The sequence below is a fragment of the Aerolutibacter ruishenii genome (assembly GCF_007830115.1).
Lineage (GTDB): Bacteria > Pseudomonadota > Gammaproteobacteria > Xanthomonadales > Xanthomonadaceae > Aerolutibacter > Aerolutibacter ruishenii.
Map to the genome: position 1 here is coordinate 1 of NZ_VLKP01000004.1, position 228,409 is coordinate 228,409.

The 228,409-nt window shown below is 67.4% G+C and carries 202 protein-coding genes, 3 tRNA genes and 1 pseudogene (1 of these 206 cut by a window edge); 93 read left to right on the forward strand and 113 right to left on the reverse strand.

What is annotated here, in order from left to right:
• Window positions 1-107 precede the first annotated feature (107 nt).
• Window positions 108-1,196: an IS110 family RNA-guided transposase gene (locus tag IP93_RS05710; protein WP_144813134.1), complete on the forward strand. Its 1,089-nt coding sequence runs from the start codon at window positions 108-110 to the stop codon at window positions 1,194-1,196.
• Window positions 1,197-1,561: 365 nt separating this feature from the next.
• Here the strand turns inward: IP93_RS05710 and IP93_RS05715 are convergent, their stop codons facing one another.
• The 3 genes from IP93_RS05715 to IP93_RS05725 all read right to left on the reverse strand — a co-directional run bounded on the left by IP93_RS05715 (window position 1,562) and on the right by IP93_RS05725 (window position 2,658).
• Window positions 1,562-1,891: a hypothetical protein gene (locus tag IP93_RS05715; protein ID WP_144813137.1), complete on the reverse strand. Its 330-nt coding sequence runs from the start codon at window positions 1,889-1,891 to the stop codon at window positions 1,562-1,564.
• Window positions 1,892-1,909: 18 nt separating this feature from the next.
• Window positions 1,910-2,155 carry a DUF1010 domain-containing protein gene (locus IP93_RS16070; RefSeq protein ID WP_144813140.1) on the reverse strand — a complete coding sequence of 82 codons (246 nt, stop codon included), beginning with the start codon at window positions 2,153-2,155 and terminating at the stop codon, window positions 1,910-1,912.
• A gap of 140 nt (window positions 2,156-2,295) precedes the next feature.
• Window positions 2,296-2,658, reverse strand: coding sequence for a cupin domain-containing protein (locus IP93_RS05725; protein WP_013722854.1), 363 nt, complete (start codon window positions 2,656-2,658; stop codon window positions 2,296-2,298).
• Between the two features lie 928 nt (window positions 2,659-3,586).
• On the opposite strand from IP93_RS05725, the gene IP93_RS05730 reads away from it, so the two are divergent.
• Complete coding sequence (locus tag IP93_RS05730) at window positions 3,587-4,540, forward strand: integron integrase (RefSeq protein ID WP_144813142.1); 954 nt, start codon at window positions 3,587-3,589, stop codon at window positions 4,538-4,540.
• Window positions 4,541-4,553: 13 nt separating this feature from the next.
• Here the strand turns inward: IP93_RS05730 and IP93_RS05735 are convergent, their stop codons facing one another.
• Window positions 4,554-6,332, reverse strand: coding sequence for an ABC transporter transmembrane domain-containing protein (locus IP93_RS05735; RefSeq protein ID WP_144813145.1), 1,779 nt, complete (start codon window positions 6,330-6,332; stop codon window positions 4,554-4,556).
• The gene (locus tag IP93_RS05740; RefSeq protein WP_144813148.1) at window positions 6,329-6,925 is read right to left on the reverse strand and encodes an IMPACT family protein; all 597 of its coding nucleotides are present in this window, start codon (window positions 6,923-6,925) and stop codon (window positions 6,329-6,331) included. The genes IP93_RS05735 and IP93_RS05740 overlap by 4 nt, the downstream gene beginning before the upstream one ends.
• Window positions 6,926-7,197: 272 nt before the next feature.
• Between IP93_RS05740 and IP93_RS05745 the strand changes: the two genes are divergently transcribed.
• The gene (locus IP93_RS05745) at window positions 7,198-10,119 is read left to right on the forward strand and encodes a putative bifunctional diguanylate cyclase/phosphodiesterase (RefSeq protein WP_242006764.1); all 2,922 of its coding nucleotides are present in this window, start codon (window positions 7,198-7,200) and stop codon (window positions 10,117-10,119) included.
• 65 nt (window positions 10,120-10,184) lie between these two features.
• Here IP93_RS05745 and IP93_RS05750 read toward each other — a convergent pair whose 3' ends face one another.
• Both IP93_RS05750 and xseA read right to left on the reverse strand, forming a co-directional pair.
• On the reverse strand, window positions 10,185-11,615 hold the full coding sequence (locus IP93_RS05750; RefSeq protein WP_144813151.1) for an aldehyde dehydrogenase family protein: 1,431 nt from the start codon (window positions 11,613-11,615) through the stop codon (window positions 10,185-10,187).
• A gap of 101 nt (window positions 11,616-11,716) precedes the next feature.
• Complete coding sequence (xseA, locus tag IP93_RS05755) at window positions 11,717-13,060, reverse strand: exodeoxyribonuclease VII large subunit (protein ID WP_144813153.1); 1,344 nt, start codon at window positions 13,058-13,060, stop codon at window positions 11,717-11,719.
• Window positions 13,061-13,184: 124 nt separating this feature from the next.
• Here xseA and ispG point away from each other — a divergent pair, with 124 nt between their 5' ends.
• Both ispG and IP93_RS05765 read left to right on the forward strand, forming a co-directional pair.
• Complete coding sequence (gene ispG / locus IP93_RS05760; RefSeq protein ID WP_144813155.1) at window positions 13,185-14,453, forward strand: flavodoxin-dependent (E)-4-hydroxy-3-methylbut-2-enyl-diphosphate synthase; 1,269 nt, start codon at window positions 13,185-13,187, stop codon at window positions 14,451-14,453.
• On the forward strand, window positions 14,416-15,165 hold the full coding sequence (locus IP93_RS05765; RefSeq protein WP_144813158.1) for a phosphatase PAP2 family protein: 750 nt from the start codon (window positions 14,416-14,418) through the stop codon (window positions 15,163-15,165). Before ispG ends, IP93_RS05765 begins: the two co-directional genes overlap by 38 nt.
• 60 nt (window positions 15,166-15,225) lie before the next feature.
• On the opposite strand, the gene IP93_RS05770 is transcribed toward IP93_RS05765, so the two are convergent.
• Both IP93_RS05770 and IP93_RS05775 read right to left on the reverse strand, forming a co-directional pair.
• The gene (locus IP93_RS05770; protein ID WP_144813160.1) at window positions 15,226-16,332 is read right to left on the reverse strand and encodes a dipeptide epimerase; all 1,107 of its coding nucleotides are present in this window, start codon (window positions 16,330-16,332) and stop codon (window positions 15,226-15,228) included.
• Window positions 16,329-17,771 carry a C40 family peptidase gene (locus IP93_RS05775; RefSeq protein WP_144813162.1) on the reverse strand — a complete coding sequence of 481 codons (1,443 nt, stop codon included), beginning with the start codon at window positions 17,769-17,771 and terminating at the stop codon, window positions 16,329-16,331. The genes IP93_RS05770 and IP93_RS05775 overlap by 4 nt, the downstream gene beginning before the upstream one ends.
• Window positions 17,772-17,938: 167 nt before the next feature.
• Between IP93_RS05775 and IP93_RS05780 the strand changes: the two genes are divergently transcribed.
• From IP93_RS05780 to lysA, 3 genes are read left to right on the forward strand one after another with little or no spacing between them, the layout of a single operon-like run.
• Window positions 17,939-19,519: a transglutaminase-like domain-containing protein gene (locus IP93_RS05780; RefSeq protein WP_144813164.1), complete on the forward strand. Its 1,581-nt coding sequence runs from the start codon at window positions 17,939-17,941 to the stop codon at window positions 19,517-19,519.
• Window positions 19,516-22,557 carry a TonB-dependent receptor gene (locus IP93_RS05785; RefSeq protein WP_144813167.1) on the forward strand — a complete coding sequence of 1,014 codons (3,042 nt, stop codon included), beginning with the start codon at window positions 19,516-19,518 and terminating at the stop codon, window positions 22,555-22,557. Before IP93_RS05780 ends, IP93_RS05785 begins: the two co-directional genes overlap by 4 nt.
• A 56-nt stretch (window positions 22,558-22,613) precedes the next feature.
• Window positions 22,614-23,888: a diaminopimelate decarboxylase gene (gene lysA, locus IP93_RS05790; protein WP_144813170.1), complete on the forward strand. Its 1,275-nt coding sequence runs from the start codon at window positions 22,614-22,616 to the stop codon at window positions 23,886-23,888.
• Between the two features lie 37 nt (window positions 23,889-23,925).
• On the opposite strand, the gene IP93_RS05795 is transcribed toward lysA, so the two are convergent.
• From IP93_RS05795 to rnd, 15 genes are all read right to left on the reverse strand, one after another.
• A complete protein-coding gene (locus IP93_RS05795) occupies window positions 23,926-24,813 on the reverse strand; it encodes a DMT family transporter (protein WP_144813172.1) in 888 nt (295 codons plus the stop codon).
• Between the two features lie 20 nt (window positions 24,814-24,833).
• Entirely contained in the window at window positions 24,834-25,871 is a 1,038-nt protein-coding gene (murB, locus tag IP93_RS05800) for a UDP-N-acetylmuramate dehydrogenase (protein WP_144813175.1), read from the reverse strand.
• Window positions 25,872-25,880: 9 nt separating this feature from the next.
• Window positions 25,881-26,939 (reverse strand): quinone-dependent dihydroorotate dehydrogenase, encoded by a 1,059-nt coding sequence (locus tag IP93_RS05805; protein WP_144813178.1) that lies wholly within the window; start codon window positions 26,937-26,939, stop codon window positions 25,881-25,883.
• Window positions 26,940-26,942: 3 nt separating this feature from the next.
• Complete coding sequence (amaB, locus tag IP93_RS05810) at window positions 26,943-28,475, reverse strand: L-piperidine-6-carboxylate dehydrogenase (RefSeq protein WP_144813180.1); 1,533 nt, start codon at window positions 28,473-28,475, stop codon at window positions 26,943-26,945.
• A 52-nt stretch (window positions 28,476-28,527) separates the two neighbouring features.
• Window positions 28,528-28,604: transfer RNA gene (locus IP93_RS05815), tRNA-Arg, on the reverse strand.
• A gap of 105 nt (window positions 28,605-28,709) precedes the next feature.
• Window positions 28,710-29,444, reverse strand: coding sequence for an N-acetylmuramoyl-L-alanine amidase (locus tag IP93_RS05820; RefSeq protein WP_242006780.1), 735 nt, complete (start codon window positions 29,442-29,444; stop codon window positions 28,710-28,712).
• Between the two features lie 141 nt (window positions 29,445-29,585).
• Window positions 29,586-31,211 carry a serine hydrolase gene (locus IP93_RS05825; RefSeq protein WP_242006766.1) on the reverse strand — a complete coding sequence of 542 codons (1,626 nt, stop codon included), beginning with the start codon at window positions 31,209-31,211 and terminating at the stop codon, window positions 29,586-29,588.
• A gap of 117 nt (window positions 31,212-31,328) precedes the next feature.
• The gene (locus IP93_RS05830) at window positions 31,329-34,217 is read right to left on the reverse strand and encodes a TonB-dependent receptor domain-containing protein (RefSeq protein WP_199747111.1); all 2,889 of its coding nucleotides are present in this window, start codon (window positions 34,215-34,217) and stop codon (window positions 31,329-31,331) included.
• A gap of 459 nt (window positions 34,218-34,676) precedes the next feature.
• Window positions 34,677-35,942 carry a dicarboxylate/amino acid:cation symporter gene (locus IP93_RS05835; RefSeq protein ID WP_144813185.1) on the reverse strand — a complete coding sequence of 422 codons (1,266 nt, stop codon included), beginning with the start codon at window positions 35,940-35,942 and terminating at the stop codon, window positions 34,677-34,679.
• A gap of 78 nt (window positions 35,943-36,020) precedes the next feature.
• Window positions 36,021-36,800, reverse strand: coding sequence for a L,D-transpeptidase family protein (locus IP93_RS05840; protein WP_144813188.1), 780 nt, complete (start codon window positions 36,798-36,800; stop codon window positions 36,021-36,023).
• A 48-nt stretch (window positions 36,801-36,848) separates the two neighbouring features.
• The gene (locus IP93_RS05845) at window positions 36,849-37,697 is read right to left on the reverse strand and encodes a MurR/RpiR family transcriptional regulator (RefSeq protein WP_144813665.1); all 849 of its coding nucleotides are present in this window, start codon (window positions 37,695-37,697) and stop codon (window positions 36,849-36,851) included.
• Window positions 37,698-37,709: 12 nt separating this feature from the next.
• Entirely contained in the window at window positions 37,710-38,801 is a 1,092-nt protein-coding gene (locus IP93_RS05850; protein WP_144813190.1) for a dipeptide epimerase, read from the reverse strand.
• 101 nt (window positions 38,802-38,902) lie between these two features.
• A complete protein-coding gene (locus IP93_RS05855) occupies window positions 38,903-40,060 on the reverse strand; it encodes a DUF819 family protein (protein ID WP_144813193.1) in 1,158 nt (385 codons plus the stop codon).
• 305 nt (window positions 40,061-40,365) lie between these two features.
• Window positions 40,366-40,441 (reverse strand) — tRNA-Ala (locus IP93_RS05860).
• Between the two features lie 13 nt (window positions 40,442-40,454).
• Window positions 40,455-41,582, reverse strand: a complete 1,128-nt coding sequence (gene rnd / locus IP93_RS05865) for a ribonuclease D (RefSeq protein WP_144813667.1) — start codon at window positions 41,580-41,582, stop codon at window positions 40,455-40,457.
• 96 nt (window positions 41,583-41,678) lie between these two features.
• On the opposite strand from rnd, the gene IP93_RS05870 reads away from it, so the two are divergent.
• Together IP93_RS05870 and IP93_RS05875 are read left to right on the forward strand one after the other, a co-directional pair.
• Entirely contained in the window at window positions 41,679-43,523 is a 1,845-nt protein-coding gene (locus IP93_RS05870; protein WP_242006767.1) for a formylglycine-generating enzyme family protein, read from the forward strand.
• An 18-nt stretch (window positions 43,524-43,541) separates the two neighbouring features.
• Window positions 43,542-44,450: a M48 family metallopeptidase gene (locus IP93_RS05875; RefSeq protein ID WP_144813194.1), complete on the forward strand. Its 909-nt coding sequence runs from the start codon at window positions 43,542-43,544 to the stop codon at window positions 44,448-44,450.
• Between the two features lie 163 nt (window positions 44,451-44,613).
• On the opposite strand, the gene phaR is transcribed toward IP93_RS05875, so the two are convergent.
• From phaR to gluQRS, 3 genes are all read right to left on the reverse strand, one after another.
• Window positions 44,614-45,108, reverse strand: a complete 495-nt coding sequence (phaR, locus tag IP93_RS05880) for a polyhydroxyalkanoate synthesis repressor PhaR (RefSeq protein WP_144813197.1) — start codon at window positions 45,106-45,108, stop codon at window positions 44,614-44,616.
• Between the two features lie 170 nt (window positions 45,109-45,278).
• The gene (phbB, locus tag IP93_RS05885) at window positions 45,279-46,019 is read right to left on the reverse strand and encodes an acetoacetyl-CoA reductase (RefSeq protein ID WP_144813200.1); all 741 of its coding nucleotides are present in this window, start codon (window positions 46,017-46,019) and stop codon (window positions 45,279-45,281) included.
• Window positions 46,020-46,060: 41 nt separating this feature from the next.
• Window positions 46,061-46,981 (reverse strand): tRNA glutamyl-Q(34) synthetase GluQRS, encoded by a 921-nt coding sequence (gene gluQRS / locus IP93_RS05890; RefSeq protein ID WP_144813203.1) that lies wholly within the window; start codon window positions 46,979-46,981, stop codon window positions 46,061-46,063.
• Between the two features lie 111 nt (window positions 46,982-47,092).
• On the opposite strand from gluQRS, the gene htpX reads away from it, so the two are divergent.
• Window positions 47,093-48,001, forward strand: coding sequence for a protease HtpX (gene htpX / locus IP93_RS05895; protein ID WP_144813205.1), 909 nt, complete (start codon window positions 47,093-47,095; stop codon window positions 47,999-48,001).
• A 136-nt stretch (window positions 48,002-48,137) separates the two neighbouring features.
• On the opposite strand, the gene IP93_RS05900 is transcribed toward htpX, so the two are convergent.
• Window positions 48,138-50,213, reverse strand: a complete 2,076-nt coding sequence (locus tag IP93_RS05900; RefSeq protein WP_144813207.1) for an EAL domain-containing response regulator — start codon at window positions 50,211-50,213, stop codon at window positions 48,138-48,140.
• A 106-nt stretch (window positions 50,214-50,319) separates the two neighbouring features.
• Entirely contained in the window at window positions 50,320-51,339 is a 1,020-nt protein-coding gene (epmB, locus tag IP93_RS05905; RefSeq protein ID WP_144813209.1) for an EF-P beta-lysylation protein EpmB, read from the reverse strand.
• Window positions 51,340-51,469: 130 nt separating this feature from the next.
• Here epmB and efp point away from each other — a divergent pair, with 130 nt between their 5' ends.
• The 6 genes from efp (at window position 51,470) to folE2 (ending at window position 56,748) form a co-directional block, all read left to right on the forward strand.
• Window positions 51,470-52,036, forward strand: a complete 567-nt coding sequence (efp, locus tag IP93_RS05910) for an elongation factor P (RefSeq protein ID WP_144813212.1) — start codon at window positions 51,470-51,472, stop codon at window positions 52,034-52,036.
• 141 nt (window positions 52,037-52,177) lie between these two features.
• Window positions 52,178-53,521 (forward strand): TRZ/ATZ family hydrolase, encoded by a 1,344-nt coding sequence (locus IP93_RS05915; protein WP_144813214.1) that lies wholly within the window; start codon window positions 52,178-52,180, stop codon window positions 53,519-53,521.
• Window positions 53,521-54,243: a bifunctional 2-polyprenyl-6-hydroxyphenol methylase/3-demethylubiquinol 3-O-methyltransferase UbiG gene (gene ubiG, locus IP93_RS05920; RefSeq protein ID WP_144813217.1), complete on the forward strand. Its 723-nt coding sequence runs from the start codon at window positions 53,521-53,523 to the stop codon at window positions 54,241-54,243. Before IP93_RS05915 ends, ubiG begins: the two co-directional genes overlap by 1 nt.
• Window positions 54,240-54,914, forward strand: a complete 675-nt coding sequence (locus IP93_RS05925) for a phosphoglycolate phosphatase (protein ID WP_144813220.1) — start codon at window positions 54,240-54,242, stop codon at window positions 54,912-54,914. Before ubiG ends, IP93_RS05925 begins: the two co-directional genes overlap by 4 nt.
• Window positions 54,911-55,711: an isoprenoid biosynthesis enzyme family protein gene (locus tag IP93_RS05930; RefSeq protein ID WP_158636280.1), complete on the forward strand. Its 801-nt coding sequence runs from the start codon at window positions 54,911-54,913 to the stop codon at window positions 55,709-55,711. The genes IP93_RS05925 and IP93_RS05930 overlap by 4 nt, the downstream gene beginning before the upstream one ends.
• An 89-nt stretch (window positions 55,712-55,800) precedes the next feature.
• Window positions 55,801-56,748 carry a GTP cyclohydrolase FolE2 gene (folE2, locus tag IP93_RS05935; RefSeq protein WP_242006768.1) on the forward strand — a complete coding sequence of 316 codons (948 nt, stop codon included), beginning with the start codon at window positions 55,801-55,803 and terminating at the stop codon, window positions 56,746-56,748.
• Window positions 56,749-56,806: 58 nt separating this feature from the next.
• On the opposite strand, the gene IP93_RS05940 is transcribed toward folE2, so the two are convergent.
• The 3 genes from IP93_RS05940 to yidD form a co-directional block, all read right to left on the reverse strand.
• A complete protein-coding gene (locus IP93_RS05940; protein ID WP_425480030.1) occupies window positions 56,807-57,655 on the reverse strand; it encodes a M23 family metallopeptidase in 849 nt (282 codons plus the stop codon).
• Between the two features lie 98 nt (window positions 57,656-57,753).
• Window positions 57,754-59,100, reverse strand: a complete 1,347-nt coding sequence (locus IP93_RS05945; protein WP_144813226.1) for a dihydroorotase — start codon at window positions 59,098-59,100, stop codon at window positions 57,754-57,756.
• A 13-nt stretch (window positions 59,101-59,113) separates the two neighbouring features.
• Window positions 59,114-59,416, reverse strand: coding sequence for a membrane protein insertion efficiency factor YidD (yidD, locus tag IP93_RS05950; RefSeq protein ID WP_144813227.1), 303 nt, complete (start codon window positions 59,414-59,416; stop codon window positions 59,114-59,116).
• 166 nt (window positions 59,417-59,582) lie between these two features.
• Between yidD and dksA the strand changes: the two genes are divergently transcribed.
• From dksA to IP93_RS05970, 4 genes are all read left to right on the forward strand, one after another.
• Window positions 59,583-60,752, forward strand: a complete 1,170-nt coding sequence (gene dksA / locus IP93_RS05955) for an RNA polymerase-binding protein DksA (RefSeq protein WP_144813230.1) — start codon at window positions 59,583-59,585, stop codon at window positions 60,750-60,752.
• Between the two features lie 301 nt (window positions 60,753-61,053).
• A complete protein-coding gene (locus tag IP93_RS05960) occupies window positions 61,054-61,593 on the forward strand; it encodes a sigma-70 family RNA polymerase sigma factor (RefSeq protein ID WP_144813675.1) in 540 nt (179 codons plus the stop codon).
• Window positions 61,590-62,582, forward strand: coding sequence for a FecR family protein (locus IP93_RS05965; protein WP_158636281.1), 993 nt, complete (start codon window positions 61,590-61,592; stop codon window positions 62,580-62,582). The genes IP93_RS05960 and IP93_RS05965 overlap by 4 nt, the downstream gene beginning before the upstream one ends.
• Before the next feature lie 96 nt (window positions 62,583-62,678).
• Window positions 62,679-65,528 (forward strand): TonB-dependent receptor, encoded by a 2,850-nt coding sequence (locus IP93_RS05970; RefSeq protein WP_158636282.1) that lies wholly within the window; start codon window positions 62,679-62,681, stop codon window positions 65,526-65,528.
• Between the two features lie 64 nt (window positions 65,529-65,592).
• Here the strand turns inward: IP93_RS05970 and IP93_RS05975 are convergent, their stop codons facing one another.
• Genes IP93_RS05975 through cysS form a run of 3 tightly spaced genes read right to left on the reverse strand, consistent with a single transcriptional unit; the run spans window position 65,593 to window position 68,708 of the window.
• Complete coding sequence (locus IP93_RS05975) at window positions 65,593-66,831, reverse strand: MFS transporter (RefSeq protein ID WP_144813237.1); 1,239 nt, start codon at window positions 66,829-66,831, stop codon at window positions 65,593-65,595.
• On the reverse strand, window positions 66,828-67,265 hold the full coding sequence (locus tag IP93_RS05980) for a SufE family protein (RefSeq protein WP_144813239.1): 438 nt from the start codon (window positions 67,263-67,265) through the stop codon (window positions 66,828-66,830). The genes IP93_RS05975 and IP93_RS05980 overlap by 4 nt, the downstream gene beginning before the upstream one ends.
• A gap of 12 nt (window positions 67,266-67,277) precedes the next feature.
• Entirely contained in the window at window positions 67,278-68,708 is a 1,431-nt protein-coding gene (cysS, locus tag IP93_RS05985) for a cysteine--tRNA ligase (RefSeq protein ID WP_144813241.1), read from the reverse strand.
• Between the two features lie 248 nt (window positions 68,709-68,956).
• Between cysS and IP93_RS05990 the strand changes: the two genes are divergently transcribed.
• From IP93_RS05990 to IP93_RS06035, 10 genes are all read left to right on the forward strand, one after another.
• Window positions 68,957-69,355: a hypothetical protein gene (locus IP93_RS05990; RefSeq protein ID WP_425480031.1), complete on the forward strand. Its 399-nt coding sequence runs from the start codon at window positions 68,957-68,959 to the stop codon at window positions 69,353-69,355.
• A 316-nt stretch (window positions 69,356-69,671) separates the two neighbouring features.
• Entirely contained in the window at window positions 69,672-70,688 is a 1,017-nt protein-coding gene (locus tag IP93_RS05995; RefSeq protein WP_144813246.1) for an N-acetylornithine carbamoyltransferase, read from the forward strand.
• Between the two features lie 32 nt (window positions 70,689-70,720).
• Window positions 70,721-71,914, forward strand: a complete 1,194-nt coding sequence (locus IP93_RS06000; protein ID WP_144813248.1) for an argininosuccinate synthase — start codon at window positions 70,721-70,723, stop codon at window positions 71,912-71,914.
• 5 nt (window positions 71,915-71,919) lie between these two features.
• Entirely contained in the window at window positions 71,920-73,017 is a 1,098-nt protein-coding gene (locus tag IP93_RS06005) for an acetylornithine deacetylase (RefSeq protein WP_144813251.1), read from the forward strand.
• Complete coding sequence (locus IP93_RS06010; protein ID WP_144813253.1) at window positions 73,014-74,336, forward strand: acetylglutamate kinase; 1,323 nt, start codon at window positions 73,014-73,016, stop codon at window positions 74,334-74,336. Before IP93_RS06005 ends, IP93_RS06010 begins: the two co-directional genes overlap by 4 nt.
• Before the next feature lie 3 nt (window positions 74,337-74,339).
• Window positions 74,340-74,954 carry a GNAT family N-acetyltransferase gene (locus IP93_RS06015; protein WP_144813256.1) on the forward strand — a complete coding sequence of 205 codons (615 nt, stop codon included), beginning with the start codon at window positions 74,340-74,342 and terminating at the stop codon, window positions 74,952-74,954.
• A complete protein-coding gene (gene argC, locus IP93_RS06020; protein ID WP_144813257.1) occupies window positions 74,947-75,915 on the forward strand; it encodes an N-acetyl-gamma-glutamyl-phosphate reductase in 969 nt (322 codons plus the stop codon). The genes IP93_RS06015 and argC overlap by 8 nt, the downstream gene beginning before the upstream one ends.
• A gap of 19 nt (window positions 75,916-75,934) precedes the next feature.
• Complete coding sequence (gene argH, locus IP93_RS06025) at window positions 75,935-77,224, forward strand: argininosuccinate lyase (protein WP_144813260.1); 1,290 nt, start codon at window positions 75,935-75,937, stop codon at window positions 77,222-77,224.
• Entirely contained in the window at window positions 77,221-78,381 is a 1,161-nt protein-coding gene (gene proB, locus IP93_RS06030) for a glutamate 5-kinase (protein ID WP_144813262.1), read from the forward strand. The genes argH and proB overlap by 4 nt, the downstream gene beginning before the upstream one ends.
• The gene (locus IP93_RS06035; protein ID WP_144813264.1) at window positions 78,378-79,658 is read left to right on the forward strand and encodes a glutamate-5-semialdehyde dehydrogenase; all 1,281 of its coding nucleotides are present in this window, start codon (window positions 78,378-78,380) and stop codon (window positions 79,656-79,658) included. The genes proB and IP93_RS06035 overlap by 4 nt, the downstream gene beginning before the upstream one ends.
• Window positions 79,659-79,728: 70 nt before the next feature.
• Here the strand turns inward: IP93_RS06035 and IP93_RS06040 are convergent.
• Window positions 79,729-79,805 (reverse strand) — tRNA-Pro (locus tag IP93_RS06040).
• Window positions 79,806-79,964: 159 nt separating this feature from the next.
• Here IP93_RS06040 and hisS point away from each other — a divergent pair.
• On the forward strand, window positions 79,965-81,425 hold the full coding sequence (gene hisS, locus IP93_RS06045; RefSeq protein ID WP_144813267.1) for a histidine--tRNA ligase: 1,461 nt from the start codon (window positions 79,965-79,967) through the stop codon (window positions 81,423-81,425).
• A complete protein-coding gene (locus IP93_RS06050; RefSeq protein ID WP_144813268.1) occupies window positions 81,422-83,311 on the forward strand; it encodes an HAL/PAL/TAL family ammonia-lyase in 1,890 nt (629 codons plus the stop codon). Before hisS ends, IP93_RS06050 begins: the two co-directional genes overlap by 4 nt.
• A gap of 91 nt (window positions 83,312-83,402) precedes the next feature.
• Here the strand turns inward: IP93_RS06050 and IP93_RS06055 are convergent, their stop codons facing one another.
• On the reverse strand, window positions 83,403-85,199 hold the full coding sequence (locus IP93_RS06055; RefSeq protein ID WP_158636283.1) for a sensor domain-containing diguanylate cyclase: 1,797 nt from the start codon (window positions 85,197-85,199) through the stop codon (window positions 83,403-83,405).
• Window positions 85,200-85,379: 180 nt separating this feature from the next.
• Between IP93_RS06055 and IP93_RS06060 the strand changes: the two genes are divergently transcribed.
• From IP93_RS06060 to IP93_RS06105, 10 genes are all read left to right on the forward strand, one after another.
• Complete coding sequence (locus tag IP93_RS06060; RefSeq protein WP_144813273.1) at window positions 85,380-85,688, forward strand: YerC/YecD family TrpR-related protein; 309 nt, start codon at window positions 85,380-85,382, stop codon at window positions 85,686-85,688.
• Between the two features lie 29 nt (window positions 85,689-85,717).
• The gene (gene hisG / locus IP93_RS06065) at window positions 85,718-86,632 is read left to right on the forward strand and encodes an ATP phosphoribosyltransferase (RefSeq protein ID WP_144813276.1); all 915 of its coding nucleotides are present in this window, start codon (window positions 85,718-85,720) and stop codon (window positions 86,630-86,632) included.
• Window positions 86,629-87,930, forward strand: a complete 1,302-nt coding sequence (gene hisD / locus IP93_RS06070) for a histidinol dehydrogenase (protein ID WP_144813279.1) — start codon at window positions 86,629-86,631, stop codon at window positions 87,928-87,930. The genes hisG and hisD overlap by 4 nt, the downstream gene beginning before the upstream one ends.
• Window positions 87,927-89,078 (forward strand): histidinol-phosphate transaminase, encoded by a 1,152-nt coding sequence (gene hisC / locus IP93_RS06075; protein WP_144813281.1) that lies wholly within the window; start codon window positions 87,927-87,929, stop codon window positions 89,076-89,078. The genes hisD and hisC overlap by 4 nt, the downstream gene beginning before the upstream one ends.
• Window positions 89,075-90,175 (forward strand): bifunctional histidinol-phosphatase/imidazoleglycerol-phosphate dehydratase HisB, encoded by a 1,101-nt coding sequence (hisB, locus tag IP93_RS06080; protein WP_144813283.1) that lies wholly within the window; start codon window positions 89,075-89,077, stop codon window positions 90,173-90,175. The genes hisC and hisB overlap by 4 nt, the downstream gene beginning before the upstream one ends.
• Window positions 90,176-90,188: 13 nt before the next feature.
• Window positions 90,189-90,788: an imidazole glycerol phosphate synthase subunit HisH gene (gene hisH / locus IP93_RS06085; RefSeq protein WP_144813285.1), complete on the forward strand. Its 600-nt coding sequence runs from the start codon at window positions 90,189-90,191 to the stop codon at window positions 90,786-90,788.
• A complete protein-coding gene (gene hisA / locus IP93_RS06090) occupies window positions 90,785-91,528 on the forward strand; it encodes a 1-(5-phosphoribosyl)-5-[(5-phosphoribosylamino)methylideneamino]imidazole-4-carboxamide isomerase (protein ID WP_144813288.1) in 744 nt (247 codons plus the stop codon). The genes hisH and hisA overlap by 4 nt, the downstream gene beginning before the upstream one ends.
• Window positions 91,528-92,304 carry an imidazole glycerol phosphate synthase subunit HisF gene (gene hisF / locus IP93_RS06095; protein ID WP_144813290.1) on the forward strand — a complete coding sequence of 259 codons (777 nt, stop codon included), beginning with the start codon at window positions 91,528-91,530 and terminating at the stop codon, window positions 92,302-92,304. The genes hisA and hisF overlap by 1 nt, the downstream gene beginning before the upstream one ends.
• A gap of 29 nt (window positions 92,305-92,333) precedes the next feature.
• Window positions 92,334-92,975, forward strand: coding sequence for a bifunctional phosphoribosyl-AMP cyclohydrolase/phosphoribosyl-ATP diphosphatase HisIE (gene hisIE, locus IP93_RS06100; RefSeq protein ID WP_144813292.1), 642 nt, complete (start codon window positions 92,334-92,336; stop codon window positions 92,973-92,975).
• Window positions 92,976-93,077: 102 nt separating this feature from the next.
• A complete protein-coding gene (locus tag IP93_RS06105) occupies window positions 93,078-94,745 on the forward strand; it encodes a calcineurin-like phosphoesterase C-terminal domain-containing protein (protein ID WP_144813294.1) in 1,668 nt (555 codons plus the stop codon).
• Between the two features lie 93 nt (window positions 94,746-94,838).
• Here the strand turns inward: IP93_RS06105 and mtnC are convergent, their stop codons facing one another.
• From mtnC to IP93_RS06135, 6 genes are all read right to left on the reverse strand, one after another.
• Window positions 94,839-95,537, reverse strand: a complete 699-nt coding sequence (gene mtnC / locus IP93_RS06110) for an acireductone synthase (protein ID WP_144813297.1) — start codon at window positions 95,535-95,537, stop codon at window positions 94,839-94,841.
• On the reverse strand, window positions 95,534-96,091 hold the full coding sequence (locus tag IP93_RS06115) for a 1,2-dihydroxy-3-keto-5-methylthiopentene dioxygenase (protein WP_144813300.1): 558 nt from the start codon (window positions 96,089-96,091) through the stop codon (window positions 95,534-95,536). The genes mtnC and IP93_RS06115 overlap by 4 nt, the downstream gene beginning before the upstream one ends.
• Window positions 96,088-96,723 (reverse strand): methylthioribulose 1-phosphate dehydratase, encoded by a 636-nt coding sequence (locus IP93_RS06120; RefSeq protein WP_144813302.1) that lies wholly within the window; start codon window positions 96,721-96,723, stop codon window positions 96,088-96,090. Before IP93_RS06120 ends, IP93_RS06115 begins: the two co-directional genes overlap by 4 nt.
• 117 nt (window positions 96,724-96,840) lie before the next feature.
• On the reverse strand, window positions 96,841-97,500 hold the full coding sequence (locus tag IP93_RS06125) for a class II aldolase/adducin family protein (protein WP_144813304.1): 660 nt from the start codon (window positions 97,498-97,500) through the stop codon (window positions 96,841-96,843).
• Between the two features lie 83 nt (window positions 97,501-97,583).
• The gene (locus IP93_RS06130; protein WP_144813306.1) at window positions 97,584-99,011 is read right to left on the reverse strand and encodes an amino acid permease; all 1,428 of its coding nucleotides are present in this window, start codon (window positions 99,009-99,011) and stop codon (window positions 97,584-97,586) included.
• Between the two features lie 84 nt (window positions 99,012-99,095).
• Window positions 99,096-100,571 carry an amino acid permease gene (locus tag IP93_RS06135; protein WP_144813308.1) on the reverse strand — a complete coding sequence of 492 codons (1,476 nt, stop codon included), beginning with the start codon at window positions 100,569-100,571 and terminating at the stop codon, window positions 99,096-99,098.
• A gap of 169 nt (window positions 100,572-100,740) precedes the next feature.
• Between IP93_RS06135 and IP93_RS06140 the strand changes: the two genes are divergently transcribed.
• Window positions 100,741-101,316: an NUDIX hydrolase gene (locus IP93_RS06140; RefSeq protein WP_144813310.1), complete on the forward strand. Its 576-nt coding sequence runs from the start codon at window positions 100,741-100,743 to the stop codon at window positions 101,314-101,316.
• A 182-nt stretch (window positions 101,317-101,498) separates the two neighbouring features.
• On the opposite strand, the gene serA is transcribed toward IP93_RS06140, so the two are convergent.
• Complete coding sequence (serA, locus tag IP93_RS06145; protein WP_144813313.1) at window positions 101,499-102,872, reverse strand: phosphoglycerate dehydrogenase; 1,374 nt, start codon at window positions 102,870-102,872, stop codon at window positions 101,499-101,501.
• Here serA and IP93_RS06150 point away from each other — a divergent pair.
• Window positions 102,871-104,259, forward strand: coding sequence for an FAD-binding oxidoreductase (locus IP93_RS06150; RefSeq protein ID WP_144813315.1), 1,389 nt, complete (start codon window positions 102,871-102,873; stop codon window positions 104,257-104,259). The two genes, serA and IP93_RS06150, sit on opposite strands and share 2 nt — an antisense overlap.
• A gap of 49 nt (window positions 104,260-104,308) precedes the next feature.
• Here IP93_RS06150 and IP93_RS06155 read toward each other — a convergent pair whose 3' ends face one another.
• Window positions 104,309-107,128 carry a TonB-dependent receptor gene (locus IP93_RS06155; protein ID WP_158636284.1) on the reverse strand — a complete coding sequence of 940 codons (2,820 nt, stop codon included), beginning with the start codon at window positions 107,126-107,128 and terminating at the stop codon, window positions 104,309-104,311.
• A 277-nt stretch (window positions 107,129-107,405) separates the two neighbouring features.
• On the opposite strand from IP93_RS06155, the gene IP93_RS06160 reads away from it, so the two are divergent.
• Together IP93_RS06160 and IP93_RS06165 are read left to right on the forward strand one after the other, a co-directional pair.
• Window positions 107,406-108,794, forward strand: coding sequence for a purple acid phosphatase family protein (locus tag IP93_RS06160; protein WP_144813320.1), 1,389 nt, complete (start codon window positions 107,406-107,408; stop codon window positions 108,792-108,794).
• A 4-nt stretch (window positions 108,795-108,798) separates the two neighbouring features.
• Window positions 108,799-109,413, forward strand: coding sequence for an inorganic diphosphatase (locus tag IP93_RS06165; RefSeq protein ID WP_144813323.1), 615 nt, complete (start codon window positions 108,799-108,801; stop codon window positions 109,411-109,413).
• 117 nt (window positions 109,414-109,530) lie between these two features.
• Here IP93_RS06165 and yeiP read toward each other — a convergent pair whose 3' ends face one another.
• The gene (gene yeiP / locus IP93_RS06170) at window positions 109,531-110,097 is read right to left on the reverse strand and encodes an elongation factor P-like protein YeiP (protein WP_144813325.1); all 567 of its coding nucleotides are present in this window, start codon (window positions 110,095-110,097) and stop codon (window positions 109,531-109,533) included.
• Between the two features lie 77 nt (window positions 110,098-110,174).
• Entirely contained in the window at window positions 110,175-110,945 is a 771-nt protein-coding gene (locus IP93_RS06175; RefSeq protein ID WP_144813327.1) for an SDR family NAD(P)-dependent oxidoreductase, read from the reverse strand.
• A gap of 232 nt (window positions 110,946-111,177) precedes the next feature.
• On the opposite strand from IP93_RS06175, the gene IP93_RS06180 reads away from it, so the two are divergent.
• A complete protein-coding gene (locus IP93_RS06180) occupies window positions 111,178-112,230 on the forward strand; it encodes a c-type cytochrome (protein ID WP_158636285.1) in 1,053 nt (350 codons plus the stop codon).
• Between the two features lie 15 nt (window positions 112,231-112,245).
• Here the strand turns inward: IP93_RS06180 and IP93_RS15850 are convergent, their stop codons facing one another.
• Genes IP93_RS15850 through IP93_RS06200 form a run of 5 tightly spaced genes read right to left on the reverse strand, consistent with a single transcriptional unit; the run spans window position 112,246 to window position 118,503 of the window.
• Entirely contained in the window at window positions 112,246-113,655 is a 1,410-nt protein-coding gene (locus IP93_RS15850; RefSeq protein WP_338419409.1) for a putative bifunctional diguanylate cyclase/phosphodiesterase, read from the reverse strand.
• A 7-nt stretch (window positions 113,656-113,662) separates the two neighbouring features.
• Complete coding sequence (locus IP93_RS15855; RefSeq protein ID WP_242006771.1) at window positions 113,663-114,811, reverse strand: PAS domain-containing protein; 1,149 nt, start codon at window positions 114,809-114,811, stop codon at window positions 113,663-113,665.
• 8 nt (window positions 114,812-114,819) lie between these two features.
• Window positions 114,820-115,713 carry a hydroxymethylglutaryl-CoA lyase gene (locus IP93_RS06190; RefSeq protein ID WP_144813678.1) on the reverse strand — a complete coding sequence of 298 codons (894 nt, stop codon included), beginning with the start codon at window positions 115,711-115,713 and terminating at the stop codon, window positions 114,820-114,822.
• 7 nt (window positions 115,714-115,720) lie between these two features.
• Entirely contained in the window at window positions 115,721-117,718 is a 1,998-nt protein-coding gene (locus IP93_RS06195) for an acetyl/propionyl/methylcrotonyl-CoA carboxylase subunit alpha (RefSeq protein ID WP_144813332.1), read from the reverse strand.
• Window positions 117,718-118,503: an enoyl-CoA hydratase-related protein gene (locus tag IP93_RS06200; protein WP_144813335.1), complete on the reverse strand. Its 786-nt coding sequence runs from the start codon at window positions 118,501-118,503 to the stop codon at window positions 117,718-117,720. Before IP93_RS06200 ends, IP93_RS06195 begins: the two co-directional genes overlap by 1 nt.
• A gap of 119 nt (window positions 118,504-118,622) precedes the next feature.
• On the opposite strand from IP93_RS06200, the pseudogene IP93_RS15860 reads away from it, so the two are divergent.
• From IP93_RS15860 to IP93_RS06215, 3 genes and pseudogenes are all read left to right on the forward strand, one after another.
• A pseudogene (locus IP93_RS15860) lies at window positions 118,623-118,847 on the forward strand (FeoA family protein); the annotation flags it as partial.
• Window positions 118,848-119,038: 191 nt separating this feature from the next.
• Window positions 119,039-120,907 carry a ferrous iron transport protein B gene (gene feoB / locus IP93_RS06210; protein ID WP_144813340.1) on the forward strand — a complete coding sequence of 623 codons (1,869 nt, stop codon included), beginning with the start codon at window positions 119,039-119,041 and terminating at the stop codon, window positions 120,905-120,907.
• Window positions 120,908-120,912: 5 nt separating this feature from the next.
• Window positions 120,913-121,146 (forward strand): DUF6587 family protein, encoded by a 234-nt coding sequence (locus IP93_RS06215; protein ID WP_144813343.1) that lies wholly within the window; start codon window positions 120,913-120,915, stop codon window positions 121,144-121,146.
• Window positions 121,147-121,280: 134 nt separating this feature from the next.
• Here IP93_RS06215 and IP93_RS06220 read toward each other — a convergent pair whose 3' ends face one another.
• From IP93_RS06220 to IP93_RS06285, 14 genes are all read right to left on the reverse strand, one after another.
• Window positions 121,281-121,640, reverse strand: a complete 360-nt coding sequence (locus IP93_RS06220) for a hypothetical protein (RefSeq protein WP_144813346.1) — start codon at window positions 121,638-121,640, stop codon at window positions 121,281-121,283.
• Window positions 121,641-121,892: 252 nt separating this feature from the next.
• Window positions 121,893-123,503 carry a carboxyl transferase domain-containing protein gene (locus IP93_RS06225; RefSeq protein ID WP_144813349.1) on the reverse strand — a complete coding sequence of 537 codons (1,611 nt, stop codon included), beginning with the start codon at window positions 123,501-123,503 and terminating at the stop codon, window positions 121,893-121,895.
• A 182-nt stretch (window positions 123,504-123,685) separates the two neighbouring features.
• Entirely contained in the window at window positions 123,686-123,973 is a 288-nt protein-coding gene (locus IP93_RS06230; protein WP_144813352.1) for a hypothetical protein, read from the reverse strand.
• Between the two features lie 177 nt (window positions 123,974-124,150).
• Window positions 124,151-124,498, reverse strand: a complete 348-nt coding sequence (locus IP93_RS06235) for a hypothetical protein (protein ID WP_144813353.1) — start codon at window positions 124,496-124,498, stop codon at window positions 124,151-124,153.
• Window positions 124,499-124,647: 149 nt separating this feature from the next.
• A complete protein-coding gene (locus IP93_RS06240) occupies window positions 124,648-125,823 on the reverse strand; it encodes a thiolase family protein (RefSeq protein WP_144813356.1) in 1,176 nt (391 codons plus the stop codon).
• 110 nt (window positions 125,824-125,933) lie between these two features.
• Window positions 125,934-127,091: an isovaleryl-CoA dehydrogenase gene (locus IP93_RS06245; protein ID WP_144813359.1), complete on the reverse strand. Its 1,158-nt coding sequence runs from the start codon at window positions 127,089-127,091 to the stop codon at window positions 125,934-125,936.
• A gap of 146 nt (window positions 127,092-127,237) precedes the next feature.
• Window positions 127,238-128,341, reverse strand: coding sequence for a Glu/Leu/Phe/Val dehydrogenase dimerization domain-containing protein (locus tag IP93_RS06250; RefSeq protein WP_144813362.1), 1,104 nt, complete (start codon window positions 128,339-128,341; stop codon window positions 127,238-127,240).
• Window positions 128,342-128,534: 193 nt separating this feature from the next.
• The gene (locus IP93_RS06255) at window positions 128,535-129,812 is read right to left on the reverse strand and encodes a 2OG-Fe(II) oxygenase (RefSeq protein WP_144813364.1); all 1,278 of its coding nucleotides are present in this window, start codon (window positions 129,810-129,812) and stop codon (window positions 128,535-128,537) included.
• A gap of 114 nt (window positions 129,813-129,926) precedes the next feature.
• Window positions 129,927-131,462 (reverse strand): 2Fe-2S iron-sulfur cluster-binding protein, encoded by a 1,536-nt coding sequence (locus IP93_RS06260; protein ID WP_144813367.1) that lies wholly within the window; start codon window positions 131,460-131,462, stop codon window positions 129,927-129,929.
• A complete protein-coding gene (locus tag IP93_RS06265) occupies window positions 131,459-131,893 on the reverse strand; it encodes a roadblock/LC7 domain-containing protein (protein ID WP_144813369.1) in 435 nt (144 codons plus the stop codon). The genes IP93_RS06260 and IP93_RS06265 overlap by 4 nt, the downstream gene beginning before the upstream one ends.
• Window positions 131,893-132,456, reverse strand: a complete 564-nt coding sequence (locus IP93_RS06270; protein WP_144813371.1) for a GTP-binding protein — start codon at window positions 132,454-132,456, stop codon at window positions 131,893-131,895. Before IP93_RS06270 ends, IP93_RS06265 begins: the two co-directional genes overlap by 1 nt.
• Window positions 132,453-133,097 carry a MarR family transcriptional regulator gene (locus tag IP93_RS06275; protein ID WP_144813374.1) on the reverse strand — a complete coding sequence of 215 codons (645 nt, stop codon included), beginning with the start codon at window positions 133,095-133,097 and terminating at the stop codon, window positions 132,453-132,455. Before IP93_RS06275 ends, IP93_RS06270 begins: the two co-directional genes overlap by 4 nt.
• 37 nt (window positions 133,098-133,134) lie before the next feature.
• A complete protein-coding gene (locus IP93_RS06280; protein WP_144813377.1) occupies window positions 133,135-133,542 on the reverse strand; it encodes a hypothetical protein in 408 nt (135 codons plus the stop codon).
• Window positions 133,529-134,752 carry a phosphatase domain-containing putative toxin gene (locus tag IP93_RS06285; RefSeq protein ID WP_144813380.1) on the reverse strand — a complete coding sequence of 408 codons (1,224 nt, stop codon included), beginning with the start codon at window positions 134,750-134,752 and terminating at the stop codon, window positions 133,529-133,531. Before IP93_RS06285 ends, IP93_RS06280 begins: the two co-directional genes overlap by 14 nt.
• A gap of 208 nt (window positions 134,753-134,960) precedes the next feature.
• Here IP93_RS06285 and IP93_RS06290 point away from each other — a divergent pair, with 208 nt between their 5' ends.
• Together IP93_RS06290 and IP93_RS06295 are read left to right on the forward strand one after the other, a co-directional pair.
• A complete protein-coding gene (locus tag IP93_RS06290) occupies window positions 134,961-135,734 on the forward strand; it encodes a helix-turn-helix transcriptional regulator (RefSeq protein ID WP_144813383.1) in 774 nt (257 codons plus the stop codon).
• 102 nt (window positions 135,735-135,836) lie between these two features.
• Complete coding sequence (locus IP93_RS06295; protein WP_144813386.1) at window positions 135,837-139,307, forward strand: methylmalonyl-CoA mutase family protein; 3,471 nt, start codon at window positions 135,837-135,839, stop codon at window positions 139,305-139,307.
• A gap of 261 nt (window positions 139,308-139,568) precedes the next feature.
• On the opposite strand, the gene IP93_RS06300 is transcribed toward IP93_RS06295, so the two are convergent.
• The 6 genes from IP93_RS06300 to dcm are packed head-to-tail and all read right to left on the reverse strand — an operon-like array spanning window position 139,569 to window position 146,121.
• Window positions 139,569-140,297, reverse strand: coding sequence for a DUF6339 family protein (locus IP93_RS06300; protein WP_144813388.1), 729 nt, complete (start codon window positions 140,295-140,297; stop codon window positions 139,569-139,571).
• Window positions 140,294-141,124: a hypothetical protein gene (locus tag IP93_RS06305; protein ID WP_144813391.1), complete on the reverse strand. Its 831-nt coding sequence runs from the start codon at window positions 141,122-141,124 to the stop codon at window positions 140,294-140,296. Before IP93_RS06305 ends, IP93_RS06300 begins: the two co-directional genes overlap by 4 nt.
• Entirely contained in the window at window positions 141,114-143,021 is a 1,908-nt protein-coding gene (locus IP93_RS06310) for a hypothetical protein (RefSeq protein ID WP_144813392.1), read from the reverse strand. The genes IP93_RS06305 and IP93_RS06310 overlap by 11 nt, the downstream gene beginning before the upstream one ends.
• Window positions 143,022-143,074: 53 nt before the next feature.
• On the reverse strand, window positions 143,075-144,451 hold the full coding sequence (locus tag IP93_RS06315; protein WP_144813395.1) for a type II restriction endonuclease: 1,377 nt from the start codon (window positions 144,449-144,451) through the stop codon (window positions 143,075-143,077).
• On the reverse strand, window positions 144,429-144,878 hold the full coding sequence (locus IP93_RS06320) for a very short patch repair endonuclease (protein ID WP_144813397.1): 450 nt from the start codon (window positions 144,876-144,878) through the stop codon (window positions 144,429-144,431). Before IP93_RS06320 ends, IP93_RS06315 begins: the two co-directional genes overlap by 23 nt.
• A gap of 4 nt (window positions 144,879-144,882) precedes the next feature.
• Window positions 144,883-146,121: a DNA (cytosine-5-)-methyltransferase gene (gene dcm / locus IP93_RS06325; RefSeq protein WP_144813400.1), complete on the reverse strand. Its 1,239-nt coding sequence runs from the start codon at window positions 146,119-146,121 to the stop codon at window positions 144,883-144,885.
• A 312-nt stretch (window positions 146,122-146,433) separates the two neighbouring features.
• Between dcm and IP93_RS06330 the strand changes: the two genes are divergently transcribed.
• Entirely contained in the window at window positions 146,434-146,916 is a 483-nt protein-coding gene (locus IP93_RS06330) for a hypothetical protein (RefSeq protein ID WP_144813403.1), read from the forward strand.
• A 325-nt stretch (window positions 146,917-147,241) separates the two neighbouring features.
• Here the strand turns inward: IP93_RS06330 and IP93_RS06335 are convergent, their stop codons facing one another.
• The 5 genes from IP93_RS06335 to trmY form a co-directional block, all read right to left on the reverse strand.
• Window positions 147,242-148,132: a nuclease-related domain-containing protein gene (locus tag IP93_RS06335; RefSeq protein ID WP_144813406.1), complete on the reverse strand. Its 891-nt coding sequence runs from the start codon at window positions 148,130-148,132 to the stop codon at window positions 147,242-147,244.
• A 145-nt stretch (window positions 148,133-148,277) separates the two neighbouring features.
• Window positions 148,278-149,018: an ester cyclase gene (locus IP93_RS06340; protein WP_158636287.1), complete on the reverse strand. Its 741-nt coding sequence runs from the start codon at window positions 149,016-149,018 to the stop codon at window positions 148,278-148,280.
• Complete coding sequence (locus IP93_RS06345; protein ID WP_144813412.1) at window positions 149,011-149,772, reverse strand: LytR/AlgR family response regulator transcription factor; 762 nt, start codon at window positions 149,770-149,772, stop codon at window positions 149,011-149,013. Before IP93_RS06345 ends, IP93_RS06340 begins: the two co-directional genes overlap by 8 nt.
• A complete protein-coding gene (locus IP93_RS06350) occupies window positions 149,769-150,812 on the reverse strand; it encodes a sensor histidine kinase (protein WP_158636288.1) in 1,044 nt (347 codons plus the stop codon). Before IP93_RS06350 ends, IP93_RS06345 begins: the two co-directional genes overlap by 4 nt.
• Window positions 150,813-151,188: 376 nt before the next feature.
• Entirely contained in the window at window positions 151,189-151,782 is a 594-nt protein-coding gene (trmY, locus tag IP93_RS06355; RefSeq protein ID WP_144813417.1) for a tRNA (pseudouridine(54)-N(1))-methyltransferase TrmY, read from the reverse strand.
• 271 nt (window positions 151,783-152,053) lie between these two features.
• Here trmY and IP93_RS06360 point away from each other — a divergent pair, with 271 nt between their 5' ends.
• On the forward strand, window positions 152,054-152,344 hold the full coding sequence (locus IP93_RS06360; protein WP_144813420.1) for a hypothetical protein: 291 nt from the start codon (window positions 152,054-152,056) through the stop codon (window positions 152,342-152,344).
• Between the two features lie 49 nt (window positions 152,345-152,393).
• Here the strand turns inward: IP93_RS06360 and IP93_RS06365 are convergent, their stop codons facing one another.
• Window positions 152,394-152,972, reverse strand: a complete 579-nt coding sequence (locus IP93_RS06365) for a DUF4304 domain-containing protein (RefSeq protein ID WP_144813423.1) — start codon at window positions 152,970-152,972, stop codon at window positions 152,394-152,396.
• A gap of 316 nt (window positions 152,973-153,288) precedes the next feature.
• Between IP93_RS06365 and IP93_RS06370 the strand changes: the two genes are divergently transcribed.
• The 3 genes from IP93_RS06370 (at window position 153,289) to IP93_RS06380 (ending at window position 154,450) form a co-directional block, all read left to right on the forward strand.
• Complete coding sequence (locus IP93_RS06370) at window positions 153,289-153,570, forward strand: type II toxin-antitoxin system RelE/ParE family toxin (protein ID WP_144813425.1); 282 nt, start codon at window positions 153,289-153,291, stop codon at window positions 153,568-153,570.
• A 15-nt stretch (window positions 153,571-153,585) separates the two neighbouring features.
• Complete coding sequence (locus tag IP93_RS06375; protein ID WP_144813427.1) at window positions 153,586-153,876, forward strand: HigA family addiction module antitoxin; 291 nt, start codon at window positions 153,586-153,588, stop codon at window positions 153,874-153,876.
• A 118-nt stretch (window positions 153,877-153,994) separates the two neighbouring features.
• Entirely contained in the window at window positions 153,995-154,450 is a 456-nt protein-coding gene (locus IP93_RS06380; RefSeq protein ID WP_144813430.1) for a hypothetical protein, read from the forward strand.
• 34 nt (window positions 154,451-154,484) lie between these two features.
• On the opposite strand, the gene IP93_RS06385 is transcribed toward IP93_RS06380, so the two are convergent.
• The 5 genes from IP93_RS06385 to IP93_RS06405 form a co-directional block, all read right to left on the reverse strand.
• A complete protein-coding gene (locus IP93_RS06385) occupies window positions 154,485-156,134 on the reverse strand; it encodes a S41 family peptidase (protein WP_144813432.1) in 1,650 nt (549 codons plus the stop codon).
• A 225-nt stretch (window positions 156,135-156,359) separates the two neighbouring features.
• The gene (locus tag IP93_RS06390; protein WP_158636289.1) at window positions 156,360-158,285 is read right to left on the reverse strand and encodes an autotransporter outer membrane beta-barrel domain-containing protein; all 1,926 of its coding nucleotides are present in this window, start codon (window positions 158,283-158,285) and stop codon (window positions 156,360-156,362) included.
• A gap of 403 nt (window positions 158,286-158,688) precedes the next feature.
• Window positions 158,689-158,949: a hypothetical protein gene (locus IP93_RS06395; protein ID WP_144813439.1), complete on the reverse strand. Its 261-nt coding sequence runs from the start codon at window positions 158,947-158,949 to the stop codon at window positions 158,689-158,691.
• Window positions 158,949-160,244: a TFIIB-type zinc ribbon-containing protein gene (locus IP93_RS06400; protein WP_144813441.1), complete on the reverse strand. Its 1,296-nt coding sequence runs from the start codon at window positions 160,242-160,244 to the stop codon at window positions 158,949-158,951. The genes IP93_RS06395 and IP93_RS06400 overlap by 1 nt, the downstream gene beginning before the upstream one ends.
• 21 nt (window positions 160,245-160,265) lie before the next feature.
• Window positions 160,266-161,417 (reverse strand): SPFH domain-containing protein, encoded by a 1,152-nt coding sequence (locus IP93_RS06405; protein ID WP_144813444.1) that lies wholly within the window; start codon window positions 161,415-161,417, stop codon window positions 160,266-160,268.
• Window positions 161,418-161,623: 206 nt separating this feature from the next.
• Between IP93_RS06405 and IP93_RS06410 the strand changes: the two genes are divergently transcribed.
• Window positions 161,624-162,535 (forward strand): CPBP family intramembrane glutamic endopeptidase, encoded by a 912-nt coding sequence (locus IP93_RS06410; RefSeq protein ID WP_144813447.1) that lies wholly within the window; start codon window positions 161,624-161,626, stop codon window positions 162,533-162,535.
• Here IP93_RS06410 and IP93_RS06415 read toward each other — a convergent pair.
• Window positions 162,510-162,989 (reverse strand): VOC family protein, encoded by a 480-nt coding sequence (locus tag IP93_RS06415; protein WP_144813449.1) that lies wholly within the window; start codon window positions 162,987-162,989, stop codon window positions 162,510-162,512. The two genes, IP93_RS06410 and IP93_RS06415, sit on opposite strands and share 26 nt — an antisense overlap.
• A 164-nt stretch (window positions 162,990-163,153) precedes the next feature.
• Window positions 163,154-164,467, reverse strand: a complete 1,314-nt coding sequence (locus tag IP93_RS06420) for an aminotransferase class V-fold PLP-dependent enzyme (RefSeq protein WP_144813452.1) — start codon at window positions 164,465-164,467, stop codon at window positions 163,154-163,156.
• A 121-nt stretch (window positions 164,468-164,588) separates the two neighbouring features.
• Here IP93_RS06420 and IP93_RS06425 point away from each other — a divergent pair, with 121 nt between their 5' ends.
• Both IP93_RS06425 and IP93_RS06430 read left to right on the forward strand, forming a co-directional pair.
• Entirely contained in the window at window positions 164,589-165,170 is a 582-nt protein-coding gene (locus tag IP93_RS06425) for a DUF6151 family protein (RefSeq protein WP_144813455.1), read from the forward strand.
• Between the two features lie 28 nt (window positions 165,171-165,198).
• Entirely contained in the window at window positions 165,199-165,705 is a 507-nt protein-coding gene (locus tag IP93_RS06430; RefSeq protein ID WP_144813458.1) for a DUF4920 domain-containing protein, read from the forward strand.
• 49 nt (window positions 165,706-165,754) lie between these two features.
• Here IP93_RS06430 and IP93_RS06435 read toward each other — a convergent pair whose 3' ends face one another.
• Complete coding sequence (locus IP93_RS06435; protein WP_144813461.1) at window positions 165,755-167,698, reverse strand: acyl CoA:acetate/3-ketoacid CoA transferase; 1,944 nt, start codon at window positions 167,696-167,698, stop codon at window positions 165,755-165,757.
• Between the two features lie 196 nt (window positions 167,699-167,894).
• On the opposite strand from IP93_RS06435, the gene IP93_RS06440 reads away from it, so the two are divergent.
• Window positions 167,895-168,452: a DUF3228 family protein gene (locus tag IP93_RS06440; protein WP_144813463.1), complete on the forward strand. Its 558-nt coding sequence runs from the start codon at window positions 167,895-167,897 to the stop codon at window positions 168,450-168,452.
• 38 nt (window positions 168,453-168,490) lie between these two features.
• On the opposite strand, the gene IP93_RS06445 is transcribed toward IP93_RS06440, so the two are convergent.
• Entirely contained in the window at window positions 168,491-169,297 is an 807-nt protein-coding gene (locus IP93_RS06445; RefSeq protein ID WP_144813466.1) for a hypothetical protein, read from the reverse strand.
• A gap of 315 nt (window positions 169,298-169,612) precedes the next feature.
• Here IP93_RS06445 and IP93_RS06450 point away from each other — a divergent pair, with 315 nt between their 5' ends.
• From IP93_RS06450 to IP93_RS06475, 5 genes are all read left to right on the forward strand, one after another.
• Window positions 169,613-169,894, forward strand: a complete 282-nt coding sequence (locus IP93_RS06450) for a hypothetical protein (protein WP_144813469.1) — start codon at window positions 169,613-169,615, stop codon at window positions 169,892-169,894.
• Between the two features lie 196 nt (window positions 169,895-170,090).
• Window positions 170,091-171,308: an RCC1 domain-containing protein gene (locus IP93_RS06460; protein WP_144813472.1), complete on the forward strand. Its 1,218-nt coding sequence runs from the start codon at window positions 170,091-170,093 to the stop codon at window positions 171,306-171,308.
• Complete coding sequence (locus IP93_RS06465) at window positions 171,305-172,018, forward strand: hypothetical protein (protein ID WP_144813475.1); 714 nt, start codon at window positions 171,305-171,307, stop codon at window positions 172,016-172,018. The genes IP93_RS06460 and IP93_RS06465 overlap by 4 nt, the downstream gene beginning before the upstream one ends.
• A gap of 155 nt (window positions 172,019-172,173) precedes the next feature.
• A complete protein-coding gene (locus IP93_RS06470) occupies window positions 172,174-172,539 on the forward strand; it encodes a DUF6164 family protein (RefSeq protein WP_144813478.1) in 366 nt (121 codons plus the stop codon).
• A gap of 255 nt (window positions 172,540-172,794) precedes the next feature.
• Window positions 172,795-173,781 carry a histone deacetylase family protein gene (locus IP93_RS06475; protein WP_277874014.1) on the forward strand — a complete coding sequence of 329 codons (987 nt, stop codon included), beginning with the start codon at window positions 172,795-172,797 and terminating at the stop codon, window positions 173,779-173,781.
• Between the two features lie 18 nt (window positions 173,782-173,799).
• On the opposite strand, the gene IP93_RS06480 is transcribed toward IP93_RS06475, so the two are convergent.
• From IP93_RS06480 to IP93_RS06490, 3 genes are all read right to left on the reverse strand, one after another.
• Window positions 173,800-174,900: a hypothetical protein gene (locus tag IP93_RS06480; protein ID WP_144813483.1), complete on the reverse strand. Its 1,101-nt coding sequence runs from the start codon at window positions 174,898-174,900 to the stop codon at window positions 173,800-173,802.
• Between the two features lie 60 nt (window positions 174,901-174,960).
• On the reverse strand, window positions 174,961-175,380 hold the full coding sequence (locus IP93_RS06485) for a hypothetical protein (RefSeq protein ID WP_144813486.1): 420 nt from the start codon (window positions 175,378-175,380) through the stop codon (window positions 174,961-174,963).
• A gap of 143 nt (window positions 175,381-175,523) precedes the next feature.
• Complete coding sequence (locus tag IP93_RS06490; RefSeq protein WP_144813488.1) at window positions 175,524-175,892, reverse strand: DUF1428 domain-containing protein; 369 nt, start codon at window positions 175,890-175,892, stop codon at window positions 175,524-175,526.
• A 243-nt stretch (window positions 175,893-176,135) separates the two neighbouring features.
• On the opposite strand from IP93_RS06490, the gene IP93_RS06495 reads away from it, so the two are divergent.
• Window positions 176,136-177,023, forward strand: coding sequence for an acyltransferase (locus tag IP93_RS06495; RefSeq protein ID WP_144813490.1), 888 nt, complete (start codon window positions 176,136-176,138; stop codon window positions 177,021-177,023).
• A gap of 221 nt (window positions 177,024-177,244) precedes the next feature.
• Here IP93_RS06495 and IP93_RS06505 read toward each other — a convergent pair whose 3' ends face one another.
• The 4 genes from IP93_RS06505 to azu form a co-directional block, all read right to left on the reverse strand.
• Window positions 177,245-178,318 carry a glucose 1-dehydrogenase gene (locus IP93_RS06505; RefSeq protein WP_338419407.1) on the reverse strand — a complete coding sequence of 358 codons (1,074 nt, stop codon included), beginning with the start codon at window positions 178,316-178,318 and terminating at the stop codon, window positions 177,245-177,247.
• Window positions 178,293-179,063: a DUF2189 domain-containing protein gene (locus IP93_RS06510; RefSeq protein WP_144813495.1), complete on the reverse strand. Its 771-nt coding sequence runs from the start codon at window positions 179,061-179,063 to the stop codon at window positions 178,293-178,295. The genes IP93_RS06505 and IP93_RS06510 overlap by 26 nt, the downstream gene beginning before the upstream one ends.
• A gap of 179 nt (window positions 179,064-179,242) precedes the next feature.
• Entirely contained in the window at window positions 179,243-180,085 is an 843-nt protein-coding gene (locus IP93_RS06515; RefSeq protein ID WP_144813498.1) for a class I SAM-dependent methyltransferase, read from the reverse strand.
• Window positions 180,086-180,220: 135 nt separating this feature from the next.
• Window positions 180,221-180,820, reverse strand: a complete 600-nt coding sequence (gene azu / locus IP93_RS16035) for an azurin (protein WP_144813500.1) — start codon at window positions 180,818-180,820, stop codon at window positions 180,221-180,223.
• A gap of 222 nt (window positions 180,821-181,042) precedes the next feature.
• Between azu and IP93_RS06525 the strand changes: the two genes are divergently transcribed.
• Complete coding sequence (locus IP93_RS06525) at window positions 181,043-181,963, forward strand: M14 family metallopeptidase (RefSeq protein ID WP_144813502.1); 921 nt, start codon at window positions 181,043-181,045, stop codon at window positions 181,961-181,963.
• Between the two features lie 125 nt (window positions 181,964-182,088).
• Here IP93_RS06525 and ygiD read toward each other — a convergent pair whose 3' ends face one another.
• Both ygiD and IP93_RS06535 read right to left on the reverse strand, forming a co-directional pair.
• The gene (gene ygiD, locus IP93_RS06530) at window positions 182,089-182,949 is read right to left on the reverse strand and encodes a 4,5-DOPA-extradiol-dioxygenase (protein WP_242006772.1); all 861 of its coding nucleotides are present in this window, start codon (window positions 182,947-182,949) and stop codon (window positions 182,089-182,091) included.
• A 70-nt stretch (window positions 182,950-183,019) separates the two neighbouring features.
• Window positions 183,020-184,393, reverse strand: a complete 1,374-nt coding sequence (locus tag IP93_RS06535; RefSeq protein ID WP_144813504.1) for a sensor domain-containing protein — start codon at window positions 184,391-184,393, stop codon at window positions 183,020-183,022.
• Window positions 184,394-184,667: 274 nt separating this feature from the next.
• Here IP93_RS06535 and IP93_RS06540 point away from each other — a divergent pair, with 274 nt between their 5' ends.
• Window positions 184,668-186,791: a M13 family metallopeptidase gene (locus IP93_RS06540; RefSeq protein WP_242006773.1), complete on the forward strand. Its 2,124-nt coding sequence runs from the start codon at window positions 184,668-184,670 to the stop codon at window positions 186,789-186,791.
• Window positions 186,792-186,958: 167 nt separating this feature from the next.
• Here IP93_RS06540 and IP93_RS06545 read toward each other — a convergent pair whose 3' ends face one another.
• Window positions 186,959-188,059: a DUF1615 domain-containing protein gene (locus IP93_RS06545; RefSeq protein ID WP_144813508.1), complete on the reverse strand. Its 1,101-nt coding sequence runs from the start codon at window positions 188,057-188,059 to the stop codon at window positions 186,959-186,961.
• A 164-nt stretch (window positions 188,060-188,223) separates the two neighbouring features.
• Between IP93_RS06545 and IP93_RS06550 the strand changes: the two genes are divergently transcribed.
• On the forward strand, window positions 188,224-188,463 hold the full coding sequence (locus tag IP93_RS06550; protein WP_144813510.1) for a hypothetical protein: 240 nt from the start codon (window positions 188,224-188,226) through the stop codon (window positions 188,461-188,463).
• A 231-nt stretch (window positions 188,464-188,694) separates the two neighbouring features.
• Here IP93_RS06550 and IP93_RS06555 read toward each other — a convergent pair whose 3' ends face one another.
• Window positions 188,695-189,741, reverse strand: a complete 1,047-nt coding sequence (locus tag IP93_RS06555; RefSeq protein ID WP_144813512.1) for an ornithine cyclodeaminase — start codon at window positions 189,739-189,741, stop codon at window positions 188,695-188,697.
• Between the two features lie 125 nt (window positions 189,742-189,866).
• On the opposite strand from IP93_RS06555, the gene IP93_RS06560 reads away from it, so the two are divergent.
• The 7 genes from IP93_RS06560 (at window position 189,867) to IP93_RS06585 (ending at window position 193,927) form a co-directional block, all read left to right on the forward strand.
• The gene (locus IP93_RS06560; protein ID WP_144813514.1) at window positions 189,867-190,286 is read left to right on the forward strand and encodes an Lrp/AsnC family transcriptional regulator; all 420 of its coding nucleotides are present in this window, start codon (window positions 189,867-189,869) and stop codon (window positions 190,284-190,286) included.
• A 108-nt stretch (window positions 190,287-190,394) separates the two neighbouring features.
• Window positions 190,395-190,661 (forward strand): DksA/TraR family C4-type zinc finger protein, encoded by a 267-nt coding sequence (locus IP93_RS06565; RefSeq protein WP_144813516.1) that lies wholly within the window; start codon window positions 190,395-190,397, stop codon window positions 190,659-190,661.
• 29 nt (window positions 190,662-190,690) lie between these two features.
• Window positions 190,691-191,074 carry a haloacid dehalogenase-like hydrolase gene (locus tag IP93_RS15870; protein WP_242006774.1) on the forward strand — a complete coding sequence of 128 codons (384 nt, stop codon included), beginning with the start codon at window positions 190,691-190,693 and terminating at the stop codon, window positions 191,072-191,074.
• A gap of 32 nt (window positions 191,075-191,106) precedes the next feature.
• Window positions 191,107-191,289, forward strand: a complete 183-nt coding sequence (locus IP93_RS15875) for a hypothetical protein (protein WP_242006775.1) — start codon at window positions 191,107-191,109, stop codon at window positions 191,287-191,289.
• 69 nt (window positions 191,290-191,358) lie between these two features.
• The gene (locus tag IP93_RS06575; RefSeq protein ID WP_144813518.1) at window positions 191,359-191,547 is read left to right on the forward strand and encodes a YgaP family membrane protein; all 189 of its coding nucleotides are present in this window, start codon (window positions 191,359-191,361) and stop codon (window positions 191,545-191,547) included.
• Window positions 191,548-191,697: 150 nt separating this feature from the next.
• Complete coding sequence (locus tag IP93_RS06580) at window positions 191,698-192,201, forward strand: SixA phosphatase family protein (RefSeq protein WP_144813520.1); 504 nt, start codon at window positions 191,698-191,700, stop codon at window positions 192,199-192,201.
• Between the two features lie 46 nt (window positions 192,202-192,247).
• Complete coding sequence (locus IP93_RS06585) at window positions 192,248-193,927, forward strand: ABC1 kinase family protein (protein ID WP_144813522.1); 1,680 nt, start codon at window positions 192,248-192,250, stop codon at window positions 193,925-193,927.
• Window positions 193,928-194,071: 144 nt separating this feature from the next.
• Here IP93_RS06585 and IP93_RS06590 read toward each other — a convergent pair whose 3' ends face one another.
• From IP93_RS06590 to IP93_RS06615, 6 genes are all read right to left on the reverse strand, one after another.
• Window positions 194,072-195,322 carry a hypothetical protein gene (locus IP93_RS06590; protein ID WP_144813524.1) on the reverse strand — a complete coding sequence of 417 codons (1,251 nt, stop codon included), beginning with the start codon at window positions 195,320-195,322 and terminating at the stop codon, window positions 194,072-194,074.
• A gap of 164 nt (window positions 195,323-195,486) precedes the next feature.
• Entirely contained in the window at window positions 195,487-196,689 is a 1,203-nt protein-coding gene (locus IP93_RS06595; RefSeq protein WP_144813527.1) for an efflux RND transporter periplasmic adaptor subunit, read from the reverse strand.
• 7 nt (window positions 196,690-196,696) lie between these two features.
• Complete coding sequence (locus IP93_RS06600; RefSeq protein ID WP_144813529.1) at window positions 196,697-199,054, reverse strand: FtsX-like permease family protein; 2,358 nt, start codon at window positions 199,052-199,054, stop codon at window positions 196,697-196,699.
• On the reverse strand, window positions 199,051-199,785 hold the full coding sequence (locus IP93_RS06605; RefSeq protein ID WP_144813532.1) for an ABC transporter ATP-binding protein: 735 nt from the start codon (window positions 199,783-199,785) through the stop codon (window positions 199,051-199,053). The genes IP93_RS06600 and IP93_RS06605 overlap by 4 nt, the downstream gene beginning before the upstream one ends.
• 17 nt (window positions 199,786-199,802) lie before the next feature.
• Window positions 199,803-201,506, reverse strand: a complete 1,704-nt coding sequence (locus IP93_RS06610; RefSeq protein ID WP_144813535.1) for an AMP-binding protein — start codon at window positions 201,504-201,506, stop codon at window positions 199,803-199,805.
• 105 nt (window positions 201,507-201,611) lie between these two features.
• Window positions 201,612-202,580, reverse strand: a complete 969-nt coding sequence (locus tag IP93_RS06615) for a COG3904 family protein (RefSeq protein ID WP_144813537.1) — start codon at window positions 202,578-202,580, stop codon at window positions 201,612-201,614.
• Between the two features lie 271 nt (window positions 202,581-202,851).
• Here IP93_RS06615 and IP93_RS06620 point away from each other — a divergent pair, with 271 nt between their 5' ends.
• From IP93_RS06620 to IP93_RS06645, 6 genes are all read left to right on the forward strand, one after another.
• Window positions 202,852-204,018, forward strand: a complete 1,167-nt coding sequence (locus IP93_RS06620) for an MFS transporter (RefSeq protein WP_199747120.1) — start codon at window positions 202,852-202,854, stop codon at window positions 204,016-204,018.
• A 16-nt stretch (window positions 204,019-204,034) separates the two neighbouring features.
• The gene (locus IP93_RS06625) at window positions 204,035-205,219 is read left to right on the forward strand and encodes a glycosyltransferase (RefSeq protein WP_144813541.1); all 1,185 of its coding nucleotides are present in this window, start codon (window positions 204,035-204,037) and stop codon (window positions 205,217-205,219) included.
• A 255-nt stretch (window positions 205,220-205,474) separates the two neighbouring features.
• Window positions 205,475-206,746 carry an MFS transporter gene (locus tag IP93_RS06630; RefSeq protein WP_199747122.1) on the forward strand — a complete coding sequence of 424 codons (1,272 nt, stop codon included), beginning with the start codon at window positions 205,475-205,477 and terminating at the stop codon, window positions 206,744-206,746.
• A gap of 24 nt (window positions 206,747-206,770) precedes the next feature.
• Window positions 206,771-207,370, forward strand: coding sequence for a DUF998 domain-containing protein (locus IP93_RS06635; RefSeq protein ID WP_242006776.1), 600 nt, complete (start codon window positions 206,771-206,773; stop codon window positions 207,368-207,370).
• A gap of 9 nt (window positions 207,371-207,379) precedes the next feature.
• Window positions 207,380-208,120, forward strand: coding sequence for a sulfurtransferase (locus IP93_RS06640; protein ID WP_144813544.1), 741 nt, complete (start codon window positions 207,380-207,382; stop codon window positions 208,118-208,120).
• A gap of 10 nt (window positions 208,121-208,130) precedes the next feature.
• Entirely contained in the window at window positions 208,131-208,478 is a 348-nt protein-coding gene (locus IP93_RS06645) for a RidA family protein (protein WP_144813546.1), read from the forward strand.
• A gap of 82 nt (window positions 208,479-208,560) precedes the next feature.
• On the opposite strand, the gene IP93_RS06650 is transcribed toward IP93_RS06645, so the two are convergent.
• Window positions 208,561-209,820 carry a TIGR03862 family flavoprotein gene (locus tag IP93_RS06650; protein ID WP_144813549.1) on the reverse strand — a complete coding sequence of 420 codons (1,260 nt, stop codon included), beginning with the start codon at window positions 209,818-209,820 and terminating at the stop codon, window positions 208,561-208,563.
• A 146-nt stretch (window positions 209,821-209,966) separates the two neighbouring features.
• On the opposite strand from IP93_RS06650, the gene IP93_RS06655 reads away from it, so the two are divergent.
• Entirely contained in the window at window positions 209,967-211,667 is a 1,701-nt protein-coding gene (locus tag IP93_RS06655) for a serine hydrolase (RefSeq protein ID WP_144813550.1), read from the forward strand.
• Between the two features lie 116 nt (window positions 211,668-211,783).
• On the opposite strand, the gene IP93_RS06660 is transcribed toward IP93_RS06655, so the two are convergent.
• Window positions 211,784-212,224: an FKBP-type peptidyl-prolyl cis-trans isomerase gene (locus tag IP93_RS06660; RefSeq protein ID WP_144813553.1), complete on the reverse strand. Its 441-nt coding sequence runs from the start codon at window positions 212,222-212,224 to the stop codon at window positions 211,784-211,786.
• A 97-nt stretch (window positions 212,225-212,321) separates the two neighbouring features.
• Here IP93_RS06660 and IP93_RS15605 point away from each other — a divergent pair, with 97 nt between their 5' ends.
• Entirely contained in the window at window positions 212,322-212,474 is a 153-nt protein-coding gene (locus IP93_RS15605) for a hypothetical protein (RefSeq protein ID WP_158636290.1), read from the forward strand.
• 89 nt (window positions 212,475-212,563) lie between these two features.
• Here IP93_RS15605 and IP93_RS06665 read toward each other — a convergent pair whose 3' ends face one another.
• Window positions 212,564-213,754, reverse strand: coding sequence for a BaiN/RdsA family NAD(P)/FAD-dependent oxidoreductase (locus IP93_RS06665; protein WP_144813556.1), 1,191 nt, complete (start codon window positions 213,752-213,754; stop codon window positions 212,564-212,566).
• A gap of 19 nt (window positions 213,755-213,773) precedes the next feature.
• A complete protein-coding gene (locus IP93_RS06670) occupies window positions 213,774-214,358 on the reverse strand; it encodes a YaeQ family protein (protein WP_144813559.1) in 585 nt (194 codons plus the stop codon).
• A gap of 48 nt (window positions 214,359-214,406) precedes the next feature.
• Between IP93_RS06670 and IP93_RS06675 the strand changes: the two genes are divergently transcribed.
• A complete protein-coding gene (locus IP93_RS06675; RefSeq protein ID WP_144813561.1) occupies window positions 214,407-215,303 on the forward strand; it encodes a pseudouridine synthase in 897 nt (298 codons plus the stop codon).
• Here the strand turns inward: IP93_RS06675 and IP93_RS06680 are convergent.
• The 3 genes from IP93_RS06680 to IP93_RS06690 all read right to left on the reverse strand — a co-directional run bounded on the left by IP93_RS06680 (window position 215,286) and on the right by IP93_RS06690 (window position 219,160).
• Entirely contained in the window at window positions 215,286-216,041 is a 756-nt protein-coding gene (locus tag IP93_RS06680) for a type 1 glutamine amidotransferase (RefSeq protein WP_144813564.1), read from the reverse strand. The genes IP93_RS06675 and IP93_RS06680 overlap by 18 nt on opposite strands.
• A gap of 101 nt (window positions 216,042-216,142) precedes the next feature.
• Window positions 216,143-217,003, reverse strand: coding sequence for an EamA family transporter (locus IP93_RS06685; protein ID WP_144813566.1), 861 nt, complete (start codon window positions 217,001-217,003; stop codon window positions 216,143-216,145).
• A gap of 45 nt (window positions 217,004-217,048) precedes the next feature.
• On the reverse strand, window positions 217,049-219,160 hold the full coding sequence (locus IP93_RS06690; RefSeq protein WP_144813569.1) for a DEAD/DEAH box helicase: 2,112 nt from the start codon (window positions 219,158-219,160) through the stop codon (window positions 217,049-217,051).
• A gap of 218 nt (window positions 219,161-219,378) precedes the next feature.
• Between IP93_RS06690 and IP93_RS06695 the strand changes: the two genes are divergently transcribed.
• The 5 genes from IP93_RS06695 to thpR all read left to right on the forward strand — a co-directional run bounded on the left by IP93_RS06695 (window position 219,379) and on the right by thpR (window position 224,881).
• Window positions 219,379-220,941, forward strand: coding sequence for a protein adenylyltransferase SelO (locus IP93_RS06695; protein ID WP_144813572.1), 1,563 nt, complete (start codon window positions 219,379-219,381; stop codon window positions 220,939-220,941).
• A gap of 104 nt (window positions 220,942-221,045) precedes the next feature.
• Window positions 221,046-221,717 (forward strand): DUF5666 domain-containing protein, encoded by a 672-nt coding sequence (locus IP93_RS06700; protein WP_144813573.1) that lies wholly within the window; start codon window positions 221,046-221,048, stop codon window positions 221,715-221,717.
• A gap of 127 nt (window positions 221,718-221,844) precedes the next feature.
• Window positions 221,845-222,276 (forward strand): host attachment protein, encoded by a 432-nt coding sequence (locus tag IP93_RS06705; protein ID WP_144813576.1) that lies wholly within the window; start codon window positions 221,845-221,847, stop codon window positions 222,274-222,276.
• A 43-nt stretch (window positions 222,277-222,319) separates the two neighbouring features.
• Complete coding sequence (locus tag IP93_RS06710; RefSeq protein WP_144813577.1) at window positions 222,320-224,281, forward strand: ATP-binding cassette domain-containing protein; 1,962 nt, start codon at window positions 222,320-222,322, stop codon at window positions 224,279-224,281.
• 9 nt (window positions 224,282-224,290) lie between these two features.
• Window positions 224,291-224,881, forward strand: coding sequence for an RNA 2',3'-cyclic phosphodiesterase (gene thpR / locus IP93_RS06715; protein WP_144813580.1), 591 nt, complete (start codon window positions 224,291-224,293; stop codon window positions 224,879-224,881).
• A 27-nt stretch (window positions 224,882-224,908) separates the two neighbouring features.
• On the opposite strand, the gene IP93_RS06720 is transcribed toward thpR, so the two are convergent.
• Both IP93_RS06720 and IP93_RS06725 read right to left on the reverse strand, forming a co-directional pair.
• Window positions 224,909-225,166 (reverse strand): hypothetical protein, encoded by a 258-nt coding sequence (locus tag IP93_RS06720; protein ID WP_144813583.1) that lies wholly within the window; start codon window positions 225,164-225,166, stop codon window positions 224,909-224,911.
• A 139-nt stretch (window positions 225,167-225,305) separates the two neighbouring features.
• Window positions 225,306-227,096 (reverse strand): M14 family metallopeptidase, encoded by a 1,791-nt coding sequence (locus IP93_RS06725; RefSeq protein WP_144813585.1) that lies wholly within the window; start codon window positions 227,094-227,096, stop codon window positions 225,306-225,308.
• A gap of 276 nt (window positions 227,097-227,372) precedes the next feature.
• Between IP93_RS06725 and IP93_RS06730 the strand changes: the two genes are divergently transcribed.
• Window positions 227,373-228,409: the 5' portion of a POT-type proton-dependent oligopeptide transporter gene (locus IP93_RS06730; protein ID WP_144813588.1), read on the forward strand. It continues 577 nt past the right edge of the window; the window shows 1,037 of its 1,614 coding nt (coding positions 1-1,037); it begins with the start codon at window positions 227,373-227,375; the stop codon falls past the right edge of the window.

Consider the following 228,409-nt stretch of genomic DNA (forward strand, 5'->3'; position numbering starts at 1 on the left):
TCGACTTGAACGAGTAAAAAGGAGACTTCCCCTCCGACGGCATCGCCGTTCGGCCTCGAGGGCCATGATTGGGTTGCGACTCAATCAACGCAGAGGAGAAGTCTCCCATGGGCACTATAACCATTGGCATCGACCTGGCAAAACTGGTTTTCTCTGCCTGCGAACTGGATGGCTCCGGCCGCGTACTGCAGCGCCGCGACCTGCGGCGCGACGCCCTATCTGCGTGGCTGGCTCAGTTGCCGCCCGGCACGGTGGTGGCCATGGAAGCCTGCAGCGGCGCGCACCACTGGGGGCGCCATTGTCTGACTCATGGCCTGGTGCCCAAGCTGATCCCGGCGCAGTTCGTGACACCGTTTCGAAAGAGCCGCGCGGCCAAGAACGACCGCAACGACGCCGAAGCCATTGCCACGGCAGCGCGCCAGGGCAACATGCGCTTCGTGCCGCTCAAGTCGGTGAACCAACAGGCTCGGCTGACGCTGCATCGGCTCCGCGAGGGCTACAAGGCCGATGCCCTGTCCACGAGCAATCGCCTGCGTGGATTGTTGGCCGAGTTCGGCGTGGTGGTGGCGCAGCAGGACCGGGCGTTGCGCCACGCGATGGCCGATGCGGCCGTTCGTGACAGGTTGCCGTCGTCACTGCTTGGACCGCTCGACGCGTTGGTTCAGCACTGGAATGTGCTGGGTGATCGTATCGCCGACTGCGATGACGCCATTGCCACCAACGCATCCAATGATGCGCGCTGCGTGCGCATCAGGCGCATCGTCGGCATTGGGCCGTTGACGGCCGACGCGATGGTCGCCACGGTCGGTAATGCCCGCGAGTTCAAGAACGGCCGGCAGCTGTCCGCGTGGCTGGGGCTGGCGCCCAGCCAGCATTCGAGCGGCGGAAAAGCGCGGCTGGGCGCGATCAGCCGGCGCGGCGACGGCTATCTTCGAACGTTGTTGATCCAAGGCGCACGTAGCAGTTTGCAACGGGCAAAAGCGGTATCGCTGGAGAAGGCCACGCCCGAGCAACGCTGGATCCGCGAGCTCGCCGCACGCCTACCATTCGGCAAGGTGCTGGCAGCGATCGCCAATAAACACGCCCGCCAACTGTGGGCGATGCTGGCCCGCGATGAGGACTACGACGAACACGCGTGGCTGAAACACCCGATGGTGCAGCGGCCGCGTAGCACGAGGTCACTGCAAACGGCTTGATCGATACACCCAAATTCACCGCCAGAGCGAGCACGGTAGACAACGGGTCAGACCCACCTGGAGAGAGCCTGACTAACTGTTCGGCGCCACCACATGCCCAAGCTGATCCCTAGGGCATGGGCGAAACCGATGAATGAGCGAGGCCTCCGGGCGCGGTTTTTACCCTGGTCCGGGCGAGCAACCAACGCCCAACAAGACCGATTACGGAAATGCAGTCTGGCAACCGTTGGAACTGCATCGCACTGGCAGCTACACGCAGTACCGCACTACAACACAAGTAACAGCAACCGCCTTAAAGCTACAGGCAAGAACATCATGCTTCCGGGGTTGACGGGAAGCTCCTTACGGATCTGTTAGGCACCGGATCACAGTGCAGGATCATTTATCTCAATTACGGCGTAGCCCTCACGAGCGCCCCTTGCGATTCTGCAACGCACAGCGATGTCGTCGCCATGAACGCGAAGTCTACCCTCGACGAAGAGGACGTTACTCCTGTCGTGATAGGAGGCCGACCATTGATAAGGCGTGATGTTTTTTGCGATGTACCGAGACTCTGCCTCGGACTTGCACCACGGCACCAACTCAGAAGCTTGATTGATTATCCGCTCATGATGCGAATGGTTGCCTTGGCCGGGCGGATCGGCGGCTAGAACTGGCAAGGCTACAACTGCAAGCATTGCGACGATAGTTTTCATGCAACCTCCGTTGGACGCCTAACGACCAAGGTAAGCGGCCCGCCTTTGGCGGGTCCGCTTGACTGCAGGGTTAGACCCGAAAGCCAAGAGGGGACGCACTGACTTGAAGAAAGGCGCAGCCCACGAAAAAGCGCTGGGCCACGAAAGCGGCGCAGCGCTGCAAGAATGATAGCTGGTGGCGCTTGCTACACAAGCGCTGGAGCCCAAAAAGGCTTGAAAACCTTTTGAACAGGGCATAGCGCTGGAATAAGTGGCTGCGCGCATGAATCGGTTGATGGGACTAACGCCCGCGGTAAGCTGCGCCGGAGCGAAGCGGAGGGTACCAACAGGCGGAGCCTGTTGGCGTCAGCTTGACCAAACAGTTAGGCTGGGGAGCGGAGGCAGCTTGTTGCACTTGATATCCCCTATGTTTTTGCTGATAGCGGTTCATAACCAGCATCCAAAGGCGCAACCACTGAAATGAACCGAAGTGGGCCAACGCTGGTGCAAAGAACACCGTGCACCTGCCCTTTGTTTGCAACTACGATATCCCCCGGAACAATTGCAACGGTGTTGCCTTGCTCGTCAATTTGATATTGACCTTCCCCTGAAAGGATGGTCCATGTATCTTGTCCGTCGGGGTGAATATGTGGCGCAATAGTTTGGCCGGGCTCCACATGCCAAGCCACGATAACTGAATGCGAAGATTCAACAACAACAGACCGTATTGGTTCTTTCTCGGCTGGCTGCATGAATTCATGGGACTTATACACGCGGTGAGTGCTCATTTTTTGCTCCGTAAATGCAAGCCTTTGGGCAGCAAGATTCGCGCCGCCCAAAAGTCTAACTACTTAGTTAACCAGCGCCGGAGCGCGAAGCGCGGAGGGGACCCGACTCGCGAAGCGAGGCGGGCGACTGGTTGAACGCCTAGTTAGCCTGCAAGAGCGCCGCCCCTGCTGCAACTTGAAACTGCCTTACTGAAAGCGACCGAAGCGACAGTAGCTCGTTTCCGAGACCAACAATGCGCCTGGCGCAGCCGTATAACTACGTTATTCGTCTGCGCCAGGCGCATTGTTGATCCTAAGTGACAACGAGATGCTGTCAATCAGACAAGTGCGCTTTCCCGTGTAGGATTTTTCCGAAGCCGATGGGCGGTGCTCTGGAAGGCTAACTACTTAGTTAACCAGCGCCGGAGCGCGAAGCGCGGAGGGGACCCGACTCGCGAAGCGAGGCGGGCGACTGGTTGAACGCCTAGTTAGCCTGCAAGAGCGCCGCCCCTGCTGCAACTTGAAACTGCCTTACTGAAAGCGACCGAAGCGACAGTAGCTCGTTTCCGAGACCAACAATGCGCCTGGCGCAGCCGTATAACTACGTTATTCGTCTGCGCCAGGCGCATTGTTGATCCTAAGTGACAACGAGATGCTGTCAATCAGACAAGTGCGCTTTCCCGTGTAGGATTTTTCCGAAGCCGATGGGCGGTGCTCTGGAAGGCTAACACTAATTAGATCCCGTATCGGGACGATATCACCGAATCGTCAGAGCCTTCTTCTCGCCTGTCAATCGGAAAAATCCTACCGAGGATCAATCCCTTGCCCGACTGCGCGCGCCTCAGTTCGGCGCGATCCTTGCCGCGTTATCCGGCATAGGTGGGGTGATATGGATTATCAACCGCAAAAGGTGGTGATAAGCAAGGACGCGTCAGGGCCATCACGTCCCATGCTGTTGGACGAAGTTCGCCGCAGGATCAGGGTCAAACACTACAGCCTGCGCACCGAGCGGGTGTATATCGCATGGATTCGGCGCTTCATCCTGGCCAACGGCAGGCGCCATCCGCGCGGGTTGGGGCAGGTGGAGATCGAGGCCTTCCTCACCCATCTGGCGGTCGAGGGGCAGGTGGCCGCCAGCACGCAGAACCAGGCGCTGGCGGCGTTGCTGTTCCTGTACCGGGAGGTGCTGGCGATGGAGTTGCCATGGCTGGACGGGATCGTCCGCGCCAAGCGGCCGCAGCGGGTGCCCACGGTACTTTCGGTGCGGGAAGTAACCAGCCTGCTGGCCCAACTGGATGGCCGCATGTGGCTGGTCGCCAGCCTGCTCTACGGTACGGGCATGCGCGTGCTGGAGTGCATGCGGCTGCGGGTCAAGGACGTGGACTTTGCCCGCAACGAGATCATCATCCGCGAAGGGAAGGGGGCCAAGGACCGGCACACGGTGCTGCCGCAGTCGCTGGTCGGACCGCTGCAGCGCGAGGTGGCGCGGTCACGGGCCTTGCACGACGATGACCTGCGCGCGGGCTTCGGTGAGGCTTATCTGCCCCGGGCACTGCAACGCAAGTTTCCCAATGCGGCGCGGGACTTCGGGTGGCAGTACCTGTTCCCGGCGGCCAAGCGCTCGATCGACCCCAGGTGCGGAGCGGAACGCCGCCACCACGTTGATCCGGACGTGTTGTCGCGCTCGCTGCGCCGTGCGCGGTTGCGTGCCGGCATCGCCAAGCCGGTGACGGCGCACACCTTCCGCCATTCCTTCGCCACGCACCTGCTGGAGCGTGGCTACGACATCCGCACGGTGCAGGAGCTGCTGGGCCACAAGGACGTGGCCACCACGCAGATCTACACCCACGTGCTCAACCGCGGCACCACGGGCGTGGTCAGTCCGCTGGATACGGTGACCTAGCCGCGCGCCGCGGTCAGTCGATGAACTGCAGGCGGGCCAGTTCGGCGTACAGGCCGCCTTGCGCAAGCAGCTGTTCGTGGCGCCCTTCGGCGACGATGCGGCCGTGGTCCATCACCACGATGCGGTCGGCCTTGAGCACGGTGGCCAGGCGGTGGGCGACGACCAGCGTGGTCCGGCCCTGCATCAGGGTTTCCAGTGCTTCCTGCACGGCGCGTTCGCTCTGCGCGTCCAGCGCGCTGGTGGCTTCGTCCAGCAGCAGGATGGGGGCGTCCTTCAGCAGGGCGCGGGCGATGGCGATGCGTTGCTGCTGGCCACCCGACAGGCGCGCGCCGCGCTCGCCCAGCTGGGTGTCCAGGCCTTCGGGCAGGGCCGCCACGAAGTCGGCGGCGTGGGCCGCTTTCACCGCGGCATCCACCTCGGCGTCGGTGGCGTCCAGGCGACCGTAGCGGATGTTGTCGCGGGCGGTGGTGGCGAAGATGGTGGGGTGCTGCGGGACCAGGGCGATGGTGTCGCGCAGGGTGCGCGGGTCCAGTTGCCGCAGGTCCACGCCATCCACGCGCACCTGGCCGGCCTGCGGGTCGTGGAAGCGCAGCAGCACCGAGAACACGGTGCTCTTGCCCGCCCCCGACGGCCCGACCAGCGCGACGGTTTCGCCGGGGCGTACGTGCAGGCTGAAGTCCTCCAGCGCCGGGGCGTCGGGCCGCTGCGGGTAATGGAAGGTCACGCGGTCCAGCACGATGTCGCCGCGCACGGGGCTGGGCAGCGTGGCGGGACTGGCGGGCGCGGTGATCGCGGGGGTCTCTTCCAGCAACTCGCTGATGCGCCCCATGCCGCCGGCGGCACGCTGCAGTTCGTTCCACACTTCGGCCAGCGCGCCCACCGAGCCGCCGCCGATGAGGGCGTACAGCACGAACTGGCCCAGCGTGCCGGCGGTCATGCGGCCGGAGGCCACGTCGTGCGCGCCCGACCACAGCACCAGCGTGATGGCGCCGAACACCAGCACGATGGCGATGGCGGTGACCCAGGCCTGCGCCTGGATGCGGCGGCGCGCGGTGGCCACGGCCACCTGCAATGCGCTGGCGAAGCGGCCGCGCTCGTAAGGCTCGCGTGCGTGGGCCTGCACGGTGGCCACCGCGCCCAGGGTTTCGGCGGCCAGTGCGTTGGCATCGGCCACGCGGTCCTGGTTGGCGCGGGAAATCTTCTGCAGCCGGCGTGCGCCCAGCACGATGGGCAGCACGGCCAGGGGGATGCCCAGCAACGCAAACGTGGCCAGGCGCGGGCTGGTCACGAACAGCATGGCCAGGCTGCCCAGGAAGGTGACGACGCTGCGCAGCGCCACCGACATGGTCGAGCCGATCACGCTGCGCAGCAGTTCGGCGTCGGCGGTCAGGCGCGACACCAGCTCGCCGCTGCGGTTGCGGTCATGGAAGCCCAGGTCCAGGCCCACCAGGTGCGCATACAGCCGCTCGCGCAGGTCGGCCACGACCTTTTCGCCCAGCAGCGAAACGAAGAAGAAGCGCGCGGCCGTCGCCAGTGCCAGTGCCACCGCCACGGCGAACAGCAGCAGGAATGCGCGGTCGATGGCCGCGCCACCGCCCTGCGCGAACCCCTGGTCGATCATGGTGCCGAAGGCCTTGGGCAGCGTCAGCGTGGCCGCCGACGAGCAGGCCAGCGCCACCAGCCAGCCGGCGAACAGGCCGCGATGCCGGCTGACGAAAGGCCACAGCGTGCGCAGGCTGCCGATGGCGGGCTTGGCCTGGGCGGTGGGCGTGGCATTGGCAGGCTGGTTCATTCGCTGTCCTGGTCGAGCATGCGCACCCGGTCCCGGGTTGCGTCGCGCAGTTGCACTTTCAAGGGGGCAAGGCGTTCGGCGGGCAGCCGCAGGTGCAGGCGGGCGCCATCGGGGCCGAAGGCTTCGTCGAGTTTTTCCGCACCGAAGTGTGCCAGTGCGGCATGTACCGCGCCGGTGTCCTCGAAGGCATAGGCCACGGTGGCTTCGCGCAGCACCACCAGCGGTTGGCGGGGGGCGGTGCGCAGGCATTCCGCCGCGGCGCTGCCGTAGGCGCGCACCAGTCCGCCCGCGCCCAGCTTGATGCCGCCGAACCAGCGGGTCACCACCACCGCGACCTGGTCGTAGCCCTGGCCGTCGATGGCGGACAGGATGGGTCGGCCCGCGGTGCCCGCCGGCTCGCCGTCGTCGTTGAAGCGGTACAGGCCGCCGAGGCGGTAGGCCCAGCAGTTGTGCGTGGCGGTAGGGTCACCGACTTCGGCGAAGAAGGCCAGTGCCTGTTCCGCGGTGGTCACCGACGCAGCCTGGGCGAGGAAGCGGCTGTGCTTGACCTCCAGCAGGTGCGAGGCCGGTGCCGCCAGTGTGTCGATGCTCATTGCCGGGACCCCATGCGCGCATTTTACTCCGGGCGCCTCGAACGCTGCGCCATCGCCTGTGGCCCAGGCTGGCAGCGGCATTCATCCCGTTCAGGGTACGGACTCCCGTTGCCGTCGGGAAGCCGTTGCGGCATGGTGGGGGCATTGACAGGGGCGGGCGGGCCTTCATTGCTCCTTGCAACGGACGGCGGGGTACGACGGGGTTGCCATTGCCTGAATCGGCGCGTGCCGGGGAGGCACGCGTCCTGAAGGGATTGCGTTGTCACCAGATGATGAATGTCCACACAAGCGAGGAGATGGCGCCGCTGACGGACGCCCGTTCGCTGGCTGACCGCCTGCAGCGCGAGTTGCTGCCGGGTGCGCGGCTGGTGATGGCATGGCGCGCCGACGGAAACGGCGACAGCGGGCTCTCGGTGCTGGACGCGTCCGCGGAAGCCATTGCCTTCGCACGACGCCTGCTTGACGGCGCGCTGCCGAATGAGGCCCCCGGGTCAACGCTGGCCACTGCGTGGGCCATGGCCGACGGCACCCGCGTGGCCGTGGTGGCGGAACCGGCTACACCCGTGGCCGATTCGTTGCGCGCTGACTGGCCGCGGCTGGTGCGGGGCATGGCCACGGCGTGCCTGCAGTTGCGCCGTGCCCAGGAACGCATGGTGGCGCTGCGCAAGTCCGAACAGCTGCAACAGGCCTTGTACGAAATTGGCGACCTGGCCGGGTCGGACCTGGACATGCCGGACATGCTGCGTCGCATCCACGCCATCGTCGATGGCCTGATGTACGCGAAGAACTTCTACATCGTGCTGTACGACGATGTGCGCGACCGGATGAATTTCCTGTACTTCGCCGATGAGCGCGATCCGTTCGTCGCCGATCCGGACGTCGAGTTCGGCGCGGACGACATGCCCGACAGCATCACGCTGGCGCTGCTGCGCCACGGCGAACCGCTGCAGGGCACCACCGATGACATCCGGCAACAGCTGGGCATGAGTGCCCCCCAGGCCGCGGCGCTGGCGGATCCGCCCGGTACGGGACCGGAAAGCGAGGACTGGCTGGGCGTGCCGATGCGCCGGGATGACCGCGTCTGCGGCGCCGTGGTGGTGCAGAGTTACGACCGCCCCAACTGTTTTGGCGAGGAGGAGCGGGCGCTGCTGTTGTTCGTGGCCCAGCACATCCTCACCGCCCTGGACCGGCATCGCGCACGCGAAGAGCTGGAGCGGCGTGTGGAGGAGCGCACGCGCGCACTGCAGCAGAGCAATCGCGACCTGCAGGCGGAGATCGTGGAACGCCAGCGTGCCGAGCGGCTGCAGCGCGCCCTGTTCCGGATCGCCGAGCTGTCGATCACCGCCGAAAGCCTGGAGCGGTTCTATGCCCACGTGCATGACGTGGTGGGCGAACTGCTGTATGCGCGCAATTTCTACATCGCGCTGCTGTCCGAGGATGGCGGCTTCCTCGAGTTCCCGTACTCGATCGACGAGCGCGATATCGCGCGTCCCGCCCGCAAGCTGTCCAGCGGGTTGACCGAATACGTGATCGCGAACGGCCGGCCGCTGCTCGCGGATCGCGCGAGGATCGATGCGTTGGGGGTGCAGGGACTGGCCCGCAGCATGGGTGCGCTGGCGTTCTGCTGGCTGGGCGTGCCTTTGTACCGCGACGACAACGTGGTGGGCGTCATCGCGGTGCAGAGCTATTCGCCCGCGATCATGTTCACGGTGCGCGACCAGGAGCTGCTGACGTTTGTCGCGCACCACATCAGCATCGCGCTGGCGCGCAAGCAGGCCCAGGACCGCCTGGTGTCCGCGCACGCCGAGCTTGAACAGCGCGTGGAGGTGCGTACCCGCGAGCTGGCGGCCACCAATGCCGAGCTGTTGCAGCAGATTGGCGAGCGCCTGCGTGCCGAACAGCAGCTCACCCACCAGGCGCGGCATGACGCGCTGACCGGGCTGCCCAACCGCAACCAGCTGCTCGACCGGCTGGCGGCGGCGATCGCCACGGCCCGGCAGGATCCATCGCGACTGTTCGCGGTGCTGTTCCTCGACCTGGACCGGTTCAAGCTGGTCAACGACAGCGTGGGCCATTCCGCCGGCGATGAACTGCTGGTCGAGGCCGGGCAGCGCATCGTCTCGATGGTGCGCGCGGGCGATACGGTGGCCCGGCTGGGTGGCGACGAATTCGCCATCCTGATCGAAGGCCTGGAGGGCCAGTACATGGCCGAGGAGCTGGCGCGTCGCATCCTGGGCGCACTGGGACAGCCATGCTGGATTGCGGGACGCGAGGTGTTCCCGTCGGCCAGCCTGGGCATCGCACTCTGGCATGCGCGCTATCGCAATGGCATGGAACTGCTGCGCGATGCGGATGCGGCGATGTACCGCGCCAAGGCCGCGGGCCGTGATCGCCTGGCGGTGTTCGACGAGGACATGCGCGAGGAGGCGGTCAAGATCCTGGACCTGGAGGCAGACCTGCGCCGGTCGATCAATGGCGATGGCTTCGTGGCGTACTACCAGCCCATCGTGCAGTTGGATTCCGGGCGGGTGGTGGGCCACGAGGCGCTGTTGCGCTGGCGACACGAGCGGCGAGGCCTGCTGATTCCGCCCGACTTCATCGGACTGGGCGAGGACAGCGGCCTGATCGAAGCAGTCGACTGGGTGGTCTACGACCAGGTGGCCGCGCGGTTGGCGCAGGGCACGGATGGATACGTGTCCATCAATGTGTCACCGCGCCACTTCCGCTCGCCCGAGTTCGCCGACCGGCTGTTGCGCCTGCTGGCCACGCACCGCGCGGACCCCTCGCAGCTGCGCATCGAGATCACCGAGGTGGCGCTGCTGGACGACGTCCCGCGGGCGCTGCGCATGTTGCGCACCTTGCGCAGCCACGGCGTGGTGGCGCAACTGGACGATTTCGGCACCGGTTATTCGGCGCTGTCGTACCTGCACCGGTTCCCGATCGAGTGCCTGAAGATCGACCAGAGCTTCGTCGCGGGCCTGGCAGGCGAAACACGGCCCGAGAGCGAGGCGGTGATCCGCGCCATCCAGGCCCTTGCCGGTACGCTGGGCATCCATACCATCGGCGAGGGCATCGAGACGGCGCTGCAGCGCGATGTCCTGCGCGAGTTGGGGTGCAGCCACGGCCAGGGGTTCCTGTTCGGCTTCCCGGCCGAGGCCATGGTCCAGTCGCCCGAGCGCGTGGCCAGCCACTGACGCCGGGTGCGATGGCCGGGTGCTGGAGCTTCCAGCGCACGAGCCGTGCAAACGGGGTTGGCTGCTCAGCCGGTGCGGATGACCAGCAAGCGCGGCTCGGTCATGTCTTCGATGGCGCTGCGCACGCCCTCGCGCCCCTGGCCCGAGTCCTTGACCCCGCCATAGGGCATGTTGTCGACGCGGAAGCTGGGCACGTCACCCACCACCACGCCGCCCACCTCCAGCCGATCCCACGCCTGCATGGCGTGGTCGATGCGGCCGGTGAACATGCCGGCCTGCAGCCCGAAGCGGCTGTCGTTGACCCGCGCGATGGCATCCTCGAAATGCTCGAACGGTTCGATGAAGGCCACCGGGCCGAAGGCTTCTTCGCGATACAGCGTGCAGCTGCGTGGCACGCGCTCCAGCAGCGTGGCAGGCAGCAGGTTGCCGGTGCGCTTGCCGCCGGCAAGCCGCTTGGCGCCGCCATCGCGGGCCTCGTCGATCCAGGCTTCCACGCGTTTGGCGGCCGCTTCGTCGATCATCGGGCCGATGAAGGTGTTTTCGTCGCGCGGGTCGCCCATCGGCAGCTTCGCCACCGCCGCCTTCAGCTTGCGCCGCAGCCGGTCATGCAGGCTGGCATGCACGTAGATGCGCTGCACGCTGATGCAGCTCTGGCCGCTCTGGTAGTAGGCCCCGAACACCAGCCGTTGCACGACGTGGTCCAGGCTGGCGCCGGGGTCCTCGTCGACGATGCAGGCGGCGTTGCCACCCAGTTCCAGCGTCACCTTCTTCTTGCCGGCGCGCGACTTCAGCTCCCAACCCACCAGGCCGCCGGTGAAACTCAGCAGCGCGATGCGCTCGTCCTCCACCAGCAGCGCTGCGTCCTCGTTGGAGCAGGGCAGCACCGAGAACGCGCCCTTGGGCAGGTCGGTCTCGGCCAGCACTTCACCGATGATCAGCGCGCCCACCGGGGTCTTCGCCGCGGGCTTGAGCACGAACGGGCAGCCCGCGGCGATGGCGGGCGCCACCTTGTGCGCCACCAGGTTGAGCGGGAAGTTGAACGGGGTGATGAAGCTGCACACCCCCACCGGTACGCGACGGGTCATGCCACGGTAACCGCGGGTGCGCGGCGACAGTTGCAGCTCCAGCACGTCGCCGCCGATGCGCGTGGCCTCGCCCGCGGCGATGCGGAAGGTGTCGATCAGCCGGGTGACTTCGCCGCGCGCGTCCTTGATCGGCTTGCCGGCCTCGATGCACAGCGCCTGCGCAAGTTCCTCGGCACGCGCGGTGAAGCGTCGCACGCAATGTTCGAGCACGTCGCGGCGCGCATCGGGCGGGAACGCGGCCATCGCGTCGCGCGCCCTGTGTGCGGCCACGATGGCCTTGCGCACCGCGGCGGCGTCGGCGAACGCCACCCGGGTGGCGCGCTTGCCGCGGTATTTGTCCAGCACGTCCAGGTGGTCGTTGGCCTGGACCGGGCGATTGGCCAGATAGTAGGGGTAGCGCTTCTTCAACATGGCCGTGCGTACGCGGGGGAACCTGTCCCGAGGGTAGTACATCGCGCGGCAACCCGGCGCGATGGCGTCGGTACCGACGGCGGCGGCATCGGCTTGAGGCTTCAGCCGCGCGGATCCTCGACCCGCACCTTCAGCGTGCCGTCGGAAAGCCGGGCCTCCAGCCGATCGCCCGGCGCGACGTCGAGCACGCTGCGCACGACATGCCGGTCCGGTGTCTGCAGGATGGCGTATCCGCGTGCCACGGTGGCCAGCGGGCTGACCGCTTCCAGCGAGCGCGCCAGGCCACGCAGGCGCAGGGCGTCATTGGCCAGCCGGCGTGCGGTGGCGGCGTGCGGTCGCGGCGACAACCGTGCAAGGCGTTCGCGCAGGCGCTCGATGCGGCGTTGCGGATGCGTGGTGCGCAGCGCCGTGCCGGCATGGCGCAGCCGAGCCTGCTCACCGGCCATGCGCTGCCGCCAGGCCTGCAACAGCCGGCGCAGGGCCTCCTGCTGGCGGCGGCGCAGGGCGTCCAGCCGTGCCTGCGGCCGCTGCGCGTTGAGCCGCAGCGCCGCGCGGTCGGCGCGCTGCATGGCCTGGCGCAGGCGTTGCAGCGACTGGCGCTGCAGGTGTGCATGCAGGGCCGCCACGCGGCGGGCCAGCTCATCGCGATCGGGGACCAGCAATTCGGCGGCCACGGAGGGCGTGGGTGCGCGCAGGTCGGCGGCGAATTCCACCAGGCTGAAGTCGGTCTCGTGGCCGATGGCCGCCACCACGGGCACCGCGCAGGCCGCGACGGCGCGCGTCAGTCGCTCGTCGTTGAAGGCCCACAGGTCTTCCAGCGAGCCGCCGCCGCGGGTCACCAGCAGCACGTCGTAACGCCCGGACGCGGCGGCCTGCTGCAACATCGCCAGGATCTGCGGAGGGGCGCCATCACCCTGCACCGGCACGGGCAGCACCTCCACTTCGACCATGGGGAAACGGCGGCCGATCACGCTCAGCACGTCGCGCACCGCCGCGCCGCTGGGCGAGGTGATCACGCCGATGCGCCGCGGATAGGCGGGCAGGGCGCGCTTGCGCGCGGTATCGAACAGCCCTTCGGCCTGCAGCCGGGCGCGCAGCTCCTCGTAGGCGCGGCGCAGTGCGCCTTCGCCGGCCTCCTCCATGTGGTCCAGCACCAGCTGGTAGTCGCCGCGGGCCTCGTACAGCGTCAGGCGGCCGCGGGCGAGCACCTTCAGGCCCTCGCGTGGGGTGAACTTCAGCCAGCTGCTCTTGGGCTTGAACATCGCGCAGCGGACCTGCGCGCGGGCGTCCTTGAGGGTGAAGTACAGGTGCCCGGAGCCCGGGCGCGACAGGTTGCCCAGTTCGCCCTCCACCCAGACCAGCGGGAAGGCGCCTTCCAGCAGGTCGCGCGCCAGCGTGTTGAGCTGGCTGGGGGTCAGGACATCGGGAGTGTCGTCGCGGGACATCGGCGGTTCGGGCGGACGGCAGCACACCCTACCGCAGGAGGGGGGCGGGGTCACGCATGGGGCGCGTGTGGGCGGGCGGCGGCCGAGGTACGGAGCAGGGGAGCCGCGGCGGTACAATGCGCGGATGAATGTCGATGCCCCCAAGCCCTGCGCCACCCCCGCCTTCGGTCCGCTGCCGCGCCGCCTGACCCGGTCCGTCGAGATCGGTGGCGTGCAGGTGGGCGGTGGGGCGCCGGTGGTGGTGCAGTCGATGACCAATACCGACACCGCCGACGTGGCCTCCACCGTGAAGCAGGTGGCCGAACTGTGGCGCGCGGGCTCCGAGCTGGTGCGGGTCACGGTCAACACGGTGGAAGCCGCCGCCGCGGTGCCGCGCATCGTCGACAAGCTGGCGATGATGGGTATCTCGGTGCCGATCATCGGCGACTTCCACTACAACGGCCACCAGTTGCTGACCGCCGAGCCCGCCTGTGCCGAGGCGCTGGCCAAATACCGCATCAACCCCGGCAACGTCGGCTTCGGCAAGAAGAAGGACAGCCAGTTCGCCACCCTGATCGAGCTTGCGATCAGGCACGGCAAGCCGGTGCGCATCGGCGCCAACTGGGGGTCGCTGGACCAGGCGCTGGCCGTGCAGCTGATGGACGAGAACCACGCGCTGGCCGAGCCCCGCGACGCGGCGGAAGTGCTGCGCGAGGCCCTGATCCGCTCGGCGCTGGATTCGGCCGCGCGCGCGGTGGACATCGGCCTGTCGGCGGACCGCATCGTGCTGAGCACCAAGGTCTCGGGCGTGCAGGAGCTGATCGCGGTGTACCGCGAGCTGGCCCGACGCGGCGACTACGCGCTGCACCTGGGGCTCACTGAAGCCGGCATCGGCAGCAAGGGCATCGTCGCCTCGTCGGCGGCGCTGGGCGTGCTGCTGCAGGAAGGCATCGGCGACACCATCCGGATCTCGCTGACACCCGAGCCCGGCCAGGCGCGCAGCAACGAGGTCATCGTCGCGCAGGAACTGCTGCAGACCATGGGCCTGCGCGCGTTCACCCCGATGGTCACCGCGTGCCCGGGGTGTGGGCGCACCACCAGCACCTTCTTCCAGGAACTGGCGCAGAAGGTGCAGGAACACGTGCGCGCCAAGATGCCGGAGTGGAAGGTCACCCACCCGGGTGCGGAGAACCTGACGCTGGCGGTGATGGGCTGCGTGGTCAACGGGCCGGGCGAATCGCGCCACGCCAACATCGGCATCTCGCTGCCGGGCACGGGCGAAGCGCCGTCGGCGCCGGTGTTCGAGGATGGCGAGAAGACCGTGACCCTGCGCGGCGAAGGCATCGCCGACGCGTTCGTGGCGATCATCGACCAGTATGTCGAACGCAGGTTCGGCGCGGGCGCGGGTGGCTGATACCCCCGCCGCGCTGCGCGAGGGCGCGCGGCTGGCCGCTGGACTGTTGCGCCGCCACGGTTGGCGACTGCTGTTGTTGTTTGCCTGCATCCTCGCCCCGCTGTGGGTGTTGGGTGAGTTGGCGGCGGATGTGCACCAGCGCGAGCGGATCGCTTTCGACGAGCCGCTGCTGTTGTTCGCGCGTGCCAGCGCCGATTCGGGCCTGGACCGGTCGTTCCTGTGGCTGTCGCGGGCAGGCCATGCCTACGGCGTGGTGCCGGCCGACCTGTTGCTGGTTGCAGTGCTGGCGCTGCGACGGCATGCGCGTGAGGCGGTGTTCGCGGCCATCGCGCTGGGCGGTTCTGCGCTGCTCAACATTGGAGCCAAGCACGGGTTTGCGCGTGCACGCCCTTCGCTGTGGGAATCGATTGCGCCGGAAGCCAGCTACAGCTTCCCCAGTGCGCATGCGATGGGCTCGGCGACCCTGGCCTGCGTGCTGGTCGCGCTGGCGTGGAACACGCGCTGGCGGTGGCCGGTGCTGTTGGGGTCCGCGGCGTTCGTGCTGGGCGTGGGGTTGTCGCGCGTGTACCTGGGCGTGCACTACCCATCCGATGTCCTGGCTGGATGGGCGGCGGCCATGGCCTGGGCGATGGCCTGCTATTTCAGCGTGTTCAATGGCCACGCCCGGCCCTGGGCGGACAGGTCGTCCAGCGGCGGATCAACGGCCCGGTGATCCCGCGGCAGCAGGACGGCCGGCGACCGCGGCCGGTCCTGGTTGAATGCCGCCGCCCCTTCAGGCTGCGAGGTCGTGTGCCGCGGCCAAGTCCTCGATGCCGCGAATGCCCAGTCCGGGTGCGTCGGTCACGCGGATCTCGGCGTCGTTGAACCGCACGCCGCTGGCGACCGGATCATGCCGGCACAGCGAGGGGCCGTCTAGATCGACCCGGGTGATGACATCGGCCTTCGCGACCGCCACGTGCACGGCAGCAGCCACGCCGATGCTGGACTCGAGCATGCAGCCGATCATGCATTCGATGCCGTACAGCGAGCAGAGGTCGGCGATGCGTACCGCGTTGGAGATGCCACCACTCTTCATCAGCTTGATGTTGACGATGTCCGCCGCGCCCATGCGGATCAGTTCGATGACTTCGCGGGGGCCGAACACGCTTTCGTCGGCCATCACCGGCGTGTTCACGCGTTCGGTGACATAGCGCATGCCCTCCAGGTCGCGCGCCTTGACCGGCTGCTCCACCAGATCCAGCTTGACGCCCGCGTCCTCCAGTGCCTGCAGCGCGAACACCGCCTGCTTGGGCGTCCACCCCTGGTTGGCATCGAGGCGCAGCAGGGCGCGTCCGCCGACCGCCGCGTGGATGGCCTTGGTGCGCTCGATGTCCAGGCCGATGTCCTTGCCGACCTTGATCTTCAACGACTCGAAACCACGATCCACCGCGGCCAGCGCATCCGACACCATCTTGTCGATGTAATCGACGCTGATGGTGATGTCGGTGGTGATGGCCGGATCGCCACCGCCCAGGAGCCGGTAGAGCGGTGCGCCATGCAACTGGCCCCACAGGTCGTACAGTGCGATCTCCACCGCCGCCTTGGCGCTGGTGTTGCGCTCGATCGCGCCCTGCACCAGCTGGGTGAGGTGGTTGAGGTTTGCGATGTGCTGGCCGACCAGGCGCGGGACGATGTGGCCGCTGATGGCCGCCATGATCGAGCCGTGCGTGTCGCCGGTGATCACCGCCGTGGCCGGCGCGCTGCCATGGCCGACGTGTCCGGTGTCGGTGTGCACCATCACCACCACGTCCTCGACCTGCTCCACGCTGCGGAGCGCGGTCTTGAACGGGGTCTTGAGCGGAACGCGCAGCATTCCAAAACGGATGTCGGTGATCTTCATTGCGCGCGGGTCACGCGGACGATGGCGGTCATGCGGTCGACGTAGTCATGGTCCTTGCCAAACCGCAGCGGCAGCAGCGGGTTCAGCGACACGCCGTTGAGGTGCATCGGGTGCAGCTGGCCGTCGGCACCGAGGTAGCTGCCACCGCTGGTGTCGTGGATCACGTACGGCGCGCCGTCGATCCAGCCGGCGAACATCATCACGTGCCCCGGGATGAAGATGAGGTCGCCGATGTCGAGCGCGCGGATGGCGTCCAGGCGCTTTTCGCGCGAGTCCCCAAGCTGGAAGGTCGTCTTGGGGAAAACAGGGCTGACGGCCTGGGCCGAAGTATTGCGTGGCAGCTGCACGCCCATGCTGCGGTAGACATCGGACACGAATCCGCTGCAGTCCCGGCCGTTGTACGAATGCCCCCAACCGTAGCGCTCGCCCAGGAACTTGAACGCCTGGCGCAGCAGGTTTCCGCGGGTCAGCGGCAGGTAATCCGCGGTGCTGTCGGCACTGCGCTGCAACAGGGCCGGAGAGAAACCCAGGCGGCCGGCGGCATCGCGCACCGGCAGCTGCAGGATCCACGACGCGTACGGATGCTGGCCGTTCACCGGGCGGTCCCGCGGCACATCGGCCAGCGGCACGCGGGTGCCCATGTCCAGTTGCCGTTCGGACACGCGCGGTGCTTCGCGGGTGTGCACGGTATGCACCTTCGCACCGGTGACTATGCGATAGGGCGTGCGTGCCTGGTAACCGAGCACGTCGTCACGACCGCCTTCGGCGACATGGCGCGCAGCCACCCATGCCGCATAACGGGGGCTGACCACGAACAGCCATTCGTGGTCCGCGCTCTCGTGCACGATGGCGATGGGATCGCCGGGGAACAGCGCGCTTTCCTGGAACCGGTCGATGTCGCCGTCACCCGCGGTATTGAACACGCGCAGCGAGGTGGGAAAAGCGCGCAGCGCGGTGCGTTCGACCGCCAGGCCAAAGCGCGTGGGCTGGCGGGCGGGAATGGCGTCCATCGCGCGGTTGGCGACGATGGCGTCCAGCGTGGCCTTGGCGATCGGCTGGTCTTGCTCGTCCCAGAGGGGGCGGGTGGGTGCCGATGCCAGTCCGTCGATCCAGCCGCGGACCTGCGTGTCGCTGAGCGCCGTGGGCAGGGCGGCAAGGTCGTGCATGGAGGCGTCGGCCTTCAGCAGTCGGGCGTTGCGGGCGGCGATGGCAGCGGTGTCAAGCAGTACTTCGTCCGGCGAAGGCGCGCGCTGGATCCAGAATGCGGGCGACAGGTACTCGTCTTCGACGCCGATGACGCCACTGGGCGGCACGGTCAGGTTGTCGCGCAGCGTGGGCGCCGGCCCACGTGCCAACGCCGGCAGGGAGGCGAGCGCCAACGCGAGCGTGAGGGCGCGTATCGCGGGCTGGGCAATCCGGTGAGGGAGCAGGCGCGTCATCGACATGTCTCGTGGGGTCCCGGGCTGAGGAGTAAGGGATCAAAAATGCTGCATCGCAGAATAGATGATGCGTTCATCATACACGACAAGAATAAATTATTGACCAGTATCCGGGTGCGTGCTACACAAGCCTCGAATGTTACCGATCGTCGGGGGAGGCGCGTCGGATGGGGGCTGTCAATTCCAGTGTTGCCGTGAGCCGTTCGCGCCGGGCACGTCCGCTTCTGTGGGCGACCTTGAGCGTGTGTGTGCTTGCAGTGGCGGGCGGACGTGGTTCCAGCGGGCCGCAGGCCGCGGCGGAATCATCCATTGCCGAAGGTGCCCAGACCAGCGCCAGCCCCGTGGTGCGGGACGTGATCGAACGCGTTGACCGGGGTGACTTCTCCGGTGCGGATGCCATGATCGATGCGGCGGTCGGCTTGGCCTCGCCGTTGGACGCACGGGTGCTGGCATTCCAACGCGAGCGCATGCGGCGCATCCAACTGGACTTCAACCAGGACGCGGCCCAGGTGCGTGATGGCGTGCGCCGCCGGATCCCGGACCTGCGCGACGAGGAGTTCTCGCGCTGGGATGCGCAGGGCCTGCTGGAGCGCATGGACATCGACGGTGAGCGGCGCTACTTCAATCGCACCGCATCGAACCTGTTCCGGGTGAGCGCCGAGGCACGCGCCCGCCGCGCTGAACAGACGCCGTTTGTCGAGAGCCCCTTCGCGGAGCCGCACCGCCATCATGCCGAAGTGGTCGCGGCCACCCGCAGGGGCCAGGCGGACAGCGTCCTGCCGCGGCGCTGGAAGATCACGCAGTCGCTGACGGTGAATGCGGATGCCGTTCCCGATGGAGAAGTCATCCGCGCCTGGATTCCGTTCCCGCGGGAGATCCCCGGGCAGCAGGAGGGTGTGCGCCTGCTTGCCAGCGTGCCCGTCGGGCACCGCATCGCTCCCGTGGATGCGCTGCAGCGCACGGTATACATGGAGCAACCTGCGGAGCGGGGGCAGGCGACGCGCTTTTCGGTGAGCTACGAGATAACGCTCAGCGCCCGTCGTTTCGAAGTCGATCCGGTGAAGGTGGGCGATGCTGCCTTGTCGTCCGGGTTGTCCCCGTTCCTTGCCGAGCGCGCGCCGCACGTCGTTTTCACCAACGAACTGAAGGCATTCTCGCGCGGCGTGGTGGGAAGCGAGACCGACCCATGGACCATCGCGCGCAGGCTGTACGACGCGGTCGACCGCATCCCGTGGGCGGGCGCGCGTGAGTATTCGACGATTTCCAACATCAGCGATTACGCATTGCACGCCGGCCACGCCGATTGCGGGCAACAGACGCTGCTGTTGATCACCCTGTTGCGCCTCAATGGCATCCCGGCGCGCTGGCAGTCGGGGATGATGTTCGGCGAGGACGGCGGAGGCCGCGGCCGCGGCTACTGGAACCTCCACGATTGGGGCCAGCTTTACATCGCGCCCTACGGTTGGATCCCGTTCGACGTCACCTTCGGACGCCTTGACGACCCGGATGCGGCCGTCGCCGGCTTCTACCTCGGTGGGATCGACGGCCACAGGATTGCATTCAACGACGACTACGGTCGCGCGCTCGTGCCGTCCAAGCAGCATTTCCGTTCCGAGACCGTCGACCTGCAGCGCGGCGAAGCCGAATGGCGTGGCGGAAACCTCTATTTCGACCAGTGGGACTACGACTTCATCGTGGAGCCCATTCCTTTCAATGCAATGACAACCCTGTCTGGAGAGAACCCATGAGTACGACACGCCGCCTGCGAAAATCCGTCCTATGCATGGCCATGGGGCTGTGCATTGCATCGATCGCCGCTCCTTCCGCCTTTGCGCAGGCCGCGACGGGTGCGGTGGCAGGTCGCGCGGACGCGGGCGTCCAGATCATGGTGACCAACACGGCCACCGGACAGGTGCGCACGGTCACCGTTGGCCGCGACGGCAGTTACCGGTTGACCCAGCTGCCGGTGGGCGACTATCGCCTGCAGGCGAACCGCGATGGCCAGCCGGTCGGGGCACCGGTGGCGGTGAATGTCTCGTTGGGCGGCACGACCACAGTCAACCTTGGCGCGGAAGGCAACCTGACCAACCTCGATGCGGTGCAGGTCGTGGGCTCGCGGGTGATCAACCGGGTCGACGTGCAGTCCACCGAAACCTCCACCAACATCAACCGCGAGGAGATCGCGCGGATGCCGGTGGACCAGACCCTGACCTCTGTGGCGCTGCTGGCGCCCGGCGTGGTGAGCGGCAACTCCAGTTTCGGTGGCATGTCTTTCGGCGGATCCTCGGTGGCGGAGAACTCCGTCTTCATCAACGGCCTGAATGTCACCGATTTCTATCGCCGCCAGAGCTTCTCCGCCGCGCCGTTCGCGTTCTTCCAGGAGTTCCAGGTCAAGACCGGCGGCTACTCCGTGGAGTTCGGCCGCAGCACCGGCGGCGTCATCAACGCCGTCACCCGCTCGGGCAGCAACGAGTTCAAGTCGGGCGTGGAGGTGACCTTCGAGCCGTCCGCCTGGCGCGCGTCGGCCGACGACCACCAGTTCGACGGCATCGACGGTGACGGCAAGCCGGCGTCCGCAACCTACCGCGCCAACCACGACCGCAACAGTTTCATGAAGGCCAACGTCTGGGCCTCGGGACCGATCGTGAAGGACAAGCTGTTCATCTTCGCGATGTACGAGCAGCGTGAGGAAGAGCCGCGGTTCACCAACCAGGCCGGCACCACCTGGAGCGACAGCAGTTCCAACAACGGCTTCTGGGGTACCAAGCTGGACTGGTACCTCAACGACGACCATTCCCTGGAACTGCTGGCGTTCTCCGACGAGGGAGACACCGGCACCGACGCCTATGGCTACGACTACGCCACCTCCACCGTCGGCGCCTTCACCGGCAGTTCAACGTCGGAGAGCGGCGGCAAGAACGGTTCGCTGACCTACACCGGCCATTTTGGCCAGAACTTCACCGCGAAGGCGATGTACGGCCTCAACCGCAGCAGCAGCCTGGTGTATTCGGCGGCGGACACCCAGTGTGCACAGGTGCTGATCGACAGCAGTTACAACGCGGTCTACAACGCGATGGGCAAGCCCGCGGTCAGCTGCCATCCCAGCAGTTCGTCGTCGATGGTCCGGCATTATGACGAGCGCAAGGTGGGCCGCCTGGATTTCGAATGGGCACTGGGTGACCACCTGCTGCGTTTCGGCATGGACCGTGAGGAAATGGTCACCGACCGTACCACCCGCTACCCGGGCTCCGCCGGCATGCGCTACACCGTGTTCGGCGCCACGCCGGGCGCGGTGCTGGACAACGGTGCCACCGTCCCCGCTGGCGTCAACGCAATCGTGATGGGCCGCCGCCGCGTCGACGGCGGTGAATTCGAAACCACCGCCAACGCGTTCTACCTCGAGGACATCTGGAACATCACCCCCAACTTCGTGCTCAACGTGGGCGTGCGCGCGGACAGCTTCGACAACAAGACCGCGGCCGGCAAGAGCTTCATCAAGATGGACAACCTGGTTTCCCCGCGCCTGGGCTTCTCCTGGGACGTGAAGGGCGACGGCAGCAGCAAGCTGTTCGGCAACCTGGGCCGCTATTACCTGCCGGTCACCAACATCATCAACTACAACTTCGCAGGCGGCCTGATCGACGAGCGCACGTTCTACGCGCTGGACGGCTGGCGTGCCGCCACCAACCCGGTGACCGGTTCCAGCTACATGGGGCCGATCCTCGGCAACCAGATCGGCGCGATCGACGACTCCTACAACCTGGCGGTGGACGACCTGCGCCAGAGCGTTGACCGCGACCTGGATGCCGTCTACCAGGACGAGGCGATCCTCGGCTTCCAGCAGATGATCAACCAGGCCTGGTCGTGGGGCGTCAACGCCACGTACCGCCGCATGCCCAACGCGATGGACGACATCCGCGTCAATGCGCTGTGTGGCGTACGCCACGGCACCTTGTGGCCCATCGCCAATCCCGGCGAAAAGCTCACGCTCTGGGGGACCACGGAAATGGGGTGCGCCCAGGACGGATGGGTCACCATCGACACCTCGAAAGAGGGCTACATGATGGGCGGCAGCAACAAGATCATCGGCTATTCCAAGCCGCGCCGCACCTACAAGGCGCTGGAGTTCCAGATCGATCGCGCCTGGGATGACAAGTGGGCGTTCAATGCCTCGTACCTGTGGTCGAAGTCGGAGGGCAACCATGAAGGACCGGTCAACTCCGATACCAACTACGGCGACACCGGCATGGTCCAGCACTGGGACCACCCGGCCAACAACGAGCGTTACGGCGATCTGTTCAACGACCATCGCCACCAGGTCAAGCTGCGCGGCGCCTACAAGCTCAACGAAATGTGGTCGTTCGGTGCCACCTACACGGGCATGTCGGGCGGCCCGATCACGGCGTTCGGCGTGGCTTGGCCGGATGACAGCATCGGTGCCGGCAGCTTCGTGACCGAAGGCTCGGGTGGCGGCTCCGGCTGGCTGTGCGTGCAGAACTGCAACATGTCGTGGGACCAGCGTGTGTTCAAATACTCGCCGCGCGGCGACTTCGGCCGCATGCCGTGGATCCACAACGTCGGTGCCAACGTGACCTGGGCCCTGCCGGTACCCGGCATCGACCTGAAGGTACGGCTGTCGATCTTCAACCTGCTCAACGAGCAGGAAGTGGTCAACGTGCGCGCCCGTTACGAAAAGGGCCCGGGCGTGACGCGATCGCTGTTCGGCACCGGCACGCGCTGGCAGTCGCCTCGCTACGCGCAGTTGGTGGTGAGCTACAACTTCTGAGGCCAATGGTGGCGGGCGGCCCGGTCATCGGGTCGCCCCCCGCCACGAAACGACCCATGCTTGATTCCGAAATGCTTGCCCGCGATGGCGTGTTCGAAGGCGTTGACCTGACGGCTCTGGCCGCGGTCGAAGGCACGCCGTTGTACGTGTATTCGCCGGCGATGATCCGCACCCGTTACCGTGCACTGCGCCATGCCCTTGCCGGGCTGGATGCGGGGATCTGTTACGCGGTCAAGGCCAACGGCAACCGGGCCGTGCTGGAGCTGCTGGCAGCCGAAGGCTCGGGTGCCGACATTGTCTCCGGTGGTGAACTGCAACGCGCGTTGCGGGCCGGTATTGCCGCGGAACGGATCGTGTTCTCCGGCGTGGGCAAGTCCGTCGCCGAGGTCGAGGCCGCGCTTGCCGCTGGCGTGGGGCGCTTCAACCTGGAATCGCTGGCGGAGCTGGAAACGCTGCAATCCGTGGCCCGGCGACGCGGAACCGTCGCCCGCGCCTCGGCCCGGATCAACCCGGACGTGGATGCGCTGACCCATGCCAAGATTTCCACCGGCCGCGCCGAGAACAAGTTCGGCGTGTCCATAGGCGAGGCCCGGTCATGGTTCGCGTCGGCGCAGCGCTGGCCCGACGTCAGGCTCGATGGGCTGCACATGCACATCGGCTCGCAGTTGCTCTCGCTCGAGCCAATGCACGAGGCGCTTGCGCGCATGGCGGATTTTGCCCGGACACTGCTCGCGGCAGGCAGCGAGCTCGCGTGCATCGACGTGGGCGGCGGCCTGGGCGTGCGCTACCGTGAGGGCGAGAAGGCGCCCAGCGCGGAGGAATACGCAGCGGCGATCCGGCACGCGCTGGGGTGGTTCGAGGGCCGGATCCTGGTCGAGCCCGGTCGATGGCTGGTGGCCGAGGCGGGGCTGCTGTTGTCGCGCGTCCTGCTGGAAAAGCAGGGCGACACGCGCCGCTTCCTGGTGCTGGATGCCGCCATGAACGATCTGCTGCGGCCCAGCCTGTATGACGCGTGGCATGACATTGTGCCGTTGCCAGTGGACGGTTCCGGACCGCAGGAGCGCGTGGCCTACGATGTGGTCGGCCCCGTTTGCGAAACCGGCGATACCTTCGCCACGGCGCGCCAGCTGCCGCGTTGCCAGGCGGGCCAGCTGGTGGCGATCCTCGCGTCGGGCGCCTATGGCGCCTCGATGGCGTCGAACTACAATTCGCGGCCTTTGCCGGCGGAAGTGTTCGTGGACGCGGGCCGGTACGCGGTGGTGCGGCGACGCCAGACGTTGGACGAGATGCTGGCCGGTGAACAGTCCACCGCCGACTGGACATCGCCTTGACGTAATCCCGCGGTTTTCGGCGCGTGCCGGCGGTGGCTTATTCGCCGGGTTTGGCCGCCTGCGTCGCACCGGCGGAGGCCGAACGCCGGGCCAGCTGTGCCTCGCGGTGCGCGATGTAGGCATTGGCGGAGAAGATCACGCCGGCACCGATGACCGTCCAGCGATCCACCTGCTCATCGAACAACAGGTAGCCCAGCACGGCCACCAGCGGCAGCTGCATGAAGCTGATCGGGGTCAGCGCCGAAACGTCGCCAAGCTTGAGCGCGCGCGTCCACAGCATGTGCCCGGTAGTGCCCAGTCCGCCAGCGGCGGCCACCCACAGCCAGGTGATTCCTCGCGGCCACTCCCAGACGAACAGTGCGGGGATCAACGACATCGGCACCCACAGCAGGGTGGTCCACAACACGATCCGGTCGGCCGGCTCGGTGCGTGAGAGCTGCTTGATCTGGATCGACACCAGACCGCTGAGCACCGCGGCGCTCAGGGCGATCAACGTGCCTGCGCTGAAGCCGGCGCTGCCGGGGCGCACGATGACCAGCACGCCAATGAAGCCCAGCACCACGGCGGCCCAGCGTCGCGCGCGCACCTGCTCGCCCAGCATCAGCACCGCGGCGATGGTCACGAACAAAGGCGTGGAGTAGGACAGCGACACGGCCTGCGCCAGCGGCAGGTTGCCGATGGCCCAGAAGCCGCAGAGCATCGACATCACGCCGATCGCGCAGCGCACCACGTAGCGGGGCAACTGCGTCGTGCGCAACAGGTCGGGGCCGTGGCGCCATAGCAGCGGCAGCGCGGCGATCAGGCCGAAGAAGTTGCGGAAGAATGCGATCTCGAACGTGTGCAGGGTCTGCGAGGCCAGCTTGATCGCCACCGCCATCAACCCGAAGAACACCGTGCTGCCCAGCATCAGCAGCGCGGCGCGCATGTGGGGGTTGGCAGGCCCGTTCACCACGTCGCGCCGATCACCCGTGGCTCAGGTTCGATATCGATGCCGAAACGTTCGTGCACCGAGGCCGCGATCCGCCGGGCCAGGCCAAGCAGTTGCGCGCCGGTGGCGTTGCCATGGTTGACCAGCACCAGCGCGTGCGACGCGGCCACGCCGGCATCGCCCTCGCGGCATCCCTTCCAGCCGCACTGGTCGATCAGCCAGGCCGCGGACAGCTTGCGCGTATCGTCGCCACTGCCGTGGAACATCGGCACCGCCTCGTACCGCGCCTTGAGCGCCTCCGCCTGTGCGGCGGCCACGATGGGGTTCTTGAAGAAACTGCCGGCGTTGCCCAGCACGGCAGGATCCGGCAGCTTGCGGCGGCGGATGGCGATCACCGCCCGTGCGACTGCGGCAGGCGTGGGATGCGTGACGTCCATCGCCGCCAATTCCTCGGGGATGCCCGCGTAATCCAGTCGCAGCGCAGGTTGGCGGGGCAAGGCGAATTCCACCGCCGTGACCAGGTGCCGGTCCGGTGCGTGCTTGAACAGGCTGTCCCGGTAGGCGAAGCGGCACTCGGCCGCCGTGAAGCGATGCACCTTGCCCGAGGCCGGCTCGAACGCCTCCACCGCATGCACGTACTCGCGGACCTCCACGCCGTACGCGCCAATGTTCTGGATGGGCGCGGCGCCGACGGTGCCGGGGATCAGCGCCAGGTTCTCCAGGCCGCACAGCCCCATAGACAGGGTCTGCATGACGAAGTCGTGCCATTGCACGCCTGCATCGGCCCGCACGATGGCCGTATCGCCGCTCTCCAGCAGCGCCACCTTTTGACCTGTCAGTGCCAGCACGGCGCCGTCGGGGTTGCCGGCAAACAGCAGGTTGCTGCCGCCGCCCAGCACCAGCGACAGGCCGTGCGCCAGCTCGGCACGATGCAGGACTTCTGGCAGCAGTGCGGCATCGGCCACTTCCACCAGCCACGGTGCCACCGCCTCCACGCCGAAGGTGTTCCGTTCACGCAGGGAGGCATCGCGAACGATGCGCAGGGCGTCGGTCATGCGCGGACTTTACGCGCTCTTGGCAGGGGCGCCACTGGCAGGCGCCTCCTTGCGGCGACGGATTGCATCAACGCATTCGGCCACCAGCGCCGGCCCCCGGTACACCAGGCCCGAATAGCACTGCACCAGCGTCGCGCCGGCCGCCATCTTGGTCACCGCATCGGCACCCGACAGGATGCCGCCCACGCCCACCAGCGGGATCGACTCGGGCAGGCGCGTGCGCAGCTTGCGCAGCACCGCGGTCGACGGCCCCATCAGCGGTTCGCCGGACAGGCCGCCCTGTTGGGCGGCATGCGGCGAATCTTCCACGCCCACGCGCGATACGGTGGTGTTGGTGGCGATCACGCCATCGACTTCCAGGTCGGCCAGCACCCGCGCCACCGCGTCGATGTCGCCATCGCTCAGGTCCGGCGCCACCTTCACCAGCATCGGCACGCGCTTGTGGTGCTTGGCCGCCAGCCGCTCCTGCTCCTCGCGCAGGATGCTCACCAGCTCGCGCAGCGCCTGCTCTTCCTGCAGTTCGCGCAGACCCGCGGTGTTGGGCGAGGAGATGTTGACCGTCACGTAGTCCGCCAGCGGGTACACCCGCGACAGGCAGTACATGTAGTCACCCGCGGCCGCCTCGTTGGGCGTGTCCTTGTTCTTGCCGATGTTGATGCCCAGCAGCCCGTGGCGGCGCTTGGCCTTCTCCACGTTGCGCACCAGCGCATCCACGCCGCCATTGTTGAAACCCAGGCGGTTGATCACCGCGCGATGCTCCGGGATGCGGAACATGCGCGGCTTGGGGTTGCCCGGCTGCGCCCTTGGCGTGACCGTGCCGATCTCGACAAAGCCGAAGCCCAATGCCATCAGCGCGTCGATATGCTCGCCGTTCTTGTCCAGCCCGGCGGCCAGGCCGACCGGGTTGGGGAACGTCAGGCCGAACGCCCGCGTCGGCAACGGCTCGGGCCTGCGCGCCACCAGCGGGTTCAGCCCGGTGCGATAGGCGACATCCAGCGCCTTGAGGCCGAGCCTGTGCGCGGTCTCGGCGTCCTGGCGGAACAGCAGCGGGCGGACGAGTCCGTACATCGCTTACAGGTCGAACTTGATGCCCTGGGCCAGCGGCAGCGAATCGGAGTAGTTGATGGTGTTGGTCTGGCGGCGCATATAAGCCCTCCACGCATCCGAGCCCGACTCGCGGCCACCGCCGGTTTCCTTCTCGCCACCGAAGGCGCCACCGATCTCCGCGCCGCTGGTGCCGATGTTGACGTTGGCGATGCCGCAGTCGCTGCCGGCCGCGCCCAGGAACGCCTCGGCGGCTTTCAGGTTGGTGGTGAAGATCGACGACGACAGGCCCTGCGGCACGGCGTTCTGCAGCTCGATAGCCTCGTCCAGCGTGCTGTACTTCATCACGTACAGGATCGGCGCGAAGGTCTCGTGCTGCACGATCTCGGCGTCGTTGGTCAGGCCGGTGACAATGGTCGGCAGGACGAAGTTGCCCTTGCCCTCGATCGCGGCACCGCCGGTCTCGACCTTGCCGCCGGCGGCCTTGGCCTTCTCGACCGCGTCCAGGTAGGCATTCACGGCGTCACGGCTGTTGAGCGGACCCATCAGGTTCTTCGGGTCGATCGGGTCACCGATCTTGCCTTCCACCTGCTTGTAGGCGGTGACCAGCTTGCCCAGCACGTCAGCATAAATCGACTCGTGCACGAACAGGCGGCGGGTGGTGGTGCAGCGCTGGCCAGCGGTGCCCACCGCGCCGAACACTATGGCCGGGATCGCCAGCTTCAGGTCGGCGGTCGGGTCGACGATGATCGCGTTGTTGCCGCCCAGCTCCAGCAGCGAACGGCCCATGCGGCGCGCCACGCGCTCGCCGACCGTGCGGCCGACCTTGGTGCTGCCGGTGAAGCTGATCAGGCCGACGCGCTTGTCGTCGACGAAGTTCTGCGCCAGCTCGCTGCCGGCATCGTTGAACAGGAAGAAGATGTCCGGGAAGCCGCCGGCCTTCAGCGCCTCGTTGCAGATCTTCATCGAGGCGATTGCCGACAGCGGGGTCTTGGGCGAGGGCTTCCAGATGGTGATATCACCGCAGATCGCGGCGATGAACGCATTCCACGACCACACCGCCACCGGGAAGTTGAATGCCGAGATCACGCCCACGATGCCGATCGGGTGCCACTGCTCGTACATGCGGTGGCCGGGGCGCTCGGAGTGCATGGTCAGGCCGTACAGTTGGCGCGACAGGCCCACGGCGAACTCGCCGATGTCGATCATCTCCTGCACTTCGCCGTCGCCTTCCGGCTTGGACTTGCCCATTTCCAGCGCGACCAGCGAGCCCAGCGCGTCCTTGTGGGTACGCAGCGCGTCGGCGCACAGGCGGATGGCCTCGCCGCGGCGCGGCGCCGGGGTGGTGCGCCACACCTTGAAGGCGGCCTGGGCGCGCTCGATGATCGTGTCGTAATCGGCCTGCGAGGAGGCCATCACCTTGCCCAGCACGTCGCCGGTGGTCGGGTTGATCGGCTCGAGGACGCCGGCGTCGCTGGTCTTGGACCATTCGCCGTTGCCGAGGAAGGTGCCGGATTCGGTGGCGCCAAGGCCCAGGGCGGTGAGGACGGGGTGGGTCATTGCAGGCTCCATGCGTCGTGGCGCCGCCCGGATGGGCGGGCGCGGAGGGTGATGGCGGCCCCGACACGATTCGAACGTGCGACCTGTCCCTTAGGAGGGGACCGCTCTATCCAGCTGAGCTACGGGGCCAAACCGCAATTTTCGCACGAACCGGTGGTCAGCCGGAAATGGGCGTCTCATGGCGGTGGGTGTCCCGGGTGGGCGCCGCAGGCCGGGACGCCCCGCGCCCGTCGCTCAATCCACCTCTTCCGCCGGTGGCACCGTCGTGGCGGGCAGCACCGGCGGGCGCGTCAGCGCGTACAGGATGCGCAGGTCCTCCGCGTCCAGCGCGCTGCCTTCGCTGGCGCGGAAGCGATGGCGGAAGGCGCGCACGGTGGCTGCGGGATCGGCCAGCGAATACCCGACTGCCTGCAGCGCCAGCCATGGGTCGAAGCCCGGCGGTGGTGGCGGGCTGTCCTCCGCCGGCCAGACACCGAACCCCGCATCGGCCAGCCGCTTCCAGGGAAACAGCGGGCCGGGGTCGACCTTGCGCGACGGAGCGACGTCGGAGTGGCCGACCACCTGTGAGCGCGGGATGCGCAGCCGGTCGCTCAGGTCCTCCAGCAGCACCAGCAGGCTGTCGATCTGCGCCTCGGGGAAGGGGCTGTGGCCATCATTGTCCAGCTCGACGCCGATCGAGGCGGAGTTGATGTCGGTGATCGTGCCCCAGCGGCCGGCGCCGCCGTGCCAGGCGCGCCGCTGGTCGCTGACCAGTTGGAAGCGTTCGCCATCGCGACCGATCAGGTAGTGGGCGCTGACCGGGCCGCCACTGTTGCGCGAGCGCAGCGTATCCAGGCTTTGCCCCACCGAATCCTGGTCGGTGAAGTGGATGACCACCAGCACGGGACGGCGCTCGTCCTGGTTGGGCGAGGGCACCCATTCGGCCAGCGGGTTGCGCGGCGGCACATGGGTGCATGCGGCCAGCAGCATGATCGGCAGCAGCACCGCCCACGGGCTTCGCAATGGCCGGAGGTGGAAACGTGTCCGTGGAAAGGACATGGGACTCCTTGCTGAGGCGTATCGGTTCAACGTGGTTGGACGGTCGTTCCCGGGGCGGGGGCGTGCGGATGCCTACCGCGCATCGCGTGGCCCGCAGTCGCCCACGCGGGTGAAGTCGAGGTCCGCATAGTCATAGCTGAAATCCGCGGACGGATCGACGTGCGACAGGCGCATCCGCGGCCGGCCGGATGCATCCTCATCGAATGCCAGCCAGGGTTCGGCATCCACGCTCGCCTCATCCCAGTCCACCAGCCAACGTTGTCCCACCTGCATGACCCGGCCGTCCAGGTGCGGTGATCTGCGGGCGCGAAACCGCACGTCGGTGCCGTCGGCGCACAGCTCGACGTCGCCAAACCACGGGTCGCGCCAGAGGCCAACCCGTGCTTCCAGCGCATCGACCTTCGCGGGCCGGCGCGAGGACGTGTCAGGGACGCGCGCAGCGGCCCCGGATTTCGACTGGCGGTCCTGGTCCAGCAGGGCGGCGTAATGCGCCACGCCGGGCGCCTCTCCCGGCGGCCGGATGAAGTGTTTGAGCAATGCCTGCTCCAGCACCGTGCGCGCCTGCTCGGCTTCACCGTTGATCAGAAACACGAAGCCAAGGTCCTGGTCCGGCAGCAGCACCAGCGAGGCATACATGCCCATCAGCGTGCCGGTGTGCGCCACCTTCCAGTGGCCCTCCACGTCCGACACGCGCCAACCGTAGCCGTAGCCGTACATCCGGGTGCCATCCCAGTCGCGCATGCGCTGGGAAATGGGCATGGGCGTGTGCAGCGTCCACAGCGCCGTCCGCTGCGCCTGCGACAGCCACGGTTGCCCGATTCCGGGTTCCTGCAGCCACGCGCGGACCCACTTCAGCATGTCATCCAGGCTGCAGCGCACGCCCCCTGCGGCCATCGACGGGACGTCCGGCACCTGCGCGCCATCCGTGCGGATCGCCACGTTGCGCCCATCCTGCCGCATGTGCGGTTGCGCGATGTTGCCCACCGCATCACGCGACCAGCTGCCCACCTGGCAGCGGCCCATGTCCAGCGGCTGGAAGACGTGTTCGCGCACGAGCTGCGCATACGGCTTGCCGGCGGCCGCGGCGGCCACTTCGCCCGCCACCACGTACAGCAGGTTGTCGTAGGCGTAACGCTCCCGGAGGCCGTGCAAGGGCTTGAGATGCGCCAACCCGGCGACGATGTCATCGCGGGTGAACGCGTTGGGCTCGGGCCACAGCATCAGGTCGCCCGCACCGGCACCCAGTCCGCTGTTGTGGATCAGCAGGTCGCGCACCTGCATGTGGCGGGTCACCCACGGGTCGTGCATGCGGAAGTGCGGGAGGTGGCCGATGACCGGGTCGTGCCAGTCCAGCGTGCCGGCATCCACCAGGCGTGCCAGCACGGCGGTCGTCATTGCCTTGGTCAGCGAGGCGACCTTGAACAGCGTATCCGCATCGACCGGTTGGCCCCTGCCCGCGGCCAACTCGCCGCGCGTGCCGCGGTAGACCACGTCGCCACCCACGACCACCCCAACCGCGATACCGGGCAGCTGGTAGTGGCGAACGACGTCGTCGACCACGCGATCGATGGCTGCGGCCTCGACAGGCGTTGGCGTGCGCGGCACGCCACCCTGGGCCGCGCACGCGCATCCGATGGCCACCGACAATGCCAGCGCAAGGCTGGCCAGGGCACTTCGCGCCACGATCATCCGCGGCATCGCGGCCCTCCAGCCAATTCGTGTTTGACCATCAAAATGCTCCCGTTGCACCGCCGCGTGCGGGCCGCCGCTCCCGGCAGGGAGGACGGCCCGACGCGACGGCGCTTTCCCCATGGGTCAGAGGAACTTGTACTCCAGCATCAGCGTGTATGCGCGTCCACGCGGATCGGCGATGCGCGGCTCCCACGCGGCGCCGGCCGCATAGTCGTTCTGGTGCGCGGTGAACGGCGGGTCCTCGTCCAGCAGGTTCTTCACCCCGAACGTGGCCGTCATGTTGTCGATGCCGCTCCAGCTCACGCTGTAGTTGTAGGTGGTGTAGCTGTCCACTTCCGGATCCCACGCGGGCGGCACGTAGGTACCGTTGCGCACGCTGACCGGCAACTCGTCCCGGTAACCGTCGCGGTAGACCTGGGTCAGGCTGTGCGACCAGTCGCCGCGCTGCCACGCGAACGACAGCGTGTGCTTCCACTTGATCGGCAGGTTGTAGTAGCGCACGTAGTCGCCGACCAGGTTGTCGGTGTAGGGCAGCGTCTCCAGCCCCTTGGTCTTGAACGTATCGATGTAGCTGCCGTTGAAGTTGATGCGCCAGTTGCCCCCGGCCAGCTCGCCCATCAGGTTGCCGTCCAGCTCGATGCCCCGCATCAGGCTGCCGCCGGAGTTGATGTAGCGGCGATCGATCGCCACCACCTGGCCGCTCGCGTCGCGAATCCAGTTGGCCGCGAACACATCGTAGTTCTGGATCAGGATGTCGCGCGGCGCCGAGCGGATGGTGTTCTCGCGTTCGATCTCCCACCAGTCCAGGCTGAGGTTGAACCACTCGGTGGGTGCGAGCACCACGCCAAAGCTCTTCTGCGTGGATTCTTCCGGCTCCAGGTCGGCCTTGCCGCCAAACCACTCATCGGGGCGGATCGCGGCGCAACCGGGGATGCTGGCGTTGGCCACGCCGCCCGGGCACGACGCGGGGTCCGCGAGGTCCAGGCCGGTGTACTGGGTTTCGGTCACGCCGTTGAACAGCTGGTTGAACGAAGGCACCTTGAAGCCGGTGCTGTACGCGCCGCGGAACGCCAGCGCGTCGATCGGCTGGTACTTGAACGACACCTTCGGGTTGGTGGTGCTGCCGAAACCGTCGTAGCGGTCATAGCGGCCGGCGAGGGTGACGTCCAGGCTGTCGAACACCGGCAGGTAAACCTCGGCGAACACGGCCTTCACGTCGCGGCTCACGTCGTCCAGGATGTTGGAGTCATCGAACGGTGCATTGAAGATCGGCCGCTTGGTGACCCGCGAGTCGCCGTCGAACTTGAACTCTTCCCGGCGCAGGTCAACGCCCGCTGCGGCCAGCACGCTGCCGCCCGGCAGGGAGAAGCCCAGGCCGCCCGACAGGGTCGCGTCCACCTGGGTCATGATCGACTCGCCGCCGTACAGCATCACGCCGGTGGCGGAGGCTGCCTGCAACGCCGCCATCGCCTCCGGCGTCTGGCTCTGCCCCGGCAGCAGGAACGGGTTCAACAGGCCGCTGCCCAGCACCTGCCGCAGCGCGTCGGTGTAGTGGTAGCCGCCGCCCAGCACCGATTCGGACTTGCTGGACGCGCGCGACGCACCCACGTTGTAGTCCCACTTGCCGAAGGTGCCTTCGAACGCCGCCAGCAGGCGGTAGGAGCGCGTGTTGGTCTCGATCTGGCGGGGACCGCACGCGATGCAGCGCCAGCGGTAGGCGATAGGGGCGCCGTAGTTGAGGTTGGCCGTGCCGAAGTACGCCGCCAGCGCGTCGTAGATCATGTTGTAGGCCGCACCGGTGCTGGGGTACCAGGTAACCGGACCCAGCGACGTGGCCGCCGAGGACGTGCTGGAAGAAATCTGGTTCGGCTCGAAGGTCTTCTTGACGTCCACCTCCGACCCCATCAGTTCGATGTAGGCCTGGTGGTTGTCGCTGAGCTTGAACGTCGCGCGGCCGATGAAGTCCACGCTCTCCTGCGGCTGCTGGATGATCGCCGCCGCCGGATAGTCCCAGGCGCATGCATAGCGCGAGGCCGGCACGTTCCACATCCGGTAGGCGTACGGCCCCATCATGTCGTCGCCGCTCTCGCAGCCGGCCGCGCCGGGCAGGTTGAGGATGTTGATCGCGGTCTGGCGCGAGCCGTCCAGCGGATCGATCTGCCCGCCGCGGATGAGGGTGTTGAGCCCCGTGCCGCTCGTGCCCAGGCTGAAGACCGTCGCGAACGGCGTGCCGCGGGTGTCGGGCGACAGGCCGCGGTCGGCCTGGAAGCTGTTGGAGAAGTCGCGGTCGGTGCCGCGCAGCACTTCGTTCTTCTTGAAGCTGACCGTGCCGAACACGTTCCAGCGGTCCACGTCGATGTCGCCCCAGCCGGCGAGCACATTGCCGCGGTAGATGTTGCCGCCGCCAGCCTCGGTGACGTCGGCGAAGACCGAAGCCTCCACGCCCGTGTAGTCGGTGCGGGTGATGAAGTTGATCACGCCGCCGATGGCGTCGGTGCCGTACACCGCGGACGCGCCGTCGCGCAGCACCTCCACGCGCGCCAGGGCAGCGAACGGGATCGAGTTGAGGTCCACCGCACGGCCCTTGAGGCCATGGGTGGCCACGCGGCGACCATTGAGCAGCACCAGCGTGGCGTCGGCACCCTGGCCGCGCAGGTTGGCGCCGGAGACGCCGTTGTTGCCGCGCTGTTCCTCGTTGACGATGCCGCCGTTGCTGGCCAGGTTGTCGGACGAATTGCCCGCGATGTTGAGGTGCATCAGCAACTGCTCGGCCGACGTGATGCCCAGCGCGTCGATCTGTTCCCTCTGGATGGTGGTGATCGGCAGTTGTGCCTCCACCTCGGTGCGCTTGATGCGCGAACCCGTGATCGTGACCTTGTCCAGTTCCTTCGCCGCCCCGGCTACCGCCGTCTCCGATTGTGTCTGGGCCACCGCGACGACGGGCATGCACAGCGAAGCCAACAGTGCCGCGGCAAGTCGGTGGCGCGTTGGGGGCGGGGCTTGGATCGACATGCGGCTCTCTCCTGGATCGAGGGTTTGGACACGTGGATGCTGCGTGGGCTGCCGCATCCGTGCGGTCATTCGCCGGCCGGCGAACCGGGCATGGCCATGCGCATTCGGGTCAGTGGGTACCGAAGGGGACCGTGGCCAGGCGAGGCGTCCGCGTCGGCGGCCGTTGGCATCGCTGCCGTCCAGCAAGCCTGCGTGCGATGTCGACGATCCGATGGAGCAATCAACAGGAAACCGCGCCCGCCACGGGTGCGGCCACGACCTTCCTGCCTGAAGAATTCCCCCTGCGGACCAGCCCCAGCGCACGGAAGGCGCCCCTACGCGCAATCACTCCCCGATTGCGCGTCACACTTCCGTCATGCGTATGTGCTCGATGTAGCACACGCAGTTGGGCCGGTCAAATTTCTATTCTTGCGAACAGGGCGCCTTGGAATCAGATATTCGGGAGCACCCGACGGGACGTTACTCCTCGGGGACGCTAGCCGCGCCATCCGGCATCGTCCGCGGCAGCGGACGCGCCACCACGCTGGTGGCGGTCAGGTCGGCGGTGACGTTGCCGACGGTGGCGAACACGTCCGGGATGGTGTCCAGCGCCAGCAGCAGGCCCAGCGGCTCCACCGGCAGGCCCATCGCCTGGGTGACCGGCATGTTGGTTGCCATGAAGCTGACCTGGCCGGGCAAACCCACCGAGCCCATGCTGATCACCACCGCCAGTGCCGCACCGGCGGACAACTGCGCCACGCTCAGGTCCACGCCGTAGGCCCAGGCGATGAACGCGGCCACGCCCACGTACTGGATCGGGCTGGTGATGCGGAACAGCGATACCGCCATCGGCAACACCAGTGAGACCACACCCAGGGGGTGCCCCAGCCGGACGCGCGCGCTTTCGATCATCGCCGGCAACGAGGCCAGCGACGACTGGGTGCTGGCGGCAATGGTCTGCGCCGGCAGGATGGCCATCGCGAAACGCCGCGCCTGCTCGCCGCCAAACACCACCGCGACGGGGTAGAGCATCAGCGTGGCGATGATGTACAGCGCGCACTGCAACAGGATGTAGTAGCCGAACGCGCCCAGCATGCCGCTGCCCACCCGCGCGCAGACCGCCAGCACCAGCGCGAACACGCCAACCGGCGCGGCCCACAGCACCCAGCGCACGATCACGATCATCACGTCGGCCACCGCGTGCACCAGATCCAGCAGGCGCTCACGACGACCGCTTTCGATCCGGGTCAGGGCGAAGCCGAAGAACAGCGAGAACACCACCAATGGCAGCATCGCGCTTTGCGCCGCGGCGGCCAGCGCGTTGCTGGGGATCACCGCCGCGAACCACTCGCCCAGCGAGGACGGCACGCTCAGTTGCGCGGTGGATTCGGTCGCCGCGCGCAGCGACTCGGCCAGCCCCGGCTGGCGGGGCAGCAGTGACAGGATCAGCGGTGCGGCAATGGCGGCGAAGGCCGCGGCGGCGGACAGCAGCACCACGAACGTCACCATCGCCCGCCGCGCGGTGCGTCCCGACGCTGCGGCATCGCTGGCGGTGTTGACGCCCGCCACCACCAGGGCCGCGACCAGCGGCACGACCGTCATCTGCAATGCGTTGAGCCAGAGCCTGCCGATGGGTTGCACCACGTCGGCTGCGCGCGCGGCGAATGCAGGATCCCACCATGCCAACAGCAGTCCGATCGCGGCGCCGAGGAAAAGTCCGAGTAATACGCGGGCGGTGGTCGACACGGAAACTCCTGCGGGCAATTGCGAGGTGGCGGTCAGGGCCCAGGGTAGGGCCGGGTATTGCGGTGTGCGGGCGTGCGCTCAGCGAGCGGCATCGGGACGGGGCAGGCCCCAGGGCTGCCACAGCCGTTCGTACTGCGCCTGTGGCAGCAGGACGAACACGGGCCTGGCGTGCGGCTGCAGCCATCCCAGCAATTGCTGCATCGCCGGTTCGGCCATGGCCGTGCAGCCCGCGGTGGTCACCCCCGGTGCCTGCCACAGGTGGGCGAAGATGCAACTGCCCGCACCGGCCCGGTGTCCGGGGTTGTGCTCGATCACGAACCCCAGCCGGTAGCGCGCGTCGCCGTTGGCGTGCAGGTCGCGCCGCATCGGTTCGGTCGACCCGGCCACGGCGGCGGCGCCCACGGTGTTGGCATCGACGATGCGGTTGTAAAGCGGCGAACCCGCCACGTCGATGCAATAGTCGGAGGCCTGCATGGCCTGGTATGGCCACGTGGTGTCGGCATGTGCCGCATACCCGAACGCGGTGCCGATGCGGAACACGCCTGCGGGCGCGCGCCCGTCGCCTTCCTGCTTGGCTGGACCGTAACTGGCGTCGGCGACCGGGTGCAGGCCAATGCCCCACGCGCTGCCGGCGCGGCCCACGGTGATGTCGCCGGGCGCGCCCACCGGCTGCCACTGGCCGCCCTCCGCGGCGCGCTCAAAGCGGCGCAACTGGCCTGTCGTGGCATCCCACGTGCCCGTGGTGACCAGGACCAGCTGGCGCGCATCGCTCCAGCCCGATGTCGGGGCGCGGACGGTACTGGCGCACCCCGCCAGGAGAGCGGCGGCGAACAGCAGCGCGGTGTGGGCAAGCGTCATCGGGCGGGCTCCGGACGGGACGGCGGGCAGGTGTCGGTGGGGCAAGGCTCAGTCCTCCAGCGCATGCATGTGTTCGGCGTTGCTGTCGTACCAGCGCTGGCGCTCCGTGCTGGCTTCGCAGACCATCAGGAAGATCAGGTCCAGCAGGTGCTGCAGCGCGGACTGGTAAAGCAGCGGCTCGACGTGGCGGGCCTCGTCGTGCGCGGACACCAGCAGCGCGATGTCGGCCAGCGCGCGCAACGGGTTGGGTGTGTGCCGGGTGACCGACACCACGCGGCCGCCGTGCTCGTGGAAGCGCCGGCTGATCTGGCACAGCACGGGCTGTCGGCCGCGCTCGGAGAACACCAGCAGGACGTCGCCCGGCGCAGCGGACGCAATGCCGGCCTGCATGAGCACCGCGTCCACATAGTGCACGGTCAACACGCCCAGCATCGACAGCCGCGTAGCCAGCGCGCGCGCCGGGATCCCGTCTTCGCCCAGCCCGATGACGAAGACCTTGCCCGCGCCCTGCACCGCGGCGGCGACCTCGTCGATCCGTTCGGCGGGATTGATCAGCCGTGTCTCGGCCTCGGCCGTGGCCTTCAGCTGCCACAGCCGGCCCGCCAGTGCCGCTTGCGGGTCGTTGTCCGGTGGCGGCGTTGCAAGCGGGGTCGCAGGCTCGGCATCGCCGCGCGCCAATGCCTGTCCGATCGAGTACTTGAGGTCCGGATACCCCTTGAACCCCAGCTTCTGGCTGAACTTGACCACGCTGGACTGGCTGATCCCCAGCGCGTTGGCCAGGTGCTGCGAAGAGTAGTCGCGCAGCAGGTGCGCATTGTCGAGGATGAAGTCGGCGATGCGTCGTTCGATGGCCGACATCTGGTCGCGCTCAGCGCGGATCTTCAACAGTGGGGACAGGGCCTGGTTCATTCAGAGGGGCTCGAGGCCGCGGATCTCGCGGATGCCGAGCCCGGCGGCGTCGGTCACCGAAATCTCCGATTCGTTGAAGATCACCCCGCCATCGACGGGGTTGAACGCGCATAGTGACGGCCCGTCCAGGTCCACCTTGGTGATCGCATCGGCCTTGGCCACCGCCAGGTGCACCGCGGCGGCCACGCTGATGCTGGACTCCAGCATGCAGCCGATCATGCATTCCACGCCATGCAACGCAGCGATGTCGGCGATGCGGATCGCATTGGACAGCCCGCCGGTCTTCATCAGCTTGATGTTGATGATGTCGGCCGCGCGCATCTGGATCAGTTCGATCACCTCGGTGGGACCGAACACGCTCTCGTCGGCCATGATCGGCGTGTGCACCCGTTCGGTGACGTACTTCATGCCATCCAGGTCGCGCGCCTTGACCGGCTGCTCCACCAGTTCCAGCTGCACGCCGGCATCCTCCAGCAGGCCGATGGCGTGCACGGCCTGCTTGGCGGTCCAGCCCTGGTTGGCGTCCAGGCGCAGCAGCGCGCGGCCCTCGACCGCGGCATGGATCGCCTTGACCCGTTCGATGTCCACGCCGATGTCCTTGCCCACCTTGATCTTCAGCGACTCGAACCCGCGCTCCACGGCGTCGATCGAGTCAGCCACCATCTTCTCGATGTAGTCCACGCTGATGGTGATGTCGGTGGTGATCAGCGGGTCGCCACCACCGAGGGCCTTGTACAGCGGCACCCCGTAGAGTTGCCCGAACAGGTCATACACCGCGATTTCGACCGCGGCCTTGGCGCTGGTGTTTCGCTCGAGGGCGCCCTGGATCAACCCGGTGATGCGGTTGAGGTTGGCCACCTCCTGGCCGATCACCCGCGGCGCGATGAACTTGTCGATCGCGTCGATGATCGAGCCGTGGGTGTCGCCGGTGATCACGGCGGTGGCGGGCGCTTCGCCGTAACCCACGTGGCCGGTGTCGGTATGCACGCACACCACGATGTCCTCGACCGCCGTTACCGTGCGCAGCGCGGTCTTGAAAGGTGTCTTCAACGGGACACGCAGCATGCCGAAACGGATCTTGGTGATCTTCATCGTGCCTCGGCCGGAAGGGTTGGGTGGCAGTCAGTGGCGGGTGCGCTGGGTGGCAACGTTGCGTTGCCCATCAGTGCGGAAAACGGAATGTGCAGCATGCATCAACTTGCAGCTGGCGACAGGCCCGACAGCAGGCCGGCCATCGTCAGGCCCACGGCGGTGCCCAGCACCAGGCCCAGCGTTGCCAGCAGCACCGCCGCCGGCACCAGTGCCCGCGAATAGGTCGCCGCCAGCACCGGCGCGGTGGCGACCCCACCGATCTGCGCCAGCGAGGCGATGCCGCACAGGTGCAGGTCGAAGCGGAACAGCCGTGCCGCCAACGCGAGCAGCAGCACATGCAGGCCCAGCACGCAGAATCCCACGGCGACGAACAAGGGAGCGGTCGCCAGGCCCTCGAAGTTGCTCTGCGACGCCAGCACGGCCACCAGGCAGGCCAGCAGGGCCTGTGCCAGGGGCGCGGGCACGGGTGAGCGGGCCAGTGGCGTGTGCGCCAGCAGCAGGCCTGCGGCGGTGGCGATGATCACCGTCCATGCGGTTGCGGTCAGCAGGCCGTTGGCCGGCAGCATCGCCGCCGTCGCCGCGGCCGTGTTGCCCACGGCGAGCGCCGCGCCCAGCCACAGCAGCACGCTGCCCGGACCCGCCTCGCCTTTGGCAACGGGAACCACCTCGGGCAGCGGCGGGCGCTCGCTGGCGCGCGTCCAGCGATTGAATGCCGGCGCCAGGCGACCGGCCGAGAACAACGCCACCACCCACACGGAGTAGCACAGCGCATCGGCCAGCAGCACCGATGGCAACAGGTTGTCCGGCAGCTCGACCGATTGCTTGACCGCGACCAGGTTGGCCGAGCCGCCTGTCCAGGTGGCGCTCAGCGCCGCCAGCATCTTCCAGCCGTCATCCGGCAGGACATGGCGGAAGGCCAGGTACGCCAGCATGATCGCCACCAGGATGCTGGCCATCGCAGTGGCGAACACGGCCAGCATGCGCGGGCCCAGGGCGAGGATGGCGCGCAGGTCGCAGCCGGTCATCAGCAGGAACAGCAGCGCCGGCAGCAGTTGTGTGGTCAGCGTGCGTTGTGCCGTGGTGATGGCCGGCGTGGCCTGCCACACCCCGGTGACTGCCAGGGCGGTCACGAACAGGTAGGTCAGGACGATCGGCGGCAGGGTGGAGAACAGCCGCCAGCCGTAGCGTTGTTCCAGGGTCGGGAACAGGCCGGCCGACAGCAGCAGGATCGCCAGGTAAGGCCACACCGTTTCGATCATTCATGTCCCCTGGCGCGTCGGCCCAATGCCAGGCGAAGACTGCCCGGCGGCTCGACTGGAATCGTTACGGAATAGGAACTTCAATCGACAATTAAGTCAAGAATAAATTATTGTCAAACGGGCGTGGCAGGGCGCGTGCGTGCTGGAAGACGCGAATCACAGGAAGTGGAGACGACACCTGGGCGTGGCTGCGCAGCAGGATCCGCGCACGGCCGCGGCGATGCCGCCATACGCGTGTCCGTCTGGAGCGCCCTCGGGGACGGGAAACAAAAATGGCCAGGCAAATGCCTGGCCATTTGGAAAAGTGGTGGAGCCAGGGAGGATCGAACTCCCGACCTCGTCATTGCGAACGACGCGCTCTCCCAGCTGAGCTATGGCCCCACGGCAGGCGGCATTATACGGATGTCGTTGCGTTGTCGCCAGTCGTCAACAAGGGGCCCAGCGTCGGCTCCAGCACGGCACGTCGCCAGCCGCCGAGGGCGCTGGGCCACTCCCCGGTGTCCATCAGCGCTTCCAGCCACCGGCGCGACGCGAGCACCCCGTCAGGCAAGTCCAGTTCGCGGCTACGCGCGGCCACCGCGTCCTGCAGGCGACGCAGCAGATGCTTGTCGCGGGTTTCCGCCTGGCGCGCATCGGGCGCTTGCGCCTCGTCGGCCAGCGGCGTCTGCAACGCCTGCCAGACGGCATCGGCCAGTTTGCGCGGCGCCTTGGGCTGGCTGTCGAACACGCGCAGCAGTCCGCCAAGGTCGATGGGCGGATTGCGCGCCAGGTTGACTGCCAGTTCGTTGTCCAGGATCCAGGTGCGCGGGCGGTCGTGGGTGCGTGCGTACTGGTCGCGCCAACGCAGCAGTCGCAGCAGGCGTCGTTGCACATCGGGCTCAAGGAAGCCGGCACTGCGCAGCGACAGGTGCGGCCAGCGCTCCGGGCCTTCGGCCATGGCGTTGGCCAGGGTTCGGGCCGCGTCTTCTTCCAGCCATGCCAGGCGCCCCGTGCGCTGCAACTGGTCGGCCAGCACGTCATGCATCTCGAACAGGTGGCGCACGTCGTCGGCGGCATACTCCAACTGGGCCGCCGACAATGGGCGCCGCAACCAGTCCGACCGCGTCTCGCCCTTGGCCAGGGCGGTGCCCGTCAACTGTTCCACCAGCTTCTGGTAGCCCACTCCGCTGCCGATACCCGCCATCGCCGCGGCCGCCTGCGTGTCGAACAAGGGGGTCGGCACGACCCCGCAGGTGTGCCGGAAGGCCACGAGGTCCTCGCTGGGGCTGTGCATCACCTTGAGGATGCGGGTGTCGGCCAGGATGCCGGTCAGTGCCTCGGCCATCCCCGGGACCAGTGGGTCGACCAGCAGGATGTCGTCCGGGGCCAGGCTGCCACGGCCCGTGTCCAGCGCGATCTGCACCAGCGCCAGTTGCGGCCAGAAGGTGCGCTCGCGGATGAACTCGGTGTCCAGCCCGATGCGGCCCGGGCGTTGGGCAAAGTGCGCCTGCAGCGCGGCGGGGTCGTTGATCCAGATGGGCACGGGGCGGTCGTTCACGCAATCGGGTTGCCGGGGCGGGCGACAATAGCCTACTTTCAGCCGGGCCGGCATGTGGCGCGGCCGGGCAGGAGAGGGCAATTGCGGGGATTCGTGGTGGTGGGCATGGTGGCGACGCTGTTGCTGGCGGGGTGTTCCCGCGAGCAGGGTGACGGCCATGGACGTGCCGCTGATTCGCCCGCCAAGGGCCCCCATCCCCTGGTCACCGTCAGCGAGGACCAGGCCGTGTCGCCGGTGGGGCCGTGGCATCCGGCCGCCGTGGAGGTGACCGACGCCAATGCAGCGTCGCTGGCGAAGCAGGCTGAAGCGGCCCTTGGCGAGGGCAACCTGTATGCCGATTCGCATAGCGCACTGCCGATCCTGCTTGCCCTGGCCCGGCATGCCCCCAGCGACAACGCGGTCGCCGCAGCACTGTCGCGGGCGACCCGCGCGCTGCTGCAGCAGGGCGACACGGCCCTTGCCGCGATCGATTCCGACCCTGACGCACTGCGTGGCGCCCACGAGGTGGCCGCCGTGGCGCGCAGCATCGCGCCCGCCGACGAGGCGGTGCAGGCGTACCTCGGTCGGGTGGACCGTGCAGAAGCGGCCGCCAACGCCAACCGCAGCGGTGAACGCGCACTGGTTGCGGGCGAGGTGGGAGAGGATGGCAAGGCTGGAGCGCTGCAGCAGTTCCGGCAGGCGTTGCAGTGGCGCCCCGGCGACGCCCGCGCCCAGCAGGGACTCGCGGCCGCCGAAAGCCAGTTGATCCGGCGCGCTGAGCAGGCGGCGGAGAAACATGACTATGCCGCCGCGGAGCGCTGGCTCGGATCCGCCGGCAAGGTGCGCGGCGACCTGGGCACCGTTGACCATGCCCGCGCCCAGATCGCCCAGCGGCGCGCGGCACGCATTCGCGAGCTGCGCGACCTCGCCATCGCCGCATTGGCCAAGGAGGATGGCCTGGACGTGGCGCGGGGCCACCTGGCGTCGCTGCTGCGCATCGCGCCCAGTGGCGATCCCGCCGCCGTCGAGTTGCGCCAGCGGATCGAACTGGCTTCGCACTACGGCATGTTCCGTCCCGGGCAGGTGTTCACCGAGGCGCTGCGCAACGGCGGCCGCGGCCCGCAGATGGTCGTGGTGCCGCACGGCGCCTTCCGCATGGGCGCTGCCGAAGGTGAGCCCGATGCCACCGATGCCGAATACCCCGCCCGCAACATCCGCTTTGATCGTGGCGTCGCCTTGGCCCGCACCGAGGTCACCGTCGACGAGTTCGGTCGTTTCGTGGCGGCCACCGGCTACCGTTCGCGCGCCGAGCGCCGAGGCTATTCCACCGCCTACGACGAGCGCAGCGGCAACCTGGTGCGCCGGAGCAGGGTGGACTGGCGCTCGGACTACGCGGGCAAGCCCGCGGCCGGGCACATGCCGGTGCTGCACGTGAGCTGGCAGGACGCGCACGCCTACGCCGAGTGGCTGGCCGAGCAGACCGGCCAGCGCTATCGCCTGCCCAGCGAAGCCGAGTTCGAATACGCGTTGCGGGCGACCAGCGTGTCGCGTTTCCCGTGGCCGGGCGAGGTCCCTCCGCCGGGGGCAGGCAATTTCACCGGCGGCAAGGACGAATCGCCCAGCGGCAGGAAGTGGCGCAACGCCTTCAAGGGGTACGGCGACGATGCCTGGGGACCGGCGCTGGTTGGTGGTTATTCAGCGAATGCATTCGGCCTTCACGACCTTGCCGGCAATGTAAGCGAGTGGGTGGCGGACTGCTGGCACGACACCTACCGCCGCGCACCCGACGATGGCCAGGCCTGGGTGAACCCGGGGTGTCGCGCGGCGGTGGTACGGGGTGGCTCCTGGGCCAGCTCGCCCGCGCAGACCCGGTCCGCATGGCGGCTGGGCAGCGACCGTAACACCACCAATGCCCGTGTTGGCTTCAGGGTCGCGCGGGAGATCTGATCTCCGGGAGCGTGTGGCATGAGGATTGACCCCTTGGGCGGACAGCGCCAGTCAGGACGGCAGCGGCGCGGTGGCGGCATCCGCTGGTGGATCCTGGTTCTGTTCGCCGGTTACGCGGCGTGGCAATGGTTCGGCAATGCCGAGGTCGACCCCTACACCGGGGAGAGGGCGCACTACGGCGTGTCGGAGAAGGAAGAGGTCCAGCTGGGCGCACAGGCCTTCCAGGAGGTCCTGGGCGAAGCACAGGCGCAAGGTGCCTTGTTGCCGCCCGATGCCGAAGTCAGCCAGCAGATCCGCACCATCGCGCAGCGGCTGGTGAGCCGCGTGCCGCAGGTCACGGCCGACATGGCGGCGGCCAACCAGCAGGCCGTGCCGACCTCGCACCAGGGTTTCCAATGGGACGTGGCCGTGATCCAGTCCGACCAGGCCAATGCCTTCTGCCTGCCCGGCGGCAAGATGGCGGTGTACACCGGCCTGATCCCGGTGGCCCAGAGCCAGGACGCCATGGCGGTGGTGATGGGCCATGAAATCGCCCATGCCCTGCTGCGCCATGGCTCGCAACGCATGGCACAGCAGAAACTGGTGCAGATGGGGCAGATGGCGACCAGCGCGGCGATCGGGAACATGGACCCGCAGCAGCAGCAGTCGCTGATGGCGGTGTTTGGTGCCGGTGCGGAGTACGGCCTCATCCTGCCTTACGGGCGCAACCACGAAACCCAGGCGGACGAGGTGGGCCTGATGCTGGCCGCGGCGGCGTGTTACGACCCGCAGCAGGCCATCCCGCTGTGGGAGCGCATGTCCGCACTCGGCAGTGGCGAACGACCCTCCGAATTCGCCTCCACCCACCCCGATCCGGCCAACCGCATCCAGCACCTGCAATCGCTGATGCCGCAGGCGCTGGCCTTCCGCGCCAAGTACTGCCAGTAGGGCGCTCCCGCCATGCATTGGCCTGCAGGGCGGTGTGCCCGTCGCAGCCGATACCGGAAACGTCCAACGGATGGCGTTTCAGGATCGCATCGGAGCCGGAAGCAGGAAGCCGGCGCTGGGCCGGCTTCGGTGTACGTACTGGCGGTGTCGGGTTGCGCGGGACTCAGCGCCCGCGCTTGCTGTCCGCGGGCGGCTTGCGCGCGGGGCCGGCGGGAGTGCCCACGCTGCCCGTAAGGTTCTGCTGGAAATCCTTCCACATGGCCAGGTTGCGTTCGGTCAGCTGGTTCATCAACGACCACGGTGTCTGGCCCAGTACCCCGCCCACCTGGCTGCGGAATTGCTGCTGCTGGTCCAGGAATACCTGCATCGAGCGTTCCAGGTAACTGCCCATGAAGCCCTGCAGCGAATCGCCGTAGAAGCGGATGATCTGGCTCAGCAGTTGCGTGGAGAGCACAGGCTCACCGTCCTGCTCGTGCTCGGCGATGATCTGCAACAGCACCTGGCGGGTCAGGTCATCGCCGGATCGCGCATCGCGCACCTCGAAATCCTCGCCATCGACGATGAGCTGGCGCACGTCCTCGATGGTGATGTAGCTCGAGATCTCGGTGTCGTAGAGACGACGATTCGGGTACTTCTTGATGACGCGGGTCGAGGCCATCGAGCGGAAACTCTAAATCGTGATGCCCTGCAGCATGGCGCAGCACGCGTGGCCTTGCAACTGGCCGCCGGGACGGTGGCCGCCGCCACGGAAATGACGCGGCCGGCATCGGGTGCCGGCCGCGGTCCGCCCTGGTCCGGTGCCGGGCACCGGTCGTCCCCCGTGGCGGCTTACCAGCCCATGTGGTGGCCGCCATTGATGTCGAGGTTGCTGCCGGTGATCCAGCCGGCCTCCTCGGCGGCCAGGAAGCCCACGCCGTAGGCGATCTCCTCCGGGGTGCCCAGCCGTCCAGTCGGTATGTCGGCCACGATCTTCGCACGCACGTCCTCGGGCACGGCCATCACCATGTCCGTGGCGATGTAGCCGGGGGAAATGGTGTTGACCGTGATGCCCAGCTTGGCGCTCTCGCGCGCGAGTGAAATGGTGAAGCCGTGCATGCCGGCCTTCGCCGCGGCGTAGTTGGCCTGGCCATACTGGCCCTTCAGCCCGTTGATCGAACTGATCTGGATGATGCGGCCCCACTTGCGGTCGCGCATGCCCTCGATCACCGGGCGCGTCACGTTGAACACGGAGTTGAGGTTGGTGTTGATCACCTCGGTCCACTGTTCGGGCTTCATCCGGTGGAACGTACCATCGCGGGTGATGCCCGCGTTGTTGACCAGGATGTCCACCGGGCCGAGTTTCTGCTCGATCTCGTGCACCATCGCCGCGGCGTCCGCGGGTGATGTCACGTCACCTTTCACCAGCGTCACGTCATAGCCGTCGGCCTTCATCCGATCCTGCCAGGCCTTGGCTTTTTCCTCGTTGCGGTAGTTGGTGGCCACCTTGTGGCCCATGTCCGCCAACTTCTTCACGATGGCGGTGCCAATCCCGCCCGTGCCTCCGGTCACCAGTGCAACGCGCGCTTGCATGCCTTTCCTCCTGGCCGCGACCATGCGGCTGCGCCTCGATACTAGCCCCGAGTCGTGAAATTTTGATGTTGCATTGCGGCGACTTTGGTCGCGGCCCCGGCGGGGATGCGGCGCGGATCGAAATGCGTGCGCGCCGCAGCCAGCATCGTTGGCACGTCGGCCGCCGCGGAAAGCGCGTGCGGCGGTTGGCCGAGTGCGGCCCAGGCCCCGCGCAGTGCGGGCAGGGGATCGGCAGGATCCACCGGATGCGCCGCATCGGACTTGGACAGCTTCCGGCCGTGGGCATCCAACACCAGCGGCAGGTGGGCATAGCGGGGCCGCGGCAGGCCGAGCGCCTGCTGCAACAGGATCTGCCGCGGCGTGGAATCGAGCAGGTCGGCCCCGCGGACCACGTCGGTGATGCCCTGTTCGGCGTCGTCCACCACCACGGCCAACTGGTAGGCCCAGCAGTCGTCGGCGCGCCGCAACACGAAGTCGCCTACTTCGCGGGCCACATCCTGCCGTTGCGGCCCCTGGATCGCATCGTCGAAGGCGATGACGGCCGTGTCGGGCACGCGCAGCCGCACGGCAGGATCCGCACGGGGTGCGGTGGCCACGCAGGTCCGGTGGATGCCCCGCGTGGCGCCCAGCGCGGCGCGGCTGCAGTGGCAGACGAAGGCCTGTCCGCTGGCCAGCAACCGGTCCAGCGCGGCCTGGTACAACGCGCCGCGCTGGCTCTGGAACACCACGGTCCTGTCCGGATGCAGCCCGAACGCCGCCAGGGCCGCCAACTGCCGGCGGGCGGCCCCCGGCACCTCGCGCGGCGCGTCCACGTCCTCCATGCGCACCAGCCATTCGCCCCCCGCATGCCGCGCCAGCAGCCAGCTGCCAAAGGCAGCCAGCAGGGAGCCGGCGTGCAGGTCGCCGGTCGGCGACGGGGCGAAGCGCCCTCGATACGGGGTGGCGGGGGCGGGCGTGCTCACGCGGGCAGGTGCGGCGACGGAAGCGGCAAAGCGGGCGGGTTCACTTGAAATCCATGCGAGACTGCCACACTTTTGCCATAGCCGCGCATGGTGCGCGACAGGATTGCAAGCATGTTCAAGCGGATCGTACTTTTCCTCGCCACCAATCTCGCGGTGCTGGCGTTGCTGAGCATCGTCATGTCGGTGCTGCAGAACGTGTTCGGCGTGACGCTGGGCAACGATGGCGCGCTGCTGGTGATGGCCACGGTGTTCGGCTTTGGCGGTTCGCTGATCTCGCTGATGATGTCCAAGTGGGTGGCCAAGCGCGGCACGGGCGCGCACGTGATCGAGCAGCCGGGCAACGAGGCCGAACAATGGCTGGTCAGCACGGTGCGTCGCCAGGCCGAGGCCGCCGGCATCAAGATGCCGGAAGTGGCCATCTATGACGCGCCGGAGATCAATGCATTCGCCACCGGCCCCAGCCGCAACAACTCGCTGGTCGCGGTGTCCACCGGCCTGCTGCGCGCCATGAACCGTGACGAGGCAGAGGCGGTGCTGGCCCACGAGGTCAGCCACGTGGCCAACGGCGACATGGTGACCATGGCATTGGTGCAGGGCGTGCTCAACACCTTCGTCATCGTGCTGGCCCGCGTGGTCGGTCGCGTGGTGGACGGCTACCTCAACGGCAACCGCGGCGAGGGCCCTGGCATTGGCTACTACGTGACCGTGTTCGTGCTGGAGATGGTGTTTGGCCTGTTCGCCAGCATGATCGCGATGTGGTTCTCGCGTTACCGCGAGTTTCGCGCCGACGCCGGTGGCGCCAACCTGGCCGGTCGCCAGAAGATGATCGCCGCGCTGGAGCGCCTGTCGCAGACCTACGGGGAAAACACCCTGCCCAAGCAGGTGGCGGCGTTTGGCATCAGTGGGGCCGTCGGCCACGGCCTGCGCAAACTGCTGATGAGCCACCCCCCGCTGGCCGAGCGCATCGAAGCGCTGCGCAATGCGCCTGTCCAGCCCGTGCGCACCACCGTGGTCAGTTAAGCCCCGGTACCCGCGCGGCATGGAAGAAGCCCGCCAAAAGGCGGGCTTCTTCGTTTTCGCTGGTTTGGGCGCTCGTCGGGCCGCAGCGGTTTCAGGCCCGGAGGGTGGCGCGATCGGTGGAGATTGGCGCCCGGCCTCAGAACTCGTAGTCCATGCTCGTGCTGGCCGTGGCCAGGAAGTGGCCCTGAGCATAGTCCACCCCGGCGCCAAACAGGATGGACATGCTGCCGGCGTCCTGCACGAACTCGGCAATGGTCATCTTGCCCAGTTCGCGCGCCTTTGCGGCCATCTCGCGGACCCGGGCCTGGTGGTCGGCGTTGCCCGACAGGTCCTCCATGAACGCGCGGTCGAACTTGAGCACGGATGCATCGAAGTGGCTGAGCATCTGGAACGAGTTGAGGCCGCTGCCAAACTGCTCCAGGCAGACCCGCACGCCCAGCCGCGCCAGCCGCGCCTGGAAGGCCTGGGCGGCCCGCAGGTGGGTGAACACCTTCGACTCGGGGATCTCGACGATCAGCAGGCGACCGTCAGTGCCGTGCGCGGACAACTGCTCCTCGATGTGCCGGGCCAGCGCGTCGTCCTGCAGCGAGTGCTCGGTCACCTTCACCAGCAGGGTGGTCTCGTGGCCGGCTCGTGCGCGCTCACTGATCAGGCTGATGGCATTGCCGACGACCCAGTGGTCGATTTCCCGCATCAGGCCGTTGTCTTCGGCGATCTGCAGGAAGGTCAGCGGTTGCACGATCTCGCCGTGCTCGCCACGCAAGCGCAGGAAGGCCTGATACATCTCGCGCGGCTCGCCGTGCAGGCCGATCAATGGCTGGAAATGCATCAGCAGGCCGTTCTTGTCCAGCGCGTCGCGGATGCGCTGGACCCATGCAGCCATCCGTTCCTGTTCGGCGCGGTCAACCGCTCCCGGATCGAACAGGTCTACCCGGTTGCCGCCCACGCCGATGGCGGACTGCACGCTGGCGGCGGCCTTGCCGAGCACGGCGGTCATGCTGGCGATGCGCTGGCTGATTTGCACGCCGCCGACGCTGACGGTGATGTTGAGGGAGCCGTCGCCAACCTCCAGCACCGCATCGGCAAAGGCGGCGCGCAGCTGTTCGGCAAGCGCCACGGTCGCCGCGTGGTCGGCGCCGGGGCGCAGTACGGCAAACTGGTGCTCGCCAAAGCGGGCAGCGACGTCTTCCGGGCCAAGTGCCCGGTGCAGACGTTCCGCGCAGGCCGCGATCAGGTCGTCCGCGGCACCCAGGCCGATTTCCTGCACCAGCCGTGCGTAGTGATCGGGTTCCACCAGCAGCAGGCCATGCTGGGTGGCATTTTGCGCGGCGTCAGCGACCGTATCTTCCAGCTTGCGCAGGAAAGTCTGGCGATTGAGCAGGCCGGTGACCTGATCGCGCTGGCGCAGCTCTTCCAACAGTGTTTCGTCCACCATGCCGGTGTCCTGCCGGCGCAGGATCAGCTGCTGGCAGGGCTCGCCCTCATAGGTGGCGGCGGTGAACTCCATCACTGCGGGAAATCGGGCCCCGTCCAATGTCTGCGCTTGTATCTCGTGCCGCGGCGGCGGCGGCTCACCCTTGGACAGCGACTTGAGCAGCGTTTTGAAACCGTCCACGTACTGGGGCGCCACCAGGTCCAGCAGCGACATACCCTCGATGTCCTCGAAGGTGTCGAAGTCGAACATCTCCAGATAGGCCGAATTGGCCCGGATGTGCATGCCTTCGTGGATGTACGCGATGGGGTCGCGGGAGGACTCGATCAGCGCGTCGCAGCGACGCTCGGTTTCGCGTACGTGGTTTTCCAGTCGGCGCAGGGAGCGCCGCGCCTCGAGGTCGGTCCAGCGGGCGCGCACCACGTACTCGATCTGCGCTGGGCGGTCGCGCACGACCACGCCGCAGGCGCCCAGGTCGGTGGCCTCCTGCAGCCTGGCGTCGTCGATGGTGCCGAACAGCACGATCAGCGGAAGGTCCTTGCCGGTGGCGTCCACCAGCACGCCCACGCGCGCCAACGGGATGCCGCGGGCGGCATGGTCGGCGATGATCAGGTCCGGCGTCTGGCCATCGAGCAGCGCCTTCAACTCGTCTTCGTTTTCCGGGCGAGTGGGGCGCACGGCGATGCCGGCATTGCGCAACCCACTGACAATGGCTTCCGCGGCTTCGACGCTGTCGTCGACGATGAGCAGGCGCAGGGCTTTGTCTTTGCCTATTTGCATGGCGATGTCCATGGGGTTTTGTTATGCCACGAAGGGCGGCGGGCGTCCATCCGGCATTCCCGGGGCTCCGGGTGCGTCCGCGGATTCGCGCGGGCGGCTGGCCTGCTCAGAGGGGGCGCTTGCCGGGGTCGCCGGCCACTTCGCGCACCAGTCGCGGTACCAGGTAGCCGGACAGTCGCTTGGCCAGGCCCGCATGCAGTGCGCGCGCCCGGTCGTCGTCGACTTCGAAGTGGGCGGCGCCCTGGACCCGGTCCAACTGGTGCAGGTAGTAGGGCAACACGCCCGCGGCCATGCCCCGCTCGCTGAGGTCGGCCAGTGCGTCGACTGAATCGTTGACCCCGCGCAGCAGCACCGCCTGGTTCAGCAGGTGCGCGCCAGTGGCGCGCAGGTGGCCCAGTGCGGCATCAACCTGGCCGTCGAACTCGTTGGCGTGGTTGGCGTGCAGCACCACCGTCACCGGCCAGGGCAGGGCATCCAGCCAGGCCAGCAAGGCCTCGTCCACGCGTTGGGGCAGCACGACCGGCAACCGGGTGTGGATGCGCAGGCGCCGTACATGTGGCACCGTCGCCAGCGCGTCGGTCAGTTCGGCCAGCTTGTGGGTGGCCAGCGACCATGGGTCTCCGCCGGACAAGATGACCTCGTGGAGGGAGGCATCGGCGCGGATCAGGTCGATGGCACCCTGCCAACCGCCTGCGGCCGCGGTCTCTTCGGCATAGGGGAAGTGGCGGCGGAAGCAATAGCGGCAGTTGATCGCGCAACTGCCGGTGGTGACCAGCAGGGCGCGGCCGTTGTACTTGCGGATCACCCCGTCGCCGGCCTTGGCGGCGCCGTCGCCCACCGCATCCAGGCTGAAGCCGGGCATCGGTCGCATCTCGGCGTCCAAGGGCAGGACCTGGCGCAGCAGCGGGTCGCCGGGGTCGCCGTGGCGCATCCGTGCCACGAAGCCGCGCGGTACCCGCAGCGGGAACTGTGCGGCGGCATCGACCGACAGGTCGGGCACCTGATCCTCCAACCCCAGCAGCGTCAACAGCTCGCGCGGGTCGCGCACGGCGTCGCGCCACAGCTGTTGCCAACCGGGGGGCGTGAAAGGGACAGGCTGCATGGGGAGGGGGGCAGCGGGTATCATGGCCTACTGTTTTCGCGCCGAATGGGCCCTGGTGGGCGACGGCGCGGACCGACATTCTAGCCGGCTCCGGCGTTGCGCGCCGTGGCGGCAGCCCATTCCAGACAAAAAAATAGCACCCAGGAGTTGCACCATGGCCAGCCTTGGCATGAACGACGTGAAGAACGGTCAGAAGATCCTCGTCAACAATGACCCGTGCGTCATCACCGAGACCGAATACGTCAAGCCGGGCAAGGGCCAGGCCTTCACCCGCGTGAAGTACCGCAACATCAAGAACGGCCGCGTGCAGGAAATCACCATGAAGGCGACCGACTCGCTGGAAGTGGCGGACGTGGTCGATACCGACATGCAGTACCTCTACGCCGATGGCGAATACTGGCACTTCATGAACCAGGAGAGCTTCGAGCAGGTGCAGGCCGACAAGGCCGGCATGGGCGGCGCCGAGAAGTGGCTCAAGGGCGAGGAAGAGTGCGTGGTGACGCTGTGGAACGGCACCCCGATCGCCGTGCAGCCGCCGAACTTCGTGGAGCTCAAGATCACCGAGACCGATCCGGGCGTGAAGGGTGACACCGCCGGCACCGGCGGCAAGCCGGCCACCCTGGAAACCGGCGCCGTGGTCCGCGTGCCGCTGTTCGTGGGCACGGATGAAGTGATCAAGGTGGACACCCGCTCGGGCGAGTACGTCTCGCGCGTGAAGTAATGTCGCCGGGGGCGGCGTGCCGCCCCGGTGAATCCGCGCCGCCGCGACCGGGCGGCGCGATGCTGCCTGCCGCGTGGCCTGCACCCCGCTGTCATGCGCCCGGTGCAGCCTGCCGGAACACGGCCCTGACAGGAATGCCCGATGACGACCCATGCCGCCCCCGAAGCCTGTGACCTTCTGATCGAAGCCGGCTGGGTGGTGCCGGTCGTCCCGCACGGGGTGGTGCTGGAAGACCATGCGGTGGTGGTCACCGGTGGCGTGGTGCAGGCGGTACTGCCGCGCCCGCTGGCCCGCCAGCGCTTTTCCGCCCGCGAGGTCGTGTCCCGCCCGGACGGTGCGCTGATCCCCGGGTTGGTGAATGCCCACACCCACAACCCGATGACGCTGCTGCGCGGCGTGGCCGACGACCTGCCGCTGATGCAGTGGCTGCAGGGCCACATCTGGCCGATCGAGGCCGAGGTGATCGGGCCGGAGTTCGTGGCCGACGGCGTCAGCCTGGCCATCGCCGAGATGCTGCGCGGTGGCACTACCTGCGCCAATGAGAACTATTTCTTCCCCGACGTGCAGGCCGCGGTGTACAAGCGCCACGGTTTCCGCGCCGTGGTGGGTCTGCCGGTGATCGACTTCCCCACCGCATGGGCGCGCACCTCGGACGAGTACTTCGACAAGGCCGCCGAAGTGCATGACCAGTGGCGCGACGATGCGCTGGTCGCCACCGCCTTCGCCCCGCATGCGCCGTACACGGTGTCGGACGCCAACTTCGAGCGCATCCGCATGCTGGCGGACCAGTTGGACGTGCCGGTGCATTGCCATGTGCACGAGACCGCGCACGAGACCGAAGAGTCGCAGGAAAAGCACGGCCAGCGCCCCTTGGCACGGCTGGACCGCCTGGGCCTGGTCAACGACCGCCTGATCGCCGTGCACATGACCCAGCTGACCGATGCCGAGATCGCGCTGTGCGCCGAGCGCGGCGTCAGCGTGGTGCATTGCCCCGAATCCAACCTCAAGCTCGCCTCGGGTTTCTGTCCGGTGGGCAAGCTGCAGCAGGCCGGCGTCAACTTCGCCATCGGCACCGACGGCTGTGCCAGCAACAACGACCTCGACATGTTCGGCGAGACGCGCACCGCGGCGCTGCTGGCCAAGGCCGTGGCCAATGACGCCTCCGCGCTGGATGCGGCCAGCGCGCTGCACGCCGCCACCCTGGGCGGTGCGAAGGCGCTGGGCCTGGACCAGCGCGTGGGCAGCATCGAGGCCGGCAAGCACGCCGACCTGGCCATGGTCGACCTGGGCCAGCTGGAAACCCAGCCGCTGCACCACGTGATTTCGCAGCTGGTGTACGCCGCGGGCCGCCAGCAGGTCAGCGACGTGTGGATTGGCGGCAAGGCCAAGCTGCGCCAGCGCGAGCTGGTCGGCATCGACCTGGCCGAACTCATCGCCAACGCCCGCCAGTGGCGCGCGCGCATCGCCTCCATCCGGATCTCCTGATGACCACGCAGACCGAGTCGCACGACACCAATTTCAACCAGGCCGAGCTGGACAAGTTCGGTGCGCTGGCCAACCGCTGGTGGGACCCCAACGGCCCGCAGAAAGCGCTGCATGCGTTGAATCCGGCGCGTCTGGCGTACGTGGCCGGCCGCATCACGTTGCGTAACGCGGAGGTGCTGGACGTGGGCTGCGGCGGCGGCCTGCTGAGCGAAGCTCTGGCCCATGAAGGTGCGCACGTCACCGCCCTCGACCTGTCGCCCGAGCTGGTCAAGGTGGCGCGCCTGCACGGCCTGGAATCAGGGCTGAAGGTGGATTACCGCGTGCAGTCGGTGGAGTCGCTGGCGGTGGAGAAGGCCGGCCACTTCGATGCCATCACCTGCATGGAGATGCTGGAACACGTGCCCGATCCGGCCGCCATCATCCACGCCTGCGCCACGCTGCTGAAGCCGGGTGCCAAGCTGTTCCTGTCCACGCTCAACCGCACGCCGGCCGCATTCGCGCTGGCCATCGTCGGCGCCGAGTACGTCGCGCGGCTGTTGCCCAAGGGCACCCACCAGTACCGCGATTTCATCAAGCCGTCCGAACTGGCGGCATGGCTGCGCGCCGCCGGCCTGCAACTGGAGGATGTGAGCGGCCTGATGTACGAGCCTTGGCGCAACGCCGCGCGCATCATCAGCCGCACTGATATCAACTACCTGGCCTGCGCGGCGAAGCCGGCATGAACCACGCGTGTTTCCCCAAGGCGGTGCTGTTCGACCTGGACGGCACGCTGCTGGACAGTGCCCCGGACATGCTCGCCGCCACCAATGTGATGCTGGCCGCGCGCGGGCGGGCTCCAATGACGCTCGATGCCTTGCGTCCGCATGTATCGAAGGGTGCGCGCGCGATGATCGGCGCTGCGTTTCCTGATGTTGATGTGGCCGAACGCGAGGGCTGGGTGCCGGAGTTCCTGGAGCACTACGGCAGCGAACTGGGCCGCCATGGCGCGCCATTCGACGGAATCGAAGCGATGCTGACGACCCTGGAAGCCGCCGGCTGCATCTGGGGCATTGTCACCAACAAGCCCGAGTATCTGGCGGCGCAATTGGTGCCGCTGCTGGGTTGGGAAGACCGCTGCGCAGTACTCATCGGTGGCGATACGCTGCCGGTGCGCAAGCCCGACCCGTTGCCGTTGCTGGTCGCGGCCGAGCGAATCGGCATCGCAGCCACGGATTGCGTGTACGTGGGGGATGACGAGCGCGACATCGTCGCGGCCCGCGCGGCGGGCATGCCGTCGGTGGTGGCGTTGTGGGGCTACCGCTTGCCCGGCGACCAACCCGCCGACTGGCGCGGCGACACGATGGTCGAACAGCCCGACATGCTGTGCGACGCCCAACGATGGCCGTCGCCGTGACGAACCCGTCGGACAACCCCTCACTGCCGGACAACGCCGCGGCGCCCGACAGCTTCATCGACAAGTGGCTGGCGCGATGGCCCGAATGGTCCGTCGCGCAGGTATTCATTCCGCCCCTGCAGCGAGGGATGTGGCTGGCCTGGGCCGCCCTGCAGCAGGAACTGACCGACGCGGCGTGGGGGGGCGGGGATGCCCGTCCCGGCGAGGCCAAACTGGGCTGGTGGCAGGAGGAACTGGAGGGGTGGAGCAGAGGCGTGCGCCGCCACCCGCTGGGGCAGGTCCTGCAGGGGCTGCCCGGTGACTGGCTGAGTTTGGCGCGCATGCTGCCAGCCTTGCGCGACGGCCGGGAGCAGCCCACGGATGCCGCGCACGCATGGCGCCAGGTGGAGACGGTGGCGCAGGCATTCGCCCGGGTCGATGTCATGCTGCAGAACGGTTCGGCCGGGTTGTCGCAGGCCCCTGCCGCCGGTTTCGTGGCCCCCGTCAGCCTGCAGTTGCTGCACGCGCGGCTGCTGGCGGCAGGCGAGATGGCGGTGCCGTTGCAGGAACTGTCCCGGGCCGGGCAGGGCGATGCGACCCGGACGTGGGCGCAGCACCTGGCTCAACGTTCAGCGCAGAACGCGCCTGGGGTAGCAGGATCGCTCCGCGACGTCGCGCCAGACGCGCAGGCAGGCCTGCCGCGGTTCCGTCGGGTGATGGCGGCGCTGGCCCAGCACCGCCTCAGGCAGGGCGATGCCGCCCGGCCACTGCCCGCCTGGCGCGCATTGCTGGTGGCGTGGCGGGCCGCACGGAACTGATCGTTCCGACCGCGTTCGCGGTACCGTGCTGCCAGGTCGATAGAATGAGTCGCGTTGCGATTCCCCCATCCATCCCCATATCCCTCGCCGTGACCACTTCCATCAATCCGCCCCGCATCCTCCCCGACGTTGCGTTCGACGCCGCGGCCGCGGCGCGTCCGCTGGACTGGGTGGGAATGTCGAACATCGCATTGCCGCTGAATGTCGCCTCGGGCACCGGAGAGACCCTGCAGGTCGCCGCCTCGGCCGACGTGGCGGTGAACCTGGCCAAGGCGGATGCGCGTGGCATCCACATGTCGCGCCTGTACCTGGAGCTGCAACACGCCTTCACCGGCGAAGTGCTGACGCCCGCCGGGTTGCGCCGCGTGCTGCAGACGCTGGTGGATACCCAGGCAGGCTTGTCGAGCGCGGCGCGCCTGGTGCTGCGCTACGAGCACTTGCTGTTGCGCCCGGCACTGGCCAGCGAGCACGCAGGCTGGAAGCGCTACCCGGTCGAGATCGACGCGCGACTGGAAGACGGGCACCTGCATCTGGGCCTGCGTTTTGCGCTGGAGTATTCCAGCACCTGTCCGGCATCGGCGGCGCTGTCGCGCCAGATCAATGCCGAACGCTTTGCCGAGGACTTCGCCGACGCACGGCCGATGTCGACCGCCGTGGTCCGCGACTGGCTGGCGTCGCCGCGTGGCCTGGCGGCCACGCCGCATGCGCAGCGCAGCCGGGCGGATGTCCACGTCGCGCTGCGCCCCGCCTTCGACGAGTTGCCGCTGGGACACCTGATCGACGAGCTTGAGCGTGGCCTTGCGACCCCGGTGCAGACCGCGGTCAAGCGCGAGGACGAGCAGGCATTCGCCCGCCTCAATGCCGACAACCTGATGTTCTGCGAGGACGCCGCGCGCCGTGTCGCGGCGGTGCTGTCGGGTGATCCGCGCGTTGAGCGTTTCGACGCCACCGTCTCGCATTTCGAGAGCCTGCACGCGCATGACGCCGTGGCCACGGTCGCCGGCCACGGTCCCGCTTCGGCGTCACCCGAGGGCTGAATCACGCTGCAATCCGCCATGCCGGCCGGTCGCAGGGCGCCGACGCGGGTGCCGCCCGTCAGGGCTGTGCAGCACCCGACGCCTCCAGCACCAGCAGCGGATCGATCCGCACGTCGAACCAGTTCATGCCCCAATGCAGGTGCGGCCCGGTCGCGCGCCCGGTGGCACCCACCGCGCCGATGGCCTGACCCTGCTCCACGCGGTCGCCGGACTTCACGTCCAGCCGTGACAGGTGCAGGAAGTTGGAGCTGATGCCGTGACCGTGGTCCAGCACCACGGTGCCCCCGGTCAGGTACAGGCCGGGGTCGGCAAAGGTGACCACGCCGGCGGCGGGGGCCACGATTGGCGTGCCGTTGGCCGCGGCAATGTCCATGCCCGAGTGCGCCGCGCCCGGCGTGCCGTTGTAGATGCTCTGGTTGCCGAAACGGCCGCTGATCCGTCCCTTCACCGGCCAGGTGAAACGCTGTGCGAAGTCACTTCGCGCATCGTCGCGTAGCCGCGCCTCGGCCACGCGCGCCTGCTCCCGCCTGATCCGCTCGGCGATGGCTGGCGGCGGCAGCACCGTGGCGGGTGGCACGCCGTCTATGCGTTCGACCGGCCAATCGCGCGGGGTGATCGTGATGGTGTGGACCAGCGTTTTGCCATCGCCACGGGTGATGCGCACGCTCACCGGTGCGGTGGCGTCGCGGGACACGCCAAAAACGAAGCGCCCCTCGGGCGAGATGCGCAGGTTGCGGCCGGCGTACTCCACCGTGGCGCCGGCTTCGGCGATGCCCTGCACCAGTGCGCCCTGGGGCGCGGCGGCGGGCAGGAAGCTGGTCCGTGCCGGGAGAACCGCGGGGTGGTCGACATCCGGCCCGCCCGTGGGGGCAGTGCTGGCGCAACCGCCGCTCGCCGCGGCCAGCAGCATCGCCAGCGCCAGCGAGGCAAGCGATGAAGTTGCCGCGGCGATGGGACGTGCCGCGGCCAGCGCCAAATCGCGCCGCGCCACGACCGACCGTGCCATCAACGCGCGAACGCCAGCCGCTGGCCGTTCGCCGCGCCCACCAGGCGCTCGCCGTCCCATGCCAGCACGCCATTGACCCAGGTCGAGGCGATGCGCGAATGGAAGGTGCGCCCCTCGAACGGCGACCAGCCGCACTTGGACAGCACCTGCTCGCGCTGCACGGTGAACGGCGTGTCGTCCACCAGCACCAGGTCGGCGAAGTAGCCCTCGCGCAGGAAACCGCGCTCGGCCACGTCGAACAGCTGCGCCGGCGCATGCGCGAACTTCTGCACCACCTGCGCGGTGGTCAGCTTGCCTTCGTGCACCAGCTCCAGCGCCGCGTTGAGCGCGAACTGCACCAGCGGCAGGCCGCTGGGCGCGCCGGTGTACGGGCGGGCCTTCTCCTCCAGCGTGTGCGGCGCGTGGTCGGTGGCCAGCACGTCGATCACGTCGCCTGCCACCGCGGCGATCAGCGCTTCGCGGTCGCTGCTGTCCTTGATCGCGGGGTTGCACTTGATCAGGTGGCCCAGCGTTGCGTAATCGGTACGGTCAAAGCGCAGGAAGTGGATGCAGGTCTCGGCGGTGATCTGCTTGCGGCTGCCATCGGCGCGGATCAGCGGACCGGTTTCGAACAGCGCCAGCTCGTCGGCGGTGGAGATGTGCAGCACGTGCAGGCGGGTGCCGTGGCGGCGCGCCAGCGAGATCGCCAGCTCGGTCGACTTCCTGCACGCCTCGCGGGAGCGGATGTCGGGGTGGAACTCGGCCGGGATGTCGTCGCCGTACTGCGCCTTGTAGCGCGCCAGCTCGGCGTCGATCATCGGTGTGTCTTCGCAATGCGTGATGATCGGCGTGGGTGCGCCGGCGAAGATGCCGTCCAGCACCACGGGGTTGTCGACCAGCATGTTGCCGGTCGAGGCGCCCATGAACACCTTGATGCCCGGCGCGGTACGCGGGTCGAGGCTGCGCACGGCGTCCAGGTTGTCGTTGCTGGCGCCCAGGTAGAAGCCGTAGTTGCCCCAGGCCCGGCCGTTCGCGCGGCGGTACTTGTCCTCCAGCGCATCGGCATTGAGCGTGGGCGGGGTGGTGTTGGGCATGTCCATGAAGCTGGTCAGCCCGCCGGCCACGGCCGCCGCGGATTCGGTGGCCATGTCGGCCTTGTACTCCAGGCCCGGCTCGCGGAAGTGCACTTGGTCGTCGATCATGCCGGGCAGCAGTCGCCGGCCGCCGGCATCGACCACGGTCTCGTTGCCTCGTGCGGACAGGCCCGGGCCGATCTGCACGATGCGATCGCCTTCAATGCGCAGATCGCCGTCGAATTCGCGGCCTTCGTTGACCAGTCGTGCGTTGACGATGAGGGTATTGGGCATCGGTAGGGGCCGTTCAGTGGGAGTGGGGAGGTCGGTGTGGCTTGGCCGTGGCAGGCGGCACGGGATCCACGCCGCCCGGGTGGAAGGGGTGGCACCGCAGCACGCGACGCAGCGCCAGCCAGCTGCCCTTGACCGCACCGAAGCGGCCGATCGCCTCCATCGCGTACACCGAGCACGTGGGGTGGAAGCGGCACCTGGGCCCCAGCAGCGGGCTGATCCAGCGTTTGTAGAAGCGGAGGCAGGCGATGAGCAGTCGGTCGATCACGGGTTCTTTATGTGGCCTGGCGCCATGATGCGCCCCTGCGGTGGAGCGCATGGGAACTGCGAATGATTCGCCGGTGGCCAGGCCCTGTAGCCGTGGCCTGAAAAGCCGTGGCGATGTAAGGTTGGGGGCAGTGGGGAGTCGCGGTTGCCGCGGTCACCGGGGCAGGGTATAACAGCGCGCCTTCCCGTCACAAGGGAACCAGAAGGACACGTCGCTCGTGGCAGTGAAGAAAACCGCGAAGAAGGCCGCCAAGGCCGTCAAGAAGCCGGCCAAGCCGGCTGCCAAGAAGGCTGCGTCGGCCAAGCCGGCTGCGAAGAAGGCAATGGCCAAGGCGCCCGCCAGGAAGGTGACGGCCAAGCCGGTGGCTGCCAAGAAGCCTGCCGCGAAGAAGGCGATCGCTAAGGCCGCTCCTGCCAGGAGCGCCGCCAGGAAGGCGGTGCCCGCAAAGAAGGCGGTTGCGGCAAAGAAGGCGGTTGCGGCAAAGAAGGCGGTTCCCGTCAAGAAGGCGGCACCCGCAAAGAAATCCGCACCCGCAAAGAAATCCGCTGCGACCAGTACCAAGGTCGTAGCCAGGAAGACCGCCCCGGCCAGCAAGCCGGCGGCGAGCAAAGCTCCGGCCAAGGCGCCGGTAGTCAGGAAGGTCGTGGCGGCCAAGCCCGCCGTGGCCCCCAGGAAGTCCCCGGTGGTCAAACCGACCGCCGTGAAGCCCGTCGCCAAGTCGACCCCGGTCAGCAAGCCGGCGCCCGCGCCGGTGGCCAAGCCCAAGGCAGCCGCCCCCGCGGCCGCCAAGCCGGAAGCCCCGGCAAAGGCGATGGCCAGCAAGCCTACGGTCGAGAAGGTTCCCCCCCAGAACACTCCGCCTGCGGCGCCCCGCAAGGTTGGAAAGGTGGCCGTGGCCGTTGCGGCAAAGCCGCACGAGCCGGCCCCGAAAGGCAAGGTGAAAGTCGTGCAGTACAACGTTGAACCAGGTAGCGGCCGTCCCATCGTTCCCAAGGGCTACAAGCCCAGCGCGGACGAGGAGTACATGAGCCCGCTGCAGCTTGAATACTTCCGCCAGCGGCTGCTGCAGTGGCGTGCGGACCTGGTCGAGGAATCCAAGCAGACCATCGAGAACCTGAAGGACGAGGTGCGCGATGTCGGCGACGAAGCCGAACGCGCCACCCGCGAAACCGAGAACTCGCTGGAGCTGCGCACCCGCGACCGCTACCGCAAGCTGATCAGCAAGATCGACAGCACCCTCAAGCGTGTCGATTCGGGTGACTACGGTTTCTGCGTGGACACGGGCGAGGAAATCGGCCTGGAGCGCCTGGAAGCGCGCCTCACCGCCGAACGCACCATCGACGCGCAGGAACGCTGGGAGCACCTGCAGAAGCAGATGGGCGACTGACGCCCACCGGCCCGCGTACAGGCAGTGCCTGCCGGTTGCGGCATGACAACGCCCCCTGACGGGGCGTTGTCATTTGCGGCAAAGGTAGGGAGGCGGCACTGTCACGGCGTTGTTGGGGACATGAGCCGATGGGTTTCCGATTACCACCGCCAGAGCCGATCGAGACCCGGATGCCTGCAGTCATGGGGCGGGAGGGCTTGTGCTGGATGACGGCGCCCGTGCCCCGTGGTTCGATGACACCGCGGTGCACGCGGTGGAGACGTGCTTGAGCATGACGTCCGGATCCGCACGCTCAGCCGGAATGTTGGCGGCCACGGCCAAGGCCACAGACTTCGACCGGTTTGTGCTCGAACACCGTCCGATGCTGGTGGCCTTCCTGCGGCGTCGCGTGTCCGACGCCGATGCCCAGGATCTTGCCCAGGAAACCATGGTGCGGCTGATGCGCTACGCCGACCAGCCGGTGGAGGCATTGCGTCCGCTGATGTACCGGATTGGCCTCAACGTGTTGGCGGATCGTGGTCGGCGGGATGCGAGCCGGCTGGCCCACGCGCACGTCAGCCTGGAGGATGACGCCCTCGTCCTGCCGGCGACGGACCCGGCGCAGGACGAGCGCGTCGCGCACCAGCAGGCACTGGTTGCGGTGCGGGCGGCGGTGCTGCGCCTGCCGCCGCGCTGCCGTGAGGTCTACCTGCTCAACCGCATCGAGGACATGAGTTACACCGAGATCGCACGGCACTGTGGCATATCCGTCAAGGCCGTGGAGAAACACATCGGCAAGGCACTTTCACTGCTGCGCACGCATCTGCGCGGTACCCAAGGCGGTCACAGGGAATGGCCATGAACATGCACAAGAACACACCGGGCCCGGGTGTCGACCAGCGTGCGGCGTGGTGGGTGGCACGGCTGGACGCGCCCGACTGTGATGCCGCCGAGCGCGCGGCCTTCGAGGATTGGCTGGCGCAGGCGCCCCGCCACCTCGAAGCGTGGCTGCGGGCCGACGCCATCCATTCGGCCACGGCGGAACTGGCCGGTGACGAGCTGCTGCAGGCGGCGACGCGCAAGGCGCGGCGCGAAGGGCGCGCCGTGTTTGCCCACGGCGGGTGGCGGGCCTGGGGATGGGCGGTTGCGGCCAGCGTGACGGTGGCGGTCGGCATGCTGGCGTGGCGCCTGCAGCCGCAGGCCCCGGCACCGCAACAGCATTACGCCACGTCCGTGGGCGAACTGCGCACGATCGAACTGGCCGATGGCACCGAACTGCTGCTCGACACCGGCTCTGCGGTCACAGTACGCCTGGGTGGACGGCAGCGCGAAGTGGACGTGGACGCCGGGCGCGTGCAGCTGAGGGTGGGCGATGACCCCCGGCCGTTCCTGGTGCATGCGGGAGGTACCTCCATCCGTGACATTGGCACTACCTTCCAGGTCAGCCGCGATGCGCGTACGGTCCATGTGGGACTGGTCGAGGGCGCGGTGGTGATTTCGGCCGCGGCGGCGCAAGGCAGGGTCAATCGCGTACAGCTTGCGCCTGGGGAGCAGGTATCGGTCGTGGACGATGTGGCGTTTGCGCCGGTGCAGGCCTTCGACATCGCGGTGGCCGAAGGCTGGACGCAGGGGGAGCTGGTGTTCAAGGGGCATCGCCTGGACGCGCTGCTGCGCGAGGCCAATCGCTATTCCCGGACCAGATTGACCCTCGCGGACCCAGCCTTGGCCGAAATCACCGTCAGTGGGGTGTTCCGTGCAGGCAACCAGGAGGCATTGGTTTCGGCGCTGGAGCGTGGCTGGGGCCTGCATGCGCAGCGCGTGGGCCCGGACGAGATCCGCCTGTCCCGCTGACAGCGCTGACAAACCAGGACGCGGGTAACGTGGCATTGCGCACGCTGTCCCGCTTCCGTAATGTGGGGCGTTTACCCTGCCCGTGACGCTCTGCGCATGGCCCCGCCACGCCGCCGCAACACCCTAGCGCTTGCCCTTGCCATGTTGCTGCCCTGCGCCGTGCCGGCGGCCTTGGCGCAGGCGCAGGAATCATCGGCGCGGGCGACTGGTTCGTTGACCGTCCCCGCGGGTCCTCTGGATGATGCACTGAAGGCGCTCGCGCGCCAGGCTGGCATCCAGGTGCTGTATCCCGCCGGGCTGGTCGCACGCCATCGGTCGCGACCGGTGACCGCCGTGGGCACGCCGACGGCGGCGCTGGCGGTGATGCTTGAGGATACCGGCCTGCGTGCGGTGGCGGTTGCCGACGGAGCTTTCGTGCTGGAGCGGTTGCCGCCCACGCCACGCAGAAGAGCCACGCCGTCCCGCCCGGTTATCGCAGACGACAATCCCGTCGACGTTGGCCTGGTTACGGTGACTGGCACGCACATCCCGCGGACCCCGGTCGACGGTGTCGAAGCCTCGCCGATGACCCGGATCACGCGCGAGCAGATCGAAGCCAGTGGCCACCTCACGCTTTTCGAGTTGCTGCGTGAGCAGCCGGGCATGCTGGGCCACCATCCGGTGGAAGTTGCGGTGGAGGGTGGCAGCGCCGCGCAGCAACCGTTTGCATCCGCTGCCACGACCAGCCTGTACGCACTGGGGCCGCGCGCCACGCTGTTCCTCGTGGATGGCCAGCGCGTGGCCAACCACGGGCTGGTCTCGGCGGACCTGGGTGGCTTGACCGACCTGTCCGGTATTCCGCTGAGCATCGTGGATCGCGTGGAGATCATCCGCGGGGGGTCTTCCGCCATTTACGGCGCCGATGCGATGGCGGGCGTGGTCAACATCATCCTGCGCAAGGATGCGGCAACGCCGACGCTGGTGGTCCGGCATGGTGTCTCGGGCGCGGGCGACGCCTGGCAGTCGCAGGCATCACTCACGATGGGGCGCCGTTGGGGCGAAGGTGGCGACTTGTTCCTCGGGGTCGAACTTTTCGACCATGACGGCCTGATGGGGCATCAGCGTTCCTGGCGAACCCGCGACCTGCGCAACCTGCGCCTGGGGGATTGGCGCTACCAGTTGGGCTATCGCGACGCCGACGGGGAACTGATCCGTGCCTACTGCCCCGGAGCTGTCGGCAGGGCTGCGCGGGAATGCGACTTCGATCCTCCCCGTTTCGAAAGCCTGGAACCGGAGACCCAGCGTGCCTCGATGTACACGAGCATGCGTGCGCCGGTGGGCGAAAATGCGGAATGGAGCGCCCAGTTGCGCGCTACGCATACGCGGCAGGAACTCTGGCGTGCGCCGTTCCATGCCAGCGTGCTGCTTCCCGAGGCACATCCGGACTGGATCCCGGGTGCGGAACGGCTGGACTATGCGTTCTTCGACATCGGGCCGGTGCGCAACCGGACCAGGGGCACGTCGCTTGATGCCAGCACGGGGCTGAACGGTTGGCTGGGTGAATGGCAATGGCACGCCAACGTGGCCCACCACCGTAACGACGTCACCAGCCGCATCCAGGGACTGGTGCGCGAAACCGCGTTCACCGAAGCCGTCCGGAACAACCGTTACCGGTTTGGCGGTGGCAATCCAGCGGACCTGATGGCGGCGATATCACCTTCGATCACGGCGCGCGGCACCGCGACGCTGGAACAGTTCAGTGCGGGGGGGAATGGCCCCGCATGGCGCATGCCCGGCGGGTTGGCGATGTTCGCCACGGGCCTTGAGGTCCTGCGCGATGGCTTGGCGCATCGACCGGATGCGCTCATGGAACAGCACGACGTGGCGCTGGGGCCGCAGAAGACCCGGATCGACGAGCATCGCACCGGGGCCGCGGTCTATGGCGAGCTGAGCCTGCCGCTGCTGCGCCGGTTGCAGGCGGACGTGGCCCTGCGCCTGGATTACCGCGAGGGTTACGGAAGCCGCTGGTCGCCCAAGCTGGGGTTGAAGTGGAACGTGGTGGACGCGCTTACCCTGCGTGGCACGCTTGCCACCGGCTATCGCGCGCCAACGCTGTTCGAGTTGCGCCGGCCGGGCGTGGATGAAAACTACGATGCCTTCCCTTACCAGCCTGACTTCGGGGAATGCAGGTATTCGGCGGCGGTTCCCGGGTTGGGCACCTACTGCGTGTTGCTGCGGGGCGCGATGGAGAACCCGGGCCTGAGGCCGGAAACCTCCTCAAGCCAGACGGTCGGCGTGGTATGGGCGCCTGCCGATCGCTTCCAGGCCAGCCTGGATCATTTCCGCATCCATCGCCGCGACGAGATCCTGCCGATCAATGCGATCGACGATGCGGCTGCTTTCCCACTCTCGCTGGTGCACGATGGGGAAGGACGCCTGGTCGGCATCAATGATTACTACGACAACGTGGGCGAGAGCGATCTGCGCGGTTTCGAGGCGGAGATGCGCTATCGATGGGAAACGCTCGGCATGGGACGCTTTGGCCTGCGTGGCGGCGCCTACTTCCTGGAACGCCTGGAGCGTAGGCGATTCCCGGGGGCGCCGCTGCTGGACCATGCCGGCTACCGGGTGCCACGCCACAGCCTGTTGGGTGCGGTGGAATGGCACGTTGGCCACTGGGCGCACACGCTGCACTGGCGACGGGCCGGCTCGGTGCGCGTGCATGCACCGGACGCGCCGTGCCGGCCCATCAACACCAGGCAGGGGCGGTGCGTGACGCCGGGGTTCAGCCTGTTCGACCTCGACATTGCATACGTGCCGTCGCCGCGGTGGCGGATGTCGATGAATATCCGCAATCTTTTCGGCCATGATCCGGTGAGCTATGACGTCGAACAGGCTGGCTATGACTTCGCGACGGACGATCCGCGCGGACGCTATTACCTGTTGAGCGCGATGTACCGTTTCTGATCCCCGCGCAGTGGAGCGAGTGCTCGATGGGGATGGATCCGTGCCACTTGGGAGCCCCACGGCATCAGCGTAGGTCGCCCAGATGCAGCCTGCGCAATTTCGGCGCGAACCGTGCGGTCAGGCCCACCACCGCCAGGGTCATGCTGCCGCCGAAGACCACCGAGGGCACCAGTCCCATCAGGCGCGCCGCCACCCCCGATTCAAACGCGCCCAGCTCGTTGGACGAGCCGATGAAAATGCCGTTGATCGATGCCACGCGGCCGCGCATGTGGTCGGGCGTGGACAGTTGCAGGATGGTGGAGCGCACCACCACCGACACGCTGTCGCACATGCCCGACATCATCAGCAGTGCGGCCGACAGCCAGAAATGGCGCGACAGCGCGAAGCCGATGATGCACAGGCCGAACCCGGCCACCGCGGCCAGCAGCCACCGGCCGGCATTGCGATCCGGCGGGTGCCGGGCCAGCCACAGGCCGACCAGCACCGCACCCGCCGCGGGCGCGGCGCGCAGGATGCCCAGTGCTTCCGGCCCGTAATGGAAGACGTCGCTGATGAAGGCCGGCAGCAATGCCACCGCACCGCCGAACAACACCGAGAACATGTCCAGCGCCTGCGCGCCGAGGATCACCTGGTGGTTGAAGACAAAGCGCAGGCCTTCGCCGATGCTGCGGAAGATCGGCGCGCGTTCGCTGGGCAGTGGCGGCTCGGACACGCGCAGGCTGATGATCGCGATGGCCGCGGCCAGTGCCAGCCCTGCGGCAACCAGGTAGGCAGTGGTCTTGCCGCCCACCGCCACCAGCACGCCGCCCAGCGCGGGGCCGACCACCAGCCCGGTCTGCATCACCACGCTGCTGATGCCGGCCCCGCGCGCATACGCCTCGCGCGGCAGCACGCGCGCGAACAGCGACATGTACACCGGCGTCAGGAACGCGCGCACCACGCCATTGCAGGCGATGGCTGTGTAGATGGTGGCGGTGCCCAGTGACGGCACGCTGCCGTATGCCACGCCGGCCAGCACCAGCGTGGTCACGCACAGGCCAAGGCACGCGGCCATGCCCAGCCTGCGCCGCGGCAGGTGGTCAACCGCGTAGCCGGCGAACAGGGCGAAGGCCATGTAAGGCAGCACTTCCGCCAGGCCGATCAGTCCCAGCGCCAGCGTGTCGCGGGTGAGCTCGTAGATGTGCCAGCCGACCGTGACCGCCACGATCTGGTACGACAGCATGCCCAGCAGGCGATAGCCGAGCAGGCCCAGGAACGCCGGGTTGCGCAGCACCGTGGCCACGCCCGGCGTGGCGGCGCTCACGACGCGGCTTGGGCCTTGTCGCGGATGAAGCCGAGCAGCGCGGTCAGGCCGTTGCTGCGCGTGGGCGAGAGGTGCTTGGCCAGGCCGATGTCGGCGATGTAGTCAGCGTCGGTGGCCAGGATCTCCTGCGCGCTGCGGCCGGAATACACGCGCAGCGCGAGGTAGACCAGCCCCGAGACGATGGCCGAGTCGCTGATGGCATGGAAGTCCAGCCGATCGGCATCGCCTTCGGCCACGATCCACACCAGCGACTGGCAGCCGTGCAGGCGGTTGTCCTCCACCTTCCACTCGGCGGGCAGGTCGGGCAGCTTGCGGCCCAGGTCGATCAGGTACTGGTAGCGCTCGGCCCAGTCGCCGAAGAACGCGAACTCGTCGCGGATGGCGGCCTGGGCTTCGGCGGCAGTGGGATCAATGGGGAAGGGCGATTCAGTCATTCGATGCTTTCCTCAGGCCCGGCGCCAGCGCACGCCCTGCGGCGTGTCTTCCAGCACGATGCCTTCGGCGGCAAGCTGGTCGCGCAGCGCATCGGAGCGGGCGAAGTCGCGGGCCTTCTTGGCGGCGGTGCGTTCGTCCACCAGCGCCTGGATGCGCGCATCGTCGTCGCCACTGGCGCCGCGGGCAAACCAGGCGTCGGGCGCCTGCTGCAGCAGGCCGAGTGCCAGGCCGGCGCCGAGCAGGTCGGCCCTGGTCTGACGCAGGCGGGGTGCCAGCTCCGCCATCCCGGGATCCTGCGCGCTGCTGCTGCCCGGGGCAAGCATTTGCCGTGCGCTCGCGGCGATGCGTGCCACTTCCGCCAGCGCCTGCGGCGTATTGAGGTCATCGTCCAGCGCGATTTCGATGGACGCGGGAATCGCCGCCTCGCCCGTCGCGTCCGGGGTGTCCGCCAGCGCCGCGTCGATGTCACGCAGCGTGCCGTACAGCCGGTCCAGCGTGCGGACGCTCTGTTCGATCAGGTTGCCCGACCAGTCCAGCGGCTGGCGGTAGTGCGCCGAGAGCAGGGCGTAACGCAGCGCTTCGGGCGGGTGCGCGCGCACCAGGTCGTGGACCCTCTCGATGTTGCCCAGCGACTTGCTCATCTTGGCGCCGCCGAAGTTGAGCATGCCGTTGTGCAGCCACCAGCGCGCGAACGGCTTGCCGCCGTGGGCGCATTCGCTCTGCGCGATCTCGTTCTCGTGGTGCGGGAACTGCAGGTCCACGCCGCCGGCATGGATGTCGATGGTCTCGCCCAGGTGCGCCTCGGCCATGGCCGAGCATTCGATATGCCAGCCCGGGCGCCCGCGGCCCCACGGTGAGTCCCAGCCGGGCAGGTCGTCGGTGGAGGGCTTCCACAGCACGAAGTCGCCGGCGTCGCGCTTGTACGGCGCCACCTCGATGCGGGCGCCGGCCAGCATCTCTTCGGTGTCGCGACGCGAGAGCTTGCCGTAGCCGTCGAAGCTGCCCACCGCGAACAGCACGTGGCCCTCGGCGGCGTAGGCGTGGCCTTCGGCGATCAGCCGCCCGATCATGGCGATGATCTGCGGGATGTGACCAGTGACCGCGGGTTCGATGTCCGGCGGCTGCACGCCCAGCGCGGCCATGTCCTCGCGGTAGGCGGCGGCGAAGCGGTCGGTGATGGCCGCGATCGGCACGCCCTGCTCGCGGGCGGCGTTGTTGATCTTGTCGTCCACGTCGGTGATGTTGCGGGCGTAGGCGAGGGCGCCATAGCGCCGCCGCAGCACGTTGGCGAGCACGCCGAACACCACCGGGCCGCGGCCATTGCCGATGTGCACGTAGTTGTAGACCGTCGGGCCGCAGACATACATGGTCACGCGGGCCGGATCGGCGGGGACGAAGGGTTCGACCCGGCGGGTCAGGCTGTTGTAGAGGTGCAGGCTCATGGGGGCTACGGCAGTGGACAGGGCATTGTAGCGGGGCGGCGAGCGGCGCGTGGCGGGTCCGGTTTGTGGCATTCCGCCGTGCACCGCACAGGTGTCCCCGCACGGGGGTGCCAGCAGGGGTGTCCCAACAAGGGTGTGACAGCAGGGGTTCAGCCCGAGGGGGTCGCCACCGACTACACTTCCACGCCATGCTCCTGCCCACGCCCGCCGCCCACCATGCTTCGCGCTCGGTCGCGCTCTGTGCACTGCTGGCGCTGTGTGCCGGGGCGGCGCACGCGCAGGAGACGACCGTCCTGCAGACGGAGAACGTACGCTACGACTACGCACAGGTGCTGCGGGTGACGCCGGTCTACCAGACCCTGACCGCCACCCGCGTCGAGGAGCGCTGCGAGCGCACCCGGGCCGAAAGCCGGATGGGTCGGGTGGTCGGCGCGGTGCGGGGGGCGCTGACCCGCGAGGAGGCGGAAGCCCAGACCGATTGCCGGCCCGTGCCGGTGGAGCGCGAGTTCCGTCGGCCCATCGCCTACGACGTCGACTACGTCTACAAGGGTTCCCGCTACCGATCGCGTCTGCCGGAGGACCCGGGTAACCGCCTGCGGATCCGTATCGGGGTGACCCCGGCGGTCCCCGGCGTCCGGACCCGGTGATCCGAGCGCGCGGATCTGCCGGGAGCGGCCGGTCTTCGCCCTTTCGACTATTGCCCCCACCCCCGGTACGTGCGAGCATTCGCGCTTCGATGAACGCCTTCTACGCCGACGCCGACGTGTTGACCTCCGCCTGGATGGCGGCAGGGATGACCTCGCGCGCGCGCCGACCGTTGCCTCCCAACCGGGCTGGGTGACGGCGCACGCCGTTCGTGAACGCAACGCGACACACGAAAAGCCCAGCCCCAGCGCTGGGCTTTTTTGTTTTCAGTTTCAAACGTAACCGCCCCCATCGCCGCGCCTTGACCTGGAACCTCCGATGACCCACCACCTCAAGCATTTCCTGAACACCCAGGACTGGTCCCGCACCGAGCTCGACGCCCTGTTGACCCAGGCGGCGCTGTTCAAGAAGCACAAGCTCGGCGATGCGCTGAAGGGCAAGTCGATCGCGCTGGTGTTCTTCAATCCGTCCATGCGCACCCGCACCAGCTTCGAGCTGGGCGCGTTCCAGCTGGGCGGCCACGCGGTGGTGCTGCAGCCGGGCAAGGACGCATGGCCGATCGAGTTCAACCTGGGCACGGTCATGGACGGCGACACCGAGGAGCACATCGCCGAAGTGGCGCGGGTGCTGGGCCGCTACGTGGACCTGATCGGCGTGCGCGCCTTCCCGAAGTTCGTGGACTGGGCCTACGACCGCGAGGACATCGTGCTGAACTCCTTCGCGAAGTACGCGCAGGTGCCGGTGATCAACATGGAGACCATCACCCACCCGTGCCAGGAACTGGCGCACGCGCTGGCGCTGCAGGAACACTTTGGTACGACCGATCTGCGCGGCAAGAAGTACGTGCTGACCTGGACCTACCACCCCAAGCCGCTCAACACCGCGGTGGCCAATTCAGCGTTGACGATCGCCACCCGACTGGGCATGGACGTGACCCTGCTGTGCCCGACGGCCGATTACATCCTCGACGATCGCTACATGGGCTGGGCGAAGCAGAACGTGGCCGAGAGCGGCGGTTCGTTGACCGTCAGCCATGACATCCAGAGTGCCTATGCCGGTGCGGACGTGGTGTATGCCAAGAGCTGGGGTGCGCTGCCGTTCTTCGGCAACTGGGGGCCGGAGAAGCCGATCCGCGACCAGTACCAGCACTTCATCGTCGATGAGCAGAAAATGGCGCTGACCAACAACGGTGTCTTCAGCCACTGCCTGCCGCTGCGTCGCAACGTCAAGGCGACCGACGCGGTGATGGATTCGCCGCAGTGCATCGCCATCGACGAGGCCGAGAACCGCCTGCACGTGCAGAAAGCGGTGATGGCCGCGCTGATCGGGCAGTGACGCATCCCCACTTCCTACCGAGTACCTCCCCCATGAGCAAAGATATCGTCCTCGCCTTTTCAGGCGGCCTTGACACCAGTTTCTGCGTGCCCTACCTGCAGGAACGCGGCTGGAACGTGCACACCGTGTTCGCCGACACCGGCGGCGTGGATGCGGCGGAACGTGCTTTCATCGAAGCGCGTGCACATGAGCTGGGCGTCACCTCGCACGTGACCGTCGATGGCGGCCCGGCGATCTGGAATGGCTTCGTCAAGCCATTTGTATGGGCGGGCGAGGGCTACCAGGGCCAGTACCCGCTGCTGGTGTCCGACCGTTACCTGATCGTCGATGCAGCGCTGCAGCGCTGCACCGAGTTGGGCACCAGGGCCATCGCCCACGGCTGCACCGGCATGGGCAACGACCAGGTGCGCTTCGACCTGGCGGTGAAGGCGTCGGGTGACTACGAGATCGTGGCGCCGATCCGCGAGATCCAGAAGGAGCACACGCAGACACGCGCCTACGAGCAGAAGTACCTGGAGGAGCGCGGCTTTGGCGTGCGCGCCAAGCAGCAGGCCTACACCATCAACGAGAACCTGCTGGGCCTGACCATGTCGGGCGGCGAGATCGACAAGTGGCAGGCGCCGGGCGAGGGCGCGGTGGGCTGGTGCAAGCCGCGCGCCGAGTGGCCGACGGCTCCGCTGCGCGTGCGCCTGGGCTTCGTCAACGGTGAGGCCGTGGCGCTGGACGGCGAGAAGATGGACGGCCACCGTATCCTGGCCAAGCTCAATGGCCTGTTCGCGCAGTACGGCGTGGGTCGTGGGTTGTACACCGGCGACACCACGATCGGCCTGAAGGGGCGCATCATCTTCGAGGCCCCGGGCCTGGCCGCGCTGCTCACCGCGCATCGCGCGCTGGAGGAGGCGGTGCTGACCAAGCAGCAGAACCGCTTCAAGCCCGAGGTGGCGCGCAAGTGGGTGGAGCTGGTCTATGAGGGCTTCTTCCATGACCCGCTGAAGACCGACCTTGAGGCGTTCCTGGCATCCAGCCAGTCGACGGTGAATGGCGACGTCGTGCTGGAAACGCAGGGCGGCAGCGTCGGCGCGGTGGCGGTGGAGTCGGCGCACATCCTCAACGCCAAGGGCGCGACCTACGCGCAGTCGGCGGACTGGGGCGTGGCCGAGGCCGAGGGCTTCATCAAGCTGTTCGGCATGAGCAGCACGCTGTGGGCCGAGGTCAATCGCAAGTGACGGCCATGTTGGACCAGGTCCTGCAACATCTTGAAGTGCTGGTGTCGCACGACACCCGCAACCCGCCGCGCCTGATCGGCACCGGGGGGATGTTTGACTACATCCGTGCGCAGTTGCCGGATTTCCGCATCGAGGTCACCGACCACGGTGCGGGGGCGGTGTCGCTGCTGGCCGTGCGCGGTAATCCAAGGCGCGTGTTCAACGTTCACCTGGATACCGTGCCGGATTCGTCGGCGTGGACGGCCAGTCCGCATGTGCTGCGCGTGGCCGGCGGCCGCGCCATCGGCCTGGGTGCCTGCGATATCAAGGGCGCTGCCGCTGGCCTGCTTGCCGCGGCGGCGGCGACCAGGGGTGATGCGGCGTTCCTGTTCACCACCGACGAGGAGGCCAACGACCCGCGCTGCATCGCCGCGTTCCTCGCGCGCGAGCACGGGTTCACGGACGCCATCGTCGCCGAGCCGACGCAATGCGAGGCGGTACTGGCGCACCGCGGCATCAGTTCGGTGCTGATGCGCTTCCGCGGCGCGGCGGGACACGCGTCCGGCGCCAATGCCATGCAGTCCAGTGCGCTTCACCAGGCCATGCGGTGGGGCAATCGCGCGCTGGACCTGGTGGACTCGCAGGTCCAGGAGCGTTTTGGTGGGTTGACTGGACTGCGCTTCAACATAGGCAAGGTGGAAGGCGGCATCAAGGCGAACATGATCGCGCCCAGTGCCGAGGTCCGCTTTGGTTTCCGGCCACTGCCGTCGATGTCCATCGACGGACTGCATGAAAAGTTCGGCACGCTGGTCGAGGCTGGCGCGGTCGAGCGTTATGAGGAAACGTTCCGGGGCCCATCCCTGCCGGCAGGCGACACCGCCAGCGCGGAAGAGCGTCGCCTTGCCGCGCGCGATCTGGCCGATGCACTGGGGTTGCCCATCGGCAATGCAGTCGACTTCTGGACCGAGGCGTCGCTGTTCTCCGCTGCTGGCCTGAACGCGATTGTCTACGGTCCGGGCGATATCGCCCAGGCGCACACCGGCGACGAGTGGGTTTCGCTGGACCAGCTCCGTCGCTATACCGAATCCGTTACCCGCATCCTGGCCGGCTACACCAACGCATGAACGACGCACACGACATCCAGACCCGCCAGACCATTGTGCGCCTGCTCTCCAGCATGGCCGGTGCGAAGGAGATATCACAGTACCTGAAGCGCTTTTCCCAGCTCGACGCCAAGAAGTTCGCGGTGGTCAAAGTGGGGGGCGCGGTGCTGCGCGACGACATCGACGCACTGACGTCCTCGCTGGCGTTCCTGCAGGACGTGGGCCTGACGCCCATCGTCATCCATGGAGCCGGCCCGCAACTGGACCAGGAGCTGTCCGCGGCGGGCATCGAGAAGCAGACCGTCAATGGCCTGCGCGTGACGTCGCCGGAGGCGCTGGCCATCGTGCGTCGCGTGTTCCATGCGCAGAACCTTCGCCTGGTCGAGGCGCTGCAGGCGTTCGACGCGCGAGCCACTTCCATCGTCTCGGGCGTGTTCGAGGCCGAGTACCTGGATCGCGACACCTATGGCCTGGTAGGCGAGGTCAAGCGCGTGCACCTGGCGCCGATCGAGGCCGCGCTCAATGCGGGATCGATCCCGGTGATCGCCAGTCTGGGCGAGACTGCCGGTGGGCAGATCCTCAACGTCAATGCCGACTTTGCCGCCAATGAACTGGTGCAGATACTGCAGCCCTACAAGATCGTGTTCCTGACCGGAACCGGCGGCCTGCTGGACGACAACGGCAAAGTGATCGATTCAATCAACCTGTCCACTGAGTACCAGCACCTGATGGCGCAGCCGTGGATCAACGGTGGCATGCGGGTGAAGATCGAGCAGATCAAGGACCTGCTGGACAAGCTTCCGCTGACCACGTCGGTGTCCATCACGCGGCCGGATGAGCTGGCCAAGGAGCTGTTCACCCACAAGGGCTCGGGCACGCTGGTGCGGCGTGGCGAACGCGTGCTCAGCGTGGACAGCTGGGCGCAGCTGGACCTGGCGCGGTTGCGCGAGCTGATCGAATCGGCGTTCGGCCGCAAGCTGATGCTGGACTACTTCGAGCGCACTGTGTTGCATCGTGCCTACGTGAGCGAGAACTACCGCACCGCGGTGATCCTGACCAATGAGGGCGGCCACACCTACCTCGACAAGTTCGCCGTGCTCGACGAGGCGCAGGGCGAAGGGCTCGGTCGCGCGGTGTGGCAGGTCATGCGCGAGGAGAACCCGAGCCTGTTCTGGCGTTCGCGCCAAGGCAACCAGGTCAATGCGTTCTACCACGGCGAGTCCGACGGCAGCATCAAGCAGGGGCCCTGGCGCGTGTTCTGGTACGGCATGGAGGCCTTCGACGACATCCGCTGGTGCGTGGAGCATTGCGCCAACCGGCCGGCGACGTTGAAGGGGTAGGGGATGGCCGAACCAACCGACCTGCACGCCTGGACCACGCCGACACTGCGCGGCGAACACGTGACGCTGGAGCCGCTTCAGCGGGGCCATGCCGAAGGTCTGCGCCTGGCGTTGGGTGATGGCGAGCTGTCGCGCTGCTGGTACGCCAGCGTGCCGATGCCTGCGGACGTCGAGCGCTTCATCGACGCGGCCATCGCCATGTACGAGCGCGGCCAGGCGCTGCCCTTCGCGGTGCGCGATGCGTCCGGTGTCGTCGTCGGGACCACCCGGTACTACGGAATGGATACCTCGGTGCCCAACCTGAGCATCGGTTACACCTGGTACGCCAGGCACGCCCAACGCACTGGCGTGAACACGGAGGCCAAGTTGTTGATGCTGGGACACGCCTTCGAGGCGCGCGGTTGCATTGCGGTCCGCTTCGAGACGAGCTGGTTCAACCACGCCTCGCGGGCGGCCATCACCCGACTGGGCGCCAAGCAGGACGGCGTGCTGCGCAACGACAAACGACATGGTGACGGCAGTCCGCGCGACACCGTCGTCTTCTCCATCATCGAATCGGAATGGCCGGCAGTGAAACAGCACCTGCAGGCCAAGCTGCAAGGGCATCGCAATGGCTGAAGCACAAACCCCCATCAGGCTTGGCATCGTGGGTGCCCGCGGCTACGTCGGCGCGGAGCTGATCACGCTGGTGGCGCGACACCCGCGTTTCGAACTGGCGTTCGTGTCGTCGCGCGAGCTGGCGGGGCAGCCGGTGGCCGAGCACAACGCGGCCTATCACGGCGATCTGCGGTATTGCGCGCCGACGAACGCAGAGCTGCCCGGGTTGGGCGCCGATGCGGTCGTGCTCGCCCTGCCCAACGGCAAGGCGGCCGACTGTGTGGCCGCGTTCGATGCGGCCGGCGTGGATCCTGTGATCATAGACCTGTCGGCGGACTACCGGTTTGACGAAGGCTGGTACTACGGGCTTCCCGAGCTCACCCGTGGGAACTACCGCGGCCAGCGTCGTATCAGCAACCCGGGCTGTTATGCCACGGCGATGCAGTTGGCCATCGCGCCGATGCGCGACGGTCTCGTGGGCTCGGTGCAGTGCTTTGGCGTGTCCGGCTATTCCGGTGCGGGCACCACGCCTTCGGACAAGAACGATCCCGGGAAGCTGCGTGACAACCTGATGCCCTATGCGCTGGTCAACCACGTGCACGAGCGCGAAGTGACCCGCCAGCTGGGCCATCCGGTGGAGTTCATGCCGCACGTGGCGCCGCATTTCCGCGGCATCACCCTGACCGCCAACCTGCATCTGTCGCAGCCGTTTGCCCGCGACGACGTATTGGCGCGCTACCACGAACGGTACGCCGGCGAACCGCTGGTGCGCGTGCACGACGAGGCACCGTGGGTCAGCCGTATCGCCGGTGCGCACCACGTGGACATCGGCGGCTTCGCACTTTCCGATGACGGCCAACGGCTGGTGGTGGTCGCCACCGAGGACAACCTGCTCAAGGGGGCGGCGACGCAGGCCCTGCAGAACCTGAACCTGGCCTTCGGGCTGGATGAGCTGACCGGTATTTCCACCGGCAACGATTGATTCGAAGGAAGATCCGTCCATGACCCAGTTGCTCTGGCAGAAACCCGGCGTGAAGGTGGATGAACGCATCCAGCGCTTCCTTGCGGGCGAGGACGTGATCCTCGACCGGGAGTTCTTCCTGTTCGACATCCAGGCCAGCCGTGCGCACGCCGAAGGGCTACAGCAGATCGGTATCCTGACCGCCGACGAGCTGGATGGGATCCGCCGCGAGTTGGCCGCGCTGGCCGACGACTTCAGCGCCGGGCGGTTTGTGCTGGATGAGCAGTTCGAGGACGGTCATTCCGCGATCGAGGCCCGCCTGATCGAGCGTCTGGGGGATACCGGTCGCCGCATCCACACCGGCCGTAGCCGCAACGACCAGGTCCTGGTTGCAACCCGCCTCTGGTTGAAGGACCGCCTTGCCCGCGTGGCCGCGTTGTGCCGCGAAAGCGCCGAGGTCGCGTTGGCGCGCGCCACGGCGGAGGCATCGCTGCCAATCCCGGGCTACACCCACCTGCAGCGCGCGATGGTGTCGTCGGCGGGCATGTGGTGGGCTGCCTGGGCCGAAGGTTTCATCGACGATGCGGTGCGAGCGCGCGACACGCTGGCGTGGGTGGACGCCAATCCGCTGGGCAGCGCGGCCGGCTACGGCGTCAACCTGCCGCTGGCACGCGACCACACCACGCATGCGCTTGGCTTCGGCCGCATGCAGGTGGCCGCCACCTATGCGCAACTGTCACGCGGCAAGTTCGAGATGGCCGCCATCGATGCGCTGGGCGCGGCGTTGCTGGACGTGCGCCGCCTGGCGTGGGACCTGAGCCTGTTCACCAGCGCGGAGTTCGGTTTCGTGGCGCTGCCGGCGGAATACACGACCGGCAGCTCGATCATGCCCAACAAGCGCAACCCGGACGTGGTTGAACTGATGCGTGCCAGCTATTCGGCCGTGGCTGCTGCCCGCACCGAGATCGAGCAACTGCTGTCGTTGCCTTCGGGCTACCACCGCGATCTGCAGTTCTCGAAGGGTGCCATCTTCCACGCCTTCGGTCGCGGACTCGGCGCGCTGGAGCTGCTGCCCGACCTGCTGCGCAACCTGGAGTGGAAGCCCGAGCGCATGCGCGCCGCGCTGGACCCTTCGATGTACGCCACCGACCTGGCCGTGGACCTGGCGCGGCAGGGCATGCCGTTCCGCGACGCCTACAAGCAGGCCGCCGACCCGGCGCGCTGGGCGGAAGGCGATCCCGAGGCGAGCCTGGCCGCCCGCGTTTCGCCCGGTGCCGCCGGCGACCTGCGGCTTGATGTGTTGCAGCAACGACTGGACGCCTTGCGATGAACCGCGCGGCAGGGGACTTCACCGCCCAACCCCTGCCGTCGTGGCGTCGTGCCGTGTTGAAGGTGGGCAGCAGCCTGCTGGCCGGGTTTCCGGACCAGGGGGCAGGTGGTGGGTTGGATGACCGTCACGCCAAGGCGTTGGCGGACTTCATTTCAGGCGCCCGCGCACAGGGCCGCGAGGTGGTGCTGGTCTCCTCCGGAGCCGTCGCCGCCGGGCGTGGCCGTATCAGCACCGGTGGCGACGGACTGGTGCTGCGCCAGGCGCTTGCGGCGTTGGGCCAGGCATCGCTGATCGCCTTCTGGCAGGCGCTGTCGCCCGTGCCGGTGGCCCAGGTGCTGCTGACGCACGACGACCTGCGCAATCGCCGCCGCTACCTCAACGCGCGCGAGTCGCTGCAGGAACTGCTGCGGCTGGGCGCGCTGCCGGTCATCAACGAGAACGACACCGTTGCCGTCGACGAGCTCAAACTGGGTGACAACGACAACCTCGCCGCCGCGGTGGCGTCCCTGGTGGAGGCCGACCTGCTGCTGATCGCCACGGATATCGGCGGCCTGTACAGCGCGCATCCGCAGCGCGACCCGGAGGCTCGCCCCATCACGTTCGTGGACAGCGTGACACCGGCACTGCTGGAGGCGGCAGGCGGTGGCGCGGGGCGCCTTGGCACCGGAGGCATGCGCACCAAGCTGGAGGCGGCAACCAAGGCCGCCACGGCGGGTATCGCCACCGCACTGTTCTGCGGGCGTGACGCCGCCGTCGTGCGCGCGCTGTCGCAGGGCAGGCTGCATGGCACCCTGATCGCCGGTCACGGCGACCGTCTGCGTGCACGCAAGCAATGGCTGCGGCATGCGCCGGCCTCCGGTGTGCTGAGCGTGGACGAAGGTGCGCAAACGGCACTGCATCGACGCGGTGCGTCATTGCTGCCCGGCGGCGTGGTCGCCGTGGAGGGCGAATTCCGCCGCGGCGATGTCGTCGAGGTGCGCGCCGCCGCGACCGGGCAAGCGCTTGCGCGCGGGCAGGCCCAGTACAACGCGACCGAGGTACGGCGCATCGCCCGCCACCACAGCAGCGAGATCGAAGCGCTGCTTGGTTTTCGCTATGGCGAATCGGTGATCCACCGCGATGATCTTGTCGTGCTGCATGCGGGGAGCAAGCCATGAGTGGATATGTGAGGGCATTGGCCGGGCAGGCCCGCGCGGCGGCCCTGGTCCTGGCGGGCACCGATGCGGCGACGCGCAGGCGCCTGATCGAAGGGATGGCGGCACGGTTGGAGCATGATCGCGACGCCATTCTCGCGGCCAACGCCGAGGATATTGCCCGCGGCCGTGGGGCCGGGCTTGGCAGCGCCCTGCTGGATCGCCTCATGCTGGATGCCGCACGCCTCAAGGGCATCGCCGATGCGCTGCGTGACGTGGCCGCACAACCCGATCCGCTGGGGCAGGTGACACGGCGCGAGGTGCGTCCCAACGGCGTGGTGGTGGAACGCCAGCGCGTGCCACTGGGGTTGATCGCGATGATCTACGAGGCGCGCCCCAACGTGACCGCGGATGCAGCGGCACTGTGCCTGAAGGCCGGCAACGCCGTCCTGTTGCGCGGCGGCTCCGAAGCCCGTGCAAGCAACGCCGCCATTGCCGCAAGCCTGCATGCCGCGCTGCGTGCGGAGGGTCTGCCGGAAGCCGCGGTGTCGCTGGTAGCCGACCCGGCGCGCGAACACGTGCTGGAACTGCTGCAGCTCACCGACCTGGTCGACCTGGCCATTCCCCGCGGCGGTGAAAGCCTGATCCGTTTCGTTGCCGAGCACGCCCGGGTGCCGGTGATCAAGCATTACAAGGGCGTCTGCCACCTGTACGTGGATCGTGCCGCCGACATGGACAAGGCGCTGGGCCTGCTGCTGGATGGCAAGGTGTCCAGGCCGGGCGTCTGCAACGCGCTGGAGACGCTGCTGGTTCACCGCGACATCGCGCAGGCCTTCCTCCCGTCGGCCCTGGCCGCGTTGAAGGCCCGTGGCGTCGAGGTGCGAGGGTGCGAGCGGACGCAGGCCCTGGGGCCGGGCGTCCTGCCGGCCGCGGACGCCGACTACGCAGCCGAATTCCTCGACCTGGTCATCGCCGTTCGCGTGGTCGATCGGTTGGAGGATGCGCTGGCCCACATCGCGTGTTACGGCTCCGACCACACCGAGGTCATCGTCACCGACGATCCACACGCGGCGGAGGCCTTCGTGCGCGGCACCCGCAGTTCAGCGGTGATGGTGAATGCATCGTCGCGCTTCAACGACGGCGGCCAGTTGGGCCTCGGGGCCGAGATCGGCATCTCCACCACGCGCCTGCATGCGTATGGCCCGATGGGCGCGGAGTCGCTCACCATCGAGCGCTTCGTGGTGCGGGGGGAAGGGCAGGTGCGCCATCCCGAATCGAGCCTGCCGCCAGCGGGCGGCTGAACGGCCCGGCGAAAGCCGCGGAAAACAAAAAAGCCGGCTCGGCCGGCTTTTTTCCTGGGACTGCATGAATTGGTCGGGGAGACAGGATTCGAACCTGCGACCTCTACGTCCCGAACGTAGCGCTCTACCAGACTGAGCTACACCCCGACTGAGCCGTGCATTCTAAAGACTTGCCGGCCTCCCGGCAATAGGGTGCGCCAAAATTTTCATGAGTCCCGGGCCGGCCACGCACTCTCCGGGAGGCACGTTGCCTGCGCAGGCCCGTTAAACTGTAAGGCCGCCTTTCCGCCACTGCCGGTGACCTGCTTGATCAAGCCGCGTACCCCTGCCGGGGTCATGGAGCTTCTGCCCCCTGACCAGATCGCCTTCCAGCGCATGCTGGACACGATCCGCCGCAATTTCGAGCGCTTCGGTTTCCTGCCGGTGGAGACGCCGGTAATGGAGTTGTCGGAGGTGCTGCTCACCAAGTCCGGCGGTGAAACCGAGCGGCAGGTGTATTTCGTGCAGTCCACCGGCGCGATCGAGAACGGCATCAACGCGGTATCCGACGCGCTGGACGCCACCGACGGTGGCACTACCATCGACGCCGAGCGCGTACGGGCCGCCACCCGCGAGCTCGCCCGCCCCGAAATGGCGTTGCGCTTCGACCTGACCGTGCCGCTGGCCCGCTACGTCGCCGAGCACGAGCACGACCTCGCGTTCCCGTTCCGTCGTTACCAGATGCAGCGCGTGTACCGCGGCGAGCGCGCCCAGCGCGGTCGCTTCCGCGAGTTCTACCAGTGCGACATCGACGTCATCGGCAAGGATGCGCTGAGCGTGCGCTTCGACGCTGAGTTGCCGGCGGTGATCCACGCGGTGTTCTCCGAGTTGGACATCGGTGCGTTCACCATCCAGCTCAACAACCGCAAGCTGATGCGCGGCTTCTTCGAGGCGCAGGGCGTGGCGGACCCGGCATTGCAGGCACTGGTGCTGCGCGAGGTCGACAAGCTCGACAAGCGCGGCGAGGACTACGTCCGCCAGACACTGACCGGCGAAGGCTTCGACCTGCCAGCCGAAGGCGTGGATCGCATCATGCAGTTCGTGAAGGTGCGTTCCACTTCGCATGCCGATGCGCTGGCGCAACTGGATGCATTGGGCGAGGGCAGCGAATCCCTGCGCGAAGGCGTTGCCGAACTGCGCGAGGTGCTGGAGCTGGTGCGCGCGATGGGCGTGCCGGAGGCCAACTACGCGCTCAACTTCTCCATCGCGCGTGGCCTGGACTACTACACCGGCACCGTGTACGAGACGACGCTCAACGACTACCCGCAGATCGGTTCGATCTGCTCGGGTGGCCGCTACGAGGACCTGGCCAGCCATTACACCAAATCCAAGCTGCCGGGCGTGGGCATCTCCATCGGCCTGAGCCGCCTGTTCTGGCAACTGCGCGAGGCCGGCATCATCGACAGCGCCGGCAGCACCGTGCAGGTGCTGGTCACGCAGATGGACGCCGCGCACCTGCCGCACTGCCTGGCCATCGCCAGCGAACTGCGCCATGGCGGACTCAACACCGAAGTGGTGATGGAGCCGTCCAAGCTGGGCAAGCAGTTCAAGTACGCCGACCGTGCCGGTATCCGCTTCGTGGTCGTGCTGGGCGAGGATGAGATTTCCAAGGGGACGGTGACGGTCAAGGACCTGCGCCGTGAGGATCAATTCGAAGTGGCCCGTGGCGAGCTGGCGCGTACCCTGCGCGTGGAGCTGGCCCAGGCCGAGGCTTTGCAGAACACATGACCGCCACCGTACGTCTTGACGGGCGCTCGCTGACGCGTGCCCAGCTGGTTTCCGTTGCCCATGGCGCCAAGGTCGTGCTTGATCCCGCGCAGTTGCCAGCCGTGGCCCGCGCCGCGGATTTCCTGGCCGAGCAGGTGCGCCGCGAAGAGCCCATTTACGGCGTTTCCACCGGCTTTGGCAGCAATGCCGACCGCCTGCTGGGTGCGCACCACCTGCGTGACCAGCTGCCGGGCGCGCAGCGCTCGCAGGAAACCCTGCACGAGGAACTGCAGCGCAACCTGATCGTGACCCATGCGGTGTGCGTGGGCGAACCGTTCGCGGCGGACGTGGTGCGCGCCATGTTGTGCATCCGCATCAACACCCTGATGCGCGGCCACTCCGGCATCCGGGTGCGGACGCTGGAGGCACTGGCGGCGATGCTCAATGCCGGCATCGTCCCGGTAGTCCCGCAACTGGGTTCGGTGGGTGCCAGCGGCGACCTTGCGCCGCTGTCGCACCTGGCCATCGTGTTGCTGGGCGGTGGCGAGGCGTTCTATGCAGGCGAGCGCATGCCCGGCGCAGAGGCGCTCAAATGCGCGGGCCTGGCTCCGGTTACGTTGTCCTACAAGGAAGGCCTGGCGCTCAACAACGGCACCGCGCAGATGCTGGCCACCGGCGTGCTGGCGCTGGACCGACTGGAAAAACTGGCCGACACCGCCGACCTGGCCGCGGCCATGACCATCGATGCCTTCGCGGGTCGCCTTGTCGCGTTTGCCGAGGAAGTGCACGCCCTGCGCCCGCATCCGGGCCAGGTGCAGGTGGCGGCCAACCTGCGTCGCCTGCTGGAAGGCTCCACGCTGTCGGACATCCCGTACCACCTTGTGCCGAAGTTCCGCCCATGGCAGCCGGGCAGCTGGGATACGCCGGCGTCGCAGGCGCTGCGCTTCGACATCGGCTGGGACTGGGTGCCATTCACGCAGCGCCATGGCCGCGAGAAGTTCTACACCCGCTTCCGTCCGTTCCGCGGCGGCAAGAAGCACCAGCCGCAGGACGCATATTCGCTGCGCTGCATCCCGCAGGTGCACGGTGCGGTACGCGACGCGATCGCCCAGGCCGCGCGCGTGCTGGACATCGAGCTCAATGCGTTGACCGACAATCCGATCGTGTTCCCGGATGCGGACAAACCGCACGTGGAGGAGCAGGTGATCTCCGCCGGCCACTTCCATGGCATGCCGCTGGCCCTGGCGATGAGTTACGTGAAGGCCGCGATCCCGGTGCTGGCCAGCATCTCCGAGCGTCGCCTCAACAAGCTGGTCGACCCGGCCACCAACGATGGCCTGCCGGGCTTCCTGATCGGCAACGAGGACTCCACCGAATCCGGCCACATGATCGTGCAGTACACCGCCGCTGCGATCGTCAACGACCTGGCCAGCCGCGCGCATCCTGCATCGGTGTATTCGATCCCGACCAGCGCCAACGCCGAGGATCATGTTTCGATGGGCGCCAACGAGGCGCGTCACGTGCTGGCCATGGCCGACGACCTGGGCAAGGTGCTGGCGTTGGAGCTGTACACCGCGGCCCAGGCGCTTGACCTGCGCCGCGACATGATCAACGCCGCGCGAGGCCTGGCCGACCGTGCCGACGCGGAGCAGCTGGCGACCAAGGTGGGCGGTGCACTGCTCGACGCCGCCGAGCGCGCGGAGTTCCTTGCCGAAGTGGAGGGCCTGCGCCAGGAACTGTCGTCGGCGCCCGAGTTCCGCCCGGGGCGTGCGGTCGCGGCAGCCCACGCGGTGATCCGCACGCACATTCCGTTCCTTGAGCGCGATCGCGCGCTCGACGGCGAGATCGGCACCATCGTCCGGCTGGAGCGCGAGGGTCGCGTGCTGGCGGCCGTGCAGGGGGCGTGACGCAAGGCCATCCGGTGGCGCGCATGCGTCACTGGATGGGCGACCGGCCAGGCCTGGCGTCAGCGACAGCGCAGTTTGGCCTGCGTGGCGGTCATGCCGCGCGCGCCGACGACGTCCTGATGCAGTTGCGACCATCGGCCTTGGCACGGTACAGCGCGTCATCGGCCTGCTGGAGGGCCGATTCGATGGTGCAGCGCATGCGCACGTCCACGACGTGCATGCCGATGCTGGCACTGAGTGGGAGTGATCGGCCGCCGGTCCTGCAGGGGGTTGCGGCAAGTGCGATACGGATGGCCTCGGCCGTGGCCAGTCCTTCTTCCAGGCCCTGGCCCGGCAGCGCCGCCACGAACTCCTCGCCTCCGAAGCGGGCCAGCAGCGCGTTGTGTGGACGCAGCACCTGGCCGATGGCGTGGGCCGCCCAGCGCAGGCATTCGTCGCCGACCAGATGCCCGTGCTCGTCGTTGATCTGCTTGAAGTGGTCCAGGTCGATCATCAGCAGGGTTACCGCGTGCCCGTGTTGCCGGGCCTGGTCGACCAGCGGGGTGAAACGCTCGTGGAAATGCATCCGCGTGTGCAGGCCCGTGAGTCCGTCGCGCTGGCTGGATTCGCGCAGGCGGGCATGGGCGTCGCCGAGTTGGGCAAGTGCATTGCTCAGTTCGGACGTGCGCTGCTCCACCTTGTGCTCAAGTTGCTCCTTCGCTTCGCGCACCACGCGTTCGTTTTCGTTGCGCAGCGCGGAATAGCGGTAGCCAAGCGCCACCGACAGCAGCAGCATCTCCATCGCAGAGCCGATCTGCACCCCGTAATCGGTCACGAACATCTTGGGCAGCTGCGCGAATGCCACCGCCGCGAACATGCCCGTGCCCAGCAGGAACATGCCCCAGGCCGCCAGGAACAGGCGCGCGGGCAGGTAACCGCTGCGCGTGACCACGACGGCCTCCACCGCGATCCACACGATGCTGGCGAATACCGCCAGCGATGCCAAGGGCGTGGAAACGCGGTAAGGCAGGAAGATCGATGCGATACCCCAGGCGACGAAGAACAGGATCATCGCCAGGCCCACGCGATCGCCCAGGGGCCAGCGGGCCTTCAGGCCCAGGAATGAGCGGGCGAACTGCTGCATGCCGATCTGCGCCAGGCAGATGGACAGCGGTACCGACCTGTCCTGCAACCATGGCGAGGTAGGCCACAGGTACTCGTATCCCAGGCCGTTGAGGGCGAGCAGCACCAGTCCGAAGGCGGTGATGTGCAGCAGGTACCAGCCATAGCTGGAGTCGCGCAGCATTTGCCACAGCACCAGGTTGTAGAAGAACAGCGCGGTCAGGATGCCGTAATACAGGCCCATGGCGAATTGCGCATCGCGTGACATCTCGGTGAAGGCCGTGGGCGTGTAGAGCACCAGCGGCACCTGCATGGAGCTCTGGCTCTCCACCCGCACGAAGACGTCAACCGGCTCGCCAACCGGCAATCGCAACATGAAGTTGGGGTGGCGGTAGCGGATGCTGCGCGCGTTGAACGGCAACGCATCGCCACCGATGTGATGTGCCACGCGGCCGTCGGCGTAGGCGGCGAACACGTCGAGCTTGTCGCTGAGCGCGTATTGCTGGACCAGCAGCCAGCGCGGCTCGGTCACGGCATGGTTGGCCAGGCGGACGTGGAACCAGAATGCGCCTTCCTTGAAGCCAAACGATGGATTCTGCGAGGGCAGGGGCTGGAAGCGCCCCGCGTTGAAGGCGGCGCGTGCTGCATCCAGGTCCGCTGCCGCGCCTGCGTCATGGAAGTAATGGGTCCAAGGCGCCAGGTGGACGATTGGCTGCTCCGATCGCAGGTCGACGGTGGATTCCGCGCGTGCACGACCGCCGGCCAATAGCGCGGTCAGGGAAATCAAGACGAAGCCAATGCGGCATAGCCATCCCATGCGTGCCCAATCCCCCTGTGCGCCCCGAGGCGCGCGCTCAAGCCTCGCGGGGGCAGTCTATCCCACCGTTCCGGCCCGTGTGGGGGGGACATATTGACTGGGGCTTTTTCTTGGGATAACGTAACAGCACGTTAATACATTATCACCTTGATGAAACGCCGACCCCACGAAGCCAACGACGTTGCTGTCTCCGCCTCCGGTTTGGCGGCCGTGCTCGCGCGCCTGGATACCCCGGGCGCCGTCGCGGCGTTTCTCGAGGACCTGTGCACCCCGGCCGAACTGGAGGCCATGGTTGACCGCTGGCGCGTGGTGCCTCTGGTGGCGCAGGGCGTGCCGTACCGGGAGATCCACGAGCGGACCCAGGTCAGTGTGACCACGGTCGGCCGCGTGGCCCGAACCTTGGAGCGTGGAGCGGGCGGGTACGCCGCCGCCCTGCAGGCCGTCGCCCAGGACGAATGATTTTTCCGAATCCCCCCGAGATCCCTCCAATGTCCCCCCCCAATGCCCCCCAGGTGCGCGACCGCCTTCGCATCGCGATCCAGAAGTCCGGACGTCTGGCCGAACCCGCACGCGCCTTGCTGGCCTCGTGCGGACTGAGCTGGCGCGAGAGCCGCGATCGCCTGTTCTGCTATGGCGAATCGTTGCCCGTGGACCTGCTGCTGGTGCGCGACGACGACATCCCCGGCCTGATCGCCGATGGGGTCTGTGATCTCGGCGTGGTGGGGCGCAATGTGCTGCAGGAGCAGGCGCAGGACCGCGTCGCGAGCGGCCGAGCGGCGGCCTATCGGGAATGGCGTGCGCTGGGCTTCGGCGGTTGCCGGCTCGACATCGCCGTGCCTGACGCTTGGGATTGGCAAGGCGCGCAGCAACTGGCGGGGAGGCGCATCGCCACCAGCTACCCCGCGCTGCTGCGCCAGTGGCTGGCGGAGCAGGACATTCCCGCCGATGTCGTGTTGCTGTCGGGGTCAGTGGAGATCGCACCCCGGCTAGGGCAGGCCGATGCGATCTGCGACCTGGTGAGCAGTGGTGCGACGCTGGCGGCCAATCAGCTCAAGCCGGTGCTGACGCTGTTGCAGAGCGAGGCGGTGCTGGCAGGGCCGGTCGTGGCCTTCGACGACGTGCGCGGCGAATTGGCCGACCTGCTGCTGCGGCGGCTGGACGGCGCGATCCGCGTGCGCAAGAGCAAGCTGCTGATGTTCCAGGCGCGCCGCGACGACCTGCCGGCGCTGCTGCCGCTGCTGCCCGATGCCGATGCGCCCACCATGATGCAGGTGGACGGGGCGGAGCGGATGGCGTTGCAGGCGCTGTGCCACGGCGCAGTGACCTGGCAGCGGTTGGAAGACCTCAAGCGCGCCGGTGCCAGTGGCCTGATGGTCGTGCCGGTGGAGGGCATGCTGGCATGAACCGGGTGGCGTGGAACTCTCTTACGGCACCCGAGCGTGCGCAGGCGCTGCGTCGCCCGGCGCAGCAGGTCGGAGCCCGCACCCGTGAGGCGGTAGCGACCCTGCTCGACCAGGTGCGTGCCCGTGGCGATGCCGCAGTGCGTGAGCTGACGGAGCGGTTCGACCACGTGGTACTGGACACATTTGCAGTCACCCAGGTCGAGTTCGAGGCCGCGGCGGCCACGTTGGCGCCCGCATTGCGCGCCGCCATCGACGAGGCCGCCGGGCGCATCGAGGCCTTCCACCGCGAAGGCATGCTGCGGGAATACGCCATGGACACCGCCCCGGGCGTGCGCTGCGAGCGCGTGCTGCGTCCGATTGCGCGCGTGGGATTGTACGTGCCGGCAGGTTCGGCGCCGCTGCCCTCCACGGCGTTGATGCTGGGGGTGCCCGCGCGCCTGGCAGGATGTCGCGACGTGGTGTTGTGCACGCCTCCGCGGCCGGACGGCAGCGCCGATCCCGCGGTGCTGTATGCCGCGATGCGCTGTGGCGTGCGCCAGGTGTTCAAGCTGGGCGGCGTGCAGGCCATCGCAGCGATGGCCTTCGGCACGGAAACCGTGCCCAGGTGCGACAAGCTGTTCGGGCCCGGCAACGGTTACGTGACCGAGGCCAAGCGCCAGGTCGCGATGCTCGAAGGTGGCGCGGCCATCGACATGCCTGCGGGTCCGTCCGAAGTGCTGGTGATCGCCGATGCCGGCGCCAACGCGGCGTTTGTAGCGGCCGATCTGCTGTCGCAGGCCGAACACGGTCCGGATTCGCAGGTCCTGTTGCTGTCCAATGACGAGGAGCTGATCGATGACGTGGCGGTCCAGGTGACGCGGCAGCTGGCCATCCTGCCGCGTGCCGACGTGGCGCGACGTGCGCTGGAATCGTCGCGGCTGATCCTGGTGGACACGCTGGAGGAGGCGTTCGCGATCAGCAACGCCTATGCGCCGGAGCACCTCATCCTCGCATTGCGCGATGCGCGCGCGTGGCTGCCCAGAGTGGAGACGGCCGGCTCGGTGTTCCTGGGCGACTGGGCCCCTGAAGCGCTGGGTGATTACTGCAGTGGCACCAACCATGTGCTGCCGACCAGCGGTGCGGCGCGCTATGTGGGCGGACTCAACGTGGCCAGCTTCCAGTTGGCGATCACCGTGCAGGAAGTCAGCCGCGAGGGCATCGCGGCCATCGGCCCGTGCGCGGTGGAGCTGGCCACTGCCGAAGGGCTGGATGCGCACCGGCTCGCGGTGGCGTTACGGCTGGAAGAGGTCGCGGCATGAGCAGCATTTCCTCCAGCGATGCCACGGTTGGCGCATCCCCGGTCGCTGCGGCCGCCGGGCTTGTCTCTTCCGACCCGCTGGCGCTGGTGCGCGAGGACCTGCGTGGCTTTGCCGGCTATCGTTCGGCCCGCACTGACAAGGTGGAAGGCAGCGTCTGGCTCAACGCCAACGAATCGGCATGGGCCAACGAGGCCGATACCGGATGCGCGGCGCGCCGCTATCCGCAGCCACAGCCTGCCGCGCTGCGCCAGGCCTTGGCGGATCTGTATGGCTGTGCCACCGGGCAGTTGCTGGTGGGGCGCGGCAGCGACGAGCCCATCGACCTGCTGATCCGCGCCCTTTGCCGACCGGGTGGCGATGCCATCGTGGTGACCCCGCCCACGTTCGGCATGTATGCGGTCTGTGCCCGGCTGCACGGAACACCTGTGGTGGACGTGCCACTGGTCGATACCGCTGAAGGCTTCACCTGCGACTTCCGGGCGGCTGAACGGGCCGCGCGCGAAACCGGTGCCCGGATCGTGTTCCTGTGCTCGCCCGGCAACCCCTCGGGCACGGCGCTGCCGTCGACGGAGATCGCCGCGCTGGCGCGCGCGCTGGACGGGCGGGCGCTGGTGGTGGTCGACGAGGCCTACCAGGAATATGCGGGGACTCCTTCCGCCGTAACGCTGCTGGAAGCCCATCGCAACGTCGCCGTACTGCGCACGCTGTCCAAAGCCCACGCGCTTGCCGCCGCGCGGATTGGCGCCGTGATCGCGGATCCGGCCCTGATCGAGGTGTTGCAGCGCTGCCAGGCGCCCTATCCGCTGCCACAGCCGAGCGTGGAGCTGGCGTGCCGCGCGTTGGCACCGCAAGCGCGAGCCGAGACGGCGCGGCGGATCGACATCACCCGCGCCGAACGCGACCGGCTTGCCGGATTGTTGGCGCGCGCGCCCGGCGTGCGTTGCGTGTATCCCTCCAGCGCCAATTTCCTGCTGATCCGCTTCAACGATCCTAGGGCCGCCTACGCCCGCCTGCTCGCCGCCGGTATCGTGGCGCGCGACATGCGCCAGGCCCCCGGGCTCGGTGACGCACTGCGCATCAGCCTGGGCACGCCCGTGCAGAACGACGCGGTGTTGGCGACCCTGGCCGGCCTGGAGGCCGCGGCATGACGCCCCTCCTGTTCATCGATCGCGATGGCACGCTCATCGAGGAGCCCGCCGACTTCCAGGTGGATGCCTTCGAGAAGCTGCGTTTCGTGCAAGGCGTGATCCCGGCGATGCTGCGCCTGCGCGATGCCGGCTACCAGTTCGTCATGGTCACCAACCAGGACGGCCTGGGCACCGCGTCGTACCCGCGGGAGCAGTTCGAGGGGCCGCACAACCTGATGATGCAGGTGCTGGAGAGCCAGGGCATCACGTTCCGCGAGGTGCTCGTCGACACCAGTTTCCCCGCGGACAACGCGCCTACGCGCAAGCCCGGCATCGGCCTTGCGCTGCACTACCTGCAGGACCGCGGCATCGACTGGGCGCGCTCGGCGATGGTGGGCGACCGGGAGACGGACAATGCCTTCGCCCGCAACATGGGCATCCGTCCGTTCCAGTTGCGCACCGCGCAGTTCGGTGGCGAGTGGGATTGGGCCGGCATCGCGCATGCGCTGGCGGAGCAGCCGCGCACGGCCAGCGTCACGCGCAACACCCGCGAAACCCGCATCCACGTGGACGTGGACCTGGATCGCGTCGCGGAGCCCGAGGTGCACACCGGACTGGGGTTCTTCGACCACATGCTGGAGCAGATCGGCAAGCACGGCGGCTTCGCGCTGCGAGTGCGCTGCGATGGCGACCTGCACATCGACGAACACCACACCGTCGAGGACTGTGCGCTGGCCCTGGGCCAGGCGCTGCGCGAGGCATTGGGAAGCAAGCGCGGCATCGGGCGCTACGGCTTCGATGCCGAGCCGCCCGCGGCCTCTTTCGTGTTGCCGATGGACGAGGCACTGGCCGCCGCCGCGCTGGATTTCTCCGGACGTCCGTATTTCGTCTTCAGCGGCAGCTTCAGGCGCGAGCGCGTTGGCGACGTGCCCACCGAACTGGTGCCGCACTTCTTCCGTTCCCTGTGCGAGACGGCCGGACTCAACCTCAACCTGCGCGTGGATGGCGACAACGACCACCACAAGGTCGAGGCCTGCTTCAAGGTGGTGGCGCGCGCACTGCGCCAGGCGATCCGTCGCGAAGGCAGCGAGCTGCCCAGCACCAAGGGCGCGCTGTGATGGGGTCGATGCGATGAACGTCGTGCTGATCGACTCCGGCGGCGCCAATATCGGATCGGTGCGTTATGCGCTGGAGCGGCTGGGCGTCGAGGCGCCGCTCACCGCCGATGCGGACCTCATCCGTGGCGCGGACCGGGTGATCCTGCCCGGAGTCGGTGCTGCGGGTGCGGCGATGGCAATGCTGCGTGATCGCGGCCTGGTCGAGGTGATCCGCGGCCTGCAGCAGCCGTTGCTCGGCATCTGCCTGGGCATGCAGCTGCTGTTCGAGGCCTCCGAGGAGGGCGGCGTGCCCTGTCTCGGCCTGTTGCCCGGCAAAGTCACGCGAATGCGCGGCGGAGAAGGCATCCGCATTCCGCACATGGGTTGGAATGCGCTGACGCCACTGGCCCCGCATCCGTTGCTCGACGGCATCGACGCCGGCGCGCAAGCCTACTTCGTGCATGGCTACTGCGTGCCGGTCACCACGGATACGCTGGCCACCTGCACGCACGGGCAGACATTCGCGGCGGTCGTGGGCCGCGGCAACCGTTTCGGTGCGCAGTTCCACCCCGAACGGTCGGCCGGGACCGGTGCGCGGCTGCTGCGTAACTTCCTGTCGGAGCGCCTGGCATGAGCGGGTTTGAGCTCTATCCGGCGATCGACGTGCGCGACGGGCGCGTGGTCCGGCTGCGCCAGGGCGACTACGCGCAGGAAACGCGCTATGCCGATGACCCGCTTGCGGTTGCCAGGCGCTACGCGCAGGCCGGCGCGCGCTGGCTGCACCTGGTCGACCTGGACGCCGCCAGGGCAGGCGGCTACACGCTGGCCCCGTTGCTGGCCGCGATCAAGTCGGAGACGGGGCTGCGGGTCCAGACCGGCGGCGGCGTGCGCGGCGAATCGGATGTCGAGGCGATCCGTCGCGCCGGCGCTGACCGCGTGGTCGTGGGTTCGCTGGCGGTGCGCGAGCCGGCGCGTGTCGCCGGATGGCTGCGGTCATTCGGCAGTGAACACGTCACCATCGCCCTGGATGCGCGCCAGTCCGCGGATGGAGACTGGCTGCTGCCCACGGCGGGGTGGACACAGGACAGCGGCGTGCGTTTGGACGCGCTACTTTCCGACTACATGGCGGCGGGACTGCAGCACCTGCTGTGCACCGACATCGACCGCGACGGCATGCTGACCGGCCCCAACCTCGCGCTCTATCGGCGCATTCTCGCCGTCGCGCCCCAGGCGAGGCTGCAGGCGTCCGGCGGCATCCGCGATGTCGCGGACGTGGCCGCGGCCCGGCAGTCGGGCTGCGCGGGCGCGGTGCTGGGCAAGGCGCTGCTGGATGGCCGGCTTGAACTCGCCGACGCCGTCGCGGAGGTGGCCTGATGCTCAGCCGCCGCATCATTCCCTGCCTGGATGTCCGCGACGGGCGCGTGGTGAAGGGCGTGCGTTTCCGCGACCACGTCGACATGGGCGACATCGTGGCGCTGGCCCGACGCTACCGTGATGAAGGCGCCGACGAGCTGGTCTTCTACGACATCACCGCCAGTCCCGAAGGGCGCGTGGCCGATCGCGGCTGGGTGGAGCGCGTGGCGCGGGCGCTCGACATTCCGTTCTGCGTCGCGGGCGGCATCCGCAGCGTCGAGGATGCGCGCCGGATCCTGCATGCGGGTGCGGACAAGATCTCGATCAACACACCGGCACTGGAGCGTCCCGCACTGATCAGCGAGCTGGCCGAAGCGTTCGGCGAGCAGTGCGTGGTGGTCGGTATTGACAGCCTGCTGGACCCCGACGGCGAATGGCGCGTGCGCCAGTACACCGGCGATCCCTCGCGCACCCAGGCCCTGGCCAGGCGCACGCTGGACTGGGTGATCGCGGCCCAGCAGCGGGGCGCGGGCGAGATCGTGCTCAACTGCATGGGCAGCGACGGTGTCCGCGAGGGCTACGACCTGGAGCAGCTGAAGGAAGTGCGCGCGCTGTGTTCCGTGCCGCTGGTCGCCTCCGGTGGCGCCGGCACCGCGGCCCATTTCGAGGCGGTGTTCCGCGACGCGGACGTCGACGGCGCGCTCGCCGCGAGCGTGTTCCATTCCGGCGCCATCGCCATCCCAACCCTCAAACGCCAGTTGGCCGCCGCCGGTATTCCGGTGCGGCCAGTGGACTGACACGGCACCCGGCCCGGACCATTCATGCCATGAACGACGCCCCCGCAACATCACGCACGCCTGACGCCGCTGCCATCATCCAGCAGCTGGACTGGTCGAAGCAGGGTGGTCTCGTGCCCGCCGTGGTGCAGGATGCGTCGACGCTGCGCGTGCTGATGCTCGGTTACATGGATCGCGCGGCGGTGCAGGCCACCTGCGACAGTGGCCACGTCACCTTCTTCAGCCGCAGCAGGCAGCGGTTGTGGACCAAGGGCGAGACGTCCGGCCATTACCTGGACCTGGTGTCGATCGAAGTGGACTGCGACGCGGACACGCTGCTGGTGCAGGTGGCCCCGCACGGCCCCACCTGCCACCTGGGGCGCGCCAGCTGCTTTCCCTCCGCGCCGGGCAGTTTCCTTGCGGAACTGGATGCGCTGATCGGTGCCCGTGAACGGAACCGTCCACCCGGAAGCTACACCACCCGGTTGTTCGAAGGCGGCGTCCGCCGCATCGCGCAGAAGGTGGGGGAGGAGGGCGTGGAGACGGCCCTTGCCGCGGTCGCGCAGGACGACAGCGCGCTCCTGGGCGAGGCTGCGGACCTGGTGTACCACCTCCAGGTATTGCTGCGCGCACGCGGGCTTTCGCTGCAGGATGCGGTGGCCGTGCTGCGCGAACGCCATACGCCGGGCTGATCCCCAAGGCACTTCCGACTGCGTCGATAACGGTCACGCGACTCGCGCATAATCAGGACGATTCGACAGGTCGCCAACCGGTGGCCGCGCCCAGGAGATGGCATGCGCATTCCGGTTTTTTCGTTCCTGCTGCCGGCGCTGCTGTTGTCATGCGTACTGTCGGCGGCCAACGCTGCCGTGCCATGCGAAGGCGGCACGGTATTCGAGGACCGCAACGGCAACGGCCGTCGCGACAGCGGCGAGCCTGGGATTGCCGGCGTCAAGGTATCCGACGGCGTCACGCTGGCGGCAACCGATGCAAACGGGGCCTACCGCCTGCCGCCGGTGGATGGCCGCAGCCTGTTCGTGATCAAGCCGGCAGGATACCTGTCGACGCGGCGGAGCGATGGATTGCCGGACCTGTGGGCCAATACGCGCACCGCGCCGGGCCCCGTGCTGAAGTTTGGCGGGATGCCGGTACAGCCCGTCGCCTGCCGGAATTTCGCCCTGCGCAAGGCCAAGCCATCGCCCAATCGGCAGCAGCGCCTGGACGTGGTCGTGTTCGCCGATCCGCAAGCCAAGTCGCAACGCGACGTCGAGTACTATCGGCGCGACATCGTCGAGCCGCTGAAACACGACACCGCCATCGACATGGGGCATGGCTTCGGCCGCTTCTACTTCGACGGCATTGCCGGTGACATGGGCATCAGCCTGGGCGACATCACCCATGACGACCTGTCGCTCTATCCCGCCTTGACCGCCGCCACGACCAGCCTGGGCGTGCCCTGGCTGCACGTGGCGGGCAACCATGACCTGGATTTCGATGCCACGCGCGACGAGGACTCGCTGCTGACCTTCCGCCACCATTTCGGCCCCGATACGCATGCGTGGGAGGAGCACGAGGCGACCTTTGTCCTGATGGACGACGTGATCCACCAGCCTGGAAGCAAGCCGTCGTATATAGGCGGGCTGCGCGAGGACCAGTTCGCATTCCTGGAGCGCTACCTGCCCACGGTGCCCCGGGACCGCCTGCTGGTGCTGGCGGTGCACATTCCGTTCTTCGATGCCGAGTCCGGCCGCGAGACCTTCCGCCGCGCCGACCGGGAGCGCCTGTTCGCGCTGCTGCAGGCCTTCCCCAGGGTGTTGCTGCTCAGCGGCCACAGCCATACCCAGCGACACGTCCACCACGGTGCCGCCAGCGGCTGGCATGGCGCGACGCCGCTGCATGAATACAACGTCGGTGCGGCCTGCGGCGCGTTCTGGTCGGGGGTGAAGGATGCCGACGGCATACCCGATACCACCATGGCCGATGGCACGCCCAACGGCTACGCCCGGCTGCAGGTCAGGCCGGGTGGCGAGTACAGCCTGTCATGGCATCCCACGCGGCTGTCGGCAGGAAATGCGGCCAACTCGCAGGCCATGCGGCTCAGTGCGCCCCAGGTCCTGCGCCGGGGAGCCTGGCCCGCGTTTGCCGTGCACGCCAATATGTTCATGGGCCAGGACGACACGCGGGTGGAGTACCGCATCGATGCCGGCGCCTGGCGACCCATGCAGCGCGTCGTGGCGCCCGATCCGTGGCTGGTCGCGGAAAACACGCGCGATGACCAGGCCGATGCACTGCGCGGCTATGACCGCGCGCCGCCTGCCGGGCCGTCATCGCACCTGTGGCGGGGAATCCTGCCGACGGATCTGGTGCTGGGCGAGCATCGGGTGGAGGTGCGCGCTTTCGACCGTTGGCAGGGAGAGCAGCGGGCAGTGGTGCAGTACCGACTGGAAGGCGCAGCCGAATAGGCCCGTCAACCGGATCGGCTTGATGGTGTGGGCCGGGGCCCGGCGCCCCGGTGCAGCTCAGCCAGCCAGCACGAAATCCACGAAGGGCTTCACTCAGCGAAGCAGCACGATGTCCGCGAAGGACTCCACCCGCGTGTGCCCGTGGGTCGCATCGCCGACTCGCGGCTCCGGATAATCCTCGCGGCGGTCCAGCAGCACCGTGCCCAGGCCGGCCTCGCGCGCTGCATCCAGTTCCTCCACCACGTCGGACAGGAACAGCACGTCGCCGGCCTCACGGCCGATGGCGTCGACGATGTGCCGATAGCTGGCGGCCTCGCGCTTGCCGCCCGCTTCGGTGTCGAACCAGCCCGAGAACAGCCCGGTCAGGTCGCCCGCGTCGCTGTGGCAGAAGAACAACCGCTGCGCCGGCACGCTGCCGGAGGAGTACACGTACAGCGGCAGGCCCTCGACCTTCCACGCCTGCAGTGCGTTCGCCGCGTCTTCGTAGATGTGCGCGGTGAAGTCGACGCTGCGGTAGCCGTCCGCCCAGATCATGCCCTGCAGCGCCTTCAGCGCGGTGTGCTTGCGGTCCTGGTCGATCCAGCCCTGCAGCACCTCGACGATCATCGCGTCATCGCACATGCCGCCGTTTTCGGTGGCCACCTGGTCCAGCCACTTGCGCACCGCCGGCTCGCGCCCGCGCTTGGCCACGAAGCCCGGCAGCGCACGCCGTGCATACGGGAACAGCACGTCCTTGACGAAGGAGATGCTGCTGGTGGTGCCTTCGATGTCGGTGAGGATGGCGCGGGTCATGCCGCGTTGTCCGGCTCAAGCCTGGGGAAACGCTGCGCGATGTCCGTGCCGGTGAAATGGCCCACCCAGCCGTCCGGCTCGGTGAAGAAACGGATCGCCACGAAGCTCGGCTCCGGCCCCATGTCGAACCAGTGCAGCGCGCCATCGGGCACCGCGATCAGGTCGCCCTGTTGGCACAGCACTTCGTACACGCCGTCGTCCACGTGCAGGGTGAACAGGCCCGAGCCGGCCACGAAGAAGCGCACTTCGTCTTCCTTGTGGAAGTGCTCGTCCAGGAACTTGGCGCGCATCGCCTCGCGCTGCGGGTTGTCCGGCGCGATGCTGACCACGTCCACGCTCTTGAAGCCGTGCGCCGCCACCAGGCGGTCGATGTCGGCGCGGTAGGCGTCCATGATCTTCTCGGGCGTGTCGCCCGGGACGATCGCCTGGCCCGCCTGCCACTGCTCGAAGGTCACGCCGATCTTCTTCAGCTCGCGCGCGATGTCCGCGTGGTCATGCGTGGCCAGGCGCGGCGAGGTGGGGGTTTCTTCGTCGAAGATGCGCAGGCGGCTCATCGTTGCAGTTTCCTCAGTTCCAGGTCGCAGGACAGCATGAATTCGAACGCCTCCAGGTGGCGCCGCGCCTCGTTGATGTCGCGGCCCCATGCGTACAGGCCATGGCCCGCGATCAGGTAGCCCCATGTGTCGCGGCCCGCCAGCGCCTTGTCCACGCTCGCGGTGAGCACGTCCATGTCCTGCGCATTGGGTACCACCGGCAGCGCCAGTTCGGCCTCGTGGGTGGTGTGCCCGCGCAGCGCCTTGAACAGCTCATAGTCGCGCAGCAGCACCTGCCCGTCGCGGGCATACAACAGGCTGGAGATCGTCTGGGTGGGGGAGTGGGTATGCAGCACCGCACCCACCTCGGGAAACAGGCGATACAGGTGCGTATGCAGGGCCGCTTCCGCCGAGGGGCGGTGGTGGGTGGCCACCGGGTTGTTCTGCATGTCGACCACCATGATGTCCGCCTCGGACAGGCGCGCCTTGTCCTTGCCGGAAATGGTGATGGCCGCGTGCTCGGCCCCCATGCGGATGGAGAAGTTGCCGGCGGTGGCCGGCATCCAGCCCTTGGCGGCCAGCTCCCGGGTGTGGGAAATGATCTGGGCCGCGCAGCCGGCGTACAGGGTGTGGTCGAAGGCGGGGGTATTCATCCGCAAAGTGTAACGGCTGGCGGTCGCCGTCCACATGACGCGGTCGTGATGATTAATCCCCGGTTGGCATGAGCGGAGCCCGGGGCGGGGCCTGTCCGATGGCCATCCGACGTCAGCTCAGGCCTCGTCGCGCTGCTGCCCGTAGGTCTTGAACTTCTCCAGCACCCGTTCCATTTCATCCCTCGGCAGGTCCTGCGTCGGCCCCAGGCTGCGGGCGATGATGTACTGGCGCGCCAGGTTCTCCACCTCGCCGGCCAGCGCATAGGCGTCTTCGAGGCTGGCACCCATGGCGACCAGGCCGTGGTTGGCCATCAGGCAGGCGCGCAATCCGCCTTGCAGGACCTTCAGGATGTTGGCCGACAGGGCTTCGGTGCCGAACGTCGCATAGCCGGCGCAGGGGATGTGGTCGCTACCGGCCGCGGCGACCATGTAATGGAATGCGGGAATCCCCAGGCCAAGGCAGGCCAGCGCGGTGGCGTGCGGCGAGTGCAGGTGCATGATCCCGTTGGCGTCGGGAAAGGCCTGCAGGATGTCGCGATGGATGCGCCACTCGCTGGAGGGGAGCAGCTGGCCGGGAGGGCAGGTGCCATCGGCCTGCAGGTACACGATCTCGTCAACCTGCAACTGATCGTATGCGCGACCGGTCGGGGTGATGAGCAGGCCGCCTCCCCACCGGACGCTGGCGTTGCCCGACTTGTTGAAGGACAGGCCGGAGGCGCTCATGGCGCGACAATGATCGACCAGCGACTGGCGCGCGGCGCGTTCGGTTTGATGCATGGCGGTCAGGGCGTTGTGGGCGCGGGACCACTCCGGCCTTGGCCGAGGGCGCTCCGGCGCCATGATGCGGGGGCCAGGATAGTTTACTGGCCCTTGAGCTTGCTGTGCCGGTAGCCGTACAGGAAGTAGATGGCAAAGCCCACCGCCGTCCAGCCGAGCATCAGCATCCAGTTGTGCGCGGTCATCGTCGACAGCAGCGCCAGGCAGCTGAAGATGCCGGCCAGGCACACGAACCAGGCGCCGCGGATGCGGAACGGGCGCGGCAAATCCGGCTGCGTGCGGCGCAGGATCAGCACGCCGGCGCAGACCGCGGCGAAGGCGATCAGCGTGCCCATCGACGTCAATTCACCCAGGATGTCCAAGGGGAACACGGCCGCCAGCAGGGCGATGCCGATGCCGGTGATGACGGTGTTGATGTGCGGCGTACGGTGCTTGGGGTGGATGCGCGTGAACACCTTTGGCAGCAGCCCGTCGCGGGCCATGATCATGAAGATGCGCGGCTGGCCGATGATCATCACCAGCACCACCGACGACAGGCCCACCAGCGCACCGATCTCGACCACGATGCGCAGCCACGCCAGCTCCGGATGGCCGGCAACCGCGGTGACCACCGGCTCGTCGGTGCCCAACAGCGAGTAATGCGTCAGGCCGGTCATCACCGCCGCCATGCCGATGTACAGCACGGTGCAGATGGCCAGCGACATCAGCATGCCGAATGGCAGGTCCTTCTGCGGATTGTGCGATTCCTGCGCCGCCACCGACACCGCCTCGAAGCCGATGTAGGCGAAGAACACCATCGACGCACCGCGCAGCACGCCTTCCCAGCCGAACTTGCCGGGACCCTCGTTGGCCGGGATGAAGGGTTCCCAGTTGGAAGGGTCCACGTACTGCCAGCCGGCGATGATCACCAGCACGATCAGGCCGGTCTTGAGCACCACCATGGCGGTGTTCATGCCGGCCGACTTGCGGATGCCCACGTAACACACCGCCGTCAGCAGCAGCACGATGGCGGCGGCCGGCAGGTTGGCGATGGCGCCGGTGGGCTGCAGTTTGCTGTCCAGCGGTGCCTGCACCAGCGCCGCAGGCAGGTAGATGTCGAAATGCTCCAGCAGGCTGAGGAAATACCCCGTCCAGCTGACCGCCACCGCGGAGGCGGACACGCCGTATTCCAGCACCAGCATCCATCCGATGAACCAGGCGGCCAACTCGCCCAGCGTGGCGTAGGTGTAGGTGTAGGCGCTGCCCGAGACCGGCACCATCGAGGCGAATTCGGCATAGGCCAGCGCGCAGAACGTGCAGCACAACGCCGCCAGCACGAACGACAGCATGATCGCCGGCCCGGCGTGGTTGGCCGCCGCCTGGCCGGTGATGACGAAGATGCCGCCACCGATCACCGCGCCGATGCCCAGCGCCGTCAGCCCCCATTTGCCCAGCGTGCGGTGCAGGCTCAGGCCATCGGCGTCGGCATGGGCGGCGTGGGGGTGCTTGGTGGCGAGCAGGCGTTGCAGCATCGGGCACTTCCTGGGCCGGCGTCACTGCGCCGGCGATGGCGAAAATCGAGAAGGGCCGGCGGTGGTCGCCGGCCCTGCAGGGCGTCAGGCCGGCTTGCGCAGCTTGCTGTTGCGGTAGCCGTAGCCGAAATAGATCACGAAACCAATAATCGTCCAGCCCAGCATGACCTGCCAGTGGTCCTTGAACGGCTGCCAGAACAGGTACAGGCAGGTGGCCACGCCGAGGCTGCAGATCACGGTGGCGGCCGGCACGCGGAACGGGCGCGGCAGGTCCGGGCGCGTGTAGCGCAGGATCAGCACGCCCGCGCACACCGTGGCGAAGGCCAGCAGGGTGCCCATCGAGACCAGGTCACCCAGGAAGTCCAGAGGCAGCAGGCCGGCCATCACGGCCGCAACCACGCCCACGATCACCGTACCGATGTACGGGGTCTGGAACTTCGGGTGCACGCGCGCGAAGAACTTCGGCAGCAGGCCGTCCTTCGCCATCGAATAGAAGATGCGCGGCTGGCCCATCAGCATCACCAGGATCACCGAGCTCAGGCCGGCGATCGCGCCGATCTCGACCGCCATCTTCAGCCAGCCCAGGGACGGATAGGCTTCCAGCGCGGTGGCCACCGGCTTGGGGGTGTCCAGCTGCTGGTACGGGATCAGGCCGGTCAGCGTGGCCGCCATGGCGATGTACAGCACCGTGCAGATCGCCAGCGAACCGAGGATGCCGATGGGCATGTCGCGCTGCGGGTTCTTGGCCTCGCCGGCGGCGGTGGAAACCGCGTCAAAACCAATGTAGGCGAAGAACACCACGGCCGCGCCACGCACCACACCCTCCATGCCAAAGCGGGTGCCACCCTCGTTGGCGGGGATGAACGGCTGCCAGTTGTCGGGGTTGATGTACTGCGCCGCGAAGCCCAGGAACGCCACGATCACCGTGACCTTGATCGCCACGATCATCGCGTTGACCCACGCCGACTGGGTGATGCCGCGGTAGCACAGGCCGGAAATGGCGGCCACGATCAGCACCGCCGGCAGGTTGACGATGGCGCCGGTGCTGACGAAGGCCTTGGCCTCGGCTGAGTAGTGGTAGGGCGCCTGTGCCAGCGCGGCGGGAATGCCCGCGCCATGCGATGTCAGGAAGCTGTTGAGGTAGCCCGACCAGCCCACCGCCACGCTGGACGCGGCAAACAGGTATTCCAGCACCAGGTTCCAGCCGATGAACCAGGCCACGACCTCGCCCAGGGTACTGTAGGTGTAGGAATAGGCTGAGCCGGAGACCGGCATCATCGAGGCGAATTCGGCGTAGCACAGGCCGGCGAAGGCGCAGGCGATACCGGCCATGACGAAACTCAGGATGACCGCCGGACCTGCGTAGTTGGCGGCCGCCGTGCCCGTCATCACGAAGATGCCGGCGCCGATGATGGCGCCCACGCCAAGCAGCATGAGGTGGCGGGCCGTGAGGGCGCGCTTGAGCGTCACCTCGCCCTGCAAGCCACCTTCCACGGGCTCGCCGGCGTCGACGTGGCCGGCGGCTTCCACCGGCTTGGTCGCGAACAGATTCTTGTACATCCTGGTCCCCAAAGTGATTGTCTTGAGCCCGTCATGCCGGTATGGCAGGGGACGGACACGCGGCGGGCCACCTTAACCCAGCGACGAAAGTCGCAGCAAGGGCGGGAGGGCGCCGAGGATTTGCGCGCATAATCGTCGGCCCCGTTCAGTCGATTGAATACCGCTGCGTATGTCGCCATCGCCCAGCCCACGCCCGTGCTCGCCGCTGCAGCAGCTGGAGGCGGCATTCCGCAGTTATGCAACCCGCCGCCCGGACGAGGCGGACACCGCCACGGTATTCCTTGAGCTATTGGCCGACGATGCGGACCCGTTCGTGCGTGAGCGGTTGGCCGGACACTTCACCGCCTCATCGTGGCTGGTCGACGCCACCGGCACGCGCGCGCTGCTGACCCACCATCGTAAATTGGCCCGCTGGCTGCAGTTGGGTGGCCACGCCGACGGCGACCGTGACCTGGCCAACGTGGCCCTGCGCGAAGCCGAGGAAGAGTCTGGTCTCACCGGCCTGCGTGTGGAACCGGAGCTGTTCGACCTCGACCGCCACTGGATCCCCGAACGTGGCGACGTGCCGGGCCACTGGCACTACGACGCCCGTTACGTGGTGCGCGCCACCGGCAGCGAGGACTTCGTGGTCAGCGAGGAATCGCTGGACCTGGCCTGGCGCGATATTGCCGATATAGCCAGCGATCCGGAGTCCGATCCGTCCATGCGTCGCATGGCTGAGAAGTGGCTCGCTCAAAAAGACTGACGCCCCGAAATCGGTTCTGCCCCCGTCGCGCGAAACCGAACCAGCCGTAACGGTTAGGGGAGGCTGATGGCATGGGTATCGCGCAGAGCCGGCCATGGATGGCCGGCGGCCCCGACTCGGGGCAGGATGCCCCGATGGAGGGGCGAAGCGATACCCATGGCATCAGCCTCCGCCCGCAGACCTCAATACAGGATGCGCGTCTTGAGCGTCCCTTCGATCGACGCCATCTGCTCGCGCAACTTGTCCGCCTGCTCCTCGCTGGCGGTGATGTCGATCACCACGTAGCCCACCTTGGGGTGCGTGCGCAGGAACTGGCCGTCGATGTTCACGCCTTCGCGCGAGAAGATGTCGTTGATCTGCGACAGGACGCCCGGCATGTTGCGGTGGATGTGCAGCAGGCGCTTGCTGCCGGTGTGTCCGGGCAGCGTGACCTCGGGGAAATTGACCGCCGACAGCGTGGAGCCGTTGTCGCTGTAGCGGATCAGCTTGGCCGCCACTTCCAGGCCGATGTTGTCCTGCGCCTCCAGCGTGCTGCCGCCGATGTGCGGCGTCAGCAGCACGTTGTCGTGGCCCAGCAGCGGTGACACGAAGGCATCGTCGTTGCCCTTGGGCTCCACCGGGAACACGTCGACCGCGGCACCACCGACCTGGCCCGAGGTCAAGGCCGTTGCGAGCGCATCGATGTCCACCACGGTGCCGCGCGAGGCATTGATCAGGTGCGCGCCACGCTTCATCTTCGCGATCTGCGCGGCGCCGAACATGTTCTTCGTCGCCGGCGTTTCCGGCACGTGCAGGGTCACGATGTCGCTGCGCGCCAGCAGGTCGTCCAGGCCCGCCGACGAACGCGCGTTGCCTAGCGACAGCTTGGTCTCGATGTCGTGGAACAGCACCTGCATGCCCAGCGCCTCGGCGATCACGCCCACCTGGGTGCCGATGTGCCCGTAGCCGATGATGCCGATGACCTTGCCGCGCACCTCGTGGCTGCCGGCGGCCGACTTGGACCAGCCGCCGCGGTGGCATTCGGCGTTCTTCTGCGGGATGCCGCGCATCAGCATGATCGCCTCGGCCACCACCAGTTCGGCCACGCTGCGGGTGTTGGAGTAGGGGGCGTTGAACACCGGGATGCCCAGTGCTTCCGCCGCGTCCAGATCCACCTGGTTGGTGCCGATGCAGAAGCAGCCGATGGCGATCAGGCGCCGGGCTTCGTCGAGCACGTCGGCGGTGAGCTGGGAGCGCGAGCGGATACCGATGATGTGCGTATCGGCGATCTGCCGCTTCAGCTCATCCTCCGGCAGCGACTTGTCGAAGGTCTGGATGTTGCTGTAGCCAGCGGCGCGGAAGCTTTCCACCGCGGTCGGGCTCAGGCCCTCCAGCAGCAGCACGCGGATGTCGTTCTTGGGGTACGAGGTCTTCTTGGCCACGGCGGGGAGGGCGGTTCGGGGGTCTTGAAATATCGCAGAAATAAATAGTTTCTGCTGCAGTGCATCACTGGACGGGTGATGGCACGGACTGGCACGCTGGGCGCCTCGTCCCACCGCCCCACCACTTCGCGCCATGACCGACCCGCGCCTGGAACGCCTGCTGGCCACCGTGCCCGGGCTGCGCCTCAAGACCGACCCCGCCGACCTGGAGCATTACGGCCGCGACTGGACCCGTCGCTGGACGCCCGCGCCCCTCGCCATTGCCCTGCCAGGCAGCGTGGAGGAGGTCCGGGGCATCGTCCACTGGGCCAACCAGGCCGGCGTGGCCATCGTGCCTTCGGGCGGCCGTACCGGCCTGTCTGGCGGGGCGGTGGCGGCACAGGGCGAACTGGTGCTCAGCCTGGAACGGATGAACCGCGTGCTGGACTTCAACGCCGTGGATCGCACGCTGACCGTGCAGGCGGGCACGCCACTGCAGGTGGCCCAGGAAGCCGCCGCCAGCCATGGCCTGGCCTACCCGGTGGATTTCGCCTCGCGCGGCTCGGCCACCGTGGGCGGCAGCATCGCCACCAACGCAGGCGGCATCCGCGTGGTGCGCTATGGCAACACGCGCGAATGGGTCGCCGGCCTGACCGTGGTCACCGGTGCGGGCGACGTGCTGGAGCTCAATCGCGGGCTGGTCAAGAACTCCAGCGGCTACGACCTGCGGCACCTGTTCGTCGGCTCGGAAGGCACGCTGGGCGTGGTGGTGGAAGCGACCCTGCGGTTGAGCGATCCGCCGCCGCCGACCAACGTGATGCTGCTGGCGTTGCCCTCGTTCGAGGTGCTGATGCAGGTGTTCGCGGCGTTCCGCGAGCGGCTGCAACTGGAGGCATTCGAGTTCTTCACCGACGTGGCCCTGCGCCACGTGCTCGCACACGGCGCGCAGGCGCCGTTCGCCGAAACGCACCCGTACTACGTGGTCGCCGAATTCGCCACCGGCGATGAGCGGGCGGAGACCGCAGCGCTGGCGGCCTTCGAGTACTGCCTGGAGCATGGCCTGGTACTGGATGGCGTGATCAGCCAGAGCGATGCACAGGCCGCACAGTTGTGGCGCCTGCGCGAAGGCATCACCGAGGCACTGGCGCGCTACAAGCCCTACAAGAACGACATCTCGGTGCGCGTTTCCACCATGCCTGCGTTCCTGGCCGAGACGCAGGCGTTGTTGGCGCAGCAATACCCGCAGTTCGAAGTGGTGTGGTTCGGCCACATTGGGGACGGCAACCTGCACATCAACGTGCTCAAGCCCGACACGATGGAGAACGACGCCTTCGTCGCCCAGTGCGAGCAGGTGACGACGCTGCTGGCGGGTGCGTTGGAGCGACACGGTGGCAGCATTTCAGCCGAGCACGGCATTGGCCTGGTGAAGAAGCCCTATCTGTCGGGTACGCGCAGCGATGCGGAGATCGCCATCATGAAGGGCATCAAGCGGGTGCTGGACCCCAACGGGGCGATGAACCCGGGCAAGCTGTTCGACGCCTGAACGCCGCGGCGCACCGCCAGGTCCAACCTGGCGGGCGCCTTCGAGGCGGTCAGTACTCGTAACGCACGCCGGCCAGCCACGAGCGGCCGAAGCTCTCCATTTCCAGCACTCGGCTACGCTGGCCCTGGAACCGCACCTGGTCGTCATCGTTGATGTTGTTCACCTCGCCGAACAGCCGCCAGTTGTCGGTCAGCGCGTAGCTCATGCTGAAATCCAGGCTGGCGCGATCGTCCCAATACACGTTGAGCTCGGGGGATTCCACGTCGAACGACTGGATGAACTTCGAGCGGTAGTTGTAGGCCAGGCGCGCGCTCAACCCATGCTTGTCGTAGGTGAGCGCCACGTTGTAGTTGGTGCGCGACGTGCCGGGAAGCTCCGTGCTGCCCGCACCGAACGGCAGGTCGGCCTCGGAGTCGGCCAGGGTGTAGTTGGCATAGACGCCCAGGCCGTCGAAGGGTCCTGGCAGGAAGTCGAACGTCTGCTGCCACGCCAGTTCCAGGCCACGCACGGATCCGCGCTTGCCGTTCTCCGGCCGCGTCACCTGCCGGCTCAATCCTGCGCCGATGTCCTCGGAATGGGTGGCGATGAACAATGGGTCGTTGATCCGCTTGTAGAACGCAGCCACCGACAGCAACCCGAGCGGGCGGATGTAGTGCTCGTAGGACACGTCCAGGTTGTGCGCGTAGGCGGCATCGACGTCCGGATTGCCTTCGGTCACCGGCGACGTTTCAAGTTCGCCGATGACGCGGTATGGCGCGGTGTGCATGAAGTCCGGGCGGTTGAGCGCGGTCGAGTACGAGGCGCGCAGGACGCCGTCGTTGGCCGCTTCATAGCGCAGGTGGACGCTCGGGAGCACGTGACCGTAGTCGTTGCTGGCATGCACCGGCACGACCTCGTCCGTGTCCTCGTTGTACTGCGCCGCTTCGCCGTTGGTGCGGGTGCGCTCGTAGCGGACGCCGGCCAGCAGGGTCAGCCGATCCCAGCGCGCGTTGAGCATCGCGTAGGCGGCGTGCACGTCCTCTTCCGCCGCGTAATCGCCGGTGACCGAGTCCGCCACCAGGCGCCGGTGGTTGGCGCTGCCCAGCAAAGGCGATGCGTACTTCTGGAAGATGTCGCGGCAGAACGTGCGGCCGGCCAGGAAATAGTCGAAATTGTTCGAGACGCGGTCGCACAGCATGTCCGACATCGTGATCCCGAGCGCGTTGAAGTCCGCGGCCGAGCCGTTGCGCAGGCGCTCGTCGTCGAACGACTTCTCGCGCATGCGCGAACGCAGGCCGAACTTGATGTCACCCTCTTCGCCGAGGAACGATTGCTGGCGCGTGAGGTCGACGCGCAGGCCGGTCTCGTCTTCCTCGCCGTACTCGACGCGATTGTTCAGGCGACGGAAGCCGAACCACTGCTCCGGCAGGTTGACGCCGGTGGCCGGCGCGTCCGCGCGGCCCAGGATGGTCCAGGCGGGGAAGTCGTGGTTGGTGTAATCGTAGTCCATCTTCGGCCGCACGCTGGAGCGGAAGATGTACTGCATGCGCGGGTTGGTCTCTTTCTCCGCCGAACTGTTGGACACCTGCCAGTCGATCTTCCAGTCATCGCCCGCATAGTGCTCGCCGCCCAGGTTGTAGGTGCGGATGCTCTTGTCGTAGGTGCGCTCGCGCAGTTCCTTGTCGAAGGTGGCGCGGACGTTGCCGGTGACCTGGTTGGATGCCGCGGTGTGCTGGTCCATGGCAATGATCAGGTTGTCGCGGAACTCGTGGTCCTCGAAGCGGGAGTCGGAGGCGACGAAGTAGACGAGGTTATCCGGGTCGATGCGGAAGTCGAAACGGCCGGTGAGGCCGGTGCGGGTGCGCGTCCCTTCGTAGTCCTTGACCTGCACTTCGACAGGCATGATGCGCCCGTCGTCGAAACGCTCGTACAGGGTTTCGACGTTGTCGGTGAAGCGGCCCTGCTTGCTGCGCGAAGCGGACAGCAGCACGCCGATGTTGCGTTCGGCGCCGAAACGGTTGCCGATGGTGGCGTTGTAGCGCTCGTTGTCGCCGTTGCCCAGCTCGTACCGCCCCATGCCGGCGGAAGCTCGCAGGGTCAGGCCATCGCGGTCCAGCGCGCTCTGCGTGCGGATGTTGATGTTGCCGGCGATCGCGTCGCCGTCCATGTCGGGTGTGATGGCCTTGGTGACTTCCAGCGCGGCGACCACGTCGGATGGAATGGTATCCAGCTCGACGCCGCGGCTGGTCGAGTCGGGATTGGCCAACTGCACGCCGTCGATGGAAACAGTGGTGAACTCCTTGGGCGCGCCGCGCATGGTCACGTAGCGGCCTTCGCCCTGGTCACGCTCAATCGACACGCCGGGGATCCGCTGGGTCGATTCGGCGATGTTGTGGTCGGGGAACTGGCCGAGCAGGTCGGCGGACACCACGTTGATGTAGTTGGTGGATGTGCGCTGCTGGTTCAGCGCCATCGCCTGCGCGTCGCGCTGGCCGCGGACCACGATGCGGTCCAACTGCGTGGCGTCGCCGGCGACATGGCCCAGCACGACGTCGGCATGCGTGGCCGTGGTGCCGGCTCCGATGGTCACCTGGCTGCTATGGCGCGGGTAGCCGAGATAGTCGACGACCAGTGTGTGCTCGCCCGGAGCCAGGCCCTGGATGCGGAAGTTGCCGGTGCTGTCGGTCGTTGCCTGGCGGCCGTCAACGGTGATCGCCGCCCCCGCGAGCGCGACGCCACGCGCGGCCTCCCTGACCTGGCCGACCAGCACGCCGGCGCTCGCGGCAGCCGCACCACTGGTCGTGCCGCTCTGCGGTGCTGCGACGGCGAGGGTGGGCAGGGTGAGTGCCGCTGCAATGGCGAGGGCGAGTGGGGCGAAACTGGAACGCATGTCGACTCCGTCTTTTGTCTGTCTGTATGCCCGCCAGCGCGACGGCCGGATGGCCGAGGTGGGCCGGGAGGGCGTGGATCCCGCGCACGGGCGGGGCGTGGCGCGATGGCCGGTCGGGAAGCGGGTCGAGTGTGGGGGGCGTTTGTTACAGACTCGTTCAGGAACGACCTGGGACTTGTTGCCCATCGGCTTGCCACGGCACTGCAACGTGCCCGCCGTAGGTTGACGGGCTGCATCCATGGCACGGTAGAAGAACCGCACCCACTGCATGGCTTCCATGAACCTGTCCTGCCGCCGATCCCTGTTGCTCTTCGCAGCGCTGGCCGCGTGCCATGCGCATGCGCAGTCGCACGGCGAGAACGAGCCCAACCTTTCCATCCCGTCGGGTAGCCAGCGGTACGTGGCCGGTGAAATGCCCGACCGCATCGTCGCTACGCCTTCGCAGGATCCGGCGACCGGGTTCGCGGTCAACTGGCGCACCAGCGTGGCGGTCCAGTCGGCCGCGTTGGAGATCCTGGAGGCCGTTGATTCGCCGGACGTCGGCACGCCACGTCGCGTACAGGCTGTCACTACGGCAATGGCGTCGGAGAATGGCCTGGCCCACTTCCACCGGGCCGACATCGATGCACTCAAGCCGGACACGCTGTACATGTTCCGGGTGCAGGGCGCGGGCAGCTGGAGTGGATGGCGGCAGTTGCGGACCGCGGCGGCGTCCGGCCAGCCGCTGACGCTGCTGTACTTCGGCGACACGCAGAACAAGAACGTCAGCCACGTCGGCCGCGTGACCCGCGCCGCGATGCGCCATGCGCCAGAGGCATTGATGGCGCTCTACGCAGGCGACCTGGTCAGCGGCGGCGACGGTGTCGACGACAGCGAGTGGGGCGAATGGTTCGAAGCCGCGGGCGACCTCCCGGGCGTGATGATGGTGGCGCCGGCCATCGGCAACCACGAGTACTTCGAGGAATTCGAGGACACCCCGCAGGAACGCCGGGTGCTGGGCCGGCATTGGCCGGTGACGTTCGCGCTGCCGCGCAACGGTGCCGTTGCCGCCGACGCCAGTCGCACCACCTACTGGTTCGACGTGCAGGGCGTGCGCGTCGTGGTGCTGGATGGCACTTCGATGCTCGACCTGGGCACTGCGAAAGCGCAGGCCGATTGGGCGGATGAAGTGCTGGCAAGCAACCACCAGCCGTGGACCATCGTGATGGTCCACCAGCCGATGTTCTCGCCGCGTGGCCGTGGCGCGAGCGACCGTCTGCGCGCAGCGCTGGTGCCGGTGCTGGAAAGACACAAGGTCGACCTGGTGCTGCAGGGTCACGACCACACCTACGGGCGGCGCACGGGCGAACATCGCGGCCACGCGTTGCCGCAGTACATCGTTTCCGTGGCAGGCCCCAAGCAGTATCGCGTGTCGGCCGAGGCCAAGCGGACGATGGCGCCCTGGGCCGAGGACACCCAACTGTTCCAGGTGCTGCGGATTGACGATGGTCGCCTGCACTACGAGGCGCGCACGGCCACCGGTCGCCTCTACGACGCCTTTGAAGTGCTGCGTGATGCCAATGGCGCCAAGCGCGTCAACGAACTCCGGGGCGGACGCATCTCCGGGCGCGACTGCAGCCATCGCGATGCCACGCTGGGTGGGCGCACCGACCGATGCTGGGAGTGATCACATGCGATTGATGCTGGCCCTGTTGCTGTCCATGCCCTTGGCCGCGATGGCGGCGCCGCCCGCCTGGGTGCATCCGTTCCACGCCGCGCAACCTGCGAGCGCACCCGACGAACTGCTGCTCGCGGTCGAGATCCCCGCCGGCAGCTTCATCAAATACGAGATTGGCGAGGACGGTTTGCTGCACGTGGACCGTTTCATTTCGATGCCGATGGCGTATCCCGCCAACTATGGCTCCATGCCCCGCACCCTGGCCGGCGACGGCGATCCGCTGGATGCGCTGGTGCTGACCCGCGCACCGTTGCACCCCGGCAGCGTCATCCGTTTCCGCCCGGTGGGGGTGTTGCGCATGGTCGATGGCGGCAAGGCCGACGAGAAGATCATCGGCGTGCCGGCGGACAAGGTCGATGCCACCTATGCCGGCATCCGCGACCTGAAGGACCTGCCCAGGCTCGAGGTCGAACGCATCGAAGCGTTCTTCCGTGTCTACAAGCACCTGCCCCAGGGCAGCAAGGTGGTCGAACTGCATGGCTGGGGCGACGCCGCCGAGGCGCGCCGCATCACCACCGAGGCGCTGCAGCGCTTCGGGCACGCTGACGCCGACACGCGCTCGAAGTAGCCTTTCGCGCTGCCAGCGCGGCGCGTCGGGCGCGTCGGGCACGTCCAGCCCGGCTGGCATATTCAACATGACCGGCATGTCCGGCGCGGCTTCGCGCCGAACATGCGTCAACCGTTCTCAGTCCGCGCGGCCCGCAAACTCGCCCGTGGTGGTGTTCACCAGTACGCGCTCGCCGTTGACGATGTACTCCGGCACCATGATCTCGATGCCGGTGCTGAGCTTGGCCGGCTTCGGGCGCTTGGTGGCGGTGCCGCCCTTCAGTTCCGGCGGGGTCTCGATCACTTCCAGCGCCACCGACTGCGGCAGCTGCAGGCCGATGGCCTGCTCGTCGATCACCTGCACGTAGTAGCCCTGCAGGTCCGGGATGATGTAGCCGGCGTTGTCACCCACCACGTCGGCATCGAGCGTGTACGGGGTGTAATCCTCGTCGTCGAGGAACACGAACGCATCGCCGTCCATGTACGAGAAGGTGGCCTGGCGGCGCACCAGGTCGACCTCGCGCAGCTCGTCGTCGGCGTCGAAGCTGGCGTCGAGCTTGTTGCCGCCCGGCACGCTGTACATGATGAAACGGAAGCGCACGTTGCCGCCGCGGCCCTGCGGCGAGCTGCGCTCGATGTCGCGGATCTGGTACACGCCGTTGTTGAACTCGACGACGTTGCCCTTCTTGACTTCAAAAGCCTTCATGGATTGCTCACTGGATCGTGTGACCCGGTCCTGTTCCTCCCCGGGGTCGGGGGGACCGGGGGAGGGTGGGAAAAGGGTTACTTCGGCGCCAGTCGGGTGGCACCGTCCAGGCGGATGGTCTCGCCGTTGAGGTAGGTGTTGCCCAGGATGTAGGCGACCAGGCTGGCGAAGTCTTCCGGCTGGCCCAGGCGCGACGGGAACGGGATCGAGGCGGCCAGCGACTGCTGCACCGACTCCGGCATGCCGTCCACCATCGGCGTCCAGAACACGCCCGGGGCGATGGTCATCACGCGGATGCCGAAGCGCGCCAGTTCACGTGCCATCGGCAGGGTCATGCCGACCACGCCGCCCTTGGACGCCGAATACGCGGCCTGGCCGATCTGGCCTTCGTAGGCGGCCACGGAGGCGGTGTTGATGATCACGCCGCGCTCGCCGTCCACGCCGGCTTCGTTGTCCTGCATCAGCGCTGCCGCAGCCTTGGCCACGTTGAAGCTGCCGACCAGGTTGACCATCACCGTGGTCTGGAACTGCGACAGCGGCATCGGGCCTTCCTTGCCGAGCACGCGGCCGGCACCGAGGATGCCCGCGCAGTTGACCGCCACGTTCAGGCCGCCGAGGAATTCCTTGGCGGCCGCGACGTTGGCGACGACGGTCTCCTCGTTGCTCACGTCGGTCTTCCAGAAACGCGCATTGGCCTCGCCCAGTGCGGCAACGGCGGCGGCGCCCTTGTCCTCGTTGACGTCGAACAGGGCGACCTTGCCGCCATTGGCGACCAGGTGCTGGGCCACGGCCAGGCCAAGGCCGGAGACGCCGCCGGTGATGACGGCGCGGACGGATGCAAGCTGCATGGGGGACCCCGGACTGGAAAACCGGCATTTTAACCGGCATGGAGTCCATGCGTCGCGAGGCGACGATGCGAACGCGACTGAGTCGTGCTTCGGTCCGGCCCGCCGCACGTGCCTTTCCTAGACTGGTCCCGTGGTCCACGGAAACGACCGACATCCATGAAAAGGGGGGGGCGCAATGGCCAAGGGAACTCGGGGTTGCAGGTCGCCATGGCGGCGAGGCTGGGCCCTCACGATGGCAGTTGCGCTGGCATTCGCCGGCACCGCCACCGCTGCCAATCCCCCCGGCTCCGCCGACCTGGAAGCAGGCCGGACGATCTTCGAGACTGTCTGTGCGGCCTGCCATGGCCCCAACGGCACGTTACCTGCGGACAGTCCGTTGCGGGCCACGATGAACCCGCCGCCGGCCGATCTGGCTGATCCGCTCTTCAACAGCCGCGAGCCCGCTCCCGACTGGGAAATGGTGGTCCGCCACGGCGGCCATTCCATGGGCCTGTCGGAACAGATGCCCGCGCAGGGCGGCGCCCTCAGCGAGGCGGATGTCCGCAACGTGGTGGCGTACGTCAAGACGCTGGCGGACACCTCCGACTATCCGCCGGGCGAACTGAATTTCTTCCTGCCCATCCGCACCAAGAAGGCGTTCCCCGAAGACGAGGTGGTGTGGAAGTCGCGTTACACCGACCGGCCCGGTCGCGACGAGTTCCGCAACGTGCTGGAAGTCGAGAAGCGCGTGGGCAAGCGTGGCCAGTGGCTGATGGAGGTCATCCACGCCGACAACGGCGTGGAAAGCGAGATCACCGAGGTCGAGGTGGGCTACAAGCACGTGCTGGCCTGGAACGCGCGCAAGGCGTCGATCCTCTCCGGCGCGGTGGTGGTCGCGTTCCCGACCGACGGCTCATCCGAGGCGCTGGCGCCGTACCTGGCGTGGGGCAGGCAGTGGTCGGACCGGTGGATCACCCAGGCCAGTGCGCGCACCACCGTGCCGTTCGACCATCCCGACGAAGGACAACTGGAACTGACCGCGGTGGCGCACTACAAATGGACGCCGTGGCCGCGCCGGGTGTTTGGGGCAATGGAACTGACCGCGACCACGCCCTTCCAGGACGATGGCGGGGACCGGGTGAAATTCAGCGCGGTGCCACAGGTGCGCATCGGCCTGACCCGTGGCGGGCACGTGGCGCTCAACCTGGGCGTCGAAGTGCCGCTCAGCGACCAGCCCTACGACTACCGCTTCCACCTGAACCTGCTCTGGGACTTCGCCGACGGCAGCTTCTTCAAGGGCTGGTAGCCCAGTCGAGTCCGGTCAACCCAGCACCATCAACGGGCTGCCATAGTGCTGGCGCAACTGGTACGCGGGCACGCCGCGCTGGAACAGGAAACCCTGGCCCACGCCCAGTCCCAGCCGCAGCAGGAACGCGCGCTGGGCCTCGGTTTCGATGCCTTCGGCGATAAGCTCCAGCCCCAGGCTGTGCGCAATGCCGGCCACCGCCTGGCACACGGCCACGTCCGAGTGGTTGTCCGGCACGCCCTGCACGAACAGCTGGCTCAGCTTGAGCCCGTGGATCGGCAGCCGGCGCAGGTAGTTGAGTGCGCTGTAACCTTCGCCGAAGTCGTCGATGGTCAGCACCACGCCCATGTCGCGCAGTTCGGCAAACGTGCTCAGGGTGTCGGGCTCGTCCTCGATCAGCACACGCTCGGTGAACTCCAGTTCCAGCGATGAGCCGGGCAGCTGCGACGAGGCCAGCGCCGAGCGCACGGTCCGCACCAGGTCCTCGCCCAGGAACTGGCGGTAGGACACGTTGACCGCCACGCGGTCCAACTGCATGCCCCCCGCGCGCCAGCGCGACAGCTGGCGACAGGCCTCGTGCAGCACCCAGCTGCCGATTTCGATGATGTCGCCGGTGGTTTCGGCGTGCTGGATGAACCGGTCGGGCGGCATCTCGCCCAGCGAACCGTTGCGCCAACGGATCAGCGCCTCGGCCGCCACCGTGCGACCGCTGGCGAGGTCGACCTGCGGCTGGTAGACCAGTTCGAACTCGTCGTTGTCCACCGCACGGCGCAGGTGCGTTTCCAGTTGCAGGCGCTCGACCTGCTGTTCGGCCAGTTCCGCGCTGAACACCTGCCACGCATTGCGGCCCCGGCGCTTGCTGTCGTACATGGCCACGTCCGCACTCTGGATCAGCTGCTGCGGGCGTTCGCCGTGTTCGGGCGACTGCGCGATGCCGATGCTGGCCGTGATGCTGAACTCCTCGCCGTCGACCCGGAAATTCTCCGAGAATGTCGTGAGGATGGACTGCGCCAGCCGCGCCGGGCGGGTGGCATCGTTGCCGAAGCGGCAGATGACCAGGAACTCGTCGCCGCCAAAGCGGACCACGCTGCCCTCATCGCCCACGGCACGCAGCAGTCGCCGCGCGGCGGATGCCAGCAGCCGGTCGCCGGCCGCATGGCCAAGTACGTCGTTGACGATCTTGAAGCGGTCAAGGTCGATGTAGAGCACGGCGACCCGATCTTCCACGCCCGGCGCCAGGAACTGCTCCAGGTCACCCAGGCCGGCATCGCGGTTGAGCAGCCCGGTCATCGGGTCGGTGCGCGCCTGCTCCCGCAGGGCTTCCTCGGCCAGCTTCGGCCCGGTGATGTCCTGCAACGTGCCCGTCAGTTGCACGCTGAGCGGAGTCGCCGCCAGGCGTTCGCCCATCAGCCTGATCCAGTACATCTCGCCGTCACTGCGCGTGCCCTGCAGATCGAGGTTGATGCCACGCCCGTCGCGGATGGCGTGCTCCAATGCGGCGCGCAGGCAGAGCGCGTCCGCGGGCGCGAGGGAATCGAGCAGGCCCTCGATGCCAGGTTGCACGGCATCGGCACCGACTGATGCGCAAAGCCTCGCCCGTCAGGTAAAGCAGGTTGCGTCCCGAATCCCATTCCCAGCCGCCGATTCGCGCCAACGCCTGTGCGCGGTCGAAGAGCGCGCTGTCGCGCTTGAGCGCGGTGACGTCGGAGAACAGCGACAGCACCTGCTGCACGCGGTCGGTCCCCGGCTCGAACTGTGGCACCGCCGTGACCGACAGCCACAACAGGCGCCTGTCCTGTCGATGGTAGAACCCCAGTACCGTACTCTCCACCTGTTGGCCCAGGCGCAGGGCGCGCGCGGCCGGACGTTCGTCGTTGGACAGGGCGTGGCCGTGCTCATCGACCACCAGCCAGTGCGCTTCCGAAAGCATTTCCTCGATCGGCTGGCCGACCTCGATGCCGAACAGCCGCATGGCCGCGGCATTGGCATGGATGACCTGTCCGGTCGCGTCGCGCACCAGGATGCCCTTGTCGATGGTCTCCATCAGCTCACGGTGGCGCGTCTCGGCGTCGCGGCGACCGCTGAGGTCGCGGGCCACCGCCACGATCAGCTTCCTGCCGTCCTGCTCGAAGGTCGCGGAGTGCACCTCCACCGGGAAGCGCGTGCCATCTGCGCGCATGTTGGTCACGTCCACCACGTACGTATCGCCGCGGCTTAGCGCCTCCCAGACCGGGCCCAGATGGTCGCGCGGGAGGTCGGGGTTGAGTACGTGGATCGGCTTGCCGACGATCTCCGAGCGCGAGCGACGGTAGGCATTCAGGCCCGCGCGATTGACGTCCAGGACAATGCCATCCCAGCCGATGATGCTGACCGGATCGGGGACCGCGTCGAACAGGGCCTGGTAGCGCCGCTGCGCGGCCATGGCGTGCTCTCCTGCGTGCACAAGCGCCTGACGCGCCTGTTCCAGCAGCCTGCGGATCCCCGGTGCGATGGCCGGATCGGCCAAGGTACCATCGATCGCGGCCAGCACTTCCACCGGCTCCGCGAACGGGCGCGGCGCTTCAGGGGTAGTCGGTGGCACGCGATGGCTCATTCGGCGGAGAGGGCCTTACCGACCTTGCTTTGGGTGTCGCGTCCCAGTATGCCTGCCAGCCAGCGGCCCGTTTCGGCGAGGGCCGGCAGGTCCACGCCGGTGGTGATGCCCAGGCCGTGCAGCATGTAGACGACGTCCTCGCTGGATACATTGCCGCTGGCGCCCTTGGCATACGGACAGCCTCCCGCGCCGGAGACGGCGGCGTCCACCACAGCCACGCCTTCCTCGAGGCAGGCGAGGATGTTGGCCAGCGCCTGGCCGTAGGTGTCGTGGAAGTGGATGGCGAGCGACGGCATAGGCACCTCGGCCGCCACGGCCTTCAGCATGGCGCGCGCCTTGGCGGGCGTGCCGACGCCGATGGTATCGCCCAGCGAGACTTCGTAGCAGCCCATGGCATGCAGCGCCTTGGCCACGCGCACCACGTCGGCCAGCGGCACGTCGCCCTGGTAGGGGCAGCCGAGCACGGTGGAGACGTAGCCGCGCACCTTCACCCCGTCGGCGCGGGCGCGCTCCATGACCGGGGCGAAGCGTGCCAGTGATTCGTCGATGCTCGCGTTGATGTTCCTGCGGTTGAACGCCTCGGACGCCGCGGTGAACACCGCCACTTCCTCCACGCCCACGCTGCGCGCGCGCTCGTAGCCCTGCTCATTGGGCACCAGCACCGGGTAGTGCACGCCGGGCTTGCGGGTGATGCCGGCAAACACGTCGGCGGCGTCGGCCATCTGCGGCACCCACTTGGGGCTGACGAAGGCGGTGGCCTCGATGCTCTGCAGGCCGGTGGCCGAAAGCCGGTCGATCAGCGTGATCTTGTCGGCGGTGGAGACCAGCGTCTTCTCGTTCTGCAGGCCGTCACGCGGACCCACTTCGACGATGCGCACGTGCGATGGCATGCCCATGTCAGGCCTCCAGCACGACGAGGGCGGTGTCGGCCTCGACGAAGTCGCCGCTGGCCGCGCGGACCTCGGCGACCTTGCCGGCGCGTGGGGCTTTAAGGCTCAACTCCATCTTCATCGCCTCGATCACCATCACCTCCTGGCCGGCTTCGACCTCATCGCCCGGCGCGGCCTTCACCACCACCACGCGCCCGGGCATCGGCGCCAGTACGCGGTCGGCGCCGCTGCCGCCCTGGCCCTGCTCGGAACGGTACATCGGCACCGGGTCCAGGCGCAAGCGCTGGACGCCGTCGTGCACCACCAGATGCGTGTCCTGCTCGATGACGTCGAAACGGCGCCCCTTGCCGTCGATGCGAAGACTCAGCATGTCGTTGGACAGGCGCGCGCCGGCGATGGCGTGCACGGTGCCTGCGTGTTCGATGCGGTACTCGCCGGCGCTGCCCTGGGCGAGCAGTTCGATGCGCTCGCCACGGTGCAGGAAGGCGAGGGCGCGGCGGCCGCCGTGGCCCAGGCGCCAGCCGTCGGCGATGGCCCAGGGCGAGGTGGGGTCGTTGGAGCCTGCAGCGGCGTCACGCGTGGCGCGCTCCTGCCCCAGCAGTTCGGCCACGGTGGCGGCCAGCAGCAGGTCGATATCGACGGTGTCGGCCACCGGCATGAACTCGTCCAGGTGGCGGTCCAGGTAGCCGGTGTCGATGGTCGCTTCCACGACCGCCGGGTGGCGCGACAAACGCTCGAGGAACTCGATGTTCGACTTCGGCCCGTTGATCTCACACTGCGCCAGCGCCGCGCGCAGGCGGGCGAGGGCGGCGGGACGGTCCGCATCCCACACGATCAGCTTGGCGATCATCGGGTCGTAGAAGATGGTGACCGTATCGCCTTCCACCACGCCCGAATCCAGGCGCACGTGCGCATCGGGCGTGGGCAGCTTCAGCCGGTCCAGCTTGCCCGAGCCGGGCAGGAAGCCGGCTTCCGGGTCTTCGGCGTACAGGCGCACTTCGATGGCGTGGCCGTTCTGCGCGATGGCGTCCTGCGCCAACGGCAGCGGCTCGCCGGCCGCCACGCGCAGTTGCCACTCCACCAGGTCCAGCCCGGTCACGAATTCCGTTACCGGATGCTCCACCTGCAGGCGGGTGTTGATCTCCATGAAGTAGAAGCCGCCGTCCTGGCCGACGATGAACTCCACCGTGCCGGCGTTGACGTAGTCGATCGCGCGCGCGGCCAGCACGGCAGCGGCCCCCATCGCCTCGCGCAGCTCAGGCGTCAGGAACGCCGACGGTGATTCCTCCAGCACCTTCTGGTAGCGGCGCTGCGCCGAGCATTCGCGCTCATTGAGGTGGATGGCATGGCCGTGGCTGTCGCCGAACACCTGGATCTCGATGTGGCGCGGCTTCTCGACGTAGCGCTCCAGCAGCACGCGATCGCGGCCGAAGGCGCCGGCGGCTTCGCGCTGGCAGCTCTCCAGGTGGGCCATGAACTCGCCGGAGTGGCGCACGATGCGCATGCCCTTGCCGCCGCCGCCATGCGCGGCCTTGATCATCAGCGGGTAGCCGATGGCGTCGGCCTCGCGTTGCAGCACGTCCGGCGACTGGTCCTCGCCGGTGTAGCCCGGCACCACCGGCACGCCGGCCGCGTGCATCAGCTCCTTCGCGCCGGCCTTGCTGCCCATCTTGCGCATCGACGCCGCCTTCGGGCCGATGAAGGCGATGCCCGCCGCTTCCACCGCATCGGCGAAGTCGGCGTTCTCGCTCAAAAAGCCGTAGCCCGGGTGGATGGCCTGCGCGCCGCTGCGCTTGGCCACCTCCAGGATCGCGTCGCCGCGCAGGTAGGACTCCTGCGGACGCGGACCGCCGATGTGGTACGCCTCGTCGGCCTGGCGGACGTGCTGGGCATTGGCGTCGGCATCGGAATACACCGCCACGGTGCGGATGCCGAGGCTGCGCGCGGTGCGGATCACGCGGCAGGCGATTTCCCCGCGGTTGGCAATCAGGATCTTGTCGAACATCAGGCGGTCGTCCAGTTCGGTTTGCGCTTGTCCAGGAACGCGGAAAGGCCTTCCTGGCCCTCCGGCGACACCCGCAGGCGGGCGATGAGGGCGGCGTTGTCGGCGTCGAGCGTATCGCGCGGGGCGCCTGCGGCGACGCGGCGTACCAAAGCCTTCGCCGACGCGGCCGCCACCGGACCGGCCTTCAGCAGCAGGTCGATCTGGCGAAGCACGGCATCGTCCAGGTCGTCGGCCGGCACCACCTGGTGCAGCAGGCCAATGCGCAGCGCCTCGGCCGCATCGAAGATCTCCGCCGTGGCGAACCAGCGCCGCGCCTCGCGAGCGCCAATGGCTTCGATCACATACGGCGAAATCACCGCCGGCAGCAGCCCCAGCTTGCTCTCGGTCAGGCCGAACTTCACCTCGGGCGTGCCGATGGCGATGTCGCAGCAGGCCACCAGGCCCACGCCGCCGCCGAACGCCGCGCCATGCACGCGTGCGATCGTCGGCTTGGGCAACTCGTCCAGCGTGCGCATCAGGCGGGCCAGGGCCAGCGAATCGGTACGGTTGTCGGCCTCGCTGGCGGCGGCCATGCCGCGCATCCAGTTGAGGTCCGCCCCGGCCGAGAACGACGCGCCATCACCCTCCAGCACCACCACGCGGACGCCCTCATCGTGGGCCAGATTGTCCAGCGCGCCGGTCAGCGCGGCGATCAGCGTGGCGTCGAAGGCGTTGTGCAGCGTCGGACGGTTCAGGCGCAGGCGCGCGACCGGTCCGTCTCGCAGGCTCAGCAGGGGGGCAGTCATGGTCGGGCGGTCCGTGCGAGGCAGGGCAAACGCAAATGATAGCCGGTGGGCCCGGACCACCGCCCCGGTACGGAAGGAAATGCTAGAATGAGAACAATTCCTATTTGTAGGATTGCCGCTTGAAGCTGTCCGAACTGCCACGGCGCACCATCGCGACGGTCGCCTCGGTCGATGACCAGGTCGTCAACGACCCCATCGCGCGCCGCCTGCGGGAGCTGGGCTTCGTCCCGGGCGAGCAGGTGGAGATCATGGCCGTGGGGCCCATCGCGGCCGAGCCGATGCTGGTGCAGGTGGGCTTTACCCGCTTCGCCCTGCGCCGCAGCGAGGCGGCGAGGATCACCGTGTGCGCGGGGACAGGCGCGGAGCCGGTACCGGCTCCGTCCCCGGCGGTCACGCGTGCCGCAGCCCCCAACGCCCAGCCCGAACCCGCGGACGTGGCCAGCGTTGCCACGGGGGAAAGCCTGGCAACGCGTCCGGATATCGTGGCGGGGCAGGACACCGCCATTGCCCTCGATCCGCAGGCGAGGGCATCGGCATGACCACCGCCGTCCAACGCATTGCCCTCGTTGGCAATCCCAACTGCGGCAAGACCGCGCTGTTCAACCTGCTCACCGGTAGCCGGCAGAAGGTGGCCAACTATGCCGGCGTCACGGTGGAGCGCAAGGAAGGCCGCTTCCACGCGCCGTCTGGACGGCAGTACGCCATCCTCGACCTGCCCGGCGCCTACAGCTTCCACGCCGCCAGCCTTGACGAGGCGGTGACCCGCGACCTGTGCCGTGGCTTCTACCCGGGCGAACCCGCCCCGGACGTGATCGTCTGCGTGGTCGACGCCACCAACCTGCGCCTGCACCTGCGTTTCGCGCTGGAAGTGCGCGAACTGGGCAGGCCCATGGTGCTGGCGGTCAACATGATGGACGCCGCGCGTCGCCGCGGCATCGACGTGGACCTGAAGGTACTGGAGCGCGAACTGGGCGTGCCGGTGGTGCCCACCGTGGCCGTGCAGCGCCAAGGCGCGCGCGAGCTGGTGGCGATGCTCGACGGCCTGTCCGAAGATCCTGCCGCGCCTACGGTCCGCCTGGCACAGGGCAGCGAGCTGGACAGCGACACCCTGCATGCCGAGACGCGTCGATTGCTGTCACTGGCCGTGGCCATGCCGCGGCGCACCGCCGAGATCGACGACGCGCTCGACCGCTGGCTGCTGCATCCCGTCTTCGGCCTGTTGACCCTGGCCGTGGTGATGTTCCTGATCTTCCAGGCGGTCTACGCCTGGGCCACGCCGTTGATGGACGGGATCGAGTTGCTGACCGCCAAGCTGGGCGAGTGGGCGGGGGCATACATGCCTGAAGGGCCGCTCAAGAGCCTGGTGGTGGATGGCATCATCGCCGGCCTCGGCGGGGTGATCGTGTTCCTGCCGCAGATCCTGATCCTGTTCGCCTTCATCCTGGCGCTGGAGGAATCGGGTTACCTGCCGCGCGCCGCGTTCCTGCTCGACCGGATGATGTCCGCGGCCGGGCTGTCCGGCCGTTCCTTCATCCCGCTGCTGTCCAGCTTCGCCTGCGCGGTGCCGGGGATCATGTCCACGCGTTCCATCCAGGACCCACGCGACCGCATGGCCACGATCCTGGTGGCGCCGCTGATGACGTGCTCGGCGCGCCTGCCGGTGTACGCACTGTTGATCGGTGCGTTCATCCCGCAGAAGCAGGTGTGGGGCGTGCTCAACCAGCAAGGCCTGGTGCTGTTCGGCCTGTATGCCGCGGGCGTGCTCAGCGCGCTGCTGGTGGCATGGGTGATGAAGAAGTGGCGGCGCGACAAGAGCGAGCATCCGCTGATGCTGGAGCTGCCGTCGTATCGCGTGCCGCACGCCCGCGACCTGCTGCTGGGGCTGTGGGAGCGCGCCGCGATCTTCCTCAAGCGCGTGGGCGGCATCATCCTGGCGATGACCATCCTGCTGTGGTTCCTGCTGACCTTCCCGGGTGCGCCGGAAGGGGCCACCGGGCCGGCCATCGATTACAGCTTCGCCGGCCGCATCGGCCATGCGATGACCGCGGTGTTCGCTCCGGTCGGCTTCAACTGGCAGATCTGCATCGCGCTGATACCGGGCATGGCCGCGCGCGAGGTCGTGGTCTCGTCGCTGGCCACCGTGTACGCCTTGTCGGCCACCGACGAGGACAGCGCCATCCAGGCGCTGAGCCCGATCATCAGCGACAGCTGGTCGCTGGCGACCGCGTTGTCGCTGCTGGTGTGGTTCATCTATGCGCCGCAGTGCATCTCCACGCTGGCCACCATCCGCCGCGAGACACATTCGTGGAAGCAGGTGGGCATCGCGGCCGGTTACCTCTTCGCCATGGCCTACCTGGCGTCGCTCGTCACCTACCAGGTGGCCGTGCTGCTGGGCGCGGGGTGACCGGCGTGGACGCCTCGCTGCTGGTGCAATACGTGGTCATCGCGCTGGCGGTGCTGCTGAGCGCGTGGTTCGTGGCGAAGCGACAGTTTCCCGGCGCCGTGCGCAAGGCACGGCTGGCGCTGGCGGTGCCGCTGGTGCGTGAGGGGCGGCCCGGATGGATGCGCCGGCTGGGCAAGCGCATCGCGCCGCGAGTGGTGGGGGGCGGCAGCAGTTGCGGTGGCTGCGACGGCTGCGATTGAACGCAGACGGGTTGGCGCTGGGCCACCGGCCTCACGTCGCCTGCCACGCGTGAGCGTCCAACTTTCCATTGCGTGAAAAGAAAGAGGCCCGCTTGCGCGGGCCTCCATCTGGCTTTCGCCTCGCCGCAAGGCGATTACTTCTTGACTTCTTCCGCGGCGGCGTCGGCCTTGTCGGCCACGTTCTGGGCGGCGTCAGCGGTGGCCTGGGCAGCATCGGCCGTGGCGGCGGCAGCGCCCGCAGCGGCGTCGGCACCGGCGGCGGCAGCGGCGTCGGCAGCACCTTCCACGGCGGCGCCCACTTCGGCAGCGGCTTCGCCGGTGGCGGCGGCAGCGGCTTCGGTGCTCTCGGTGGCGGCAGCGGCGGCGGCGTCAGCAGCCTGCTCGGTGGCGGCGGCGGCTTCGGCGGCCTCGTTCTGCGCGGTGGCGGTTTCGTTCTTGCAGGCGGTCAGGGCCAGGGCGGCGGCGACCAGGGCAACGTAGATCTTGGTGTTCATGGGTGTGCTCCAGAGAAAGGTGGGCAAGGATACATCTCGTCCGCCATCGCACCGTGAAGGAAGTCCCTTGTCCGGGCAGCCGACGCACTAACGCGCCGCCGGTACGCCGGCGACCCGGCCAAATGTAACGGGAACTGGCGGGCGGGTACAGACCGGGGCAGGCGAGCCGGAGCGTGCGGCGCAGTCGCTCCGATACCCGCTTGGGTGCGCCACACGCCTGGAGCCGCCCTTCCGACGCACTGCCGTCTGGAATTACATGCGGAACACGCCGAAACGCGTGCGGTCATCGATCGGAGCGTTGAGCGAGGCCGACAACCCCAAGCCCAGTACCCGGCGTGTGTCCGCCGGATCGATGATGCCGTCGTCCCACAGGCGCGCGGTGGCGTAGTACGGATTGCCCTGGGTTTCGTATTGTTCGCGGATCGGCGCCTTGAACGCTTCCTCCTCCTCCGGCGTCCACACCTTGCCGGTGGCCTCGATGCCGTCGCGGCGCACCGTGGCCAGCACGCTGGCCGCCTGCTCGCCGCCCATCACGCTGATGCGTGCGTTGGGCCACATCCACAGGAAGCGCGCGCCGTAGGCGCGGCCGCACATCGCATAGTTGCCGGCACCAAAGCTGCCGCCGATCACCACGGTGAACTTGGGCACGTGGCTGCACGCCACCGCGGTCACCATCTTCGCCCCGTCCTTGGCGATGCCGGCCTGCTCGTACTTCTTGCCGACCATGAAGCCGGTGATGTTCTGCAGGAACACCAGCGGGATGCCGCGCTGGTTGCACAGCTCGATGAAGTGCGCGCCCTTGAGTGCGCTCTCGGCGAACAGGATGCCGTTGTTGGCCACGATGCCCACCGGATACCCGTGCAGGTGCGCGAAGCCGGTGACCAGGGTCTTGCCGTAGCGCGCCTTGAACTCCTGGAAGTCGCTGCCGTCGACCACGCGCGCGATGACCTCGCGGATGTCGAACGGGCGGCGGGTGTCCTTGGGCACGATGCCGTAGAGCTCCTCGGCGGCGTAGAGCGGCTCACGGACCGGCTGCACGGCGACCGGCAGTGTCTTCTTGCGGTTGAGCGTGCCGACGATGTCACGCGCGATCTGCAGCGCGTGGCGGTCGTCCTCGGCGAAGTGGTCGGCTACGCCGGAGATGCTGGTGTGCACGTCGGCGCCGCCCAGGGTTTCGGCGTCCACCACCTCGCCGGTGGCGGCCTTCACCAGCGGCGGGCCGCCGAGGAAGATGGTGCCCTGTTCCTTGACGATGATGCTCTCGTCGCACATGGCCGGCACGTACGCACCGCCCGCGGTGCACGAGCCCATGACCACGGCGATCTGCGGGATGTTTTCCGCGCTCAGCCGCGCCTGGTTGTAGAAGATGCGGCCGAAGTGCTCCTTGTCCGGGAATACCTCGTCCTGCAGCGGCAGGAACGCGCCGCCGGAGTCGACCAGGTACACGCACGGCAACTGGTTCTCGCGTGCCACTTCCTGTGCACGCAGGTGCTTCTTCACCGTCATCGGGAAGTAGGTGCCGCCCTTGACCGTGGCGTCGTTGGCCACGATCACGACTTCCTGGCCCATCACGCGGCCGATGCCGCACACCATGCCGGCGGCCGGCGCGGCGTCGTCGTACATGCCTTCGGCGGCCAGCGGCGCGATCTCCAGGAACGGCGAGCCGGGGTCGAGCAGCGCGGTGATCCGGTCGCGCGCCAGCAGTTTGCCCCGCTCGGTGTGCCGGGTGCGGGCCTTGTCACCGCCGCCACCCGCCGCGCGGGCCAGCCGGGCGTCCAGTTCGTCCACCAGCGCGCGGTGATAGGCCACGTTGGCCTGGAAGTCCTGCGAGCGGGTATCGAGCTGGGAGGTCAGTGCGGGCATCTTGGTGGTGCGTCCGTGTAAGGCGCGCATCAAACCACAAAGCAGCGCCAGGGGCCAAGGTTCGCGGGCGTTCGGACACGCAATGCCGTGCGGGCCGAGGGGCGTCGAATGGTCGCGGAAGTGAGTGAAAAAAAGAGGCCCGCTTTCGCGGGCCCCTTTTCGTGCAACAGGCGTAGAGCCTATTACTGCTTGGCTTCTTCGGCCGGAGCGGCAGCGGCGTCGGCAGCCGGGGCAGCAGCGTCGGCGGCCGGAGCAGCGGCGTCGGCAGCGGCAGCGGCGGCGTCGCCAGCAGTGGCCTCGGCGGCCGGAGCGGCGGCATCGGCCGGAGCGGCAGCGGCGTCAGCAGCCGGGGCCTCGACGGCAGCGGCGTCAGCAGCCGGGGCGGCTTCAACGGCAGCGGCCTCTTCCTTCTTGCAGGCGGTCAGGGCGAGGGCAGCGGCAACCAGGGCAACGTAGAGCTTGGTGTTCATGGAAATCTCCGGAAAGATGGACTGTAACGATGAGGTGTTGGAAAGCGGTACAACGTGTCGACCCGCGCCATGAACAAGGGAAACCCCCTATTCATAAATGTCGTCGAGCCAACGAAAAGCCGCTGGCGCACCAGCGGCTTCTCCAACCGTCAGGCCGCGAGCGGCCCTGGGGTCTGATTACTGCTTGGCGGCTTCTTCAGCGCCTTCCTTAGCCTGCTCAGCGGCGTCAGCGGCCTGCTCAGCGGTGTCGGCAGCGGCGTCGGCAGCGCCGGCGTCGGTGGCGGTGGTGGCAGCGTCAGCGGCGGTGGCAGCGGCGTCGGCCGAAGCGGCAGCGGCGTCAGCCGAGGCAGCGGCGGCGTCAGCGGCAGCGGCGTCGCCGGTGGCGGCGGCGTCGGCAGCAGCGGTGGCAGCCTCGGCGGAAGCGTCGGCAGCCTCGGCGGCCGAATCAGCAGCCTGCTGCTGGTTCGAGCAGGCAGCCAAGGCAAAACCCAGGGCCAGGGCGAGCAGCGCCTTGTTCATGGTCATGATGCGGTTTCCTCGTCAATAAATAGGGCAACGCGCAAAATGCGCGCCGTGTACATGATGACAAGCCGGAGAACGCTGTCAAGGCGTTGACCGGCTTTTTTTGGTTAAGACGTCGTTATATCTAATGTCAGCCGATGAATGGGCGTTTCTCAGGCCAGTTCGACGGCGATCGCGGTGGCCTCGCCACCGCCGATGCACAGCGATGCCACGCCCCGCTTGGCGCCGCGCTGGCGCAGTGCATTGAGCAGGGTGACCACCAGTCGGGCACCGCTGGCGCCGATGGGATGGCCCAGCGCCACCGCGCCGCCGTGCACGTTGACTTTGTCGCGCGGGATGCCCAGGTCCTTGATCGGGGCCATGGCCACGCACGAGAACGCCTCGTTGATCTCGAACAGGTCCACGTCGGCCACGGTCCAGCCGGCCTTCTGCAGCACCTTCTGGATGGCGGTCACCGGGGCGGTGGTGAACCATTCCGGTGCCTGCGAATGGGTGGCGTGGGCCACGATGCGCGCCAGCGGCTTCAGGCCGCGCTCGGCCGCTTCGTCGGCGGACATCAGCACGGTGGCGGCAGCGCCGTCGGAAATCTTGGAGGACGAGGCGGCGGTCAGCACGCCGTCCTTGCCGAAGGCTGCGCGCAGGGTCGGGATCTTGGTGGTGTCGATCTTGCCCGGTTCCTCGTCGGAGTCGACCACCACGTCGCCCTTGCGGCCCTTGACGGTGACCGGGACGATCTCGTCCTTGAACGCACCGCTGGCCTGTGCGGCCTGCGCCAGCTTAACGCTCTCGGTGGAGTAGGCGTCCAGTGCCTCGCGGTCGAACTTGTACTCGGCACACGCCATGTCGCCGAAGACGCCCATCGCCTTGCCCTGGTACGGGTCGGTCAGGCCGTCAAACGCCATGTGGTCGATGAACTCGGCGCTGCCGTAGCGGATGCCGTTGCGCGAGCCGTTGAGCAGGTGTGGTGCGTTGGTCATCGACTCCATGCCGCCGGCAACGACGACGTTGGCCGAGCCGGCCTTGATGATGTCGTGGGCCAGCATGATCGCCTTCATGCCCGAGCCGCACACCTTGTTGATGGTGGTGCAGCCGGCCGAGGCCGGGATGTTGGCCCCCAGCGAAGCCTGGCGCGCCGGCGCCTGGCCCAGGCCGGCCGGCAGCACGCAGCCCATGATGACTTCGTCCACCTGGTCGGCGGCGAGGCCCGCGTGTCCAAGCGCGCCGGTAATGGCGGCCGTGCCCAGCACCGGGGTCGCGACGCCGTTGAACTGGCCGAGGAAGGAACCGATGGCGGTGCGCTTGGCACCGACGATGACGATGTCGGACATGGACTGCTCCAGTGGGGGCCGGCGGTTTGCCGGGACACCCCGATTATCGCGCCGGTTGTTGCGCTGCCGCAAATCCGCACCCGTTCAGGCGGGCGCGGCGTTCCGGCGCCTCAGCTGTGGCCGTTGAACAGCTCGCGGCCGATCAGCATGCGGCGGATCTCATTGGTGCCCGCGCCGATCTCGTACAGTTTGGCGTCGCGCAGCAGGCGACCGGTCGGGAATTCGTTGATGTAGCCGTTGCCGCCCAGGGTCTGGATGGCCTCCAGCGTGACCTGCACGGCCGACTCGGAGGCGTGCAGCAGGCAGCTGGCCGCATCCACGCGGCTATTGTAGCCACTGTCGTAGTCGCGCGCGACCTGGTAGGCGAACGCACGGCTGGACTGCAGCTTCGTGTACATGTCGGCGATCTTGCCCTGCATCAGGCCGAAGGTGCCGATGGCCGCGTCGAACTGCTTGCGCTCGCGGGTGTAGGGCAGGGCGATGTCCAGTGCGGCCTGCATCAGGCCGATGGGGCCGCCGGACAGCACCAGGCGCTCGGTGTTGAGGCCGCTCATCAGCACCGTCACGCCCTGGTTGATCTCGCCCAGCACGTTCTCGGCGGGGATCTCGCAGTTGTCGAACACCAGCTCGCAGGTGTTGGAGCCGCGCATGCCCAGCTTGTCCAGCTTCTGCGCGGTGCTGAAACCCTTCATGCCCTTCTCGACGATGAAGGCGGTCATGCACTTGCTGCCCGCGTCCTTGCCGGCGGTGCGCATGTAGACCACCAGCACGTCGGCCTCGGGGCCGTTGGTGATCCACATCTTGTTGCCGTTGGCTACCCAGACGTCGCCCTTCAACTCGGCGCGGCACGACATCGAGCCGACCACGTCGGAACCGGCGCCCGGTTCGCTCATCGCCAGCGCGCCCTTCCACTCGCCCATGCACAGCTTGGGCAGGTACTTGTGGCGCTGCGCCTCGTTGCCGTTGGCGTAGAGGTTGTTGACGCACAGGTTGGAGTGCGCGCCGTACGACAGGCCCACCGAGCCCGACGCGCGCGACATCTCCTCCATCGCCACAAGGTGGGCCAGGTAGCCCATACCGCTGCCGCCGTACTCGCCCGGCACGGTCATGCCCAGCAACCCCATCTCGCCCAGCTTGGGCCACAGGTCCTGCGGGAACCAGTTGTCGTGGTCGATCTGTTCGGCGCGCGGCGCGATCTCGGCCTCGGCGAAACGGCGGACCGCATCGCGCAGCGCATCGATCTCTTCACCCAGCGGGAAAGGGCGCATGACTACTCCTGGCAACGTTTTGGCGCCGAAGCCTATCGACGCTCGAAATGGGAGGCTCGGGCCTCATGCCCCAGCCGGACAGCACGACGGGGCACTGGGCCCCGTCGTATTCTTGCTCTTCAGCGCGTCAGTGCACCTGACGTGGATCAGTTGCCGCCGCGGATGCGACCCTTGAAGCGGGTCTGGCCACGGCCCAGCGGCAGCTTGAGCTTGCCGATGGCGGCGATGCGCTCCTCGCCCAGGCGGTCGGCGGCCTGGTAGGTCGGCACGCCGTCGCGCTCGGCGATCTCGTAGATGCGGTGCAGGTTGTGGTAGATGGTGCGCATCATGCGCATCGCGCGCTCGCGGTTGTAGCCCTCGAGCTCCAGCGCCACGTTCATCACGCCACCCGCGTTGACCGCGTAGTCCGGCGCGTACAGGATGCCGCGCCTCTGCACCTCGTCACCGATGGCGTTGTTGGCCAGCTGGTTGTTGGCCGCGCCGCAGATGACCTTGACCTTCAGGCGGGGCAGGGTCTGCTCGTTCACGGTGCCACCCAGCGCGCACGGGCTGTACACGTCGGCCGGCACGTCGTAGATCTCGTCCAGACCCACGGCCTCGGCGCCGTACTCGGACACGGCCTTGTCCACCAGCGACTGGTTGATGTCGGTGACGAAGATCTTCGCGCCGCGCTCCTTGAGCAGCTTCACGTATTCCATGCCCACGTGGCCCAGGCCCTGCACGGCGTAGCTGTACTTGCCCACTTCCTCGTCGCCGAAGCGCTTGTTGAGGGTTGCCATCAGGCCCTGCAGGGCGCCGTAGGCGGTGAACGGCGACGGGTCGCCCGAACCACCGTGCACCTGGTGCACGCCGGTCACGAACTCGGTCTCGCGGTACACGTATTCCATGTCGTTGACGTCGATGCCGACGTCCTCGGCGGTGATGTAACGGCCGCCCAGCGAGTCCACGAACTGGCCGAAGGCGCGGAACAGCGCTTCGGACTTGTCCTTGGCCGGGTCGCCGATGATCACGGCCTTGCCGCCGCCGATGTTCAGGCCGGCCACCGCATTCTTGTAGGTCATGCCGCGCGACAGGCGCAGCACGTCGTTCAACGCTTCCTGCTCGGACTTGTACGGCCACATGCGGGTGCCGCCCAGCGCGGGGCCCAGCACGGTGTTGTGGATGGCGATAATCGCCTTCAGGCCCGCGTCCTTGTTGTGGCAGAACACGACCTGTTCGTGGCCGTAGGTGTCCAGGGTCTCGAAAATCATCAGGTGCTCCGGATTGGCGTGGGGAATGCGCGGTAGGCGCCACGCCAACTGTGCGTTTAAGTCGTTGAATCGGTGAGGATTCGCCTCTGCGGCCGGGATAACAGGCCCGCCGCAGGGGGCATAGTCTACGCCAATCGGCGAATACGGTTACGAATGCAACCGGTTCATGCGGGTGGGGTCGGCCGTCCCGGCTTCAGAACGTCCGGTAACGCCGCTCGCGCAGCCACAACGTGGCCAGCCATTTCTCTCCCGCCAGCACCGGCGCGCCCGCGTGCAGCGACGCAGGATCGGGGTTGCCTGCGTCGTCGGTGTTGCGGAACGCCACCGCGCGGCCCACGCGCGGTTCCACCACCCGGTTGGCCTCGGGGAAGGCCGTGCCGCCGCCGGATTCCACGTCGCACAGGTAGGTGCACAGCGTGGTCGCGCGCTGGCCCGCCTGCGGCCGGTCGCCGGCCAGCGTCTGCGGGGGCAGGTAATCGCGGTGCGGGCGGTATTCCTGGCCGGGCAGGTAGCGCAGCAGCACCATCTGTTCGGCATGGGTGAAGTCGATGCCGATCGCCGCGGCCATGCGCAACTGCAGCAGGCGCAGCGGGAAGTCCTCGATCATGTCGTTGAACGTGGCGTCGAAGGCGGTCCGCACCGGGTGCTCCAGCCATTCGCCGGTGCGCGGGTCGACCACCCGCGCGCGCTTGAGCCATGGCGCGCCCATCAGCATCACATAGCGGCATTCCTCGGGCGTGAGCAGGCCTTCGAGCGTGGCCACGCGCGGGGACTGGCTGAGCACCTGTGGCATCGGCGCTTGCAGGCTGGGTTCCAGATTGAGCTGCAACGGCCGGCTGGGGCCGTCGACGGGCACGGGGCCGGGCACCGCCGGGATTGCCGGCATGCCCGCCTGCGCCACCAGCGCCTGCCATGCGGCCAGTTCGCCACCAGCCGTCATCTCGCCGTGGCGCACGCGTTCCAGCAGCAGGCTGGCGCTGATCGGATCGCCCGCGCGCGCGGCCTGTTCCAGCAGTGTGCGCGACTGGCGCATGGCCGCGGGGTTGTCGGTGTCGCCGCCAAAGTACATCGCCAGTGCACGCATCGCCGACACGTCGCCGCCCTTGGCGGCCAGCAGCAGGCGCTGGCCCATGCGCAGGAAGTCGCGGTCCATGACGATGCCGCCCAGCGCGATGTTGGCCAGCAGCGCCGCCGCGCCCGCTGCGCCCCCGCGCTCGGCGCGCTCCAGCCCGGTCATCGCAGCCAACGGGTCCGCGTCGCAGGCCACGCCATACAACTGCATGCGTGCGTACTCCACCTGCGCGGCCAGGTGGTTTCGCTCGGCCGCACGGCGGTAAAGGTCGAAGGCTTCCGCGGCGGCGTCGACGTCGGTGGCCAGCAGCATGCGCGCAAGCTGGAACTGCGCGTTGGGCGCGCCGCCGGCAGCATTGGCGCGCAGGGTCTGCAGGTCGGGCAGGGCGGTTGTGCTCATGCGGTCAGGGTACCCGTGGCGGACCGGCGGCACTATCCCGCCATGCCCCGTCCATGCGGGCGTGGGCCTGCAACGGGAACCGGTGGGGGCCCGCGACGTGGCCGGCAACGCGGTTCAGGCGTCCGTGATCCCCGCGCACTCGGCGCAGTGCAGGCTGCCCACCCGGTATTGGTAGCGGCTGGGCGCGCCGGCGGCGATTTCCCCATGGCAACCGTCACAGACAGCGTCGATTTCCAGACGCTGCACGCTCAGGTTGTGCAGGGGCTGCTCCACGCCGCCGATGATCATGCCCCGGGGGGCGCCCTTGACCATCTCGGTGCGGAACTGCTCGTGCAGCGCCAGCCAACGGCGGATCAGGTCTGGTGCCAGCCCGGCCTCGCGCAGCACCGATTCGAACAGGGCCTCCCGGTAGTCAAACAGTTCATCGGAGATGACCATCCAGTGGTGCGCGTTGTACGGGTTCAGGCCGAAGTACGCCTTGTTCCCATTGAACAGGTTGGACAGGAACTCGTACTGCTTCTGGACCGCCCAGTCGCGCGTGACATTGTGGAAGAACGGCGACAGGCGCGGATCTTCGTACGCGCGCGCGTAGAACGCCTCCAGCAGGCGGGTCAGCCCCGGTCCCTGTTCCAGTGCCGCCCACAGTTCCGGGTCAGCTGGCATGCCGGCCACTTTCTCCGCGTCGCGGGGGCGCGGCGAATGGGTGAACTCGAACGGATCGGCCAGGATCCGCTCACGCGGAATGTCCGCAAGTATCGCCGCCACGCGTGCGTCCTCCACCATGGCTGGCAGTCCGCAGAGAAGCAGGGCATGTTCCTCAAGACGGGGCCGGTTTTCCAGCGCATGGGTGACGATGCGGCCGTGGGCCGCACCGGGTGTGCGCTCGCCACTTACGCAGGGGCGGTAGTGGAAGTTCGGGTGCTGCTGGGCCAGGGTTCGCAGTTCTGCATCCAGATACAGGTCGCCAGCGTCACCCACCCCGTGGTGGAACTCGATCGGCGCGGCATGCCCCTGCGCCAACGCATCCCGCGCGACGGCCATGAGCGCCCCGGCTCCCACGCCGGTCGCCAGCATCAGCAGCGGACGACCGCGCAAGTCGTCGCGATCGTGGCATCCGCCATGGGGGCCACGCAGGTACATGCGCTCCCCGATGCGCGCCTGCTCACACAGCCACGTGCTCATTTCCCCCCGCCTTCGAACGTGGATGCGGAAGGAAAAGTCGTCCTCGGGACGGCTGGCAATGGAGTACGGGCGTGCCAGGTTGTCCCCGCGGATCAGGTAAACGTGCTGTCCGCCACGGAACTCCAGCATGCGCAGCGGCGCCAGATCCAAGGCGTAGGTGTCCTTCGCCAGTTGCGTGCGCGCCAGCAACTCAACCTGCTGGAGCCGCTGGTTGGGATCGGGGCGCGCCAACTTCACGTCGCCACGCGGTACCGATACGCAGCACAGCACATGACTGCCCTGGGTAAGGGATGCATCCACCTCGCGCAGCGTGTCGACGCTGCCGTCCAGCAGGCGGAGTTGGCAGCAGCCACAACTGCCTTTGCGGCAGGAGTGGGTGATGTCCGCCCCCTGGCGCAGAAGGGCATCAAGCAAGGTCTCGCCGGGCGCAGCCGAGAACACCTTGCCTTGGTACTCCAGTCGACTCATGCGATGCCCTTCCCGCTGGCCACGATGCCGGGAAAAGCCTCGGCGACGGCCTGCGCGCAGGTCTTGCTGTGCCCCAACACCATGCCGAGGCGGGCGTCACGCTCGGCGACCACGGCCAGCAGCAACAACGAGTTGCTGCGCGCCACGCTGCAGATCACCAGCTTCCCCTCGGTGCCCTCGATCAGGATGTGGTCCAGCGGACCGGCGGTCAGTTCGCGAAGGAACGTCTGGCCCAACGCCACCGTTGAGCTCACCATGGCGGCCATCTTGCCCTCTTCCCACCTGCGATTGCGATTTCGCATGAGGAACGGACGCCCGTCGCGCATTGCCAGCATGGCCGCGAGAATGCCGTCGCTGGCCACCAGGTGATCCAGGGCGGACGCGCAGCGGCTGCGGTCCGGTTCCAGCGTCGTGCCGACCCTGTTGTCCATCAACTGCATGCTGTCGCCCCTTGGGGTTGCCGCACGATGGCATGCTCCAGTTGCAGGAACAGCAGTTCGAACGTGCGGACCACGTCCGCCCTCCGACGCGCGTCCACCACGATGACCGGTGCCACGAGGCGGTGTGATTGCAGCAATTCCAGGCATTGCCTCTGGATTGCCTGCGCATCGCCCGTGCATCGGTTGACGGCGATGACGCACGGCAACCGGCGCAACTCGTCGGCGTACGTGGAAAGCGTGTCCTCCAGCCCCTGGAGACTCCCACTGCTTGCATCCACGAGGACCGCAGCGCCCAGCAGCCCCTCGCGCACCACGTCGAACATGAAGCGGAACCGGGCTTGCCCGGGTAGGCCATACAGCAGCAGCCGGCCCTGGTCTCCCAGGCACAACTCACCGTAGTCCAGCGCGACGGTGGTGGTGTCCTTGCGCAGCCGAAGTTCATCGGTGCACTCCACGTCCGTGCTCGCAGGCTCGATGTCGCTCACTGCGGCAATGCAGGTCGTCTTGCCTGCCCCAGGTTCGCCTATGAAGACAATCTTGTGCACGTTGGTCATCGAGAAAACCCGAGTAAATGGCCGACCCGCTCCGACAGCCCTTTCCAGCGCCCTTGGGCGCGCACGACAGGAGCCGCGGCCAAACGCTGGCGTTCGACCAGTCCCTGTCGATCGAGCATCGCAATGCAGCGGCCAATGTCGACGGGCGTCAGGCCGGTGCACTGCGCGATTTCATCCATCGAGGCGCTGGATCGGCTCAGGGCGGCAAGCACGCGACGCCAGCTGGGGGGCCAGCGCTCGAAGTCCAGCGGCCAGCCCAGCAGGACATACCGGTCATCGACCTGACCTGCGTCAAGGACGTCCTGTGTCCGCGCCGCCCCCGCCGCGTCGGTGGTGGGTATGAACTCGCTGAAAACAGCAAGCAGTTCCGCCGCCCGTGGAGGCCGGTGGATGGTGCCGACAGGGTGGGCCCGCGGACGCAGGGCGCACCCCACGAGGGGCACGGTGGGCACCTGTGGCGGCGCCCACCCGGCATCCAGATTGACCAGCAACAGGTCGGCCTCGCCATGGGTCACCACCTGCCATGGATGCTTCAGGTGCTTGCGCAGCAACTCACAGAGCGAGCGGAGCGCCTTCACTTCATCATCGTTGAAGTTGGGGCACAGGATGCGACGCGGTTGCAGAACGGTGGTGGAGGCCATGGTCGATTGCGCGAGATAGCGTTATGGCGTCGGGATGTCAGTTCGCAGCGGCTTCACAATGCGTCATCGCCGCGCGCGCCCGCACCAGTACCATGCCGATGTTCGCGGCGATGCGGCTTACGAACACGCCCGCGTGGTCGGGGTTGCGCTTGGAGCGAACGTACACGTGGATCAGGTTGCTGCTGAACACCACGATCTCATTGAAGTAGTGGTGGTTGCGGCCCGTGATGCCGCGCGACTTGTCGAAAAGCCGCTCGATCTCAACGACGTTCTTTCCCTGGAAAAGATCGGCCGTGGCAGCGGCGACCAGGTCGAGCACTTCGCCCGGGTGCGAATCGACTGTCTTCACGCCCAGCAACATTCCGCTGATCATGTCGACGTAACCGGTTGCCACGCACTCGGGGATTTCCGACTGGGCTACCGCAAGAGCCTTATCCAACGACATTTGACCTCTCCTCGCTACTGCCTGGTATGTGCCAACCGCGGATTCGGTCGGCGAACTCGTTTACGAAGCGCTGTTGCGCATCGCTCTGTATTGCCAATGGATTGGCGCGTCGCACCTTGGCGATCGCAACCTCTGGCTCGTCCCCGAACCATGTCAGGACCAGTGCGAGGGCGGTCCCCGTGCGGCCCAGCCCAGCCCGACAGTGGAACGCCACCGCCTGGTTGTCGCGGATTGGCTGCTCCGCCCGACGGCACAGGTCGACCGCCTGGTTGAAGCTGGGGGGCGCCATGTCGTTCACGGGAATGTGCAGGTGCGCGATGCCGTACTCGCGCGCCTCCGTGACCGCGTATTCGCACCGCTCCTCAAGGCAGATCAGCGAGCGCACATCGGCCTCGGCCAGGCGGTCGTACTGTGTTTTCGCATCGACGATCAGCCCTGGTCGGCTCATCCCGCACAAAAGGCCCGGAACCACCCACCAGATCCCGTCCTGGATGACGGCCCTGTCGGTTGGCAGGTTGCAGTTGCCGGTTGCCACGTATGTCCTTCCTGCGTCGGTGGCCGGCGCCGCGAAGAAGTCGGCGCTGGGCGCAATTTCCTGGATTCGTCCTCCCGCCAGCAGCGCCGTGTATCCGCCCAGGGAAAGGCATTCCTGGCGGTTGTGCGTGGCCGCCACCACCATGTGGCGGCAGGCGAGGTCATGAAGACGTCTGCATAGACGTTCGCCGTGCTCCTCGGATAACCCGGCGCCAGGTTCGTCGACCAGGACCAATGGGGTTTCGAAGTGCAGGGCGGCCAGTACGGCGAGCAGGCGCCGGAGTGAACGATCCAGCCCAGCGCAGGGCTGGTCGAGCAGTCGGATCACCTCGTCCAGGCCGTGGGCCTGTAGCCACGCTGGCAGTTCGTCCAGGCGCATCCGCAAAAAGTGGGTCAGTGCGTCGGCGAGCGGCTCCGCCCCGGCCAGCTGAAGATGCTGCGGCACCAAGGTGGCGCGGGCGTTGGGTCCGCCCACGTCCTCTCCATCGAGAAGCGCGGTCCCCATTCGAGTGATGTTGCCGTTGTCGCGGGAGGCCATTGCTGACAGCAGCGACGACTTGCCGGCGCCACCTGGCCCGATCAGGAAAAGCATCCCCGGACTTTCAACCGACAACGTTGTGTCCCGGACCACCGGGCTCCCTTGTCGATAAACGCTGAAGCGCTGCAAGACAAGCATCCATCCCCCATACGACCTGCGTGCTGCGCCTTGCCTGGAGCCGCGACAACCGTCCTGCCGGAAATTTCGCGACGCTCCAAGCGAAGGCGATTGTTATCGGGGACCGTGGGGGACGGGTATAGGGGAGTCCCCGGGGTGCGGAGTCCCGAGGCAATCTGGCCTTACTCGATGCTATCGTTCGCGGCTTGCAAGGTGAGATGCAGGTCGCATGAGCCGCAGTAACCATCATCTGCCCGCGATCGTCGGGCCCACCGGCATGGACGAGAACACGTGGTCGCCCGCAACGATGGTGATTTCATCGCGCAGCAGCCTGCTCGAGGCGGGCTTGCTGACGTTGCTTCCGGAGGTGCCGCAACTCAGGCACATCGCAAGCACCAGTGACGCTCCAGGAACGGTACACCTGCTGTTGCAGCACAAGCCGGACGTGCTCCTGCTCGATCATGACCTGGCTGCCGACGTGCATGGCCACGCTGCGGTAAATGGAGCGGATTTTTCCGGGCACAGTCCCCGCGTGCTGTTGCTGTCGACCCGGCATCATGTCGGTATGCAGTCTGGCTGCGGCGAGCGTTGTGCGTGCGGATTCGTGCGCGACCGGTCGCCGCTGCGGCACATACGCTCCGCGATGCGTATCATCGGAGGCTGCGGCGCCTCGCGATTGGGCGACGGTTATTGCAGCAGCTGCCCCCTGCGTCAGTCGGTGATGCTGCCCAAGCTTCCGTTGTCCGAACGCGAGTACCAGGTCTTCGATCACATCGGCCGGGAACACGGGAACCTGCAGATGTCCCGCGAATTAAGATTGAGCGTCAAGACCATCGAGTCGCATCGCGAAAGCATCAAGCAGAAGCTTGGGCTCGGCTCGGCCGGGGCGCTGCGGGAGGCGGCCATGGCATGGCACCGCGGCGACTACGTGTTGAAGCCGGATTCCATTGCAAGATCCGCCCAGGGGAACGCTACTCCAGCATCGGCGAAACCCCGACGCTAGGGGCGCCCTCCGCGTTGCGTGGCGGGCATTGCGCGGGTCACGGGCCCCGGGGAGGGCGGCACGCTACAATCGGGTCATACCCGAAAGTACAGACTGCGCCCCATGAGCACCCCCGCCAGCCACCTCCCCGAAGCCGTCGCCGAGACCACCCCGCTGCGCTTCGTCACCGCCGCCAGCCTGTTCGACGGCCACGACGCCGCCATCAACATCATGCGGCGCCTGATCCAGGGGCAGGGCGCGGAGGTGATCCACCTGGGCCACAACCGCTCGGTGGAGGACGTGGTGCGCGCCGCGCTGCAGGAAGACGCCGACGGCATCGCCCTGTCCAGCTACCAGGGCGGCCACGTGGAGTACTTCAAGTACATGGTGGACATGCTCAAGGAGCGTGGCGCCGGCCACATCCGCGTGTTCGGCGGCGGTGGCGGCACCATCACTCCGGAGGAGATCCGCGAACTGCAGGCCTACGGCGTGGAGCGCCTCTACCACCCCAACGACGGCATGCACATGGGCCTGGTGGCCATGATCGAGGATGTGGTGCGCCGCGCCGCCGAGGCCCGCCAGTCCGCGCAGGTGCCGGACAAGGCCGCGGACATCCACGATGAAATCACCATCGGCCGCATGCTGAGCGCCATCGAAGAAGGCCTGCTGGACGAAGGCCAACTGGCCCACCTGCGCAAGCAGTGGCAGCTGGCCGGCGGCAAGACCCCGGTGGTGGGTATCACAGGCACCGGCGGCGCGGGCAAGTCCAGCGTCACCGACGAACTGCTCAACCGCTTCCTGGCCAACTTCCCGGAGATGCGCATTGCGGTGATCTCCGTGGACCCGACCCGCCGCCGCACCGGTGGCGCGCTGCTGGGCGACCGCATCCGCATGAACTCGCTGCGCAGCAAGCGCGTGTACATGCGCTCCATGGCCACCCGCCGCCAGCACGTGGCCACCAACGTGGTGCTGAAGGACTGCATCGGCTTCCTCAAGGGCCTGGGCTACGACCTGGTCATCGTGGAGACCGCCGGCATCGGCCAGAGCGACTCGGAGATCGTGGACCTGGTCGACTTCCCCATGTACGTGATGACCAGCGACTTCGGCGCGCCGAGCCAGCTGGAAAAGATCGACATGCTGGACTACGCCGAACTCGTCGTGCTCAACAAGTTCGACAAGCGCGGCGCCGAAGACGCCCTGCGCGACGTGCGCAAGCAGTGGAAGCGCAACCGCGCCAAGTTCGACATCAAGGACGAGGACATCCCCGTCTACCCGACCATTGCCAGCCAGTTCAACGACCCCGGCGTGAGCTGGATGTTCGCCAACCTGTGCCGCCTGCTGCGCGCCAAGCTGGGCGGTGAGGGCGGCATCGACACCGCCCACTGCAACTGGCAGCCCGACATCGACACCACGCTGAAGGAGCCGCGCGCCACCGTGCTGATCCCCGGCGCGCGCGTGCGCTACCTGGCCGAGATTGCCGAGCAGGGCCGCGGCATCAACCGTCAGATCGAGACGCAGGCCGAAGTGGCCGACCGCGCGCAGAGCTACTGGCAGGCACTCAACGCCCTGGGTGACGCCGCACTGCCCAAGGCGCTGGACCTGTACGCCACCGAAGCCGTGCAGCCCGGTGCCGAAGGCGCCGACCGCAGCCTGCTGACCCTGCGCCAGCGCTACAACGACGCCGTGCAGACCCTCAGCAGCGAAGCGCTGAAGCTGCTGCGCGAGTGGCCCGCCCGCCTGAAGTCGATCACCGACGAGGTGAACGAGTACCAGGTGCGCGACAAGGTGATCCGCGTGGAGAACTACCGCGAGTCGCTCAGCCACCAGCAGATTCCCAAGATCGCCGCGCCCACCTACAAGGCCTGGGGCGAGCTGCTGACATTCCTGCAGAAGGAAAACCTGCCGGGCTACTACCCCTACACCGGCGGCGTGTACCCGTACCGCCGCACCGGCGAAGACCCGATCCGCATGTTCGCGGGCGAGGGCACCCCGGAGCGCACCAACCGCCGCTTCCACTACCTGAGCGTGGGCCAGCCGGCCGCGCGCCTGTCCACCGCGTTCGACAGCGTCACCCTGTACGGGGAAGACCCGGCCGTGCGCCCGGACATCTTCGGCAAGATCGGCAACAGCGGCGTCAACATCGCCACGCTGGACGACATGAAGAAGCTGTACTCCGGCTTCGACCTGTGCGCGCCCAGCACCAGCGTGTCGATGACCATCAACGGCCCGGCGCCGATCATCCTGGCGATGTTCATGAACACCGCCATCGACCAGCAGGTGGAGAAGTACCTGCGCGAAGACCAGGCCCGCTGGGACGCCGCGCATGACAAGATCCAGGCGATGTTCGAGGGCCGCAATCGCCCCGAATACAGCGGCATGCTGCCCGAGACCAACGACGGCCTGGGTCTGGGCCTGCTGGGCGTGACCGGCGACCAGGTGGTGGACGCCGAGACCTACGCGAAGATCAAGGCGCACACCCTGGCCACCGTGCGCGGCACCGTGCAGGCGGACATCCTCAAGGAAGACCAGGCGCAGAACACCTGCATCTTCAGCACCGAGTTCGCCCTGCGCATGATGGGCGACATCCAGCAGTACTTCGTGGACAAGAACGTCCGCAATTTCTACTCGGTCAGCATCAGCGGTTACCACATCGCCGAAGCCGGCGCGAACCCGATCAGCCAGCTGGCCTTCACCCTCAGCAACGGCTTCACCATCGTGGAGTACTACCTGGCGCGCGGGATGAAGATCGACGACTTCGCGCCCAACCTGTCGTTCTTCTTCAGCAACGGCATGGACCCGGAGTACACCGTGATTGGCCGCGTGGCCCGCCGCATCTGGGCGCGCGCCATGCGCGAGCGCTACGGCGCCAGCGCCCGCAGCCAGATGATGAAGTACCACATCCAGACCAGCGGCCGCAGCCTGCACGCGCAGGAGATCCAGTTCAACGACATCCGCACCACGCTGCAGGCGCTGTACGCGCTGTTCGACAACTGCAACAGCCTGCATACCAACGCCTACGACGAGGCCATCACCACGCCGACTGAAGAGAGCGTGCGCCGCGCCGTGGCCATCCAGATGATCATCAACAAGGAGCTGGGGCTGAACTTCTGCGAGAACCCGTGGCAGGGTAGCTTCATCGTGGACAAGCTGACCGACATCGTGGAAGAGGCTGTGTACAAGGAGTTCGAGGCCATCAGCGAGCGCGGCGGCGTGCTGGGCGCCATGGACACCATGTACCAGCGCGGCAAGATCCAGGAAGAGAGCCTGTACTACGAGCACAAGAAGCACGACGGCAGCCTGCCGCTGATCGGCGTGAACACCTTCCTGCCCAAGGACCACGGCGGCGACATCGTCACCGAGATCGAGCTGATCCGCAGTACCGAGGGGGAGAAGGGGCAGCAGATCGAGAATGTGCAGGCGTACCAGGCCGCGAGAAATTCTTACAGCGAAGCCGGGCTGCGCGGCCTACAGTCGACGGCGCGGGAGCGTAGGAATGTGTTTGAGAGCCTGATGGAGGCGGTGAAGACGCATAGCCTGGGGCAGATTAGCCATGCGTTGTATGACGTTGGTGGGGAGTATCGGCGGAATATGTAACTTACTGTCCACGGAAGAAAGAAGGCTCGCAATTGCGGGCCTTCTTTATGGGGCGATGTCCATTCGGGGCGGATTTTATGCCTGAAGTCTATGTGTCAAGTGGTCGCCAGGCATCCGGAGGTACGGATCATCCACCGCGATCCGTGTGCGGCAGCTGCATGGTGTCGCGCGTCATGCGGGTGGATGTGCGGGAAAGATGGAGTCGCGCCACCACGGGGAGTGGCGATGGCGCCATTGCTCAGGTGCACTTCACACCCGCTGCTAGCGCCAGGCGTATACCGCACACTCACTGACAAACGCCTTGAGCTTGTCTTCGCTCCAGACCTCGACGTACTGGCCTGCACCCTGTGCGTTGAGCAGCTTCATGAACTTCCGGAACTGGGGTTCTGATGATCGCAAGGCATCGTTATCCCGAAGCTCGCTCACAATCGCGCGCGACAACTGTAAGCGAGTGCCAACCCGCGATCGTTCAACCAGGTTGGCCCGGAGGTCGGCTCTGGAAAGAATTAAAGACAACACCGCCTCGGGCTCGTCGGAACAAATCTTTGACGCGATGTGATGGTTCCACCAGAGACGCGAGATCGCGTGATCATCTCGGCATCCTGTCCACGTGGACGCGAAAAAGTGTGTGCGAACAGCCTTCGCCAGGGTTTCTTGATGGATGCCAGTCAGCCAGCGCGCGCGTGCGAACGAGAGCGCCTCCACATGACTGAGTCGGATCCAGATCCGGTTTTCACGCGCAAGCGATGGAGTCAGGTTCGCGAGTGCACGTCCGACTAGCATTGAATTGTGGACTTCAGCTTCTTGGCCCTTCTCCGGATTTAATCCATTGAGCAGAGCGAGGTCGCCGTGGACAGACAGCGGGATACGCCAGTCGCCACTTGCTTCAAGGTCGTCGAACCCTAATGACGAGTATCGCTCGAGATTCTCGTCAACACTGTCCGCAAGAAGATCAGCAGTCTGCTGTCCGACATAGAGCAATCTGCTCATTCGTCGCCCTCCCTGAACATGCCGCGCAATAGTCCCAAAGGTCCGTCAAGTAGTCGCTGGGCCGACAGCGCGAGATCAGTGTTGTCATCGACGATGACACCTTCGTTGCTGCAGCGGGCTTCAATGACCCGATGCCAGCGCTGTCCCTCGTACCCTCCACTCCGCATGGCATCCAACGCGTTCATGACGGCTGGAAGAAAGAGGGAAGAGAGTAGGATGTCGCGCAGGCTTGTCCCTCTGATTCCGTAGATCGTTCTGTAAAGATCCGGATGGACCTCCAACCGAATCGCTTCGGTGTCCAATCCGACTTGGAAAATGCCATCGGCAACATCCTCACTCGCAACCAGATGGAAAATGGATTCCATGGGCAGCAATTTGTCGAGACCGGCCTCGAACGTGTGAATCGCGCTCAGCGCGATGACATCCCCGGATTCCAATCGCCGTGTATTTGGGGGGTAGTCGGCGGCGATGAACTTTGACTCCAGTTGGACGCCGTCCTCTGAAGCTGCGAGTACAGCTTGGACGGCCACTCTGCCCCGAAGCTCACCGGCGCCAAACTGCAGCGTGAATCCGTCTTCCTGCACCATAAAGAAGCGCTGGAAGTACGTTTCCAGACACTCGACAACAACGCCAAGCGTCGCCTGACCGGAACCGATCAGCTGGCGAGGTGCTGGGTCGTCGAGGATGCAAAGTCCCTTGAGCACGACTTCTCCGGCTTCCGGAGCTTCTTCCACCTCTAAGGAGATGTCGAACAAGCGGTCGCCGTAGTCGTCAGTCTGCGGTGAAAGCACCGGATGGGCGAAGGTACTGGAAGGCTTAATCAGCATGACGTGCCCCCTCGTCGTCCACCTTTGTGAGCACCACGCGGATCGGGCCACTGTAGGGTTCGATGAACTCGACCGTGACCGACTTGCGCTCCCCCTCGGTCAGCTGCACTGATGGTGTCTTAGCGCACCGGTGACCGTTGAGCGTCACGATATCGAGCGGTTCGTCGCTTACCGCACCGATCAGAAGATCTTCCAGTCTCGCCAGTGCGGATTCCGTCGGTTCTAGGCTGATGACCCGAGTGTTTGCCTGCGCTGGATCAACTAAATGGCTGCGGAGCGAGCGGAACGTGATCGTCTTTCCGCCACGTCCACCTTGCATTCCTCGGCCACCACCAGGGCGTGTACCTGTTGTCTGTCCACTGCCCGCGCCCTTCGGCTTGCGCCCACCAGCCGATCCGCTTTCCCCAACCGGACCGCTGCCGGCCGGCGGCATGGAAGTGGTCTTTGTCCGAATCTTGATGCGTTCGGGGTTTGTTTGACTGTTCGCTGGGTCCGGAATCTCGGTGCCGGTCTCGGGTGACGAGAAAAACCTGTTCATTTCTTCAAGCAGCATCTCGGCCTCTGGAGGGGTGGAGGTCTGCTCCTTGACGACATCTCTCAACCACTTCCCCAGTTTCTTCATGGCTGCCCGTGCCTGATCCCGCGCTCGCGGGTCATCAAGTCGGTCGGCGGAAAGCTCGTCGTGACGGGGATTTTCCAACTCACGAAGATGCCCGCTCGTCGCGACGTCCAGCGGTTCGACCACACCGACGAAGTCACGCGACAGGCTGAAGCGTGCCAGCGGATGGCCAAAGTGCCTCAGGTTGTCGGTCAGATACATTCCATTGCGCAGGAAGCCGATCTTCCGGGGAAGGCCGGCGCCTTCCAGCAGGCGGAATCTGAATACTCCGACGTCCTTGAATGTCTGTTGAAAGGTCTTGGTCTCGGGTGCGGTGAGCGCTTGGTACATGGCCGAAGCAAAAGACAGTTCGGACGAAGAGCCGGTGCCCTCAGCGGCTTTGTGAATCGCATCGTGCTCGAACAGTGATCCGAGCGTGTCCTTCGTAATCGTTATGGGCTCGCTGCCTTCCCGGACAACCTCAAATGAGACCGTGCCCTCGTGCACCGCTGCGAAAAAATTTCGGACCAGTGATTCCGCCATCTGCCATTCCCAGCCTCCCTGATGCTGGAAGGCGAGGGACGCAACCGTCGTGCCGGTTTCAGTGCGATGCAGCCATTCCGGAAGTAGCTTGGGAGTCTCCACGGCTTGGAAGTCCGCGTGGCCGCAGTAACCGATACCGCGCTTTTCGTCGCTCCGATGGTCGGTATGCGAGACGAGAATTGCCTTGCCTTGCGCGAGATAACGTTGGCTCGTGCCCTGTTTATACAGGGTCGAGTAAACGACTGTCCGGAGCTGCGACACCGCGAACGCGGCGTTCTTGCCGATTCCGAAAGAACCGCCTGCATCCGTACTGCTCTTCTGGCTGACTCCAGACCCTTTGATCAGGGCGTGGAAAGGTGTGCCCGCTTCAGAAGGGCCGATCAGCCCCGTGGTTCCGTAGTCTTCGACGGTCAGAACGCTGATGAGCGGCTTACGGATGGCATCACAGGCAAGCTCGAAGAAAAGCGTGTCTTTGCGTATTTTTCGGTCTTTGGACCTGGAGAGGCATGCATCCAAGGTCTGTTGCAGCGCTGCTACCTCGGGGATGGATTCTCGTGCGACCATTTGCTGGCGGAACACCATCCGGATGGGCTGATGCGAACCCTCGGGCGTCTTAAGGCAGGCATCGAGACTGTTCTGTGCGCTCTCGCGGGCGAGGCCCGGATACGGTGAGCCTTTGAATGTCTCGATTCCCGCATGGCCTAGTCCTTCCTCTTCCTGTCCTTCGTTGGTCAGGAACCTCCATTCGAGCCGCATTGTTAAAACTCCCCTGTTCGCGCGGTTTCAGACAGTAATTTCGCTGGATGCTGTCATTTCATGCCCAGCAACAGAAACGGTCGGTTGCGACGGATCTCGCCGTCAAAAAAATCCCTGAAAGACATGACGTTGGGCTGTCCCTTGTAGTGCGCTTCGTCGCTCGTCTTGAGTGTTTCCGGAACGACAAGCCGGATTCCGGATGCAGCCATCTCACGGATTGAATTCGCAGCCACTCGGTCGTCGACGGTCGCGAGGAAAACCTCACAATTCAGCTTCTCGCTCGAGACCTGCTTCCATCGTTCGCGTAATGTGGTCTTCGCCGACAAGACAAGTGCTTCTGCGTATCCGCGCTTTCTGCTTCGCAATACGTGCAAGTCGGGTAAGACAAAATCGGGACGCCGACCCCCGGTGACAGCCTGTTCGACAAAGCGAATACGGCCAGCCGTCAAACTGGCAGCAATGTGATGCTCAAAGGAGCGGCCCGCACGGGTTTTGCGTTGCTGGCTGGCGCTGAGGAGGACTTGGTCGAGCTCAGGGTATCGCTGGATCAGTCCGGTAGGTAGATCATTGCTGCCGTGCAGGATCGACAGAAGTTCTGAGGTGCGTCTGCGCAGCTCGTGATGCCGGTACAGTCGATACTCGATCTCCCGGCTTATTTCCATGATTGCATCGCCTGGAGTCGCGATAACCCACGGGTCGAACGTTGATAATCGATGGGTAGCCAGCCACTCATTTCTTGCCCGCTCCGCGATTATTGAGGGGTTGGGGATCGTGGCGTACTTCGCGACGAGGGCATCAATAGTTCCACCCCGGATAGCAGAACGAAACTCTTCGATGAGCTCATTCAATTCATCCGAGGTGCTTGTGGCGTAATCATGGAATTTTGAGGGCGCAAATATGGCGTAGTGGAAACTGGCGTCGAGATCGAAAACTGTTTCAAGGAGCTCTGCTTCTTCGGATGCAGAGTCAATAACTACCGCCCAATAGTTCATGTCTTCCGACGACGTCTTGAAGCGACCCATGAGAAGCAGGGACGCAGGCGTGAGTTCCTTGAACAGCGAACGTGCAACTCTAGTGATGTGTACTTCTGCGCCTTTATTGCTGAAGTGTCGGATCTGGGATCGCGTGATCTCACCAGTTTGTGGCCATAGAATTCCGACCTCGGCATGGAAGATGTGGGGTTTGGCTGGGTTGTCGGCCTTCAGCGTGGGAAGAAACTCGGCATCTCGTATAGGACGAGGAACGTAAAAACCCGCTTGGTTGCTCCCCCCGGAAGTCCACGACGTATCATTTCGCGAGAGCTTTTTGATAAAGAGTGATTCGCTCTCCGGGACTAGCGCCTGAATCTTCCACCACAGGGGAGTGCCGTCGGCGGCCTCTTCCGCTACTCGCGATCCGCCTTCCAGTTCAAGCTCCGTTTGTTCTGTCATCCAATTCCCCTGATCGAATACGTTGTGCCAAGTTGGCTATAGCGTTGATCCGTTCTTGCGACGAGGCGCCTCTGAGCTCGCATTCCCAAAGAGTCTCAGTCATCCAGCCCAGAGATTCCAGTCGTTTGGCAACCCGTGCGTCGCGCTCGCGGTTGGCCTCGATCTTCGCCTTCCAGAAATCGCTTCGCGTCTTGGGCAGCCGGAAAAGATGGCAGTCATGCCCATGCCAGAAACACCCATGTACGAAGACAACCGTCCGGTACTTCGGCAACACGATATCCGGTCGCCCAGGCAGTCCGGCGCCCCCCAGCCGGTAACGGAAACCCAGCGCGTGCAATCCGCGCCGGACCTCCAACTCGATCTTTGTGTCCTTCCCCTTGATTCGCGACATCAGCGCGGAGCGCTGCTCCGGGCTGATCGTGTCCATCGCGTCAGGCAACCTTCCGGGCCGGAGCGGCCTCCGTGCCGATCTGATCCAGCAGCGGCACCATCAGGCGCGCGACGGATGCAATCACCGGCACAACCACCGAGTTTCCGAACTGCTTGTAGGCCCGGGTATCCGACACCGGAATCCGGAACGTGTCGCCGTAACCCATGAGCCGGGCGCACTCGCGTGGTGTGAGGCGGCGGGGGTTCTTGCGGGCCCCACGGGAAACGAGGATTTCCGAGCCATCCTTGTAATAGCGGGCGGAAAGGGTCCGGGCGACATCTTTTTTCGTCACCAGCCCGAAGCCGAACCCGTTGCCTTTCTCGCGGTGTTTCGCCGCGTAGTTCTGCAGGTACGCCCATAGCTTGTCCGAAAGGACGTACTTGTCGCTGACTCTGCCCTTCGCTCCTTCAAGGCAATGCCACTCCGGCGGCTCGGTGCCATCTTCCCGGTGCAGGATGGAGTCAAGCTTCGGGCCATCCTCCAGCGCGGGCAGGTTCAGATCCGCCCAATCGAAGGGCACGTCCTCCCGGAAGCCGACGATCATGATGCGCTCGCGGTGCTGCGGGACGAAATGCTTGCCGTTGATGACCTTCGTGTGCACCCGGTAGCCGAGTTCGTTCTGCAGAACGTCGACGATGGTCGAGAAGGTGCGGCCCTTGTCGTGGCTCACCAGGTTCTTGACGTTCTCCAGCAGGAACGCCTTGGGTCGCTTCGCGGCAATGATCCGGGCCACGTCGAAGAACAGCGTGCCTTGGGTCTTGTCTGCAAAACCGTGAGGACGCCCGAGGGCGTTCTTCTTGGAGACTCCTGCGATCGAGAAAGGCTGGCAGGGAAAGCCGGCGAGCAGCACGTCGTGGTCCGGGACGTCGTCCTCATGAACGGCGGTGATGTCTCCGGCGAATGAGTGCTCGGGACCGTCATGGAAATTCGCAGCGTAGGTCTTGCGGGCGTAAGCGTCCCACTCGCTGGTGAAGACGCAGCGCCCGCCGAGCTTCTCGAACGGGAGTCGGATACCTCCGATGCCCGCGAACAGGTCGATGAAGCGGAATGCCGCTTCGCCCGTAGGCGCCTCACCCAAGGGAAGCAGGCGCTGGCGGATAGCGTCGGCGATGTAGGGTTTCGGTTCGGTCTCACGGAGGTGCCAGCGGCGGACGGTCTTCGGATCGACTCCGAGTGCGAAAGCCACTTCCTTGGGCGAGTAGCGCGTCAGCGCGAGGTCGATCAGTTCGTACGTATCCATGCTGGCTCCGGGACGGTGTGTGGACAGTATGTCCAATCGTGTCCCATGGTGGAAGGTGGTCGACGTGCTCTCCCGGCGGTTCGGGGACAACACTCGCAACCAGTCTCCCTATTGGAGTCGCGTGAGGTGAGACCGGGGAGGATTCGTGACTTCGCCCGTGGCCCTGAGGCCCGGGCCCCGGTCTCCGATCTGCGACAATGCTCTCCGCTCCGATCGCCCGTAGCGATCACCCCCGCCACACGGACGACGGCGGAGCAAGGACGCATCCGGCCCCGCCGGTGCACATACACACGGAAAACATTGGAGGTTGTTGTGTCAGTCAATCGCATCACGCTGGTCATTACCCCGGAACAGCGCCAGGCCGCCGCGGCGGGCGTCGCGCAGGTCAAGGCGGCGCTGCCGGCGCTGGCCAAGCTGCAGCCGGGCGAGCTTCGCGAGCTGCACGGGTTTGGCGCCAAGAACGAGGTCTTCGGCCGCGGCATCCTGCGGGCGCTGCAGGCGCACCCGCACATCGTGCCGGCCACGCTGGACGTGGCGGGCGCGCAGGCCGACCTGGACGCGCTCGACGCCCTGCGTCCGCTGCTGGAGGCGGTGCGCCTGTTGCACGCGGAGCTGGAGGACACGGTGGCGCTGCTCGGCCACGACGTCATGGACTTCGCCTACGACGGGTACCAGCAGCTCAAGCTGGTCGGCAGCGCGGACAGCGGGCTGGATGACATGCGCGGCGACATCGGGGCGCAGTTCAACCGTCGCCGCCGACCCGCGCTGACGCCGGAGCCGGTGCCGGCGGGCTGAGGCACCGCGTCGTAACCCAAAGCCGCCTTCGGGCGGCTTTTTTGTGTTGGGTCGGTGAGTGTCCAGATGGGATCCGCTACCCCATCACATGGGGTTGGCGACTGCCTCGATGGGGTCCGCGACCCCATTACATGGGGCTAGCGACTGCATCGATGGGGTTCGTGACCCCATTGCATGGGGTCGGCGACTGGCTCATTGGATTCCGCGACCCCAGCGGCTTCACCTTCGAGAATCCGGAGCCCACACCGGGTCCAGTCCCGCCCGGCGTTTCTCCCGAATCCCCCAGCGCCGCGTTGCGCCACAACCTGCGCTCGCAAGCAAGTATTCAAGGGAGCGCAGGGAATCGTGTCGCGAGTGCTTGGGCGATCAGTGCGCGCTTTGCGGCTGGCAGGACTGGCTCCCCATAGGCGAACCATTCATACCCGCGTCCCATCGGGGTGAACACGAACACGTCCGCCGTCCTGGCCGCCTCGTTCTTCTCCACGAACCAACCTGGCACCGAGACGGCGGGATCGACCCGAATGGCCTCGCCGAGCGACTCCCGGAGGTAGCGGGCCAGCCATTGCGCCTGTTGCCGAGACTGTTCCAATGGCTTCCGGGTGCTGAAATCGCTGAAGGCCAGTGAGGCGCCGTCGAACAGGACTTTCGCCGGCTCGCCCTCCTTGCGCACCTTCGGTTTGCGAAACGACTTGGTCTCCACCGCGAATACCCCCTTCGGCGCGATGACCACGTGGTCGATGTTGAAGCCTTCGCAAGGCAAGTCGTGGATGACGGTGCATCCATGCGCAATGAGCCTGTTCAACTGCATGCCGGTGACGCGCTCAGCCACCAGGCCGTCGCGAACCCGGTCGCGGGCGTGCAGGTTCCGGATGTACTCGCGCAGGCCGTAGCCGAAGAGCGCCACGCCACCGACCAGGAACAACCATTCGTGGAATCCCCAGCGCACGGATGACCAGTCAATGCGTGCACCTGCCCAGGTCATGAACATCAGGGGAAGGGCCATGTACATCAGCATCACCCCGGACATCATGTCGAATTCATGGTCAGCCACTTTGGTCATGAGTTGCTGCCCGGGCACGTGGCCGAGTTGTTTCGACGCCAGCGGTGACAGACGGTCTCGACGCTTCTTGAGTGCTTTGTAGGAAAGGGCCAGGATCAGCGCCAGCACGGACGAAATAAGGAACGGTAGCAAGCCAGCGAAGGTCATCCACTGCATGGGGGCACTCCCGTGTTCGATCCTTGGTCTGCCGTAGGTTAGCCGGTACCCACCCCACACGGGCAGACGAGGCGAGGCTAGCGCCTCCTTTTCCTCCACGTCGTGGCGAAGATCGGCGCGCCCTTGGACGCTGTATCGGCCTGGGTCAGGGAGCACCAGCAGAAGCGCTTCCCCCGGTCGCCGACGGCGCTGCCGGGGTCGCCAACAAGCCCAGCTGGCGCCTCAGCCCAAGCGAATCGGCGCATGTCCATTCCTCAGCAATTTGCCCATCCGCCATTCGGAACAGCGTGGTGCCCGTGATCTGCACCGCGCGACCAGTGGCCGGAATGCCATTGCCGGTACCGGTGTTGGTCCCGCGCGCCGTCCAGCGCACCGCCACCATGTCCTGCTCGGCCACCTGCTTATCGACCGTGATCTTCAGGTCCGGAAACGCCTTGCGCCATCCCTTGGCTTCGGCCATGCCATCGGCATGGGTAAAGGTGGCCCGGCCACCGTGGCCCACGAAGTCGGCGCTGTATGGCACTTCGAATCGGCCCTGGTTGAGACCCTCCTTGTACACCCGGCGGGTGATCGACTTGTTGAGTTCCAGCGACTCAGCGCGAACGCCGTCGGACGCATTCGCCCCGCAAGGAAGTACGCCGGTGAGGGCGACGCTGGTGGCTACCGCGGACAGCAGGATGTTGTACGTTTTCATGATCAGCTCCCAAACGCATGAGTGCGTGCTGCGGATGATCAGCTGCCGTTCGGCCGCTGACAGCCCTGTGGTGGCAGGCGGACGCGGCGGTGGGAGGAGTGGAGGCTGCGAAGTGACGGGAGCGTGTCGGAGGATCGCGGCCTGCTGTCTGGCGCGCGGAAAGCCAGGCGTGCCGTAGCAGCGCTCAGCCAAGCAACACGTCGAGCGCCACGCGATAGCGGCGGCTGCCGTTGACCTGCGCGCCATTCTTGAGCAGCACGACGAAGTCACCATTGAACAGCGGCTGCACTTCGCGAATCTGGGCAATGCTGACGAACGCCGCCCGCGAAACCCGGACGAAGCGTTGGGGGTCCAGGCGGGACTCAAGGCTGGCCATCGTCTCGCGCAGCCGGTGCTGTTTGGTGCTGGTGTGGACCTCGACGTAGTTCCCTGCGGCAACGATGCGGTCGACCTCGTCGATGTCGAGCAACCGCACGCGCCCGTCTGAGCGGATGGCGAGTCGCGCAGGGTACCGCTTCAGCTCTCCTCGATCGATTGACTTCAACGCCTCGGAAACGCGGCGGACGAAGTTGTCATCAGGCTGGGCCAGGTGGGCGCGAGCGCGCTGCAGGGCACGGTGAAAGCGCTCCGGATCGATCGGCTTCAGCACGTAGTCGAGCGCTTGCGCATCGAACGCCCGCACCGCGTGTTGATCGAAGGCGGTCACGAACACGACGGCGGGCATGCGGTCGCTCCCGATGGCTTCAATGACGCCGAAGCCATCGAGCTCGGGCATCTGCACATCGAGGAAGACAAGGTCGGGCGAAAGTGCGCCGATCGCCGAGACCGCGGCGGCACCGTCACCGCACTCTGCGACGACTTCGATGTCCGGCTCCTGCTGCAGAAGACGCAAGATCCCGCGGCGGGCGAGGGGTTCATCGTCAACGATCAATACGCGGAGGGTCATGGGGCCGTGCGCCAGGGGAGCTCGATCTCGGCGACGACGCCGCCGTCATCGGAATTTCGCACGTCGAAGCGTTGCCTGTCCGCATACAGCAAACGCAACCGCGCCCGGGTGTTCGCCAGGCCGACGCGTTCGGTCGTCGCCGGGGGGAGGCCCCGGCCGTCATCGGCGACGCGCAGCAGCAGGGAGTCGCCCTGCCGCTGCGCTTTGATCTCCACGTGCCCCGGCCCAGCGCGCGTGGCCAGGCCATGGCGCAGCGCGTTCTCGACCAGGGGTTGGAGGATCAGGTTCGGAACCCGCGCCTCGAGCACATGATCAGGTACGAAGATCCGGTAACTCAGCCGCCCGGCGAAGCGGGCCTGCTCGATCTCCAGATAGCTTTCCAGGAAGGCGATTTCGTCGCCAAGCGTCACCTCATGCGCCTCGCTGCTATCGAGCGAGCGACGCAGCAACGCGCTGAGCTGCAGCAGGATCCGCTCGGCCGAGTCGACATCCTCGCGCATCAGCACGGCGATCGTGTTGAGGGCGTTGAACAGGAAGTGTGGCTGCAACTGGGTGCGCAATGTCTGCAGGCGGGCATCGGCCAGTTGCGCTTCGAGGCGGAGTTGCCGGCGATCCTTTTCCCGGGCAGCCCGCACGAGGCGCTCCCCATGGGCCGCGGCCACGATCAGCCAGTACACCGGGAGGTTCAGCAGCAGCGTCGTGCCCAGCAGTCGGCTGAAGGTGCCGAGCCACGTGGGTTCGACCTGGGTCGCGCCGATGACGGGCGCCGCCAGCGCGAAGAGCGCCAGGTTGACCAGGGCGCAGGCGGCCGAGGCGACGCCGTGCACCGCCAGCGAGCCAAGGAGGCGGGGTCGCTGGAGCGGGTAACGCGCCTCGAGTCGCAGCGCGATGGGTGTCAGGGCGGCCCAGACGGCGGCCCAGACAAACCAGATGGCACTGACCCGTGTCCACGCCAACGGTTCACCGCGCACCTGTGCGGCAAACCAGGCCTGCCCGGCGAAGAGCATCGCGACCAGCGCCCACGCCGCCAGAATGATCATGCCGCGGCGACCGATCGGGGGCCCGTGTTCCACCACCGGTGGCGACCCTTCGTGCGCTTCGCTAGCAAGCTGTGCCATCGGCTGGGCTGCCTCCAGTCGCCGACCCCGTCGCCGGCGTGGGCAGCATACCCAAGCCGCGGGATCCCGAGGGCCGGGGAGGGACGAGTGGGGGCCGCAAAGGGGTGGGTGGAGGCTGCAGCCGGATTTGCAGCAGGCCGCAGATCACCAGGCAGGTGCCTGGTGGCGCTCCCGTTTCAACGCATGTTTGTCGCCGCCAAGGCCACGATGGGGTCCACGCGCCCTGGTGTCGATGTCGCCACTGGCGTCATCAGTGCGGTATTGAGCCAGGGTGCGTTCTCGAAGGTGTGCGTTCGCGTCACCGCTGATCCAGCTCATGGTGGATCAACACCACGCACTGTGACGCAAACAGCATTTTCGACCCCAGCGCGATGTACTTCGCGCCCAGCCGTTCGAGGCTGTTGAAGGTCTTTTTCGGCATCGGGATGTGGTCGGTCAGCAGGAAGCAGGGGTTGCCTTCGAACACCTGCTCACGCATCGGCGTGCCTTTGCGGTCCATGACAAACAGCTGGTGGTCTTCGGCCAGCGCCTGCACCAGCCGCTCGAAGCTCAGCGTCTGCACGGTAACGCCCGATTCCACCGGTCGCGTTTCTTCTTTCCCCATGCCCTTGGACGCGTCGAGCGCCTTGGCGACCTTGCCCAGCAGCGCGCGTTCGTCGAAGCCACCGATGTCATGCATGGCGTTGGCATCGAACCGGATCGTGCGGGAGAAGTCCTGCGTGCTCTCCAGCACCAGGTAGACCGTCACGTCGGCGCGATGCGACTGGGCCACGAAGATGGCGTTCATCAGCGTATGCGCCAGGATTTCGGTATGGGCCTCTTTGCCCACGGAGGCCAACAGCTTCTGGCTGTCCGTGGGTGCCGCCCGGGCTCGCAGTACAAAGGTTCGCATGGGTGAATTGACCGATTCATCGCGCCGCGCGACCCAAGTGCCGCGCGTCTATTGTCCACGGAAAGTGGGTGGGGGTCGCCAAGGCCGGCCGCCTTCAGCGCGACGTGGCGGGCGTGTACGATGCGGGTGGCGAATGCCGCTGCAGCGCGTCGTGGGGGGCGGCCAATGAAGCGGATGCCATTGAGTTCTGAAGGTGTGGAGCGCCCACTGCTGCGGGTGGAGCCACGCCGCCGCGTTAGCCTACCGTTGCCCCGAAAACAGGATTGAATTGATGAAAGCTCCCCCCAAAGCCACCGTCGTCGGTCTGGTGACGCCGCATCTGCTGCGCGTCGTAGACCTGGCCAATGAAGCGGAGAAGGGCGTCAAGGTGGAGTGGCATCTGCGCGATGCCGTGAACAAGACCATGACCGAACTGGGCGACCTGTACAACGGGCCGTCGGCGGTGGCGGCCTATGTCGAAGGGCTGGAGAACGTGGCCGCCCAGGCCCCAAAGCAGCGCGAGCACTACGCCAGTGTGCTGCGGGCCGCGGCCGAGATGGCGCAGCGGCTCCGGCGGGATTGATGGGCCGGGTGGGGGCCGCGACGCCATTCCGTGGAACCGGTGCGGTGTTTCACGCCAGTGCCTGGCGGGCCCATTCCTCGATCATCGGGCGCGCGCGCGGATAGCGCTGGCCGAAGGTCTTCAGGCGGCGCTCGGCTTCGCCGCGGTCGCCCAGGGCCAGGGCCGAGGCGGCGGATTCCAGCGAGGGCGTGGTGGCGAGCTGGGCGGACAGGGCGGGCAGGTCTTCGAAGCCCTGCAGCCAGGGCAGGCCGGCCAGTTCCACGGCAAGGGCGAGTTCGGCGGCCAGCTTGGCGCTGTCGGTGTCGGGCTTGACCGTCCACCATTTGTCGATGCCAGTGGGCAACAGCGCGCCGATGCGGCTGCGCAGGGCACAGTCGTATTCGTGCGGGCGCGGCTGTGGCTTGCGCAGCAGCGCTTCGTTGGTGAGCTGCGAGTAGATGCCCACGTTGATGGTGAGCCGGCCCTCGCGCCGACGCTCGGCCACGCTGCTCTGGAAGTTGACCAGGTCGATCAGGTCGCCGCGCTGGCGGTGGAAGTCGTGGCCGGCCCGGGTGAAGCCCTGGGCCTTGAGCAGTGCGGTGGGGGCGCCCTTGATGGCGTGGTCGATCAGGCGGGCGATGGTGGCCATGTGCGTGCTCTCCAAGGGGGGGGAGTGGAAATCGGCGCCGGGCGCGCGAGCTGCGCCGCTACGAGGTGTGCCGCGTGGGCGGCTATCGTGAGGGTGTGGCGGCTTCGCCGGTTGCCGGAGGCAGCGGTAGGCAGAGGGCGCACGGGGCCGCGCGCAAGCCGGAAAGGCCAGGGACCGCGCTTCGGCATATATGCGTATTTTATCACGCGGCAGGTATTTTTCTGGCGTGTGGGGCGTGCTGGCAAGGTCAGATCAGGTTCAGTTTTCGTAACCATAACGCATTGCGTTATGTAACGCCGCCCGTTATGGTGGGCTCGTGATCAGGAACTTTGCCGACAAGGAAGCGGAAAAGGTCTGGGGCGGCACGCCGTCCCGGCGGTTGCCTGCCGACATCCAGCAGGTCGCCAGGCGCAAGCTGCGAATGCTCAACAATGCGGCAACCCTGGACGACTTGCGCATCCCGCCGGCAAACCGGCTGGAGGCGTTGAGAGGCGGCCGCAAGGGCCAGCACAGCATCCGGATCGATGATCAATGGCGTATCTGCTTTCGCTGGAAAGACGGAGACGCCCAAGACGTGGAAATCGTCGATTACCACTGACATCAGGAGTCGACCATGAAATCGCTGCCCAACATCCACCCCGGCGAGATCCTGCTGGAAGAGTTCCTCGTCCCGCTGGGCATCAGCCAGAATGCGTTGGCACGCGCCGCTGGCGTGCCACCGCGCCGCATCAACGAAATCGTGCTGGGCAAGCGCAGCGTGACCGCCGATACCGCGGTGCGTCTGGCAGCCGCACTGGGCACCAGCGAGCGGTTCTGGCTGGGGCTGCAGGCCGATTACGACTTGGAGGAAGTCCACCGGGCGTTGGGCAAGACGATCGCGCATATCGAGCGGGTCGCAGCTTGAGGCTAGCGGGATGGTTTGGAAATCGCATCCGAGACACCGACGACAGTTGAGCAACGATGCATCAGGGGGTCCACGACCCCATCCACGGGGTCGCCGACCCCATTGCCAAGGGTATGCCATGGAACTGGAACCGACCTTTGCCACCAGCGTGTTGCCGCTCAAGCGGCTGGAGACGCTGGACGCCCTGCTGGCCTCGATGGAGGTCACCCTCAGCCTGCTGCGCTACGCCCCCGGCGACAAGCGCGGGGTGATGCCGTGGTCGCCGGAGCTGTCACCGGCGTACTGCCGCCAAGTGGCGGCGGCGCTGGACCTGTACGGCAGCGAGATCGACGACGATGACAGCGACAAGCTGGACAGCGGCGAGGCCTACGAGATCCTGCTGGGCGAAACGCCGCTGCTGGAGAAAATGCACGCCCAGTGCGAGCGGCTGCGCCGGGTGCTGGCCCTCAGCGAGGAGGTGCTGGAGGCGGTGGGCAGCGACGTGATGGCGGTGGCGTTCGACAAGCACATCGAGCTGGAGCGGGCGGGACGGGCGCACAGGATCAAGGCGTGGTGGAACGCCGGGGAGGCGTAGAAGTTGACGCTGCCGCCGGCCTTGGTCGTCGCGCTTACTTTCGCAACGCCGCCAACCCCGCCTCCAGCACCGTGTCCCGCCCCGCGCGCAGGTCCGCGATGCGCGGCGCCACGGCCACCTGCGGCTGCACGCCGACGCCGACGAATTCGCGGCCATCGGGGTAGCTGTCGCGCTTGGTGCAGATGCGCGCGGTTCCCCCGCCAGGCAGGCTGAACTGCAGCGGCTGGCCCGTGCTGCCGCCGGTGGCTTCGCCGACGATGCGGCCGCGCTGCATGGCGTCGAAGACCACGACAAAGTCCTCGGCGGCCGAATAGGTGCGCGCGCTGGTCAGCACCGCCACCGGGCCGTCGTAGTGCAGCGTGCCGTCCGGTTGCATCTGCGAGGCGGCCTCGGCGTACGTGGCTTCCGGCCGGCCCCAGGCCCGATACGTGGGCACGTATTCGCGCGTCTGCCAGCGCGATCCACGGAATGGCCTGTCCGTCAGCATCGACAGCAGCTTGTAGCCCTCGTCGCTGTTGCCACCGCCGTTCCCACGCACGTCGATGATCAGGCCGCGGGCCTTGGCGATTTCAGCGAAGTTCTGGCGGAAGCCATCGGCCGCGTCGCTGTTGCCGAAGTGCAGGATCCGCACGTAGGCAATGCCGCCCGGCAACATGCGCATCTGGAACGTGGGGCCGCTCCAATACGCCTCCTCGAACGCCTTGGCCGTCATGCGGGGCAGCGACAGCGTGCGCTGCTTGCCGGCAACGTCGCGCACCGTCACCAACGCGGGACGGTTGATGGAGCCCGAGAGCAGTGCGCGCTCGTAGGTGCGCGCCGCCAGGTCCTGCGGCGTGGATGCGGGCTGGTAGGGCGTGATGTGCGTCTTTGCCCACGCCTGCACGGGCTGCCCTTCGATGGCCACGATCTCCATGCCGCGCTCCAGGCCGGTTGCGGCGAGGGCCGGATCCAGCAGCGCATCGACGAAGATGCGACCTTCCACGAGTGCGGTACGCACGCCGGGTTGTGCCTCCAGCTGGTCGGCCACTTCGCCCGGAAGGCGGATGCTGCTGTGGCCATCGCGCAGCTGCGCGACAAAGCGCTTGAGCACGCGGTAATACTCCGGCGTGCTGGTAGCGGCGCGCACGTCCGGGAGCGTGGCGAGGTACAGCGCATCCCAGTCCAGGTCGGGGACCAGGTCAAAGCTGGCGAAGTTGAACTTGGCCTCCGACCACAGCCGTGACAGGCCGGCCACGCGCTGGTTCTCATCCAGCACGGGCTGGTAGGGCGTGGCGAAGACGGGGTTGTTCCACATCCGCTTGCGCTGCTGTTCGGCGCGCTCGGTCGCCGCGAGCAGCGTCTCGAAGCGCGGATCCGGGCGGAGTGACACGAGGTCCGGATCGGCGCGGATGGCGGCGATGTTGGTGTAACCCGCCGCCGTCGCCTTCGGCAGCAGCTCGAAGGCCGCTTCCGTGCGCCCGGCCAGCGCCGACGCACTGGCCGCGTTGTAGTACAGCACGGGATTCTCGCCTACCACGGCGAGGGCGGCGATGAAGGCGTCCGCGCTGGCACCGTAGTCCTTGGCGTTGTAGGCCTCGGTGGCCCGTTGCACCAACTGCTCCGGATCAGCCTCTGCCGCGACTGCCGTACTGCTGAAGCACAGGCACAGCGCAAGGACGAGCGGGTGGTGCATGCGAAGGGGCATGGGGAACTCCGGAGTGATATTGAGCGATACGGGGTCAGCCCCCGGCCAAGGCGAGGCGCCCCGGGAGGCACGAAAAGGTTAATACGGATTCGCGGGGCGAGGCCGGCCACGGGCGCGCTGGGCAACAGCGAGCGCTTGAGGTGTGGTCTGCAGGCCGATCACAACCGAGGGGAAGCCCCATGCCGGCTGGGCAGGGCAATCATCCCCGGCAGGAGGGGCCTCCGCTCACAGCCTGCGTTCGATTCCCAGCCACCAGCCGTTGTTGATGACTGCATCGTCCGCACTCCAGCGGTAACGCAGGGTGGTGGACCACCACGCGCCACGGCCGCCATCCAGTTGCAGGTCAAACCAGGACAGGTCAGTCGCGGGCGCCGCATCGTCGATCCGGAACATCACGTCCGGTATGCCGGTGAAAGCTGCCGTCATGCTTCCATCGGTCCGTACTGCGTGGCGACGCGCTCCCGTTGCCTGCAACCGCAGCCAGCCCGTTGGTCGTTGCCAGTCGTGCAGGTAGCGCAGGCCAAATTCGGCGCTGGTACGGCGGCTGCTGGCAGCCTGGCCCAGCAGTTCAAGGCCGGTGTCTCCTGCTTCGGCGAACGCGTCGCTGTGCACCCGGTCGTATTGCAGGGCGGCGTAGGGCGTGAGTTGGCCGCCGCCCACCGCATGGTCGACGCCACCTTCAAGTCGCGCACGCACATGGGCGACGTCGAAGTCGGCGAAGGCGCGGTGCATGCGCCGATCCCCCACGTCGATGTGCCGCCAGGTGTCCACCCAGCCGCGGTTGCCGCGTATTTCGCCATAGGCATGCCATGGGCCACGCCAGGCATGGCCGTACAACATGCCGAGTGATTCCACGGATCGTGCACGGCCGTCGCGGTCGTGGGCCATCCAGGCATCGCCGCTGCCCGTGGCGGCCCCGATCAGCAGTTGCGGTCCAAGGTGGTAGGTGACGCCACTGACCACGCCTTTTTCCGAGATCCCGCGTCGCATCTGGCCGGTGCCGCCGATGGCAGCCAATGGTGTGGCCGTTGCCACCCAGGCATGGTGTGCCCCAGGAGCATCGCGCCACTGCTGCAGTTGCGCCGATTGCGGTCCAACGTGGGCGAAGCTGTCGAACAACCCGTTGCGGATGTCGGCGAAAGATTGGCCGGACAGGCTGTCCAGCGTGCGCGTCGCCTGGGCCAGGTCGCCAATGCGCAGCACGGCGCCGGCAGAGATCAGCAACTGGCGTTGCGCCGTGCCGAGCATGTGAGGGGCAGCCGGTGGGATGCCATCGATCCTGTCGAACACCCGGTCGAGGTTGGCTGCACTGGCCAGGGTTTGCGGCGTGCTGGCGTTGGCGGCCATCACCGACTGCAGCGAAATCCGGGTCAGGTCGAACCACGCGTCGTTGCTTCCATAGCGCACGTTGCCTTCAAGGAACAGTCCGGGCGATGTCCATTGCGCGAACTGTCCGAACACGCCGCCATTGGCGTGGAAGATGTGCTGCGAACCGGTGCCGGGCAGCGGACGGGGGGCCGAGGGGTCGGTGTACACGCTCAACTCCAGGGTGCCGTCCAGACGCGCCTGCCCGTTGATCTGCAGGGGGGCCGGCGAAGGCGTCAGGCCGCCCGGTGCGAACTGGAGGGCGAACGTCCCGGTTGCCGTCTGGGTGAAGTTGCCGTTGATGGTGCCGTATACGGGCTTGTCGATGGAAAAGACCGTCACGGCGATCCTGCCGTTGTTGACGATATTGCCGTCCACCAGCCCCGTGAATCGCAGTTCACCGGTGTTGGATACGTTACCGGTCAGGTGGCCGTCCAGGATGGCGATGCCTGCGTTGTCGAGATTTCCCCGTACGTTGCCTTGCGGCTGGATATGTACCTTGCTGCCATCGCTCAGATTGAATCTGGGCTGGACCAGGATGTTGCCTTCGATGTTGCCATCCACGAGAAGTGTGCTGAATCCATCCACGTCGACGTTGGACACCAGGGTGTTGAACGGTGTGACCCGGATGTAGCCACCGCCGGTGACCGACGTGCCGCCCGCGAACACATATCGGTCGCCGGGCGACGTGCCATCGCCAAGGTCCAGGCCAAAGTCGTAGGGCAGGCTGACGTCCAATCCGTACGGGCTATCGCGACCGCCCAACATGGTGCCCAACTGCGTCACCAGACAATCGCCAGTGTGCGGGGGTAGGCAGGGCCCGGATTGATCCGACGGTGGAGGGGGGGGCGGAGGAGGCGGAGGAGGAGGCGGGGGCGGTGGGGGCTCGGAAGTGCGCACGCCCCCTCCTCCGCCGCCACAAGCCGTGGTCAGTGAACATAGGGCGGCAACAACCGCCAGCGACAGGAAGCGACCGCAAAGGCGCTGGGCGTTCATGGCAATTCCTCAGCACGCCCTGCTGGCCATCGGTGGCGGTATGTCGCGTGTGATGACAGCGGGGCACACTATTGCCAACGAAAAAACCAGCGTGCGCCGGTATCACCCGGACGGGGGTATCCGTACCCGCGTTACCGCCCCCGGGGCAGGCCGATGCCGGGAATCAGAGCGTGATGAGACTCATCGGCTGGCGTCAGTCGCTGCCGCTCGGCATGCGCTGCACGCGTTCTCGGTACGCGTGGACGTTGTCGCCGTCGATATGCCTGTCCTGCGTGCCCTTCACCTCGCCGACCTTCTGGTCCGAGCCCGTGACCGGTTTGGCCTTGACGTCGGTTTCGTGCTCGAACGCATGTGATTTGTCGGTGTTGCGGTAGTACCGGTACAACGTCCAGTACAGCCCGGCGGCGCCGGCCGGGCCGAGTAGCAGCAGCCAGAGTCCGCTGTCGTCGCTCATCAGGTGTTCCCCACGATCCACAGTGCAATGCCTTCCAGGAAGGTGCCCACGGTGAGCGCCGCGGCCAGCAGCTTCCATTGCTGTACGGGCACGCTGCCCATGGTTTCGCCGGTGCGGCCGTTCACCGCGATGTAGTGCAGCAGGTCCGTGCCGGGCTGGTGGTACGAGTACAGCCACACCGGCAGGTACATCGACACCCAACGGGTGCCATGCACGTCCAGGCATTCGCGTTCCCAGCGCACGCCGCGGTCGTAGCGGTCCACCGAGGCCGCCACCTGGGCGCGTGCGATGGAGAGCAGTTGGTCCTCCAGGCGTGGCTGCAGTTGCGCCACGTCGCGGTCGCGCTTCTCCGAACTGAAGCCCGACAGGTACGACGCGTTCCACTTCACTGCGTTCTTGGTGTCGAACGGCAGTATGGTGTTGATGATGTTGTGGGTGTTGACCCGCGTGTCCAGGTTGCCGCGCTCGCGCGAGGATTCCAGCGGCAGGTCATCCACGGTGAACTCCACGTGGCGCTCCACCCGGTACACGTCGGCATCGTAATAGGTCTTCTTCTTGTCGCCGCTGCCAGTGGTGTAGCTGCGCGTCTCGATCTCGCCCCGACCGGCGATGCCGGCGCTGGCATTGCCGTCCACGATCATGTACGGCAGGTACACGCCCACGACGTTCCCGGGCGTGAATTCCTCCTTGAACGCCTTCAACGCGAACAGCCGGCGCTTGTGCACGAACTGGCGGATGCGCGCGACCGCGTCGTCCTTCCTGATGTGGAAGGGCAGCACGGCGTCGGGTACGGCGCCATTGGCCACCTGCTCGTTGACGCCAAAGACATGGCGGCACCAGTGGCAGCGCGCGGTCATGGCGTTTTCGGTGTTGACCGTCACCTCGGCGCCGCAGCCGGTGCATTTGAAGCTCATCAGGCTGGCGGCATCGGCCTGGATGTCCTGCGCGCCGGAGGCGATGACCGTGCCGCGCAGCTGGTCGATGCCTTCGCCCAGCCCGAACTCTTCTTCAACCCGCACGCCGTGCCATTCGTTGCGGCAGTACAGGCAGATCAGCAGGTCGCTGCCGGACTTCTGCCGGATGTCGGTGGCACCGCACTTGGGACAGCGGTTGAGGCCGTCCTTGAGTTCGGTGGCGGAGGTGTCGATGGCGACCGGGTCGGGCGCCAGCAGTTCGTCGCGGATGGGTGGGGGCAGGGTGGACGGGTCGATGGGGAAGGTGCCGGGTTGTGGCGGCACGTCCTGTGGCGAGCCCGCGCCGGCAGGAGTTGCCGGCGGTTGGTGGGTGTTCGGCATGGGCGTCGTGCGGTCTGCGGGTTACAGGCCCAGCGCCTTGGCCTTGAGCGCATCGTAATCGGCCTGGGTGATCAGGCCCAGGTCGAGCATTTCCTTGGCCTTCTTCAGCTTGGCCACCGGGTCTTCGGCCGCGGGGACGGCTGGTGCCACCGGCTGCTGCAGGCCGGCCAGGCCGCCGACCATGCCCGTCGCCATGCCCACGCCCATCAGGCCTGCCGCGCCGCCGCTCTCGCCCGCGGACTGGATGCCCTGTGCGACGCTGGCCTGCAGGTTGGCGTTGCCGCGCGAGCCGGTCAGCGCGTCGGCTCGCTGCACGGTCTTCAACAGTTCGCGCGTGTTGGCGTCGTATTCGATGGAGACGATGGCGGTCTTGACAATGGCCAGGCCGCGGTCGGACTTCCACTGGTAGGCCTGCTCCACCGCATCGGACAGGCTCTTGGCGAAACCGAGCGAGTCCTGCTGGAGCTTGGTGATGCGGTTGCCCTTGCCCGGGTCGTTGGTATACAGGCTGAAGGCCGGTGCGAGCGAGCCCACCACTTCGTTGAACAGCTGGCTGGCGGCGGCGTTGTCGATGTCGGTGAAGTCGAAGACCTGGCCGGGCTGCAGGTAGGACGCCGGCACGAAGTTCTTCACGAACAGGATCGGGTCGACGATCTTCAGCGTGTAGGAGCCGCGCGTGATCGCGCCGACCTGGGTGTTGAGGAAGCCGTCGTCCCAGTAGATCTCGGATTGGGTGCCGAAACGGTTGTCCGGCAGCTCCTTCAGCGAGACGAAGAAGGCCGCCTGCTGCGCACCCGGCTGGCCCCCGAACTTGAAGCGCTCCCAGCTCTGCTTGATCAGCGGGCTGACGATGCCGTCGCCGGCAAAGATCGACTGTGAGTTGAGGTCGTCCGAGCGCCATTCATAACCGCCCGCCTCGGCGGCGAAGCCGGTGATCTTGCCGTCCTGGAACAGTAGCAGGCCATAGCCTTCGGGCACGACGATCCGGGTGCCGTTGCTGATGATGTTGGAGGAGGCGCGCGTGTTGGACCCGCGGCTGGCGTTGGTGCCATGTGGCACGGCGGCGAACAGGGCCGCAGTGGGCGGCAAACCCTCCGGCACGGTGTAGAAGTCCTTCCACTGGTCGGCCAGCACGCCGCCGACCGCACCCGCCACTGCCTTGACAAGACCCATGACATCCCTCCGTGATTGCTGGCTTGGAATCGTACCCGGAATGGATGACGCACCATAAGTGCGCGATGGCCAGGTCCGCACGGCATCAGGCCGTGCCTGGGGCGTTCCTGGGGTACTCCCTGGGTCGCCTTGTCCTTCATGCCGTTCCCTTTGCGTTTGCCGTTTGATTGCATGGGGAGATTGCACATGGTGTACAACCGTTAGACGTGGCGTTCGCCGAGCGGAGCTGTCGGGGGGAGGGAGTCATGGCGGTGACCGGGTCCGTGCGCTCACCCTGGTGGGCGGTGTTGCTGCTGGGTGTCTGGATGAGCCTGTCCGCGATCTGGTTCGTATCGCTGTGGTTTCCGATGGATACGCTACGGCAGTTGCAGCAGGCCACGGCCGGCTGGGTGTCGGTCACGCTGGTGGCCTCCGGCGCTATCGGAATGGTGTCGCTGTTAATCGTGTTCGGACTGGGGCGGCAGTCATTTGCCGATGTCGGTTGGCGGGCGGGGTACCTGGTGCCTGCGTTTGTGGTCAGCTTGCTGCTGTGGGCGTCGATGCAGGCGGCGACGGTGTTTTCCGCGCAGGTATCGGGGGCGCCACTTGTTGCGGCGGCCGCATGGGAGCGGGGCCTGGGCATTGCGCTGGGCCCGCTGCTCGCCCAGGTGTTGGGCACCGCGCTGATGGAGGAGACCGTCTTCCGTGGCTATCTCTGGCCACAACTGGTCCTGTGGCTGCGGCGAGGTCTCCCGGCGGCGTGGGCGGCGGCACTCGGCCTGCTGTTGTCGCAGGGGTTGTTCGCCGGGCTGCATGTACCGGTGCTGCTGTACACCGGGACGGAGGCCGGTGCGCTTGCCGGCCCGCTGTTGATGCTGTTCTTCGTCGGCATCGTCTTCGCCCTGGTGTATGCGGCCACCGGCAATCTGTTCGTGGCGGTCGGGGCGCATGCGTTGGGCAACGCGCCCACGCTGCTGTTCGAACCGCAGGGGCCGGCACCGTCGATGGTCCTGTTGATCGTGCTGGTGGTGCTCAGCACGGGATATTGGGCGTGGAACCAGCGACGTGCCGGAGGACGCGAGGGGGCAGGCACTGCGTCCGATTGGCGCGGCTTCACCCGCGTCTTGCGGCCTCGATAGCCGCCACGTCGATCTTGCGCATCTGCATCATCGTTTCAAACACGCGCTTGGCCTCTGCGCGGTCGGGACTGGTGTAGCCCTCGGTAAGGACGCGCGGGGTGATCTGCCAGGACAGGCCCCACTTGTCCTTGCACCAGCCGCACTCGCTCTCCTGTCCATCGTTGTCGACGATGGCGTTCCACAGGCGGTCGGTCTCCGCCTGGTCATCGGTGGCGACCTGGAACGAGAACGCAATGGTGTGCTCGACCCCTGGTCCGCCGTTGAGTCCGATGCAGGGAATGCCCATGACGGTGAACTCCACTGTGAGTACGTCGCCTTCCTTGCCCGACGGGTAGTCACTCGGCGCGCGGTGCACCGTGCCCACGGCGCTGTCGGGGAAGGTGCGGGCGTAGAACTCGGCGGCCTCCAGCGCGTCATGGTCGTACCAGAGGCAGAGGGTGTTCTTGGGGATCATGATCGGTTCTCCCGAGTGGGCGGCCGAGGGCGCGACGTGCATGCTCGGCCGCCCTCCGTCGTCCATCCAGGCCTATCGCGGATGAGGCGGGCGTGAATCGGCACTCGGTAAAGGCAAGGCCCAGTGCTGGGCGCCCGGCTGTCGTCGGGCTCCAAGTAGCGAGCTCAACCGGTCAGCGTTGCCACGGCCCGCGCGGCGCGGTCCACCTCGTCTTCCGTGTTCACCAGGCTCGGGGCGAGCCGCGCATAGCTGACCGCGTACGGGCTGGTGCTGGCGATGATGTGCTTGTCGTGCAGGTGCTTCACGACCTCCTCGGGTTTCATGCCGGCCACTTCGAAGGCGATGACGCCGGCCGACAGGTCACCGGACCGAGGCGTGTGGATGCGCACCTTGGGGTTCTCGCCCAGCTGCGCCTTGAGCCGGTCGTTGAGGCTGCGGATGCGCGCGGCCACGCGGCCACGGCCCATGGCCTGGTGCATGCGGAACGCGGCGAGCATGCCCCACTGGTGCTCGAACGCCTGGAATCCCCCCGGGGTCATGCGCTCGGCGGTGGTCGGGCCCTTGCGCTCGCGGCCCTGGAGCCAGGCCAGGTGGCCGTCGAGCTCGCTGAAGTCGGGAATCAGCGGCCGCAGCCGCGCCCAGTTCTCGGCGTTGGCCCAGACCAGGCCGGTGCCACGCGGGGCGAACAGCCACTTGTGGCAGCCGGCGCAGAAATAGTCGATGCCGGTGCTGGCGATGTCCTCGTCCGCGGCCCCCAGCCCATGCACGCCATCCACCACCAGCAGCACCTCGGGGTGGCGTTGCTTCAGCGCCTTTGCCATCTCGCGGATGGGCAGGCGCATGCCGGTGCTGGAGTGCACCCACGTCAGGCCCACCACGCGCGTGCGCGGGCCGATGCCGCGCAGCAGGCGCTCGACCAGGCTGTCCACGGTGGCCGTGGCGGCATCGTCGTACAGCGTGACCTGGCGCAGCGTCGCGCCAGTGCGCTGGGCGGCGTAGCGGATGGAGGTGAGGTGGGAATAGTGGTCGTGGGTGGTGGCCAGCACTTCGTCGCGGGCCTTCAGCGGCAGGCCGTGGTAGACCAGCGCGAGGCTCTCAGTGGTGTTGTGGGTCAGGGCGATATCGGTGGGCTTGCCGCCCAGGTAGGTGGCCGCGGCGCGCGTGACATGACCCGGCACCCACCTGGATTCGTCTTCGGTGAAGGCGTTGTGCTCCACCGTGAGGTAGGGATTGCGGTCCAGTGCACGGCGCCAGGCATCCACGGCGTCGCGTACCGGCGCGGGGTGGCTGACCAGGAAGAAGCTGGCGAAGTGCATCCACTCGGGGTCGAGCACGAACTGCGCGCGCACCTTGTCCCAGTCGGCGAGATCGGGAAGTGCGGGGGTTTCCTGCGCCAGCGCGGTGGCGAATGCGCCGGGGAGCAGTGCAGTGGCGCCAAGGGCGATCGGGACGGAGAGGAACTGGCGGCGAGTGGGCATGGCGCGGGCTGCCTTGGGGACCAATGGGGAGCAACGTGCGGACGTGGAGGCGACGGCCAAGGTCTATGATCCGGAGGGCGCCGTGGCCGATAGCCGCGGCGACTGGAGGAGATGCGCTGCCATGACCATGACATTGCGATGCCGTTGCGGTGCGGTGCAAGGTGAGATCGACGAAGGCCGTGCGTACGTGCGTGCCACCTGCTACTGCAAGGATTGCCGCGCCTTTGCCCGCTACCTGGGCGTGCCGGGCGTGCTGGATGCCGCTGGCGGTACCGACATCATCCCGATGGCGCCGGCCGCGGTGCGGTTCACGGCTGGGCAAGGGCTGGTGACGTGCATGTCGCTCAGCCCCAAAGGGGTATTGCGCTGGTACGCGTCGTGCTGCCGAACGCCGCTGGCCAATACGCCGCGCGATCCGAAGCTGCCATACGTGGGCATGGTGACCGATTGTTTCCTGGTAACGCCGCACCAATTGGATGCGGCCTTTGGCCCGCGTGGCCGCGTGGTGCTCAACACGAGGTCCGCCATTGCGCCGGTGAGGGCCACGCCGCTGGCGTTTGCGCTGGGCGGCTTGCGTATCTTCGCTGGCATCCTCGGCGCGCGCTTGCGCCGTGAGCGGGCGTCGGCGTTCTTCGATGGCAGTGGACGCCCGTTGCAGGCACCGCACGTGATCACCCGCGAGGAGCGGGCGGCGCTGTCGTAACGTGGAGCCCCATGCAGACATCGTTTTGATGAGTCCGCCACTGGCCTCGGGCGCATTCGGCCGCTATCGTCTGGTGCATCTCCTGTCCACCGGGTTTCCCATGCGCCTGCTCGCCGCTTGCCTGTTGTCCGCCGCCACACTGCTCGCTTACGCGGGCGGGTCCACGTCCTACGGCAAGCCATTCGCCGATGGCCCGGCGGTGCCGGTGTCGACGGCAATCGCGGCCTTCGAGGCGCATGCCGGTGAACCGCGCCGCTTCAGCGGCCGCATCACCGAGGTCTGCCAGGCCCAGGGCTGCTGGATGATGCTGGAGCACGACGGCCAGGCCGCGCGGGTGAAATTTGGCGACCACGCGTTCTTCCTGCCCAAGGACGCCAGCGGCACGGCTGTGGTGCACGGTGTGCTGGAGCGCAAGCAACTGACGCCCGAACAGGCGAAGCACTTCAGTGAAGACAGTGGCAAGCGCCTGCCGGTAGAAACGGTGGAATTCCGCATCGTGGCCGACGGCGTGCGGGTGACGCCTGGCGAAGGGTGATCTGGCTGCGTTGCGCCGTCGGGTAACCCGCGGGGTCGTCGCCAGCGCGTCAGTCCTCGCGGAGCCCGGCCCGGGCCTGCTCGGCGGTCTCGAACCAGTGCGGCGCCACGCTGTGCGCGCTCAGCGCCGAACCCAGCCGTGCGCGCAGGAAGCCTGATGCGCTGTAGCGGGTGACGCGCGTGTAGTGGTGCTCGACCAGGTCGTGCACCATCTCCGCCCATTCGTCCTCCAGCTCGTCGGGCAGTTGGAAGTGGTCGTAGTTGACGATGGCGTACACGCGCCGGCCCAGGGGTGCGACCAGCGCCAGCACCGCTTCGCGCACCGCGTCGATGTCGGCCGCACTGCGGATGCGCAGGTGCTGGAAGTCGATGTAGAGCGTCTCGGCACTGACATCCAGGCTGAAACGCTGCGCCAGCGGTCGCTCCAGCAGTCGCTCGCGCAGGCCCAGCGGGCTGTCGGCGAACAGCGCCGGATCCATCGTCGGCGGTGTGCCTTCGATGCGCGGTCGGAATTCCATGTGCGCCAGGATGTCGCGCTGCAGGTCCACGCCCGGCGCGATCTCCAGCAGTTCCAGTCCGCCATCGGCGTGCAGGCCGAACACGCAGCGCTCGGTAACGTAGAGCACCGGTTGGCCGCGGCGCCGCGCTTCCTGTGCGGAGAAAGTGCGGTGCTCCACTTCCCGCACGAACTTGCGCGCAATGCTGTCGCCGCGACCGGCCTGGAAGCTGCCCACGAATACCAGCCGCCGCGCGTTCTGGCTGATGTTGATGAAGCCGCCGGCACCAGCCAGGCGCGGACCGAAACGGCTGACATTGACGTTGCCTTCGACATCCACCTGGGCCATGCCCAGCACGGCGATGTCCAGGCCGCCGCCGTCGTAGAAGTCGAACTGGTAGGGCTGGTCGATCACCGCCTGCGCGTTGACCGCGGCACCAAAGCTCAGGCCGCCAGCGGGGATTCCGCCGATCGTGCCCGGCTCGGTGGTGAGGGTGATCAGGTCGATGATCTTTTCCTCGGCCGCCACCGAGGCCACGCCTTCGGGCATGCCGATGCCGAGGTTGACGATGGCATTGGCGCGCAGTTCCAGCGCGGCGCGGCGGGCGATGGTCTTGCGCGGGCCGGCCGGCATCGGGGCGACGCTGGCGGTGGGTATCCGCAGCTCGCCCGAGTACGCCGGGTCGTAGGCCACGGCGAACGTCTGCGGGTGGTGTGCGGCGCTTTCGGCCACGACCACCGCATCGACCAGCGTACCCGGCACCTTGACCTGGCGTGGCGGCAGGCTGCCGTTCTCGGCGATGCGCTCCACCTGGGCGATGACGATGCCGCCACTGTTGTGCGCGGCCATCGCAATGGACAGCACCTCCAGGGTCAGCGCCTCGCGCTCCATGGTCAGGTTGCCGTCCAGGTCGGCCGTGGTGGCGCGGATCAACGCCACGTGCACAGGGAACGTGGGGTAGTAGAGGAGGTCCTCGCCGTCGATGTGCAGCAGCTTCACCCGTTCGCCGGTGGTGCGGGCGTTGAGCCGGCCGCCGCCGTGGCGCGGGTCGACGAAGGTGCCCAGCCCCACGCGGCTGACCTGTCCGGGCTTGCCGGCGGCGATGTCGCGGAACAGGTGCGAAATCACGCCCTGCGGCAGGTTCCATGCCTCGATGCGGTTGTCCACGGCCAGCTTCTGCAGGCCGGGCACCAGGCCCCAGTGGCCACCAATCACCCGGGCGACCAGGCCTTCGTGCGCGAGGTGGTTGAGTCCGCGCGTGCCGCCGTCGCCCTGGCCGGCGGCGTACACCAGGGTCAGGTCGCGGGGCAGGGCTTCGTCCAGGAAGCGCTGTTCCAGTGCGATCGCCAACTGCTCGGGGAAGCCGATGCCGACGAAGCCGCCCGTGGCGACGGTGTCGCCATCACGGATCAGCCGTACCGCGTCGGCGGCGGAGACGCGCTTGCCCTGGCGACGCAGCGGCGTGGCGCGTTGCGGCCACGGATGGGAGGCGGTCATGGTGGTCCTTTCCCTTGGCGCGGTTGCCGTGCCGCGGCCTGCGGGTTGAGGCTACGTGGGGGCGCGGGTGGAATGTATTGGACCAAGGGGAAGCGATGGGTTCGGGTAGGAAGGGGGTTGCAGGGATGCGCAGCCACTTGATGCCGCGATGTGCGGGTCTGGCCGATAATCGGGGCCCCGGTCCATCCCCCGTCGCATGTCCATCATCCTCACCGACTTCGCCCGCCCCCGGCTGTTCCCGCGCGAGCCGCGCCGCAACACCATCCAGGACATCACGCCCGGGCAGTTCGAACGCCATCTCGCCGAGGTGCCGCCGCTGAAGGTGCTGGATGGCTACGCGCCGTTCTGCAAGCTGCACGTGCATCGCAACTGGACGTCCACGCGTTGCCTGGCCGTGCCCATCACCGAGGGCAACCGGCACCTGCTGCGCTCGGACTACGAGGCGCGCACGCACGATGAGTTGCCGGTGCTGGTGCGCTGGTTCGAGGGCATCGAACCGCCGGTGGCCGAGTACCTGGTGGTGATCCTTTACAGCCGCGAGCAGTTGGCCAAGGAGGGCACGGCCATCACCGCCGACTGGGGCGTGGTGGGCTGCATGTACACCATGGAACCGGAGGAAACGCCGATGGCACCCGTGACGATGATGCGCAACGCGTTGGGCGTGGAGGAGGGCGGTTCGGGCGTGGCGCTGGACCGCGAAGCCTATCAGCGCAGCGTGGCGTTCTGGCAGGTGCACGCCAATTGGCGCGGGTAGGGCGTTGCCTGGCGGACATCGGTGTCCGTGGGTGGCGATCAGGGCACGGTGAAGGCGCTGCAGTCGGGCGCGGGTGAATCGAACTCGTAGCGTTCAGTGGCGGGGTTGAAGCGGACGACCCGGCGGTAGCTGCATTCGTCGTTGACGGCGTGGACGAGGTCTTTCTCCGTCAGTGGCGGATTGGCAAGCGAATCCTTGTCGCGTGAAACCGGCCCGGGAAAGCTCGTCGCGGCGGTGACGTAGTCGAACTGCGGCAACGCACCGGGCTTTGCCGCGTGCCGGTTCTTGGTCTCACGCAAGGTCAACGTGGCCGCGAAGTTGTATTCATCGTGGCAGGCACCGGCCCGGCGTTCCAGATCTTCTTCCAAGAAGCAGGCGCGAATCAAGGCCGAGCCGTTGAGCGGGACGGAGAGTACCTCCCTGATCATCGTGCTGCCGTACTCCATGCTGACCTGGATCAGGCTGAGGCGTTCCGCGTGTGCGCCGCCACCGGAATACATGGCGTGCAGGCCGGTGACCACGCCGATCATGGCCTGCTGCCCGGCGTGTTCAGTGGACTCGGGCAGGCGGACGATGCGGGACCAGAGGTCCACGTCGGCCTGTTCCTCGGCCAATGGCAGGGCATAACGCGCGATTTCCTTTGCCTGGACCGGGTTTGTCCTGTCGGACAACACCAGCAGCGGTGCCGTTTCCGTATCGCCATGCTGGATCTCCGCGCACCAGCGCCGGTCGGCGGTGCAGCGACTGTTCGACGGCGTGGTCGCCGGATCAGCGTTGGGCATCGGTTCGAAGTTCTCGATCCGGTTCCCGTAATGGTCATGCTCCACGTCGGTATCGGCGGTCATCGCCATTGCGGGGCATGGGCCGGCCAGTCCCAGCAACAGCAGCGCGGCCGTGCAGAGGCTGGACCGGGACAACAGGCTGGCTCGGGTTCGGAACATGGGCGTGGGGGACTCAGTTAAGGCAGCGAGACTACCGAAGTTTACGTGTCGTCTGGCACTCGGATAGGCGCGGGGGCATGCGCCCTGGCACATTCCCGGCGCATTCCCGGCATGGGGAGTGCGCATCGAGTGCACACCGAATGCCGGCATGCTCGATTGCGCTTGGGGGGACGTGGTGCTTGACCACCCATTCGGGTGACGCGTGCAGGCCGCACACGCATGAAGAATCAGAGCAGAATCTTTGATATGCCCCATTGCACCGTTCGCTACAGCGTACGACTCACCCCGAAGGCAGTGGACGGTCGGGCGGTGGATGCCGTCGGCATCTTTTACGAGGAGCGTGAACAGGATCTTCTCGGCCAACCAGGGGACCTGATTTCGCGGCGTCTCGTCACCTTCAGCGGCCCTTCCGGTTATTCCCTCCGCGACCTGATGACCCGCGGGAACGACTGGAAGATGGACGTGCTCAGCAGGATCGATCCGCTGAAGTGGGACAGTTGACCGGTCGAGTCCCGTCCGCGTCCTCTCCGCCCGATCCCGATCCCGATCCCGATCCTGATCCTGATCCTGATCCTGATCCTGATCCTGATCCTGATCCCGCGGTACCCACGGGAAACATGGCCTTCGCCGTTGAACTCCTCAGGGTTCCTGTTTTGGCACAATCGCGGGTCAAAGCGGGGATGCTCAAGGGGGAGTGATGCGCTGGATCATGCTCGGCCTGTTGGCCGTGGCGGGGGGATTGGCCTATCAGGTACTGGATTCGGGTGAAGGCGCGGCTCGCACTGCCGGCCCCTCGGTGAAACCACAGCCGCAGGTGGTCGCGGCTGGCGATTCATATTTCCTCGCACTGGATCGGCGTGGTCGGGTCTTTGGCTGGGGCGGTGCGGCGCGGGGCTGGAGTGACAGCCAATTGTTGAGCCAGTCGCGCCGTCCACGACTGCTGCTCGACGGCGAAGGGTATACCCAGGTCAGCGCCGGGAGTCAGGCGATCTATGCACTTCATTCCAGCGGGACGTTGTGGCGTTGGGGCATGGGTGACGTCCAGGATGCCGCGGCCGCCAACGCGTTGCCCAAGCCGCTGCCAGTCGGGCCTGACCAGCGATGGAAGCGGCTGATCGAGACCTGGGGCGTGGGGGTGGGAATCCGCGCCGACGGCAGCTTGTGGTACTGGCAGGATGACGATCTGGAGGAGCAGGCAAGGCTGCAACCTGTCGTGCTGACACTACGGGCGCCACGGCGACTCATGCCCGGCACGCGTTTCGTGGATGCCTGCCTGCAGGGGCCGCGTTTGCATGCCATTGACGACGCCGGTCGCCTGTGGCGCACGTTGGACCTGCATGGCCGAGCCGGCGGCAAGGGCCCTTTCCAGGGCGAACGCACGGGCATGCAGGCATTGTCCGCCCCGGCCCGCCTCCAGCACGTCTATTGCCGCGGGAACGCCGGCCAGGTGCTGGCGCTGGATGAGGACGGGCGCCTGCATGGCTACGGCTTCAGTTCCTTCGGCGAACTTGGCGTGGGCGAACCGGACCGCGCGGGTGATCCCGGCGACTTGAACACTGGCGAATTGCAGCCGATACCCGGTGGACCGTGGGCCACGGCAGCGGTCAGTCATTCGTTTTCACTCGCCATCGCGCGTGACGGTTCGCTGTGGGGGTGGGGCCGCAACATGGATCAGGAGTTGGGGCTGGGCGACGACACGCGGTCATCGGCATACGAGCCGGTGTTGGCGGATGACTCACGGCGCTGGCTTGCCGTGGCCGCCATGTACGGCACGGGCCTTGCGTTGGCCGAGTCGGGTGAACTGTTTGCATGGGGAGGGAACGGCAACGGTGCATTGGGCGACGGCGGCGTCGCGCGTACGCACGACCGGCCCACGGCCGTGCTGACCGACGAGCGCTTTGGAGCCTTCCCATGATCCGCTGCGGGGTGGTCGGAAAAGTGCTGTCGTGTCTGCTGGCCTTGACCATTGTCGGTTGCGACGACGGGGCGTCCTTGCCGGACGAGAAACTGGCCCGCGTGCGCACGGCAATCGACGAAATGCTGATTGCGAACGAGCCGCTGTGCCTGGATGCGGGCCCATTCCCCTATCGCGGCGGTCGTGAAAGCGGTGGTTGCGACCGCTGTCAGGTGCTGCATGCGGCGGGGCTGCTGGAGCGCCGTATCGTTGATGAAGCCGCCGAGCAGTACGTCGAGTACGTGCTGTCACCCATGGGTGAAAAGGCGTATCGCGTCAAGCCGGATCCCGAGTTCCTGGCGCTTGTGCGCGAGCGGTTTGCGAAACGGGGCGAAGCCAGCCGAGCGCCGGACATGAAGCATCTCGAGAAGCCACGGATGTGCTTTGGCGCCACGCGCTTCCATTCGGTTACGGATGCGTTGGCGCCCATCTGGTTCGGGGGCTCGCGGGTGTTCAGCGCCAAACTGGTTTACGAAGCGAAGGACACGTCCGGTTTGCTCTTCGATTCGCGCATCGCGGCGCTCGGCCTGCCGATCCCGGTGCCGCCTGAGTCGGGCAGTCCCGCGTTGTATCCGCCGCAGGTGATGTCATTCACGGAAGTCATGGGTTCTGGCGACGAGCTGGAGCCCAGGGATGATCTTCGTTATGGGCCCTGGGTGAACGAACCATAGCCGACTGGGGGGCGAGGTGCTCGGACAAAGCGTGGTTCTCGGCCCCGGCCTGGTGCCGGGGTCTTTCCTTGGTCGGTTCTGACCATGGGATGCGGGGCTCGGCCCGCCTTCAATGTGGCGACGGGGAAGGCGGGGCAAGCTGCTATCCTCGCGTCATGTCCAAGCTGCTGATGAACCTGCGCAACGTACCTGATGACGAGGCCGATGACGTGCGCGCGATGCTCGACCAGCGCCGGATCGCGTATTACGAGACAAAACCCAGTCGGTGGGGCATTTCATTTGGCGGCATCTGGGTGACGGAGGCATCTGACTTCGCCGAGGCCAAGCGCCTCATGGCCATCTACCAGGCCGGCCGACAGCAACGCGCGCGCGACGAGCATGAGTCCGCCAAGCGCGCGGGCACAGCCGAGACGTTCTGGTCGGTGCTGCGAAACGACCCGGTGCGGGTGGTGCTGACCATGTTGGGCATCGTGTTCATGCTGGCCCTGTTGGCATTGCCGGTGATGCTGTTGCGCGGCTGAGTGCCGTGCCACTTCCCGAGCGGCGAACTGCGGCACGAGCCTCAGGACCTCATCCGCCATCGAGGTAATGCCGCGGTTGCTGACGTGGAGCGCGCCGTCCGGGCCCATCGAGGCGAGCTGATGCCGGCGCCGGGATGGCCCGGGCGGGTCGGCCGTGCTCCCGCTGGCGTTGCGCGCTTAGAATTGCGGTTTTCGTCCTAAGGCCCCTCCATGCGCGTCTTCCATTCACCCCTGCATGCTCGCCACGACGGCGGGGTGGAACTGCATCGTGGCCAACTCGTGCCGTGCTTCGAGATGCCGGCGCGTGCCGACTACATCGCACGGGCGCTGCGCGACGTGGGCCACGCCTTTGTCGAGGCAGCGGAGCATGACGACAGTCGTCTGGCACGCGTGCATGATGCAGCATTCGTCGACTTCCTGCGCACCGCACATGCGCGGTGGCGCGAGGAAGGCCGGGACGGCTCCATGCTGCCGAGCGGCTTTCCGGCGCGCAGCCTGCGCCGCGACCGCGTGCCGGCGGGCATCAACGGTGCGATGGGGTACTACGCCTTCGACGCGGGCACGCCGATCGTGGGCGGCACCTGGACAGCAGCGCGTGCCTCGGCACATTGCGCGTTGTCGGCGGCAGAGGACGTGCTGTCGGGTTCAACGGCCGCCTATGCACTGTGCCGCCCGCCGGGGCACCATGCGGCCCGCAGCGCGTACGGCGGCTATTGCTTCCTCAACAACGCAGCAATCGCGGCGCAGCGTCTGCGCGATGGCGGCGTTGAGCGGGTCGCGGTGCTGGACGTTGACTATCACCATGGCAATGGAACCCAGGACATTTTCTGGACGCGCGGCGACGTGTTGACGGTCTCGATCCATGGCACGCCCGAGACCGAATATCCCTGGTTCCTCGGTTTCGATGACGAAACCGGCGAGGGCGACGGTGCCGGCGGCAACCTCAACCTGCCGTTGCCACGCGGAACCGACTGGACAGCCTACACGGCCGCGCTCGAGACCGCGCTCGCGGCGATTCGTCGCTTCCAGGCCGGGGCGCTGGTGGTGTCGCTGGGGGTGGACACTTTCGAGGGCGATCCGATCAGTGCGTTCCGTCTTGGCGCCGACCGCTTCCCCCAGATCGGCGCACGCATCGCTGCGCTGGGGTTGCCGACGGTCCTGGTGCAGGAAGGCGGTTATGCGGTCGCCGAGATCGGGCTGAACGTTGCGGGTGTGCTGGGGGCCTTTACCGAAGCGAGGTGAGGATTCCTTGTACGGTGCCTAGAAAGTGATATCGCTGGCGTCAAATCGCTCCGGAGCCCAGTTGGCGGCGGCGAACTTCTGATCGGCCAGTGTTGTCATCACACCTGTCGCGGGCTTCAGTACCCAGAGCACGGGACCGCAGTGCTCGTAGAGCGCGGGTGGTGGGCGTTTGTCATGTGTCGCAAGATCCAGGCCCGTGGCAATGGTGTCGCGGAACGTCCGGTCGTTGCGCGGTGTCCCTTCGATGAATGTCAGCGCTTGGATCTGGAGAAGGCCGACGCCTGAGGCACTGCAACCGCTGGACTTGCCCCAGACCCAGTTGTTATTCCGTGCGAAGGTCGGGAGGCCGTATTTCTGTACCAGCACGGTTTCAAGCGCCGCAGGGGAAATGCTCTTGCCGAGCATGGAGTGACGGCGCACGGCCACCAGGACGCCTTGGGTCAGGGAGGGCTCGAAATAGAGCAGGACGATTTCGGACAGGTCGGCAGCGAGAAAGCCTTTCAGTGATTCATAGGTGCTGGCGGGGCCGGGCGATTTGGTGCGATCGCGGATGTACACCCAACCTACTGGCATGTGGCGACGCACGGCTTGCTCGGCGACCGAGGGCGACATGCCAAGGCGTAGGCCAATGAGATCCAATCCTGCGGTAGAGGGCGTGGATGTGACTGCCTTTGTGATGGCGGGCACGGTGGTCGACACGGGCGCGGGTGAGATTGCGGTTGTCAGCTTGTCCGCCAGCGCCTTGATGACATTCGCTGGGCTTGCGCCAGGAATCGGTACGGAAATCATGGTGCCGGGAAGGCCTGGCTTGAGTGCTGGCGAGGTCTTGCTTGGCGGAGGCGGAAGGTGGGTCGCCGGTTGCGCATGCAGTGTCGAGCACGGGATCACATTGTCCTGGCCTGGGCCAGTAATGCGGACGTTCCGGACATTGGCTCCGTTGCCAAGGCCACACTGGAACGTTGCGAACTGGCGTGCCTGCTGCGCGTCCAGGAATTTGTGCGGTGTCTTTACCCAAGCGCTGTCATATGCGCGCTGTGACTGCACATACCACTGGGCCGACGCGGGTACGGTCACCAGCAGCGCGACCAGCACCATGTATCGAAATCGTTTGGCGTTCATCGGATTCTCCGGTTACGGTCCCCTTATGCGGGGATGCGCGCCGGCCGCAACGTGGCAATTTCAATCCGCCACTTTGACGCTGATGCGGAACGGCTCTGTAGTTCCCCCTGGAAACAGTTGGAAGACGTGCAGCTCGTAGGTGCCGCGTCGGGTAACAAACTCAAAGCCGTCCCGGGCATCGCCGATGTCCGGAATGGAGATGGCCACGTTATGGCCGGACTCCAGCCTGATCGTGGCATTCTGGCCATCGCCAACGGCCAACGAGTAACACAGGATCTCGGCAGCCGAATTTCGGCCGCTGGCAGGCGCCATTCCGGTGACGACCGCGGCGCTGTGGCCGGGTGGGAAGCGTATTGGACGGCAGTCCTGTTGTGCTTTTGCGCCGAATGACCACGAGGCCGTGAACAAGATGGCGGCTGCTGCCAGTGCAGGCCGAAGGCTCTGCACTTTCAAGCGGTTGGCCGAATGAGGATGGCGCACGTCGCGTTCCCGGCTTCGGGCAGATCCACGCCCGAACTACTGGTCAAACGCCATGCCATGGTGTCCCCGGCCATGTCCTGGGGCAAGGTCAAGGCAGGTGGCACGCGCTGTTTGCCCGCGTCGGGTAGGTGGCGGATGCGTGGCTACTTGTTCGTCAGTTCGACGATCGGCGCGAATCCGCCGTAGATCAGGCGTTTGCCGTCAAATGGCATGGGGTTCTTCTCCGGGTCCATGCGCGGATCGTTGCCTTCCATCATCTTTTTCATGCCAGCGTCGCGGGTCGCCTTGTCAGGCCATTCGATCCACGAGAACACCACCGTCTCGTCCTCCTGCGCCTTGACCGCGCCGTGGAAGTCGGTGAGCTTGCCGTGTGGCACGTCATCGCCCCAGCATTCCAGGACGCGCAGGGCGCCATAATCGATGAACACCGAGTCGCCCATGCGGGCGTGCGCGATGAACGCGTCCTTGTTGGCCGTCGGCACGGCGAGAATGAACCCATCGATGTAGGACATGGCGGACTCCGGGCGGTGGACGCGCCTGTGACTTTGCGCGTGGGTATGGAAGCAACGCGTGAAAGCTGCATTCCGCAAAGCGGAGCGTGTGCGGGCGGCCGTTGCGCTACCCCAATCCGTCGTCCGGACGCGGGCAAGGGGCGAATAGGCTGTGCTGCGGACCGGTGCCTCCACATGCCCATGGGGTGACGCGAAGACGCAATAGCCGGGACAATAGGGCTCCCTCCCGGGCCCGGTTCCGACATGCGTCCCTTTCGCCTTGCCTTCCTGTTCCTGCTGATTGCGGTCAGTACCGTGGTGCATGTGGTGCCCTTGCTGCTGGTGGCGCTGGTCAAGGCCCTGCTGCCGTCGGAGCGGCTGCGGGTGGCCAGCAATCCCCTGCTGACCGGGCTTGCCGAAAGCTGGATTGGCGTGAACAACTGGATGTGGAGCCAGTTCACCCGCACCGGCGTGCATGTGGACGACGATGCGCCGCTCCAGATCGATGGCCACTACCTGGTGCTGGCCAACCACCAGAGCTGGGTGGACATCCTGGTGCTGCAGAAGGTGTTCAACCGGCGCATTCCGCTGTTGCGCTTCTTCCTGAAACGGCAGTTGTTCTGGGTGCCGTTGCTGGGCCTGGCCTGGTGGGCGCTGGATTTCCCGTTCATGGGTCGGTACACACCCAAGCAGATCGCGCGCCGGCCGGAGCTGGCCGGGCGCGACATCGCCGCTACCCGCCGCGCCTGCGAAAAGTTCCGTGCCATCCCGGTGGCCATCATGAACTTCGTGGAAGGCACGCGCTTCACCCCGGACAAGCACGCCAAGCAGAGATCGCCCTACCAGCACCTGCTCAAGCCAAAGTCGGGCGGCGTGGCCTTCGTGCTGGACGCGATGGGCGACGGTCTGCATGCGATTCTGGACGTGGCCATCGCGTATCCGGGCGGGCGGCCGACACTGCTGGACCTGCTCGCTGATCGCGTGCCCGAGGTGCGCGTCCAGATACGCCAGCGTCCGATTCCGGAAGAGATGCTGCGTGGCGACTACCAGAATGATCGCGCGTTCCGTGCCCGGTTCCAGCAGTGGATGAACGGATTGTGGCGGGAGAAGGACGAGGATCTCGCGCGGTTGCTTCGCGACGGAAGGCACTGATCGGCCCTGTCCGGTACGGACTCAATCGCGGTCTGGCGCCCCCGGCGGGAAGTGCGATCGAAATGGGCGCGCTTCATCCACCGCACGCTTGAACGAGGTGCGCGCCAATAACCGCTCCTGGTATGCGCGCGCGTGGGGGAGGCGGCGCATGGGCCTTGTTCCGCGCAACTGGGCACATCCGCCGGGGAATGTGCCCGTGCCGCGGCCCGGGTCGGTGCGCGTCAGTACTTGTAGGATTGTCCGCCGTCGATGGTCACCACCAGGCCATTCACGAAGCTGGCCTCGCCCGACAGCAGGAACGCCGCGACGGAGGCAACCTCCTCGGGACGGCCGAAGCGCTTCATGGGGTTGGCGCTCACGAATTCCTTGCCAGCGGCTTCCCAATCGTCGCCGGCCATCTGCCGCAGCGAGCCTTCGACCATCGCGGTCATGATCGCGCCCGGTGCGATGGCGTTGATGGTGATGCCGTACTGGCCATACTCCACGGCGGAATTGCGGGTCAGGCCCACCACGCCGTGCTTGGAGGCGGAATAGCCGGACTGGTTGCCGACACCACGGATACCCCCCACCGAGGCGCTGTTGACGATGGCGCCAAAGCCCTGCCGGCGCATGACCTTGAGCACCGCAGCCATGCCGAAGAACACGCCGTTGAGGTTGATGCCGATGACGCGGTTGAATTCCTGGGCGCCAAAATCCTCGGTCAGGTTCTGGTGGCCTTCGATACCCGCGTTGTTGAAGAAGCCGTCGATGCGACCGAATTTCCCAAGAGTGGCATCGACGTAATGCTGCACGTCGGCTTCCCTGGAGACGTCGGCTTCGACGATGAGCACCTCGGCCCCCTTGGCCATCTTCCTGATGGCGGTCTTGGTCGCGGCCAGCGCATCAGCCTTGAGGTCCACCAGCACCAGCGAAGCGCCCTCTCTGGCGAGCCGTTCGGCGGTGGCCTTGCCCAGTCCGGATGCCGCGCCAGTGACGATCACGACCTTGCCGTCGAAGCGGCCAGTGCACGTGAAGTCTGCACCTTGGCCGCGGGGGGCAACCGCTTTGGGGCTCCCGGGCGGCTTCGGCGCCGTCGGTGAACGGGATGCTTTCGAAGCCGCCGTAGTCGTCTTCTGCTGTTTCGACTTGCTGGTTGCCATGGGGACTCCTGTCGCCGAAATCGGCACGATGGAGTTCCCAAGGTACAGCGCACGCAACGGGGGCGACAGCACCGCCATGCCCGGCGCGCGCTCACGCACCGTGCGTGGTGCGTGGCCTGGCCGGAGCCAGCTATCGCCGCAATGCCCGGTAGGCATGCCAGCTGGCGTGTCCGAGTACCGGATAGATGAGGATGAATGCCAGCAGCGCGGTGGCCAGGCCAACCGCGACGAGCGCCACGATCACCAGCGCCCACTCCGCGCAAGCCACGGGATGGCGGGCAACCGCACGCAGACTACCGCGCATCGCCTCTCCGGCACTGGCATCGCGATCGAGGATCAGCGGGACGGCGATCACCGAGACCGAGAAGCTTGCCACGGCCAGGACCGCGCCCATGATGGCCCACGCGTACCACTGCCCGGATGTCAGCATCCGCAGGGTGTCGTCCCAGAGCGACTGCTCCAGGGAGGGAGCGATGGGCCCCAAGGTCGCGTTGAGCACCCATGCCGACAGCAGCAGCCACACGGCGGCGATGCCCAGCAGGACCATGGCGAGACGTTCCAGTGCCTGGCGGTGGGGCCCGAGACCGCGCAGCGACGCATCGAAGGTCGGTGTCTCGCCGGCCTCCATGGCGCGTGATGCCTCTACCAGCCCCGCGCCCAGGATGGGTCCCAGCAGCAGGAAGCCGCTGACGGCGGCGGCAATGAAATACGGGTGGTTGCCCAAGGCGAACACCAGCCATCCCATGATGGTGATCATCAGCCCGTAGACGAGGCCGACCGCCGGAGCGCGACGGACGTCGCGGAGTCCGTGCGACAGCCAGCGAAACGGCTCACCCAAAGCGATGTGTGACGTCCCGTGGCCCGATTGCGAGGGCATTGCGCCCGAATGCAAGGTCGTCATGGCGTCCTCCCGGAAGGACGGGACGGGTCACCCGGAGTCGGCAGTGCCCAGGTCAGGCGTGCGGGGGTGACCGGTCGATAGTGATTCTATCACCGTGGCCAAGGCGCGATGTTCTGAAAGCCAACAATCGCGGGTCCGCAAACGTTAACTTTTCGCATGGCCCGATCCTGGCAACCCGGTCAACGTCGTACGGCCAATACGCCGTCAAGCGCGAGCTCAGCCTTGAACCCGGCCTTTTCCAGCCGTTTTGCCACTTCACGTGGCACGTCGCGCCCGCTGGTGAGCCGGTTGGGGCTGCCGGTGTAGTGGAACAGCCGGCCGCCCTTGCGCAGGATCCTCGCCAACTGGTCATAGAACGCTTGCGAGTACAACTCGCCGGCGATGCCAAAGCGCGGTGGGTCATGCAGGACCACGTCGAACGAGGCATCCGCAAGGCCGCTGATGACCTGCGATACATCGGCGTGGGTCAGCTGCAGGCGGCCCGCACTGGCAGGTGCATCAGGATCGGGTGACCACGGATTGAGCGTGCGCAACCAGAGGACGTCGTTGTTTTTTTCAAACGACTGGATGCGCGTGGCGCCCGCTTCCAGGCAGCAGGCGGCGAAGTAACCCAAGCCACCGCAGGTATCGAGCACGGATTTTCCTGCCGGTTGCACCAGGGCCACCTTGCGCCGCGCATCGTCGACGGGAGATTCCTTCGACGTGGGCAGCATCTTGATGCCGTCGATCTCGAAGGTGGGCGCCCCCCATTCCGTGGGAACCAGCTTGATCAGCGATCCGGAATAGCGTGACACCGGCTCGAACGCCTCGCCGTCCCAGTGGTAGAGCGTGCGGTCCTTGAGCCTGGCCGGATACGGGTAGGCGTGTCCGTGCCATTGCCACGTGTCGGGGCCCAGCGTCGCTCCAGCCGTGCTGCGGCCCAGGTCCAGCGATCCCGTCCACGTGGTGGCGCCGGCATCGCGTGCGGCCAGCAATGCTTCGGCAAGTGGACGGGTGAGCAGGGGGCCGGTGTAGTGGGGCACAGCGGTTGCTCCGGTGGAAAGGCGTGCAGGGTAGCGGATCGGACTCGCATCCCGCAGGGACACCCGCGTGGAACCCCTGAAACAGTGACGCCCGGCATCGATCCGGGCGTCACTGGTGCCGGCATGGCGCCTGGCTTACTGCACGGCGATCGTGCCCTTCATGAGGGCCGAATGGCCCGGGAAACTGCAGAAGAACTCGTATGGGCCGCCGTCCTTGATCTTGCTGACGGCAAAGCTGACCGACGTGCTTTCACCGCCCCCGACCAGGCTGGTGTGGGCAATGACACGTGCGTCGTCGGCCTTGACGTAGGCGGCGGCAGCGCCGGCGGCAATGCCATCCGCCGCCACGCCCTGCATGTCGGCGGCCTTGGCGATCACCACGTTATGGCCCATCGCGGTGACCGGCAGCTTGCCGGTGTGCTTGAGGGTGATCTTGAACTCGCTGCACGACGCGGGAACGGCAATCGAGCCAACGTTGTACTGCATGGCGTCGTTGCTTTCGATCTCGGTGGCGCAGTTGGCGACGGTCGCCGCGGGCTTGGCATCCGCGCCAGGGGCGGTGGCCGCAGGTTCGGCTGGGGCTTCGGTTGCCGGGGCCGGTTCCGGTGCCGGTGCGGGCTCGGCGGCGGCCGCCGGTTCGGCGGCGGGCTCAGCAGCCGGTGGCGGCGACTTTTCCCCGCAGGCGCTCAGCGCGAGGACGCAGGCCGTGGCCAGCAGGGTCAACTTGACGTTCATGGGGCAATCTCCAGGGTTGGGGAGTCGCCACGGCTTGCGGTACTCGATGGTCTTGCCGCAGTGGCGATGGGGGTGGTTGTCAGCCGCCGGCAAGTTTACCGCCAACGCCTTAGAACGATGTGTTGATGGTGGTCAAGCGCAGGTGAAATTGCCTGATCGCGCCGTGCACAGGTGATAAATTGACAGGATCTTCACGCATCCAACGCCAAGCGAGCCCACGACATGAACATTTCCACCTTCCCTCCGATCGGTACGTCTGGCCAGGCATGGGGCGAGAAGGAGAGGGACGAGTGGCGGACGCGGCAGGTCAAGCAACGCAGCTACACCGACGAAGTGGTGGGCGCCATCGATCGTCTGCATGGCGCTTTCGACGTGGCGCAGTATGGCCAGATCGAGTACGCACCTGATCACTACCCGTTGTTCGCCGTGCGCAACCGCGACTGGCATGCCGACATGCCCATCGCACTGGTGACCGGTGGCGTCCACGGTTATGAAACCAGCGGGGTGCACGGGGCGTTGCGCTTCCTCGAACGCCATGCAGCGCAGTACGCAGGCCGCATCAACCTGCTGGTGGCTCCGTGCATCAGCCCGTGGGCCTATGAGCGCATCCATCGCTGGAACGCCGATGCCATCGATCCGAACCGTTCGTTCCGGGAGGGCAGCCCCGCCGCCGAGTCCGCGGCGCTGATGGCGCTGGTGGCGCCGTTTCGTGACCGGATCGTGGTGCACATCGACCTGCATGAAACGACCGACAGCGACGAATCGGAGTTCAGGCCGGCACTGGCCGCCCGCGACGGCAAGCCCTTCGAGCCTGGGACCATTCCCGATGGGTTCTACCTGTGCGCCGACAGTGAGTCACCCGAGCCGGTTTTCCAGCAGGCCGTGATCGAGGCGGTGGGGCGCGTCACGCACATCGCGCCCGCGGATCCGGATGGCACCATCATTGGCTCGCCCGTGGTGGCGCCAGGGGTCATCGAGTATGACTACCGCAAGCTTGGGCTGTGCGGGGGCATCAGCAACGCGCGTTATCGCACCACTACCGAGGTGTATCCCGACAGCCCGCGTGCCACGCCCGCGCAATGCGACGAGGCGCAGGCGACAGCAGTGCGCGCGGCCATCGATTTCGCGCTCGCGCATCCTTGAGGCCGCGAGCGCACCATCACGTGCCCGCATGTGCGTGTGCCGTGCGCGGGGCGGCAGTCGCCCTCGCATCCTGTCGACGCGTGGCAGCCCGCCATCCATCGAATGGGAAGACAGGCATGACCACGTCAGGCGTTGGTCGCCTCCGGTGACAGGGTGGTGTCCATCGCCGCCGAACCCTTGAGGCGGGTGTCGTGGTCCGGACACGGCTGGCCGACGATGTACGACGTCATGGACAGCGAACCGAATGCCGGGCCTTCCACCAGTACATCCGCCGGCTTTGCGGTAGCGGCGGCGAAGCCCGCGATGTACAGCAGCGGCAGGAAATGATCGGGCGTGGGTGACGCCATGGCGTAATCCGGATGCGCCGCCAGCCCGGCGGCGTCGCCGGGACGAGCGGTCATCACCTCGCGCGCGGCGGCTTCGAAACGTTCGTTCCAGTCGAATGCCCCGTCGGGATTGCGCCAGTCGATGGCACGCAGGTTGTGCACCACGTTGCCACTGGCCATCAGCAGCACGCCGCGTTCGCGCAGGGTGGCCAGGCGGGCTCCCAGTTGCACGTGGTATTCCGGCGGCTTGCGCGCATTGATCGACAGCTGCACCACCGGGATGTCCGCATCGGGGAACGCGTGCACCAGCACCGACCAGGTGCCGTGGTCCAGCCCCCAGCTGTCGAGGTCGAAGCCCACCGGGTCGGGTTTCGCCAGATCCGCTACTTCCTCTGCGAGCTCGGGCAGGCCGGGCGCCGGGTATTGCACATCGAACAACGGCTTGGGGAAGCCGTAGAAGTCGTGGATGGTGCGTGGCCGCGGCATTGCGGTCACGGCCGTGGCGTTGGTGTACCAGTGGGCCGAAACCATCAGGATGGCCCGCGGCCGCGGAACCGCGGCGCCGAAGGCGCGCCAGGCCTCGGTGAAGCGGTTCCGCTCCAGCGCGTTCATGGGGCTTCCATGGCCGATGAATGCCGCGGGCATCAGGACAGTGGACATCGGGGCAGTTCCTTGTTTCCTGGGGCGTGGATCATGGTCGGGTGGCGACGCGGAAACGTCACCGTTGCATTTACCCTTGCTGCGCATCGGTTGGGTCGAACAGCACCAGTCGATCGCCGCCAGCGCGTTTGGCAGCGTACATCGCCTTGTCGGCCTGTTGCAGGAGGCCGTCGCCGCAGATGTCACCGTTGGGCTGGAGTGCAATGCCGATGCTGGCGCTGATGGCCACCCGCCGCGAGTCCAACTGGAACGGTCGTGACAGCGCCTGTCGAAGTGTCTCGCCGACTTCCATGGCATCCGGCAACCGCGCTGTGCCGTGCAGCAGTACCGCGAATTCGTCGCCGCCGAGCCGGGCGATGGTGTCGGTCTGACGCACACCGTGGCGGATGCGTTCGCCGGCGGCGCGCAGCAACTGGTCGCCCGTTTCGTGGCCAAAGCGGTCGTTGATGCCCTTGAAACCGTCCAGGTCCAGGTAGATCAGCGCCACCGGCTGCCGCTGGAAGCCGGGTGGGTTCAGGGCCTGCTGCAGCCGTTGGTGGAAGTGGCTGCGGTTGGGCAGTCCGGTCAGCGGGTCATGGCTGGCCAGGTATGCAAGCCAGTTGCGGCTGCGGGTGCGCTCGATCGCGGCGGCCACCTGGACGGAGACGAACTGCAGCAGTTGCAGGTCATGTTTGGTGTAGCGGGTCCTGGGGTCGTAACTCTGCACCACCAGTGCGCCGATCACGCCGCAGGGCGTGGCCAGCGGCACGCCCAGCCAACCGGTGGCGCGATGGCCGACCGGCGGTTGCAGCGGGTCCGGCAGGCCGGGGCGTGTTTCCGGCGTGATCAGCAGCGGCTCGCCGCTGCGGATGACATGGTTGGACAGCGTGGGCGCATCCAATGGCAAGGTATCGGGCGCGGTGTCGAGCTCATCCTCGAAGTAGGGAAACTCGACGCGATCTGCTTCGGGTTGCCGCAACGCGATGAAGCAGTTGCGGGCAGGGATCAGGTTGGCGACGGTGCGGTGGATGCGCGTGAACAGCGACTGCAGGTCCGCCTCCGCGTGCGCGGCCTCGGAGATTTCCAGCAATGCCGACTGCACGGCTTCGGCACGCTTGAGTTCGGTGATGTCATGGCCCAGGGCGATCCGCACGCGGTGTGCCGTCGACCAGTGGGCGGACCACTGCACGTGCACCACCCGGCCGTCCCGGTGCAGGTACCGGTTCTGGAAGTTGAACTTGGAGTGGCCCGCCATGATGTCCCGCGCCGCGCACAGGGTGGCTTCACGGTCATCGGGATGCACGAAGTCGATCATGCGCCGGCCCAGGACCTCCTCGGCGGAGTACCCGAAGATCCGCTGGTAGGCCGCGTTGACGAACAGGTACCTGCCCTGCTCGTCGACCACGCAGAGGGCATCGAGGAGCAGGTCCTTCAGCTCGGACAGTGGCGGCAGCCTGTATTCCATCGGACAGTCCAGGCACGGGCAGCGTGAGGCTACTGTAGCGCCGACGCGGGCAAGGGGGGGGGCAGGGCGGCTCGAACACGCCGTGCATGCCTGTTTCCGTAGGCCACCGAAGCCGAACTGAACTTCTGCGGCAAAGCCAACCGCCCGGGACCCCAACCACCGGCACTGTCCCGTAGGGGCCGACGCTGGCTAAATGGGAGGATGGCCCCGCGTGGGGCCAGGTGTCCCCCCGGCTGGCCGGGCGGGGCGCGTGACGACCACCCGGAGGTATCCCTTGAAGAAGACCCTGCTCTGCGCCGCGACCACCCTGGCGCTGGCCCTGTCGGCCCCGCTGGCCGCCCACGAGACCGACGGCTGCATGGACGCCGCCTGCGAACAGGAACTGCTGTTCGCCACCGACAGCGCTTCCGGTGGCGGCAACGCCCCTACCGCCGATGCCACGCGCTACGGCAGCTGGGGTATCGACACCGCCGGCATGGACCGGAGCGTGAAGCCGGGTAGCGACTTCTTCGGCTACGTCAACGGCGCGTGGGCGAAGAACACCGAGATCCCGTCGGACCGTTCCAGCTACGGCTCCTTCATGGTGCTGCGCGACCTGTCCGAGGCGCGCGTGCGCACGCTGGTGGAAGGCTATGCGCTGGGCGACCCGGCCAAGGACGGCGATGCGGCCAAGGTGGCCGCGCTGTACCGCGGTTTCATGGACGAGGCGGCCATAGAGGCGCTGGGCGCCAAGCCGCTCAAGCCGCACCTGGCGGCCATCGCCAAGGTGAAGGACAAGGACGCGATGGCCGAACTGATGGGTCGCGCCAGCGGCGGCTTGGGCGGCAGCTTCTTCGGCGCCTTCGTCTCCGACGATGCGCGCAACCCCGACCAGTACGCCCTGTACCTGGGCCAGTCCGGCCTGGGCCTGGGCGATCGCGAGATGTACCTGGACGCCAAGTTCGCGCCGCAGCGCGAGCGCTACCAGGCCTACGTCGAGCAGATGCTGACCATGGCCGGCTGGCCCAAGGCCAAGGACAACGCCGCGAAGATCGTGGCGATGGAAACCCGCATCGCGCAGGCGCACTGGACCCGCGCCGAGAGCCGCAACCGCGACAAGACCTACAACCCCGCCACGCTGGCCGAGATGGACGCCAAGGCGCCGGGCTTCCCGTGGGCGACCTTCTTCAAGGCCGCTGGCGTGGACAGCGCCGGGCGCGCCGTGCTGCGCCAGGACACCGCGTTCCCGAAGATCGCGCAGGTCTTCGCCGAGACCGACCTGGACACGCTCAAGGCGTGGCAGGCGTTCCGCACCACGGACGAGGCCGCGCCGCTGTTGTCCAAGGCCTTCGTGGATGCGGAGTTCGAGTTCCGCAACAAGTTCCTGTCCGGCCAGCCGGAGCAGCGTCCGCGCTGGAAGCGCGGCGTGGCCGTTGCCGAAGGCGCGATGGGCGAAGCCATTGGCCGCGACTACGTGCAGCTGTACTTCCCGGCCGAGTCCAAGGCCAAGATGGATGAGCTGGTCGGCAACGTGAAGGCCGCCATGCGCGCCCGCCTGGAGAAGCTGGAGTGGATGGGCCCGGCCACCAAGACCGAGGCCATGGCCAAGCTGGAGAACTTCGGCCTGAAGATCGGCCATCCCGAGAAGTGGCGTGATTACAGCGGCCTGGCCATCGTCAACGGTGACGTGTTCGGCAACGCGCAGCGTTCGCGCCAGTTCGAATGGGACTACCGCCGCGCACGCATCGGCCAGCCGGTGGACAAGGCCGAGTGGGGCATGACCCCGCAGACGGTCAACGCGTACTACTCGTCGGTCAAGAACGAGATCGTGTTCCCCGCCGCCATCCTGCAGCCGCCGTTCTTCGATCCGAAGGCCGACCCGGCGGTGAACTACGGCGGCATCGGTGGCGTCATCGGCCACGAGATCATCCACGGTTTCGACGACCAGGGCCGCAAGTCCGACGGCAAGGGCATGCTGCGTGACTGGTGGACGGCCGAGGACGCCGCGCGTTTCGAGGTGCAGGCCACCAAGCTGGGCGCGCAGTACGAGGCGTACCCGTTCCCGCAGCTGCCAGGCATGCACATCAACGGCCGCGTGGCGATGGGCGAGAACATCGGCGACCTGGGGGGGCTGACCATCGCGCTGGAAGCCTATCGCCGCTCGCTGGGTGGCAAGCCCGCTCCGGTGATCGATGGCTTCAGCGGCGAACAGCGCTTCTTCATGGGCTGGTCGCAGGTGTGGCGCACGCTGTGGCGTGACGATGCACTGCGCCAGCAGCTGGTGAACGGCACGCACTCGCCGGGGCATATCCGCGCGTTCGCGCCGCTGCGCAACATCGACGCCTGGTACGAGGCGTTCGGCATCACCCAGGCCGACCCGCTGTGGGTGGCGCCGAAGGATCGCGTGCGCATCTGGTGATCGGCAGGCCGTGACCTGCAAGCTGTGATGGGAAAGGGGTCGCGGAAGCGGCCCCTTTTCTTTGCGGGGTGATTCCGGCCAGCGCCGTGGCCGACCGTACCTTGGCGCCCAGACGCCTGCCGCTGGGTCCGATTACGTACCCACTGGAGCCGATCCGGCGAACGCGATCAGGTCGCTGCCCGCGCCATGCACTGCCGGTAGCGTTTTTCCACCCGCGTGGCGAACCATTCGGTGGTCAGGCGGCGGGTGATCTTCGGACTCTGCAGGCGGATGCGGGGGAACACTGCCCGCGGCAATGGCTTGCCAGCCCGGCGTTCGGCCATGGCAAAGACCTCCCGGTACAGCGCCGTCTCTTCGAAGCGCCGGGCGTGCCCCAGCTTGAGTGCACGCCGGATGGCGGCATCGTCGATGCCCAGCACCGGCGTCAACGTGCGTGCGGCCAGTTCGGTCTGCCCCACGTGGTTCCGCCCCTGGCGGTGGGCGATCACGTCACCGTCCAGTTCCACGGGCATGCCACTGGCGATGGACAGCGCGTTCTGGAAGGCTGCATTGCGACTGGCATAGAGACCGGCATTGAAGTCGGCGAAGCGGTAGCGCAGGTGCGGGTAGGACGTCTCGTATGCCAGCAGATGCGCGATGCCGAAGTAGACACCACCCCGCCGGCTGAAGACCTCGTCGCGGATGGAGCCGGCAATCGGATACGGATAGGGGCGCGCATTGGCGAAGGCTTCGGCGAACGCGATGCTCACCTGCATCGCGCCACCGGTGCGCACAGGGTTGGCCCGGCCCAGCAGGCGGCGGCCCAGCGGCACCTTGTCGATCAGGCCCTCGTACAGGTTGCTCAGGTCCCGCTCGGTGCGCACGGCGGCCAGGTGCTCGGCGTAAGGTCGACCATCGTCCGCATCCATCTCCAGCGCGGCCGCCACGACGAATCGTGGTACGCCCAGGTTGCCGGCGCGGCTCTCGATCTCTTTCCTCGCGATCGCGGCCAGTCCGGGCACCGCAGGGTCCGGGTTGTAACCGGTCTCCTGCTCGATCACGGCCAGCGCCGCGCACAGGTTGGGGGGTAGCGGTCGGATGCCCAGCGAGGTGAACGCCACCTGGATGTCCTGGGCCCAGTCGGCCCTGTCGCGTAGCGTCACCGGCAGCAGCCGGCTGACCTGTGCGCGGATCTGCGCCGGCGTGGGCTGCGGTTCGGGCTTGGCGCACGAGGCCAACCCCAACACGCCGGCCAGCACGAGGAGGGGAATGAAGCGGCTGGATTGCATCCACGCAGGGTACCGGCACGCCTGTCGGCACGCACGCTGGCGTCGCTGGATTGGATCTGCGCCGGGGGCTGGTGCCGTGTCGCGTCCGGGTTGACCGGCGTCAGGGCGCCCCGCTGCGCTTCCGCCTAATCTGCGATGGCCCAAACCCAATGGGAGGAGGATCGATGGAATTCCACGTGCATCTTCGCGGCGCGCGGCCAGACCTGCACACGATCGAAGGCGCCCTGCTTGACGCCGATCCGGCGGCGCTCGTGGACCTGGACGCCACGGGGGAAAGGCTGCGGGTGGCGGGTACGTTCACCGCTGTCGAACTGGGAGTGCTGCTGCGGCACGCTGGCCACCCCGTCACGCCAGAACAGGTCGAACAGTTGCCCTCGATATGCTGCGGTGGTTGCAGCGGCTGAGCAGGTAGGCGTCAAGGCGGGACGGGCGACCCTGACCCCGGGAACGGGCCTCCGTTCGCGCCAACCCGTTCTGAAGGCCGGGTTCGCATCGCGGCGTGCATGGCCGCGCCGAGATGGTCGATCACCAGGCCAAGGCCGCATCGGTGCGGGTGGTGGCTGCCGACCGGGAAAAGGTGCCGCGTCCTTGCGGCCAGGTCGATCCATCTTCGGGTCTTGCGGTCGCCGTGTGGCTCAGGCGGCCTGGCACCGGGCCGGCGTTTCGCCGACCAGGTGGCCATACAGATCCTTCGGGTCGGCCAGCGCCGGGATGATGCCGGCTTCGACGCCCAGGCCAAGCTCCCGCGCGCAGTCGCGCAGCAGCCTCAAGGCCGAGTAGTCCTCCAGCGCGAAACCCACCGAGTCGAATACCGTGGTCTCGGTGGCGTCTCGACGGCCGTCGGCCTGTCCCGCCAGCACGCGCCACAATTCGGTCACGGGAAAGTCGGCCGGCAGGTGCTGCAGGTCGCCTTCGATGCGGGTCTGCGGCTCGAACTCGACAACTACGCGCGAGCTGGCCAGTACGCCCGGATGCAGTTCGGTCTTGCCGGGGCAGTCGCCGCCGACGCCGTTGACGTGCATGCCCGGCTCCAGCATCTCCGGGGTCAGGATCGTGGCGTTGGTCTTGTCGGCGGTGACCGTGGTGACGATGTCCGCGCCGCGCACGGCGTCGGCAATGCTGGCGCACTGGACCACGCGCAGGGCCGGGGCCGCAGCCTGCAGGTGCGCGGTCAGCTTGCGTGTGGCGGCAGCATCCACGTCGTACAGGCGCACCTGCTCGATGCCCAGCAGGTGGTGGAACGCCAACGCCTGGAACTCGCTCTGCGCGCCGTTGCCCACCAGCGCCATCGCCTTGCTGTCCGGTCGCGCCAGTCGCTTGGCTGCCATCACCGAGGTGCCAGCGGTGCGGATGGCGGTGGACAGGGTCAGTTCGCTCAACAGGGTGGGCATGCCGGTGGCCACGTCGGCGAGCACGCCGAACGCCATGACCGTGGGCAGGCCGGCACGGGTATTGGCGGGGTGGCCGTTGACGTACTTGAAGCTGTATTCCCGGGCATCGGACACCGGCATCAGTTCGATCACGCCCACATCCGAATGCGAGGCCAGTCGTGCGCACTTCTCGAAATCCGGCCAGCGGCGGAAGTCGGCTTCCAGATATTCGACCATGCGCCCGAGCACCTCCGGCAAACCGTGGGCGGCGACGATCCGGGCGACATCGCGGGTGGTCAGCAGGGTGGTCATGTCGGCCTCCGGTGCAGGCGGGAGGTGGCATTGTCCAGAAGCCCATGTCAGCGTAAAACAGCAATAGTGGCAGGATATAGGCAGGAAAGTAGCAAAATGATATCATCCAGTGTCAATATGGCAGCATGGATGACCTTGACCACCATCTGATCGCCAAGCTGCGGCACGACGCCCGCGCGTCCATCGCCGACCTCGCCCAGGCGCTGGGCGTCTCACGCGGCACGATCACCAACCGGATCAGCCGGCTTGAGCGCGAGGGCGTGATCGTGGGCTACACGCTGCGCCTTCGGCCCGACGCCACGCCGGACGAAATCCATGCATGGACGGGCGTCGCCGTGGAGGGCAACCAGCAGGGTGTCATCCGTGCGTTGCTGGGCGAGCCGGGTGTCGCGGCGCTGCACGACACCAACGGCCGCTGGGACCTGCTGGCGGAGCTGCGCGTGGGTTCGCTGGCCGAACTGTCGGCGACGCTGGAGCGTATCCGCCGCATCAAGGGCGTCAGCGCTACTGAAACCAGCATCCACCTGCACAGCTTCCGCGGCTGAACCGTCTCAGGGGCCGCGGGGGCGAAGGCCAGTCCGCGTCATTCAATCGCCGTTGGCGTGCGCGGCGTATCCTGCATGACTGGAACCACGTGGACCCGGAGACAAGCCATGGCCACCGGCTGGGCCGGCGACGGCGCCGTGCAGGACCAGATCGACGCGACCATCAAGGACGCGATCAAGCGTGCGCGCAGCCAACTGCCGCAAGGACCGGGGCGCGAGCGTTGCGAGGAGTGCGATGCCGTGATCCCCGAAGCGCGCCGCAAGGCCATGCCGGGCGTGCGGCTGTGCGTGCCGTGCCAGGAAGCGCATGACCTGGAGCAGGGCGGCGCCAGCGGATACAACCGGCGCGGCAGCAAGGACAGTCAGCTGAGGTAAGCTGCCGGACACCTTGCAGGATGCATGCGATGAACCTTGCGCTCTTCGACTTCGACGGAACGATCACGGTCAACGACACTTTTTCCGCCTTCCTGCCGCTGGCCGTCTCGCCGCGCAGGATGCTGCTCGGGCGCATCGTGCTGGCGCCCGTCATATTGGGCTACAAACTGGGGCTGGTCTCCGCGCCCCTGATCCGCACCCTGGCCAGCGCATTCGCCTTCCGTGGGCTGGATGAGGCCGCGCTGCGCGCCGCGGGCGAACGGTATGCGTGCGAGACGTTGCCGGGTTTCGTGCGCCCGCAGGCGCTCGAGCGCATCCGCTGGCACAAGGCGCGCGGGGATCGGGTGGTGGTGGTCTCGGCGTCGCTGGATGTGTACCTCGCGCGTGGTGCAGGCTGCATGGGCTGGAGCTGATCTGCAACGAACTCGAAGTAAGCGGTGGCCGCATGACCGGGCGCATGCGCGACGGGGACCTCGGTGCCTTCAAGTCGCGGCTGGTCCTGGATCGCTACCGGCTGGGCGAGTACGTCGACATCTATGCCTACGGTGATACCCGCGAGGACGAACCCATGCTGGAACTGGCCAGCCACCGCTTCTATCGTTGGCAGGAATGGCCTTTGCCGCCCTGATTTGCGGTTGATCAAATCGTGCCGCGCGGCATCGGTTACCTTGGCGGCACGTCCAGACGGAGTTGCGACATGAAAGCGAACGTGGGTGGCGCGGACAAATGGTTGCGGATCGCGGTCGGCGTGGCGTTGATTGCGTGGGCGGCAATGGGGGGGCCTGCGTGGGCCTGGATCGGCGTGGTTCCCCTGCTGACCGGGCTGTTCAATTTCTGCCCGCTCTACGCCATGCTGGGCATGAGCACCTGCAAAACCCGGTCATAGCCTTGCGGTAGGGGAGGCCGGCCGGCGGTGCCGGGGGGTACCGCCGGCCATTTCCGTTCCCGGCGAAGCGGGTGTGGCCAATCGGGCGATGGCAGCGTGCTACGTTTCGGCACGGGCGCGCGACGTGCGCGAGGTGCGGAGGTACGCTGCATGCGGTCGTTCTGGTTGGGGTTGTGCCTGATGGCGGCACCGTTGGCGGCCAAGGCAGCGTCGGACACGGTCGTGGTGCTGGTGCGCCATGCCGAGAAGGCGACCGATGGATCGCGCGATCCACTGCTGACCGACGCGGGGCGCCGGCGGGCCGAAGCATTGCTGGATCGCTTGGCCGACAGGCCCATTGCCGCCATCTACGCCACCCAGTACCGGCGCACCCAGCTGACCGCGGGGCCGCTGGCGAAGGCGCGGGGGCTGACGGTTACCGTACGTCCCGCGGGGGAGTCGGCTGCGTCGTTGGCCGACGTGCTGCGCCGCCGGCATGCGGGCCAGCAGGTACTGGTGGTTGGCCACAGCAACACGCTGCCCGCGTTGGCAAGCGCCCTGGGGGCCAGCGACGTGGCCGGTATGGATGAAAGCGAATACGACCGCGTGATGGTCGTCGTCATCGCGCCGGACGGCAATGCCAGCCTGCAGCAGGCGCACTGGCCGGTGCCATGACCCCGTTCGTCGCGTTACGGTAGCGGCCATTCCGGAGGAGTCGAGCATGTGGGAACACCTGACCGCCGTGCGTGACCTGGGCCGGGTCCACGACATCGCCTCGATCCTGGTGCATTACGGCTTTGGCGACATGGTCCACCGGCTGGGGCTGGGCGGGGCGGTGGCGCGGGCGGGCAAGGTGCTGCCGCTGTCGCAACTGTCCGAGTCGGCGGCGCTGCCGGCGCCAGTGCGGGTGCGCCGCGCACTGGAGGACATGGGTCCGACGTTCGTGAAGCTGGGCCAGGTGCTGGCCACCCGCGTGGACCTGTTCGCGCCGGAGTGGATCGCGGAGTTCGGCAAGCTGCACAGCCAGGCGCCTGCGGTACCGTACGAAGCCATCCACGCGCAATTGTGCGAGGACCTGGGGGCGCCGCCCGGCGAGGTGTTCCGCCACTTCGAGACCACGCCGATGGCCGCGGCCTCCATTGCACAGGTGCATCGCGCGACACTCCGCGATGGCCGGCAGGTGGTGGTGAAGGTGCGGCGGCCCGGAATCCGGCCCGTGATCGAAGCGGACCTGCGCCTGCTGCAGCGGGCGGCGCAGGTGTTCGAGTCGAAGTTCCCGGAATGGCGCCAGTTCCAGCCGGTCGGCGTGGTGAAACAGTTCCGCGCCTCGCTGATGCTGGAACTGGACCTGGCCGCGGAGTGCCACCATGCCGAACGCATCGCGGCCAACTTCGAGGGCCACCCGGAGATCGTCGTGCCTCCCGTGCACTGGGACTTCACCAGTGAGCGGGTCAACGTGCAGGACTACATCGACGGTATTCCAGTGGCCGACACCGCCGCGTTGGACGCCGCCGGAATCGACCGCAGGCTGATTGCGCGCCGTGGGGCGCAGACCATCCTGAAGATGGTGCTGGAAGACGGCTTCTTCCATGCCGATCCGCACCCGGGCAACGTCTTCGTGCTTCGGGATTCGCGCATCGCGGTCATCGACTATGGGATGGTGGGGCGCCTGTCGCAGGCGCGTCGCGAACAGATCCTGTCATTGCTGCATGGACTGGTGGACCACGATCCCGAGCGCGTTGGCGATGTGCTGATGGAGTGGACGGGCCAGTCCGATGCCGACGAGGGGCAACTGGCCCAGGACATCGATGCGTTCGTCGAGCGCTACCACGGGGTGAAGCTGGGCAACCTGGACCTGGCGGCGATGCTGCTGGAAGTCACGGCGCTATTGCGCGCGCACAAGCTGGCGATGCCCTCGGAGCTGGCGCTGCTGGCCAAGGTGTTCATCACCCTGGAGGGGTTGGGGCGCACGTTGGACCCCGAGTTCGACATGGCCGGGGAAGCGGCGCCATTCCTGCGCGCCGCGATGTTCGGCCGCTACCGGCCGCGTGCGCTCGCACGGCACGGATGGCACGTGCTGGGTGATACGGCGCGCTTCCTGGGCGCACTGCCGCGCGACCTGCAGCGCATCGTGCGCGTGGTGCGCGGTGGCAAGCTGAAGGTGCACATCGACATCGACCACCTGAAGGAGTTCAGTACGCAGATCGACCACTCGGCCAACCGGCTGACGGTGGGCGTGGTGCTGGCGGCGTTGATCGTGGGGTCGTCGATCACGCTGACCGTGGAGGGTGGGCCGACGCTGTTGGGGCTGCCGCTGTTCGGCCTGCTGGGCTTCGTTGGCGCGGCGTTGGCGGGGGCGTGGCTGGTGTATTCCATATGGCGGAGCGGCGGGGGGCGCTGAGCGCCATGACCGGCGTCACGAAGCTGCCCGTCGGTGGCTGGCGGTTTGCCTGCCTTGCCTGCATGTGCCGGAACGACAACGCCCGGCCGGGGCCGGGCGTCGGGATTGCCATTGGAGCAGTGCCCCGACGATGCCGGGGATCGCTCAGTCCAGCGCCTCCAGTACCACGATCGCCGCCAGGATCGCCGGCAGGATCGCCGGCGTGCCGCGGTGGTAGCGGCCATAGCGGTCGCCGCCGTAGTAGCCGTCTTCGTATCCGCGGCGGAATCCCTGCCGGAAATAATGGCGATAGGCATCGTACGGAACGTAGTAGCCGTAATAGCCATAGCTCGCATCCGTGTAGGCGTATGAGTTCCGGTAGTCAGGACGCCAGCCATCCATCCGATCCGCACGGCCGGCCCAGTAGCCTTCCTCGTAGCCTTGGCGGACCGCGTCGCGCAGCAGGTCGGCACCGTAGCGGTTGGTGTCGTAGTGGTAGCCGCTGAAGTAATAGCGATAGCTGACCGGGGTGTAGAAGAACGGATCGTTGGCATAGTCCCAGCGGCGCGTGGCATACCGATGGTTGTGGTCGCGCAGGCGGCGGAGATAATCGCTCTGGTAGCGGTACTGGGAATGACGGCGTTGGTCGCGCAGGGCGCGGTTGTAGGCGTCGGCACGGCGCTGGCTGTCCAGTTGTACGCGCCGGTAATCCTCGGCCTGGCGCCGTTGGTTTTCGATCAGGCGACGCTGCTGTTGCGCGGGCACGCGCTGGTCGATGCGATCGCGACGGTCGTGTTCGCGCCGATCGCGGTCTGAACGATCGGAACGGTCTGGTCGGTCTTGCCGGTCGGCATCACGATGGTCCTGGGCGATCCGATCCATGTCGCGCCATGCGGGGTTGCGGCGCTCGTCGGTGTCACGGCTCCGGTTGTTCTCCGTACGGTCGGTCCTGACGCCATCAATGCGGCGCGGCTCCGTCGCGCGGTTTCCGTCGAATGCGGCCCGGCGACGCTGGTTGGCCTGGTCGTTGCGGGTACGATCGGCCCGTTCCCGCCGGTCGTCGTGCTGCGGCTGGTGTGGGCCGTTGGCGGAATGTTCGGGTTGACGTTGCCATTGTTCGCGGGCGCGTTCGCCACGATCGCCCTGGTTGTCGCGGTCGACCGCGACACGCGGCTCAGGCTGACGCTCCCGTGTCTGCTCGCGAGCCCGATCGCGCGTCTGTTCGTACGCCTGGGACGCACGCTCCGGCCGCGATTCGCTGGCGCGTTCTTCCTTGTCCACGCGGCGGCCCTCGCCACGGCGGGGTTGCTCGCTCCGCTCCTCGTGCTGGGCCTGCTGGGCCGCGGCCGGTGCTGCAATGGCAAGCAAGGAGGCGATCACCACCGCGAGCAGGAATCGCTGGCCGTAACCGTTCATGTCGTCTCTCCGTAGTGGGCCGCGGACCGCCCGCACCCCATGTGTGCAGTTGGCGTGAAGGCGCATGAATGGGCACTGACATCGGCCGTGGTACCTCGGCGCGGATGACGTTCCGGTTCAGCTGCCGGAGGGCAACCAGGTCGATACCGCTGCGAGCGGTTGGCTCAGTCCGCCCGTCCGCAAACGCGGTCGCCGTCTTCGAGTGTGCGGTCAGGGTGGACCACGACGGTGTCGCCCGCGTCGAGGCCACGATGGATCTCGGCCCAGCCTTCGCCCTGCACGCCTAGTGTGACCAGGGTTCGTCGGGCCTTGCCCTGGATCACCCGGAACACGGCGGCGGCGTCGTCGCCTTCATGGAACACGGCGCTGGCGGGAATCCGCAATACAGGACCGGCCTGGCGCAGCAGGAACCGCGCGTTGACGCGGTACGCTTCGCCCAGGTGCTGCCAGTGCTCATGGGGGCTGGCGATATCCACGATCACCCAGACGCGTTGTTCTTCCACGCCCAGTGCCGACACCTTGGTGAAACCGCCGGGTTCGACGCGGCGTACGCGACCGGCCAGGGCGCGGTCCTCGCCCCAGCGGACCAGTTCGACCGCCATCCCCGGGCGAAGCCGGACGGCGTCGGCGGACAATACGTCGACTTCGATTTCCAGTGCACCCGGCTCGCCGACCTCGAGCAGTGCATCGCCCGCTTGCACCGGACGGGCGCTCTCGAAGTGGCGACGCAGCACCACGCCGGCAACCGGTGATTCCAGGACCAGGACGGTGGCGCCGCGCTCGTCGCTGCCGTGCGTGAGCGCTGCCTGTGCAGCCTCCAGTTCATGCCGTGCGGTCGCCTCCAGGAAGCGCGCGCTGTTGGCTTCGCGTTGCGCGTCGTTGGCGGTCGTCCGGGCCTGTTCGGCCATGGTGGCGGCCACCAGTTGTTCGCGTTGCAGTCGCTGCAGGCGGTTCGCGTCGGTGCGTGCCTGTCGCGCGCGGGTGGCGGCGGCAGCGGCGGCCTCGCGCGCGGCGGCCAGGCGTCCGCGTGCGGCAGCCACCTGCGCCTGGATCGCCGCGCGGGCACGTGCGTCCAGCGCAGGGGCCGCCATCGCATCCAGTACGACCAGGGTCTGCCCGGGCCGCACGCGATCGCCGGGCTCCAGCTCGAGCCGTCGTGCGGTGGCGGCGATGGGGGCGGTGATCAGGTAGCGGTCGCGCAGGCGGGTACGGCCCTCGGCTTCGACCACCTCGCGCACGGTGCCCTGGTCGACGCGGCTGGTGTCCACCAGCGAGGCCTTGGGCCACAGCAGCATCGCCAGCAGCAAGCCCACCACGAGCAAGGCGAGCAGCCATCGGATCAGGCGGGCGCGGGTCGGTACCGGCATCGTCGGGTCATTCCTTGGTCTTCAATGCGGCCACCAGGTCCAGGCCATCCAGACGTCGGCGCACCATCAGGGCCGATAGTACCGTTGCCGCCAGCACCACGAGCCCGGCAAACGCCAGACCGGCGGCGTCGGCGACCACGGGGATGCGGAACAGGTCCGACTGCAGGCCGCGTGACAGCAGCACGATCATGCCCATGCCCAGCGCAAAGCCCGGCAGCAGCGCCATGAACGACAGCGTGGCGAGTTCGCCCAACAGGAAGCCGCGAACCTCCTCGCGTGTGTAGCCCAGCACGCGCAGGCTGGCAAGCTCGCGTCCGCGCTCGGCCAGGGTGATGCGCGCGGCGTTGTACACCACGCCAGCGGCAATCGCGCCGGCCATCAGGGTGATGGCGAAGGTGAATGTGGACAGGCTTTGCGCCATCGTGTCGCGGAAACTCTGGATCATCGCGGTGCGGTCGGTCACGGACGCCACGCGGGGGCGACGTCGCAGTTCCGCCAGGACAGCCTCGCGCTGTCGGGCGTCGATCGCCAGCCACGCGCCGGATGCGACGTTGCCGTCGGTGAGCAACGTGTTGAGGTAGGCATGGCGCGCGTATGCGCCAACGCCCAGGAACTCCTGCACGGTGCCGGCGACCGGCACCGTGATCGTGCGACGGTGCCCCTCCAGGAACTGCACCTGCAGGTGGTCCCCCGGCCTGGCGCCAAGCAGGTCGGCCAGGTAGTCGGTCAGCAACAAGCCTTCTGCTGGCAGCGCAGCCGGTTGGATGCCGGCATCCAGCACGCGCTTGAGGTCGCCCTTTTCCGGCAAGCCTTGCAGCGCCGTGCGATACGACCGGTGGCCGTTGCGCAGGGTGACGGCGGCGACCCGGAATGGCTCCACGGCGCGCACCCCGGGCAGCCGGGCGAGCTCCTCCACCGCGCGGTTGCCGGTGGGCTCGGTGAAGCCGATCCCGAAGTCGTCGCGTTGGGCAAACCCGAACTGGACATCCACGATGTGCTCGACCGAGGAGGGCATGGCCCTCGACATGACCAGGATGCCGCACGCCAACCCGATGCCCAGCACCGAGAACAACGTGCGCAAGGGACGTCGCTCGAGGTTGCGGAGCACCATGCGGGCGACCGGGTCCACCCAGCGGCCTAGCCCCAGTCGCTCCAGCAGCAATGGCCGGAACGTGGCGGGGGCTTCCGGGCGCATGGCCTCGGCGGGGGCCAGGCGGTGCACGCGGACCAAGGCGGCAAACGTGCCCAGGGTGCCGGCGCCAATCGCGAACGCCGCGGCCATCAGCACCAGTGAGGGGTCCAAGGACCATTCGAGGTAGGGAAACCGGTAGTACTCGCGGTAGATGCCGGCGATGGCGCGCCCCATCCATGCGCCCAGTGCCAGACCCGGAAGGATGCCCGCGGTGACGACCATCAGCACCAGTTGCGCGTAGTGGGTAGCCACCTGCAGGCGCGAATAACCGAAAGCCTTGAGCAGGGCGATCTGCTCCCGTTGCGACGCCACGAGACGGCCGAGCACCACATTGAGCAGGAACGCCGTCACCCCCAGGAAGATCGCGGTGAACATGCGGGCCATCATCCGCAACTGGTCCAGTTCCTCGTCCAGGAAGCGGTGCGAAGGCTGCAGGTCACGACCCGTGGCGCCCGTGCCGCCAAACGGTGCCAACAGCCGGTCGATGGCATCGATCACGTCGGCCTCGCGAGCACCGGGTTGCAGCACGGCGACCAGGTTGTTGAAGGCACCATCCATGTCGAACGCGCGGTCCATGGCCTCGTGCTGCATCCACAGGACGGCGAAGCGCTGGAAGTCGGGGAAGACCTCTCCCGGCTTGATCTGGTAGATGAACTCAGGCGACAGCCCGATGCCGGCGATCCGCAGTTGCTGCCGGCGACCATTGAGGATGGCGACCAGGCTGTCGCCTTCGTGCAGCCCGTGGGCCTCGGCGAAGGCCTCGCCGACCACGGTTTCCTCCGGTCGTTGCGGCAGCCGCCCGGAGCGCAGGTGGAGGCGGTTGAGGTCGCTGCCGCCGCGCGCAGGCAAGGAGACGAGCTGGGCGTTGACGGGGTCGGAAAACCCGTCCAACTCAAGCGGTGCGAAACCCACGATGCGCGCATCCAGCGCGCGCACCCCGGGCACCGCGCGGATCGTATTGGCCAGCGGCATCGGCACCCGCTTGGCCTGGGCGAAGACGTCGGCAAACCCGTATTCGGCGTAGAACTGCGCCCGCGTGCGCGACAGCGCTTCGTGGTTGCCCAGCGCCATGACCATGGTACCGATACCCCCGGCCATGACCAGGGCAATGGCCATCACCTGGCCGCGCAGCTGCACGATTTCCCTCAGCAGCTTGCGGTGCAGGGCCTTCACCAGTGCAGCCCCGATGCGGGTTCGCGATGTTCGTTGTATTCCTGGCTGAGGATCCTTCCGTCGCTGAGGCGGATGACGCGATCGGCCATGGCCGCGATCACCGCGTTGTGGGTGATCACGACGGTCAGCGCGCCGGTCTCGCGATTGATGCGCTCCAGCGCCTGCAGCACCAGGATGCCGGTCGCCGAGTCGAGCGCACCGGTGGGTTCGTCGCACAGCAGCACCGCTGGGCGCTTGGCGATGGCCCGGGCAATGGCCACCCGCTGCTGCTCGCCACCGGAGAGCTGTGCAGGGAAGTGGTCCATCCGCTCCTGCAGCCCCACCATGGCGAGCGCCTCCTCGGGCGCCATCGGATGTGCGGCGATCTCGGTGACCAGCGCCACGTTCTCCCGCGCGGTCAAACTGGGGATCAGGTTGTAGAACTGGAACACGAAGCCCACGTGTTCGCGACGGAAGCGGGTCAACACGGCCTCGCTGGCGCCGGTGAGCGGGTGTCCCTGGCACTCCACGTCGCCGCTGGTAGGTGCATCGAGGCCGCCCAGGATGTTGAGCAGGGTGGATTTGCCGCTTCCCGACGCGCCGAGCAGGACCACGAACTCGCCTGCATTCAACTCCAGGTCGATGCCGCGCAGGGCGTGCACGTCGATGTCGCCCATGCGGTAGACCTTGGTCAGTCCGCGCGCGCGGAACACGGGGACTGGCACGGGCGGGGGGGCAGGGTCGATGACCATGCCGCTACTGTACGGCTTCAGCCCGCGGGCCGGTCGCGCCTGAACTCTTCGGCCATGGCCTGCTGCATCAGGAACTTCTGCACCTTGCCCGTCACCGTCATCGGGAACTCATCCACGAATCGGATGTACCGCGGAATCTTGAAGTGGGCGATCCGGCCCTGGCAGTACGCCCGGATCTCCTCGGCGGACACGGTGGCTCCTTCGACCAGCCGGATCCACGCGCAGGCTTCCTCGCCGAACTTCGCGTCAGGCACGCCGAACACCTGCACGTCGGCGATGGCGGGGTGGGCATAGAGGAATTCCTCCACCTCGCGCGGGTAGATGTTCTCGCCGCCGCGGATCAGCATGTCCTTGACCCGTCCGACAATGCGGCAATAGCCGTCCGCGTCGAGGGTGGCGAGGTCGCCGGTGTGCATCCAGCCATCGGCGTCGATGGCCTCGGCGGTACGCGCGGGCTCGTTCCAGTAGCCTTGCATCACCGAATAGCCGCGGGTGCACAGCTCGCCGGTGGTACCGCGCGGCACGGTGCGGCCTTCGCCATCGATGAGGCGCACTTCCACGTGCGGGTGCACGCGGCCCACCGAGTCCACGCGCCGGTCCAGCGGGTCGTCGCGCGTGGTCTGGAAGCTGGCCGGGCTGGTCTCGGTCATCCCGTAGGTGATGGTGATCTCCGACAGGTGCATGGTGTCGACCACGCGCTTCATCACTTCGATCGGGCAATTGGAGCCGGCCATGATCCCGGTGCGCAGCGAGGACAGGTCGAACTCCGCAAAGCGCGGGTGCTCGAGTTCGGCGATGAACATGGTGGGTACGCCGTGCAGGCCGGTGCAGCGTTCGTCCTGCACCGCCTGCAGCGTCGCCAGCGTGTCGAAGCCTTCGCCGGGGATCACCATGCACGCGCCGTGCGTCACGCAGGCCAGGTTGCCCAGCACCATGCCGAAGCAGTGGTAGAACGGCACGGGGATGCACAGCTTGTCCTGTTCGGTGAGGTTCATGGCCTCGCCGATGAAGAAGCCGTTGTTGACGATGTTGCGATGGGTAAGCGTCGCGCCCTTGGGCGAACCGGTGGTGCCGGAGGTGAACTGGATGTTGACTGCGTCGTGGGCCGAGAGCGTGGGGGCGACCTCGCGCATGCGGGCCAGGGCGCCGGCATCGTCGCACGCGGCGATGGCATCGAACGCGTGGGCGCCGGGCACCGGCTCGCCGTCGCCCATGACCAGCACGTGGCGCAGCTCGGGCAGGGCAGCGGCGTGCAATGCGCCCGGCGCGCACGCATCCAGCTCCGGCGCCAGCTCGCGCAGCATGCCGATGTAGTCCGAGGTCTTGAAACGTCGGGGCAGCACCAGTGCCTTGCACTCGACGTGCCGGAGCGAGAATTCCAGCTCGTGGGTGCGATAGGCCGGGTTGATGTTGACCAGCACCAGGCCGGCGCGCGGTGCGGCGAACTGCAGCAGCACCCATTCGGCCCGGTTCAGCGACCAGATGCCGATGCGGTCGCCGGGCACCAGCCCCAGTTGCAACAGGCCGGCGGCCAGGCGATCCACGGCGACATCCAATGCCGCGTAGTCCATGCGCACGTTCTGCGGGGGTACCACCAATGCCGGTTGCCCGGGCCAGGTGCGGGCGATGCGCGCGAGCATGTCGCCAACGGTTTCTTCAAGGAGCGGGACGCTGCGGTCACCAATGACGTGGCTGAGGCCGGGGTCGGGGAGCGTGGTCATCGGGTGAGGATAGCCGCGCGCAGGCGGTGGGCAGGATACGCCTTTGGTATCGGCGGCGCGATCGGCCAGGTCTGCCGGGGCGCGGAGTACACGCGCGCCGGGCCGTCATTGCCGCAACAGCGAAGGTGGCGACGTGTCCGTTGCGTTGTCGAAGCGTGCGAGCGGCGTCTCGTCCGGGCAGCGCTCGTCCGGGAATCCGAACTCACCGCGTAGCGCACGGCCGCAATCAGCCAGCACCTCGAAAGCCGCACCCGGCTGCATGCACTGGTCGTCGAAGGCGCGGCCGAAGGCATCGCGCCGGCGGGCGAAGTCCTCGCCACACTTGCGCGCCACGCGGATGCGGTCAAGGTCCTCCTGCGCGGCGTTGGTGCCGGACAGTCCGTACTGGCGCAGCTCGGCCGTGGTGAGCAGCAGCAGGTTGCGCGCGGGAATGGTCATCATGCGGTCGGCCAGGTCCGCGCCCACGCCGTTGCGCGACAGGTAGTCGCGCAACTGCTGGGTGACGTCGCGCAGCTCGTCGTTGAGTTCCACGCGGGTGGTGGCCGTGGACTTCAGCCGCATCAGGCGATGGATGCCGACCTTGCCGGCGATGGAACGGGTATCCCCAGCGGCCAGCACCAGGACACAGGCGCTGTGGCACACCGAGCCCTCGCGCACCCAGATCGACCAGGTCGCTTCGGCCATCTGGTCGCCCACGCGGATGGCCTCCTCGACCTGGCCACCGGCCGAGTCGATGTCCAGCACCCGGTTGCGGATCTCCATGCGGTCGGCGATCTCGGTGACGCGGGCCATCAATGCGGTAAAACCGGCGTCGATCTTGCCCTTGTAGCGCAGTCGCACCATGCCGGCGTCGCGGCACTCGGACAGCACGTCGACCAGGTTGAAGAACTCCAGCGCGCCGATGCGCTCGCCGTCGCCCTGCTTGTCGTAGTCGTAGTGGCAGCTGACGCGAGCCGAGCCACCTTCCAGTGTGGCGGGGGGCCAGTAGGTGAAATCCGGCGTGGCCTGGGCCGGGGTTGTGCCGCGCAGGCCATCCACCGCCGCTGCGCTGCGGTCTTCACCCAGTGTGACCACGGGCGCCTTGGCGTCTGGCCCAGCCGATGGCTCAGAGCCCGAGCACCCTGCCACAGCTGCGGTGAACGCAGTCGCCAAGAGCAGCGAGAGCCAAGGTTTGGTCATGGAACACAGGACGCGGGGAACGGCCCCATTATTCTCCATGTAACGTCCTTAACCTAGACCTTCAGGACGCGCGTTGGTCTGATCATCACCACGAGCGGATATGATCGCCCCCAGAACCCTTGGCATGGTGGCTATCGTGGGAGTTTCCGTTACATCGCGTCCCGCCATGCCACGCGCGATCGTGGCCCTGGGCCTGGTCAGCCTGTTCACCGACATGGGTTCGGAAGTGGTGCACAGCCTGCTGCCGGTGCTGCTGGCCGGCACCCTGGGCGCCAGCGCGCTGGTCATTGGCCTGATCGAGGGAGCGGCCGAGGCCCTGGTGCTGGTGACGAAGGTGTTTTCAGGCTACATCAGCGACGCCGTGGGGCGGCGCAAACCGCTGGTGCTGTTGGGTTATGGGCTCGCGGCGGCGGTGAAACCGCTGTTCCCGCTGGCCGATTCCGTGGCGACCGTGACCACGGCGCGCCTGTTGGACCGCTTCGGCAAGGGCATTCGGGGCGCCCCACGCGACGCGCTGATCAGCGACCTGGCGCCGCGTGAGATACGCGGGGCGGCATTCGGGCTTCGACAGTCGATGGACACCGTGGGCGCGGTGCTGGGGCCGCTGCTGGCAGTGCTCCTCATGCACCTGTACGACAACGACATCCAGACCGTGCTGTGGTTCGCGGTGGTGCCGGGCGTGATCGCGGTGTTGCTGCTGCTCAAGGTGCCTGAACCCGCCGATGGCGCACGCAAGCCGGCGCGGCTGCCGCTCACCCGCGAGGGGCTGGCACATCTGGGGCGGCCGTTCTGGTGGCTGGTCGTGCTGGGGTTGATGGTGGCGCTGGCCCGGTTCAGCGAAGCCTTCCTCGTGTTGCGTGCCACCGACCGCGGGCTGCCGGTGGCGTGGGTGCCGATGGTGTTGGTGGTGATGAGCACCGTGTATGCATTGACGGCGTACCCGGCAGGCTATCTGTCAGACAAGATGTCGCGTTCGAGCCTGCTGGCCCTCGGCATGGCGGTGCTGGTGCTGGCCGATATCGCACTGGCGGTGTCCGATGGCCTCGGACTGCTGTTCGTCGGGATCGCGCTGTGGGGGCTGCACATGGGGCTGACCCAGGGCATCCTCGCCAGCCTGGTGGCGGACGTGGCGCCGGAGGCATACCGGGGAACCGCTTTCGGCGTTTTCAACCTGGTGTCTGGTGGTGGCCTGCTGGTCGCCAGTGCCGTGGCCGGCGGACTCTGGGACCAGCAGGGGCCGCCTGCGGCGTTCTGGATGGGCGCGGTGGTGGCCGGCGTCGCGGCGCTGGCCACGCCGGGACTGGCGCGCGCAATGAAACCGTCATCTGCCTGACCTAGCGTGCATCGGGATGAATATCCTGATGTTCTCGGACGTCTACTTCCCCCGGGTCAACGGGGTTTCCACGTCGATCCGCACCTTCGCCCAGGCACTGGTCCGCATGGGCCATGCCGTGACCCTGGTGGCACCGGACTACGGGGCGGATAGCGGGCAGGAGCAGCATGACGACGGCAGCTTCGAGATCATCCGCCTGCCCGCCCGGGTCATCTTCTTCGATCCCGAGGATCGCCTGATCAAGGGGGCGGCACTGGCCGGGATCACCCGCCGGCTTGCCGTGCGCGACTGGGACGTGATCCACGTGCACACGCCGTTCCGCGCCCACCAGCTGGGCGTGCGGCTCGGGCGCCTGACGGGCGTGCCCGTGGTGGAGACGTATCACACCTATTTCGAGGAGTACGTGGGTCATTACCTGCCGTGGCTGCCTACCGGACTGGCGCGGTGGGGCGCGCGCCGTGCATCGCGGTACCTGTGCCATGGCGTGGATCACCTGATCGTGCCCAGCGCGCAGATGGAGCAGGTGCTGGATCGCTACGGCATACGGACCCCGTGCACGGTGATTCCCACCGGCATCGACCTGGCGGAGTTTGCCGGTGGCGAGGGCGCGCGCTTCCGTGACACGCACGGGATCGACCACGATGTGCCGACGCTGGTGACCGTGAGCCGGCTGTCGCGGGAAAAGAACATCGGCTTCCTTATCCGGGTCGTGGGCCGGCTGGTGCCGGAGTTTCCCACGCTGCAGTTCCTGATCGCGGGCGAGGGGCCGGACGCCACGCGGCTGCGCCAGCTGGTGGCCGCGTTGCGGTTGCAGGACAACGTTCGCTTTTTCGGCAACCTTGACCGCCGCACTTCGCTGCTCGATGCCTATCGCGCCGGTGACGTGTTTGTGTTTGCATCGCCCACCGAGACCCAGGGCCTGGTGCTGATCGAGGCGATGGCGGTGGGCACGCCCATCGTGTCCACCGCGGTGATGGGGACGGCGACCGTGCTGCGCGATGCGCGCAGTGCCCGCGTCAGTGAAGAGGACGAAACGGCATTTTCCGGCCACGTCGCGTCGCTGTTGCGTGCGCCCGAAGCCCGCGCGGCGCTGGCGCAGGCCGGCCCCATCGACGCCAGCGCCTGGAGTACCGAGGTCCTGATGCGACGCGTGGTGGACCTGTATGCCTCGCTGGCGCGGCCGTTCCCCGCCCTCGCTTAGCCAGGGCTCACCCATGCGGGGGAGGTGAATCGCGGCCGTTATTGGCCTGCCTGCCGCGTTGGATTGGATCGAGACGTCCGGCCGAAGCTGCAGTGCCTTCCTCCTCCCCCTCGGCACGCGCTTCCGCCGGCGTCTTTTTTTTTTGCTGCGCCGCCGGGGGATGCCCGCTATCGTGGCGCCATCCGTCCCGCGGGGGCGCCTGCGGGGCCTGGCAGGCGGTCATGGGTGCGGAGCCCACCCATCGACCATGTCGCCATGACTCCAGCCAAGCAGGGTAATTCGCCGGCGCGCGTGCTGTTCGCCAGCCTGATCGGTACCACGATCGAGTTCTTCGATTTCTACATCTACGCGACCGCCGCGGTCCTGGTGTTCCCCAGGCTGTTCTTCCCGGCGGGCGACCCGGCCACGGCGACGCTGCAGTCGCTGGCGACGTTTGCGCTGGCGTTCTTCGCGCGGCCGATCGGATCGGCGGTGTTCGGGCACTTCGGTGACCGCATCGGGCGCAAGGCCACGCTGGTGGCGGCGCTGTTGACGATGGGCTTGTCCACCGTGGCGATTGGACTGCTGCCTACTTACGACAGCATCGGGCTGGCGGCGCCTGCCTTGCTGGCGCTGTGCCGTTTTGGACAGGGGCTGGGGCTCGGTGGCGAGTGGGGCGGGGCCGTGCTGCTGGCCACCGAGAACGCACCACCGGGCAAGCGCGCGTGGTACGGCATGTTCCCGCAGCTGGGTGCGCCGCTGGGGTTCTTCCTGGCCACGGGCGTCTTCCTGCTGCTCGGGGCGGTGATGGACGATGCGCAATTCTTCGCGTGGGGCTGGCGCATCCCCTTTGTCGGCAGCGCGGTGCTGGTGTTCATCGGTTTGTGGATCCGCCTGCGCCTGGCCGAAACGCCGGACTTCCAGCGCGTGCTGGACCGTGAGGAGCGCGTACGCCTGCCCATGCTGGAAGTGTTGACCTCGCACCCGCGCGCGCTGCTCGCAGGCACGTTCGGGGCGATGGCGACGTTCGTGCTGTTCTACCTGATGACGGTGTTCGCGCTCAGCTGGGGCACCTCGAAGCTGGGCTATTCGCGCGAGCAGTTCCTGTGGCTGCAGATGGTGGGCGTGGTGTTCTTCGCGTTGACCATTCCGATGGCGGCGCTGTACGCCGATCGCGTGGGTGCGCGGCGTGCGATGCTCCTCGCGACGGTGGGGATACTGGTGTTCGGTCTGCTGTTCGCACCGCTGTTCGTGGCCGGCAGCGTGTGGAGCACGTTGCTGTTCCTGTCGCTGGGTCTGGCGTTGATGGGCCTGACCTACGGACCGGTAGGCACCATCCTGGCGGAGATGTTCCCGGCCGCGGTGCGCTACACCGGGGCTTCGCTGGCGTTCAACCTGGCGGGCATCTTCGGCGCCTCGCTGGCGCCGTACGTGGCGACGTGGCTGGCGGGGCGATTTGGATTGGCGTCCGTGGGCCTGTATCTGGTCGCGGCGTCGGTGCTGACGCTGCTGGCGTTGCTGGCCGTGCGGCCGGCGCGGGAGGGGTGAGTGGAGGCCCCAAGGGACGCCTCGTTGCGACGACTTGCCGGCACCGTGGCGATAGCCGGCATCGGCGCTTTCGCGACCGCGTGCGTGGTGTGGCAATTCCTGCGACCGGACCTGGACTGGGTCCGCGTGCCCATGAGCTTCTATCTGCTGGGGCCGACCGGCTGGGGGCTGCAGGCGGGTTACATGGCCTTGGCCGTGGCTTTGGTGGCCTTGGCGGTGGGCTACTACCGGGGGTTGCCGCGCCACGCCCGTAGTGCAGCCCCCCTGTCGCTGTTCTCAGTCGGGGCCGTGGCGCTTGTCGTCACCGCACTGGCCCGCAGCAACCTGCCCGATGCCGCGCCGACGCTGGAAGGCTGGGTACACGGCACCGCCGCCAACACCGCCTTCCTGACCGTGACCACGGCGATGCTGCTGCAGTCGTGGCGGCTGCGGGGTGCGGGTGCGTTGTCGCGGCACTGGAAGCCGGCTTTCGCACTGGCTGCAGTGTGCTTTCTGGTGCTGTGGCTGCATGTGCTCTGGCGCGACCTGCCGCGCGGCGCCGGGCAGAAGGCGGTGATCGCGCTGATCGTGGCCTGGCTCGGGTTGGCGGCGCATTGGCTGCGGCGCTGGCCCCGAACGACTTAAAATATGTCAATGATCGTCAATATCGCCGCCTACCACTTCGCCACCGTGGACGACCCTGCGGCCTTGGCCGCATCCGTCCGCGGCTGGGCCGAGGCCGGTGAACTGCTGGGCACCGTGCTGGTGGCCCCCGAGGGCATCAACGTGTTCCTGGCCGGCAGCGCGGAAGCCATTGAAGCGTTCCTGGCGCAGCTGTGCGCCGACGCCCGCTTCGCCGACCTTCTGGTCAAGTACAGCCGCAGTGCATCGCAGCCGTTTGCCCGGCTGAAGGTCAAGCTCAAGCGCGAGATCATCGCGTTCCGGCGCGACAACGCGTCGCCGCTGGTGGGCCGCGCGCCGGCCGTCACGCCCGAGGTGCTGGCGCGGTGGCTGGAGCAGGGCCACGACGACGGCGGGCGCCGCATCGTCATGCTCGACACGCGCAACCGCGAGGAGTTCGAGTACGGCACCTTCGCCGGCGCGCTGACGCTGCCCATCGACAACTTCACCGACCTGCCCGACGCGCTGGCGCCGCACCGCGATGCCCTGCGCGACGCCACCGTGGTCAGTTTCTGCACCGGCGGCATCCGCTGCGAGAAGGCGGCGCTGTGGATGCAGGCCGACGGCATGCACAACGTCCTGCAGCTGGACGGTGGCATCCTCGGTTACTTCGAGCAGGTGGGTGGTGCGCATTACGACGGCCGCTGCTTCGTCTTCGACGAGCGCGTGGCGCTGGACCCGCAATTGTTGCCGCTGGTGGATGCCGCGGCCTGAGGAGTGACCCATGATCCAACGTATTGATGCCGGTAACCGCATGTCCGAGGCCGTGGTCCACAACGGCGTGGCCTATCTGGCCGGGCAGATCCCCGAGGACGCCACGCAGGACATCGAGGGCCAGACCCGGCAGGTGCTGGCGGAGATCGACGCGTTGCTGGCCAAGGTGGGCAGCGACAAGACCCGCCTGTTGCGCGCCGAGATCTTCCTCCGAGACATGGCCGACTTTGCCGGCATGAACCGCGCCTGGGACGCCTGGGTGGTGCCGGGACATGCGCCGGCGCGGGCCACGGTGCAGGCGCACCTGGCCAATGCGGCGTGGAAGGTGGAGATCGTGGTGACCGCGGCGATCGAGTAACGACTGGGTTGATTCGGGGGCCGAGACGGGTGGCCAGTAGAGCGTCGGGGCCTACGACATGTGACCCGGGCGGCCCATCCGGTCACCCTGTTGGTGTGTCGAGTGAACGCAGGTGAGCCGCCGCCGCTCGGCCCGCCCGCACACCGCTGGCATAGCACGCGGTGAGCAGGTAGCCGCCGGTCGGCGCTTCCCAGTCGAGCATTTCGCCGGCGCAGAACACGCCGGGGTGTTGCCGCAGCATCAACCCGTCATCCAGCGCTTCCAGACGCACGCCGCCCGCGGTGCTGATGGCCTCGGCCAATGGGCGCGGTTGGGTCAGCAACAGTGGCAACCGCTTGATGGCGACGGCGATGGCGTCGGGGTCCTGCATGCCTTCGCGGCCCAGCACCTCGTGCAGCAGCGCGGCCTTCGCCCCGGTGATGCCGACCTGGCGGCGCAGGTGTTCGCTGATGCTGCGGCCGGCGCGCGGTTTGGCCAGGTCGCGCTGGAGTTGTTCCAGGTCGCGATTGGGTGCCAGGTCCAGCCACAGGCGGGCCTCGCCATTGGCGGTGATGGCTTCGCGCAGTGGCGCGGATAGCGCGTAGATGAGGCTGCCTTCGATGCCGGTGGCCGTGAGCACGCACTCGCCCTGCAAGGCATGCTCGACCCCGTCGGCGTCGTACCAATGCGCGATCACCGGCTTGAGCGGCGCGCCCGCATGGCGCTGGACGAGGTGCTCGCTCCAGTCCACGTCGAAGCCGCAATTGGCGGGCTGCAGCGCCGCCACATCCACGCCTTGCGCAGCCAGCACGGGTGCCCACGCGCCGTCCGACCCCAGCTCCGGCCAACTGCCGCCGCCCAGTGCCAGCACGGTGGCGCGTGCGGTGACCGTCAGCTCGCCTACGGGCGTGGTGAAACGCAGCGCACCGTGCTCCGTCCAGCCAAGCCATCGGTGGTGCACGTGGAAACGCACGCCCTGTTCGCGCAGGCGACGGACCCAACCGCGCAGCAGTGGGGCCGCCTTGCGGTCCAGTGGGAATACACGGTCGGACGAGCCTACGTAGGTGTCCACGCCCAGCCCGCGTGCCCACTCGCGCAGCGCGTCGGCGTCGAAGTCGTCCAGCCAGCGGCCCACCGTCTGCGCACGCTCGCGGTAGCGCTGGTCGAAGCCGGGGCGGGGCTCGGCGTGGGTGAGGTTGAGTCCGCCCTTGCCGGCGATCAGGAACTTCCGGCCCACCGAGCCCATGGCCTCGTACAGGTCCACCTCCACGCCCGTGGCGCGCGCCATTTCGGCCGCCATCAGGCCGGCGGGGCCGCCGCCGATGACCACCAGTCCGGGAGCGCTGTAGCGGGAGTCGGGCATGGACGCGGCGTGAAGTAGGCGCGCCATTATGCCGTGGAAGGCGACCCGCGCCGCCCCGGGGGGTGCGCTTGCGCGGGCACGTGGATGCGGCCGGTACGGTATCTTCGCCGGCTGGAATGACGCCCCGACACGAGGAACACGATCCGATGCGTACCCATCGCCTTGCCGCATTGTTGGCCATAGCCCTGTGGGGCGCGGTCGCCGCCCCCGCCTGGGCCGACCGTCCGGCATTGCCCGCCACGACCACTGCGGCGACCGTCAGCGCGCAGGGCCAGCCCGCCGCGGCCAACACAACGGCACTGCCGGAGCAGCTGCGCGACTTTGACGCCTACGTCGAACGCGTGCGCCAGCAGTTCAACGTCCCCGGCATCGCGGTCGCCATCATCAAGGACGGCAGGATCGTGCTGGAGCGCGGCTATGGCGTGCGGGAGATGGGCAAGGCCGCCAAGGTGGACGAACACACCATGTTCGCCATCGCCTCCAACACCAAGGCCTTCACTGCGGCCTCGCTGTCGATCCTGGCCGACGAGGGCAAGCTGTCGCTGGATGATCGCGTCATCGACCACCTGCCGTGGTTCCGCATGGCCGACCCGTATGTCACGCACGAAATGCGCGTGCGCGACCTGCTGGCGCACCGCAGCGGCCTGGGCCTGGGCGCGGGCGACCTGCTGTACTGGCCCGGCACCGACTACACCACCGAGGAGGTGGCGCGGCGTCTGAAGGACGTGCCGCTGACCGGCAGCTTCCGCGGCCAGTACGCCTACGACAACATCCTGTACGGGGTGGCGCAATTGGTGGTCGAGAAGGCGAGCGGGCAGTCGTACGCGGATTTCCTGCAGGCGCGCGTGTTCACGCCGTTGGGCATGGACGAGACGCGCTACAACAGCGACCATCTCAAGCCCGGCGACAACGTGGCCACCGGCCATGCCAAGGCCGATTTCAAGGATCTGGAACCGGTGGCGCCGATGACCTGGCACAACGTGTCCGGCGCGGGCGGCCTGTACGCCAGCGTGCACGATCTGACCAAATGGATGCGCGTGCAGCTGGATGGCGGCGTGATCTCCGGCGAGGGTGACGACGCCAAGCGGCTGTTCAGCGCCAAGCGGCAGAAGGCGATGTGGTCGGTGATCACGCCGATGAACATCCCCGAGCCGTCGGTGCCGGAACTGGCCGCGGCCAAGCCGAACTTCCTCGGTTACGGCGAGGGCTGGCAGCTGTCCGATTACCGCGGCCGCAAGCTGGTGTGGCACACCGGCGGCTGGCCGGGCATGGTTTCGCGGCTGACGCTGGTACCCGAGCACAAGCTGGGCGTGGTGGTGCTGACCAGTGCCGAGGTGGGTGCTGCGTTCAATGCGGTGACGATGCGCGCGCTGGATGCCTTCGTCGATGCGCCGCGTACCGATTGGGTCGCGGCCTACGCCGCCGCCGTCGCAAAGGCCGAAGCCAAGGCGGACGAAAGCTGGCAGAGGCACGTCGAAGCGCGTGATGCACGCTCCAAGCCGTCACTGCCACTGGCGCGTTACGCCGGCACCTACCGCGATGCGTGGTATGGCGATGTGGTCATCGCCCAGGAAGGTGGCAAGCTGGTGATGCGCTTCGGTCGCACGAAGTCGCTGGTGGGCACGCTGTCGCACTGGCAGCACGACACCTTCATCGTCCGCTGGGACGAACGCTGGCTCAATGCCGATGCGTTCGTCACTTTCACCCTGGATGCTGACGGCAATATCGCGGAGGCACGCATCAAGGCCATCTCGCCGCAGACCGACTTCAGCTTCGATTTCCACGACCTGAAGCTGGTGCCGGTGAAGGCCGAGACAGGTAAAGGCGAGACTGAGAAGAAGTCTTGACCCCAGTTCACGGTCCAGTCGAGGGTTTGCTTGCGTGTTCCCATGATCGATGCATGGTGCATCCATCATGGTTGGCAGTTGTTGCACGCCACAGCGCGCGGGTCGGCGCTACAAGGTCAGTGCGGCTTGACCGCCAGCAACTCGACGTCAAACACCAGCGAGGCGTTCGGCGGAATCACGCCGCCGGCGCCTTTGCGGCCGTAGGCCATGTGCGACGGGATCAGCAGCGTGCGCTTGCCGCCCACGTGCATGCCCGCCACGCCGTCGTCCCACCCGCGTATCACACGCCCGGCGCCGAGCAGGAAGGTGAAAGGCTCGCCGCGGTCGACAGAGCTGTCGAACTTCTCGCCGCGCTTGTCCGGCTGGCGTTCGTCATACAGCCAGCCGGTGTAGTGCACCGTGACCTCGCTGCCGGATACGGCGACCGCACCGTTGCCAGTGGTCTGATCGATGCGCTGCAACTCGGCCACGCTGCCGCCGGGTGGCGGGCCGGGGTCGGTGCAGGCGGTGAGGGCAAGGCCCAGCAGGGCGGCGAACAGGGGGCGGATCAGGCGCATGGTGGAAGCTCGGAAAGTGGGTGGGCCAAATGCGGCGGGTCTTGTCGCACGTCTCGGGCACCGACTACGCTGCGGCAAAGACGAAGCGGAGATGTGCATGAGCTGGATTGGCATCGTGATCGTGGTCATCGGCGTGTACCTGGCGCTCAAGGTCGCCGGTTTCGCGCTGAAACTGCTGATGTGGGGGCTGGTGCTGTTTGGCCTGTACTGGTTCCTGGCGCCGATGCTGGATTTACCGGCGTTGTTCTAGTTTGCCCGACTGGGCACGGCGTGGACGATGGGTTGGTCACGACGGGGTGCGGGTAGATCACTCCACAGGTTGCGGGGAGGTGGCATCGCTTACGCCACTTCGCCCGCCGCGTATCCCGACGCCCAGGCCCATTGGAAGTTGTAGCCGCCCAGCCAGCCGGTCACGTCCACCACTTCGCCGATGAAGTACAGCCCGGGCACGTGCCGCGATTGCATCGTGGTGGACGACAACCCGTCGGTGTCCACGCCGCCCAGCGTCACTTCCGCCGTGCGATAGCCTTCGGTGCCGCTGGCCACCAGGGGCCAATGCTGGAGCACGTCGGCCATCGCCCGCAGCTCCGGCAGGTTGTATTGCTTCATCGGCCGGTTGACCAGCCAGTGCTCGCACAGGCGTTGTGCAAAGCGCTTGGGCAAGGCATCGCCCAGCACGGTCTTCAGTTCCGCGGCGGGGCGCTCGCGTTGCCAGCGTTGCAGCGTGTCCAATGCATCCTGGCCCGGCAACAGGTCCAGGTGCAGCTCATCTCCGGGTTGCCAGTACGATGAAATCTGCAGGATCGCCGGGCCGCTGATCCCACGGTGGGTGACCAGCATGAAGTTGCTGAAACTCTGGTCGTTGCAGGTGGCCGTGACCGGCAACGCCACGCCGCTCAGGTCGGCCAGGCGTTCCTGGTGCTTGCCGCTGAGCGTGAGCGGCACCAGCCCGGCCCGCGTGGGCAGCACGTCATGTCCAAATTGCCGCGCCAGTTCGTAGCCGAAGCCACTGGCGCCCATGCTCGGGATCGACAGCCCACCGCTGGCCACCACCAGCGAAGTCGCGACGAAGGCGCCGTGCGTGGTGTGCAGCCGGAAGGGCGCCTCGGCCGCGCCTTCGCCATGCAGCACGCGCTCGATGCTGCAGCTCGTTTCGATGCGCACACCCGCGCTCGCGCACTCCTCCAGCAGCATCTTCACGATGAGCTTGGAGGATTCGTCGCAGAACAGCTGGCCCAGCTCCTTCTCGTGGTAGGCGATGCGGTGGCGCTCCACCATTTCGATGAAATGCCACGGCGTGTAGCGCGCCAGCGCCGACTTGCAGAAGTGGCGGTTGGCCGAGAGATAGTTGGCCGGTGTGGTGCCGGTGTTGGTGAAGTTGCAGCGCCCACCGCCCGACATCAGGATCTTCTTGCCCACGCGGTTGGCATGATCAATGACCAGCACGCGACGACCGCGCTGCCCGGCGGTGATCGCGCACATCAGGCCGGCGGCGCCGGCTCCGATGACGATGACATCGTAGTGCTGCATGACGCTGCTGCCGACTGCCTCAAGCCACCTGCAGCCCAGCCATCCCCCCCGCCGCCATGGCGGCCGACAGCATGCGGGCGCGCGGCCGCAGCGCGACGTTGGTGCTCTCGCTCATCAGCTGCAGCTCGCCGTCCTGGATCATGGCGGTCAACCGCATGCTCCGTTCCAGCATCGCGCCGATCGCCTCGACGCTGGCGGCATCGATGTCGATCACGCTGAGGTTTTTCAGCCGGCCCAGCCCGACGGCGTTCTTTTCCCACCAGATATCCGCGGCCCGGCCGCCGTAGTTGACCACCAGCACCTGCTGCGAACGGCCGCAGGCCTTGCGGATGCGCGACTCGTCCGGCTGGCCCAGGTCGATCCACAGTTCGATGTCGCCGGTGTAGTCGCGGCGCCACAGGTCCGGCTCGTCGTCGCTGCTCAGGCCCTTGCCGAACTCCAGGCGTTCGTCGGCATTGAGCGCGAACGCGAGCAGCCGCACCATCAGCCGCTCGTCGGTTTCCGACGGGTGCTGGGCGAGGGTGAGGTTGTGGGACGCGTAGTAGTGCCGGTCCATGTCACTGACCTGCAGCTCGGCTTTGACGACGGTGGCCTTGAGTGCCATGGGTGCCTGCCGGCGGACGCCGGGAAAGATAATCGGTCATTCTAGGGCATGCGCACGCGTCCACCTGCCATCGATGGCCTTCCGGCCAGCCATGTCCAGCTGCCCGCGGGGGCGTGGGGGACCGTGCTGGAGGCACTGTGCAACCTGTTCCCCGCGATCCCCGAGGCAACGTGGCGCGATCGCTTCGCACGCGGGCGCGTGCTCGATGCCGATGGTCGCGCTTTGGCGGCGGACGCACCGTACCGGCTCGGCGCTGACATCCACTATTACCGCGAGGTGGCGGAGGAGACACGGGTTCCGTTCGAGGAAGTCGTGCTGCACGCCGATGCGCACCTGGTGGTGGTCGACAAGCCGCATTTCCTGCCGGTCGCGCCCGCCGGACGCCATGTCCACGAGACCCTGCTGGGCCGATTGATGCGGCGGCTCGGCAATCCACACCTGGTGCCGCTGCACCGGCTGGACCGCGACACCGCCGGCCTGGTGCTGTTCTCGGCCGATCCTGGTTCCCGCGCGGCTTACCAGGCGCTGTTCCGGGACAGGCGCATCGCGAAGGGTTACGAAACGCTGGCACCCGCGCTGCCGGGGCTGGTGTTTCCCCATGTGCATCGCTCACGGCTGGAGGTTGGCGAACCGTTCTTCCGCATGCGCGAGGTGGTGGGCGTGGCCAACAGCGAAACGCGGATCGATGTGATCGAACGGGGAGAGGGCCTTTGGCGTTATCGGCTGGAACCCATCACCGGGCGCAAGCACCAGCTGCGCGTGCACATGGCGGCTTTGGGCGCGCCGATCGCGAATGACCCCGTGTATCCCGAGTTGCACCACCGGCGCGACGACGACTTCACCCAACCGTTGAAGCTGCTTGCGGGAACGCTGGAATTCGCCGATCCCATCGATGGGCGGATGCGGCGTTTCGAAAGCCGACTCCGACTAGACCCATTCGCGTGAGGGCAGGGTATAGCGCCGCTGCGGGCGGCCGACCAGGTCGAGGAAGCGGTTGAACACCGCATCGGCGTGCGCCTGCATCGACGCGATGTGCGCGCGGGTGTGGCCGCGGATGGCCTCGGTGTCGGTGGCATGGCCGTGTGCGGCCAGTTCGGCGAGGTAGGCAGGATTGGCCAGCCAACGCTCGATCAGGGGCTGGTCCATCTCCAGGTGGAACTGGAAACCGTACGCATTGTCGCCGTGGCGAAAGGCCTGCGGCTCGCAGCCATCCGTGCGCGCCAGGTGCTCGGCGCCCGGCGGCACCTGGAAGCTGTAGCGGTGCCACTGGAACACCGGCGCCGCATCGCCCAGCGGCGCGAGCACGGGGTCCGTCTTGCCGGCGTTGGTGAGCTGCAGCCGATGCCAGCCGATCTCGGGCGCGGCGTGGCGCTGCACGGGCGCCCCCAGCACATGGGCCAGCAACTGCGCGCCCAGGCAGATCCCCAGCACCGGCCGCCCCAGTTCCAGCATCCGCTCGATGGCACGCATTTCGGTCAGCAGGTGCGCGCGATGCGCGTGGTCCTCCACGTTCATGGGCCCGCCCAGCACGACCAGGCCGCGATAACGCTCCACGTTGGGCTGCGTGTCCGGGTGCCGCTCGAAGTTCTTGAAGCGGATGCGGTGCCCGCGCCGCCGGATCAGCGGGTCCAGCGTGCCCAGCGGCTCAGCGGCGACGTGTTGGAAGACGAGGAGGCGGGACATGGGGGGCAGGCGTGGCCATCGGGGTCCACTATGCCAAAGCCGACGGGCAAGGCCCGGTGACGGCCGGTTCTGGCGTCATGCCATGTGGGAATGTCCGGACTTCAACCTTTCGGGGCCAGCGCGATCAGGCCGATGGCGACGACGGCCAGCCCGATGGCTGCCCGGTTCCAGCGACTGGTCTTCTCGCCGAAGGCCAAGACGCCGACCAGCGTGCCCAGCACCACCACGCCGATGTTCATCGCGGCGAACACCACCGACGGGTTGTCGGGCAACGCCTGGTGCGCGCGGACATAGAACACGATGTTGCCGAAGTTCAGCGCGCCCAGCAGCAGTCCGGCGGCGAGGTGGCGCAGGTCCAGTCGCGTCTCGCCCCGCCAGTGACGGAACAGCTGCCACGCAAACATGATCGCGAAGGCGAGGGCGAAGGCGACCTGCAATGACGCCAACGAGGGCGTGCCCGCTTGCGCGATGCGTTTCAGCAACACATCCACCACGGCGAAGCCCACCCAGACCACCAGCAACAGACCCCAGCCGCGCGAGGCAGTGGGCTCGCGCTCCGGGCGCATGACGATACCGGCCACGGCCAGCAGCCCCAAGCCCAGGCCGGTCAGGCGCATGCCATCCACGCGTTCGCCAAACAGGGTGAACGCCGCGAGCAATGACAACAGCAGCGACAGGCGCTGGGCCACGTCGGTGCGGACGATACCGGTGGCCTTCACCGAAGCCGCCAGCACCAGGAACAGCGACGGCAGCACCACGGCCAGCCCCAGCAACGCCGCCCACGGCGCGCCCGGCGCACGCAGGCTGTCCAGCGAGGGCTGCAGCAGCCACGCGCACAAGGCCGTAGCGGCCAGGTAGTTCCACGTGACCAGCTGCGCTATGTCCAGCCGGTGTCGCGGTGCCAGCTTCAACAGCACCGACACCAGCACGCTGCAGATCGCGCTGGCCAGGATCAGATGCATCGGCGCCCCGCAACCAGGCGGGCAAACACGCGGGGCGTCACGGCATCAGCGCGGCTTGAACGGCTTGCGCGGGCCTGCGCCGTGCGGACGGCCGCCCGGACGACCGTCATGGGGGCGGGCCCCGTGTGGACGACCCTCACGAGGGCCAGCACCTTGCGGGCGCGGTCCACGCGGACGGAAATCATCGCCATGCCCGCCACGCGGGCGCTCGTCATGCGCGCGCGGCGGACGGCCTTCGTCGTGCCCACCGTGCGGCGCCTGGCGCCAACCGCCCTGGCCGGGGCGGCTGATGCGCAGCTGCTGGCCGGCCACGCGCACCTTCTTCAGATGCTCCATGATCTCGCGCGGCATGCCCTCGGGCAGGTCGATCAGGCTGTGGTCGTCGCGGATGTCGATGCGGCCGATGTAGCGGCTTTCCAGCTCGGCTTCGTTGGCGATGGCGCCGACGATGTTGCCCGGCTTGACCCCATGCACGTGGCCCACCTCGATGCGGAAGGTCTCCATGCCCGCTTCGGGCGCGCGCGGCGCATCGTGCTCGCGCGGCCGGTGCGCCGCGGGTGCGGCATCACCGTGGTCGTCGAACATCGCCTCGCCCGCATTGACCGGGGCGTGGTGGGTCGGCGGGGTGAACTGACGTTCGGAATGGCGCGGCGCATGTTCGCGTTCGGTAAAGGTGCGGGGTTCGCGCGCCGGCCGCTCGTCGCGCTCGCGGAACTCGCGCTGCGGACGCGGGCCGCGTTCGCGGTCGCCGAAGTCGCGTCCGCGCTCGAACGGCGCACCACGCTCCGGCCGGGTTGGTGCCGCGAGCAGCAAGGGGGTGTCGCCCTGGAACAGCTTGGCCAGTGCCGCCGCGATCTCGATCGCCGGCACGTTCTTCTCGCGCTCGTAGCGCTCGATCATTTCGCGGAACAGGCCCAGCTCGCTGCTCTCCAGCGCTTCGCCGATCTTGCCGAGGAAGCGGTTCACGCGCTGCTCGTTGACCGTCTCGATGCTCGGCAGCTCCATCGGCTCGATCGGCTGCCGCGTCGCCCGTTCAATGGCGCGCAGCATGCCGCGCTCGCGCGGGGTCACGAACAGGATCGCCTCGCCCTTGCGCCCGGCACGGCCAGTGCGGCCGATGCGGTGCACGTAGCTCTCGGTGTCGTAGGGGATGTCGTAGTTCAGCACGTGGCTGATGCGCTCCACGTCCAGACCGCGCGCGGCTACGTCGGTGGCCACCAGTACGTCGATCTTGCCGTCCTTGAGGTTCTGCACGGTCTTCTCGCGCTGCGCCTGCTGCACGTCACCGTTGATCGCCGCAGCCGACACGCCGCGCGCCGACAGCTTCTCGGCCAACTCTTCGGTGCCCAGCTTGGTGCGCGCGAACACGATCATCGCGTCGAACGGCTCGGCCTCGATGATGCGGGTGATGGCGTCCAGCTTGTGCACGCCGCTCACGGACCAGTAGCGCTGGCGGATGTTGGCCGCGGTGGTGGTCTTGGCCTTGATCGCGACCTCGACCGGGTCCTTCAGGTAGGTCTGGGCGATGCGTTTGATCGGCGCCGGCATGGTCGCCGAGAACAGCGCCACCTGGCGGGTCTCCGGGGTCTTCTTGAGGACGTTCTCGACATCGTCGATGAAGCCCATGCGCAGCATTTCATCGGCCTCGTCCAGCACCAGGCAACGCAGCTCGGACAGGTCCAGGGTGCCGCGGTCCAGGTGGTCGATCACGCGGCCGGGGGTGCCGACCACCACGTGCACGCCGCGCTTGAGCGCCTGCAACTGCGGGTAGTAGCTCTGGCCGCCGTAGATCGGCAGCACGTGGAAGCCCGGCATGTTCACCGCGTACTTCTGGAAAGCCTCGGCCACCTGGATGGCCAGTTCGCGCGTCGGGGCCAGCACCAGCGCCTGCGGCTTGGACTGCTTCGGCTCGATCTGCGCCAACACCGGCAGGGCGAAGGCGGCGGTCTTGCCGGTGCCGGTCTGCGCCTGGCCGAGCACGTCGCGGCCGGCCAGCAACGGCGGAATGGTGGCGGCCTGGATCGGCGAGGGCGTCTCGTAGCCCACGTCAGTCAGGGCCTTGAGCAGCGACTCGGGCAGGCCGAGGTCGCTGAACTTGACGGAAGGGCTATCGGCGGAATTCTGGGATTCGGGCGTTGCGGGCGTCTCGGCGCTCATCGCTAAGTCTCGTTGGCGCCGGCGCGGCGGCCGGTCGGGGATCGCACAGTTTACCTGTCTGCTGAATGGGGCGTGTGATGCGGCAGGCTGCTGGCGCAGGGAAGCCTGCTTCCGCACACGCGCCCCGGCCACCGCGACGGCCACCCAAACGCTTGTCCAGCCGGGATTTCGGCACACTGTGGGACACTGTTCACCACGCATTTCCCACGCCGCCCCGCATGCGCCAGCTCCGTTTCGACAACGCCTTCCTGCGCGAACTGCCCGGTGATCCGGAGGTGGGTCCGCGCGTCCGGCAGGTCGAAGGCGGCCTGTGGTCACGGGTGGAACCGACCCCGGTGGCCGCCCCGGTGCTGGTCGCGCACTCGGCGGAAATGGCGGCCCGGCTGGGCTTCAGTGACACCGATCTGGCTGACCCTGAGTTCGTCCGGGTGTTTGCCGGTAACGCGCTGCTGCCGGGCATGGACCCGTACGCCGCCAACTACGGCGGGCACCAGTTCGGCCACTGGGCGGGGCAGCTCGGCGACGGCCGTGCCATCACCTTGGGCGAGTCCATCAATGATGCCGGTGAGCGCTGGGAGCTGCAGCTCAAGGGGGCCGGCCTCACCCCCTATTCGCGCACCGCCGATGGCCGTGCGGTGCTGCGCTCCTCCATCCGCGAATTCCTGTGCAGCGAGGCGATGCACCACCTTGGTGTGCCGACCACGCGCGCGCTGAGCCTGGTCGGCACCGGCGAGAGCGTGGTCCGCGACATGTTCTACGACGGTCACCCGGAGCTGGAGCCGGGCGCCATCGTGTGCCGGGTGGCGCCGTCGTTCATCCGCTTCGGCAATTTCGAACTGCCGGCCTCGCGCGGCGACTTCGACCTGCTGCGGCGGCTGGCGGACTTCTGCATCCGCCGCGATTTCCCCGGACTGTCGGGACAGGGCGAAGCGCTGTACGCCGACTGGTTCGCCCAGGTGTGCGAGCGCACCGCCATGCTGATGGCGCACTGGATGCGCGTGGGCTTCGTCCACGGGGTGATGAACACCGACAACATGTCCATCCTCGGGCTGACCATCGACTACGGCCCGTACGGCTGGGTGGATGACTACGACCCCGACTGGACGCCCAACACCACCGACGCCCAGCGCCGCCGCTACCGGTTCGGCCAGCAGCCGCAGGTGGCGTACTGGAACCTTGGGCGACTGGCGGGCGCGCTGTCGCCGCTGTTCGGTTCCGCCGAGCCATTGCAGGCGGGCCTGGAGCGTTACGTGGCCGCGTGGGACACCGCCGACCGCGAGACCACGGCGCGCAAGCTGGGGCTTCTGGAGGCGCGCGACGAGGACCTGACGCTGATGCAGGACCTGCGCGGGTTGTTGAAGCAGGCCGAAGTGGACATGACCCTGTTCTTCAGGGGGCTGGCCGACGTGGATCCGATGTCGCCGCCGTCGCTGGGCCCATTGCAGGCGTCGTTCTACGACGAGGCCAAGCGACAGGCGGCCGAGCCGGCGTTGTTGGCCTGGCTGGCGCGCCATGCCGCCCGCGTGCGCGAGGACGCGGCGGCTCCCGAAACACGCCGTGCGCGCATGAACGCCGCCAACCCCAGCTTCGTGCTGCGCAATTACCTCGCCCAGCAGGCCATCGACCGTGCCATGCAGGGCGACGCATCCGGCGTGGGTGAGTTGCTCGATGTCATGCGCCGCCCCTATGACGCGCAACCGGGGCGTGAACATTTCGCCGCCAAACGTCCGGACTGGGCCCGCACCAGGGCCGGCTGCTCGATGTTGTCCTGCAGCTCCTGAGCCGGCGCAACGACAGGAGCGATGGGCCCCGTCACGCTGACGCGCGATTCACCCGGCCCCACCCATCATCGGCGCACCTGCCACCCACCACGAGGACGGCCGCAATGAACGCATCCACTCCCATTTTCCTTGGCTGGCGCCGCGTGCGTCCCGGCTTGTTGGCCATGCTGGTGTCGATGCTGTCGCTGGCCGGTTGCGTGACTCCCTACGGTGGCTACCCCGGCGATGGTTATGGCCAGGAATACGGCACCGAACGCATGCTGGGCACCGTGCAGGAGGTCGACCTGCGCGCCGGTCGCATCCAGCTGGCGGCCGATGCGCAGCGGTACAGCCGCTCGTCCTACGTGGACGTCATGTTCGACCGCGACACGCGCCTGTACTACCAGCGTCGGCAGGTGGACATCGCGGGCCTCGAACGCGGCGACCGCATCAGCATCGACGCGGTGCGGTCGGACGGACGGTTGTGGGCCCGCTCGATCGAGGTCGTGCACAACGTGCGGGACGGGCAGGGCGGCGACTATTACGGCGGTGACCTGCAGGGTTCGGTGTCGTATGTCGATACCCGGACGCGGATGATCGAAATCACCCGTGGAGGCTATTCGGGCCGTCCTGAACGCGTGTACTACGACGGTCGTACCCGGGTGGAATACCGGGGGCAGGTGCTGCGGCCGGAGCAGCTGCAACGCGGGGACGTCATCCGCGTGCAGGCCCGGCCCTCGGGCAACGACTGGATCGCGGAGCGCATCTGGGTCGAGGTCGACGCAAGGTCGCGGTGAGTGCGGGGGTAACCACCACTTAACGCCGGCGGTTGCATGCTGGCCGGCAAGCCGCCAAGCGCGGTGAACGCACGTCCGGGTACCGGGCTACCCCCGGCACGGACCCGGCCGCGCAAAGGGACCTGCCATGAAGACCTGGATCCTTGTCGCCGACGAAGCCCATGCCCGCCTGTTCGAGAGCGAGCGGGTTGATGGCGAACTGCTGGAAGTCGCCGATTTCGTCCATCCCGAAGCGCACCACGCCGACCGTGGGCATCGCGACCGGATGCCGCGTGCCCAGCAGAGCGTGGGCAGCGCCCGGCACGGCATCGAGCCGCGTACCTCCACGGAGGACAAGAACCGCCGCGAATTCGCCGCGGAGCTGTCCGGTTTCCTCAGCGAGGCGCGGGTGGCCCACCGCTACGACAGCCTGGTGCTGATGGCGGCGCCGGCCTTCCTGGGCTCGGTACGCTCGGAGCTGGACCCGCAGGTGGCGCGGATGGTGACCCATGCGCTGGACAAGCAGGTCACCGATGCCAGCTTGGACCGCATCCGCGACGAGTTGCGGCACCTGCACTGACGGCTGAGGCGGGTCGGGGTGCGCATCCCGGTACAATGCGCGCATGCCCCTGATCACCCTGCAGAACGTCGATTACAGCATCGGCGGCCCGTTGCTGCTCGACAACGTCGAGCTGTCCATCGAACCCGGCGAGCGCATCGCGCTGATCGGCCGTAACGGCGCGGGCAAATCCACGCTGCTGAAACTGCTGTCCGGGGACCTGCGTCCGGATGACGGCGAGGTGCGGGTGGAGGGCGGCGTGCGCGTCTCCCGGCTGGAGCAGGAAGTGCCCCACGGGGCCGAGGGCGACGTCTTCGATGTCGTTGCCGCGGGCATGGGCGAGCTGGGCACGTGGCTGGCCGAGTACCACCACCTCAGCCACGCCGAGCACGTGGACACCGACAAGCTGGCCGCGGTGCAGGCGAGGATCGAAGCGGCCAACGGCTGGAGCGCCGACCAGCGCGTGGTCGAAACCCTGACCCGCCTGGACCTGGATGGCGAGCAGGACTTCACCGGCCTCTCGGGCGGCATGAAGCGCCGCGTGCTGCTGGCGCGCGCGCTGGTGTCCGCGCCCGACGTGCTGCTGCTGGACGAGCCGACCAACCATCTCGACATCGAAGCCATCGACTGGCTTGAAGGCTTCCTCAAGGCGTGGCCGGGCGCGCTGGTGTTCATCACCCACGACCGTCGCTTCCTGCGCGCGCTGGCCACCCGCATCGTCGAGATCGACCGCGGCCAGGTCACCAGCTGGCCCGGCGACTGGGCCAACTACGAGCGCCGCCGCGAGGAGCGGCTCAACGCCGAGGCGCAGGAAAACGCGCGCTTCGACAAACTGCTGGCGCAGGAGGAAGTCTGGATCCGGCAGGGCATCAAGGCTCGTCGCGTGCGCGACGAAGGCCGTGTGCGCCGGCTCAAGGCCATGCGCGTCGAACGCGCCCAGCGCCGCGAGCAGCAGGGCAACGTGCGCATGGCCGTGGCCCTGGGCGAGTCCTCGGGCAAGAAGGTGGTCGAAGCGCGCGAGGTGTCCTTCGACTATGGCGGCAAGCCGATGCTCAAGGCGCTTGATGTCACCATCATGCGCGGCGACCGCATCGGCCTGATCGGTCCCAACGGCAGCGGCAAGACCACGTTGATCAAGGTGCTGCTGGGGGAGCTGGCGCCAACGTCCGGCGAGGTGCGCCTGGGCACCAACCTGCAGGTCGCGTATTTCGACCAGTACCGCGCGACCCTGCGCGAGGACTGGAATGCGCTGGAAAACGTGGCCGAAGGCCGCGACTTCGTCGAGATCAACGGCAAGCGCAAGCATGCCATCGGCTACCTGCAGGACTTCCTGTTCACCCCGGAACGCGCGCGTGCGCCGATCACCCGCCTGTCCGGCGGCGAGCGCAACCGCCTGCTGCTGGCCAAGCTGTTCGCGCAGCCGTCCAACCTGCTGGTGATGGACGAACCGACCAACGACCTGGACGTGGAGACGCTGGAACTGCTGGAAGAACTGCTCGGCGAGTACGAAGGCACGCTGCTGCTGGTCAGCCACGACCGCGATTTCCTCGACAACGTGGTGACCTCCACGCTGGTGATGGAAGGCGACGGCAGGGTCGGCGAGTACGTGGGCGGTTACAGCGACTGGCTGCGGCAGGCAGGACCGGGGCAGGTGATCGCCGGCGGGGGCAGGGGCGCGGCCGGTGTCCGCAACGCGGCGGGCGTCGCGCAGGACACTTCCAGCACGGCAAGCGGCGGGACCGGCAATGCGGCCGCTGCGGCACCCCAGGCGACGGCCGCCACCGCCGGCAACGCCAGCGCGGCGCCCAAGCGCAAGCTCAGCTACAAGGATGCGCGCGAGCTGGAACTACTTCCCGCCCGCATCGAACAACTGGAAGCGACGCTGGAAGCCCTGGCTGGCGAGATGAACGAGCCGGCCTTCTACCAGCGTGACGCCGCGGCGATCGCCGCCCACGGCAGCAGGCTGGGTGAAACCCAGCAGGCGCTGGATGCGGCTTATGCGCGCTGGGCCGAGTTGGACGGCTGAGGGCCGGCAATGCCGTCCGGCGACCGTTCCGGTACTGGCGATGCGGTAGCGCAGAACGGGCGGCACCGGCTGTTCTTTGCGTTGGTGCCCGACGAGACGACCCGCGAACGGTTGTCCCGGGCCGCGAAGCGACTACGCATCGAACAGGGCGCGCATGGGCGTTGGATCGACCCGCGGCGCTACCACCTGACGATGCAGTTCCTGGGCGATTTCGACGGGTTGCCGCATTCGTTGCTGGCGCAGGCCCGCGCAGCCGCGGCGAGCGTGCGGGTTGCGCCCTTCACCCTGGTGGTGGACCGCGCCGGCAGTTTCGCCAACCGGTCGATTCCCTGGTGGCTGGGACCCGGCGCCGAGGTGCCAGGTCTGGCGGGCCTGTGGGGGGAACTGGGCGTGGCCCTCGCGCACGCTGGCGTACCGGTAGCCGGTGGACATCACTTCAGGCCCCACGTGACGGTGCTGCGTGATGCAGGCGCTCCGTTGCCCGCAGCGTTGAGCGTCCCGCCGATTGAATGGAGGGTGGAGGCGTTCAACCTGCTTGACAGTGCAGTCGCGCAGCAGGGCGCTTACACGTGGCAGGGCTCGTGGCCTCTGGTGGCGTGAGGGGCGCTGGGCGAAGACATGGACCGCTCAGGGTTGCCTGAGGTTGAAGCCCGGTGATTCGTCGAGTTCCCCTTCGGGAGTCAGCACCGCATACGTCTTGCGGTCGCCGTCCACCACCACCGGTATGGGGTCCTGGAACAACGGACGTCGCACGAACTGGATCTCCCAACCGAATCGCTCCAACTCCCTCAGGGTCATCAGCTGGGCTTCGTTGAGCTGTGCGCGCAGCATTGTCGGCGATGCATTGGACATGCGCCGGCGGTCCTTCAGGCCGATGTCAGCCATGGGCGGTCTCCTCCTCTCCTGCAGACGTACAACGCAGGTTGGGGGCAGTATAGGCCGCGCCCAGCGCCCGGCTGCAATGGCCCTCCCGGCCCTGTTGGCGGCAGGCCGGCTGCCCGCGGCAACCGGCCCGGACCCCGACTCAGCGCGGCGGCTGGTCCATCCGCAACACCGGATACAGGTTGTACCGCGCATCCCACGAGGAGTGGCGCCGGGCGAAGAACTCCAGGCGCGCGGCAGAGCTGGCGGCGAAGGCGGCATCCGCCTTCAGGCGGGACTCGAAGGCGGCCTGCACCACCGGGTCCTTGAGCATCTCGCGCGCGACGTCCTCGGCGACGTAGTCCTCCATGTATTCCTTCCGCTCGAAGGCGTTGTTGAAGCCGCCCCATGCCGCGATGGAGTCCGGGGCCTGCGGTTCCAGCAGGGCCATCACCAGGCGGGACAGCGGCTGGGCGATGGGCACGAACAGCGAGCCGGCGGGGATATCCATCCGCTCCGTGGCCCAGACACCCTGCAGCGTGAGTCGCTGATGCCCCTCGACGGAGCCCTTGCCCGATTCCGTGCCGGTGGCACGGAACGCCTGCACCCCGGCCTGCACAATGGGTGTGCCCAGCCGGCGGTAATCGATGCCGTGCACGTCCAGTTGGTGCGCCACCGCGCGGGCATGGGCGGGCGGCACCACATAGCCTGCCCCCGGGGCGGCCACGGTCAGCGACGGCACTACGTCATCGCGCAGCGGCACGCGCCAGACCTGCGGGGTGGTTTCGTCGTAGCGGGTCATCAGCGCGCCCGATACCTTCGAGGGCGTGCGGGTGTACGCATAGCCGCGGAAGTCGATGGTCCGTGACTTGTCCGTGGCCTTGTAGTCCAACGCGACCGGCTGTCCGGCAAGGGCGATGGAGCGGGCATCGGCGGCCTGCGCCTCGGCCTGCCAACGCCGGCCATCACGTGCGACCAGGTCCAGCACCGCGAGGATGGTGTTGCGCGTGACTTTTACCCGGTGCGGGTACTCGCGCCAGGAATGCGTTTCCACCAGCATGCCCAGGCGGTTCCGCTGCGCGATGTAGCTCTGTGAGAACCGCGGTGGCGACATGCCGTCGGCGAAGCCCGATGCCGGGTTGTCGTACTCCACGAACGAGGGATAGAAGGGCAGCGGCAGCGAACCCAGCCTGGCCAGCGCGGCGATCACCCCGTCGCGCCATTCGATGCCGGCCTTGCGCAGGCCCGCGTCGCCGCCGTGCACCGGCTCCACCTGGATCGAGACGTCATGCTCGAACTTGGCGCCGTTGGTGACGTGCAGGTCCACGTATGCGAGTGGGTCCCAGCGGTTCACCAGCGCCAGCATCGCCTGCATTTCAGGCGTGTCGGCCTTGGCGTAGTCGCGGTTGAGGTTGTAGTTCTGCGCGGTGGTCCGCCAGCCCATTTCCTCCGGACCACGCTGGTTCGGCCGGTTCCAGCGCGCGAAGCGTTCGTGGCCGTCGACATTGAACACCGGCACGAACAGCAGCACTTGCCGCTCCAGCGCGCCCTTGCCGGCCTGGCCCTGCAACATCTGCCGCAGCGCCAGGAAGCCGGCGTCCTTGCCGTCGATCTCGCCCGCATGGATGCCGCCCTGGATCAAAGTGACCGGGAGCTTCTTCGCACGCGCCGCTTCCGGGGTGAAGGCGCCTGAACTCGAAACCACCAGCACCTGCATCGGCCGGCCCTCGGGCGTGGTGCCGAATGACTCGCAGCGCACGGAAGCGGGATAGGCACGTGCGAAGGCTTCGCACAGGCGGATGACTTCGTCGTAGCGGCCGGTGCGGACGAAACCCGAGCGCTCGGACAGGGTCACCAGGCCGTCCGCTGCGCCCTGCATGGGGCTTGCGGGCGCGGGACTTGCGGTCGCCGGGAAACAGGCGAGAAGGGCGGCGAGCAGCGGCAATCGGGTCATGCGAAGGTTCCGTGGGCAATGCAACCGCCGATGGTAAGCGGTGGGAGCCGGGCCAGGGCCTGCTGGAGGTCATGGCAAGTCCCCCACCAGATGGCCTGGCTGCCGGGTCGCCCGGGACGCGCCGGGGTGGAAGGGGACCTCATCCCAGGGCTGTCCAGCCGCGACGGCAGGAGACTTCACTGTTGCTGTCCAGTAGCAAGATGAACGGGGGAGGAGAAGAATCGCCCCCCTCCGATCGGTTAGGCTTGGCCCCTTTGCACGAAACAGGGTCGCTTGATGTCGTCCACCACCAGCACCGTTGCCACCGCCGGCACCGGCCGCATGCCGCGGCAGATTCCCTACATCATCGGCAACGAGGGCTGCGAACGCTTCAGTTTCTACGGGATGCGCAACATCCTGGTGCAGTTCCTGATCACCGGCCTGCTGCTGCAGCACATCGCGGCCGGCAGCGAGCGCGAGCTGGCCGCCAAGGACCTGATGCATGAGTTCATGATCGGTGTCTACTTCTTCCCGCTGCTGGGCGGCTACTTGGCCGACCGGTTCTTCGGCAAGTACAACACCATCCTGTGGTTCAGCCTGATCTACTGCGCCGGCCACGCGTGCCTGGCCCTCTTCGAGGAGAACCGCACCGGCTTCTTCACCGGCCTGGGCCTGATCGCGCTGGGCGCGGGTGGCATCAAGCCGCTGGTGGCCTCGTTCGTGGGCGACCAGTTCGACAAGTCCAACGAGAAGCTGGCCAAGGTGGTGTTCGACGGCTTCTACTGGATCATCAACTTCGGCTCGCTGTTCGCCTCGCTGCTGATGCCGCTGTTGCTGAAGAACTACGGCCCCAGCGTGGCCTTCGGTGTCCCGGGCGTGCTGATGTTCATTGCGACCTTCGTACTTTGGCTGGGCCGCAAGCAGTACGTGATCGTGCCGCCGGCACGCACCCGCGACCCCAACTCCTTCGCCAACGTGATCCGCACTGCGCTCAACACCCGCCGCGAAGGCGAGGGCGCGCCGGGTCGTGCGCTGGCCGTTGCCGGTGTCGCGGCGGCGGTGGGCATGGTCCTGGGCTGGGCGCTGTCGGCGATGGGGCTGGCCGCATGGTGGCCGAAGGGTTTCGGCTTCGTCATCACCTTCTGCCTGGCGCTGGTGGTGCTGGTGATCGGCGTGGGCGGCGGTGCGTGGATGCAGCTGGACCGCGCGCGCGGCATCCATCCCGATGCGGCCATCGCCGGCGTGCGCAGCGTGCTGCGGCTGCTGGTGATCTTCGCCCTGGTCACGCCGTTCCATTCGCTGTTTGACCAGAAGGCGTCCACCTGGGTCATCCA

Excerpts from the sequence above, each read along its gene's own strand:
- IP93_RS05710 (WP_144813134.1), top strand. The coding sequence starts at position 108 with ATGGGCACTATAACCATTGGCATCGACCTGGCAAAACTGGTTTTCTCT.
- IP93_RS05715 (WP_144813137.1), bottom strand. The coding sequence starts at position 1,891 with ATGAAAACTATCGTCGCAATGCTTGCAGTTGTAGCCTTGCCAGTTCTA.
- IP93_RS16070 (WP_144813140.1), bottom strand. The coding sequence starts at position 2,155 with ATGCGCGCAGCCACTTATTCCAGCGCTATGCCCTGTTCAAAAGGTTTT.
- IP93_RS05725 (WP_013722854.1), bottom strand. The coding sequence starts at position 2,658 with ATGAGCACTCACCGCGTGTATAAGTCCCATGAATTCATGCAGCCAGCC.
- IP93_RS05730 (WP_144813142.1), top strand. The coding sequence starts at position 3,587 with ATGCTGTTGGACGAAGTTCGCCGCAGGATCAGGGTCAAACACTACAGC.
- IP93_RS05735 (WP_144813145.1), bottom strand. The coding sequence starts at position 6,332 with ATGAACCAGCCTGCCAATGCCACGCCCACCGCCCAGGCCAAGCCCGCC.
- IP93_RS05740 (WP_144813148.1), bottom strand. The coding sequence starts at position 6,925 with ATGAGCATCGACACACTGGCGGCACCGGCCTCGCACCTGCTGGAGGTC.
- IP93_RS05745 (WP_242006764.1), top strand. The coding sequence starts at position 7,198 with ATGAATGTCCACACAAGCGAGGAGATGGCGCCGCTGACGGACGCCCGT.
- IP93_RS05750 (WP_144813151.1), bottom strand. The coding sequence starts at position 11,615 with ATGTTGAAGAAGCGCTACCCCTACTATCTGGCCAATCGCCCGGTCCAG.
- xseA (WP_144813153.1), bottom strand. The coding sequence starts at position 13,060 with ATGTCCCGCGACGACACTCCCGATGTCCTGACCCCCAGCCAGCTCAAC.
- ispG (WP_144813155.1), top strand. The coding sequence starts at position 13,185 with ATGAATGTCGATGCCCCCAAGCCCTGCGCCACCCCCGCCTTCGGTCCG.
- IP93_RS05765 (WP_144813158.1), top strand. The coding sequence starts at position 14,416 with ATGTCGAACGCAGGTTCGGCGCGGGCGCGGGTGGCTGATACCCCCGCC.
- IP93_RS05770 (WP_144813160.1), bottom strand. The coding sequence starts at position 16,332 with ATGAAGATCACCGACATCCGTTTTGGAATGCTGCGCGTTCCGCTCAAG.
- IP93_RS05775 (WP_144813162.1), bottom strand. The coding sequence starts at position 17,771 with ATGACGCGCCTGCTCCCTCACCGGATTGCCCAGCCCGCGATACGCGCC.
- IP93_RS05780 (WP_144813164.1), top strand. The coding sequence starts at position 17,939 with ATGGGGGCTGTCAATTCCAGTGTTGCCGTGAGCCGTTCGCGCCGGGCA.
- IP93_RS05785 (WP_144813167.1), top strand. The coding sequence starts at position 19,516 with ATGAGTACGACACGCCGCCTGCGAAAATCCGTCCTATGCATGGCCATG.
- lysA (WP_144813170.1), top strand. The coding sequence starts at position 22,614 with ATGCTTGATTCCGAAATGCTTGCCCGCGATGGCGTGTTCGAAGGCGTT.
- IP93_RS05795 (WP_144813172.1), bottom strand. The coding sequence starts at position 24,813 with ATGCGCGCCGCGCTGCTGATGCTGGGCAGCACGGTGTTCTTCGGGTTG.
- murB (WP_144813175.1), bottom strand. The coding sequence starts at position 25,871 with ATGACCGACGCCCTGCGCATCGTTCGCGATGCCTCCCTGCGTGAACGG.
- IP93_RS05805 (WP_144813178.1), bottom strand. The coding sequence starts at position 26,939 with ATGTACGGACTCGTCCGCCCGCTGCTGTTCCGCCAGGACGCCGAGACC.
- amaB (WP_144813180.1), bottom strand. The coding sequence starts at position 28,475 with ATGACCCACCCCGTCCTCACCGCCCTGGGCCTTGGCGCCACCGAATCC.
- IP93_RS05820 (WP_242006780.1), bottom strand. The coding sequence starts at position 29,444 with ATGCTGCTGGCCGCATGCACCCATGTGCCGCCGCGCAACCCGCTGGCC.
- IP93_RS05825 (WP_242006766.1), bottom strand. The coding sequence starts at position 31,211 with ATGCCGCGGATGATCGTGGCGCGAAGTGCCCTGGCCAGCCTTGCGCTG.
- IP93_RS05830 (WP_199747111.1), bottom strand. The coding sequence starts at position 34,217 with ATGTCGATCCAAGCCCCGCCCCCAACGCGCCACCGACTTGCCGCGGCA.
- IP93_RS05840 (WP_144813188.1), bottom strand. The coding sequence starts at position 36,800 with ATGACGCTTGCCCACACCGCGCTGCTGTTCGCCGCCGCTCTCCTGGCG.
- IP93_RS05850 (WP_144813190.1), bottom strand. The coding sequence starts at position 38,801 with ATGAAGATCACCAAGATCCGTTTCGGCATGCTGCGTGTCCCGTTGAAG.
- IP93_RS05855 (WP_144813193.1), bottom strand. The coding sequence starts at position 40,060 with ATGATCGAAACGGTGTGGCCTTACCTGGCGATCCTGCTGCTGTCGGCC.
- IP93_RS05875 (WP_144813194.1), top strand. The coding sequence starts at position 43,542 with ATGAGGATTGACCCCTTGGGCGGACAGCGCCAGTCAGGACGGCAGCGG.
- phaR (WP_144813197.1), bottom strand. The coding sequence starts at position 45,108 with ATGGCCTCGACCCGCGTCATCAAGAAGTACCCGAATCGTCGTCTCTAC.
- phbB (WP_144813200.1), bottom strand. The coding sequence starts at position 46,019 with ATGCAAGCGCGCGTTGCACTGGTGACCGGAGGCACGGGCGGGATTGGC.
- htpX (WP_144813205.1), top strand. The coding sequence starts at position 47,093 with ATGTTCAAGCGGATCGTACTTTTCCTCGCCACCAATCTCGCGGTGCTG.
- IP93_RS05900 (WP_144813207.1), bottom strand. The coding sequence starts at position 50,213 with ATGCAAATAGGCAAAGACAAAGCCCTGCGCCTGCTCATCGTCGACGAC.
- epmB (WP_144813209.1), bottom strand. The coding sequence starts at position 51,339 with ATGATACCCGCTGCCCCCCTCCCCATGCAGCCTGTCCCTTTCACGCCC.
- efp (WP_144813212.1), top strand. The coding sequence starts at position 51,470 with ATGGCCAGCCTTGGCATGAACGACGTGAAGAACGGTCAGAAGATCCTC.
- IP93_RS05915 (WP_144813214.1), top strand. The coding sequence starts at position 52,178 with ATGACGACCCATGCCGCCCCCGAAGCCTGTGACCTTCTGATCGAAGCC.
- ubiG (WP_144813217.1), top strand. The coding sequence starts at position 53,521 with ATGACCACGCAGACCGAGTCGCACGACACCAATTTCAACCAGGCCGAG.
- IP93_RS05925 (WP_144813220.1), top strand. The coding sequence starts at position 54,240 with ATGAACCACGCGTGTTTCCCCAAGGCGGTGCTGTTCGACCTGGACGGC.
- IP93_RS05945 (WP_144813226.1), bottom strand. The coding sequence starts at position 59,100 with ATGCCCAATACCCTCATCGTCAACGCACGACTGGTCAACGAAGGCCGC.
- yidD (WP_144813227.1), bottom strand. The coding sequence starts at position 59,416 with ATGCGCTCCACCGCAGGGGCGCATCATGGCGCCAGGCCACATAAAGAA.
- IP93_RS05960 (WP_144813675.1), top strand. The coding sequence starts at position 61,054 with ATGTTGGCGGCCACGGCCAAGGCCACAGACTTCGACCGGTTTGTGCTC.
- IP93_RS05965 (WP_158636281.1), top strand. The coding sequence starts at position 61,590 with ATGAACATGCACAAGAACACACCGGGCCCGGGTGTCGACCAGCGTGCG.
- IP93_RS05970 (WP_158636282.1), top strand. The coding sequence starts at position 62,679 with ATGGCCCCGCCACGCCGCCGCAACACCCTAGCGCTTGCCCTTGCCATG.
- IP93_RS05980 (WP_144813239.1), bottom strand. The coding sequence starts at position 67,265 with ATGACTGAATCGCCCTTCCCCATTGATCCCACTGCCGCCGAAGCCCAG.
- cysS (WP_144813241.1), bottom strand. The coding sequence starts at position 68,708 with ATGAGCCTGCACCTCTACAACAGCCTGACCCGCCGGGTCGAACCCTTC.
- IP93_RS05995 (WP_144813246.1), top strand. The coding sequence starts at position 69,672 with ATGACCCACCACCTCAAGCATTTCCTGAACACCCAGGACTGGTCCCGC.
- IP93_RS06000 (WP_144813248.1), top strand. The coding sequence starts at position 70,721 with ATGAGCAAAGATATCGTCCTCGCCTTTTCAGGCGGCCTTGACACCAGT.
- IP93_RS06005 (WP_144813251.1), top strand. The coding sequence starts at position 71,920 with ATGTTGGACCAGGTCCTGCAACATCTTGAAGTGCTGGTGTCGCACGAC.
- IP93_RS06010 (WP_144813253.1), top strand. The coding sequence starts at position 73,014 with ATGAACGACGCACACGACATCCAGACCCGCCAGACCATTGTGCGCCTG.
- IP93_RS06015 (WP_144813256.1), top strand. The coding sequence starts at position 74,340 with ATGGCCGAACCAACCGACCTGCACGCCTGGACCACGCCGACACTGCGC.
- argC (WP_144813257.1), top strand. The coding sequence starts at position 74,947 with ATGGCTGAAGCACAAACCCCCATCAGGCTTGGCATCGTGGGTGCCCGC.
- argH (WP_144813260.1), top strand. The coding sequence starts at position 75,935 with ATGACCCAGTTGCTCTGGCAGAAACCCGGCGTGAAGGTGGATGAACGC.
- proB (WP_144813262.1), top strand. The coding sequence starts at position 77,221 with ATGAACCGCGCGGCAGGGGACTTCACCGCCCAACCCCTGCCGTCGTGG.
- IP93_RS06035 (WP_144813264.1), top strand. The coding sequence starts at position 78,378 with ATGAGTGGATATGTGAGGGCATTGGCCGGGCAGGCCCGCGCGGCGGCC.
- IP93_RS06050 (WP_144813268.1), top strand. The coding sequence starts at position 81,422 with ATGACCGCCACCGTACGTCTTGACGGGCGCTCGCTGACGCGTGCCCAG.
- IP93_RS06060 (WP_144813273.1), top strand. The coding sequence starts at position 85,380 with ATGAAACGCCGACCCCACGAAGCCAACGACGTTGCTGTCTCCGCCTCC.
- hisG (WP_144813276.1), top strand. The coding sequence starts at position 85,718 with ATGTCCCCCCCCAATGCCCCCCAGGTGCGCGACCGCCTTCGCATCGCG.
- hisD (WP_144813279.1), top strand. The coding sequence starts at position 86,629 with ATGAACCGGGTGGCGTGGAACTCTCTTACGGCACCCGAGCGTGCGCAG.
- hisC (WP_144813281.1), top strand. The coding sequence starts at position 87,927 with ATGAGCAGCATTTCCTCCAGCGATGCCACGGTTGGCGCATCCCCGGTC.
- hisB (WP_144813283.1), top strand. The coding sequence starts at position 89,075 with ATGACGCCCCTCCTGTTCATCGATCGCGATGGCACGCTCATCGAGGAG.
- hisH (WP_144813285.1), top strand. The coding sequence starts at position 90,189 with ATGAACGTCGTGCTGATCGACTCCGGCGGCGCCAATATCGGATCGGTG.
- hisA (WP_144813288.1), top strand. The coding sequence starts at position 90,785 with ATGAGCGGGTTTGAGCTCTATCCGGCGATCGACGTGCGCGACGGGCGC.
- hisF (WP_144813290.1), top strand. The coding sequence starts at position 91,528 with ATGCTCAGCCGCCGCATCATTCCCTGCCTGGATGTCCGCGACGGGCGC.
- hisIE (WP_144813292.1), top strand. The coding sequence starts at position 92,334 with ATGAACGACGCCCCCGCAACATCACGCACGCCTGACGCCGCTGCCATC.
- IP93_RS06105 (WP_144813294.1), top strand. The coding sequence starts at position 93,078 with ATGCGCATTCCGGTTTTTTCGTTCCTGCTGCCGGCGCTGCTGTTGTCA.
- mtnC (WP_144813297.1), bottom strand. The coding sequence starts at position 95,537 with ATGACCCGCGCCATCCTCACCGACATCGAAGGCACCACCAGCAGCATC.
- IP93_RS06115 (WP_144813300.1), bottom strand. The coding sequence starts at position 96,091 with ATGAGCCGCCTGCGCATCTTCGACGAAGAAACCCCCACCTCGCCGCGC.
- IP93_RS06120 (WP_144813302.1), bottom strand. The coding sequence starts at position 96,723 with ATGAATACCCCCGCCTTCGACCACACCCTGTACGCCGGCTGCGCGGCC.
- IP93_RS06125 (WP_144813304.1), bottom strand. The coding sequence starts at position 97,500 with ATGCATCAAACCGAACGCGCCGCGCGCCAGTCGCTGGTCGATCATTGT.
- IP93_RS06130 (WP_144813306.1), bottom strand. The coding sequence starts at position 99,011 with ATGCTGCAACGCCTGCTCGCCACCAAGCACCCCCACGCCGCCCATGCC.
- IP93_RS06135 (WP_144813308.1), bottom strand. The coding sequence starts at position 100,571 with ATGTACAAGAATCTGTTCGCGACCAAGCCGGTGGAAGCCGCCGGCCAC.
- IP93_RS06140 (WP_144813310.1), top strand. The coding sequence starts at position 100,741 with ATGTCGCCATCGCCCAGCCCACGCCCGTGCTCGCCGCTGCAGCAGCTG.
- IP93_RS06150 (WP_144813315.1), top strand. The coding sequence starts at position 102,871 with ATGACCGACCCGCGCCTGGAACGCCTGCTGGCCACCGTGCCCGGGCTG.
- serA (WP_144813313.1), bottom strand. The coding sequence starts at position 102,872 with ATGGCGCGAAGTGGTGGGGCGGTGGGACGAGGCGCCCAGCGTGCCAGT.
- IP93_RS06155 (WP_158636284.1), bottom strand. The coding sequence starts at position 107,128 with ATGCGTTCCAGTTTCGCCCCACTCGCCCTCGCCATTGCAGCGGCACTC.
- IP93_RS06160 (WP_144813320.1), top strand. The coding sequence starts at position 107,406 with ATGAACCTGTCCTGCCGCCGATCCCTGTTGCTCTTCGCAGCGCTGGCC.
- IP93_RS06165 (WP_144813323.1), top strand. The coding sequence starts at position 108,799 with ATGCGATTGATGCTGGCCCTGTTGCTGTCCATGCCCTTGGCCGCGATG.
- yeiP (WP_144813325.1), bottom strand. The coding sequence starts at position 110,097 with ATGAAGGCTTTTGAAGTCAAGAAGGGCAACGTCGTCGAGTTCAACAAC.
- IP93_RS06175 (WP_144813327.1), bottom strand. The coding sequence starts at position 110,945 with ATGCAGCTTGCATCCGTCCGCGCCGTCATCACCGGCGGCGTCTCCGGC.
- IP93_RS06180 (WP_158636285.1), top strand. The coding sequence starts at position 111,178 with ATGGCAGTTGCGCTGGCATTCGCCGGCACCGCCACCGCTGCCAATCCC.
- IP93_RS15850 (WP_338419409.1), bottom strand. The coding sequence starts at position 113,655 with ATGTACTGGATCAGGCTGATGGGCGAACGCCTGGCGGCGACTCCGCTC.
- IP93_RS06190 (WP_144813678.1), bottom strand. The coding sequence starts at position 115,713 with ATGCCATCGCACGTGCGCATCGTCGAAGTGGGTCCGCGTGACGGCCTG.
- IP93_RS06195 (WP_144813332.1), bottom strand. The coding sequence starts at position 117,718 with ATGTTCGACAAGATCCTGATTGCCAACCGCGGGGAAATCGCCTGCCGC.
- IP93_RS06200 (WP_144813335.1), bottom strand. The coding sequence starts at position 118,503 with ATGACTGCCCCCCTGCTGAGCCTGCGAGACGGACCGGTCGCGCGCCTG.
- feoB (WP_144813340.1), top strand. The coding sequence starts at position 119,039 with ATGACCACCGCCGTCCAACGCATTGCCCTCGTTGGCAATCCCAACTGC.
- IP93_RS06220 (WP_144813346.1), bottom strand. The coding sequence starts at position 121,640 with ATGAACACCAAGATCTACGTTGCCCTGGTCGCCGCCGCCCTGGCCCTG.
- IP93_RS06225 (WP_144813349.1), bottom strand. The coding sequence starts at position 123,503 with ATGCCCGCACTGACCTCCCAGCTCGATACCCGCTCGCAGGACTTCCAG.
- IP93_RS06230 (WP_144813352.1), bottom strand. The coding sequence starts at position 123,973 with ATGAACACCAAGCTCTACGTTGCCCTGGTTGCCGCTGCCCTCGCCCTG.
- IP93_RS06235 (WP_144813353.1), bottom strand. The coding sequence starts at position 124,498 with ATGACCATGAACAAGGCGCTGCTCGCCCTGGCCCTGGGTTTTGCCTTG.
- IP93_RS06240 (WP_144813356.1), bottom strand. The coding sequence starts at position 125,823 with ATGTCCGACATCGTCATCGTCGGTGCCAAGCGCACCGCCATCGGTTCC.
- IP93_RS06245 (WP_144813359.1), bottom strand. The coding sequence starts at position 127,091 with ATGCGCCCTTTCCCGCTGGGTGAAGAGATCGATGCGCTGCGCGATGCG.
- IP93_RS06250 (WP_144813362.1), bottom strand. The coding sequence starts at position 128,341 with ATGATTTTCGAGACCCTGGACACCTACGGCCACGAACAGGTCGTGTTC.
- IP93_RS06255 (WP_144813364.1), bottom strand. The coding sequence starts at position 129,812 with ATGAGCACAACCGCCCTGCCCGACCTGCAGACCCTGCGCGCCAATGCT.
- IP93_RS06260 (WP_144813367.1), bottom strand. The coding sequence starts at position 131,462 with ATGAGTCGACTGGAGTACCAAGGCAAGGTGTTCTCGGCTGCGCCCGGC.
- IP93_RS06265 (WP_144813369.1), bottom strand. The coding sequence starts at position 131,893 with ATGGACAACAGGGTCGGCACGACGCTGGAACCGGACCGCAGCCGCTGC.
- IP93_RS06270 (WP_144813371.1), bottom strand. The coding sequence starts at position 132,456 with ATGACCAACGTGCACAAGATTGTCTTCATAGGCGAACCTGGGGCAGGC.
- IP93_RS06275 (WP_144813374.1), bottom strand. The coding sequence starts at position 133,097 with ATGGCCTCCACCACCGTTCTGCAACCGCGTCGCATCCTGTGCCCCAAC.
- IP93_RS06280 (WP_144813377.1), bottom strand. The coding sequence starts at position 133,542 with ATGTCGTTGGATAAGGCTCTTGCGGTAGCCCAGTCGGAAATCCCCGAG.
- IP93_RS06285 (WP_144813380.1), bottom strand. The coding sequence starts at position 134,752 with ATGCTTGTCTTGCAGCGCTTCAGCGTTTATCGACAAGGGAGCCCGGTG.
- IP93_RS06290 (WP_144813383.1), top strand. The coding sequence starts at position 134,961 with ATGAGCCGCAGTAACCATCATCTGCCCGCGATCGTCGGGCCCACCGGC.
- IP93_RS06295 (WP_144813386.1), top strand. The coding sequence starts at position 135,837 with ATGAGCACCCCCGCCAGCCACCTCCCCGAAGCCGTCGCCGAGACCACC.
- IP93_RS06300 (WP_144813388.1), bottom strand. The coding sequence starts at position 140,297 with ATGAGCAGATTGCTCTATGTCGGACAGCAGACTGCTGATCTTCTTGCG.
- IP93_RS06305 (WP_144813391.1), bottom strand. The coding sequence starts at position 141,124 with ATGCTGATTAAGCCTTCCAGTACCTTCGCCCATCCGGTGCTTTCACCG.
- IP93_RS06310 (WP_144813392.1), bottom strand. The coding sequence starts at position 143,021 with ATGCGGCTCGAATGGAGGTTCCTGACCAACGAAGGACAGGAAGAGGAA.
- IP93_RS06315 (WP_144813395.1), bottom strand. The coding sequence starts at position 144,451 with ATGACAGAACAAACGGAGCTTGAACTGGAAGGCGGATCGCGAGTAGCG.
- IP93_RS06320 (WP_144813397.1), bottom strand. The coding sequence starts at position 144,878 with ATGGACACGATCAGCCCGGAGCAGCGCTCCGCGCTGATGTCGCGAATC.
- dcm (WP_144813400.1), bottom strand. The coding sequence starts at position 146,121 with ATGGATACGTACGAACTGATCGACCTCGCGCTGACGCGCTACTCGCCC.
- IP93_RS06335 (WP_144813406.1), bottom strand. The coding sequence starts at position 148,132 with ATGCAGTGGATGACCTTCGCTGGCTTGCTACCGTTCCTTATTTCGTCC.
- IP93_RS06345 (WP_144813412.1), bottom strand. The coding sequence starts at position 149,772 with ATGACCCTCCGCGTATTGATCGTTGACGATGAACCCCTCGCCCGCCGC.
- IP93_RS06350 (WP_158636288.1), bottom strand. The coding sequence starts at position 150,812 with ATGATCATTCTGGCGGCGTGGGCGCTGGTCGCGATGCTCTTCGCCGGG.
- trmY (WP_144813417.1), bottom strand. The coding sequence starts at position 151,782 with ATGCGAACCTTTGTACTGCGAGCCCGGGCGGCACCCACGGACAGCCAG.
- IP93_RS06360 (WP_144813420.1), top strand. The coding sequence starts at position 152,054 with ATGAAAGCTCCCCCCAAAGCCACCGTCGTCGGTCTGGTGACGCCGCAT.
- IP93_RS06365 (WP_144813423.1), bottom strand. The coding sequence starts at position 152,972 with ATGGCCACCATCGCCCGCCTGATCGACCACGCCATCAAGGGCGCCCCC.
- IP93_RS06375 (WP_144813427.1), top strand. The coding sequence starts at position 153,586 with ATGAAATCGCTGCCCAACATCCACCCCGGCGAGATCCTGCTGGAAGAG.
- IP93_RS06380 (WP_144813430.1), top strand. The coding sequence starts at position 153,995 with ATGGAACTGGAACCGACCTTTGCCACCAGCGTGTTGCCGCTCAAGCGG.
- IP93_RS06385 (WP_144813432.1), bottom strand. The coding sequence starts at position 156,134 with ATGCCCCTTCGCATGCACCACCCGCTCGTCCTTGCGCTGTGCCTGTGC.
- IP93_RS06395 (WP_144813439.1), bottom strand. The coding sequence starts at position 158,949 with ATGAGCGACGACAGCGGACTCTGGCTGCTGCTACTCGGCCCGGCCGGC.
- IP93_RS06400 (WP_144813441.1), bottom strand. The coding sequence starts at position 160,244 with ATGCCGAACACCCACCAACCGCCGGCAACTCCTGCCGGCGCGGGCTCG.
- IP93_RS06405 (WP_144813444.1), bottom strand. The coding sequence starts at position 161,417 with ATGGGTCTTGTCAAGGCAGTGGCGGGTGCGGTCGGCGGCGTGCTGGCC.
- IP93_RS06415 (WP_144813449.1), bottom strand. The coding sequence starts at position 162,989 with ATGATCCCCAAGAACACCCTCTGCCTCTGGTACGACCATGACGCGCTG.
- IP93_RS06420 (WP_144813452.1), bottom strand. The coding sequence starts at position 164,467 with ATGCCCACTCGCCGCCAGTTCCTCTCCGTCCCGATCGCCCTTGGCGCC.
- IP93_RS06425 (WP_144813455.1), top strand. The coding sequence starts at position 164,589 with ATGACCATGACATTGCGATGCCGTTGCGGTGCGGTGCAAGGTGAGATC.
- IP93_RS06430 (WP_144813458.1), top strand. The coding sequence starts at position 165,199 with ATGAGTCCGCCACTGGCCTCGGGCGCATTCGGCCGCTATCGTCTGGTG.
- IP93_RS06435 (WP_144813461.1), bottom strand. The coding sequence starts at position 167,698 with ATGACCGCCTCCCATCCGTGGCCGCAACGCGCCACGCCGCTGCGTCGC.
- IP93_RS06440 (WP_144813463.1), top strand. The coding sequence starts at position 167,895 with ATGTCCATCATCCTCACCGACTTCGCCCGCCCCCGGCTGTTCCCGCGC.
- IP93_RS06445 (WP_144813466.1), bottom strand. The coding sequence starts at position 169,297 with ATGACCGCCGATACCGACGTGGAGCATGACCATTACGGGAACCGGATC.
- IP93_RS06450 (WP_144813469.1), top strand. The coding sequence starts at position 169,613 with ATGAAGAATCAGAGCAGAATCTTTGATATGCCCCATTGCACCGTTCGC.
- IP93_RS06460 (WP_144813472.1), top strand. The coding sequence starts at position 170,091 with ATGCGCTGGATCATGCTCGGCCTGTTGGCCGTGGCGGGGGGATTGGCC.
- IP93_RS06465 (WP_144813475.1), top strand. The coding sequence starts at position 171,305 with ATGATCCGCTGCGGGGTGGTCGGAAAAGTGCTGTCGTGTCTGCTGGCC.
- IP93_RS06470 (WP_144813478.1), top strand. The coding sequence starts at position 172,174 with ATGTCCAAGCTGCTGATGAACCTGCGCAACGTACCTGATGACGAGGCC.
- IP93_RS06480 (WP_144813483.1), bottom strand. The coding sequence starts at position 174,900 with ATGAACGCCAAACGATTTCGATACATGGTGCTGGTCGCGCTGCTGGTG.
- IP93_RS06490 (WP_144813488.1), bottom strand. The coding sequence starts at position 175,892 with ATGTCCTACATCGATGGGTTCATTCTCGCCGTGCCGACGGCCAACAAG.
- IP93_RS06495 (WP_144813490.1), top strand. The coding sequence starts at position 176,136 with ATGCGTCCCTTTCGCCTTGCCTTCCTGTTCCTGCTGATTGCGGTCAGT.
- IP93_RS06505 (WP_338419407.1), bottom strand. The coding sequence starts at position 178,318 with ATGCCTACCGGGCATTGCGGCGATAGCTGGCTCCGGCCAGGCCACGCA.
- IP93_RS06510 (WP_144813495.1), bottom strand. The coding sequence starts at position 179,063 with ATGACGACCTTGCATTCGGGCGCAATGCCCTCGCAATCGGGCCACGGG.
- azu (WP_144813500.1), bottom strand. The coding sequence starts at position 180,820 with ATGAACGTCAAGTTGACCCTGCTGGCCACGGCCTGCGTCCTCGCGCTG.
- IP93_RS06525 (WP_144813502.1), top strand. The coding sequence starts at position 181,043 with ATGAACATTTCCACCTTCCCTCCGATCGGTACGTCTGGCCAGGCATGG.
- ygiD (WP_242006772.1), bottom strand. The coding sequence starts at position 182,949 with ATGTCCACTGTCCTGATGCCCGCGGCATTCATCGGCCATGGAAGCCCC.
- IP93_RS06535 (WP_144813504.1), bottom strand. The coding sequence starts at position 184,393 with ATGGAATACAGGCTGCCGCCACTGTCCGAGCTGAAGGACCTGCTCCTC.
- IP93_RS06545 (WP_144813508.1), bottom strand. The coding sequence starts at position 188,059 with ATGCAATCCAGCCGCTTCATTCCCCTCCTCGTGCTGGCCGGCGTGTTG.
- IP93_RS06550 (WP_144813510.1), top strand. The coding sequence starts at position 188,224 with ATGGAATTCCACGTGCATCTTCGCGGCGCGCGGCCAGACCTGCACACG.
- IP93_RS06555 (WP_144813512.1), bottom strand. The coding sequence starts at position 189,741 with ATGACCACCCTGCTGACCACCCGCGATGTCGCCCGGATCGTCGCCGCC.
- IP93_RS06560 (WP_144813514.1), top strand. The coding sequence starts at position 189,867 with ATGGATGACCTTGACCACCATCTGATCGCCAAGCTGCGGCACGACGCC.
- IP93_RS06565 (WP_144813516.1), top strand. The coding sequence starts at position 190,395 with ATGGCCACCGGCTGGGCCGGCGACGGCGCCGTGCAGGACCAGATCGAC.
- IP93_RS15870 (WP_242006774.1), top strand. The coding sequence starts at position 190,691 with ATGAACCTTGCGCTCTTCGACTTCGACGGAACGATCACGGTCAACGAC.
- IP93_RS15875 (WP_242006775.1), top strand. The coding sequence starts at position 191,107 with ATGACCGGGCGCATGCGCGACGGGGACCTCGGTGCCTTCAAGTCGCGG.
- IP93_RS06575 (WP_144813518.1), top strand. The coding sequence starts at position 191,359 with ATGAAAGCGAACGTGGGTGGCGCGGACAAATGGTTGCGGATCGCGGTC.
- IP93_RS06580 (WP_144813520.1), top strand. The coding sequence starts at position 191,698 with ATGCGGTCGTTCTGGTTGGGGTTGTGCCTGATGGCGGCACCGTTGGCG.
- IP93_RS06585 (WP_144813522.1), top strand. The coding sequence starts at position 192,248 with ATGTGGGAACACCTGACCGCCGTGCGTGACCTGGGCCGGGTCCACGAC.
- IP93_RS06590 (WP_144813524.1), bottom strand. The coding sequence starts at position 195,322 with ATGAACGGTTACGGCCAGCGATTCCTGCTCGCGGTGGTGATCGCCTCC.
- IP93_RS06595 (WP_144813527.1), bottom strand. The coding sequence starts at position 196,689 with ATGCCGGTACCGACCCGCGCCCGCCTGATCCGATGGCTGCTCGCCTTG.
- IP93_RS06605 (WP_144813532.1), bottom strand. The coding sequence starts at position 199,785 with ATGGTCATCGACCCTGCCCCCCCGCCCGTGCCAGTCCCCGTGTTCCGC.
- IP93_RS06610 (WP_144813535.1), bottom strand. The coding sequence starts at position 201,506 with ATGACCACGCTCCCCGACCCCGGCCTCAGCCACGTCATTGGTGACCGC.
- IP93_RS06620 (WP_199747120.1), top strand. The coding sequence starts at position 202,852 with ATGCCACGCGCGATCGTGGCCCTGGGCCTGGTCAGCCTGTTCACCGAC.
- IP93_RS06625 (WP_144813541.1), top strand. The coding sequence starts at position 204,035 with ATGAATATCCTGATGTTCTCGGACGTCTACTTCCCCCGGGTCAACGGG.
- IP93_RS06630 (WP_199747122.1), top strand. The coding sequence starts at position 205,475 with ATGACTCCAGCCAAGCAGGGTAATTCGCCGGCGCGCGTGCTGTTCGCC.
- IP93_RS06640 (WP_144813544.1), top strand. The coding sequence starts at position 207,380 with ATGATCGTCAATATCGCCGCCTACCACTTCGCCACCGTGGACGACCCT.
- IP93_RS06645 (WP_144813546.1), top strand. The coding sequence starts at position 208,131 with ATGATCCAACGTATTGATGCCGGTAACCGCATGTCCGAGGCCGTGGTC.
- IP93_RS06650 (WP_144813549.1), bottom strand. The coding sequence starts at position 209,820 with ATGCCCGACTCCCGCTACAGCGCTCCCGGACTGGTGGTCATCGGCGGC.
- IP93_RS06655 (WP_144813550.1), top strand. The coding sequence starts at position 209,967 with ATGCGTACCCATCGCCTTGCCGCATTGTTGGCCATAGCCCTGTGGGGC.
- IP93_RS06660 (WP_144813553.1), bottom strand. The coding sequence starts at position 212,224 with ATGCGCCTGATCCGCCCCCTGTTCGCCGCCCTGCTGGGCCTTGCCCTC.
- IP93_RS15605 (WP_158636290.1), top strand. The coding sequence starts at position 212,322 with ATGAGCTGGATTGGCATCGTGATCGTGGTCATCGGCGTGTACCTGGCG.
- IP93_RS06665 (WP_144813556.1), bottom strand. The coding sequence starts at position 213,754 with ATGCAGCACTACGATGTCATCGTCATCGGAGCCGGCGCCGCCGGCCTG.
- IP93_RS06670 (WP_144813559.1), bottom strand. The coding sequence starts at position 214,358 with ATGGCACTCAAGGCCACCGTCGTCAAAGCCGAGCTGCAGGTCAGTGAC.
- IP93_RS06675 (WP_144813561.1), top strand. The coding sequence starts at position 214,407 with ATGCGCACGCGTCCACCTGCCATCGATGGCCTTCCGGCCAGCCATGTC.
- IP93_RS06680 (WP_144813564.1), bottom strand. The coding sequence starts at position 216,041 with ATGTCCCGCCTCCTCGTCTTCCAACACGTCGCCGCTGAGCCGCTGGGC.
- IP93_RS06685 (WP_144813566.1), bottom strand. The coding sequence starts at position 217,003 with ATGCATCTGATCCTGGCCAGCGCGATCTGCAGCGTGCTGGTGTCGGTG.
- IP93_RS06690 (WP_144813569.1), bottom strand. The coding sequence starts at position 219,160 with ATGAGCGCCGAGACGCCCGCAACGCCCGAATCCCAGAATTCCGCCGAT.
- IP93_RS06695 (WP_144813572.1), top strand. The coding sequence starts at position 219,379 with ATGCGCCAGCTCCGTTTCGACAACGCCTTCCTGCGCGAACTGCCCGGT.
- IP93_RS06700 (WP_144813573.1), top strand. The coding sequence starts at position 221,046 with ATGAACGCATCCACTCCCATTTTCCTTGGCTGGCGCCGCGTGCGTCCC.
- IP93_RS06705 (WP_144813576.1), top strand. The coding sequence starts at position 221,845 with ATGAAGACCTGGATCCTTGTCGCCGACGAAGCCCATGCCCGCCTGTTC.
- IP93_RS06710 (WP_144813577.1), top strand. The coding sequence starts at position 222,320 with ATGCCCCTGATCACCCTGCAGAACGTCGATTACAGCATCGGCGGCCCG.
- thpR (WP_144813580.1), top strand. The coding sequence starts at position 224,291 with ATGCCGTCCGGCGACCGTTCCGGTACTGGCGATGCGGTAGCGCAGAAC.
- IP93_RS06720 (WP_144813583.1), bottom strand. The coding sequence starts at position 225,166 with ATGGCTGACATCGGCCTGAAGGACCGCCGGCGCATGTCCAATGCATCG.
- IP93_RS06725 (WP_144813585.1), bottom strand. The coding sequence starts at position 227,096 with ATGACCCGATTGCCGCTGCTCGCCGCCCTTCTCGCCTGTTTCCCGGCG.